We start from the raw sequence: 230,686 nt of genomic DNA, 5'->3' as shown, positions 1-230,686 counted from the left end.
GATGCCTTCAGAAAATCCCGTCGTGTCAATCGTTTCATTGTTGTGTCTTCCCCTGCATTCATCCTTCATAGCCCGGCATCCTGCGGTCCTTGCCGGTACTACTCCAACTGAAGAACCTAGTCGGGCTTCGTTAAGAACGCATTGCCAAATTGCGACAGGGGGATGGCAAATCACGACAGGCCTGCGCTAACTGCCGGAATTCATAAAAAAGGGGAGCTCGAGGCTCCCCCTTGGCATTCCGTTCAGATCCGGCCTATCCGCTGACGAATACCGGCCCTACGCCAAAGTTCCAGAGGATGACTGAGCCGACCCGTGTCGATACCAGAATCACCAGGGCAACAGTCAACAACGCACCGGCATACATGACGGCCCGTTCCTTCTCGATACCCATGACAATCGGCAGCCCGTCGTACATGAGGTAAGCCCCATAGCAGGCCGCAACCAGGAAAACGATGGCGTTGAACCAGGGCACCGGATACAGCAGGGCAAAACCCGCCAGGAACAGGGGCGTGCAGGAGTATGCTGCCAGGGCAATGCCGTTGGAGGGCACGTGTTCCTCCTTGGCACCGTAGGTTTTCGCCATCCAGTTAATGGCATAGCCGAGTGCGAAAACGCCGACCAGCATCGCCAGATAGGTGAGCACACTGAGCTGCATCGCACTGATCTCGGTTAACTTGATCAGCCGCTCATTGCCGACAGTCCAGCCAAAATAGGCCGTCGAAATGTAGGCGCAAACCGGTGCAATGGCCGCAAGAATCAGGACATAGGCCACGTAGACCCGGCGCGGTGTTTCATGTTCTTTTCGTATGGAAGCCCACTCTTCATCAGGATGGGTGAAGAGACCGAACGCATGTGACAGGAGCATGGACAACCCCCTTCTTCGCTGTTGTTGGTATTGTGAAATACGGGATGCGGAAACTGTCAGATCAGCAACCACTCCTTACTCTTAACTATAGTCAAGAATGGCGGATGGGAAAGGCAGAGTGCTCAAAAAATGCCCTGACATGGGCTGAGGGGCGGCCGGCAGTGGCCGGCCGCCTGAAATCAGGCGTTGCGGGGATCAGTTTCTGCAACCCAGGGGTAATCCCTGTGGCTGTCACGGTATGACAACAGACTTTCAACACCGGAATAATCCACCAGGTCCCTGAAGTCCAGCCAGTCCACGAGGCAATACAAACAGATTGCCGGATAATTCCATTCTTCGAACTGCCCTTCTTCGGCCATTGCCGCCAGCGTGCGCAATGTCATCATGATGCGTTCACGTTGCAGGTTGTAGAACATCAGGTCCTCGCCGGTATCAATACCGGACTTCTCCGAAAGCAGCATGGTGACCGCGGAGTCATTGGCACCGTCGACCATGGTCAGCTGGTTTTCCTGGTCCCAGGTCAGCGGGTCACGGCCCTGCTTGGCACTGATATAGCGAGCAATGATCCGGGAATCATAGATTTCCTGACCGCCGTCTTCGAGCACCGGAATTTTCAGTGTCGGATTGTTGCGCCGCAGTTCGTCCCGACCTTCACCATAGATATTGAGATTGACGAATTCATAGGGCTCTTCATCCAGCAGGATACGAACGCGCCGAACGTAGGGTGAAGTAGTGGATCCGATCAGTTTCATGGTTTCTCCGAGGGTTTCACACTCAGGATCCCAACAGGGATTCAGGGTTTGTGTATGGGTGCCCGGTCGCCTCTGCCACTTCCCTGTAAGTCACCTTGCAAGCAGCCACGTTCAGCCCGGCCCTGAGGTGCGGATCTTCCTTCATCGCCCGGTCCGGGCCCTTGTTAGCCAGGGCCGCCACAAAGGGCAAGGTGACGTTATTCAGCGCCAGTGTGGACGTGCGCGCCACGGCACCCGGCATGTTCGCCACGCAGTAATGTACCACACCGTCGACAATATACGTGGGATCGTCGTGGGTGGTTGCCCGCGAGGTTTCAGTACAGCCGCCCTGATCAATGGCGACATCCACGATAACGCTACCCTCCGGCATGCGACGGATCATGTCACGGGTAATCAGCTTGGGCGCAGAAGCGCCGGGAATGAGCACACTGCCAACGACCAGGTCCGATTCCGTTACCGCCTGATCAAGAGTCTGGGCCGTGGAAAACAGCGTGGTTATGCGGTTGCCATACAGGTGGTCCAGGTGTCGGAGCACATCCATATTCCGGTCCAGCACCGTCACCTGCGCGCCGAGACCCACCGCCATGGCAACGGCGTTCTGGCCAACAACACCACCGCCAACCACCGCGACCCGAGCGGGGCTGACACCGGGCACACCGCCCAGAAGGACGCCGCGCCCACCCATGGCCTTCTCGAGACAATGGGCGCCTGCCTGAATCGACATACGCCCCGCCACTTCCGACATCGGTGCCAACAGGGGCAAATGGCCCCCGCGGTCGGTGACCGTTTCGTAGGCTATACAGGTGGCGCCAGACTTCACCAGGTCATCGGTCTGGGCCTTGTCCGGAGCAAGATGCAGATAGGTGAAGAGTGTGTGTTCCGGTTTCAGCAGTGCCCGTTCCTCGGCCTGTGGCTCCTTGACCTTGACGATAAGCTCGGCAGTGTCGAAAACCTCCCTCGCGGTATCAACAATACTGGCCCCCGCCTGACGATAATGGTCATCGGAAAACCCGATGGCAACGCCTGCCCCGGTTTCCACAAACACCTCATGATTGTGGCCACACAGCTCGTGAACGGCCGCCGGCGTCATGCCTACACGGTATTCGCGGTTCTTGATTTCCCTGGGCACGCCGATTTTCATAGCCAACCTCCAAGACAGTCCGGATTCATGAGTCATTGGATGTAGTGTAGTCAAAAGGTCCTATACTGGATTGGCAACTGATTGCATCGGTTTACCGGTTCCGGGCGTAGATTTCCGGACAAAAAGACAATCCGACCCAAAAGGAGCAGGACTGATTATGAGAACCCTGAAAGCAACAGCGGCAGTGGCAACCCTCTCACTTACTCTGGCAAGCACGCAGGTACTGGCAGAAATGCAAACCAAGACCGTCGAATACAAGATCGGTGAGACCCCCTTCACCGGCTACATGGCCTGGGATGACGAGTTCGAGGAGAAGCGCCCGGGCGTTCTGGTGGTCCACGAGTGGTGGGGCCACAATGAATTCGCCCGGGACCAGGCAGAGCGGCTTGCAGCATCTGGCTACACGGCGTTTGCCCTGGATATGTATGGCTCCGGCAAGCTGGCAGACCATCCCGATACCGCCCAGAAGTTCATGCAGGAAGCGACCAAGGACATAGACCAGATAAAGGCGCGTTTCCTGAAGGCGATGGAAATCCTGCAGAATCATGAGAGCGTTGATGCCTCCCGTATTGCCGCACAAGGCTACTGCTTTGGCGGGGCGGTGGTCCTGAACATGGCCCGTATGGGCGTGGACCTGGACGGCGTCGTCAGCTACCACGGCGCCCTTGGAAGTCCAATCACCGCGGAAGCTGGAACCGTGAAAGCCAGGGTTCAGGTATATACCGGTGGCGCCGACAAGATGGTTCCTTCAGAGCAGGTCGCCGGTCTGGTAAAAGAGATGCAGGACGCAGAAGTCGACCTCACGCTGGTCAGTTTCCCGGGAGTGCTGCACTCATTTACCAATCCCGGCGCTGACAAGGTCGCCGAGGAGTTCGGTATGCCGATTGGCTATGACGAAGAAGCCGCGAACCGCTCCTGGAACGGCACCATGCGTTTCTATGAGGAGATTTTCGCCCGGTAACACAGTGGGCTCTGAAAACCGGAACCCGGCCTGACCGCCGGGTTTTGGTTTTTAAAGGGAAGACGCAATGCTGTTGCGAACGTCCGTCATAAGGTCATCCAGCGGCAACGCCCCGGAGGCCATCGGGGGATGGATGACGATTTCAATCTCACCGCTGCTGAATGCCGCAGAGCCCTTGGGTAAACGCTGGTGAGATCCGCAGATGGTGATCGGAAGGATCGGAAGCTGGCCGTCCTGGGCAATAACAAAGCCACCTTTCTTGAAGGGCAGCAATTTGCCATCCCACGAACGGGTACCTTCCGGAAAGATCAGTATGCTGGTGCCATCCGGAAGCTGGCCAACCCCACGCTTGATGCTCTCCAATGCATCGCTGCCTTTGGAGCGGTCGATAAACAGGTTGCGTGAAGTTTCCAGGGCCAATCCGAACAGGGGTACCTTGCGCAGCTCCTTCTTGATCACCCATCGGTACTGCAGGCCGAGCGCAAGCACCAGCGCGGGCGGGTCAAAGTAGGATGCATGATTGCTTAGAATCACGTAGCGCTGGCCCGGCTCAATGTTTTCCTTGCCACGCACTCTGAGCCGAATACCGCAGACTTTCAGGATGATCCAGGCATAAACCTGGGTGCCATGGAAGGCTGCATCCCCCCGCTTTCCCACCAGGGCTGCAATCACAATCGGAAAAAACAGAATCAGGGTCAGCAGTATGGCCCAGAACAGGATCCAGGCAGCTTTTAGCACTCGGAGCATGTAACGATTCCTGGAGATCTCGACTTCCGCTTAAACGAGCAGCAGGCCCGTAAAGATTACACAAAGAAGGGATAATGACAAAAGCGAGGCATGACCCAATGTCCTTTTTCAGACATTAAAAAAGGCAGCCGAAGCTGCCTTTTTGGCGGTTATTGCCGAATCCGTCAGGGATTACAGGGCAACAACGTTCTCCGCCTGAGGACCTTTCTGGCCCTGGGTAACGGTGAACTCAACCTGCTGGCCTTCTGCCAGGGTCTTGAAACCGCTGCCCTGAATAGCGCTGTAGTGAACAAAAACGTCCGGGCCGCCTTCACGAGTGATAAAGCCAAAGCCTTTTGCTTCGTTGAAGAACTTAACAGTACCGGTAGTAGTAGACATACTTAAACTTCCTGAAATCAATCATATTATCTGCCGCCTCGCACCTGCATGGTGTCAGGTCGGCGTTTTGCGGAAATACAGAACTCGCGGAATCAAAAACAGGACGGTCACTACTAACTGCGGAGGTACGTCTTATTCATGAAATGCTTTGCTGAATCTTTCCTACGCCGTTCACTGTACTCCTGAATCAGAAGCTTGCCAAGGGTATTTTCGAGAATTTATGTAGGTAGTGGTACCCATCATCCCTTCAACAGACCGAAGGTGTAAATTCCCAACGCTGTCATGAGGATGGAGCCGATCACGTGCGCCAGGATGCCGGTAATCGCCATCGCCCATTTGCCCTCCTGGATGGCGGCAAACATCTCGAGCGAGAAGGTGGAAAAAGTGGTCAATGCGCCACACAGGCCGGTGATTGCAAACAGTCGCCATTCCGGTGCGAGCGCGCTGCCATGGCTAAAGTAGCCGATCAGCAAGCCGATCAGCCAGCCGCCGCTGAGATTGGCAACCAGGGTTCCGTAAGGCACGGCATGGTAGGTGGTGTTCAGCCACAAACCCAGGGCCCAACGCAGGTTGGCGCCGATCACGGCGCCAACGCTGACTGCTACAAAAGACAACCACATTTCAGGACAGATCCCTGTCAGGCGGGGTTGTGATCAATCACAGACTCCTTGTTCTGGGCAAAGGCATCAAAGGCAAAGTCATCGACCGTCAGCATTTCCAGTACCACAGTCTCGTACTGGCGCATGAAATCGGCCTCTTCCTTGGTGTAAACACCGGCCTCAAGCGCGGCCTCGAAACGTTCTTCCGGATGCAATGCCGTCATCGGCAGCTCGCCCTTGGCGTAGGCCTTGGTCACCTTCCGGTAAAGCTGCTCCGCCTTGTCGTAATCCTTCAGCAACCCGTTATAGCGGGCGACCGGATTCTCCACGGTTCCTTCGCTGTCGGTCGTCCACACACTGGCAATCAGCTTGTTGCGGATCGGTGTGTCAGTGGAGACCGCACGGGCAAGCTTGCGGGCCAAATCGTCATGGGGGCTGTCCCAACGGCGACCCAGTGGCATGGTCACACCACGCAGAACCATCGCAACAGCGCGGTTCGGCAGATTTTGCAGGAACTCATCCAGTGCGTTTTCGGTGCGATGCAGCAGCAGGCTCATGCTGTATTCCATCACTTCCTTTTCACCTTCCACCGGCTGGGTCTCGTGCCAGTTCTTCAGCACCATCGAGGCGAGGTAGAGGTTAGACAGCATATCCCCCAAACGCGCGGAGATCAGTTCACGCATCTTCAGCTCGCTGCCGAGAGTGGTCATCGCCGCATCCGAACACAGACCAAAGGCGGCACTGAAACGGGCAACCGCCTGGGCGTACCTGCGGCTGGCGCTGTCAAACGGCACATCGGCCCGACCAAGCCCCAGAGCCTGGGTAAAGGCGCGGGCCGCATTGCCAAAGATCAGGCCGGCATGGCCGAAGAAGGCATCGTCAAACGCCTTGATATCGTCGTTATCCTTGGCCGCCAGCTCTTTCAGCACGTATGGATGGCAGCGAATCGCACCCTGACCGAAGATCATCAGGCTTCGGGTCATGATGTTGGCGCCCTCAACAGTGATCGAAACGGCCGCACCGCTGTAGCCAATGCCCAGGTAGTTGCGCGGGCCAAGGGTCACTGTCTTGCCACCGTGAACATCCATCGCATCGGTCAGGACACCACGCTGGAACTCGGTGAGATGGTATTTAAGGATGGCCGACGGCACAGCCGGCTTTTCGCCCTTGTCGATCATGTTAGCGGTGTGGTTAACAGCCGCCTGGGCAATATAGGTCTTGGCGCCAATCCGGGCCAGCGGCTCCTGCACGCCCTCCATGTCTGCAACCGGGGTGTTGAACTGGCGACGGATACGGGTAAACCCGCCGGCGGTGCCGACCGAGTAGGCGGCTGCCCCTGCAGCGCCTGAGGGCAGCGTAATGCAACGGCCAACAGACAGGCATTCAACCAGCATGCGCCAACCCTGGCCGGCCATATCCACACCACCGATGATGTAATCCAGGGGGATAAAGACGTCTTTACCCTTGATCGGTCCGTTCAGGAACGGACTGCCAATCGGGCAGTGGCGACGGCCGATTTCCATGCCCTTGGTATCCCGGGGAATCAGCGCGCAGGTAATGCCGTAGTCTTCGGTGTCACCCAGCAGCCCGTCCGGATCGAACATACGGAAGGCCAGGCCGACGACGGTGGCGATGGGTGCCAGGGTAATCCAGCGCTTCTCGAAGTTGAGTCGGATACCGACCACTTCCTTGCCATCCACTTTCTGTTTACACACGATACCGGTGTCCGGCAGCGACGTTGCATCAGAGCCTGCGCGAGGACCGGTCAGGCCGAAGCAGGGGATCTCGCGGCCATCCGCCAACCGGGGCAGATAGTGGTTTTTCTGTTCTTCGGTACCATATTTGACCAGCAACTCACCCGGGCCGAGCGAGTTGGGCACACCAACGGATACCATCAATGATTCATTGGCAGCCAGTTTCTGCAGCACCGCAGTCTGGGCTTTGGCGGAAAACTCCAGGCCACCGTATTCCTTCGGGATGATCATGCCGAAGAACTTCTCTTTCTTCAGGAAATCCCACAGCTCTTTCGGCAGATCCGCCCGCTCGACGGCGACATCCCAGGCGTTGCACATGGAGATTGCCTGGGTGCATTGGTTGTCCACGAAGGCCTGTTCTTCCTCGCTCAGGCCTGTGTTGCGATTAATCAACAGGTTGTGCCAGTCGGGGCGACCGGTAAACAGCTCGCCATCCCAGCCTACGGTACCGGCTTCCAGGGCCACTTTCTCGGTATCGGAAACTTTCGGTGCGACTTTCTTGAACATCGCGAAAATGCGGGGTGTCAGCCAGCCCTGGCGGAACCCGGGCAGGCCGGCGGCAGCGGTGACGGCGGCACCAATAAACAGAACAAGGGCCAGCCAACCAGAGGCAAAAATCAGCGACAGCAGGCCGGTGATGGCCATGACGCCAATCGCGGACATTGCACCGGACTCGCGCCGCATCACTATCAGCAGGCCAGCCAGCGCCACAATAAACAGTATGAAAGTCATCATAGGTTCTCTCTGTCATCCATGGTTCGGGAATGTCGAAGACTATAAACCGTTACGTTTACGGTACCGCATCAGATGAAGGCTGACCAGCAAATGCCGCTCAGTCAGCCAGTTACAGCCGTCGCACCCCGATTTATGAGGTCACGATCACACGAATACCTTCCAGAGCCAGGCTGGCATGGCCTATGGCATCCCTCGCCGCTTCGAACTGGTTCCGGAAAAAGTCGATCTCCTCCTCGCGGATGGCAGGGTTCACTTTCTGCAACGCTTCCAGTCTCCGGATTTCCGGCTCGAAACTGGCAGCGAGCTGTTCAAGCGCCCGGGCTTTCAGGGGCTCCAGATGAGGCTCCGAGAGGCGCTCGACGTGATCCACCATGGTTTCGACCTGGGGCCGAATCTGGGGCACGATAGCCTGGGCCGTGCGCCGGCGGATGTTCGAGCACATCTCGTTCAGCCGGTTGTGGGGCAAAGCCCCCGACAGCTCCTTGCCATTCACGTCCACCAGCAGGCGCAACGGCGAAACCGGCAGGTAGCGAGTCAGTTGCAGAGCGTCTGGAGCCGGGCAGTGCACGGTAAACAGCGCTTCCATCAGCAGCGTTCCCGGAGGCAGAGCCTTGACCGACAGGCTGGCGAGCGCGGCTTTGCCCAGGCCGGAGCTGGTGACCGAGTCCATCACCCCGGTGACCATCGGGTGCTCCCAGCTCATAAACGCCAGATCTTCCCGCTCCAGGGCATTCCTGCGATCCCAGGTCACGGTCATACCATCTTCGGGCAATTCGGCGACATGGCCGGCCCGGTACTGTTCGCCCGGCCGCAGGATATCGGAGTGTTCGGCATGGTCTTCGACATCGACCCCGAGAATATCGAAGGCTTCCATCATGTAGTCCCGAACCTGCTCCTCAGATTCCTCTTCTTCAATGGCGGCAATCAGGTTCTCCGCCACGTTCGGGCGACAGGAATTCAGTTCAATCAGGGCATCCCGACCGTTTTGCAGCAGGGTTTTCAGGCGCTCCGCCTCTTCGGCGGAGGCTTTAACCAGCTCGTTCGCAATGCTGGCATCGCCATCAATGGCCTGCTGCCATAGGGAATGGACCGCTTCCTGAACCGCAACGCCGACGGCGCAACTTTCGGCAAAAGCGTTCAGCCCTTCATGGAACCATCGGAACTGGACCTCCTGGCTGGTATCACGCAGGTAGGGAAGATGAATATCGATGGTTTCGGTCTGACCAATCCGGTCCAGCCGACCGATACGCTGTTCAAGCAGATCCGGGTTGCCCGGCAGATCGAACAGCACCAGGTGGTGGGCAAACTGGAAGTTGCGGCCTTCGCTGCCGATCTCAGAACAGATCAGCGCCTGGGCTCCCTGTTCGGTGTCGGCGAAGTAGGCGGCAGCCCGGTCTCGCTCGATCAGGCTCAGGTGTTCATGAAACGCCGCACTGCGGATACCGGCGCGCAGCTGGAGATAGTGCTCCAGGGCCATGGCGGTCTCAGCGCTGGCGCAGATAACGACGACCTTTGCGGGACGCAGGCTGACCAGCTTTTTCTCGAGCCACGCCACCCGCGGATCGTCCGACAGCCATTGCTCCTCGGGCACCAGTTGCTCGGGGGTCAGCCCCTGAAGACCTGAAGCCTGCCCTTCGTACATGGCCGGGCATGGCAGAGGCTCCGGGTTGGGACGGCGTTCGGGGAATCCCTGGATGGCCGCCCGGGTGTTCCGGAACAGCACCCGCCCGGTACCATGGCGATCCAGCAGGGCATCAATGACCGCTTGCCGTGGATGGTCTCCAGTCAGCAGTTGGTCCAGCTCTTCTCCCAGCCATTCCCGCAGCAACTTCTGGTCTTCGGCGCTGATTGCGGATTCTTCGTTCAGAAGCCGGCGGACCACCGCGTTGATCGTCTCGTACTGCTGCTCCTCTTTCCGAAAGGCTTCCAGATCATGGAAACGGGCCGGATCCAACAGCCGCAACCGGGCGAAATGACTGGCGACACCCACCTGCTCCGGCGTCGCCGTCAGCAACAGCAAGCCCCGGCTGATCGCCGACAACTCCTCAACAATCCGGTATTCCGGGCTGACTTCATCCGGGCTCCATGCCAGGTGATGAGCCTCGTCCACGATCATCAGATCCCACTCAGCCTTGCGGGCATCGTCCTGCGCCTTCTGGCTTTGCTTCAGGAAATCGAGACTGCAGAGCACCAGTTGCTCGCTCTCGAAGGGATTGACCTCGTCTTCGTCGCCAAAAATGTGGTTAACCAGGGCGTCGACATCGCTTTCCTGCTCTTTCAGGGCATCGTAGCGATCCTGATCCACGATCGAGAACCGCAGATTGAAGCGCCGAAGCATTTCAACCAGCCATTGATGGGTGAGGGAATCCGGCACCACGATAAGGGCGCGTTTCGCCCGCCCGGTGTGCAGCTGATAATGCAGGATAAGCCCCGCCTCGATGGTTTTGCCAAGGCCGACTTCATCGGCCAGAAGCACCCGTGGCGCATGGCGCCGGGCAACCTCATGGGCAATATAGATCTGGTGCGGCAGGTGCTGGGTGCGTGCACCAATCAGCCCCTGGGCAGCAGACGCCCTCAGGCGGTTCATATGTTGAAGGGTCGCATACCTCAGACGAAAAGCGCCGTTGCGATCGAACTGGCCCGCGAAAAGCCGCTGGTGTGGCGCTGAAAAGTTCACCGAGCCCGCAAGTTTGACCTCGGAAATTTCATGCAGGTCGGTGCCATCGTCGGCGTGGTACATGAGCACGCCACCAATATCCTCGACCGCTCGAACGATGTACCGCTCGCCGTCAAAGGTCTCAATCTCCTCGCCCAGCTGATAGATGATGCGGGACAAAGGTGCGTTATCAATCGCGTAGGTGCGTTCCTCATCGGCAGCAGGAAACCCCAGGGTTACCCGACGTCCGGAGATATCCGTGACAATGCCCAACCCCAGGCCGGTATCACTGTGGCTGACCCAACGCTGACCAATAACAAATCCCGATGTATCCAAGTAACCTCCAGACCAATTACGTTCTTGTGGCGCCGTTCTCACGCACCCAGTAAGCCGTTGCCCCGCACACCGCCGCAGGCACCACGAACAGGTTCAGTACAGGCACCATGGCAGCCAATGCCACTGGCACTCCGAAGCCGAAAGCAGACAAGCGGGTATCACCGAGCAACCGGCGCAGGGCGGGGAAACTGACCTTGTGGTTGTCTGCCGGGTAGTCCACGTATTGCAGCGCCATCATCCAGCTGTTGAAGAGAAACCAGAGAACAGCCGCAACCAGATTGACGACGGGTATCAGACCGATAATCAGCAGGCCGATAGCCCTCGGCAGGTAATACAGGATTTTCTGAACCTCACGCCAGAGCGCACGTGGAATATCCTTGATGATGGCCGCCCAGCTGTCGTCGGTATTCACTTCCTGACCGGTCAGGTGCTTTTCCGTCAGCTCGGCCAGATAGCCGTAGAAAGGGGAACCAATCAGGTTGGCAACGATCACAAAGCCGTAGGCGAGCATGAGCACGATGACTGCGCCGTAAAGAATCCAGAATAGCCAATCCAGCGCCTGTAGCCACGCCCAGTCCGGCAGCCAGGCCATGGCGGCGGCAATCAGCCCGGCAAAAAGCTCTCCCATAAAGAAGAAGAGCAATCCGAAGAGCAAAATATTAATAACCAGTGGAATAATGACGAACAGCCGCAGACCGGGCTGACGAATCAGGCGGAAACCTTCCCCCAGGTAGCCCAGTCCACGAAAAAAATTACCCTTGAGCATCGCTGGCAGGACCTCCGCTTCCATGACAATGACGGGGCGCAAAGCATATCATGTTGACAACATTCCCACAGCCCGAGAGCACTCAGGGACTTCCCCGATGGATACACTGAAACAACAAGTGACCAGCCTACTGCAGTATCGCCCACTTTGGCGGGCAGCCTTTGTGATTTCCGTGCTCGCCATCGGGTTTCTTGCAACAACCGACAACCCTTACCCCATTCCCTCCTCTTCAAGCGACAAGATAAACCACCTGGTCGCCTTCCTTGAGCTGACCATCCTGACCCGTCTGGCCTGGCCGGAACTGCGGGCAATCTGGTTTGTACCGGCGCTCCTCGGCTTTGGTCTGGGCATCGAAATCATCCAGGCAAATCTGCCCTACCGCGAATTTTCTCTGGCAGACCTTGCTGCCGACGGCGCAGGCATCGCACTGGGACTCCTCCCCTGGCCGGGCGTTCGAAAACTGGGAAAACCGGATTTGCGAAATTCGCCAGGATCTTTGTAAGAGATTTCTTACAAAGGCGTGAGATCTTGCAGTGATATCACGTGCGCAGTGGTGCGAATACGCCCTTAGCAAAAACCTAACCCGTTGATAACCATATTTTATTGGATGCGACCTCGCTGAGAACACCTGCGCCCCGTGCACAGTTCACGCGTTCGTAAGAATTCAATTGGTATAGTGTTTACATCAAGGACGACAGGGAAAAGGACGACGCACTGGATGCACCCCGGCACGGAATGCAGGGAGAGGCAGGGACTCAAGGACGCCTCGCTTAAGGGATAACTATTCGGATAGCCGGCTGGGATGCCGGCACCACGGAGTGGCTCAAGGATCTCGCAACACGGCTGTTGCCCAATGCGCACGGATGCGCCGACCTGTTCCGAGAAAGGGTAACCGACTGGTTGCCCTTTATTTTTTATACGCTTCCTGCTGCATCCCCGTTATCTGGCGACGCCTTCGGCCAGATAGATGCGCACCTTATTGAACTCCTCGAATTCGTGAAGATCTGGCCAGGTCCGGGCCTCAATCGTTGTCTGCCTGCGATAGGCACTGTCACCCAACACTTTCATTCGTGAATCCGCCAGAAGCACTCTAGGTGCCGCCTCTCGAAAAACGCCGAGCAACGGTCGGTTTTCGGGGTCGTAGAGCACATCCGCCGCTGTTACGACATCGAGCTCATCCGGGCGATCTGCCCAGTCCTGGCAGAGGCCAACGGAAACGCCGTTAAGAGCCGCATTGGCACTGGCTGCGTCCAGCGCTGCCGGATCAATATCACAGGCGATGGCTTCACGGGCGCCAGCCATCGCCGCAGCCACGGCCACTATCCCGGAACCGGAACCAAAATCGAGAACCCGTTTGCCTTCGACCAACCCGGGGTTGTCCAGAATCCAGCTGGCGAGCACCTGACCACTGGCCCAGCAAAACGACCAGTATGCAGGTTCGGCAACCACTGCCTGGGCTTCTTCGTGGGACAGGGGCCCCTCAAGAACGGTCGGGTCAAACAGATAAAGCGCGACGCGCTCACAGCCAGCGGGACGGGAAACGGCAACCCGGCCACGGGCCAGCGTTTTGCGAAGATGCGCATTCAGACAGTCGGCTGACATGGGCTATCCAACCTCAGGTTTCAAGAAGGCGACATTGTACCCATGACAGGGACGGGAAACAGGGCGCGACAAGCAGAAAACCCCCATTTCCGCTATACTGCCGCCTCCATCTGACAACTGGTTTACCGCTGAAATGGCAAGCAGACCCGACACCGACGACTACCTTTCCCTGTTCCTGAATGACGTACCACTGATGGACGTCCGGGCACCGGTGGAGTTCAGCCGTGGCAGTTTTCCGAACACGGAGAACGCGCCCCTGATGAACGATGAGGAGCGCCACCGGGTCGGCATCTGTTACAAGGAAAAAGGCCAGGACAAGGCCATTGAGCTCGGCCATCAGTTGGTGTCCGGTGACAGCAAGGCCCAACGCATCGAAGCCTGGAAACGCTTTGTTGCCCGGCATCCCGAAGGTTATCTGTTCTGTTTCCGGGGCGGCCTGCGGTCCCGGCTTACCCAACAGTGGATACGGGACGCTGGCATTGACTACCCGCTGGTCAAAGGCGGCTACAAGGCGCTGCGCCGGTTTCTGATTGACAGCCTGGAAGCGCAGGTCAAATCTGGTGAATTCCGGATTCTCAGTGGTCGCACCGGCACCGGCAAGACGCGGGTTCTACAACAGCTGCCGAACCCGGTGGATCTAGAAGGCCTGGCCAACCACCGGGGGTCCAGTTTCGGGCGCCAGGTGACCCCCCAACCTTCACAGATCGATTTCGAAAACAGGCTGGCCGTGGCCATGCTCAAGGCCCACCACCTCAAGGGCGGCCCGATCTACCTGGAAGATGAGAGCCGGCTGGTGGGGCGATGCGCCCTGCCCGAATCCCTTAAAAACCGCATGGCGGAGTCGCCACTACTGATTCTCGAACAACCCATGGAAGAGCGCATTGGCATCATCCGGGAGGACTATGTCGAGGGCATGTTTGCGGATTACGTGAACCGCGACGGAACCGAAGCTGGCTGGCTGAACTTCCGGGACTATCTGCTGAGCGCCATCGATCGCATCCGCAAGCGCCTGGGTGGTGAACGTCACAGGCAACTGCGAGGCCTGATGGAAGAGGCGCTGCTGCAGCAGGAAACCACCGGACGGACTGGCACCCATGACGCCTGGATTGAGGCACTGCTGAAGGACTATTACGACCCCATGTACGACTACCAATTGGGCCAAAAGGAAGGCCGGATTCTGGTCCGCGGGGGCCCAAAAACCATTCTCCAGTGGGCCAGCGAGCGCTCAATTGCGTAAGCGACTGAATGAACATTTTTTCCTGCGACACACATCTCTGACATTTGTCTGCTATATACAGAAGTAGACGAATCACGTTGTTGCAAGATTTTGTCCGTTAATCCAATACTTATGAAAAATACCAACGAACAAGGAGTCCATTATGGAAGATCTCTTCGGCGCTGAGGGAGGCGCCTCGGAACTCATGAATCAAGCCGTCTCCCTGGTGATGACTTACGCACCAAAAGTCGTGCTGGCCATTTTCACATTGATCGTGGGCATGTGGCTGATCAACCGCTTTGTCGGAGTTCTCGACAACAAGCTGGGCAAGAAAGACCCCACCCTGAACAAGTTTCTCTGCGGACTGATCGGCGCAATTCTCAAGATTCTACTGCTGATCTCTGTCGCCTCCATGGTTGGCATTGCCACAACATCGTTCATTGCCATCATTGGTGCTGCCGGTCTCGCCGTCGGTCTTGCGCTGCAGGGCAGCCTCGCCAATTTCGCTGGCGGCGTGCTGATCCTTATCTTCAAGCCTTTCAAGGTTGGCGATACGATTGATGCTCAGGGCTACCTTGGCTCCGTCCGGGAAATCTCCATCCTTTACACCATTGTCGATACCTTCGATAACCGCCGGATCGTGATCCCGAATGGGCAACTGGCCAACGCCAGCCTGACCAACCTGAGCGCCTATGAAACCCGTCGTTGCGACATGAGCTTCGGCATTGGCTACGGCGATGACATCGACAAGGCCAAGGCCGTCTGCAAGCGCCTCATCGAAGAAGACGAGCGGGCACTGAAAGACCCAGCACCCCTCATCGTGGTGGGCGCCCTTGGCGAAAGCTCCGTCGACCTGACGGTTCGGGCCTGGACCAAGTCCGCTGATCTGTGGCCGTTCTACTGGGACATGCACGAGAAAGTGAAGAAAGCGTTCGACGCCGAGGGCATCAGCATTCCGTTCCCTCAGCGCGATGTGCATATGATCAAATCCGACTGAGATTCGCGATCGGTTTCTCATTGATACATCCGGTTACTCGCAAACTGCGTAACCTCGACTAAGCTGACCATTAATGGCGGGGTTTAGCGACCCCGCCAAGCCATCGGGGCCAGGCAATCTGATCCACACGGGCTCCGGAACGCTGTCATTGCTGGTAGGAGGTTGTCACTATGCCGGTACAGCAGTTGAAGGAATTCCTCGATGAGGCAGGTGTCGAGTACATGTGCCTCTCTCACCCCCCTGCGTATACCGCCCAGGAACTGGCCCACCACGTAAAAATCGCCGGCGACCGCGTCGTTAAAACGGTCATCATCGAGCTTGATGGCAAAATGGCGATGCTGGTGATGCCGGCGACCTGGCGAATCCGCTGGGACAGGCTATCCCGTATTCTGGACACCGACTTTATTGATCTTGCGGACGAACAGGAATTCAAAGACCGCTTCCCGGATTGTGAAGTGGGCGCCATGCCGCCCTTTGGCAACCTGTTCGGTATGACCGTGTACTGCGCCGAAGCCCTGACCGAACAGCCGGAACTGGCCTTTGCCGCTGGCAGCCACAGCGAATCGGTCCACATGAAAACTGCCGATTTTATTAACCTTGTGCAACCGATGGTACTGAACCAGGGCTTCAATAAACCGGGGGCCCAGAAGCCCGCCTGGCTGGTCAAAGGCCGTCGCCGGCCAGAGGAGGCTGACAAGCAGCGGGTATCAGGCATGGTCGGGTATTGAGGCTTTTTCTGCCGGCTTGATCCCGGTCTCTTGTCTGGCTGCCGCCATCGCGTAAACTTGGGGCATCAGACAGGAAACCTATATGACTCAAGCCTTTGATATTGTGGTAGTTGGCGCCGGTATGGTCGGTGCCGCACTGGCCACTGGCCTCGGCCAGAATGGTTTCAGTGTTGCACTCATTGATCGGTCTCCGCCGCCCGCCTTTAGTCCAGACACCGCCCCGGACATCCGGGTTTCTGCGCTTAGCGCCGGCAGCGAGCGCTATCTTCAGAGCCTCGGCGCCTGGGACCACATCCTTGGAATGCGCGCAACGCCTTACAAGCGACTGGCCGTCTGGGATGAAACCCGCTTTCCGCTACAGAATCTCGTGCCCCGGAAACTGGCCGAAGTCCAATTCGACGCCACCGAACTGGGCGCACACCACCTGGGACACATCGTCGAGAACTCGGTCACCCAGCAGGCACTCTGGCAAACCGCCGACGCTTGCCCCCATGTGACGTTGTTCCACGGCCATGGTGTTGCCTCCCTGGCACAGTCCGGTGATACGGCGACTGTTACTCTGGACGATGGCCGCGAGCTACTCGCAAGTCTGGTAGTCGGTTGCGATGGCGCCCAATCCCGAATCCGGGACGTCGCCGGCATCGGGACCACCCGGAACCAGTATGACCAGCAGGCCATGGTCATCTCCGTGCGTTATCAGGGGCCGGTTGAAGACATTACCTGGCAGGGCTTTCATCCCTCGGGGCCCCGAGCCTTCCTGCCATTGCACAGTGCCGGCCCGGAGCATGCCGGCGAAAGCTGGGGTTCCCTGGTCTGGTACGATTCACCCGAGGAACTCGCTCGCCTGAAATCGCTGGACGACAGCACCCTGATGAGCGAAATCCAGTCATCATTTCCCGCGAGCCTGCCACTGCTGACCCACATCGACAGCAAGGCCTCGTTCCCCATCGCCCGGCAACATGCCAAACAATACCATTCCGGGCGCGTGGTTCTGGCCGGCGATTCCGCCCACACCATCAACCCCCTGGCCGGCCAGGGCGTGAACCTGGGCTTCCAGGATGCCCAAGCCCTGCAGTCCGCCCTCAAGGAAGCCAAGCGGGCGGGCGATGATCTGGCGGACCCGAAGTGGCTTACCCTGTATGAACAACAACGCCGGCCGGCGAACCGCCGAATGATGCTGACCATGGATCTGTTCTACCATCTGTTCAGCAACCGGATTCCGCCGGTCCATCTGCTGCGCAACCTGGGCCTGGGCGCCGCCCGCGCCCTGCCCTTCGCCCGCAACCGGGTGGCCCGCTACGCCATGGGCATCGACGAGGAACTGCCGGCCGTAATCAGGCAGATAACTTCCCGGATTCCGGGCCTGAATCAGCTTTAACACCGAACAACAATCCCAAGGACAACCCAGAAGGAGTCACCATGTCAGAGACGATTTTCACCAAGATCATCAACCGCGAGATCCCTGCGGATATCCTCTACGAAGACGACCTCGCCCTCGCGTTCAGTGACATCAACCCGCAGGCGCCGGTCCATTTTCTGGTCATCCCCAAGAAAGCCATCGCCACCATCAACGACATCATCGAAGACGATAGGGAACTGGTGGGGCATCTTTATCTGGTGGCAGCGAAGATTGCCAAGGAGAAGGGGTTTGCCGACGATGGCTACCGGGTTGTCATGAACTGCGGGGAGAACTCAGGGCAGACCGTGTTCCACATTCACCTGCACGTTCTTGCCGGAAAGCCGCTGGGCTGGCCTCCGTATACCGATAAGATGAAGCAGGGCTGATTGCTTTAGGCTTGGGTGCCGGCAAGCGGTCCCGGAAAGCCGCACCGCACGGCGGCCCTCCTCCCAAGCCGGATAAATCAGCGGCCGACTACCTTCTCAGCTTCCTCCACCGGCGTATGACGAACGTCCTCGCCTTTGACCATGAAGATCACGTTCTCGGCGATGTTGCACGCATGGTCACCCACCCGCTCCAGGGCACGAAGCACCCACATCACGGACATGCACCGTGAGATATTGCGGGTATCTTCCATCATGAACGTCAGCAGGGTGCGCGCCGCGGCCTGATATTCCTCGTCGACGCGCTTGTCTTCCTTCATGATCCGCAGGGCCTGCTCGGAATCCAGGCGGGCAAAAGCGTCGAGGGCATCGTGGAGCATGCTGAGCACGTGGGTGCCGATGTGGCGCACTTCCACGTAGCCGCGTGGCGCCTGGCCTTCTTCCTGCAGCTTGATGGCCAGCTTCGCAATCTTCTTGGCTTCGTCGCCCACCCGCTCCAGATCGGCAACCATCTTGATGACCGAGATCACCAGTCGCAGATCCCGTGCCGTCGGCTGCCGACGGGCGATGATCAGAGTGGCTTCCTCGTCGATCTCCACTTCCATCTTGTCGACTTTCTTGTCGTTGGCGCGGATTTCGTCGGCCATGTGACCGTCACCATCCACCAATGCCTGAATGGCATTCTCGACCTGGGCTTCTACCATCCCACCCATTTTCAGGAACTCGGTCTTGAGCTCCATCAGTTCGTTGTTGAACTTGTGGGAGATGTGATCCCCGTAAACGTCGTCCTTCTTCGTAGGCATACTGTTCTTCTCCAAAATTCCTCAGGTCCGGAATCAGCCGAAACGGCCGGTGATGTAGGACTCGGTCAGTTCGTGTTCCGGGGAGGTGAATACCTTGTTGGTCTCGTTCACTTCCACCAGGTGCCCCAGGTGGAAATAGGCTGTACGGTGGGATACCCGGGCCGCCTGCTGCATCGAGTGGGTAACGATAACGATCGTGTAGCTCTCGGACAGCTCGGCAATCAATTCTTCCACTTTCGCCGTGGCAATAGGGTCCAGCGCCGAACAGGGCTCATCCATCAGAACCACTTCCGGGCTGACAGCAATGGCGCGCGCAATGCACAGACGCTGCTGCTGACCGCCGGACATGCCGGTTGCGTTGGCGTCCAGGCGATCCTTTACCTCATCCCAAAGGCCGGCCTTGCGCAGGCTGGTTTCCACAATTTCGTCCAGATCGGATTTGCGATTGGCCAGACCGTGAATTCGGGGGCCGTATGCCACGTTGTCGTAGATGGACTTGGGGAACGGGTTGGGCTTCTGGAAAACCATGCCGACCCGGGCCCGCAGCTCAACGACATCCCGTTTGGGATCGTAGATGTCGTGGTCGTCCAGTTTCAGGGAGCCCTTTACACGACAGATATCGATACTGTCGTTCATTCGGTTCAGGCACCGCAGGAAGGTGGATTTACCGCAACCCGACGGACCGATAAAGGCAATGACCTCGTTACGGCCAATGTCGAGGCTGATTTTTTTGATGGCGGGAGAATCGCCGTAGAATACCTCGACATCCCGAAGCTTGAACTTTGGGTCGTCCGAGAACGGCTTCCCGACGGTTTTCCCTTCCTCAATGATGGTTTCAGCGGGTTTGGATTCCTGAACTGGCAAGGCGACCTCATCCGGTTGGGAAACTTCACTGGCAATGGTTGTATTCACACTATTCATCTTGATTCTCCTTACCACCGGCGCTCAAGGCGTTTGCGCATCCAGATGGCCAATGCATTCATACTGATCAGGAAGGTCAACAGCACCATGATGGCTGCCGACGCACGTTCAATAAAGGCTAGTTCCGGGCTGCCGGCCCACAGGAAGACTTGTACGGGCAGAACGGTGGCCGAATCAAAGAAGCCGTCGGGCACATCCACAATAAAGGCCACCATGCCGATCAGCAGCAACGGTGCGGTTTCACCCAGAGCCTGGGCCATCCCGATGATGGAACCGGTAAGCATTCCAGGCATGGCCAGCGGCAGCACATGATGCAGAACCACCTGCATCTTGGAGGCGCCGATACCTTCGGCGGCCTCGCGGATCGAGGGCGGAACGCTTTTGATTGCGGCCCGGCTGGAGATGATGATGGTTGGCAGCGTCATCAGTGTCAGCACCAGGCCACCAACCACCGGAACCGAACGCGGCATCCCGAAAAGATTGATGAACACGGCCAGGCCCAGCAGACCAAAAATAATGGATGGCACCGCCGCCAGGTTGTTGATATTGACCTCAATGAAGTCGGTAAACTTGTTCTGAGGCGCAAACTCTTCCAGATAGATCGCTGCGGCAACACCAATCGGGAACGACAGGATCAGGGTAACGAACATGGTCAGCAACGAACCGACAATTGCGCCGAGAATACCTGCCTTGGATGGATCACGGGAATCGCCACCACTGAAAAACACATCATTGAACGATGTTTCGATGACATCCCGCTCCAAAAGCTCATCCACCCAGGCTTTTTGCTGATCATTCAGCTTGATCGAGTAGGCGTCATCCCCTGCGTGCTTTACGTAGACATCCACGTCGGTGTGCGTGAGGAATGTCATGGATTGGGTGGTACCCAGCCATTCCGGATTGGCCTTCAGTGCATCCCGGAGCGTCACCGATGCGTAGGGGTTTATCAGTTCGCGAACGTTTTTCCGGTCATCCTCCGTTGCACCAGGTATCTCCTTGATCAACGCCTGAACCAGCGGCTCGACAAAATCAGCCATCTTGATCTGACGCTCGTCCGTGGGATCATCCAGGTACATCATTTCACCATCCAGGTTTACATCCATGGTGATGGTGGTTTTGACGAAGCCGGTGTAACCCTTGCCGATGATATCGGTGAACAGGATTATCAGGGCCCCCAATGCAATGGCAATGGCCATGACGCCGTAGGCGCGGAAACGGCGTTCCTTACGGTAGCGGCGCTTGAGCGACTGGCGGACAATTTCCGCCTGTGAACGTTGATCAGTCATACTGTTCCCGATATTTGCGTACGATTTTCAGTGCAATGACGTTGAGCAACAGGGTTGCCAGGAAGAGCATGGCGCCCAATGCGAAGGCAGCCAGCGTCTTGGCGCTGTCGAATTCCTGGTCACCGGTAAGCAGAGTCACGATCTGGACAGTAACGGTGGTGACGGTTTCCAGCGGATTGGCAGTCAGGTTGGCCGCCAGGCCCGCCGCCATGACCACAATCATGGTCTCGCCGATAGCCCGGGAGACTGCCAGCAGAATACCGCCCATGATGCCGGGCAGCGCAGCCGGGAAAATCACCTTCTTCATGGTTTCCGACTGCGTCGCGCCCAACGCTAGGGAACCATCCCTCATGGCCTGGGGCACTGCATTGATAACGTCATCCGAAAGGGACGAAACGAACGGAATAATCATGATGCCCATAACGGCACCTGCTGCCAGGGCACTCTGGGACGACGCCTCAATACCAATCGAGGCAGCAAGGTCACTGATAAACGGTGCCACGGTCAAAGCGGCGAAGAAGCCATAGACCACAGTCGGAATACCCGCCAGCATTTCCAGTAACGGCTTGACCACGCCGCGAACCTTCTTGCCGGCATATTCGGACAGGTAAATCGCCGAAAGCAACCCGACCGGAACTGCCACAGTCATGGCGATGGCTGAGATCAGCAGGGTGCCGGTGAACAGGGGGATCATGCCGAAAGCACCCTCGGATGCTACCTGATCGGCCCGAAGGGCGGTCTGGGGACTCCAGTGGCTGCCAAAGAAAAACTCGGTGAACGGGACTTTGCCGAAAAACCGGAATGTCTCGAACGCTACCGAGAAAATGATTCCGACAGTGGTCAATATGGCCAAAGCCGCGCAGGCGAAAAATACCCATTTTAGTATGGATTCAACCTGGACACGGGCATTCAAATGCGGCCGGATTCTTAACCAGCCCAGAAAGCCCGCCAATACAGCAACCGAGACAACCAACGCAGACATCAGAAACTGGCTCTGGGAGCGCAGTGCCTTTAACCGTTCCGCAGCCTCGACAATGGGCGCTTCAACAAATCCAGGCGGCAATGCTCCGCTGGCGACGTTACTGATCTTGCTCAGCAAGAGACTTGCTTCACCATCGGTAGCAGGAACCATATCCTGAGGCAGGCCACCAATCACGATTAACTGAATCACTTTGCCTTGAAAAGCCATCCAACAGCCCAGTACCAGCAGAGCAGGGATAACGCTCCATAAAGCCGCCCGGGCGCCATAGTAAAAAGGCAGGGACTTCAGATGACGAATCCCGCCCATAGGCATCGCTAATGACCGGGAACGAGCATATCCAAGACCATAAGCCACGACGGCCATAACCAGGGTCAGTAATAAAAGATTAGCCGGTTGCATGAAAATTCCTGTATTCGACTTCGGATTGGCACACAGTTTACAGGCTCAGCCCTGCACTGGCACCGGATCACCCAAACGTGCAAAAGGCGCGAGCCTCGATCGAGACCCGTACCTCTGTTCCTGACCGGACTGCGGTCTTATTTGAGCTCGTCCAGGGTCAGGTTGGGCATATTCTCTGCCTTGTCCATCAGATCCATCAGCGCAGCGCGGGGCGGCACGATCAGACCAACATCTTTCAGGTAGCCGTTCTGGCCCATGGCGGCGTTGCTGGTGAACTCGCTGACATATTCCTGAATGCCGGGAACTACACCAACGTGTGCCTTCTTCACGTAGAAGAACAGCGAGCGCGCAACCGGGTAGTCATCGGCTGCAATCGCTTCAGCGGTCGGTATCTTGCCATTCAGAGTAGCGGCCTGCAGACGGTCGGAGTTCTCTTCCATAAAGCTATAGCCGAATACGCCGTACATGCCTTCATCGCCAATCAGCTTCTGCACGATCAGGTTGTCGTTCTCACCGGCTTCGATGAAGGCGCCGTCTTCACGAACGCTTTCACAGATGGAAGCGTGCTCGTCCTTGCTCAGATCGGCGGCCTCAGGCAGTTCATCGCAACCAGCGGCAAGAGCCAGCTCGTTGAAAGAGTCACGGGTACCGGAAGTCGGAGGAGGCCCCATCACACGGATCGGCTTGTTCGGCAGACTGGCGTCAACGTCGCTCCAGTTCTTGTTGGGGTTGGCGACCCACTCGCCGTTAACGGGAACCTTGGAACCCAGGGCCAGGAACAGCTGCTCCAGGGTAATGTCGAGGTTCTCGGCTTCCTTGGAGCTGGCGATCACGATGCCGTCAGAACCAATGCGGAATTCAGTGATGTCTTTGACACCGTTGCTCTGGCACAGTTCGAACTCGGAGGTCTTCATGCGACGTGACGCATTGGTGATGTCCGGGTGCTGGGTACCAATACCCTGACAGAACAATTTGAGACCGCCGCCTGAACCGGTGGATTCCAGCTTGGGGGTGCTGAAGTCGGTCTTGGTGCCGAAACGCTCGGCAACAACCGTGGCGAACGGATAAACAGTGGAAGAACCCACGATGCTGATGGTGTCACGGGCCATGGCCGGTGCAGACATGGCGGCTACAGAGCCTGCCAGCGCTACAGTCGCGAGTGCTTTGTTCAGTTTCATCACGTCAAGTCTCCATTATTCGGTTTGGACGTTGTGTAGGATGTGCTTTACCGATGAATGCAGACTAATGGCACTCTGTGACAACTTTGTTACAGCCTCTGAAATATAGTCAGGAATGTTCAAATTTGCTTGCAGCGGCGCTCCAGCCCGTTACCATGCGGGGTAAAACAATTCCAGGCTCGCAAGAAGGCAGTACTATGACAGCGTTAGACGACGACAAACCCACGCCCCGTGGTGATCTTACCCTCCAGGTCATTCCTCTCCCCGCCGATACCAATGCCAATGGCGATGTCTTCGCCGGCTGGCTGGTAAAACAGATGGATCTCGCCGCCGCCACCATGGCCGGGCGTATTTCCCAGGGTCGCAATGCCACGGTGGCTATGGATCGGATGGAGTTTTTGTCACCGTTGCGGGTCGGATCACAGGTAGGTTGCTACTGCGAGCTTGTCGATATTGGCCGCAGCTCCATGAAGATCAGCGTGGAAGTGTGGACCCTGGACCGGACGGCCAAGAACCCGCGCAAGGTGACCGAGGGTCTGTTTGTCTATGTCGCCATCGATGAGCATGGACGGATCCGGGAAGTCCCCGAACAGAACCTCTAGGCTGTCACTTCCAGCCGTGCAGCAGGCGGGCATAGTTGAGGCGCTCCCAGGTGCGACTGTTGGGCGCCTTGTCCATTGACAGCGCGCCTCGCGCCTCAGCCAGATCACGATAGCCCATATCGGACAAGCGCCGGCTCATACCGTGGTGTATTCGCCCCAGGGCATCGGGACCGTCCGCCAGGATCGCTGATACCACCTGAACAGCGGCTGCACCGGACAGGATTGCCTTGGCCGCATCATCACCGGTGTGAACCCCACCCGATATAGCCATCTCCAGAGACGTCTGGCCATAAAGCATGGCCGACGCGTGTAGCCGCAGTGGCAGCTCGGCACTGGAAGACAGCACCACTTCCCGGCTCAATTCCAGCTCATCAAGGTCCATCTCCGGCTGATAGAAGCGGTTGAACAACACCAGTCCCCGGGCTCCTGCCGCTTCAACACCGGAGACAAAGGACGGCAAGGCCGAATAGAACGGCGACAGTTTGACGCTGACGGGAATGGTGACCTGTTCGGCCACCGAGCGCACCACCGCCAGTTGACGCTGTTCCAGACTGGCGGCTGTCTCGGAGGGATCGGTGGCCAGGTCATAGAGGTTGAGCTCAATGGCATGGGCACCGGCGGCCTCCAGCTCAAGGGCGTGTCCGGTCCAGCCTCCGGTGGAAATACCGTTGAGCGAGGCAATCACTGGCACATCCAGTGATCGACGCAACAGCTCCAGCCGTTGGAGGTAGCTGCCCGATCCCATCTCGAAAAGCTCCGACTCCGGAAAAAACGAGCGGGCTTCGGCGTCCGTATTGATCCGGGAATCAATAAATCGATGAGCCGCCATCTGCTCCTCGACCAGCTGCTCCTCAAACAGCGAGTGCATGACAACCGCACCGGCACCGGCCTTGACGCAGGCCTTCAGTGCATCCAGGTCGTCGGTCAGCGGACTGGCGCCGACCACCAGGGGCGAGCGGAGTTCGAGGCCCAGCCAACGGGTTGCCAGGTCAGTCATGACGTTCACCCTCTTGGTTATCTGCGCCGGAAGCTTCGTGGGGCTCAAAGTGGATCCCGGCCAGCTGTTTGTAGAGCTCGCGCTGTTCGGTGGCCGCCTCCGACGCCGCAGCCACCAGCTGTTCGTAGCGTTGGGGATCCCTCAGCTCCAGCATCCGGAAACGGGCCTCTTCCTGCATGTAGGCTTTCATGGTGATTTTCTGGCGCGGGGAATCCAGTTGCAGTGGCGGCAGCCCCTCGTGGGTGCGACGGGGATCAAACCGGTACAACGGCCAGGCCCAGCTGTCCACTGCCCGCTTCTGCTGTGACGGCGAGTGCACCAGATCGTAGCCGTGGGCAATGCAGGGGCTGTGGGCAATGATCAGTGCCGGGCCCTCGAAGCTCTCGGCTTCCTGCAGGGCCTTGGTGGTGTGGTTACTGTGGGACTGCATGGCGATCTGGGCCACGTAGACATGGCCGTAGCTCATGGCCAGCAGGCCCAGGTCCTTCTTGCGGGTCGCCTTGCCGGCGGCGGCAAACTTGGCAATTGCACCCATGGGCGTGGCCTTGGACTGCTGCCCGCCGGTGTTGGAATAGACCTCGGTGTCGAGCACCAGCAATTTCAGGTTCTGGCCCGAGGCCAGGGCGTGGTCCAGGCCGCCATAGCCAATATCGTAGGCCCAGCCGTCACCGCCAATCACCCAGACGCTCTTCGGGCAGAGCTCGTCGGCCAGGCTGTCGAGTTCCCGGGCCTCCTGCCCCTCCTGGTCCGTCAGCCAGCTACGGAGATCCTCGATGGCTGCGCGCCGAGACGCCATGGCGGTTTCATCGATTGTCGTGCAGGGCGAGGTCAGGTACGCATAAAGCCCCCCGGGCAACTGACCCTGCACTGCGTCCAGCAACTGCCGGGCCCGGCCGACAAGCTTGTTCAGCCCCAAGCGCATGCCCAGACCCAGTTCCGCCGCGTCTTCGAACAACGAATTGTTCCAGGTGGGCCCCCGGCCGTCGGCATTCACCGTGTAGGGCGTGGTGGGCAGATTGCCACCGTAGATCGAGGAACAACCGGTGGCGTTCGCAATCAGCAGCCGGTCACCCACAAGCTGGGTCAGCAGACGGATGTAGGGTGTCTCACCGCAGCCGGAACAGGCGCCCGAATATTCGAACAGCGGAATCAGCAGCGGCAGGGCTTTGAAGTCGCGGGGGATGCGGTCTCTGGGCACATCCGGAATACTCCGGAAGAACGCCAGGTTCTCCGCTTCCACCTCACGGTGCTGCTCGATGGGCTGCATGTTGATGGCTTTGCGCTTTGGCTGGGCCCGGTCCCTGGCGGGACAGACCTCCACACACAGACCACAACCGGTGCAGTCATCTGGCGCCACCTGAATTCGGTAATCCAGGCCTTCCAGTTCAGAGGTCTGGGTTTCCGGCACGGCCTCGAAGCTCTCCGGCGCCCCCTTGGCCGCCTCGGGCTCGAACACCTTGCTGGTGATCGCGGTGTGCGGGCAGATCATTGCGCAGAAGTTGCACTGAACGCAGAGGTCGGACTCCCAGATCGGAATTTCCAGGGCGATGGTTCGCTTCTCGTACTGGCTGGTGCCGGTTGGCCAGGTTCCGTCAGGAGGAAAGGCGCTGACCGGCAGCTTGTCCCCCTGCCCTTCCAGTAGCAGGCGAGTGACTTTCTGCACAAAGTCCGGCGCACTCTCTGGCACTCTCGGTGGTCGGGTGCGGGTTGCCGTTACCTTATCCGGCACCGTTACTTCATGCAGGTTGTCCAGTGCCGAGTCCACCGCCTCCACATTTCGGCGCACCACTTCCGGCCCGCGCCGTCCCCAGGTCTTTCGGATGGACTCCTTGATGTGGGCAATGGCCTCTTCCCGGGGCAGGATATCGGCCAGGGCGAAGAAGCAGACCTGCATCACCGTGTTGATCCGCCGTTCCAGCCCCGCTTTTTCTGCCACCTCGGCGGCATCAATCACAAACAGTCGGGCCTTGAGCTCGACCAGCGCACGCTGGACCTCCACCGAGAGCCGATCCCAGACCTCGTTTTCTGGCCAGGGCACGTTCAGCAGCACCGTAGCGCCCTCGGCGGCGTGTTCCAGCACTTCAAACCGTTCCAGGAACTGGGGCGCATGAATGGCCACAAACTGGGCCGTGTTGATCTGGTAGCTGGAGCGGATGGGCAACGGGCCGAACCGCAGGTGGGATACCGTGGTCGCGCCGCTTTTCTTGGAATCATAGACGAAATGCCCCTGGGCGAAGAGGTCCGTGCCCTCGCCCAGAATCTTGATGCTGGCCTTGTTACTGCTGACAGTGCCATCAGCGCCGAGACCGAAGAACAGCGCCCGACGGGTTTTCGGAGACTCGATATCCAGTTCACTGTCCACGTTCAGCGAAAGATGGCTGACATCGTCCCGCACGCCAACGGTGAAACGGGTTTTCGGCGCCTCGGCCTTCAGTTCGTCAAAAATGGCGCACACCATGGCCGGAGTGAATTCCCGGGAAGACAGACCATAGCGACCGCCGATCACCCGGGGCAGCACCTTGCGCTCGCCCCGGCTCCAGGCTTCCATCAGGGCGCCACTGACTTCCAACAGCAGTGGCTCGCCCTGGGCACCGGGTTCCTTGGTTCGGTCCAGCACGGCCAGGTGCTCGACGGTGTCTGGCAGAGCATTCAGGAAACGGTCGGTCGCAAAGGGCCGGAACAGGCGCACCTTGAGCACACCGACTTTCTCGCCCTGCTCCAGCAGCCATTCGACCGTCTCGTGGGCGCATTCGGCGCCGGATCCCATAAGGATAATCACACGGTCAGCGTCGGGGTGGCCGACATAATCAAACAACCGGTACTGACGGCCGGTAATACCGGCAAACCGGTCCATCACGGCTTCCAGCTTGTCCGGAAATGCCTGATAGAACGGGTTGATGGCCTCCCGGGCCTGGAAGAAGGCGTCGGGGTTCTGGGATGTGCCCCGAACCACCGGCCGGTCCGGCGTCATTCGGCGGCTCCGGTGTGCCTCCAGTCCTTCATGGGGTACCAGAGCCCTCAGATCGTCATCGCTCAGGGCGGCGATCTTGGAAATCTCATGGGAGGTACGGAAGCCGTCGAAAAAATGCATCACCGGGACACGGCTTTCCAGAGTGACTGCGTGGCCGATGGCGGCCATATCCTGGGCTTCCTGGACCGAACCGGACGCCAAGAGGGCAAACCCGGTACCGCGGGCACTCATCACATCGGAATGATCGCAGAAGATCGACAGGGCATGGGTGGCGATGCTGCGGGCGGCAATATGCATGCAGAAGGGCGACAGTTCACCGGCAATCTTGTACAGATTGGGCAGCATCAACAGCAGGCCCTGGGACGCGGTAAAGGTGGTCACCAGGGAACCGGCCTGCAGCGCCCCGTGCATGGCCCCGGCGGCACCGGCCTCGGACTGCATTTCCACCACGCTGGGAACCTGCCCCCAGAGATTGGGTTTGCCCAGGGCCGCCCAGTCGTCAGCGTGTTCGCCCATCACCGAGGCGGGCGTAATCGGATAGATGGCAATGGTCTCGCTCAGGCGATAAGCCACCGAGGACACCGCTTCATTGCCGTCGAGGGTATGGAACTCCATGGCCACGACTCCCTGTGGTGAGGCCGACAGACAGTTCTGAGTCTAGTATCGACGGTGACAACCGCAAGAGGGCAGGTTTGATCTGAGACAGGTTTGGGGAAGAAACAGGATCAGGGCTTGCCTGCTCAGGTTTTAATCAATCCATCAAACAAAGCCTGGTAGTCTCCGGCCAGTCTTGATGCCCGCCAACCCTCGGGCGGACAGGCTGGCACGTCTGTTTTGAGCAGTGCTTCGAGGCAGTCGGCGGCTGCTTCCGCCTCTCGCCTGGCATCCTGTTCATGGCTAACATAACGACACTGCTCCGGGACATATTCCTGATAGGCCAGTCGATTGGGGGCTAGCGGAACGCAACCTGAGGCCATGGCCTCCAGCATCGCCAGCCCCTGGAAATCGTGAAGTGCCGTGGAGACGACCAGGTCCGCCTGACGCAGCAAATGATCGTAGTCGTCACGGCTGTCCAGGAAGCCCCAGTGTTCGATTCGATGACTGAACTGTTCACGAATCCGGTCAAATGCCTCTGGATAGCTGCGAAACCGCTCCCCTACCACGCTCAGCCGGAAAGGCACCGAGCGTTGTTCCAGTACCTGCAGCAAATTCAGCAGCCGATCAGGCCCCTTGTCGTATTCCCACCGATGGTTCCAGAGCAGATGCGGACAGGCCCGGCCCGAAAGTGGCGGGCGCTCGAAAAACAACCGATCCTCAATCGGAACCGGGATGACACGGGACCGGTCGCGCAAGGTTTCGATCAGGCCTTCCGGTACCTCATCGGGCAGTTTCTGAAGGAACGCCCGGGCTCCGGCCAGAAAACTGTCCCGATTCCAGCCACTGTTGAAGACCACGCAGTCGGCACAGAGGGCGCTGTAGAGGTTGACCATTTGCGGATCGGCACTGGCGTTCTGGCCGCTGGAGATCGGGAACGCAAACTGGTTTTCGTGCATGTACAGCAGGCAGGGCGTGCGGACGAGGCGCGGGTTCAGACCCCGCAGGGTAGCCAGATCCACCATGGATGTGGCGACTATCAGATCCCAGGGTTCCTGCAGGAGTGGCTCCTTCAGCCAGCTCAGCGGGTTGCCGCGGATGCGCCAGCGGAAGAATCTGGGAGGCAGTGCCAGTGTGTGCGAATGGAATTCCGGTAACAGGGCCGCCAGGTGCTCGCGCCAGCGGCGGTGACTGGCGGCATCGTAGCCGGACAGCAAAAGAACCCGTGCGCCAGGTTTCTCGGACTTCGTCATGCTCACAACCATTAGCCGGGCTGAACCTCAGGCCGGGCCCTGGACAGTGACCACAACCCAAGCACCGGCCCCGGGAACAGAAGCAGAACCACCCAGACATCCAGCTGCCCCCATAAGCCACTGGTCAGCCAGATGGCCGGAAGAGTCAGCCCAAACCCGACCGCATTCATCACCGCCAGCGAGGAGCCCACTGATTCCCTGGGTGCCGCTGCCGAGGCCAGCGCGGAAAACTGGGGGGAGTCTGCCACTACGGCAATACCCCAGACAATCAGCAACACCATCAAAACGACCGGCGAGAGCCCATTCAGCCAGGGATACACAAGACAGAAAGCACCGGAAATCATCAGTGCTCGGCGGGCTACCCACTCGCTGCCCAGGGTGCGACTGAGCCTGCCGCCACCGACACAGCCCGCCGCGCCAATCCCGATAACGGCAAACGACAACCAGGGAATGAGCGAGTCACTCTGACCTAATCGCTGCAGCTCCCGACCGATGAGCAGCGGCGTGAGTGTCCAGAATGCGTAGAGCTCCCACATATGGCCGAAGTAACCTCCGGCCACGGACCGGAATCTGGGGATACGCAGTGCCGCCAGCCCCTGGCTCAGAGGCAAACGCCCGCTGCTTTTGGGCAAGTGCGGGCCCTCCCCCAACACATACACCAGAAGGCCCCCAGCCACCGCAAGGCAGGAGGCGGCCATCAACGGCCACTCCCAGGGCATGCCCAGAGTTGCTCCTCGCATCAGGTGTGGCAAGGCCGTGCCGAGGGTGAGCATGCCCACTAGCCAGGCCAGGGCGGCGCCGGCGTATTTCGGGGTCCAGGCGATTACCATTTTCATGCCCAGCGGGTAGATTCCAGCCAGACACAGACCCGTGGCAAACCGCAGAAGAAAATCGAGCGGCGGTGCACCGGCGGCGAAAATAAATCCGCCATTAACCAGTGCACCAACCAGACTCGACAGCGCAAAGATACGACTGGCGCCGAACCGGTCAGCCAGACCGGTCACTGCAATGGTCAGGGTACCGGCGATAAACCCGGCCTGCACCGCCAGCGTCAGCCGTCCCAGATCGGTTTCCGACAGGCCCAGTTCCGCGGACAGCGACAGCCAGACACCGTTGATACTGAACCAGAGCGAGGTGCCAAAAAGCTGGGCCAGGACAATCACAGGGAGGGGATAGCGTCGTAGCAGGTCGATCATTGTTGTTGTCTTCTTCCACGCGATGGACCAAGCCTAGCCTCGAGGGGCTGGCCTCGCCCATGCTACTTTGGTGTCTTGTTGAGGTTGGGACCGCTGTTTCAGGACTTCACCAGTCGATCCAGCCGCAAGCGTTCCCGGTCATCGAACAGTCTGCGACCACTCCACGAAACCGCCATCAGCGCACCGAAACCGGTGCCAACGGTAATAATCAGCATCACCAGAATCTGGTATTTGACCGCCACCGCCGGCGGACTACCCGCGAGAATCTGACCAGTCATCATACCCGGAAGACTGACAATACCAGCGGCGGCCATCGCGTTGATGGACGGCATCATACCGCTGCGCATGGCGTCCCTACGGATATCCTCCAGCGCCTGCTGTGAGGTTTGGCCCAGCATTAGCCGGTTTTCGATAACCGCCCGCTGCCGCCAGACCGATTCATTCAGACGGTCCAGCGCGAGACTGACGCCGGTCATGGTGTTACCGAGCATCATGCCCAGGAGCGGAATAGCGTATTGCGGGGCGTACCAGGGCTCGGGGCCGATGACCACAGTCAGGGCCAGAACGGTAACCGCAAAGGACGACACAAACATCGCCCCCGTGCCAATACTGAATGCCCACCAGCCCCGAAGCCGGCGCCCCTGGCGCGCGACAACCTCACGGCCTGCAACCAGGAGCATGATCAGTGCCAGCAGCGCAATCCAGTAAAACGCAGAGGACGCGAACAGGGCCTCCAGCACCAGCCCGATCAGGGCCAGCTGAATGATCGTGCGCAGGGCCGCAATCAGCAGGCTTCGGGTAATGCCGAGTCGGGCCAGATACCCGGTGCCGGCAAGCGCCAGAACCAACAGGGCCGCCAGCCCCAGCTTCCACCAGGCCAGATCAATGACTTCCATCGACGCGCTCCAGCGTGGTGCCATGAATCCGGTAGTGGGCATTCGCCACCCGATGGATCTGCGCCGGGTCATGGGCGACCCAGAGCACAGCAATCTGCCGCCTCCGGATCTCGTCAAGCAGCCAGGTTTCAAGGGCTTCGGTGCTGTCGTTGTCCAGATTGGCGGTAGGTTCGTCCAACAGCAGAGCCTCTGGTTCAAGGGCCAGAGCACGCCAGATTGCGAGCCGCTGCCGTTCTCCGGAGGACAGCCGACTCACTGACCAGCCCATGACCTCTGGCGTAAACCCCAGCGCTGACGGCAATCCTGCCTTCGCCTCATCGGGAAAGTGACCACCCACGTCATCAAACCACCATTGACTGTCTGCCGGAACCATGACAACCCGACTTCGCCACTGGTGTGCCGGAACGTCCAACTGACCGGTATCACCCAGAGAAACCCTGCCATCATGGGGTTCCAGGTCTGCCACAGCCCTGAGCAAACGACTCTTGCCGCTGCCCGAAGGCCCGGACACGCAGACAACCTCGCCACCGGGGACCCGTAACGACACGTTACGCAAAGTGCCAACGCTGAGATTTTCCAGCACCAGATCTGTCAAGATAGCATCACCAGGTTTCGCCCAAGTTCGTAACGGCTATACCATTACACAGTGTTCCGCCAACAACCAGTCGACAGTCGCTCAGGCCAGGTAGGTATGAAGCTTCGATCTCTTGTCACGTTCACACTGGCATCTGCACTGATCGCCGCTCCGGTCGCAGCGGAAGTCAGCCTGGCGCCCTTTGCGGGGTATCGGATGAGCAGTTCGGTGGATATAAGGACCGCCGGGGCCAGCACCTCAGACCAGATCGACTTCCGGGATACCCCCAGCCAGGGGCTGGTGTTCAATTTCGATCTGCCGGATCCCGGCAAGCAGGGAGAACTGTATGTCGGGCGGCAGACCACTTCGGCCAGACTGGACAATGGCCTGTTCGCTCCGGGTGTGGAATCCATCGACCTGACCATCTACCAACTCCAGTTTGGCGGACTGTATTTCCCCGGCGGCCAGAATCATGGCGGCTTTGTTTCCGGTGTATTCGGAGTTACCCGACTGGAACCGGACGATTCACGGTATGAAACCCACCACCGGGCCGCCCTGTCCATTGGCGGCGGCTACCAGTTTTTCCTGACTGAACAACTGCGCCTGAGGCTGGATCTGCGCGGTGTTTACACCGCCCTGAATTCCGGGGGTTCGGCCTTCTGCTCAGGGGGATGCGAACTCAGATTCGACAGCAGCGGCTACCTGCAGGTGGAAGCCGCAGCCGGGCTGGCCATTCGGTTCTGAGGCCCGGTCAGGCTGTTACTGGCCGACGCTCGGGCAACATCAGCGACAGCAGCGCAGCGGTGGCCACCAGACCGAACGATATCCACAGGCAGGCCTCCAATCCGTAGGCCTGATAGACCCACCCCGACAGGATGGTGCCCAGCAAACGCCCGGCCGCGTTCGACATGTAATAGAAACCAACGTCCAGCGACACGCCATCCCCACGGGCATAGCTGACGATGAGATAGCTGTGCAGCGACGAGTTGACGGCAAACAGCACGCCAAACAAAAGCAGACCGCCAACGATCACGAACTGGGGTGACCAGCCTGCCGTCAGGCCAATGGCAATTCCTGCCGGAACCAGCGCCAGGGCCGCCACCCAGAGCACAGCAGGCTGTTTACCTTCCATGTCGCCGGTGATGCGTGGCGCCATGGTCTGGATAAAGCCATAGCCGATGATCCAGCTGGCCATAAAGCCGCCTACTTTCCAGAAGTCCCAGCCAAAGACCGTGTGCAGGTAGACCGGCAAAGCCACCACAAACCAGACATCCCGGGCCCCGAACAGAAACATCCGCGCCGCCGAGAGCACATTGATAGCCCGGCTTTTGGAGAGGATCTCGCGGAATTTAGGCTTGGCCTTGCTCTTGCCCAGATCCTGCCCCAAAAGAAACAGGCTGGCCAGCCAGACCAGTCCCAAAGCCACGACCATGATGATCACGGCGCCTGTGAAGCCGGCAGCCATCAACAGCACACCACCAAGGAAGAAGCCAACGCCTTTCAGAGTGTTCTTCGAACCGGTGAGAATCGCCACCCACTTGTACAGCGTGCCCTGCTGCTCATCCGGCACCAATAACTTGATGCCGCTTTTGGCAGACATCTTGTTCAGATCCTTGGCAATACCGGACAGCGCCTGTGCTGCCATCACCCAGGGAACCGTGAGCATGGCCGCCGGTACGGCCAGCATGGCCAGCGCCACAATCTGCAGGAACAGCCCGATGTTCATGGTGCGGTTCAGCCCCATGCGGGCGCCCAGGTAACCGCCCACCAGGTTGGTCACCACCCCGAAGAACTCGTAGAAGATGAACAGCATGGCGATTTCCAGGGGCGAGTAACCCAGCTGGTGGAAATGCAGTACCACCAGCATCCGCAGGGCACCATCAGTAAGCGTGAAGGCCCAGTAGTTACCTGTAATGACCAGATACTGTCGTATAGCCGCCGTCATATCAGGCCAGACCCACCCTGCGCGCCAGTTCTGCGGTGCGGTTGGCATAGCCCCATTCGTTGTCGTACCAGGCGTAGATTTTCACCTGGGTGCCGTTGACCACCATGGTGGAAAGCGCATCGACGATGGACGAACGCGGGTCGGTCTTGTAATCAATTGAAACCAGCGGGCGCTCTTCATAGCCCAGGATGCCTTTCAGCTCGCCTTCGGCCGCTTCTTTGAGCAGTTCGTTTACAGTTTCACGATCCGTGGCCTTCTCCACTTCAAAGACACAATCGGTCAATGAAGCGTTAGTGAGCGGAATTCGCACCGCATGGCCGTCCAGACGACCTTTCAGTTCCGGGAAGATCTCGATAATCGCCGTTGCCGAGCCGGTGCTGGTGGGGATCAGTGAGCTGCCGCAGGCCCTGGCCCGACGCAAATCCTTGTGGGGCGCATCAATAATGGTCTGGGTGTTGGTCAGGCTGTGAATGGTGGTGATGGAGCCGTGCTTGATGCCCAGCTTCTCGTGAATCACCTTGACCACGGGCGCCAGGCAGTTAGTGGTGCACGAAGCGGCAGTCACTATGCGGTCGTTGGCCGGGTCAAAGATGTCATCGTTCACACCGACAACAATGTTTTTCGCACCAGCTTCCTTAACCGGCGCCGTGACAACGACCCGGTTTACCCCTTGGTCCAGATAGGCCTGCAAGGCACTGACCTTCCTGTTTACACCGCTGGCCTCGATCACCAGATCGCAGCCGGACCAGTCGGTCTCCCCGATGGTGCGATTGTGTGTAACGCGAATGCGCTGGCCCTCGATGACGATATCCGTTCCATCCGCGGTCGCTTCCTGGCTCCAGCGGCCATGGATGCTGTCAAAGTTGAGCAGATGGGCAAGTGTGGCGGCGTCGGCACCCGGGTCGTTGATGGCCACAAACTCCATATCCGGCCAGCCCCAGGCCGCCCGCAAGGCCAGGCGCCCAATGCGGCCAAAGCCGTTAATGCCTACCCTGATTTTGCTCATAATCTTCTCCTGACAGTGTTCTTCAATCCATTACATACCATGATGGTTACAAGTATTGGACAGTGAGGCTGAGTTTCATCCTCGGTTTCCCGCACCGACATTTTCAGAACCATCTTACTTGGCGCACAATAGGCGCAACAGTGCGACGAGTACAGGATTCCAAAATCACAATGGATGCCAATTACGATGCAATAACCACCGAGTCCAGCTCGGGCGGCATGGATCTTTTCGGGAAATACCTGTCGGTCTGGGTCGCCCTGGCCATTATCGCCGGCGTAGCGCTGGGCCAGATCGCACCGGTGGTACCGGAAACCCTGTCCCGTTTCGAATACGCGCAGGTCTCCATCCCTATCGCCATTCTGATCTGGGCGATGATTTTCCCGATGATGGCGCAGATTGATTTCAGTGCGGTAGTCGGGGTACGCAAAGAACCGAAGGGCCTGGCGATCACTACCATAGTGAACTGGCTGATCAAGCCCTTCACCATGTTTGCCATTGCCTGGTTCTTTCTGATGGTGGTGTTCGAACCATGGATCGCGCCGGGACTGGCCAGCGAGTACCTGGCCGGAGCGATCCTGTTGGGTGCGGCACCCTGCACCGCCATGGTGTTCGTGTGGAGTTTCCTGACCAAAGGCGATGCCGCCTATACCCTGGTGCAGGTATCCCTGAACGACATCATCATGCTGTTCGCTTTCGCCCCGATTGTTGTGTTCCTGCTGGGCATTTCAGATATCCAGGTGCCCTGGGATACCGTGCTGTTGTCCGTCGTTCTGTACATCGTGATTCCGCTGACGGCCGGCTACCTGACCCGCCGCGCCCTGATCTCTCGCCACGGTCAGCAGTGGTACGACGATGTGTTTATGAAGCGGCTCAGCCCGGTCACCCCGGCGGCGCTGATCGTCACCTTGGTGCTTCTATTCGCCTTCCAGGGCGAGGTAATCCTGAACAACCCCCTGCACATCCTGCTGATTGCCGTGCCGCTGATTGTTCAGACCTTCCTGATTTTCTTCCTGGCCTATGGCTGGGCAAGGCTCTGGAAAGTACGCCACTGCATCGCGGCGCCGGGCGCCATGATTGGTGCCAGCAACTTCTTCGAACTGGCTGTGGCCGCGGCCATCGCCCTGTTCGGTCTGCAATCCGGAGCCGCGCTGGCTACTGTGGTTGGTGTGCTCGTGGAAGTACCGCTCATGCTGATGCTGGTAAAAATAGCCAATCGCACCCGGGACCGGTTTCCCGCCTGAATCCCGGTGGTCAGCACCGGGCTTTCAGTCACGGTGCTGACCTTACCCCGCTACCTGTTCAGCTCGCGCCCACCCTGCTAATATCGCGCCGACATTTCTGACGCACCGAACCTGACGGAATCCACGCAATGGACGTTTTCCAGGCCCTTTTCCTTGGCCTTCTCCAGGGACTGACCGAATTCCTCCCGATCTCCAGCTCCGCCCACCTGATCCTCACCCCTGCATTGTTCGACTGGACCGATCAGGGCGTGGGTTTTGATCTTTCCGTACACGTGGGGACGTTATTGGCGGTCGTGCTCTATTTCCGGCGGGACGTCTTTGGCATCGCCCGGGACGGACTGATCTCCATTGGCCAGCGCAAAATCGTTGGCCAGGGCGCCCTGGCCTGGTACCTGGTCATCGGCACTATCCCGGCAGGCCTGGCCGGCCTGGCCTTGCTGGACATGATCGACAACGAATTGCGGGCCGTGGAAGTCATCTTCTTCACCACCCTGTTCTTCGGCCTGCTACTGGGCGTTGCCGACTGGCTGCCAAAACGCCAGCGCACCCTCGACAAACTGAACTGGAAAGACGCCGTCCTCGTCGGCATCGCCCAGGCCATGGCCCTGGTACCCGGCACCTCCCGCTCCGGCGTCACCATCACCGCCGGCCTGTTCCTCGGCATGACCCGCGAAACCGCCTCCCGGTTCTCATTCCTGTTGGCAATTCCCATTATCGTGCTGGCATCAGCCGTGAAACTGCTGGAAGTGGCAACCTCGGACGTGATCGTCGACTGGGGTGGCTTCCTGATCGGCGGGGTAACTTCGTTCCTGATGGCCATCACCGCGATCCACTTCTTCCTGAAGTGGCTGAACAAGGTAGGAATGTGGCCTTACGTAATCTATAGAATTGTTCTAGCAGGCGTAATCTACGCGATTCTTATGTAGGAGCGGCTAGCAAATGGTCTGAAGCGCAGGTCGGGTAAGGGTTTCCAAAACTGTGCGGAGCCATGGATGGCGGAGCCCAAGCGCCACAGGGATGTGCCGCAAGGAGCGTGTTTTGGAAACCCTTACCCGACCTGTGCCACCTCCAAAGTAGAAATCAGCAGGCCTCCAAAGGCGCATAAGCCAAAACCAGCCACTTCGCGCCCTCATCAAAGTTCACCTGCACCCGAGTATGGTGCCCGGTACCCTCTGAATTCATCACGATACCTTCACCAAACTTGGGATGGCGAACCCTCTGCCCCAGGCTGAAGCCTGACTGCCGGGCCGAATCCTGGGCAAACAGGCTTTCGTTGGGACGCTCAACCATCGCCGGCCGAGTCACAGTATTTCGCAGCCGCACTTCCTGCAAACAATCGCCCGGAATTTCCCGCACAAACCGGGACAGAGCGTTAAACTTCTCCTGCCCGTACAACCGGCGGGATTCGGCGTAAGTAAGCACCAGCTTTTTCATGGCCCGCGTAATGCCCACGTAGGCCAGACGACGCTCCTCTTCCATGCGACCCGGCTCTTCCAGGGACATGCCGTGAGGGAACAAACCCTCCTCCACACCGGCCAGGAACACCATCGGAAACTCCAGGCCTTTGGCTGAATGGAGGGTCATCAGCTGCACGCTGTCCTCATGGGCTTCGGCCTGGGATTCGCCGGCGTCCAGCGCGGCCTGGGCGATGAATTCCGCCAGCGGATCGACGCCATCTTCCACCTCATAGTCAGACAGAGCGTTGACCAGTTCCTCCAGGTTCTCCACCCGCGCCTGACCTTTCTCGCCCTTTTCGCTGGCGTGGTAATCCTTCAACCCGCTGTCCTCAATGGTCTGCTTCATCAACCCATGCAGGGTCGCATCTCCCACCATGCCGGACAGTTTTTCGATAATCGCAATAAACGACTGCAGCCCGGTTTTGGCCCGGCCTTTCACCTGCCCGGCTTCCAGCAGGCGCTCGGCGGATTCCCACAACGAGATGTTTTGCTCAGTGGCGTATTCCCGCAGCTCCGCCAGGCTCTTGGCGCCAATGCCCCGGGGCGGCACGTTCACCACCCGCTCAAACGCCGCGTCGTCGCGGCGGTACTGAACCAGCCGCAGGTACGCCAGGGCGTTGCGTATTTCCTGGCGATCATAGAAGCGCAGGCCGCCGTAGACCCGATAGGGAATCCCCTGGCGCATCAGCGCCTCTTCAAGCACACGGGACTGGGCATTGGAGCGGTATAGAATCGCGCACTCACTGCGAAGATTGCCGTCCTGAACCCAGGCGGAAATGCTGTCGGCGATGTAGTTCGCTTCATCCTGTTCGTTGAACGCCGCGTACAGACTGATCGGCTCGCCTTCCGGGCCGTCGGTCCAGAGCTCCTTGCCAAGCCGACCCTGGTTATTGGCGATCACAGCGTTGGCCGCCTTCAGAATCATCTGGGTGGAGCGGTAGTTCTGTTCCAGGCGAACCAGCCGCGAATTGGGGAAATCCCGCTGGTACTGCTGGATGTTCTCGATCTTGGCGCCCCGCCAGCCGTAGATGGACTGATCGTCGTCACCCACCACCGTCAGCGGCACCCGGTTGCTGGCCAGCACCTGCAGCCAGGCGTATTGAATGGTGTTGGTGTCCTGGAACTCGTCCACCAGGATGTGCTGGAACCGGCCCTGGTAGTGGGCCAACAGCTCTGGCCGGTGCAGCCAGAGCTCGTGGGAGCGCAGCAGCAACTCGCCAAAATCCACCAGACCACCCTGCTGGCAGAGCTTCTCGTACTGGCGGTAAATCTTCAGCATGATCGACAGAAACTGATCGCCCGGATTCTCCTGGATATGATCCGCCCGCAGCCCCTCGTCCTTCTGGCTGTTGATAAACCACTGGGCCTGCTTCGGCGGCCACTTGCTCTCGTCGATCTGGTTTTCGCGCATCACCCGTTTGATCAGCCGCAGCTGGTCGTCGCTGTCCAGCACCTGGAAGTTCTCGGGCAGTCCGGCGTCTTTCCAGTGCGAACGCAGTAGGCGGTGAGCGATGCCATGAAACGTGCCGAACCAGAGTCCACGGGCCGGAATCTGCATCATCTGCTCGATGCGATAACGCATTTCCTTGGCGGCCTTGTTGGTGAAGGTCACCGCCAGGATGCCAGTGGGCGGAACCCGATCCACAGTCATCAACCAGGCGATCCGGTGCACCAGAACACGGGTTTTGCCGCTGCCTGCGCCGGCCAGAACCAAAAGGTGATCGTTCTGTGCGGTAACAGCTTCGCGCTGGGCATCGTTCAAAGGATCGATGATGTGGGAGACGTCCATAAAGATTCGGTTCGCTACTGGTTAAATAAACAGGTTAAGGAGTATAACAGGAGAAAAGCAGGATTTCCGGGTGGGAGTTTTTACTGGTTGCGCGTCGGATTACGCGTTGCTAATCCGACCTACGTAATGCCGAATCTAATGATTCGAAAAGCCCTCTCCCCATGTCAGAGAGAGCGCGGGGGAGGTTCCCCTTCAGGACTGTCTGTGGCCAAGGATGGCCACAGACAAGCGCACATGGATGTGCTCGTAGCGTGTCCTGAACGGGAACCTCCCCCGTGCGACACCCCCAGGAAAGAGGGCTGTTATTTCAGAAGTTAGAAGCCTCTCGGCACCGTCTGAGCTTCCACGAACTCGAACAGACCTTCCAGGCCACCTTCACGGCCAATACCCGAGGCCTTCATGCCACCAAACGGCGCTTCCGGGGTCGGGCCGGTGCCGGTGTTCCAGCCACAATGGCCGAAGCGAAGGCCGGCAGCCACGCGCTGGGCTCGCTCGGCGTCGTTGGTGAACACGTACGAGGCCAGGCCGAACTCGGTGTCGTTGCCGGCTTCGATCACTTCCTCTTCGGTGCGGAACAGCGCCATGGGCACCAGCGGGCCGAAGGTTTCCTCCTGGTAGCAGCACATATCGCGGTTTACCCCGTGTACCACCGTCGGCGGGAAGAACAGATCGTTGCCCAGCTCCTCCGGCTTCTTGCCGGCGACCAGGGTCGCGCCTTTCTCAAGGGCGTCCTGCACGTGGCGTTTGACCTTGTCGTAGCCAGCCTGGTTGATCAGCGGGCCAATATCCACGTCGCCGTTGATGCCGTCACCGACGGTCATTTTGTTGACCCGCTCGGCAAGCTTTTCACCAAAGGCATCGGCCACTTTCTCATGCACGAAGATCCGGTTGGCACAGACACAGGTCTGGCCACCACCACGGAACTTGTTGGCGATGAGGTTGTCCGCCGCGGCGTCCAGATCGGCGTCGTCGAAGACGATGAACGGCGCGTTGCCACCCAGTTCCAGGGCCAGTTTCTTGACCTGCTCGGCGGTGTCGACGATCAGCTTGCGGCCCACTTCTGTGGAGCCCGTAAAGCTGAGCATGGGTACATCCGGGCTTTCGCAGAGTACCTTTCCGATGACACTGGCCTTGCCCATCACCAGGTTCACCATTCCGTCGGGCATGTCCGTGTGCTTGTCCATCAGGCTGAACAGGGCAATCATGGTCAGCGGGGTTTCACTGGCGGGCTTGATCACGGACGGACAGCCCGCGGCCAGAGCCGCCGACAGCTTTTTGGCAATCATGCCAATCGGGAAGTTCCAGGGCGTGATCAGGCCGGCGACACCGATGGGCCGGTAGTGAACCGTCCAGGTGCAGTCTTTCGGTTTCTCGGGAATGGTGTGCGCGTCCAGGGCCTGGATGTGCTTGGAGCAGTAATCGAAGAATCCGGCAGCATAATCTACCTCGCCCTGGGCCTCTTGCAGCGGTTTGCCATGTTCCATGCACAAAATCCGACCGACTTCTTCCTTGTTGGCCTTGAGCGCGTCCCGTATGTCTTCCAGCCACTTGCGGCGGGTCTCGATGCTGTAAGGACTTGTAAGCCGAAGCGCCGACTTGCCTGATGCGATGGCAGCGTTCACTTCCTCTTCCGACATGGATGCGACCTGGGCGATCACCTTGCCCGTTGCCGGGTTATAAACATCGAAGGTGTTGCCATGCTCATTGTCAGTCCAGCGACCACCGATATAGCCGGTCAGCTTTTCCAGCAGGGGTGACTCGATCATCTCGGCTCCTCTTCTGTGATTGGCTCCGCCCCCGTGTGGAGCGCAGTATAGGTAATCTGGTTGCGTCAGTGTTTTATGTCTTCCATAGTGGATGTTGTATCCCGACCTGTAAAGTCAAGGGCAGGCTTTTGATCATCCCCTGAGTGTGCCTATACTCGGGGAATCAGACACTCAGGAGACCGGACAATGAAGGCATTTTTCCATCACGCACAGGATGAGCATATTCCACAGACGTACTTTACCCGTGGACAGATGCGCCAGCCCCAGGAGATCCCTGCTCGTACCGGTGAAATGTTGGGCGGACTGAAGGAAATGGGCATTTCCGTGCTGCAGCCAGCGGACCAGGGTGCGGGGCCCATCTCGAAGGTTCACGATCTGGGTTACCTGCGTTTTCTGGAATCCGCCCATCGGCGCTGGAAACAGATGGATGACTGGGGTGATGAAGTCATCTCCAATATCTTTGTCCGTTCCCCCAACCACCTGACAGGCATCCTGGCCGAAGCAGCCCGCTACCAGGCCGACGGCAGTTGCCCGATCGGCGAGAACACCTGGCACGCGGCCTACTGGTCGGCCCAGAGCGCGCTCGGTGCTGCCGATGCGCTGATAGCTGGCGATCGCACCTCCTACGCTGTGTGCCGCCCGCCGGGCCACCATGCCCGCCGGGATGCGGCCGGCGGGTTCTGCTACCTGAACAATGCCGCGATCGCCGCCGAGCACATGAAAACCCGGTTCCCCCGGATCGTGATCCTGGATACCGACATGCACCATGGCCAGGGCATTCAGGAGATCTTCTACGACCGCAGCGACGTGCTCTACATCTCAATCCACGGCGATCCCACCAACTTCTACCCGGTGGTCACCGGCTTCGAGAACGAGCGTGGCGAAGGGGAAGGCTTTGGCTACAACATCAACATGCCGATGCCCCACGGTTCAACGGAAGACGATTTCTTTGCAAAACTGGACGACGCCCTGGCGGCCATAAAGCTTTACCAGCCGGACGCCCTGATCCTCGCCCTCGGTTTCGATATCTACAAGAACGATCCACAGGCCAAGGTATCAGTCTCTTCCGAAGGCTTCTGCAGGCTCAGCACCCACGTGCGTCAATTGGGGCTACCAACCTTGGTGGTTCAGGAAGGCGGGTACGATCTGGACGCCCTGAGCGAGAACGTCCAGCAGTTCTTCAAAGGCCTGGCGGGCTGAAGCTTCAGGCGGCGGGCACGTAGACTTTCACGTTCGCGTGCCCTTCGGCCTTGAGGTGGCCCGCGTGCATCCGGCTCATGGTACCCCGATCGCAGTACAGCAGGTATTGCCGGTTGGCCGGCAACTCCGGCAACTGCTGGTTCAGCTCGTAAAACGGGATCTGAAGAATCTCGTTATTGGTGAGCTTGAGCGGTGACTGTTCGCCCTCCGAAGGGTGGCGCACGTCGATAATCACATCATCCACCGATGGTGTCTGCACCAGTTCCACTTCTTCAGGTGTCACGGTCGTCTCCAACAACCGGTTCACGGGTGTTTCCTCACGGGCCTCAATCGCACTGGCGAGCACGGAGGCGTCCATCTGGGCCTCGTCTTCCTCCACCCGGTGCAGCTTGGCTCTGGTAGCCGGCTTCTGGGAGATGACACCGCAATACTCGGGCATGTTGCGGGCATAGACTTCAGTGCCAATTTCACGGGCGATACGGATAATGGATTCCTTGTCCATGGACACCAACGGGCGAAGGACCACCTCGTCACTGGCGCGATCCACCACGTTAAGGTTGCTCAGAGTCTGACTCGACACCTGGGCTACCGCGTCGCCGGTCACCACCCCGGAGGCGTTGTTGTTTTTGGCAATCTCGGCAGCCGCCATCAGCATCTGGCGCTTCAGCACCACACCCCAGTGACGGTGACTGACCGAACGCATGATTTCGGCAACCACGCCCTCGAAGGGCACGGAGATAAATTTGGCGCTGTGGGAGGCGCCGTAGCGGTCCCACAGGTAATGCACCACCTGGCGTACACCCACCTCATGGGCGGCGCCCCCCAAATTGAAAAACAGGAAATGGTTGCGCAGGCCGCGGCGCATCATCAGATAGGCGGCTACCGAAGAATCGTACCCCCCGGAAATCAGAGTCAGGACATTTTCGACACTGCCCAGTGGATAACCGCCCAATCCGCGATGTTTGCGGTGGGCGATATGGAACTGGTCGTCATGCACTTCAATTCGCACTTCAACCTGCGGCGATTTCAGATCTACACCTCTGGCCTCCGATGCCTGCATCAGGGCGCCGCCGACCGTCCGCTCCAGATCGATGGAGCGGAAGTTGTGCTCGCCATGGCGCCGGGCCCTGACGGCAAAGGTTTTGCCTTTCAACCGGTCAGCAAACGCTTCAACGGCTTTGTTGGCCACATCGTCAAGGCTGACAAACGGAAATGCCCCGATTTCCTGAATCGTAGAAATACCCGGTATGCGCAAAAGCGCCTCCAGGGCAGGGCCGGAGAGTCCGCGGCCATCAGGCACTTCCACATCCACCCGGTCCCAGCTACCGTCCACCCGAATCTCGGGATCCAGTCGTGCCAGCAGTTTTCGGACGTTCTGCCGCAGGTGACGCATCTGCTGACGACGGACGGGTTTACTCTTGATCGCAACTTCCGGAGCGGGACGAATAAGCAGTTTCATAAATCGGAATTTTGTCGGGTGGCGTATTGTATGGAAAGGCCTTAGTCTACCCTTTTGACCCAATGCCTCAAAATCGGGCATTTCCGCAACATTCAGGAGTTTCACCGTTAATGCAGGAATCGACCATCAATGCTCTGGTTTCTCCCGAGGGCAGCCTCGAGATCCTCTCCAATCATGAGGTCAACCGCCTCAAGGACCGCAGCGAAGGGGGCTTGTATCGCCTTTTCCGCCAGTGCGCCCTGGCGGTCCTGAATACAGGGGTGGAAACCGACGACTGTCAGGCATTGATGGAATCCCATGCCGACTTCGATGTACGCCTGGTGCCTCAGCCCCGGGGGCTGAAACTGGAACTGATCAATGCGCCGGCACATGCCTTCGTTGATGGAGAAATGCTTCGGGCGATCCGAGAGCACCTGTTCTCTGTCCTGAGAGACATCATTTACTCCCATTCAATTCCCCAGTCTGCCGCCGGTTTCCGGCGGGACGATCCGGAAGATCTTACAAACTATGTTTTCCACATACTCCGCAATGCCCGTGTGCTGCAGGCCGGGCGGCAGCCAGATCTGGTGGTCTGCTGGGGAGGCCACTCGATCGGTCATGACGAATACCAGTACAGCAAGGATGTGGGCCATCAACTGGGGTTGAGAGCCCTGAGTATCTGCACCGGATGTGGCCCGGGCGCCATGAAGGGGCCCATGAAAGGCGCCACCATCGGTCACGCCAAGCAACGGGTTAAAGACGGCCGCTACATTGGCATCACCGAGCCCGGCATCATTGGCGCGGAAGCCCCCAACCCCATCGTCAATGAACTGGTGATCATGCCGGACATCGAGAAACGCCTGGAAGCCTTCGTCCGCTGTGGTCACGGCGTGATAGTGTTCCCGGGAGGGGTCGGCACCGCCGAGGAGATTCTGTACCTGTTGGGCATCCTGCTGCATCCGGACAATGCTGATCTGCCTTTCCCGGTGGTGTTCACCGGTCAGCAGGAGAATGCGGAATACTTCGAAATGATCGACAAGTTCATTCGGAACGCCCTCGGGGACGAAGCCGCGAGCAAGTACGAGATCATCATTGATGATCCAGTGCGCGTGGCGCAGACCATGAAAAAGGGCATGAAGGAGGTGGAGACTTTCCGGCGCGCCATGCAGGATGCCTACTACTTCAACTGGATGCTGAAGATCGACCCGGTGTTTCAGCTACCGTTCGAGCCCAATCACGACAATATGCGAGCCCTGGAGCTTCACCGGGACCAGCCCGTGCACCTGATCGCCGCGAATCTGCGCAAGGCATTCAGTGGCATTGTGGCCGGGAACGTCAAGGAAGGTGGTATTCGACAGGTTCAGGAGAAGGGGCCATTTGAAATTGCCGGTGATCCCAGCCTGATCAAACCGCTTGAGGCCATGCTTGAACAGTTTGTAGCCCAGAATCGGATGAAACTGCCGGGTTCCTCGGCCTACAAACCCAGCTACCGTATCGTCAGCGGAGCGGCCTGAGCCGCCTCGCTGACCTTCACGCGTTTACTTACCGCCGTCTGCCGGCAGGCTGGCGTAATAGGCTGCCAGATTTGCGATATCTGTATCACTCAAGGCAGCAGCCTGACCCTGCATGATGGCCGCCTGGCCGCCGGAGCGCTGCTTGTTTTTGTACGCCTTCAGGGCCGATACCAGGTACTGCTCATTCTGGCCCGCCAGGTTCGGATAGGTCGGGATCTGCGCAAGACCATTCTGACCATGACACGCAGCGCAGACGGCCGCCTTGGCCTTACCAGCTTCCGCGTCGCCGGCAGAAACTACTGCAGGCACAGCAGCGCCAAGCGCAAAAATTCCCGCAACAGCGTAGTGTTTCAGATTCATTGTCATTACCCTCTCATCATCGTTTTAAAGATTTTCAGGCCGGTTCGGACGCCGGACGGTAACCTGACTAGCACTTATAGCACAGAGCCGGGGAACCTCAAATGCGATAGGTCAAGGACGGCTTTTCGACGTTCGTCCTCTTTCCTGGCCGGGCTATTAAGGTGAAAGTACGTTCAATTCCGAATCCAAGATCGATTTAATTCTCCGGAGATAACGTCAATGTCTGTAGAGGCCCAGGAACTTGCCTGTCGCGAAGGCCACATCGGTGTTCTGACGCTCAACTCCCCAGGCACGCTCAATGCGCTTTCCGAGCACATGATCCAGCAAACCCAGGAAGTTCTTGATCGGTGGGCCGAGGACGACCGGATCTGTGTCGTGGTTATCCGGGGCGCGGGCGAGAGAGCCTTCTGCGCCGGTGGAGACATCCGCGAACTCTATGACGCCATTCAGAATCCGGAAGAGCCGGAGAAACCGGTGCGCTTTTTCACCCGGGAATATCGGATGGACTACAACATTCACCGTTTTCCCAAGCCGGTTTTGGGTATCGCCCACGGCGTGGTGATGGGCGGTGGTCTTGGTGTGTTTTCCGGCTGCCGGTACCGGCTGGTAACCCCGGATGTCACGCTCGCGATGCCCGAGATCACCATCGGCCTGTTTCCGGATGTTGGCGCCAGCTGGTTCCTGAAAAGGCTACCCGGCCGGCTGGGCCTGTTCATGGGCCTGACCGGTGCTCGCCTGAACGTGAGCGATGCACTTCGGGTCGGCCTTGCGGACATGGCCATTCTGCCTGAAGACCGGGACCGTTTGCTCGATCGCCTGGCCTCTGAACGGTGGACCGGGCAGACCGCCGCGGACGACAACCGACTTTTCCGCCTGCTCAATCAGATCCAGACACCGGATTACCGGTCGCTGCCGCCCAGCCATTTGGCAAAACACGAACAGCGGATTGCCCGGCTGAGCGCGGGCGATGAACTGCCGGAAATCGTCGATCAGTTGCTCACGGCGGAGGTGGACTGCGACTGGTGGCATGCCTGCATGAACACGCTGAGAATGGGATGCCCGGTGTCGGCCTGGCTGGTCTGGACCCAGTTGCAAAAGGCCCAGCAGATGTCCCTGAAGGACGCCTTCCGGATGGAGCTGGCGATGGTCTCGGAATGCATCCGCCGGCCGGACCTGGCCGAGGGCATTCGAGCCCTGGCCATCGATAAGGATCGGCAGCCGAAGTGGAGTTATCTGAGCGTTGCTGATGTACCGGAAGAGGTGGTTGCGGCCCATTTCACCCCGGAGTGGGATGACGAAACCGATCCGATGGGGCTGGAATAGCGTCCGGGAACTACAGCTGCGCGCCCGCCTGCACCAGTAGCATTTCCAGATCCCGGTTATTGGTGGCCCGGGCGATGTCCAGCGCGGTCTGGCCGTCGCTGGCCCGGTAATTCACGTCCGCCCCGGCAGCCACCAGCCTTTCCGCAGTCAGCAAGTCGCCATTGGCCACTATCTTCATGAGCAGGGATTCCCCACCCTGGCTGACATTGACGTTGGCACCGGCCGCCAGTAACACCTTGACCACCGAGAGATGGCCGTTTTCGGCCGCGCGCATCACAGGCGTATAGCCGTTGCGATCGCTGGTGTTCACATCGGCACCGGCGGAAAGCAACAGCTGCACGCGTCTTTTCTCGCCATTGCCTGCTGCAGTAATCAGCAGCGCGTCGGCCTCGGCCAGGGCCTCGGGGCTGAGAGCAACCGGCTGGCTCTGGGAAGCGCAGGCAGACAGGAAAGCAAGAAGCGGAAGCAAAATCAGCAAAAAACGGGGGGCGCCGGTTCCCTTGGCCATAGCAAACAGTCTCTGTGGGGCTTTGTAGAAGGATACGAGGCCCTATTCTGGGCAGACACCATCGGAAATTAAATCGAGCGAGTCACAAACCCGGACCGTCCTTGAGAAGATCGCGAACCAGCTGCCGCAAGCGATCTTCGCCGTCTCTTGCCCCAGGCACAGCTTCTCGGCCTGAAGCGAAGACCATGGCGCACCCTGAAGTACACAGCGGCACCAGAGGGCGCGGTCTGCATGGCCACGCAACCCTGCCATGGCACCGGGCGCCTGACTCAGCTTCCGCAGCACCGGAACCGTTATCTGAAACCCCCGGTGGCCGTTGGCGAAATTCCAAAGCTCCCTCAAATCGTCGGCATCCAACGCCAACCCGGGTGGCAATTCTGCGGTTATCTCCGCCAGCGTATCCGTGTCCAGCCCCGACCAGTTGTCCGGCACCAGGGTTAGCCAATGGCCAGCGAGCCGCTTGCGGATACGCCCCTCCAGTTCCCGGCCTGGCCGCGAGATACCCTGGATCATCTGCAGCGGGTACTCACCACTGGACGCCTCCTGTTGCAGCCCCACTCTCACCACACGAAGACCACAGTTTTGCCAGAACGCCAGCAGGTCGGCGCTGCCACCAAAACTGGTTCCCAGGTAATCAACGCCCTGCTCGGTGCTGTAGGCTCGTGCGGCCTCCACCAGGCTTCGGCCAATACCCGACCGCCTGGCGTCGTCTGACACTGCAATCCGGACCACCCGGAGCGCTTTCAGGGCAGCGGCTTCTGGATAGCCGCTGTGGCTGGCCAGTGACTGCGGCAGTAGATGGCCGCGAATTCGACGGGTCCCCAGACTGACCTGCTCCGCCAGCCCGGCCGAAAGCCCACCTTCGAGGGCACACCAGAGTATTCCAACCGTGCGTTCACCAATTCTCGCCCGCCAGCTTCGGGCGGCCATATCATCCAGCCATTGCCGCAGATCAGCAGGACTGGTCCGGTAATGGGCATCCACCAGCAAACCAAAGGCGTTCGACAACGCCTCGTCACTGGCGGTTGCCGGCTGCCAGGGCTCGATCACCAGTTCCCCGGCGCTGTTTTCGGTTTCCACGGCTGAACCACTGCCATCTGCCGCCAGCAGGAAGAGCTGGGTGATCAGGGTCTCCAGTGGATCCCCGCGAGCCCAGCGCACCGGTTCAGTAAGCGTTGCCGCCTGCCAGTGAGGCGTTGATTGCTCAAGGACCTGTCGAAAGCGTATGGCAAAGCCACGGCCGGCGCCCTCGTAACCATGCACCGTGGTGGCAAACGCTACCCTGGGCCAGCCCAGAAGGATCGATTTCAACAGAGGCGCGGGAAGAGCCGCTGCCTCATCCACCAGAATCACCTCGGCCTCCGGCCGCGAGGCCAGGAGTTCCTGAACCGGAACATACCTCAGGCGCGCGCCCGACCGGGTTGTCAGCGTACCAGCGCTGGCCTGATCCAGTTGATCCGAAAGGGCATCACGGGCGTGACGGAACAGGGTGTCCACATTCTGTTTTGACGGCGCAGTAACAACAATTTCCTGCCTGCCTTTCTTCAGCAATTCCGCGGCCGCCATACCCAGAGCGGCGGACTTGCCTCGCCCCCGGTCTGCCGTGACCACCAGCGGCCGGCGTCTTCGGCCCTGGCCAAACCGAACCAGGCGCTGGATCAATTGTTCCTGGTCCGGAGTTGTTTCAATCCGGAAGCTTTGCTCCGGTATCTGCGGAATGGTCAGCGAGGGCGTTTCGGCACGGCCCGGGGATATGCGGATCACAGCCTCATGGTCGGCAAGAATGTCGGCCATGCGGGCGGCGAAAGGATGCTCGCCACCATGGTCCAGGCCGGTTCTCGGGTAATCCGGGTCGGCAAACCGGCGCCATTCATCCAGCGGTGGCATCAGCCAGAACAGCAGGCCGCCGGCGGTCAATGCCCCGGAGAGCGCCGCCAGGGCATCTGGAGGGTTTCCCTGCCAGCCGTCCCAGACAATCACGGAAACCTCACGACCGAGCCATTTCCTGGCGTCAGTGGGAACAATTCCCGTCAGGCGAGAATCAGGGCTCTGGTCTGCAGGGCCGGTCCAGACGCCGGTTTGAATGTCGAGCTCAGGTAGCAGGCCAGAAAGCCACCTGAGGTTGCTCTCCCGATTGCCCTCCAGCAGGACCAGACGGCGTTCGCCTCTGGCGGCAAGACTGGCCTGCAGGGCTCGCCAGATTGCATGATCTGGCGCGGTATCGGGTTCGGGATGACTCATCAGCTGAGGTCGGCACCGTGGGCTTTGAGGTCGTCCAGGGCGCATTTTTCCAGAGCGGCCTGGTGGGTGGCGCGCAGGCGAACTCTTGGTGCGCAACCAGCCTCAAAGGCTTCCTGCCAGCGGCCGGCGCACAGACACCAGCTGTCGCCAGCTTTCAGGCCTTCGAAGCCAAATTCAGGTCTCGGGGTGCTGAGGTCGTTGCCCTGGGCTTTGGAGAATTCGAGGAATTCGTCGGTGACCACGGCGCAGACGGCATGCAGGCCAAAGTCATCGGGGCCGACGTTGCAGCAGCCATCGCGGTAGAAGCCGGTTATCGGGTCTTTGCCGCAGGTTTCCAGTTTTTCGCCCAATACGTTTACGGATTCTGCTATTTCCATTATTCAGACCTTTTGGCTTGGGAGTTAGCGGGAGCTCGGGGGCAGCCAGTTGGTGAGCGGCCTTCCAAAACACGCTCCTTGCGGCACATCCCTGTGACGCTTGGGCTCCGCCATCCTTGGCTCCGCACAGTTTTGGAAGGCCGCTCACCAACTGACTGTCATACTTGTGAGTTGGCGTCCCCGAGTCTCAAACTGAGTCAATTATGCGGCAGCGGTATCCGCTCTACCAGCAGGCAGCTACAATACCGGCCATGCCGACCGAACCCCAAATCTCTGACGCCACCAACCTGCCGGACTACCTCACCGATGAACAGCGGGCGGTTATTACCGCCGGCTATGAACATGCGGTGATTACCGCCGTGGCCGGCAGTGGCAAGACGTCGACTCTGGCGTGGCGGATTCGGTACTTGCTGGAACAGGGGCATGATCCGGACCGGATGCTGGTGCTGATGTTCAACCGGAGTGCCCGGGTGGATTTCGAGCGCAAGCTGCAGGAGGTGTGTGCCCAGAGCGGGCTGGCGTTGCCAGAGATCCGGACCTATCACGCCATGGGTCTTCGGCTGTACAAACGGTTTGTGCGGGAGGGCTACCTGCCGGGGTTTTCAGACAAGATTCTGACCGAACAGGAGATCAGTTTTCAGGCCTGGCAGTTGACGCGTCGGCTGGCACCGGAGGATCTGGCGGATGAGATCCGGCGCAACAAGAAGGATTTTGTGGAGACGGCGACCGGGTTTATTGATCTGGTCAAGACCACGCTGTCGCCGGCAGAGATTGTGTTTGAGGAGTTGGGGTATTCGGACAAGCACAAGTATCTGATCGACCTGTTTCACAGTTTCGAGCAATGGCGCAAAAGCCAGGGTCGGATCAGTTACGCGGATATGCTGTACGAGCCGGTGATGGCGATTCACCAGAATCCGCCGTTGCAAAGGCTGGTAGGCAACAAAATGGATCTGATTCTGGTGGATGAGTACCAGGATACGAATGAGATCCAGCATCTGCTGCTGCGTTACGTGGCCGGGGACCGGGCCCGGGTGACGGTGGTCGGCGACCCGGACCAGACGATTTACGAATTCCGGGGCGCAAAGCCGGAATTTATCCTCAAGCGGTTCAGCGATGAGTTCGAAAGTCCGCTGGAGCAGACCCTCAGCTACACCTTCCGCTACGGCCACCGGGTGGCATTGCTGGCAAACCATCTGATCTGCCACAACACCGGGCGCAAGGATCTGCTCTGCCATTCCCACCCTTCCACGCCCGGCACAGAGATCACCCTGCATCAGGCGGACAGCGATGCCGATGCGGTGTTGCAGATTCTTCAGGGCCAGTCGGAACCGGCTCGAGCCGGAACGGCGATCCTGTTCCGGGTCTGGAGCCAGAGTGTTCCCATCGAGCTGAAATTGCTGGCCCGGCAGATTCCCTACCGCATTGATGCCGGCAAGGGCGCGCTGTTCAGCCGGGAAGTCCAGGCCATCACGGCGTTGCTCATGGTGGTGACCGGCAAGCTGGAGAACGTGCCGGACGAGGACAGGCTGGAACTGGCCAGACAGTTATTGCGCTTCCCCCACGTTGGCTTGAAAGAGCCCGAGCTGGAGCAACTGGCGCGGTTCCTGGCCGGATTTTCCACCGGCTGGCACGAGCGGTTGCTGGCCATGGACTTTGATGCGCTGGCCCCGATGGCCGCTCGCAAGCTCAGGAAGCTGGGCGAGGTACTTGCCCAACTGCGCAGCTATGGGGGGCCGGTGGCTGGGCTGATCAGTGTCTATGCCGAACATACCGATCTCTACGAGGGCATCCGGAGCCTGGCTCTGACCCATGAGAGCGCCGAAGAGCGGATTGATACCGTGCAGGGATTCCGGCAATACCTGAAAAGCCTGGATGTCACCGCCGAGGGGGCCCTGGAGCATCTGAAAGCCCTGAAGCAACAGGCAGGTGAAAAGCAGCAAGGCGGCGTTCTGCTCTCGACCATTCATCGCACCAAAGGTCTGGAATGGCCAACCGTGATTATTCCGGGCCTGCAGGAGAAATACCTGCCTTACAGCCCGCGGCCCCAGGACGATGCCAGAGGATTTCTGGAGAGTGAACGGCGACTGCTTTACGTCGCCATGACCCGAACCCGCCAACAACTGCACCTGATAACCCGGCCGGCCAGCACACAACCGCATCTGGACGGCGATCTGGGCCCGAGCCGGTTTGTGGAGGAATTCTGTTTCTCCCTGGCCGAGGAGTTCGGGCGCTGGCTGGATGAACGAAGCCCGGCCGAGACTTCAACCATCCGGTTAACCGCCCCCCTGACACCGGTCAGCCAACGCTATGCCAAACGCGAGAACGTCATGTTGGAAGGCCAGTCGGCAACACCTGCAGCTTCGATGGAACCGCTCTGGCATCAGAAGCGTCTTAGCCACGCAATTTTTGGCACCGGTTCGGTGGTTGCCGAGGATGAGAGCTCGTTCGAAGTGAACTTCGACAACGGCGAGACCCTCAACTTCAGTAAGAAGAGCGCGCATCTGTACTTTACCGCTCTGGCCTGAAACGACTTCCGGCACGTATAGGTCAACTGGGTACAATTGCGGACGTAACAAACCTTATCAATTCTTTGTGTTTTGTTGCCGACTGGCCTAAATTCCGCCTTAACAAGCACTTTGCTGAAAAGTGTACTTCCACAACGACAATGAACAGGAGGTTCTGCATGAACATCATGCGTCCAATTTCCGCGGCTGTCCTGGCCGCCACGGTGGCAACTCCGGCCATCGCCGACCGTCAGGAAACCGTCTACATCAACCCGTTTGCGGCTTTCCAGCTGTTCGATGACAAGCGCGACCTGAGCGAAACCGGAACCTTCGGAGTTGGTGTGGAATACCGTTTCCGCCCCCACTGGTCGGTTGAGGCGCTGTACTCCCGTGCCGATGCTGATCGCAAATACGTAGCCGGGGAATCCGAATTTGATGAAATCAGGGTCGACGGCACCTATTACTTTGCGGGCCCTGACGAGGCCTGGAACCCGTACGTGTCCCTGGGCGCCGGCCATGCCGACTTTGGTTCGGACAACAGCGGTGTCCGGACCGCTGGCAGCAATCATGACGAGACCCGCGTGAACGTGGGTACCGGTTTCCGCTACAACATCAGCGATTCGATCTCACTGCGCGGCGACCTCCGTGAGTTCCATGGTATCGATGAGAGCACCTTCGACACCCAGGTGTCTCTGGGCATCAGTTTTGCCTTTACCCGCACGGTAGCCCAGGCCGCACCGGAGCCCATGCAACCGGCCGATGCGGACGGCGATGGAGTCCCCGATTCACGGGACCAATGCCCCGGCACACCGGCGGGAGCGCCCGTTGACAGCAATGGTTGTGAGCCGGATGGCGATCGTGACGCCGTTGCTGACAGCCGGGATCAGTGCCCCAATACGCCACGGGGCGCAGAAGTTGACAGCCGTGGCTGTGAACTGGACAGCGATAACGATGGCGTGGTCAACAGCCAGGATCTGTGTCCGAATACCACTGCCGGTGCAGAAGTGGATGACACAGGCTGCGAGGGTGTAACCGAGACCGTCCAGACCTTCACCATCGAAGTGCAGTTCCCGACCAACAGTTCTGTCATCGGCAACGCCTACGATGAGGAAATCCGTCGCGTCGCCGACTTCATGCAGGAAAACCCGGAAACCATCGTGGAAATTGCCGGTCATTCCGATAGCCGCGGTGACGCCGACTACAACCAGTTTCTGTCCCAGCGTCGCGCCGAGGCAGTGGCCGGTCGTCTGACCGGTCCTCTGGGAATTGATCCTTCACGTGTTGAAGCCGTAGGTTACGGTGAAGAGCAGCCAATTGCGTCCAACAACACGGCAGATGGCCGTGCTGCCAACCGCCGGGTTGAGGCGCGAATTCAGGTTCGCCGTTAATTGACGGTCAACATCTGAATGGTCACGCAAGGCGCCTTCGGGCGCCTTTTTCGTATCTGAACATGCGCGAGGAACCTATGCTCAGAGGCATAGCCCTGATGATTACCCTCTCTGTTCTGGCCCTGCCAGCGCAGGCTCAGGTTTTTCGCTGTGAAAAAGACGGCAATACGGTGTTCTCCGACCAGCCCTGCGGCGAGGATGCTGAATCGGTTGAGCTGCGGGATAACCGCATTGGCGGCAGTTTCAATCAGAACCTCCCGGTGCAGGAACCCCCTGACACCGAAGAACAGGAAGAAAAGTCGGAACCAGAGGAAGAGGCTGGCACCTGCCGGTTTATCAACTCCACCGATCTGCGTCGTTATCTGGTTCGGGAACAGGTGGTAAAGGGCATGACCCGGGAGCATGTTCGCCGGGCTTTCGGCAACCCACCGGAAACCTACACCAGCCCCCAGGAAGTCTGGATCTACCAGACCCGTTATTACGGGGCGCTTTATGAGCTGACCTATGTGTATTTCAGGGATGGCTGTGTTGAGCGGGTGGAGTACCGGGAACCCTGACCGCATCGATCAGCAGGTTTCGGGGCGTCAGCGCCCGGTCGCAGAATTTACCGAGACGCACCTGGTAGCCCTGCTCTTCCAGGAAGAGCGCATAATCAAGCACCATCCAGAGTTCCAGTGGGCGCCGAAACAGGTGCCGGACCAGCTCATGGCGGCGGACCTCTGCCAGCCGACGCTCGCCAAACGCCAACCAAAAATCAAAATCGACCCTGGCGGGTAACTCCAGGTGCTTTTTCGCCGCTGCCCAGCGACAAAAAGCCGGAAAGCCCTCGCTCAGCAGTCGCGCCGGATGAGAGGGTACAGGAAGGTATTCATCACGCCCTCGCAGGAACCGTTGCAGGCCATCGAACCCTAGACGCCACTGGCTGATCAAACGAGTCTGTTCCCGCACTCGGGCAGGGGCTGTTACCGTTTCCTGAACCGCCAGCCGCAAGTCGTTTCGGCCTGGTTTCAGTGTTTTCTGATAGCCCGACGCTCGCTCTGACAGGGGTTGGTAAACGCTCTGGTCGGTCAGATGGTAGCAGCAAGGTGAGATGCTCAGCCTCGGCAACCCGGCCTCGCTGCCCAGCGTCAGTAGTTGCCGATGCAAGTCACCGCAGGCATGGAGGGCTACCCCGTGGCGACGCTCTGGGAGCGACAGATCCACTGCCATGACATCCTGGCAGCGGATCGAAACGGGATCTCCGAACTGTTGAGCCAGTCGGTTGCCGTCCCGGACCAGCTCCGGATTCCACTCGAAACCCTGTATATCGCCGGGGCACAACGGTGCCAGCGTCCGCGACAGATGGCCCTTGCCGCAACACCAGTCCAGGGCGGGGTATTCCAGTGGCGCCAGTGCGGCAGCAAAGGCACCCGACTGCAGCCGCTTCCGGCCCGGCATATCCGTGGCCCGGATTTCCGGCAGGGTCGCCTTTGATGCGTCAGCGTCCGAAGGCAAAAAGGCCGGCAGTTGCACGATGTCGGCATAGGCTTCCAGGGACGGCAGCCACCGGGCTGCCCGAGCCGCCAATTCAACGGGCCTGTCATCCAAATACTGGCATTCGGCATCGGTGAGTTCCGCCAGCATGGCGGCCAGTTCCGGATAGGCTTTTGTCCAGGCCGGCTGCGGTGTCATGAACGGCGCCGGCTGCCAGAACGTCTGGTGCTGCACCAGCCAGTCGTTCAACCGCTGCCACCGCTGGTAAAAAGATTCCGCGCCGTGGTGTAAACTCGCCGCCGGAGGTAACGTCATGCAACTGGCCTTTGTACTCGTTGAACCCAAGGTTCCGGAAAATGTCGGCGCGGCCGCCCGTGCCCTGTGCACCATGGGCTTCGGCGAGCTCTGGCTGGTGAATTCCGACCTGCACACCCGCCCGGAGGCCCACTGGCTGGCCCACGGCAGCGACCACATCCTGGACAATGCGCGCATTTTCCCTGATCTGGCGGCGGTAAGAAACTCCGTAGACCTGCTAATGGGAACCTCCGCCAAGACCCGGCATCAGCGCCAGGATTGGCATAGCCCTTCAGAATTGCGAAAGGCTCTGGCCACGAAGGGTGCTTCCGTGGCAACTGCAGGACTGGTCTTTGGCCGTGAAGACCGAGGGCTGTCCAACGAGGAGCTTGCGCTCTGCGATCTGCTGACCGGCATTCCCATGAAGGTCGCCTACCCCTCCCTGAACTTGGCCCAGTCGGTGATGCTCTATGCCTGGGAAATGTCCGGGCTCTCGGTAGCTACGGAGAGCCAGATTGAGCCCGCAGGTGAACATCGTCTTGGTGCGCTTCGTGGGCGACTAGAAGCCTTGCTACCGGAACTGGACACACCACCCGCGGGAAAACTGTCCCAGTGGGTTTTCGAGCGACTGCCACTACTGTCTGATCGGGATATCGGGTTTGCTCATACGCTCTGCTCGAACATTGAGCGCATTTTGTTGACGAGTAAGAGCCGGACGGATAAGTCCCCCCGGGATACGCAAGAATAACCTCCAAAGCTCGGGAGTCGGTCTGGTGGCCCTTTCCGGGATTGTCGAAAACCAGGGATGGTTTTCGTCAAGCGTACAGGGACGTATTTACAGCGTATCCCGGAAAGGGCCACCAGACCGGCTCATGCACCGAACCAGAAGTTTTACTCCGAAAACCTCCCAGGCCTGAAGGCATCCAGACAGATGGCGGGTTGCTCGCCTTCGATTACCTGGGCGATAACGTCGGCACTACCTGCGGACAGGGTCCAGCCGAAGGTGCCGTGGCCGGTGTTGAGGTAGAGGTTATCTCGGGGGCCACGGCCGATAATCGCCGGGCCGTCCGGGGTCATGGGGCGAAAGCCGGTCCAGGTTTCAGCGGCATCGAGATCGGCGCAGCCGGGGAACCGGGATTCGACCGATTTCTTGATAGTTGCCAGTCGGACTTCGGGAATATCCCGGTTGAAATCCGCCAGCTCGACGAACCCGGTGGCCCGTAAACGATTTCCCAGACGGGTGGAAACGACTTTGTAGTTGTCGTCGTGAATGGTGGAAGTCGGGCCTCGCTCTGAATCTTTCATCGGCACAGTGAGGCTGTAACCTTTTACCGGATAGATGGGCAGCTCTAGGCCCAGGGGCTGAACCAGATGGTTGGACCAGCAGCCGGCGCTGATCACCACGGCATCGGCTTCCTGGGTTTCCATCACTCCATCGCTGTTTCTGATTGAAACGGCGCTAACCCTGTCGTCATCTGCAATCAGCTTTTCCGCTTCCACGTTGTAACGAACGACAACACCCTTTTCCTCGCAGGCTTTCGCCAGTTCCCGGGAGAACTGATGACAATCGCCCGTGCCATCGGTGTCGTAGCTCAGGGCACCATAAAGCGGGCCGTTGCCGACCATACCGGGTTCGGCCTCGCGTACCTGATCAGGGGTGAGCAGACGGGACGGAATGCCAAGTTCGGTCAGCAGGTCATGAGTAACCCGGTAGCCCTCGAGGGCCTCCGGGGTGCTGGCCAGGTGCAGCAGGCCCTGGTGGTCGCCATCGAAGGCAAGATCCAACTCCTTTTCCAGCGCGAGAAACCGTTCCCGGCTGTGGATGCCGAGGCGCAACATGGCGCGGCGATTCAAGCCGAACAGGCCCGGCGACCAGGCGTAACGCAGGGTAGCGAACATGAACTTCAGTGTTTCCACAGACGGCGGAAACCGCAGTTTCAAAGGACCATCCTGCTTGAGAATCCACGGGATGGCCTTGAACACAATTGAGGGATCGGCCCAGGGGTAGACCACGCCATAGGAGCGCTGGGCCGCGTTGGCCTTGCTGGTTTCGTTCCCGGCGATTGCGTGGCGCTCCAGCACAGTCACCTGGTGGCCCCGGCGATTCAGTTCGTAGGCCGTGGTCATTCCCACCACGCCGCCACCGACTACAACAATGTGCATGCGTTCCTCCGCTTTGTTTATTTCACGCCGTTTTTTGCCAACAGGCGTCGGTATTCTTTCAGGACATTCTCATCTTCTTTCGGATAATCCGGCGCCAACCGCTTTAGCTGCTCTGCCAGTATCGCCGCGACAATGGCACGGGCCTGGGGTTTCCGGTCACCCGGCACAATGAACCAGGGCGCCTGCTCCGTATGGGTTGCGGCCAGGGCCTCCTCGGCGAAGGCTTCGTACTGTCGACGTTTCTCCCAGCCGTCGATATCCGACTTGTCGAATTTCCAGCGCTTACGCGGTTTGTCCAGGCGCTTCAGAAGGCGCTGTCGATGCTCGTCTTCAGACAGGTTGAGCCAGATCTTGATGATTGTGGTGCCCTCTTCCACCAGGTGGGTCTCGAAGTTCCGGATGGAGCAGTAACGGTTCTGCCAGTTGTAGCTGTCGGGCTCATGGACCGGCCATACCCGCTCGGCGATCACAGCTTCGTGATGGCTGCGATTGAAGGCCACCATCTCGCCAAAGCCGGGCAAGAAGGGCGTGACCCGCCATAGAAAGTCATGGCGGGTTTCGGCACCCTTGGGCCGGCTGAATGACCAGGCGTGAAAGCCCGCGGGGTCTGCAAAGGTGGCCAGTGTGCGGATCAGGCTGTCCTTACCGCTGGTATCCGGTCCGTGTGTGACCAGCAGCACTGCCCTGGCCTGATTTGCCCAGAGTCGACGCTGGTATTCACCAATCTGTTCCAGGCTGGCCTCAAGGCCGGGCAGCTCCGTTTCATCGCTCTCCAGTAAGGTCGGGTAGTCCCGGAATCTGGGTTTTCCGGGGTCGAAAAGAAAAGAGCTGGCAAACGCCGACAGCTTCATCAAAGTGCTCCGTGCAACTCCCTATGGATGTAATACAGGTCAACAATCGAACAAGCTGGTAAACTTGTGAGACTGAATTCACAGAATAGCAGCCTGGACGCAGGTTGCGATGGAGTGTAGTACCCGGCAATGAGTAAGAAACGTCGCGAGATTCCCGTATTCGATCACCCGATCATCGAGACCCACTGTCACCTGGATTACCTCAAGGACCGCCCGCTTGAGGAAACACTGGAACAGGCACAGGGGGTCAATATCGAGAAGGTGATCACCATTGCGGTGTCCCCGGACAACCTTGCAAGGGTACGCGAACTCAGCCAGGTGGCACCCTGGGTTTACGGTACCCAGGGAATCCACCCGCACGATGCCGAAAGTTATTCCGACGACGTGGAAGCGGAAATCCGCACCCATGCCCGGGACGAAAAGATCGTTGCCGTGGGCGAGATTGGGCTGGACTACTTCTACGACAACGCCGATCGGGACGTACAGCGCGAGGTGTTCCGGCGTCAGTTGCAGATTGCCTGTGACACGGACCGGCCTGTCGTTATTCACAGCCGGGAAGCAGACGACGATACCATCGAGATTCTTGGCGAGTTTGAGGCCACCCTGAAGCGCCGCGGTGTCATCCATAGCTTCACGTCCGGCCCCGGGCTTGCGCGGTATGCCCTGGATCAGGGCTGGTGCCTGGGCTTCAACGGCATCACCACGTTCAACAAGGCCGAGAACGTGCGGGACATCGTACGCATGGCACCGATCGACCAGATCCTGCTGGAAACCGATTCACCCTTCCTCACCCCGGTCCCCTATCGCGGGAAGGAAAACGCACCGTTTTACCTGCCCTTTGTCGCCGAGAAAATTGCTGAGGTGAAGGAGCTGCCTCTGGATGAGGTTATTGGTAAGACTTATCAGAACAGCCTGAGGACGTTCTTCCCCGGCGAATGATCAAACGCGTCCCCATCTCGGCACTCAAGGTCGGCATGTATATAACCGACCTGAACAACGACTGGATTCCCCACAACACCCAGCGCAAGCGCGGTGTTATCAAAAAAGAGGAAACCATCGAGAAAATCCGCCGGATGGGCGTGGAATTCGTCTATATCGATGCTTCGAAGGGTCTGGACACCCAGGACTCTGAAACGGCCGCCGAGGTGGATCGCCGCAATGAGTCAGCCCTGCAGAGAGCCGGAGAGCTGACGCCTGGCCTGCGGCCACATGTTCCCCTTGCGGAAGAAATGGTCATTGCCCAACAGATACACAACCAGGCTCAGGGGCTGGTGGGCGATTTCATGAACCACGCCAAGGTGGGCGGAGCGATTGATGTTGCGCCCATTCACGAGTTGGCAGACGAACTGCAGCACTCCGTGCTCCGGAATGCCAACGCTCTCAGTTGCCTCGGACGCATCCGGGAAAAGGACAATTATCTGCTGGAACACTCGGTCAACCTGAGTGTGCTGATGTCCCTTTTCGGGAATTTCCGGGGCCTGTCGTCCGATGTGCTGCACCAGACCATCGTGGGCGCGCTTCTCCACGACCTCGGCAAAATCCTCACTCCTGACGAAATACTGCACAAGCCCGGCCGCCTGACACCCGAAGAGTTCGAGGTAATGAAACTTCACGCCCGCCACTCACGGGACATTCTGGCCACCACCGAGGGCATTGGTGAACTCACCGTCATCACGGCAGCACAGCATCATGAGCGCCTGGACGGTACCGGTTATCCGGAAGGCCTGAAAGGGGACGAGATCTCGGAGTACGGTCGCATGGTCGCGATCAGCGATGTCTACGACGCCATCACCGCAGATCGGGTCTATCACAAGGGCATGACGCCAACACAGGGTCTGAAGAAGCTTCTGGAGTGGAGCGGCAGCCATCTGGATCCGGTTCTGGTCAAACAGTTTATCCGCTGCCTGGGGCTTTATCCGGTGGGCTCGCTGGTGCTGCTGGAAAGTGGCCGTCTCGGTGTGGTGGTTGAGGCGAATGAGAGTGATCAAAGACTGCCAGCCGTGCGCGTGATGTACCACACCAAATTCCGCATGCCGATCACGGTGGACACTATCGATCTTGCGAAACCGGGTACCCAGGACCGGATTCTTCGTGCCGTGGACCCGGAAACCTACAGGATCGATATCCGGAAATTCCTCGCCTGAGTAGCCGACAACTCCACCAGTCACGGGCTCTGCTAAGCTCAGAGAAAACCGGCTTCTACCCAGAAGAACCAATATGACTGCCACAGTTTTCCAGATTCTTGGTGGCCTGGCCCTGTTCCTGCTGGCCATGGAGATGATGACCAATGGCCTGAAGAGCGCTGCAGGGCATCAATTGCGCCATATGCTCGGTCACTGGACCCAAACTCCCTTACGGGGTCTGGCCGCAGGCTTTCTGATTACCGGCCTGGTACAGTCTTCCGGTGCAGTAACCGTGGCCACCATCGGCTTTGTGAACGCCGGCCTGCTCAACCTCAGCCAATCCCTTGGCGTCATCTTTGGCTCCAATATCGGCACCACGATGACCGCCTGGCTTGTCAGCCTGGTGGGCTTCGGATTCAACATCGAGGCGGTTGCGCTCCCGATTCTTGCCGCCGGTGTCGGGCTAAAGTTGATCGCCTCCAATCCGCGCACCCGCTCGCTCGGTGAGGCGGTGGCAGGTTTCGCGCTGTTCTTCCTCGGACTATCCATACTGAAATCGTCGTTGGAGACATTGACCGGCGGACTCGACGGCAACTTTCTGCTGGACAACGACTATGGATTGCCCGCATTCCTCCTTATCGGGTTTCTGGCAACCGTACTTACCCAGTCCTCAAGCGCCGCGCTGGCCATTGTTCTCACTGCTGCTGCGGGCGGCCTGATTCCATTGAACAACGCCGCTGCGGCGGTGATAGGTGCCAATCTCGGCTCAACGTCCACAGCTGCCCTGTCTGCGCTGAAAGCGACAGCCAACGCCCGCCGGCTTGCGGTGGGACACATCCTGTTCAACGCAGCGACCGGGCTGATTGCGCTTGCCATTCTACCCGTCATGCTCTGGATGGTAGCCGTACTGGCGGATTGGCTTTCCATGGACGCCAACATAGCCGTTTCACTGGCCCTGTTTCATACACTGTTCAACGTGCTCGGCGCGTTCATCATGTTACCGCTGACACCCCGCTTTGCCCGATTTCTCGGCAGACTCTTCCGAAGCAAGGAGGAAGACAGCGCCGAGCCGCGCTTCCTGGATAACACTCTGGTTACAACCCCTGAACTCGCGGTTGGTGCCGTTGATCAGGAGATGAAGCGACTGATTGGGCTGACCCGAGGTCTGCTACGGGTCTGCCTTGACCGGGAGGACCTGAAACCCGCCCAGATCCGCCCGAAAACCGATGCCTGTCTGAGCCTTAACCAGTCCATTTCAGATTACATTTCCCGGCTGCGGGCGGAGAGGATGCATCTGGCGACCGTTGATGTCCTCAGCAGGACCATTCTGACCTGTCGCTACCTGACCGAAGCCACCGTTCTGGCCCCTGCCCTGCTGCAGCTAAAAGAGGCCAGTCGGCTGTCCCAACTGGACTGTCTTGCTGAAGACTTTGAACACTATCTTGGCTTGCTGAGAACGCTGGTTGCCGCGGACAGTCCGCAACCCGACACGTTCCATGATCTAGAGAAGGCGTACCACGTACTCAAACCCAGGATGCTGACGATGATTGTCAAAGGAGAATTCACTGCCATTGCCGGAGAACGGGCCCTGGACGACCTGAGCTCCGTTCGACGCCTCTGTGACCAGTGGAACAAGTCACTGGCTTGGAAGCCAGGAGTGGAACTGCTCAACAGCAGCCGTCAGGAAGACGGGGCAGAGAAGCGGACATAACGGTTACGACCCTGATGCTTGGCCTGATACATGGCCTGATCCGACTGCCGCAGAAGCTGATCTCCATCCAGATCCCCGGTTTGCGGGAACAGCGTATAGCCGATACTGGCTGAGACCTCGACGCTGTGATCGGCAACCCAGACCGGTTCTGCCACCCGGGCCAGAAGACGCACCAACAGGCTTTCCAGGGAAGCGTCATCCTGGACATTCATGACAATCGCCGCGAACTCATCACCGCCGAGCCGCGCCAGGGTGTCTTCTTCCCTGAGTTCCGAACGCATACGGGTGGCTACCTCAACCAGCAACTGGTCGCCCGCCTCATGACCGAAGGCATCGTTTACAGGCTTGAACTCATCCAGATCAATGTAAACCACCGCCAGTTTGCCGCCCTGTCTCCGGGTCAGGGCCATGGCCTGCTGCAAACGGTCGGCAAACAGTACCCGGTTGGGCATTCCGGTCAGGGCATCATAGTGAGCCATGACACGGAGTTTCCGTTCCTGTTCCTTGAGCCGACTGATGTCACTGAAAATACCGACAAAATGCGAGACCTCACCATGGTCGCCACGAACACTGCTGAGAGTCGCGGCCAAAGCAACGGGCTCACCATCGTTTCTTCGACTTGTGAACTCACCTGACCAGAAACCCTGGGCACGGGCGCTGGCGAAAATGCCGGTTCCCTCATCCACCGGCAAGGGCGGCAGACGCCCGATGCCCCGATGGCGTGGCCGACCGGTAATTGCCAGGTACGCCTCGTTGGCATCAATCACCACACCGTGATTGTCGGTAATGAATATGGCCTCGCGGGCATATTCGAATACACTCGCCGCCAGGCGCTGACGCTGTTCTGCTCGCTTCCGCCGGGTGATGTCATACAGGGAGCAGAGAATCAATGCTTCCGGTTCATCCTCGGTGTGGACCGGCGCCATGGTAAGTTCAACCCAGATTTCCTTACCGTCAGAGCGATTCAAAACCCACTCGCACTGCTCGACCTGACCCGCGGACACGCGCTCCAGCATAGCTGCCAGTTTCTGTCGGGAAATCTGTCCGTCCGGCTGATATTCCGGCGAAAAGACTGCCAGGTCCTTGCCAATCAGCGATTCACTGGATGTATACCTGAGCAGGTCGACAGAAGCCTGGTTGGTATCGCTGAACAGTCCACCGCGAATCAGCAATGCGGCTTGTGGCCAACCCCGAATAAGCTGGCGCAAACGCCTCTGTTCCGCGGCCAGTTGCCGCTTGCTCCTTGCCAGCCAGAGCGATGATGCCACCAGCAGCATTAGCAGTACCAGAATGGTAAAAACCCAGAGCCGATACTGGTGCAACGCATCAACCCAGGTGAGTTGAGGCATCTGATCGTAGGGCGGCACGCGCAGGGTGCGCGCCAGGTACTCAACCGACTGGTAATCGGCGGGAGGCGAAAAGCCGGCAATACCAGCCGCCAGCGCAACATCGTCTTCCGGTTCTATGGCAAAAAGCGCCGAAGCGATCTTTCGCACAGACCTCTCGTTTACATGAGGCAAGGCCACCAGGGGCCATTCCGGGTAAAGACGTGTTGAAACAACGTAAGGGAAACCCGCCAGCCGCTGACGGTTCAGAACCTTCACCCTGGAGAACAGATCAGGGTCCGTTTGCGCCAGCTGTTCCAGAATGCTGGTGCGGATGAAACCCACATCGGCGTCACCTGCCAGTACCGAGCGAACAACCCGGTCATGGGTGCCCAGAAAGCGAATCAGGTTCACTCGCCGGATATCAATGCCGGCGTCCAGGAGTTCCAGGACCTGGGTCTGGTAGCCACCGAGGAAATGAACGCCGGGTGAAGCAATCGTCTTGTCACGGAGATCGGCAAGATGCTCAATGTCGGTACGCCCTGCCCTGGTAATAATCACGCCGCCAAGACTGGCCGTCGAGGATTCGCCGGATCGTCTGACCAGGGTAGCCAGCACACCGGTCAGACTTCGCTCGCTCCGAATCAACAGGAAATGGCTGGGGTTGGTGAGAAAGAAATCCAGCCGGTTGGCGGCAATCGCCCTACTCATATTATCCTGGTTGAGCACCTCCAGCCTTATCTGGATCCCGGTTTGCTGCGACAGATAGTCAGCCAGAGGCTGGTAACGCTCCTGAAGTACCTGGTCCGGTCGGTAGGCAAACACGCCCAGGGTCAACGCCTCATCAGCATAGGCTTTCGCTGCCGCCAGAAAATCCGTGGCAAACAGCAGGAACAGACTGATAGCAAAGCGTCGAACGTTCACGGAACCCTCGCCGGCAGAAACGAGGCATCTGATAAACGCTGGATGTCGGGATCCCGATCGATCATTCCCTGTGCCAGCATCAGGCGAGAGAGAGAGCCGGCCATGCTTTCGATCGGGCCGGCTGCCGTGAGGTACCGCTGGTTTGCCGCCAGGTCCGGCAGCATGACTGTCGCAAGCGCTGAGCGGACCTCATCAGGATCTATTCCCTGACGGTCCGCGACCCGATAAACCGAATCGTGCAGGTTTCTGACCAGGTGCTGCAAACCGGCGAAGTGGGCGCCCACCAGATCACTAACGGGGCGTCGATGTTTCTCCGCGGCCTCGCGGGTCACAACCAGGACGTCAAAAATGGTTTCCGGAATATCACTGCTGTCAAAAAGCCGGACCCCACCCAGGCTCTCGATCACGGAGGCCGTCGGCTCGTAGCATACCGAAGCATCCACTTCCCCCCGGGACCAGGCTTCCGCATGCTGGCTAACCGGCACATCCACCTTTATGACATCATTTGGGCCAAGGCCCGCGACCTCGAGAATCTTCAACAGCATAATGCCGGAAACACCATTGACCTCTACCGCAATTCGCCGACCCTTTAAAGCCGCCAACTCGTCGATGCTAGCGCTGACCATCAGCACATCTGCACCGGCTGACACATCAGCCACGGCTACCACAACCAGCTCCAGACCTCTGGACCAGATTCGTATGGTTTCGTCCAGGGTGAGAGCCGCGCCATCAAGAGCCCCGGACAAAAGACCGTCCATGGAGTCGGTTGCAGAATTACCCGGCTGAAGCGCAACGGTCGCCGGTAACCAGTTGAAATCGTTGGCAAGGTATAGCGGTTCGTAGCCGATCCAGGGGTGGATGCCGAATCTCAGGGGGCCGGAATCGCTGCAACCGGGCAATCCCGCCGCGGACAGTCCGGCTGCTATCGAAAAACCAAGAAATTCACGGCGTTGCATTAGGATCCGGACCGGGTCAAGACATTAACATTTGTCAATAAACAGTAGTTTACTGTTTCACATACTACCCGTAAAACCGCAACTTGCATTGCACCGGGTCAATTTATCCCAAAGACAGGAACACGCCCATCAACACCGGTGACAGGAAAGACAACAGAAAACCGGATGCGATGGCCACCGGCACACAGGGGAGGCCACCGCTGCTGCGGATAACCGGCAGGGTGAAGTCCATGGCGGTAGCACCACCGTAGCCAATAGCCATTGCCGGTCGACTGGCAATGAGCAGGGGAATAATGGCCAGAGCAACGATCTCCCTGAGTACATCGTTGAGGAAGGCAACCCCGCCCCACGCAGGCCCCAGGGCCTCGCCGATCACAATCCCGGACAGCGAATACCAGCCAAACCCGGAGGCGACCGCCAGGGCATCGTGCCAGGGCAGCCCAAGCCAGGGAATCAAAAGCGCTCCGGCAGCCAGAGAGCTGAGCGTCAGGGCCAGTGCAATGCCCAGGCCCTGACGGTTCATCAGCAGCTTGCGCAACGACAACCCCGCATTGCGCAACTGCAGACCGATCAGGAACAGCAGAAACATCAGCGCCCAGGTCGCCAGCTCTTCTGCCATGGGCATGTCCGGCAAGAGGTAGTATCCGGCCAGGAGACCGGCAATTACTGCCACCAACGGTTTCAGGCCGGCCAGGAACAGCCTGCGGTAACCCGGGCTGACACTGCCCTCAACCCGCTCAACCGACATTGGCTGCCAGCGGTGAAACAGCCATAGCCCGAACATGTTGGCGACAAAAAGCACCAACACCAGCCCCATTACCTGGGTAGCCATGCCGCCCAGTTGCGCCGCCAGCCCCTCCATCTGGCCAAGCCCCAGGCCGAGCAGCAACAGTATGAAGTAGACCAGCCCCTCCACGGTGTAATGGATCACAGTCATGGCCCGGCGATTTTCCAGGGCGATGGCAAAGCCCAGGAACAGGGGAGCAAGAATGAGCAGGGCTCCGGTCAGCATGGCGTCCTCAAGAAAACAGAAAAGTGAGTCAGGTCAGGGGCTTGAACTGGTCGGGGTCGGTTTTGGGGCCAGCTGGGGCATCCTCTGGGATTCCGATGGTTCGGGCAAGGCGCTGGGCTGCCACGGACCACACCACATAGTCACCAGGTTTGGGTTCATAGCCCTTTCCCATCATGGTGCCTGCCACACTCCTGAGGACGGATTCGGCGCGGGTCTGGGTGGGCCATGGGCCTCGGCAGAACTGGCCATCCGGTCGCCCCTGATCCGGGCCAGACAGAGCCACCAGCCCCCAGCGATCATCGCCGACAGGTTTGATATGCAGCTCAATCCGCTGGCCCTCCTTCACCATCACGAGGTCCCGAAGCGGACTGCGACCGTGAAAATAGTGAAGTTTCATGACGTCAGGGAGTCAATGCAGAACATGACCAGACCTGTCCTGGACCAGAACCCAGGGCGCGATGACCACCGCCCAGAGCTCAGCGTTGCGGTCGTACCAGTCTTGCGCGGTATCCGGCGCAACCTCGCCAACGCGACCGTCCTGCATCCACTGTTCGAAACGGGGTTTGTTATCGGCGGCCAACTCGGTGGCCACTTCGAGCAAATCAAGCTCCGGCGCCACTCTGACCACCTGCCCACGGGCAAAGTAGGTCTGCAGTTCGTGCCAGCGGATACGGGAAGTCTCAAGGTTCAGCTTGCTTTTCAGTTCGTCCCGGGACTGGGAGGATGACATGAGTACCTCATCAATCAAAACAGCGCTCAGGCTGGCCAGACTACCGGAAATTGCGCCCGCCCGCATCTGTTCGCAGTCTGCCAGAAACAGTTTATGGCTCCATTCGAGCCCTGGCCAGAATCTCTGCAATCTGCTCTGCAAGCGTCATGGGGTCAAAAGGTTTTGGAATAACACCCACTGCTCCCAAAGCCCGGTACTCATCAATTTCGGATCGCTGCAGCCTTGCCGTCATGAAAATGACCGGCACGTGCCCCATGTCCGGCAGTTCCCTAAGCGCTTGCAAGGTTTCCGGGCCATCCATACCGGGCATCATCACATCCAACAGCACCAGCTCCGGGCCAAAGGCCGGGGCCACAGCCAGCGCCTGTGCCCCTGACTCGCATAGCCGGGCGGTAAACCCACCCACATCCTGCAATGCGATTTCAGCGATCGCCCGGATATCCGGGTCGTCTTCCACATACATAACCCGTTGGGGCAAACCTTCCCGCTCAGCCACCAATACGCTACTCCTGTAACTGGTTTTCGGTTTCCAGACCAATACGTCGAAGCAGCTTCTGACACTCGCCCGTAGCCTGCTCATCAGCAGCGATCATCGCAGCCGCCCGCATGATCAACCGATCCTCCCGCGTGCAATCGCCCGGAATAAAATGGACAGATCCGATCAACTCCCGCAGACCGAGCGGCAAACGCCACTGGACCTTCAGACGGTTGCCATAGCGTTGCGACCACTGGTGCAGGGCCTGCTCTGCCTCGTTCTCTCCCAGGGAGCCACCAACAGCGACAAACTGATTGAGCACTTTAAGCACTGCCAGTTCACCTAACCGACTGAGCAATCCCGCCTGCTGGAAAACAACAGCTGGCTTTTGAAGCCTGATGGCCAGGCGTTGTGCTTCCCTGGCCACCAGCAATGCCATCTCATGATGCGTTACCGCCAACTCCCGGAGCAGTTCGTGCTGCAGCTTGCTGGACACATCCAGAGACAAAGCCAGGGCCTGATTGAGAGCCAGAGCCACGCCAAGCGAGGCTATGGCGTCTCTGAGGGTCTCCACCGGTTTGCCTGTACGCCGGAACGAACTGGTGTTGGCAACATCCATCAAACGGGCTGTCAGACTGGTTTCCTCTCGCCAGCGTTCTGCGAGTTGGGCCGGTGAGAGTTCATCCTGTCGACTGATCAACTCCAGAATGTCCCGGGGATCTATCTCTGACGGCAGCTGAATCAGCTGTTCCAGGGAGCTTTCCAGCAACTCCGGGAGCGCCGGCGGTTCCCGGGACTCGATCTTCAGCAACCTGGAGAGACGCTCATGCAGAAGCTGGACATCGAAAGGTTTGGTGATGTATCCATCAATACCGTAATGGGCCGCCTGCAGCACCGAATCGCGGTCCGAGCGCCCAGACACCATAACAACCGGCATATCCCGGTTTGAACTGCGAACCTTTTTGACCAGATCCAGGCCTGATCCGTCCGGTAGGTTCCAATCAGCAATGAGTAGATCAAACCGGTTTTTGACTACTTGTTGAGACGCCTCCGTAAGCGTTGGCACCGCGGTCACCGCAACACCGGGGTAAAGCCCGGCCACCACAGTCTCCAGCAACTCGGCGATGAGATCATCGTCTTCAAGGATCAGTGCTTTCAAACAATCCACCTCGGATTTACCCGGAAAACTATTGAAGTGTGTACACGGTTACGCCGTTCCGACCGTTGCGTTTTTGTTGGTACAGGGCCTGATCCGCGGCCTCGAGGGCATCATCCCCGTTTGTAAAATCATTGATTGCGGCAATGCCGGCGCTGAGCGTTACCTGAAAAGCGGTGTCGCCAGCCGAGAATGCCAGCTCGGCAAAGCTCTCACCGATACTCTGAATCAGTTCTGCCGCTGCGGAAACCGGACAGTGCGGCAGGACAACGAGGAATTCCTCGCCTCCATACCGACCAATCATGTCGGTCTCACGCAGCCGGTTCCGCAGCAGATTCGCAAGCGTGCGGATAACAATATCTCCGTACCGGTGGCCCCAGGTGTCGTTGATTTGTTTGAAATGGTCCAGATCAAGCATGACCACACTGGACGGATGCCCGTCCCGGCGACACCGGGCCAGTTCCTTCTCCACTTCCTGCTTGATCAGCGAATGCTTGAGCAGACCGGTCAGACTATCCCGGTTCATAAGTTCCGAGAGCTGACGGGCCCGGTAGCACCGGATCCTGACCGACCGGACCAGGTAATCATCAGAGACCGGTTTCATAAGAAACTCGTCGGCACCCTTAGAAAGTGCTTCCAGCTGATTGTCAGGATCATCCTCGGAAGACAGGTAGATAATCGGCAGACTCAGCCAGCGCGGTTCAAACCGGATCAGCCGGGCCAGGGTGACCCCGGAATAACCACCAATCTGAACATCCATCAGGACAATATCAGGCTGAAAGGCAGACAGGGTTGACATCAGGTCCAGCGGGGCGGAAACCGTTCGCGCCTCGATACCAGCCGACTGCAAAACCAGGCAATAGTGTTCGGCCAACTCAGTGTCATCCTCGACAATCAACACACGTCCCTGAACCCCGGCGCTGCGCTCGATGGCCAGGGATTCGATCCGTTCGGCGAGCTCGGGGATATCAAGGGGTTCCGGGAAAAACGCAAATGCCCCTAGCTTGGCCAGGTGGTACTTGTTCTCGAAGGATCCGTCCCGGCCGATGCAGATTACCGGCAGTCTCCGCCGTAACCCTTTTGCCTGGGCCCGGTTGCGCAGCGCCATGACGTCCGCCAAATCGGAATCTTGACAAAGTATCGCGGCCGCGCCAGACGTATCCGCGAGCACCTGATGCACAGCTTCCGGCTCCCTCCGGTCAACGTTACGGCAGTTGAAGCCATACCGGGCCATCTCGGAAGCCAGCGCCGTCAGCCCATCGTCACCGTTCTCCATGACGATCACGCTGACCTGCATGCCGTGACTACCCTCAAAAACATCACTCCGCTGGACTGGTGTGCTTACCGGATCCTGATATTCACTCCTGACTTCAACAAGTCTCGCCAGGGCATCAACGCCCTCCGCAAAATCCGTATCTACATCAACAGACTGGCTTCGGCCAGCGCCACCCTCGGCGAGATCCTCGGCCTGGCTTTTCAGCTTTTTTTCCAGGGTTCGGGCGGCAACGCCCAGCTCCGGCAAACCAAAGGTACCGGCGGAACCAGCAAGCCGATGCAGCTGTTGATAGCACTGAATAAGCCCCTCCGCAGACAGTTCACCACGGCGGGTCTGCTCCGCATAGTCACGCAGAATCTGAATGTCCTCATTCGCGCGAACAAGGAACTTTTGCCTCAGCGCTGCCAGTTTTGCCGCGACATCGCTGCTTTCTTGCGAAGCCAAATCAATTCCCCCAATGAATGTGTTTTGCCGCTCTCGCAAAATCCACTATTCTCGCCCCAATAAAATCACGTTTAGGCTCGCCCGGCCATAACCTTAAGGAAGTATATTGCGAAATCTGTCCCTAGGCAGTCGCGTCGCCCTGATTGCCATCTTCAGCAGCATTGTTACGGTCGCAGTCCTGTTGGCGATTGCTTACAACGAGCTGGTGCGCGACTTCGAAGACGTGCTGACCCAGCGGCAGCTACTCGAAACCGAAAACAGCGCCAGTCGGGTGAACCAGGACCTGCAGATCCGGCTGCAGGCCCTCGAGGCATTTTCCACACTGCTTACAGACGGCCAAAACCGACTACCACTACCGCGGATCAGAAACCTTCTGGGTCGCCAGACGTCTCTCCAGGCCTATTTTCAGGAAGGTCTGGTGATATTCGATGAGCGGGGCGTCGCTATTGCCGAGAATGTGCATGTTCCCGGGCGCCTTGGTACCTCCTATGCCGACCGGCAGCATTTCCGAAAAGCACTTGCCTCACGGGCCCCGGTCATAAGCCGGCCCATCATTGGACGGACCACCGGCCTCCCACTGTTGTCGTTTCTCGCCCCCATTGAAACCGATGAAGGCGACCTGCTGGGCTTTGCCGGCGGCATCATCAATCTTGCCAAAGCCAGCATCATTCCAAGGCAGGCAGCAGAACGTTCGGATACGCTGTTCAAGGTTCTAGATACCGAACACTTTATTCAGGTGGATGCCCTTTCCGGAAACAACATCATGCCGGATCTTCCGGAGCCCGGTGAGAACCTGATTATCGACGCGGCCCTGTCCGGAGTCACCTCCGGAGTTGTCACAGACCAGGAAGGCAAAAAATGGATCTACGCCACCCGGCATCTTGAGCGGGTGGGCTGGATGTTCCTGCGTGCAGTGCCGTACGAGCAGGTAACACAGCCGGCCTGGGCCTCATTCCGAGCATTCCTGGGCATCAGTATCCTTGCCATGCTGATCCTGGCGGTCACTGCCTGGGCACTCGCCCGCGCCGCAACCCGGCCACTGGAGAAAATGTCGTCAAAAATACGCGCCATGACCCGGGATGGTTTCGTTGCTGCAAGGCTTAAACCTGCCGGGCCACCGGAAATCCGGAGTGTCGCCAGCGCCTTCAATCAGCTGATGGAGGAGAGGGAAGCTCTCGATGTGCTCAAAGACCAGTTTGTATCCACCGTCAGCCATGAGTTGCGCACCCCGCTGACATCCATCAACGGCTCCCTGAAGCTACTTCACTCTGGTGCCGCCGGGGACCTGCCGGTAAAAGCCCGGGCCATGGTGGATGTTGCGCTTCGCAACAGCGAACAGCTGCAACGGTTGATTTCAGACCTGCTCGACTTCAATAAGACTCTGGCGGGACAGATGCCCATCCATCCTGAAACCATCGAATTGAGCTCAGCCATTGAGGATGCTTGCGAGGGCAACGGGGCCATGGCCCGGCACTACCGGATTCCTCTCAACGCGGAACCATCCAGGGCACAACACGTTTTCGCAGACCCGATGCGTTTGAGACAAATCCTCGATAACTTTATCAGCAACGCCATCAAGTTCTCTCCGCTTGAAGGCACGGTCAGGGTCCGAACCGAAGTCGCCGCATCCGACCGTGTGAGAATCACCGTGTCGGATCAGGGCAAGGGCGTTCCGGAACACTTTCTGCCCCGGCTTTTCCAACGTTTTGCGCAGGCGGAAGCCGGCTCCACCCGGGCAAAGGCTGGCACCGGCCTTGGGCTGGCCATAAGCCGGGAGCTTGCAACCATGATGGGCGGGGAAGTCGGCTATTATTACGACAGCGGAGCCCATTTCTGGGTGGAATTGCCAGCGGCTGATGCCGAAGTGCCGGAAACTGGAGAGCGCCATGAAAACCCCTGATCTGCCGCCGGATGAAGCGTATCGGCTATGCGCCCTGGACGAGTTGAAGCTTCTGGACACGCCGCCAGAAGAACGATTCGACCGGCTTACCCGGCTTGCCGCCCGCAGCTTCGATATTCCGATTGCCCTGGTATCGCTTATTGACAGCAACCGTCAATGGTTCAAATCAAGACACGGACTGGAGACTCCGGAAACAGCCAGGGATATTTCTTTCTGCGGTCATGCCATCCTGCGGGAAGAACCCCTCGTCATCGAGAATGCCCTGAACGATGAGCGATTTGTGGACAATCCTCTGGTAACCGGCGAGCCCAACATCCGCTTCTACGCCGGCGCTCCGCTCCACGACCGTCACGGCCATCGCGTTGGCACTCTCTGTGTGATTGACCGTAAACCCCGGTCCTTCTCCGACGACGACAAAACCACTCTACGGGATCTCGCCGACCTGGTAGAGCGGGAGTTCGGGCTGGGAGAGCTCGGCGATTTTTATGACGAGCGTAACCGGGCGCTGAATCTACTGACGGAGATTGCCCTGGACACCGAGGGCGACGCCAGCCAGAGAGTGACCAGGGCCCTAGAAATGGCCTGCAACTACCTGGGCCTTGAAACCGGCATTGTCAGCCGGATAACCGGTGGTGCCTATACAGTGCACTGGCATTTCACACACCTGCAGGACACTCTGAGCAACGGCACTACCATCGCCCTGGAGCGCACCTATTGCTCGTTAATGGTGGCGACCGGACAGGTGCTGGCCATTGATCATATGGGGCAGTCAACGTATCGCAACCACATCTGCTACGAGGTTTTCGGGCTGGAAAGCTACCTGGCAGCCCCGATCTGGATTGACGGCGAGATATTCGGAACTATCAATTTTTCTTCAAGACATCCAAGGCTGACACCGTTCAGCGCCACCGAACGCATGTTCGTTACGCTGCTGGCACGCTGGGTCGCAGACACCATCTACCAGCAGCAGCATACGGAAACCCTCCACAAACTGGTGACCCAGACCCCCGGCATGCTCTACCAGTATCGCCTCTGGCCCGATGGGCACTCCAGCTTTCCGTATACAAGCCCCGGCATTCAGGACATTTATGGTGTCTGTGGGGAAGAAGTAGCGGCTGACGCCTCCCCCGTGTTCGATCGTATTCACCCGGACGATCTCGCAGGAGTGGCGGAATCCATCCAGCGATCTGCAGAGTCACTTGAGCAGTGGCAGCACCAGTATCGCATACGCTGGAAGACCGGTGGCTGGCACTGGGTGGAGGGGCTCGCCCGGCCTGAACCACTGCCTGATGGCAGTATCCTTTGGCATGGCTATATCGCCGACGTCCACGAGCGCCACAAGATCGACGAGATGAAAAACCAGTTTATTTCCACAGTGAGCCATGAGCTGAGAACACCCCTGACCTCTATCTCGGGCTCTCTGGGGTTGATTCTCGGTGGCGCAACCGGGCCACTCACCCAGAAAACCACGCAAATGCTGGAGATTGCCAGACGCAATACCGATCAGCTCAGGCGCCTGATTGATGACCTCCTGGATATCGAGAAACTGGTCACTGGCAACATGGCAATCGATGCATCAGTACAGGACCTCGAAAGCGCAGTACGGGTGGCACTGGAGGAAATCCAGCCGATCGCAAACCAGCACGGTATCAAGATCAAACTGAGCAATGCCAACCCCGGGGTCCGAGCCAGTTTCGATGCCAACCGGCTGACACAGGCGCTGTCCAACCTGCTGTCCAATGCCATCAAGTTCTCGCCGGAGGGCGGCGCAGTGAATGTCGAGATCCAGCAATCCGGAAACCTGATAAGGCTGGAGGTGAGAGACCAGGGGCCAGGTGTGCCCGCAAGTTTTCGGGACAGGATTTTCCAGAAGTTTGCCCAGGCCAACGCATCATCGTCACGCAGCAAAGAAGGCACCGGACTGGGTCTGGCCATCACCCGGGAGCTGATGCATGCCATGAAGGGAGAAGTCGGCTTCGACTCCGAAGAGGGCAAAGGCGCGTGTTTCTGGCTAAGTCTGCCCCTGGCCGACGCAGACGAGAAAGGCGCCACCTGACGGGCGGCACCCACACTCGTCAATTACGCCACTGGCCCGCGATATTCAGCTATCCAGCCCTTCAAGCAGACCGGCCATATCGTCCGCGTGCTCTTCTTCCTGGGCCAGGATTTCCTCGATAATCCGCCGGGACGTCGGATCCTGATCCCCAAGATAGCGGGCAATCTCGCGGTAGCTGTCGATCGCGATGCGCTCGGCAACCAGATCCTCGACCACCATATCCCGGAGCGTTTCACCCTCAACGAACTCGGCGTGCGATCGGGTCAACAGGCCTTCCGGTGAAAAGTTGGGCTTGCCCCCCAGTTGCACGATGCGCTCCGCCAGCCAGTCGGCATGCTGCTGCTCCTGGTCCGCGTGCTCCAGGAACTCCTGGGCGGCAACATTGGCGTTGATGCCATCGGCCCGGAAGTAATGGCTCTTGTAACGCAGTGTGCAGACAATCTCTGTCGCCAAAGCCTCGTTCAGAATCTTCACCACATTGTCGCGGTTGGCGCCGTAGCCCTCGGTCAGAGCTCCTTCTTCAATGTGTTTGCGGGCTCTTTCACGAAGGGTTTTAACGTCTGTCAGAAACGGTTGATCGGTCATAAGGTCTCTCTCGTTTCTCTCATTGATCTCTTGAATTCGGCATGGCGGAAGCCCGCCATGCCATTGTCGCCCTGGCCATTCAGGCAGTGCGCAGCATTTCCCGCACCACGTAATGGAGAATGCCACCATGTTTGAAGTAGACGGCTTCATTGGCGGTATCAATCCGTGATTTCAGCTCACAGGTCTCGGTGGAACCGTCCTTGTATTTCACTGTCATCGTCAGGGTCTGGCCCGGTTTGATCTCGCCAGACAGGCCTTCGATGCTGATGGTTTCTTCACCGGTGAGCTTCAGGCTCTTGCGATCGGTGCCTTCCGGGAACTGCAGCGGCATCACGCCCATACCGATAAGGTTGGAGCGGTGGATGCGCTCGTAGGATTCGGCCACCACAGCTTTTACACCCAGCAGACGTGTGCCCTTGGCCGCCCAATCCCGGCTGGAGCCGGTGCCGTATTCCTTGCCGGCAATGACTACCAGCGGCGTGCCCTGCTCCTGGTATTTCATGGCGGCATCGTAGATGGCCATCTGTTCACCCGTGGGCACGAACTTGGTGAAGCCGCCTTCCACGCCGTCGAGCATTTCGTTCCTGATACGCACGTTGGCAAAAGTGCCGCGCATCATCACCTCATGGTTACCCCGGCGGGACCCATAGGAGTTGAAGTCTTTCGGCTCAACGCCGTGCTCCTGCAGGTATTTGCCGGCAGGGGTGTCCGCCTTGAAGGAACCGGCTGGTGAGATGTGGTCGGTAGTCACCGAGTCGCCCAGCAGTGCCAGTATGTTGGCATCCTTGATATCGTCGATCGCGTCCGGTTCTTCCTTGAGCCCTTCGAAGAACGGCGGATGCTGGATATAGGTGGACTTGTCGGACCACTCGTACACCTTGCTTTCTGGCACCTTGATGGACTTCCAGGTGGCGTCGCCGTCGAAGACTTCCGCGTACTCCTTACGGAACATATCGGTCTTCACTTTCTCCACCGCTTCAGCGATCTCCTGCTGGCTCGGCCAGAGGTCCTTCAGGTACACCGGGTTGCCATCCTTGTCGTTGCCCAGCGGATCTTTTGAGAGATCCAGGCGCACGTTGCCTGCCAGCGCATAGGCAACCACCAGGGGCGGCGATGCCAGCCAGTTGGTTTTCACCAGCGGATGCACCCGGCCTTCAAAGTTACGGTTACCCGAAAGGACAGAAGCGACCGTTAGATCACCATCTGCGATGGCTTTCTCTACCTCTTCGGGCAGCGGACCCGAGTTACCGATGCAGGTAGTGCAGCCGTAACCCACCAGGTTGAAACCAAGCTTGTCGAGATCGTCCTGGAAACCACCCACTTTCAGATAGTCAGTGACGACTTTGGAACCCGGCGCCAGCGATGTCTTGACCCAGGGCTTGGTACTCAGTCCCTTCTGGACCGCTTTCTGGGCGATCAGGCCTGCGGCCATCATAACGCTCGGATTTGACGTGTTGGTGCAGGAAGTGATCGCCGCAATGACGACCGCACCCGGATCCAGCCGGCTTTTTTCGCCATTCATCTCAAGGGGCTGGCTGGCATGATGCTTGTAGCTGTCGTCAACGCCCACGGCGGTCTGGCCACCCTCGGATTCCAGGTTGGCCTCACGATTCTCGGCAGGCCCCTCGGCAGTTTCCATCAACAGCTCGAAAGAGGACTTCATGTTTTTCAGGGCAACACGATCCTGCGGGCGTTTGGGGCCGGCAAGGCTGGCCTCAACTTCGCCCATGTCGAGTTCCAGGTTGTCGGTGTACACCGGCTCATGGCCGGGCTCACGCCACAGGCCCTGGGCCTTGGCGTAGGCTTCCACCAGCTCCAGCTGTTCTTCCTCACGGCCGGTCAGGCGCATGTACTTGATGGTCTGCTCGTCTACCGGGAAGAAACCACAGGTAGCGCCGTATTCCGGCGCCATGTTGGCGATGGTGGCCCGGTCTGCCACGGGCATGTCCTTCAGGCCGTCACCGTAGAATTCCACGAATTTGCCCACCACACCTTTTTTGCGCAGCATTTCGGTGACGGTAAGCACCAGATCTGTCGCGGTAATGCCTTCCCGAAGCTTGCCGGTGATCTTGAAGCCCACCACTTCCGGAATCAGCATGGAGACCGGCTGGCCCAGCATAGCGGCTTCCGCTTCGATGCCGCCAACGCCCCAGCCAAGAATGCCGAGGCCGTTGATCATGGTGGTATGGGAGTCTGTGCCCACGAGGGTGTCCGGGTATGCGATGGTCTTGCCGTCCTGGTCCTTCTGCCAGACGGTCTTGCCGAGGTACTCGAGGTTCACCTGGTGACAGATACCCGTGCCCGGCGGCACCACACGGAAATTATCGAACGCCTGCTGGCCCCAGCGCAGGAACTCATAGCGCTCCTGGTTGCGTTCCATTTCGATGGCTACGTTGTCCTTGAACGACGACGGGTCGCCGAATTTGTCCACCATTACCGAGTGATCAATCACCAGGTCCACTGGCGACAGCGGGTTGATCATCGCCGGATCCTTACCGGCGGCCTTCACCGCTTCACGCATGGCTGCGAGGTCGACAACCCCGGGCACACCGGTGAAATCCTGCATCAACACCCGAGCAGGCCGGAACTGGATTTCAGTGTCGGACTTACGGTCCTTCATCCACTGCACCATGGCATCGATATGGCTTCTGTCCACGGTGGTGTCGTCCTCGTTTCGCAGCAGGTTCTCCATGAGCACCTTGAGTGAGAACGGCAAACGATTGAGGTCGCCAAGGGTGTCCGCAGCCTTGGGCAGGCTGTAGTAATGGAAGGTTTTACCGCCAGCGTCCAGGCTGGAAAGGGTATTCAGACTGTCTTTACTGAGACTTTCGTTCGACATGTGGTGCCTCCTTTTTCGTCGTTATCCGCGTATTCCGGAAGGCTCTTTCGAAGCCCTTTCAGCAACGCATCGACCGGGAAAGCAATCCCATACCGGGCAATAGCCTGATGAAAGGACTCCACTATGTGAAGTCACCTTTAACTATTGCAGCAATTAAGCAGAGTTCAACCGCGGGCTGATGAATGTTCGGCATCAGTGCGGTGAATGTCAGACCAAGGTCGGAGAGCCGCACGACTCTCCAACATCAGTTACTGGAGGGTTTAGATGTGGTAAAGCTTCACCAGTTCATTCAGTTTTTCGGTAACTGCTTCAAGGCCCGAAGCCATGGTTCTGACCCGCTCAGCCTCGGACACCACATGGTTGTTGCGGTTAGCGATGGAATGAATATTCTCATTGATCTGAAGCGAGGTAGCCGCCTGTTCTTCCGAGGCAGAGGCGATTTGATAATTCATCCTGGACACTTCGCTGATGGCGGCCTCAACTTCCCGTATCGCTTCGCCGGTGTCGCGCATTGCCCGTGTGGACTCCGCCGATCGGGTGCGCCCCATCTCCATAGAGGCCTTGGTGGCTTCAGAGATTTCGCTCAGTTCACCGATGGTCGTCCGAATCTGGTCGGTAAACTCCTGAGTTCTCAGGGAGAGCGCCCTGACCTCATCCGCCACCACGGAGAAGCCACGGCCATGCTCGCCTGCCCTGGCTGCCTCAATGGCGGCGTTCAGGGCCAACAGATTGGTCTGTTCTGAGATCGCATTGATCGAACCGACCACAGAAGTTATGGATTCAATTTTTTCGCCCAGCTCATCGACCCTGCTAGCGCTACTTTCAAGCGCCTCGTCAGTGGCTTCGGTCAGCTTTGCGGCATTGGCCATCGCTTCGCCACCACGGGTAGCAGCGCCGGAGGCACTGCTGGCCGCGTCGGAGGCCAGCTGTGCGTTGCTGGCGACTTCCTGAACACTGGCCGACATTTCATTGATGGCAGTAGCCGCCTGGTCGGTCTGCACCTGCTGCTCGTTGGCAATCTGCGTGGTGGTATCGCTGACACTGGTCATTTCATCGGCATTGGAGCGAAGTTGCTCCGACAGCTCTCGGAGTCTGGCAATAAGCTCGACGAACCGCGCCAGCATCTTGTTGAACGAAGTAGCCGTTACGCTCTTATCGGCGTCATCGAGACGGGCGGTAAGATCGTTGTCACTGTCGAAGCTGCGGACAATCTCAATGATCTGGATCGACTGTTTTTGCTCTGCGCCCATTCGAATCGCGAAGAACACGAGGATTGTCGCTTCAAACACCACAAAAGCCGCGTGCAGAAACGCCATCGACCAGCTGCAGTCATAGTTGTAGATCATCAACGGCATGTCACCCAGCGATGCCCCGCCCAGTTGAAGACCCGTTAACGCCAGGTGATGCACGGCAATGGTACCTGCCGCCACCATCACCGGGAGCCAGTCTCTGTAGATGATCACCAGGGCAAGCGCGGCAAAAATGTGAAAATGCATTTCTATCCGCCCCATTTGGGCCTGGATCATGACGGCAGAAAACAGCATCAGACAGACCGCATACAGGCACGACAGGGCCCGGGTTCCTCGCATGGTGGCGTACCCGCCCGCCGCCAGGCCGCCGACCAGCAAAGACGCCACCAGAGCAAAGGTGGTGGTGCCGTAACCCATCGGCACCAGCAACCCGACTACCGGAATATGAGCCAACAGGATGTAGAGCACCTGCCGATCGGTCCGCTCACGGATTTCAATTTCATAAGACTGATTGTTTACCGCTGAAGTCATATAGGACTCTCACTTTTATTTTCTTTCAACAAGCGGCGAATATCCTGTTCAACCAGCTCAAGGTTCAGATCCGGCGTGGTGTAAACCAGCCTTCTTCGGAAGTCTCCCGTGACCACATGCAAATTGGCACTGTGGGCGATGAGGTCTTTTGTTGTACCTACCTGTTTAACGGCAAAATCGTTGTACGCTGAAGCGAGTTTTTGCGCGGCCCGGTGGTTTTCAGGCCGGTAGGCTCTGAACGCTTCGCCGAGACTCGCGGTAGTCTGTTCCAGCGCCTCTGGCGTGTCGTTTTCCGGGTCAAGCGTGACGAACAGGAACTCGACGTCTGCCCCGTGAAAACGCTGGCTCAGCTCCATCAAATTGACCAATTGAACGGGGCAAACGGTTCCGCACTGGCGATAACCAAAGAAAATAAAGGCGAGCCCATTCCGGGGTGGTTGATAGTCATTCAGGCGCTCACCCGGCTCATCGAGAGCCATGCCGTAGAAGCCACTGTGATTCAGCAGCGACGGCATTACAGGAAGTGCTATGGCCAGCAGAAACGCTGCGGCAAAGAGCAGAATGCTTGTGGTTTGTCTGTTCACGTGTACCGTCCGTAAAAATCGCCGCAAGTTTGCTGGGAAAAGTGAAGCCACGCTATAGGTGCATTACACCGCACCAGCCCAAAAACTTGCATGTGGGGCATATTACGGACGCTAAAAGCGACAGATCAGTATTTGTTGTAATGAATAGTTAACTTTTCAGGAGTGACTCACATCTGCCGTTCGCCATAAAGCTGGGCGTAGAGCCCTTCCCTGGCAATAAGCTCGTCGTGATGACCCTCTTCAATAATGCGTCCATCCTCGAAAACGCAGGCTCGATCTGCCTGTTTAACGGCACTGAGTCGATGGGCAATGATGAGGGTAGTGCGCTGCTTCAGGAACGCTTCCAGATCACGATGGAGCTGGAATTCGGTTTCCGCATCCAGTGCCGAGGTGGCTTCATCCAGTATGACCACCGAAGGTTCCGAGAGGATCATCCGCGCAATGGCCAAACGCTGACGCTGGCCACCAGAAAGGCGAACCCCCTGGCGGCCGATCACTGTATCAAGCTGATCATGCATGGCCGCAACCGTGGCATCCAGTTGGGCAATGCGCAGGGCCTCCCACAGTTCGGCGTCGGGCTTCTCCCGCCCCAGGGTCAGATTCTGGCGAACGGTATCGTTGAACAGAGCAGGATGCTGGAGCACCGTCGCCACATGCTCGCGCAGGCACGGCAGGCCGATACGCTGAACCGGCACGCCATCAATCAGTACCTCGCCCCGCTGGGGCGTGTACATGCCAAGGATCACCTGGATCAGGGTCGATTTGCCGCCGCCACTGGCTCCCACCAGCGCCACCTTTTCGCCCGGTGCCAACTCCAGATTGATGCCCCGCAGGACCTCTTCTTCCCCGTAGGCAAAGTGGATATTCCGCAGGGTCAGTCCCACGGTGTGACGGTCGCGGAAGGGGTTCTCAAGCGCCGGATAGCGTGGCTCTTCTTTCAGATCCAGCAATCTATTTATCCGTGCCAGGGCCGCATTGGCGGCAACCCAGGCATACTGCATGTTCAGCATTTCCTGAACTGGCGTCAGCATGAACCAGAGATAGCCGAAAATAGCGAACATCATGCCGATGCTCAGGTCGCTGAACAGCACGGTGATCATAGCCGCGGCCCGGAAGGCATCAACGCCAAACTGGAACAGAGCAAAACTGGCCCGGCTGGCGGCGTCGCTGCGCCATTCGAACTGTATGGCATGATCCCGAACATTGCGGGCCCGGTCGATCAACTGGCGCAGGTAGTGTTTTTCCCGGTTGGCCGCCCGCAACTGGTGAATGGCATCGAGGGTTTCCGTAAGGTCGCCCTGGAACTCCTCGTAAGCGCTGTTCTCCCGGCGCTTCAGTTCCTTGACCCGCTTGCCGATCAAAATCGTGGCGAAGATCACTAGCGGGTTGAACAGCAGAATCAGCAGGGCCAACTGCCAGTGAACCCAGAGCAGTACCAGGGCGGTGCCGAATACCGTGAGACTGGCCACCAGAAACCGGCTAATGGTGGTGCCCAGAAACTGGTCAACGGTATCCAGATCGGTAATAAAGTGGCTACTGATCCCGCCGGAGCCACGGGTTTCGTACTCCGACATGGCCACGCGCTGCAACCGCCCGAGCAACCGGGAGCGGATACGGAACACCACATCCTTGGAGACCTTGGAAAACTCCCGGGACTGCAAGACATTGAACGACAGTGCCGCCACCCGGAGCAGAAACGCGGCCAGAACCATCAGCCCGATATAAACCACCGGTGTTTCCCAGCTGCCCGGCAGTATCGAGTCCATAACGGGCAACACCGGGCCGGGTTCATCGAGCAACACTTCATCCACCAGAACCGGAAGCAGCAGGGGCACCGGCACACTCATGACGGTGGCCATGATCGCCAGCAGATTGGCGCGCACCAGCCTGGGCTTGTGCTTGAGCGCAAGCCCGAAGATATCCCGCCAGGTATACGGCTGTCGGGCTTCACGGGTGTCGATACCGGTTACGCTGTTCTGCGGGTGTTCCAAATAACCTCCGGAAAATGAAATCTGCCCGGTTGGATACGCCCGGGAACTGACAATAGTCTACCTGTTAACTGGTTTGCTGCGATCAAAACCGACATCTGTCATGATGAGCCAACGATTTTCTGATGGACCAGGACACAAGCACCTGTGAAACACGATTGCCACTACCATCCCGGCGACCCCGCAAAATGGCACTGCGGCGAGTGCCAGATCCACTACTGCAGCCGCTGCATGCCCGACGCCGACACTCGCCAGCGCCGCGCGCTGTGCCCGCACTGCAGCAAGGCCATGCGATACCTGGGCGCCGCCACCGAAGTGGTTCCGTTCTGGCAGCGACTCGGCGCGTTCTTCCGCTATCCATTCCATACCGATCCGCTGATCGTAATTGCCATCTGTACCCTGGTGCCGGTGGTTGCGCCTGCCAACCTGATTGGCATCCTGATCTGGCTGGTGCTGGCGCTTGCGCTCTTCAAATACACCTATGCGGTGATCAACCACACCGCTGAAGGCCACCTGAAACCGCCCGCCGTGTCCGTGGCCTTCACCGGCAGCGGGTTTGATATTGTCATCCTGCAGCTACTCGTGTTCGTGTTGATGGGCGGGCTGGTCGGCGCTGCCGCCATGCTCGGCGGCCCGATCCTGATGCTGTTGGCGCTGGCGTTTGTCATTCTGGCATTGCCGGCCAGCATCATGGTGCTGGCCATGGAGCGTTCGGTGGGCGCGGCCGTGAATCCGATGAATCTCGCGGTGCTGATCTCGCGAATCGGCACCCCTTATTTCCTGCTTTACGGCTACCTGATCCTGCTCACCCTGGCCTCCGGCGCGGCCCAGGACTTCGCCGTAAATCACTTTCCGTTCTGGGTCGCCCAGCCCCTGGCCGGTTTCCTGAACAGTACCTTCACACTGATTCTGTTCCACATGCTGGGCTATCTGCTGTTTCAGTATCAGGAAGAGCTGGGATTCGCCCCGGACATTCAAGACGAAATTTCTGGGCAGGACACCCACCAGCGCGACCGCAGTGCCCGCTTCGATGCCGATATCGACATGAACCTGAAAGACGGCAACTACGATCGGGTACAGAGCATGCTGAAGGAAGCACTGAAGCGGGATCGGGACAACGCACTGAGAATCGGCCAGTTGTACCAGCTCCTGACGGCCCGCCAGGACACCGACGAACTCTACCGGTACCACCCACGCATCCTGGGCTGGCTGGCCGACCGCAATGATGGCGAAGGCATCGCCGGTGTGCTGAACACGCTTCAGCAAGCAGAACCCGGCTTCAAACTGGAGGATCCGGATCTCTCGGTACGCTGCGCCCGGGCCCTGTACCACCGGGGCCAGTTCAAGCCGGCCTTGCGGGTACTGCAGGATTTCCACAAGCGCTTCCCGGACAGCGAACAACTGGCCCCGGCCTATCTACTGGTGGCGCAGACCCTGGCCAACGGATTATCCCAGTGGGAAAAGGCGACGGCTTTTCTGACGTTTATCCAGAAGAAGTGCGTGAACCATCCGCTGCATGAGCAGATTACGGTTTATCTGGAGCAGGCTAAGAATCAAGAGCCATTGAAGGGACCGAAAGCAACGTTTTCTGTCCAGGACTGACGCAGGGTGTGGGAGGGGCTTCCCAAAACCGTGCGGAGCCAGGGATGGCGGAGCCGAGCGTACAGGGACGTATTCACAGCGTGTTTTGGGAAGCCCCTCCCATACCCTGCTCCCCCGAGGCTAGCCGGCCTGAAGAAGTTGGCGATAATGACGAGCTTTGGGCGCCATCTGCCGCTTTTCGAACTCTTCCGCCAGCAACCGACAGGCCTCAGTGGTCAACATATCATCGCCGGTGCTTTTCAGCCGCTCGAAGGCTTTCTCGGCAGCTTTCAAGTCATGCTGCTTCAGGCTGGTAAACAACACCCGGTTATGGTCCTCCGCCGCTAACGGCTGATAGCTCTCCCCCTTGCCCAGGTATTCCTGCCAGATAGCAAGCATCTGCTCCGGCTGTCGGCGGCTGAGGGCATCGTTCATAAGCTCTTTGGCCCGATCCCGGTACTCTGGCAGATCCGGCCGGAGCTTGGCCAAGTGGTAAAGATGTTCCAGCAGAATATGGCGTTCCGGGTAATGCTCGCGCAGGGCCTCGAATTGCCGTCTCGCCAGATCGAACTCCATCCGGCCCAGGCTGGCCATGGCCTGGGCGTAACCACTGGTGAACCGGGCGTCCTGCTCTTCCTCTTCCGGCTCGAAGAACTCTTCACGAACCTGCAACCAGCTCTTGCCGAGCAGCCAGACGAGTCCTGCGCCAGCGATAAGGCCTCCGGCGTGAGCCATGTAGGCGATACCGGTGGCACCCGCATACCAGTAATCGTAGATTTCCTTGCCCACCCACACGGGTAGCAGGGCGATGGCGGGCGCCCGGAAGTAGTTGAAATAGACGCCCAGAAAATAGAAGAAACGGATTTTCTGAAGCCCGTAGATGGCCACGTACATGCCCATGAGGCCAGAGATCGAACCGGACGCACCCACCAATGGCACGTAGCTGCCCGCCGAGAATGCAGTAAACATCAGACCGGAGAGGGCGCCGCACACCAGATAGGCGATCAGGTACCGACCGGGCCCCAGCGCCTTCTCGACGGTAAAACCGAGCAGGAACAGGAAGATCAGGTTACCAATGATATGACCCCAGCCGCCGTGCAGAAACTGGTAGGTAATCAGGGTGTACAGCGACATATCCGCCGGCACCAGACCAAGCTGGTTGGCACTGAGTTTCTGGAGGTAGTCCTGTTCGATGATGCTGCGTTGTTCCTGCCAGTGCGCCCGCTCCGCCGGTGCCCAGATGACATCGCGATTCTGCAGCAGGTACTGGTAGAACTCCCGATCCATCATCAGGTTGATGGCCAGCCAGAAATGTTCGTTCTCTTCCCGGAGTTGCTGGAACTGCTGGAGCTCGTAGACCCTGCTCTCCTCGCCCTGGAACTGGATTTGCCGCTGCAGGTAGTCCTCGTAGGCAGGTGCCTCCAGCTCGTGAAGATCGGCGGCCAGGTATTGTTCAACCGCCTGTTCGAGTTTGCGGCTGTCACCGCCCTGGTAAAACAGGAAAACCAGCAGGCACGCCATGATCAGGCCAAGGGTCACCCACGGCGGGCGCTTCCAGTTGATGGCGTTTTCAGCGGGGATAATCAGCATGGGCGGTCACAATTCATCACAATCTGTCCCTGAAACTCTGCTTTTTACCACAGCCCGGCCTTCTTTTCGCGCTCAAATGGAATCCAGCGCGAAGGTCGTACCGGGTCAATCCCGGAAATGTGGCACACCCCACAGAGTCGGCAAAGCCCACGACACTGGCCCGGCTGTCATTCGGATGTCACACAAATGACATTCAATCGGTTTCATCGAGAGAGTGAACCGGGCCACATATCGACCTTTCGCCAATTGCCGTTGTTCCTGCTCCAGCCAATAGTGATCAGGAATAACAAGAAAAACCGGACACCGAACCAAGGATTTTTCAGATGACCGTACTCGTATTGGATAACCCGGAGCTGATAGCCAATGCCGCGATAGCTGCCGGCTTTACCACGGCCAACTTCGAAGCCGGAACCAGGCGCCCGCACCGCATGAAGTTCCATTACGGCTTCAACAAACACGCCCTGGGCAGCGACGACGTTGCTTTCCTGCGACAGCACGCAAGCTACCTCAGGAACCATCCTGCCATCTCCGTCAGAATTCACGGCCACTCCGACAACTTCGGTTCGGAAGACTACAATCGGTTTCTTTCACGACTGCGCGCCAATGCGGTCGCCCGGTTCCTGATGCAGGAAGGTGTGGCCGAATCCCGGATTTTCATGAGTCACTGGGGCTCAGCCCGCCCTCTGGCAACGCCAGAAGACCGGGCAGCCAATCGCCGCGTGGAACTCGAATACCTGACCATGGATGTGGCCCGAGCACTCTGAACTGGCATTATGGAAACCAGTTTGCAGTAAAAAGAGGGCCAGGCCCCCTCTTTGTTCACTTCTTTGACTTATCCTAGCCCTGCTCAGCCATAGACCTGCCAGACATTCCATAGCAGTAACAAAGCAGCCACCAGAATCGACAACCAGGTCAGCAGTATGCCGATCATCCGGGCCCAATGGGTGCCGCCCTGCCCGTTGATCATGCCGAAGGCATGAAGAATACGGCCAACCACAAGCGCCATGCCTGTCCAGTAAATCAGTCCGCTGGCAACGCCATTGAGTTCTGCGATGGCGAGCATGATCAGACCAATCGGCGCATACTCCACCAGATTGGCGTGGGCCCTTACCGCCACCTCGAAATCCCGGTCATCGGTTACACCCAGGCCCTTCTTGTACTTCAGACGAAACCTGACGACCTGGGCCGACAACACCAGCAAAAGAATGCCGATAACGGCGGAAAACACTCCGGTTACGGGTACGATCATGCTCAGGCCTTCTTGATTGCACTAACAATAGCGAGAAGTAACACTGCGCCGACCGTCGCCGTTACCAGCTCACCGACAGCACCCTGGGCAGCCAGACCCAGAAGACGGAAAACAAAACCGCCGACAAACGAGCCAACAATACCAATACCGATGTTGGCCAGAACGCCGAAGCCACGGCCTTTCATGATCAGACCAGCCAACCAACCGGCTACACCGCCAATAATCAGAAACAGAATCAGATTCATCTCTTGCCTCTCCCTGAGGGTCGTTGAACGAAACGATCAGTCCCGCAAGACTGCCCTGTTTCCCATGGTGCTTCAAGCACTTCCAGATCCGACAATTACAGTGTGGCAATCGTTTCCGACATTTTTCGGTGGCAACGTTCAATCAGCTCCGGAATATCCTCAGCAGTGAGGCCCTCGGTTTCAATGGGCGGCAGGATCCGAATAGACACCGATTCACGGCGGCCAGTCCAACCGACGGCCTCATCGGCATATTCCTGAACACAGACCATCGTGATCGGCGCACCCGATGCCACCGCTGCATGAAATGCGCCTTTCTTGAATTTCTGCAATCCTCGCCCCCTGCTACGAGTGCCTTCGGGGAACACCCAAAGGCTTTTGCGATCCCGAGCAATGGCACTGCTGGTGGCCTTCATAACCGCAATGGCCTTGTGGGAGCGCCCGCGGTTGAGGATAACGTTGCCGCCGAGCCAGAACACCTGGCCAAAGAAAGGCACCCAGACCAATGACGATTTACCAACCGTGACGGTGCGCGGCGGCAACAGGTCGCCCAAAACAAACAGATCGTCATTGTGCTGGTGATTGGCAATGACGACGGTGGGCCGATCCTGCGGCATATTTTCCCAGCCTTCCAAAGGCCGCTCCATACCCAGGACTGCACGCCCGAAACGAGCCACAACCCACGCAAGATAACGGTTGTTATCCGGATTGAAGGGCCTTGCCGCGTAGAACACCAGCGCGAACAGGCAGATGATCGGCACGCTCAGCCAAGCCAGCAGTTTTCTGATAATACCCATGCAACCAAACTCTGCAGCACAATTTTGGCGCACAAGTGTACGCCAACTCTATATTCCGGCAACAGTGTCAATTTGTTCCGTTTGTTTACCCCTTGCCGAGGCCCTGACGACGTACCGCAGTGGCCCCCCGGCGTCGACACTGTCGAACGGGTAACAGGTCACCAGTAGAAGCGTCCCCTCCGGCAAACTTTGGGTATCGATAAGCTCTGAACGGCTGTCGACCACCCGGGCCCCTTCCACCAGGTAGCTTTGCCAACGACCATCCCGGGCCTGCAGACGGACCTCATTGCCGGTTTCCAGCGCTTTCAGACTCCGAAAATGGGTATCCCGGTGCCCCGCAATGATCACGGCTCCGCCGGTATTGTCTCCGCCGGTCAACCGACCTGGCCCGAAGGCGAGGCTTTCGCCATGGGTATCGGCCAGCACAATCATGGAATCGTTCAGCTCCGGAATAGCCAGTCGACCGACCGGCCAGGTGTCTGCCCAGGGCCAGGGCCGCGATTCCGTCTGGCGGGCCTGGCTTTCCGCCCAGGCAACCTCTAGCAATTCCTGGGCAATCACCGCCTTTAGGGGAATCCATAACCCGAATACCAACAAGGTAGCAGAGCTGGTCAACAACAGGAGCAGGAGCCTGGTCATGCGAATGCCCTCCTCTGCAGCAGCACGAGCGCCAGGCAAAACATCAGACCGACCACACCAAGCGCGATCAGCAACGGCGCCGACGTTGCCGTCTGTGGGTAGCGCAGCATGCCGGCCTGGCTTCCCGCTGGCAGGAGGGTGGGCAGATTATCCGAGACCATCGGCGTTTCTGTGCTGCGGGCCGGTGTGGAATCCACGGCGACAAAACTGGTATAGGCAGACATCAGTCCGTGCTTGACCGCCAGCCCGGTAATGCCGGCCCTGTCTGGCTCCCGGCCCGCCACCTTCGCCTCATCCTCCAGACTGTCGATCTTCTCTCTGGCCCAATGCCGATGAAGCCCGGTTGCGGAGGCAGCCTGTTGCAGATCCAGTGTCCTGTTCCAGTCCTGGCCACCTGGCAGGCGCCCCGACACCTTCAATTCCCCCATGGCCGGGACGCCCCGGACCACATGAATCAGGGGTTCGCCCTGGAACAGATCCCCCGGGCGTGCCGGGAAGGCCTCCCTGCCGGTTTCCTGGCCGGGCCAATTGACCCGGATATCCGTCAGAACCGGCGATTCCATGGCTGAAAACAGGGCCTGCAGAGGTCCGTCCACATCGGAAGGCGACTGGATCGCCGTATAGGTCCCCCGGCCCCAGCGGGCGGCCTCACGCATGAAATGCCGGTTGGGCGCAGAGCCAATAGCCACGGTAAACAACCGCTGGCTGCCCAGCTGCTCGCGAATCTGCCTAAACAGCGCAGCCTCATTGCCCACCGCGCCATCGGTGATGAAAATCACCTGACGCACGCGCGCTCCCGCTTCAGTCTGCACCCCACTGTCCAGCGCCCTGGACAGGGCCGACGCCATTTCCGTTCCGCCATCAGCCCGAAGGCGATCCACGTACTGACGGGCTCGGGCAAGATTATTGCCGGTGGCCACTTCCGGCTGCATGAACAGGGAGTGCGTCTGGCTGTTGAACTGGATCACGTTGAAACGGTCCCGTGGTGTCAGTGTGTCCAGCCCCGCCTGAAGCGCACTTCGAGCCTGTCGGATCGACTCCCCCGCCATGGAACCGGAGGTGTCGATTACAAACACCAGATCCCGCGGCAGCACCATTGAACCGTTATCACCCGGCACCAGCATGGCCATCAAATAGTCCTCCCCCTGCCAGGACTGATGAAAGACCGCTGCGGAGGGTTCCAGCCCGGCAACCGGGCGCCACCGCACCACAAAATCGCGGTTCATAAGGATTTCGCCACCCTCGGGACTAACACTGAAGGTCTGGCCATCCTGGCGGCTAGCGAGACGGTGCGACGGACTGGAAACGCTCTCCAGCGGCAGCCCGGAATCAATCACCAGTTCAATGGAGGCACGATGGCTGTCTGTCGCCACATCGGTCGGGTTAACGGTAAACGGGCTGATCGCACTGGCATCCGGCACCTCGGTCGTGGGCAGCGCCCACCCACCTTGCCACTGATCCGGTGCCTTGCTGACCGGCCGTCCCGGCATGTATCGGGGCGTCAGCGTGGTGGGAACCGTGAGTTCGAACACCCCGGCCTGATACTGCACCGGCTGCTGGTATTTCAGCTCCACCGATACCGTCTCCCCCGGCGGGATATTGGCTACCCGGGCGGTAAACAGGTTCGGACGCTGCTGCTCCACATTCGCCGCATGCTGCCCGGCCTGTTTTGCCTTCTCATAGGTCTTACGCGCCGTTTCCTTCGGCTGCACCTTGCCCTCGATGGTCCGCTCCCCCACTTTCATGGTCAGGCCGTAGACGCTGGCCTTCTCCGGCAACGGGAACACGAACACGCCTTCCCGCCACTGGTTGCTGGTATTGCGGAAACTGCGAAGCAACCGGCTGTCGGCAATCAGCCCGCTAACTTGTATGTCGAATTCACTGTCCAGCACCAGCGCCGGCTCCTGCCACTGCCCCTGACCATCAACAAAGTGCAGCTGGCCGACATTGTCTGCCTCGTTCGCGTCTGCATAGAGTGGGTGGACAAACAGCATCAACATGACTGCCAGCCAGAGACTCACACCCTCCATGAGACGTTTTAGCCGGAAGCGCTGGCGCTGTGAAACAGCGGCTGTTGAGTAAAGCCTGAGAGCAGAACAGGAAATAATCATGAGAGAATCCTTGTGACTGCATGACTGTGCGAAACACCGCCATTCCAGCAATCCGGAAAGGAACTCCCATGGCAGATTGCGACAAACCGCCCTCAAAAAATGATGAATTGTGGCAACAATGCCCTTCGAACTTGTTATCACCCTCTGCCGTGTTTAAATAGGCACACATCGGCAACGGGAAGCAGCCGCCACCATGAAAAAACACGTTGTACTGATCGAAGACGAACCCGCCATCCGCGACAACTACCGCGCCGCGTTCGAGCGCCGTGGCTACCGTGTAAGCGCCCATGGCGACCGGTCATCTGCGTGGCAGGTTCTGCGTCAGTCATTGCCCGATCTGGCGATTATCGACGTCGGTCTGGGCGATGAACCGGAAGGTGGGTTCGCCCTGTGCCAGGATCTGCGGTCACTGTCCCAGACCCTGCCCATCATCTTCCTCACTGCCAGGGACAGCGACATCGACTCTGTCCACGGCCTGCGTCTTGGCGCCGACGACTATGTCACCAAAGACATGAGCCTGGACCACCTGCTGGCACGGGTGACCGCCCTTCTCAGACGTGCCGATGCCTGGGCCGAAGCCCTGCAGAAGCCGGATGAAGTACTCCAGCGAGGCAAACTCACGCTCAACGTGGATCGCATGACCGTCGCCTGGAATGAGACGCCCATCGATTTGACCGTCACCGAATTCTGGATGCTGCACTCCCTGGTACAGCACCCGGGCCATGTGCGCAGTCGCGAGCAGTTGATGGAAGCCGCCAGCACAGTACTGGACGACAATACCGTCACCTCTCACATCAAACGTATCCGCCGCAAGTTCCTGCAACTGGATGAGACCTTCGATGGCATCCAGACCGCCTACGGCATGGGTTATCGCTGGAATGCCCGTGAGGTCTGAACCTTGAGTCTCAAACGACAGCTGTTCGTCGCCAGCCTGCTGATGCTGCTAATCCCCTGGGCAGGTCTGCAGTTCGTTCTGGAATTGGACGACGCGCTCCGACAGCAGGCCCGGCTGCAATTGCAGGCCCAGGCCGAGAGGCTGGCGGAAACCGCCGGCGATCAAATCATTGGTGCAACCGTCATCACACCCGAGGAGTCAGCCATCTATGTTGAGCCGCTAACGGGTAGCCTGAATCTGGATGGTTATGGTGCTGACTGGCCGGGCTTTGACGAAGAAAATCAGGACAGAAACTGGCAAGGCCAAACCCGCAGCCAAACCGGAGAGCACTCTCTTCAATGGCAGGCCATGACCGACCGGCGGCACCTGTTCCTGCTGATCCGCGTTAACCAGCGACAACCGGTGTTCTTCAACCCGGGCAGCCCAGACCAGGCCCATGATCGTCTCAGGCTGTGGCTGGAGCCGGCTGCGGGCAACCTGACTCCCGGTGCGCAACGGACATCCTGGCTGCTGCGCACGCCGGCTCCGGGTCAGCTGTATGGTCTGGAAGAAGCCAGCCAACAGCCGGACTACCGTATTTCCGGATTCATGCAACAAACCGGCAGCGGCTGGCAACTGGAGCTGAAGTTACCCATGCCTGCAAACCGCAGCCGCCTGGGTTTTGCGGCATTGTGGGGAAATGGCCAGGAAGCCGGCGTTTCTACGCCGGTCGATCCGCTGCCGGTTCTGGTCAGTCGCAATCTGGCCCTTGAGCGCCAACTGGAACCGCAGTTGAACCAGGGCCAGCGGGTACGCCTGGTTGAACCGGCGGGCTGGGTGATCGCACGGCAGCATTCGGACACTGCGTCGCAAGCGCCGGATTTCGACAGCCTGAGCCCGTTGCAGGTGGTCGAGCAGATCAGTCTCAACGCCCTCCGGGGCCTGGTGCGCCTCTACCAGCCGGAGCCCACCGCCATTGAAACCGGCACAAACCGTGTGGCTATCGAGGCTCTCCCGGAGGAAGGCCTCGTTCGACACGAGGATGACAGCGTCTGGCTGCTAACCACGAGGGAGGTTTTCGGTGGTCGCACACTGATCCTCGAGCAGTCACTGGACCAGCTCCTGACTCTTTCCGGCTCTGCCCTGGGCTCGGTCATTGCCCGAAGCACACTCATCATTGTCGCACTGACCCTGGTTCTGCTCGGCTACGCCAGCTGGCTGTCATGGCGAATTACTCGCCTGCAGCGCGCTGTCAGCGCAAGCATTGACGAAGATGGCCGGATTACCGGCCGGGTGCCGGATGCCCGAAGCAACGATGAACTGGGCCAACTGCAGCGGCACTTCAGCCTGATGGTGGACCGGCTCCACGGCTACAACCGCTACCTGGAGAGCTTCTCGAGGCGACTGTCCCATGAGCTGAAGACCCCTGTCGCGGTGGTACGTTCCTCGCTGGAAAACCTGAACCACAGCGACTCGGAAGAAGAACGCAGGCAGTACATTGAACGGGCCGCCTCAGCCACCGAGCGCCTTCGGCAGATACTCCACGGCATGAGCGAAGCCGCGCGGCTTGAGCAGAGCCTGGATCATGCGGATAAAGAACAGTTTGATCTGGCCGCAGTGGCCGCCGAAGCCACGGCCGCCTACCAGGCACTTGATCCCAGCCATCAGATTCGCTATTCGGGGCCCGATGCGGGCTGCATGATCACCGGCTCTCCGGAGCTCATGGTGCAGCTTCTCGACAAATTGGTGGACAACGCCCGTGATTTCACACCACAGGAAGGCCTGATCGAGGTAGCCCTGGACTCAAGTTCAGAAGGCCTGTGCCTATCCGTTTTCAACCAGGGCTCGGCGCTGCCAGAAGACACCACAACGGACATTTTCAGCCCGTTTGTCTCGATGCGGGACGGCCAGGAACAGGGCCACCTGGGGCAGGGTTTGCTGATCGTCAGCCTGATTGCCGACTACCATGGTGCCCGGGTGGAAGCCCACAACCGCACCCAAGGTGGCATTGACGGCGTGAGCTTCCGGGTTATTATCCCTGCCATCCATTCTTGAAAACAGGAACTGCCCGCCGTGAGCGCACGCCTGGACTCCCTCGATATCCACCCGCTTCGGAACGATCTCTACAACGAGCTCCATTCGCGGCCGTTCCAGGTGTTGCCGACACCGGCGCGGGTCACCCAGATGGCGGTGCTGACCACGCCCGAGCAGCGGGAACAGCAATTCCGGCATCTGCAGGAGCTTCATCGGCTGATGGGGCACCCGGTGCCCGAAAAAGAAGTTGGCTGCTTCGAGCACACCTTTGGTTCTTTGCGGGTTCGGCGCGAGATGCACATGGAGTTTGCGTCCTACACCTTCATCAATCTGGACGCGAGCGATGAAACACCGTTTACGGAGACGGGTATTACGCCGCTGCCTGCAGGTTGGCTGGAACAGCTGACCGGCACAGTGATCGCAGCCTTCCATCTGGAAGTCCGGCCCGCCGCTGATGGCACCGAAGGCGACCTGGATTATGTCCGCAAGCACTTCGAAGGCATGCGACTGGTTGGTTCCAGCCCCCAGGAAGGCGCCGCCCGCGTGTGGGGCACCTTCCGGCTGCACAGTGACGGCTTTGGCCGCTTTATGGTGATGAACCACCACATGTCAGACAGCCAGCTGGGCCGCCTGACCCAGCGCCTGATGGAAATTGAAACTTACCGCCTGATGTCACTGCTGGCGCTACCGGTTGCCCGGGAAATCACGCCCTCCCTGAACGATATGGACGAGAAACTGGCAGTGATTACCCGATCACTGGCCGAAAACGAAACGGTGGATGAAGAAAAGCTCCTGGCCCAGCTGACCAACATCGCGGCCCGTATCGAGGCCTTCCGGGCCCACTCTACGTTCCGGTTTTCCGCCACCAGAGCTTACCATCAACTGGTCCTGACCCGCCTGGAGGAACTGCGGGAAGACGAACTTTCAGGCCACCTGACCCTGACCGAATTCATGACCCGCCGGCTGACACCGGCGGTGAAAACCTGCGAGGCGGTCAGTGAGCGGCTGGAAGATCTGTCACGCCGGATCGACCGGGCGTCAGACATGATGCGCACCCGGGTGGAACTGGCCATCCAGAGCCAGAACCAGCAACTGCTCAGCTCCATGGACCGGCGCTCCAAAATTCAGCTGATGATGCAGCACACGGTGGAAGGTTTCTCCGTGGTGGCCATCACCTATTACCTGATTGGCCTGCTGAAATTCGGGCTGGATTCGGTTTATGAAGCTGGCGTGGCCTTCAACAAAACCTTGGTTCTCGGCATCGCCATTCCGGTGGTGATGACCCTGGTGTTTCTCGGGGTTCGTGTGGTCCACCACCACTTCATCAAGATGGCAAAACGGCAGTAGCTACTTCAGTTTGCCCAGCTCCCGTTCGCCGGCAAACTGCCGGTAGAACTGTTGAGCCGTTCGACCGTTGCGCACGCCCTTGGCAGTGGCGAAGCGAATGGCCTCCCGGTGCAAGCCTTCCCGGTCATCAAATTGCGGGAAAAGCGCGTCCACGGCCTGCAGGAAGACGTCCTGCGAAAAGGCATAGAACGACAGTTGCAGACCGAAGCGGTCCGCCAGGGAGACCTGCTCTTCGATGGCCTCCGCCGGTTGCAGCTCCCCGTCCCGCATCTCGCTTTTGAGGTTGTCAGACATGAACTCCGGCATCAGGTGTCGGCGGTTGGAGGTGGCATATACCCGCACGTTCTCCGGAGGCAGTTCCAGGGAACCCTCCAGCACACTTTTCAGGGCCTTGTAGCTGGATTCCCCGACATCGAACGACAGGTCGTCGCAAAAAATCACGAACCGGAACGGCAGATCGCAAATGTCGTCAACAATCTCTGGCAGATTGACCAGATCGTCCTTGTCCACCTCAATCATCCGGAGCCCGCGCTCCTTATATCGATTCAGCAACGCCTTGATCAGGGACGACTTACCGGTGCCCCGGGAGCCCCAGAGCAAGGCGTTGTTGGAGGGCTCACCGGCAAGAAAGCGCTCGGTATTGCGGGCCAGGGCTTGTTGTTGCCGGTCGATACCCTTCAGGTCCTGCCATTGCACCGGATCGAGTCGGCGGATGGCACGAAGCCCTGAACGATGGCGACGCCAGACCGCCGCCGGAGTGGATTGCCAGTCAAAGGGTGCAGTCGCAGACATAAACCTCTTTCCTATTCCGTCGCGGGTCAGGCTGTGAAACACTGACCCTGAAAAAACCTTGATAACAGGAGACTTTACCCCAAATGGCCGTAAAATCCGTCGCTTTGGTGGCACACGACAACAAGAAAAAGGAACTGGTGGACTGGGTTGCCGAAAACCGCACCCGCTTTGCTCCACTAAAACTCTACGCCACCGGCACCACCGGACGGCTGCTACGGGACAACCTGGAGCGGGACGACATCCATTGCCTGCTCAGTGGACCCCTGGGCGGCGACCAGCAAATCGGCGCAAAAATTGCCGAGGGCGAAATCGACCTGCTGGTGTTCTTCTGGGATCCGCTCGAACCCCAACCCCACGATCCGGATATCAAGGCCCTGCTGCGGATTGCCGCGCTGTGGAACATCCCGGTGGCCTGCAACCGGGCAACGGCCGAATTCATTCTGACCTCAGCCTACATGACAGACGACCAGCATCAGCCGAAAAAGCCCGACTTCTCCGATTACACCGGTCGCTCGGTCAGCGCCTGAATAATGTTCAATCGGGCCGCTTACAGCTACACTAAAAAAGAAGCTGTAAAGGAACGCCGGCCTGCCGATGAAAACTCGCGCGACTCACAAAAATAGCGGATGCTGGAGGGTGGCCGCTGCATTTCTCTGGGGCTTTTATCTTTTGCTGACAGCCCCATTGGCGTTTTCCGAGCAGCCCGACGAGACCATTACCGTCGGTATCGTTGGCGACAACAAACCCTACTCGTTCGATGATGGCCCCGGCGCCTCTGGCTTTTCTGTGGATGTTCTCAGGGAGGTGGCCCGACAGTCGGGCCTGAACTTCCGGTTCCGGGCCGGCAGCTGGCCGGAAATCTACGATGCGTTTCTGCGCGGTGAGCTGGACGTTATTGATGGCATTTCTTTCAGTGCCGAGCGCTCGGAAAAAATCCTGTTTACCGAGCCCTATCATCTGCGCCAGACCTATCTGATGCACAACAGCCAGGAGCCGATGGGGCAGATAAGCTCGCTGGCGGACCTCGAAAACAGGCGTGTAGGCGTCGTACGCGATGTCTATTACCGTGACGCTCTTGAGGAACACGGGCTGTCCATTACCAGCTACGATTCTGTTCACAGCATGATTCGTGCCCTCGCGTTTGGCTGGGTTGATGTCATTATCGGCCCAAGACTGACCCTTCAATATTATGCCAACCAGGCCGGCTTTGGTTTTCTTGAAATCGCTGGGACCGCCCCCCTTGGAGATCTGGCAACCGAGGATTTTCGCATTGGCGTACTCAAATCCAATGAGGGCCTTTACCAGAGAATCACTGAGGGCCTGGAGCAGATTCCAGTCGAGCGCATCAACGAGCTGCTCAACCGTTGGCAGGAACTGGGCGGTAATAACCTTGCCAACGGCGTCAGCTTTACCCTGACGCCAAGGCAACGCGAGTTTATCGCCGAGACCGGCCCCGTTCGCGTTGGCCTGATGCGGGACTACGCGCCCTACAGCTTCGAGAGCGCAACCCGGATTCACGGGCTGAGCGTTGATGTGCTCGGCCGAATATCAGACCTGACCGGGTTGCAGATCATCCCTGTGGAAGGCCAATGGATCGAACTGCTCCCGCTGTTCAGAGACGGGGAAATCGATGTATTGGCCAACATGTCATACCGACCCGAGCGCGAGGCATTTACCCGATTTACCCAGCCCTACCATACGATTCCCAACGTGGCGTTTACCCGGGACCCTGCCCTGAGAATCAACAGCCTTGAAGACCTGAAGAGCCAGCGCGTGGCTCTGGGCTCTGGCATCTACTACGAAGAACCGGTGCGCAATGCACTCGGTGAGAATGCGAGGATCTTTACCACCCAGGACACCATGTTCCAGGCACTTGCGAGAGATGAGGTGGATGTGGTGCTCGCGGCCCTGCCCAACGGCAACTTCTGGGTGCGTGAGATGGGCATAACAGGCGTGAGAATCGCCGGCGAGCTAATCATCGACGGCCAGAGCGGGGAGGATCTGAGGTTCGGTGTCAGACCTGGTCTGGCACCGTTGGTGGACATCCTGAATCAGGCATTGTCAGCAATCACCCCGGAAGAGATGCACGCCATTGAAACCCGCTGGCTGGGTGCCAGTGTCGACCTGGAAGTGCAGGCAACGGGAGACGTGACCCTGAATGCTGCAGAGCTGGCCTGGCTCGAGTCCCACAACCACCAGATCAACACCTGCATCGATCCGGATTGGTTTCCACTTGAAGGCCTTGATGCAGAGGGTAAGCATGCCGGGTTATCGGCGGAAGTAGTCCGCTTGTTTTCAAAACGGACGCCCATTCAATTCGAACTGGTTCGCACCGACACCTGGACAGAATCCATTCTCAGCATGAAGAGGGGCGAGTGCGATATCTTCACGATGGCGATGCAAACGCCAGAGCGGCTGGATTACCTGAACTTTACCGACCCCTATCTTGAGGTGCCCACGGTTGTCCTGGGCCGGATTGAGGCTCCGTTTATCGAACGTGTTGGCGATCTGCGAGGCCAGCGAATCGGCATTGTTGAGGGTTACGCCTTTGAAGAACTTCTGCGAAGCCGCTACCCCTCAATGAACCTGGTTGAAGTCGCCAACGAGCAGGCAGGTCTGCGTAAATTACAGAGCAACGAGTTGGATGGGTACATTACAACACTGGCAACCGCCAGCTATTACATGCAGGAACTCGGGCTTGCCGACTTGAAAGTCATCGGCCGTATTCCGGCAGACTGGTCACTGTCGGTAGCTACTCGCAAAGAGGAGCCCGTGGTTTTTGGCATCATGCAAAAGCTGGTATCCAGCCTGACTTCTGAAGAGCGGAAAAATCTCGAACGGCAATGGCGCAATATTCAGATTGAGGAATCCGTGGACTACACGCTGATCTGGCGTTTATCCATCGCCGCGATACTCATAGCCGGCCTTCTTGTCTTCTGGAACCGAAAACTCGGTCGGCTAAACAGGGATCTGTCCCACGCCAACGAAACCCTCGCCCGGCTGAGCGTTACCGACGACTTGACCAAGCTGGGCAACCGAAGCTATTTCGACCAGGAATTCCGCAAGAGTTTCCAATGGTGCCAGCGCCACGGTTCGGGCTTTGCTGTCGCGATGGTGGACGCCGACCATTTCAAGATGATCAACGATAATTACGGCCACGAGGCGGGGGATGTCTGCCTGCAAACACTGGCTGGCCTGATGCGTGAACACTTCCGCCGCGAAACCGACAGGCTCTCCCGCTTCGGTGGGGAAGAGTTTGTTATTTTTGCCAGCTACGAAGACAGGAACGAGATCAGGAATCGCCTCGAGACTTTCCGCAAGGCCGTACAGAAAAGCTGCTCGGTGTGCGGCGAACACGAAGTCAACCTGACCATCAGCATTGGCCTTGCCACAGGCATTCCCGGACCCGACGACTCACCAGCGGAATTTTTGCGGCAGGCTGACCAAGCGCTCTATCAGGCCAAACAGAATGGCCGCAACCGCCTCGAAGCTCGTTCGGTGGGCTCGTGAGTGGTGCTAGACTAGAATAAAAACAAAGCTACAAGGAGAACACCATGGCACGCATTTACGAGGACAACTCCCTGTCCATCGGCAACACCCCGTTGGTCAGACTGAACCGCGTCAACGATGGCGCCACCATCTGGGCCAAGATCGAGGGCCGCAACCCGGCCTATTCGGTCAAATGCCGGATTGGCTCAGCCATGATCTGGGACGCCGAAAAACGCGGCACCCTGAAACCCGGTATGACCATCGTGGAGCCCACCAGTGGAAACACGGGCATCGCCCTGGCCTACGTGGCAGCCGCCAGGGGCTATAAACTGATCCTGACCATGCCCGCTTCCATGAGCCTGGAGCGTCGCAAGGTGCTCAAAGCACTCGGTGCAGAGCTGGTACTGACCGAACCAGCCAAAGGTATGCCCGGCGCCATTGCCAAGGCTGAAGAAATCTTTGCCAGCGATCCAGACAATCATTTTCTGCCTCAGCAGTTCCAGAACCCGGCCAATCCCCGAATTCACGAGGACACCACCGGCCCGGAAATCTGGAACGACACGGATGGTGAGGTCGATGTCTTTGTGGCCGGGGTTGGCACCGGCGGCACACTAACCGGTGTTTCCCGCTACATCAAAGGCACCAAGGGCAAGAAAATTGCCACCATTGCCGTCGAACCCGCCGACTCGCCCGTGATTACGCAGGTGATGAACGGTGAGGACCCCAAACCATCCCCTCACAAGATTCAGGGCATCGGGGCTGGCTTCGTACCCAAGAACCTGGACCTGGAAATGGTCGATCAGGTGGAGACTGTCACCAATGAAGACGCCATGGACATGGCCCATCGACTGATGCAGGAAGAGGGCATTCTCTGCGGCATTTCCTGCGGCGCGGCGGTGGTGGCTGCAGTTCGAATCAGCAAGCAGCCGGAATACCAGGGTAAGAATATTGTGGTGGTGCTGCCAGACACTGCGGAGCGTTACCTGTCTTCGGCACTGTTCGCCGACCGGTTTGGTGAACTGGAAAACGTTCAATAGTTGTGAAAAGGCGCAGCATGTTGCTGCGCCTGTTTAGCCTCAGTGCCTGGCCAGCCCCATGCAGTTGGCATAGAACGTAGTGGTTGCCGGCCAGTCCGAGAAAATACCAATCACACCCACCTCACGGGCCAGAACATCAATCACGGTCAGCATATCGCCGTCGTTGTTAATGGCATCAGTCACTGTCTGGTAATACCAGCCGCCTCCGTTTTCCAGTGGGCCGCTGCGCTCAACCGTCCAGGCGATCAGGTCCAGACCCGCGGTACGGGCATTTTCGGCGTACTCTGACGGAACAATCGCACCATAGCTATCAAGCGTCAGCATCTTCCAGAGGGCCGGAGCCAGGATATTCACGCCTTGTGCCTTCAGGCTTTCCGTGTAGGCTAGCGAGGTGTTTTCCGGCGTAGGGGCCGACTGATCGAGGAACACCGCCTGCCGGCCAAAGCGGGGTGTCTCGTCTACCCAGAACAGCACATCGTCCAGATTGAATGACTGGGGCCATACATCCCTCGGCCTGACGCCCGCATCGATGTAATCCTGGATCATCTGGCGGGCATAGTCCTGCTGGCTATAGTCACCCTCAAACGGCATATCCACCACCGGGGTTTTCAGCTCCGGGGTGAACTTGACGCCCAGTGCCTTGAAAAGCTTGATGCTCTCTTTATGGGTCATCAACGTGCCACGGCTGGCATAAAGGTCTGTACGCCAGTCAGCCGTGCCAGCCAGATACTCCTCCGGCGTGGTTGCCATGGGGTTATGGGCGTCCATCTTGCCCTTCAGGGACTTGAACTCTGCGAGGGTAATATCACTGGTTCGGCACTCGGCACGGGCCGGTGTACCCGATGCCGGATCGGCCGGTACAAACGGCTGGGTGCACTTGGCGTTCAGCTCCGGGACCGCGACGATGTTCGTTGTGGTGTGCAGGTCGTTCTGGGCGTGCCGGCAAACCAGTTCACGGTCCTTGGTGAATGCCACATCACACTCCACAATCCCCGCGCCCATCTGCGCTGCGGCAACGTAAGACTCCTTGGTGTGCTCGGGAAACTGCAGAGGGGCGCCACGGTGGCCGATAGAAAAATCCGAGCGCTTGAGATGGCGGGTATTGCAGGACTGCAGGCGCTCCTTCAGCGGGCCCTCATCCATATTATCGACCAGCCAGAAAGGCCGAGGCCCAAGTTGGATGGGCTGCTTGCTCCCCGCGCGCTGGTGCCAGGATTGGGCAGGCACATCTTTCCAGTCGTCCAGACCGGGCGGCACCCAGGACTCAGGATGGGACTTACCCGGCGCGGCCTGCGCCACAGAGAGGGCGGCCGAGCAGAGCGATAGCCCGAGGATCGTGCGTAACTTCATAACCAGCTCCTTGTGAAATGAATGATACTGCATCACCAGTGTTCACAAGGAGGGTTACGACGGTAAGACGTTTCCGTGAAGGCGGCGTGATACTCAGCTGGCCGTTGAGGCCTCGTATTCACGTATCATTGAGAACAACTGATCCTTGTGGTTCAGCCGTTTCTTCTTGAGCGTTTCCAGGTAGTCGTCGGACGTGTTCTCAGCGCCCGTTTCGATGCGATGCACCTCATGATCCAGCTCATGATATTCATCAAACAGCTTGGCGAAGTGAGCGCTGTTGGTTTTCAGAAGGTGGATGGCCTCTTTGTATTCCGGCAGTTCGTGAATCAGATCGTGCTTTTCCAGGGACATTCGTGCAGTCTCCATGACTGTGGGGGATGAGATTGAATTCACTGATCCCAGTGTATGGCTCGCCGGTGTGGTCGGTCTTGATCCCCGTCAAGCGGCTAAACGCCTGCACACTCAATTACCGCACAGGTTCATCGTTCCGGATACGAAGAAAGCTGGCAAAGCGAGGCAAACCGGTGGCTGTGAGGCCATAGTACTTGAACGTGATCGTGGTTCCAGGGTCAGGAGGCGAGGCTCTATCTGCATCGGTGAACCCCGAACCGATCCGGAATTGCCTGCCATCTTCCAGTTCCACCAGCAGTGACCCCATCAGCCCCTCGAATTTGCCCTGGCCCGGTAGGTGACGGACCACTACTGCTTCGGCATCCTGATACTGTTTCACTTTCAGCAGATCGTTCGAGCGCCCGCTGCGGTAACCACTGCCCCCCAGCCTCAGCATTAACCCCTCTGCTCCGCCGTCGACCGCCTCATCCAGCCGCTGCATCAGCTTTTCATGGGTGCTTGCCCGTTGTTGATCGACCAGCGCCATGTACGGTGATCCAACCTCCTCAATTAATACACGTAGCCGTGTCAGGCGTTGATCGAAGGTTGCCTCCTTATCCGGAAGATCAAACACCATGAACCGAATCCGCTGCCAATCGTCGTCATCTGGCACTTCCTGACGCACCGCCCCCGACAACTCGGCAAATCGGCCACGCCCCATCCAGAGCTCGCCGTCCAGAGGGTGATCCGGAAAACCTTTGGTGAACCATTCGGGCGCGCGGTAATCATGCCCGCCTCGGGAGAGAAAACCTTCGCCAGTCCAGTAAGCACGAACCCCGTCAAGCTTTTCACTGACCCAGTAGCCATCCAGAGACATGTCTTTTTGGTACACATTAGCGAGTGTCAGTTCAGGCGGCTCCGCGGTCGCCAGGGGGGAAAATAGAAGAGAAAACAGCACCGACAGCACGGCGCTGAACAATCGATAATGCATGGCAATTCCTTTGCACTCAGTTACCTTTTTTGCAGAGGCCAGACTTTCCTTTCCGGCCCTGCTCATCAACACCGCGTTATTCGTTCCCGCAGGTGCTTCTCACCTTCTTCCTGAAATCCTCACGAATGCGGGTGTTCTCGGCCTCATTCACATAGACCCGCTCGCCCTGATCGTTGATGTTGTAAAAGGTAGAGACGCTAGCCAGATACTTGAGGCGCGCCCGAAGCTTCCTGCACAGCTCAGCTTGCTTCTCCGCTTTCTCTTCTGCCTTGGCACTAACGGCCCGCCGGGCCTCACGCTCTTTTTGCTGCTGCTCCAGAAACTCGGTCATCTTCTGATGCCGTTCCCGCGCTCCCGCATCCACACTGGCCGGAGCGGCCTTCACCGAGACTTCACTTGTTGCCGCCTTGGCCGGAGGACGGTCCCCGAAATGCGTCTGGCCGTTGGCATCGACCCATTTGTAGACGCCGGCGTTAGCGGTGAGGGGGAGAAGGCAGAGGAGCGTTAGAGCGATTTTTACAGACACTGCGAATTCCTTTTCAAAGGCTAGTAATAGTTGGCTTTACCGAAAATGGCTTCAATTTCCTTCGGCCATTTATACTTAAAAGGAGAAAATCTCGCCCAAACCATGGTCGGCATGAAGAGCACTAGACTGAGATAATCGGCTGCTGATGCTGCCACTGACTTCCCGTGCATACCTTGCACATACGACTCGTAGTTGCCCGTTTCAAGGTTCACGAAATCCTCTTCCAAAGGCCCTTCGTGATAGTATCTAACAATAAAGTTCCACTTCCTATACAAGTGATCTTCTTTAAAGTAAGAAGATATTCTCTTTCGCTGCAGGGAACTCTTCGGAGTTTTCCCACAAAAATAATGCTTATCTCTAAGAAAAATATGGGAATAATATTGTCTGTCCCACATCACCCCAGAACCGAAATACTGTAAATTATAAGAAAAGGTAACTTCCAGTTCGCTCCACGGTATACGATAGAATGTTCCCCTGTGCCCAACGTATACAAATCCCTCTTTCCGATCTATGCGTACTGGCAAAGTAAATGGAAAAAACGCTTCGTAAAGAATAAATCCAGCCCACAACGGAAAAAATAGTACAGCAGACGCTGCAAACACTCCGGTGTAAAACTGGTCAATAATCCACGCAAAAAAAAGTACAAACACCATGAACAAATTTATGATGGGGAGGAGTCCTATTCGAAGAGTTAGAAAGGCTGTTCGAATGTCAATGAATCGCCCACTGATATGGGCGACACCGTGCCCCATATCTTCTGCAGAATCAGACACTCCCGTCACTTTCAAAGCCGGTGGGCTGGCAAGACGCTGACCATAAGTACGGTATCGTCGTTTTTCAAGCTGTTGCTCAATGTCCGTCTCTGGGAAATCACAGCTCAAAGGTGAGTCGCTCATCAACTCCCAGCTCCTCTACATTATCTCCATCCAAGATGACGCGCAGACCGTCATCCCCTGTCACGTTTCGACCATCTTTAACGTACTCGATAAGCAACTCAAGCTGTTCCCGGTTATTGTGATTGTAATGAGTAAACTTATTAGTAGCGCCACTTCCGGAGAAGTCTTCCTCTTTTCTCCGATTGAATAACTCCGTAATTTCTTCGAAATCATCTTTAAATAGTATGTTTCTTTCCGCCTCAAATAATCTAACTGAAGCGGCAGAAGACGATGGGTCAAACCCTGGGAAATACACAACGAAACTCGTGTATTCCGATAAGACTTTGTACTCACCCTGCTGAGTTATTGCCGGATGCTTAGACATATTCTCAGTTATTCGAACGATGGGAGAAAACAGTAGGTAGTAGAAGGCATCTAACTCCACTTCAAAATACTGCCGAACTTCAAGGCCCTTATCGGGTAAAACGATGGACTTACTCGTATCCAAAAGTTCGTCGTTCGATGGCCGTATTTGATCGCCCCAGTAACGGAGCGTCCGAGCATCACCCCAGAAGGACGTCGACAGGAAATCCTCGATCCTTGAGCGGGCGACGTACATTTGGACCGCGGTTATAGCAACTGTCAGGACCACCAGAACCGCACCAACAACTGCAACCCCTGCCCCAATACCTGTCCCTGCAAAAGCGCCCGCCAATGCTAAAAAGGTCAGATACCCGATGCCGGCGGTCAACCCAACCTGAACGACGGCTAAGCCCAGTGCGGTGTTATGGCCGGTATGCCAAGCGCGCCAAGCAGTTCTACCCTCAAGCCCTATCGCCAGCATTGTTCCGACAAAGGGAAGTAATTTTACAGCCCCTCTCGCTATAAACCTTGCAAAGCCAGACAATACCTTTAAACCACGGAGACCGTTTACAGCTACCGAAACTCGGGATCCTGTTGCTGAGAACCGCTCTGACAAAATCTTGATGTACTCAGACTGAATTAGCAACCCGCTGAAGTTGACAACCCCCTCCGCCAAGCTCCAAAGGTTGTCAACAAATGGCAGCCACTTATCAATGGCTGACCGGTCCCCCAACATGACGTCCTTCTGGGTTTCCTTCAAAGAGGACATCAGCGCGACCATGTTCACAGCGTGGAAGAAGGTCACTGCACCAATGAAATTTCCCCGATTCTCCTTAATTGATTCGACCACTGGGTCAAGGCGCGTATGCAGCCAACCAAATGGGTTATCCTTGAAATCCGGTGTTAAGTGGAATGCGTCGATAAAACTTCTTTTAAGTCGATTCCGGATATCGATTTCCATCATACCTGCGGCGACCGGCGATAGCGTCGCGCCGGACAGGCTGATGCCAGAGGAAGCCGTCAGCGCATCTTGATGAGCCTTGAAGAGCAGATCGGTTGCCCTATCCAGCGACATACTGTGTTCATGGACCTGAATCTGATACCGCCTGCTAACGTTCTTGATCCACTTTTTCCACTGTGGCCTTGTTTGTCGGTTTCTTGCCCACTCTCCCATTTGCGCTGCAGGCGTCGCAAATTCTAACAACAAGGTATCTGTAGCTGTGGTTACACTCACAAACGCAGGCAGATCATACATGCTATCGACGATCTTCAGACGGCCATAGTCAAACCCCGGAAGATCCTTCAGCTTCTCGGTAACTTTGTTGATGGAAGAAACAAGGAACAGAACCGCTTTTAGGGTATCTCCGACGATACCGGCCTCACCGTCTTCAGTCTCCATCCATTTGTTGGCGTCTTCTCTCCCCTTTTCCGCCGATACGTAGCCATCCAGAATATCCGCCAACTCTTTTTCCACGGCCTCAAAGCCTGTAGCCATGCAAATGTCATTAAACTCGAGCTTCCTGGCCAGCAGATCTGAATCAATCCAGCGTTTCCAGTCCTCAAAAACGCGGCCACGCTCTCGATCGTACTCTTCGATCTTCTTGTGATACTGAGCAACGAACGCTTCTTTATCCCCATAACGAATGCGTTCCTTCAACTCATTTCGGACATCTTCCTGATCATCTGCATTAGTCTTTTTGCTGGCCTCAAGCTCGATAAGTGCATCGACCAGTTTTGCTGTGGAGTAGGGGTAAACATTCTCTTCTGCATGATTCGTAATCAAATTGACATAGAGGGCATGCAATTGCCCAAGCTCCGACGTAATTCCAATCTCATCATCTAACGCGACGTAATAGGAAAACTCGGTTGCTTTTTTGCTCTGCCCCTGAAAATCCTGTTCAGAAAGGCCGGCGGTAAAATCTGTTAAGCTCCATTCGAACTCCGACTGCTCCGCTCGATACTCTTCGACAAACTGGTTGACGGTTTCTGTTTCGGCAATGTTTTCACCGTAGCCCCTGGCAAACAGTCCATCCAGATTGAAAGCCTGCATATATTCGCTGCGAACTTCCGCATCTGTTCTAGCGAGCTCCTGTAAACGTACGGTCCATCGATGCTGTACAAACTTCAGGAAAACCTTTCCCGCCTCCGGATGATGAATGCACGGCAGGGCACTCTCGGCATCCGCATCAGGAAGGAGTACAGAATTTACACCTGCCTGAACTTCACTGATGACACCATCTTTGCCAACCCGGTATTCATGAAGTGTCCCGTATAACTCGGAGTACAAGTACAACCAACCGGCCTTAAGTGTCCGCAAGCAATAGAACGCTTTGTCCAGCGACACATTTGGAGCACGGAAATTGGAGGGTAGAGCAACTTCTTCCTGGCTGATTGCCCAACGTACCGGATACAAAGCAACGGTTTTGAGCGGAAGCGGGCACATCTGTGCCGCTGAGTCGATGTCATCAGCACCCTGTAAAAACGCTGAGCTGTTAGCACTACCCATGAACCAGTCCCTCCGTTGACTTTTTCTCGGCGAATTCTGCAATTCGCGCTATGGCTTTGCCTGGCGCTGCGGAATTCTCTTTCCACAGAAGCTGTACTTCACTGTCTTCGAATGCCTGGTGTCCACGCCAGCCAATCGTATTGATAAACAGCGCAATATCTCGGGTACTACAGAGTCCCCGCGCTTTCGCCGCATCGACTAAAGCAGAGACCATCCCCCAATCCTTCCCATCTGTATCCGTTTTCTGAAGCAAATGGGGAAAGTAGTTTGCAACGTGAAGTTCGAGTTTCCTGAGGGCCGTCCGTTCCGCCGCTCTTTCCATGGCAACCTGGTGCTCCTCAAGGATGCTGAACCTCTCAGCCTGCTGCTCGATACTGGGCTGATCATTATGAAAATAGTCCCACTCACCAGTTCGGCGCTCCTGAATGGCGAACAGGCTACAAGGCCCCATCAATCGCCTCACATTTTCACCTGTTGCATCCAGCTTCAACAGGTGCCGCGCGATTTCAGGATCATAAAACCGGAAAACAACCTCATCTCCTGTGACCAGCCTCGCCAGAAGCAATCCACGCAAGTGGTGCATGACCTCTTCGAAGTGACAGTCAGCCCGCAATACAATGGCAACACCCTGATGTTTCCAATCGTCGAAGCATTTCAGTGCCAGGGAGCTATCTATTCCCGCCTCAACCAGCCACGGTGAAATTTCCAATAAGTCGACAAGCTCAGTTTCCCTGTAGAGCGCATCACAATGAGGTGTTTCGATCTCACGAAAAATAACCTGGGGCAAATTATTTACTTTGGCGCCATCAATAAGAATGAACGTCTTACCCTTACCGGGAAGTCCAGCAAGATACCCCATCAGATCGCACCTTGTGATTCTGATGAGCAGACCTGGCAAATTCCCTTCCCCTGATTCGCGGCATTCTTGATGGCACGTATCTGGTCGGACTTGGCCATCGGTCTTTGGGGTCCCTCCTGGAGGGCCACCGGCGCAACAGCCCCCCCATTCTTCTCCACCAGGGCGGGCATCTCCGGCATCTGAACCTCCTGCCCGCTCCCCTTACCCGGCGAACCTCCAGCATTAAGTTTGATGGCCGCCCCACCCATGGCCACACCACTGGGATCAATCTTCACGAAGCTGCCACCAGCTTTGAGGGTGATTTCCGCACCCGCCTCGATAACGACTTTCTGCCCGGCTTTGATGTGCAGTTCGGTGCCGGCTTCACTGAGCCAGGCGGTGCCGGCCTTGACGTGAAGTGTGCCGGTGACGTTCAAACTGCGGTCCTTGCCCGTTGTTTCCCGTTTCTCACCCTCGACCTTGGCGTGGTCATTGCCTTTGATGCGAGCCCTCTGTTCGTTTGCCACGGTCAGATGGCTATCGTTCTTGATGACTTCAGTGCGGTTGTTTTCCGTGCGCAGTGCCAGGTCTTTCTGGGCGTGAACGTAGATCTGTTCTTCGCCGGCTTCGTCTTCAAACCGCAGCTCGTTGCTGCCCTCGCCCTTGTGGGTTTTGGTTATCAGGGCGGTGCGGGTTTTATGCTCCGGCAGCGCATACGGCGGCGTGTTGGTGGCGTGCCAGGTTCGGCCGGTGATGATGGGCTGGTCCGGGTCTCCGTCCAGGAAGGAGACGATTACTTCATGACCGATCCTCGGCAATGCGGTGAATCCATACTGGCCGCCGGCCCACTCCTGGCTGACCCTAAGCCAGGCACTGCTGCGTTCATCGTTGGCCCCATAGCGATCCCAGGGAAACCGCACTTTCACCCGACCATACTGGTCACAATGGATTTCTTCGCCTTGCGGGCCGGTAACCATGGCCATCTGGGGCCCGTCCATCAGGGGTTTGTGCTCACACAGCGGCCGCCAGCTTCGGTCTGCGGGGATGGCGGTAAAGTGGTTGCCGTAGCGTGTCAGTTCGCTCCCACCCTCTTCTTCCAGGGCCTGGGGTTGAGAGCCGGTGTGGGTGAGCGCCGTAAGCAGCCAGTCGCGGTTCAGGATTTCATTGTCGTGGTCGGTCAGTGCCACCCGGGCACCAGGTGCAAAATCCGGGCGATTGCTTTCACCAAAGGCCGTGCTGACGTCACTGCGCAGGGCCTGCAGCCTGGTTTCAGTGAACGGCCGACCACTGGCATCCTGTTTGAAGCGGCCGGGATAGTCGTAGTGCTGGTAATCCTCCCGATGGACCAGCTGATCGCCAGACTCATGATGCATCAGGGCGTAACCCGGGTTTTTGAAGGTGTAATCCTTCATGGCGACCGATGCGGGACGTACGCGTTCGCGGTAGGCGAACCGGAACACACAGGGCGTTCGGGAACGGGCACCTGCTTTGCTGTTGTATGAGACGGCCTCAAGCCGTGGTGAATCGCGATGGTGATCGGCAAAAATCAAGGCCGGTGGTTCCTTACCATCGAGGCTGCCATGCTGGTAACGGTAGTGCCAGCCCTCCTCGGCAGCCAGACGTTCCACAAAGGCCAGATCACTTTCCCGGTGCTGCACGCAGTATTCCCGCTCCTCAGGACCGCGTTTAAGGTCAAAGACGGTGTCGACGATCCCCCGTTCCTCCAAAAGGGTACGCACGATTTCATCCGTGCCCCGGTTCTGGAAAATACGGCTGTTGTGCATCAGAGCCAGGCGCCAGGGCGGAGGCCGAAAAACCAGTTCGTAGCGGGTACGTCGATGGCCGGAATCTCCTCGGGCGAACTCGCTGACCACGCCGGTAAAACGACGCAGTGGTAAACCATCCTGCCAGACCACCAGATCCACCGGTTGCTCCAGCACATTCGAGGCGACAACAGACGGATCGGTACTGGCCAGGTCAATACGTCCCTGGAACAGCTCGGACAGCCGTTCTGTCAGCGCAAAGCCAACAACGGAAAAGTGATCAGAGGGGAATTCGCCTATGGTGGCGGTGAATTGCAGTCCGCTTGCCTGGGGCATGTCTTCGGTCCCTGAAGAAGAAAAAAGTCCGGGCTTTCGCACCATCCTGTGCGAAGGCCCGGCCCTGATGAAAACGTCCTGTTCTCATCAGGGCAGTCCTGATTTAATGCGAGAGTTTAATACAAGCTACGGGGTATGCGGTACCCCGCCAGTAGTTGCTGTGTGAACGGGTTGGTATTGCTGGCCGCATGCAGGCGATAACGCATATCCCCGTCATCAACCCGGAACCGCACGTCCACCGCGCTGCTGCTCACGCCGGTAATGTCGGCTTTATCGAGCAGTCGGAACAGAGCCCAGGGGCCGTTTTCCGACAGGCTTCGGGGTGAACGGTTCACCTGGACAGGCACCAGAGTAATACGGCTCTCAACAGAGTCTCGCAGGGTATTGGGCCAGACCAGGGGAATGCTCTGGCGCGGCCCGTGGCTGAATTCCACCAACTGGCCGTCCACGTTAACCACGCTGCGGCGCTTGTTGGCTGAGAGGTTGAGCGGTTCCAGCGCGAACTCCACATCCAGGGAGCCACCCCGGGTAAAGTAGGCCCTTCTGATTCGGTCGGCATTTTCCAATGACGTCAGTACCGCACCGCGCACCAGTCCCGCTCGTCGGGCATCGCCCACCTGTTCGGGATGATCCTCAAGGAACAATTTCAGGTTGTCTTGATAGAAGGCGTCCAATACGCCGCCCGGGGCGAAGAACCGTTCAAAGTCCTGCAGTGCAACATCCCGCCCGGAGTCCGGATTAAACGGATAATGGCGGGCCAGATTCTGCTGGAAGGGCTGATACACTTCCCGATACCACTCACGCTCCAGCTGCGCCACCGCCTGGTCCAGAACCACTCGCCAGCTTTCCGTGGCCAACCGGGTCAAAAGCCGATTGAGGGGCTCGGGCTGGTTATCGGCCATACGCTGCAGCGTGAAGATCGGGTCCGCACCCTGCAGGCCCATACGGGCCCGGGCAGCGGCCAGTGCAGCCTTGCCCTTGTCTGGCGCTTCCTGGATGTTACGCATGTACTCGTGAAGCTCCCCGACCACCAGCATGATCTGTTCAAGTCCGGTTGGCTGATCCCCATTATCCCGGGTCAAATCGTTGAGCTCCGCAAACTGGCGTTCAATATCCTGCAGCATGCGGAAATGGGGCGACTGCTCCAGAAGCTCCCGGGCTGCGGCACTCTCCACTTCGGCGGAAGGCACAAGACGCGTGTTATGGCGAACCTGCCCGAGGAGGCTTGCCAGAGGCTCGTGGCCACTGGTCAGGCTCTCGAGAATGCGTACGCCGTGGTTCAGGTCCTCAAACCGCTGGATATCGATGCGGCTCAAGGCAGTACGCCAGGCCTCGGCGTAGTGCTCAGCATAGAAGGTCTGCAAACTGGCCAGCAGTCTGGCTTCATCCGCCTTGCTGAATTCAACGTTGTCCCTGCGACCCAAAACCCAGGCGTCCACAAGGGCCAGCTCCGTAACCGAGCCGGATTTACGCAGGAACCATTTTTCCAGCCCCTCCCGGGTCAGCAACGCGGGGATGGTCAATGGGTCTTCCTCCCCCGATCCGTCAGATACGACCGGCTCGCCATAGCCATCTACCCGGGTGAACACCGTGCTGAATGCCGGCCCGGATTCCCGGGCCAGTTCCAACGGTGCCCGGAATTCCTGTTCTGCTTCAATTTCCAGATCCCGGTAGACCCGTTCTGGCGTGGCAACCCGTCCAAGCTCATGCTGCGCCCATTGGACACTGCTGCGGAACGGCGCCAGGGTCATAACTGCAACCGCATCTCCCTCTTGGGTGAGACGCGCCAGATCGGTATGCGCCATGGCATAGTCCAAATGACCCATGAGCCTCTGCTGCAGGTCGCTCTGGCCGGGAAACGCCTGCTGCCAGTAGTTCTGCATGTATCGGGTCACAATATCGGTCCGACGACCACTGGCGTCATACAGCATGCGCAACACCCGCAGATGCTCCAGGCGCTCGGTGCTATTGTCCGGCGCCTGGCCCATCTCGGCCATCACACCGAACATCAGCGCCGGCAAATACTGGTAGGCCAGCATATCCAGGTAGGACTTCTCCACTTCCGGCCCCACCTCGTGGCCACGGTACAGACCCATATCACTGAACAACGGCCAGTTCCGGCGATGATCGCCAAAGGCCAGGGTCGCCTCACGAAGTTCGTCCAGCGGGCCGAGCAGGTTCCGGCCGGTGTTGTCCGGCTCAAAGCCCACCGGCTGCCAGTTATCGATGAATCCCTGAACACGGTTTTCCACAGCGGTCGCGGCCTCTGCATTCTTGATAAAGAAATGCTGCCAGCCGGCGGTCATACCCGCACCGGCACAAATGGCCACCACGGCGGCCACGGCCAGCCGGCGTTGCCGGGACTGAATCACCCGCCGGTTATCTCCGGCCAGGCCGGCCTCCGGGTAGATGATCTTGGGAAACAGTTCACGGGTAAACAGATTGGCGGACTGCCCTGACCGTTGAGCCGGCTGAATGGGCTCGGCAACCTGATAGTTGGCGGCGGCGGCTGAGACAAAGGCATCCTCCGGCACGCCTTCCTGCAACACCGACGTGAAGAAGGTGCCACGCACCATCGCTGGCGTCGAAAACACATCTGCCGACAGCAGGTCAGTCAGGAACTGCTCCAGAACAGGCTTCAGGCCGGCGAGCTGGCGGGTGAAGGAATAGGCCGCTGCCCGTTCCTCGGCATCCCGGGTATTGGCCAGAACATCCGGCAGGCGATCAGTAAGCCGCTCAACCAGGGCTGTGTATCGATCAACGAATTGGCTCAGCCAATCGTCACTGTCCATCTGATTTTCGAGGCTGAAGGTAAAGCCGAGGGCCCGGTCCTTCTCCTGCTTGCTCAGGGTCCGCACCAGCGGACCGAAACCGTAGAGCAGGTCCATCTTGGTGAAGGTGACATACACAGGCAGGCGCGAGCCGATCTGCTCCATCAGCTCCCGCAAGCGCGTACGCAAAAGGATGGCCCGATCCCGCCTCTGGTCAGGATCCGCAACGCTCAAACTGGCCAGATCGATCGTCAACACCACACCATTCAGGGGACGTTGCGGGCGATTTCGCTCAAGCCAGGCAATGAAATGATTCCAAAGACGCTGCTGGATCTCAGCGCCAGCGCCCTCACCCTGACTCTGGCTCAGCAGTTCACCATCCGGATCGATAAGCACGCCTTCATCGCCGATCCACCAGTCAAAACCGAAGGCATTGCGATCGCCCCGATTGTTGCGGGTGACATTGGTGAGCGTGTAGGTCTGTCCGGAGCGTTGAATCAGGCTGGTCTTGCCGGCATCTTCAAGCCCCATCACCAGATACCAGGGCAGCCGGTAAATGCCTTTGCGGCCCGGAAGGTTGCTCTTCAGGGCCGCCAGTTGTCGATCCAGCAGGCGCTGCTGCTTGCGCTCCATGGGCAGTATCGGATCTTCCTGTTCCTTCTGCGCCTCGGACTGTTTGACATTCACCTTGCGCAGACGGCGCGCCAGCACCATGCCCCACACCATCGCGACCACAAGGACAACGCCCAGGGTAACGAGGGCCCGCATCTGCCAGGCCGCCAATGGAAACTCACCATTCACCTGCCAGCGCGGCCCCAGCCACCAGGTGGCAGCCAGCAAGGCAATAACGCCCAGTGTCAGGGTGACCGGGGCTGCGTTTTTTAGGTATGGCAGAAGCCAGCGACCGATGAGTAAAGCTTTTCTCCACATGGTGTCCATTCCTGCTGTGATTCCTTGGTGTGTTCCGGGGATCAGCCCAGCTTTTCAAGCTGTCTGATCAGGGCGGGCTCCCAGTCCTCGAGAGCCAGCCCGCGAACCTGCGTTTGCAGATCCTGAACCTGCTGCGTGGCCAGTGATTTCAGGCCCGCGTCTTTCATTAATCGGGCGCTGGCAAGGCGCCAGTAAAAGCGGTCTCTTGGCTCTCTCGCTTCCGCCAGCCCGTCTTCCAGGAGTTGCATCGCGGCAGCCAGTCCCTTTTGTGAAACCAGATCCCGGGCCTTGTCATAAGCTTGCTCCCAGGCGTTGGCGCCGCCGGCGGAACCACTGGTCGCCGGAGCGGACCAGAGCCACTCTTCCGCCTCCCGGGAAAGGAACGGGGTGCCATTGTTGAATGTGAGCTCCGGCAACTGGGCAAGACGCTCAACAAACTCCTTTGTAGACACACGGATGGCTTCAGCACAGGCATGGTGGCCCAGGGCCCCGGCTACCCGGGCACTTAACCAATGGCCGTCGAGCCAGAACGGACTGACCGACAGGCTCTGCTCGATTTTCTGCCACAACGCCAGATCTGCTGATTTTTCCAGGGCTTCCCGATAATCGGCCACACGATCGGCACTTACGGCGGCAAGATCGGTCCGCTTTCCGTCCCGTGTCGGTGGCACCGTAGTGATGTTCTGCCAGATAGCGTAACGGCGAATCTGGTATCCCAGAGGCTGATCCGGCTCTGCCTCGGTAAGCATGTCCGCAACCTTCAGAAGACTCTGTCGGGTTGCCCTTTCGTCACCGGGATCCAGGGTGAGCGATCCCAGGGAAGGCTTTGGCTGTGCGGGCTTAGGCTCTGGCGTTTCCGTACCGGAATCCTGGTTGGCCTGCTGCCCTGCCGATGGACGGGGTTCGGGGGCTGACGTGACGTCGTTCACCCTGGGCAGCTTTTCAACTGCCCGTTTCAGATCCTGCAGTGAACCCTCCGGCAACTCCCGATCAGCGGCCAGGTCCATCAGCCTGGACAGGAGTTCAATGCAGAACGCCCGACCGTCGCCAACACTGCCATCGAACGCCAGGGCGTCTACACCCTTGCCGGCGCGCTGAAGCATCTGGGTGAACATCATTTTGCGGGCCCGCTTGCCCTTGTCCCCAGGATACGGCCAGGCCTGTTCCCACCACTCGTCCAGGACGCGGTGCAGCAGGTACAGAGACAGGGCGAACCGTTCCCCGTCGCCTCCACGTTGCAGGGCGATCAGCAAAAAACCCAAAACTTTCAGATCCTTGCTTCGGTCTGAAAGAATTGTCAGCGCATCGCTTTCCACCTTGCTCCAATCGATATCGGTATGGGCCAGTGAGCCCACCTTCATGATCTCGTTTTCCAGAAACTCGAGCGTTGCATCGTCTCCGAGTGCCTCGCCGACACCGGAATCGCCGGGCAATGGTGATACGACCTGTTCAACGTAGGGATGTTGCTCAATGATCTGCATGTTGCTGTCCTGAATCACTGTGTTCACCCGGGATCTACCAACCACAGGTCTCGCGTATCGGTTCGATCGCCCGGCGGTATCCCGAGAGATCAAACAGCAGGCCGTCAATGCGGCTGTTGGGCGAGTCGATGCGGGCTTCTGTGCCGTTGATCATGGCTTTCACGGTACGAATGGCTGGCAGTCCCCGGCCGCCGCTGAGTACGAAACCGTTGTCCCGCACCCGCCAGACAGTCTGTTCCCGGCCAAACCCCAGTTGAACCCGCTCCTGGTCCATTGCCTTGGGCAGCATCAGCGTCAGTTCCGTGATGTTGTTGTGGCACTGAAGAGCCAGCAGCGGCCTGGGAGGTTGAACCCCCAAAGCCGGAACCGTCACCAACTGGCCAGCGGCTTTTCCGGTATCCCGGTAAAGCACGCCAGCACCGGCATTCTTGCCATCAAGGCTGGCGTAAGCCTGCCGCCATCGCTCGGATCGGCGTGCATCCGGAGCGTTGAATTCCACGACGGCTGCCGCCAGGGGAGTGCCAAAGACCTCGTCAAAGCAGGCTAACCGTTCAAGTCGCTGGGGCTCACTGGTACAGGCCCGGGCATCTTCAAGCTGGCCAGCGCAGGCATGGGAGACCAGAAAAGCCAGAGCCCATGCCCCGACAACTCGACCGGTTAATCGCAGGTTGCGGTGACTCATGACTCTGCCACCTGATACTTCAGACACTTATGGGCAAGGGTCCGCTTTGGCAGACCGAGGCTTTCCGCCGCCTGGGCCCGGTTGCCACCATACTGGCGCAAACGCTCACGAATAATTGCCGCCTCAAAGGCCTGTGCTGCGGCTTTAAGATCCCGGATGTCTTCCACTGCGGGCAGATCAACGGGATTTCTGTCTCCGACATCCCATGGTGCGCTGGTCCAACCATCTGATGACTCTTCAAACAGGTCATTTATCCTCAGAACTTCAGGCTGGATATCATCTCCGCCCGGGGTCTGCAGACAGGCCAGTTCAATGATGTTGCGCAGCTCACGGACATTGCCCGGAAAATCGTATCCAGCCAGCAGGTGCAGGGCGTGGCTGGAAATTCCCATGGGCCCGCTACCCTCACGCTCGGTATACAGCCGAATGAAATGACGGCTCAGAGATTCGAGGTCGTCGGGGCGTTCCCGCAAGGGCGTCACCCTCAGCGGAAACTGGCTCAGGCGGTAAAACAGATCCCGCCGGAAGCGACCGTCTTCGATACCTGTCTGGAGCGGCTGGTGGGTGGCCGCTACCAGCCGAAAATCCGAATGCTGTTCCTCGCGGGCCCCCAACGGGCGGAACTGACGGCTCTCCAACACCCGGAGCAGTTTCGACTGCAGGGCCATGGGCATGTCGCCGATCTCATCCAGGAACAGGGTGCCGCCATTGGCCTGTGCCAGAAGCCCCTGCTTGTCCTGGTCGGCACCTGAAAACGCACCTCGGGTATGCCCGAATAGTTCGCTTTCCAGAAGGGTATCCGGAATGGCGGCGCAGTTGACCACCACCATCGGGCCCTCGGCCCGGTCGGACAATTCATGGATACCGCGGGCGACCACATCCTTGCCACATCCGGTTTCACCCTGCACCAGTACGGATAGCTGACTGCCGGCGGCCCGGACGATCTGGGCCCGAAGGCTGGTCATGGCCTGTGAGTTGCCGACCAGGGTTCGGGCCAGTTGTTCGCAGCGGGTGCGAACGCTTTCGGCGTCGTGCAGATGATCCAGTGACCGCTTGAGCAGACGGCGTTGCCAGACCTGATCGCGGCTCTGAAGTTGGGTAATCCATTGATGAACAAGCAGTTGCCGCAAGCCTCCATACAGAGGTTGGCCGGTAATACCGTCCCAGTCGGGTTCGTCTCGACACAGAACAAGTATTCCCAGGGTTCGGCCATCATTGCCGGTGAGGGGCTCGAGCCACAGGGAGCGCGGCCGATCGCTGGCCTCGAACAGGGCCTGGAAGCCGACGTGGTCCAGGCGGTAACTGGCGGCACGGGTAAGTTCACGGGCTTTGCCGGTTTGCAGCACGTGGGCAAAGGGGTGGCTGAAGTCGCCGCAGTCGAATTCGCCGTGTTCTGCCAAATCGCTGCAGTGCAGGGTTCGGCCACTGAGGTCGAGTTCGAGCGCCCAGCAGCGGGTCAGCCCGAAGGCGTTTTCCAGCTGCCTTGTGGCGGTTTTCAGCAGGTCCGGCAGGTTGTCCTGTTGGATCAGGGCTACCGCCAGGTCAATGCCGGTGTGCAGTTCCATCTGCATCCGTCCCATGGTTCTCTTCCCTAAGATTTTTATGCTTTTGTGTTCGCCGACCGCACATCGTGCGGTTCTTTGGAGTGGCCCTAAACCACTATTCCCGTGAATCTGGCGTCTTCAACACCCAACGTCACCTTTGTAACTGGCTCCCTCGCCGCCAGTTTCTCCAGCAACGCCAGTGAAACAGGCGGCAACAATTCACCCTCTATGATCGACTCAAGCATCCTTGCGCCGTTTTCACTTCTTGTCGCACGGTTTCGAATAGCCTCGATAAGTCCTTCTTCCAGTTCCACGTCGGTGTGGTAACGGGCCTTGATCTGGTTCACCAGGCGCTGGAGTTTGTCGCCAACGATACGGTTGAGGGTTTCCTCGCCCAGGGGTAAATAAGGCACCACTTCCATCCTTGCCAACAAAGCGGGCTTGAAGAAGTTGGCCAATTCCGGGTATAGGGCCTCTTCCAGACTGGCCGGGGACTCGGCGTGGTTGACGATGGTCTGGTAGCCGAGGTTGGAGGTGAGGAAGAAGACGACGTTTTTGCAGTCGATCAATCGGCCTTCACCGTCGGCCAGTTCGCCTTTGTCGAACGCTTGATAGAACAGGTTGAGGACTTCCGGATGGGCTTTTTCGACTTCGTCGAGCAAGACCACGGAGTAGGGTTTCTGTCGGATGGCTTCGGTGAGGATGCCGCCTTCGCCGAAGCCAACGTACCCCGGCGGTGAACCGATTAGCCGAGAGACGGTATGTTTCTCCTGGTACTCGGACATGTTGATGGTGGTCAGAAACTGGCGGCCGCCGTAAAGCAGCTCTGCCAGTTGCACCACGGTTTCGGTTTTGCCAACGCCACTCGGGCCAACCAGCAGGAACGCGCCCATGGGGCGACCGGGCCGGCGCAGGTCGGCGCGGGCGGTGAGCAGGTGCTGGTGCAGGCAGTCGATGGCGGTGTCCTGGCCTTTGATGTGCTCCTGCAGATACGCCGGCAAATGGGTGATTTTTTCCAGCTCGTCGGTGGTCATGCGGTTGACCGGGATGCCGGTCCAGTCGGCGATGACTTCGGCTACCTGGCGCGCGTCGACGCGAGCGTGGACCAGCGGTTCGTCGGCCTGGAGTTCCAACAGTTCCTGCTCGATCGCCGCGGCTTCGCTCTTCAAATCCGGGCGTTCTTCGTGGTCGGCCTCGGCCAGCTCTGCGGCCTCAGTCGTTTCCACCTCGGAGTCTGCCTTTAGCAGGCGCTCACGAATGTCGACCAGTTGGGCGACCAGTTCCCGCTGGTCGTTCCAGCTCCGATCCAGGGCTTCGGCTTCGGCGGTCAGGTCGCTCATCTTCTGTTCCAATGCCCGCTCGTGCTCGGCATCCACGCTCTGACCGAGGGCATGCTCCCGGTTCATCAGGTTCTGCTCCATCGCCAACTGGTGCAGCTGGCTGCGCACGTGGCTCAGGCGCCGGGGCGGCATACTCAGATTCAGGCTGACTCGGGCGCAGGCGGTATCGAGAACATCGATGGCCTTGTCTGGCAGTTGTCGGCCGGCAAGATAACGGGCGGACATCTCCGAGGCGGCTCTCAGGGCGCTGTCGGTGATCAATACCTGATGGGCTTTTTCGTAGACCGTGCGAAGGCCACGGAGGATATGCACGGCCTCGCCTGGTGTCGGCTCGTCCAGGGCCACGGGCTGGAAACGTCTGCTCAGGGCGGGGTCTTTTTCGAAGTATTTCTTGTACTCGCGCCAGGTGGTGGCAGCGATGGTGCGCAGCTCGCCCCGGGCCAGAGCCGGTTTCAGCAGGTTGGCGGCGTCTGAGCCACCTTCGCTGTTACCAGCGCCGATCAGGGTGTGGGCTTCGTCGATGAACAGGATGATCGGCGTGGCAGAGCCTTTGACCGCTTCAATCACGCCTTTCAGGCGTTTCTCGAACTCGCCTTTCACCGAGGCACCGGCCTGCAGGGCGCCCATGTCCAGGGTCCAGAGCTCAACGTTTTTCAGGCGGTCGGGCACGTCGCCATTGACGATGCGTAGGGCGAGGCCTTCCACCACGGCACTTTTGCCCACGCCGGCGTCGCCCACCACAATAGGATTGTTCTTGCGACGGCGGCAGAGGATGTCGATCATCTGGTCGATCTCGGCGTCACGGCAAACCACGGGGTCCAGCTTGACCTCCCGGGCCAGTCTGGTGAAATCGGTGGCGTAGCGGGTGAGCGGGTCCATATCGGCCTGCACGGTCGGCTTGTCCGCGCCGTTTTCCGCCAGCTGCGGGCGTTCGACGGATCCGCTCGTCAGCCGGTCAAATTGCTTGCGCAACTGCTCTCGGTTGATGTCCACCAGTGCCTTTGCCACCCGGGGCATCAGGTATCGGTCGGCATTCATCAGCAGGGCGAGGAATACCGCGCCGGAACGCAATTCGGTGTGGCCCAGTTCGGTGGAAGCCAGCAGCCAGGCATCCTGCATCAGCTCTACTAACAGCGGCGAGAAGGATGGATAGGGCTCAGCGCTTTGCGCCTCGCCGTGCAGGCTTTCCCCCACCAGCGGTTGCAGTTGCTGATGCTCAATGCCGGTATGCTCCAGAATCTGGCGCACGTCGGAGAACGGCGTTTCCAGAAGTTTGAACAGCAAATGCGCCGGGGTAATCTCGGCGCCCTGGCGGCTGATGCACAGGGCGGCTGAGGCTTCCAGGGCCTGGCGTGAAATGTCGTTGAGGCGCCCGATCAGCGCCGGCAGTTCTACCCGAATCACGTGGATATCCTTATTTCGGTAGTTGGTCGAGTACGCGCAGTACGTCCGTGATGCGCTCGTTCAGTGCCATGTTGTAGAGGGAGTAGATTCCGGCCATGGCCGCCACAAACAGACCAGCAATGCCCCAGACGGGCATGCCGCTGCGCAACCGGTTCCGGGTTGGTGTCACGTTCGCCATGGCCTCCGATAGAGGCTCCAGGTCCTGCTCCTCCCTTAAAGCTCTAAGTTGTTCGTGCAGGCCCCGGACAATCTGGTCGTATTCATCCCGACCGTTTTCCATCACCTTGTACCGGCCTTCAAAACCCAGACAGAGACACAGGTAGATGAACGACAGCATGTCACGATAACGGGCCGGTTCCTGCTCCATCCGGGCAAGAATGGCAAACACTTTTTCCCCACCCCAGGTCTCGTTGTGAAAGCGGGACAGCAGCGAGTGCTGTGACCAGACGCTGTGGGCGCCCCAGTCAGTTCCCAGCACTGCCTCGTCGATGAAGGCGCAGAGGACATACCGGTAGGCGACAACAACCGGCCGATCGTAACCCTCTTCCACCAGTTCCCGATCGATGGCGCCAATCTCATCCACCACCTGCTGGTAGAGGGTTTCCACCGCGCGATACTCTGCCAACCTGCGTATCCTGATGACCAGGCCAAGCAGTGGTGTGGCCGCGTCAATCAGACGGTTATGTTCCAACCCTCTGAGCTGGAACTGCTGGTCGACCCGGCCGTCCCTGTTGCCCTCACCTCCTCTCTGGCTGTCGGCAAAAATCAGATCACTGAACACACGGCTGCCGGAATTCCTGCTGCCATTGGGTAAGTCCATTACCTGTGCATCTGCCATGATTTAGCTCCTGATTGCCCAGAACTGCATTTCCATGCCCGGGAAACTGCCGGCCACGTGGAACGCGAAGCCGCTGGCGTTGTCGAGCATTTGCCAGGCCTGGCTCTGGTCGTCCAGGCGGAAGTACACGAAGCCGGCGTGGTAAGGCAACTGCCGGGGTGCAACCGGTAACGCAGCGAGCGGAATCCCCGGCAGCTGCAGGCTGATGAGGTCGCGGATTTTTTCCACGGAGGCCACCTTGCACTGCTGGGTGAACTGTTTGCGCAGATCGTCCAGCGGCATGTCGGCTTTGACCGCAAGAATGAATTCCGCATCCCGGACCAGCTGGGCATCCTGAACAGGAGCAACGGTCAGGCCGAACTGGCGCTGCTGGAGCTGGATAGCCAGGGCCCTCGGTTCCAGCACCGTACTCAGGGACTGCCGCAGAACCTGCATGAGCGGGCTAAAACAATCCTCAGGCAGATCGTGGTCATAGGCCGGATACTCCCTCGGCAAGCGCCCTTCATCGGTGAAGGTCACCAGCTCACCACAAAGTTCAAGCAGGGCTTCGAACAGCCGCTCGGGATGCAACTGACGCAGACGGGCCAGGTGCATGAACCTGGGATGAGCCCGGTTCAGCATCTGCAGCAACATAAAGTCCGCCACGTCGGCAACGCCGCCTTGCCCTGGGGCTCCGACACGCTCGGCGATATTGCGTGCCCGCTCCCGCATCAAGCCTGCCATTTCACCGACGAATCGCTGCAGCCTGGGTGCGGCTCGCACACTCAGCATGGTGGGGAGGAAGTTCGGATCCATCACCAGGCTTCCGTCCGGGCGCTTTTCAAGAATCCGGCCGATCGCCAGGGCTGCATAGGCGCTACGATCTTCCCGCTCCAGCATCAGGCGGGGCGCCACTCGGCCCACATCAATGGTGTGGGCATCGCCGTCGATCGAATGCAGGTCCCGGATTTCCCGGGAGTCTGCTCGGAACCGACCGGCTACAGGCGCGTCTGGCCATTCCACTTCCGCCAGGCTTTCACTGCCCAGAGGCAAGGCCAGATAGACGACCTGATTGGCCACTGAGGCATCGGTGATTTCCATCGGCTCCGGCATCACATCGTCCTGGGGAAGGCTGAAACGAGTGCCATCCGGGAATAGCCCGGATGCCCGAACCAGGCCAACCCGGCCGAAACTGAGGTACTCCGAGTTCAGTTCCAGGTCGCTGAAGCCGAACAGATAATCGGAGACCGCGAGCGCCCGCTCATTGATCTGGTGTTCCAGGTATCGCTGCTGTTGCTGGAAGTGTTGGGGCTTGATAAACAGGCCGTCACTCCAGACGACTCGATTGGTTACTGCCATCAGGTATCATCCGAATGCTTGAGTTGAACTTCCCGCTCCCGCAGGTTCACCAGCAGGTTGTAACGGCCCCCGATCGGATCCACCTTCACCACCTTTTTCCACTGGGACAGGTTGGGGTAGGCGTAAAAGGCAATGACGCCGATAAATCGGGTGTCCTCGCCAATTTCGAAGGGTTCGATGAACTTGAACTGGCCCGGCACCAGGGAATAATCGCTGTGGTCCACATAGTTCTGGCCCAGGGACGACTCCAGGTCGCTCAATAGCTGGTCGAAATCCCCGGCCATCAACAGTGAGCTGTCGCGCATCTCGATGATCTGAAAGGCAATGGGCGTGGGCGCCAGGGATTCATTCGGGTTTACATCCGGTTCAGCCACCATGGTCAGACCGACCCGGCTGGGCAGATCCTCAGGGTATCCAACCGGGATATCCGGGTCCCAGAGCACTTTTGCGGTTTTGGTGACCGCGTTATAGGGGGTGCTGCATCCGGCAAGCACGAATACGATGGCCAGCAAACTCCATTTGCAGGTCTTCACAACGGGTTCTCCCTCTGTAGTTGGCGCAGGTTCTGGTCGTAAGCCTGTTCGAACACTTCCTGGAACAAACGCTCGAATCCCTGCTGACGACTGGATTTCAACTCTCGGTAATAGTGCTGGTACATATCCCAGGCCCAGCGTCCCTCGTCCTCGTTCTGGCGTAGTCCCCGACGGTAACCATGGAAACGACGCAGCAAAGCCTCGGGAGAAAAGGCGTGCAGGATGGCCTCCAGCGCCTCGCTGATGGCGTCACGGGTTGCCTGCTGGTGCTGATTCAGGCTCTGCAGACTCTCCCGGACTGCTGCCGGCGCCGACAGGTGAACCGGGCTGCGGTGGCTGGCGAACAGGGTCTGCACGGTATCCTCATAACCCTCACCCAACCGCAGTGGATTATCCTCAATGGGTTGCAGGCGGGTTCGCAGCGCCTGATGCCTGCTGTCTTCTCCCTGGTGCAGTGCCAACAGCCCTTCTACGGTCGCCTTCAGTGTCTGCCCCGCTTCCTCCAGGAACAGACGCATCTCATCGCTGTCGGCAAAGTCCAGCCCGGCTTCCATACCCCGCAACAGGGGAGCACCACTGATGTGTTTACTGCTCTTATCTGAAGGCTCCTGGCGACCAGCGCTCTTTGCAATCTCAGACATCCTGTCTTTTTCTCCTTTGCGAACGGGCAGGCCCATCGCTACGTCTCGGTTTTCACGGTACTCATCCGAAACCTCCCTTTCAGCGGCGCGCCAGGAGGTCTCGCTGGCCATCAGCGCGTCAGGATCCGACGTCTGTTCGTCCGGCTGATCGTTCCAGGGTGCCAACGGGTCATCACTGGCTGCCTCCCCGGCTACCCGGCCAAAATTCTGCAGCGGCTCCGGGTCTGGGGTCGGTCCGGTTGAGCTCTCAGCTCGCAGCAACGGTCCTTCATCGACATTAACCAGTTGCCCGGCCCGCTCTGCTTCACCTCTCTCCAGCAAAGGTTCACCAAAACCCTCGGCCATCTCCGCACGAAGTTGATAGCGGCCAATGCTGACGGTATCACCAGGATTCAGTCGTGCCCGACGGCCCCGGCCGACAGGCTGACTGGCGCTATTGATGTAGGTCCGGCCACTGCGATCGATCAGGCAGAAACCGCCATCCAGAAACCGGATTTCCGCGTGGCCGGGAACCGCACCCGTTCGATGAGAAGATAACCGCCAGGTATCACTGGCTGCGGTGCCGATGGAGCCGCCTCGAACGCTGAAACAGTGCTCTGCGGTAACCCCACCGCCGGCAACGGTCGGATTGGTGACGGTCAGTTTCAGGCCCTCGGCCTTTGGTTCATCCATGAATACCTTCCCTGCCGGAATTACCGGCGAATCTGAATCCGGACTGCCGGTCGGCGCCGGGCCTTCTCCGGTGTCACGAAAGAATTCCAGCCCAGCCGCACATCCTCGCCCAGCTCCATGGGGCGAACGTCCTTCGGACGCATCTGAAGCTCCAGGTCGTAGGCCAGTTGCTCCCGTGTAGCGAACTCCACGAGTTTGACCAGGCGCTGGTGGTCCTGGCCATTGGGCAGGAAATCCGCAAAACGCTGTCGGCTCAGATTCCTCAACCGGAGCACGAATTTGCCACTGCGATCCCGGATGGCCGATCCCACCAATGTGTTGCTGCCCAGACAGGCGTTGGCCTGGCCCAGTCGGGTCTGCTGATCATCGGCGATGGTCACCTTGCGCAGGACCCACTGTTCAACACTGACATCGTCCAGATCGAAGCAATGAGCGACGATACCGCTCACCACCTCCGGCGACCGGCTGCGACCGGCCATCAAGCCGGAATAGGCCAGCATCTTTGACCAGTTAACCGGTGTCGCCTCCCGCAACCGGCTGTCGCCGAGCCCGATCAGGGCAAAGATCAGCTCTGAAAAGCCATCCGAGGCACCCGGTTGAAACCGAACGTAGTAGCGATATTTGCGCCACGCCCGATGGAACAGCGTGACCAGGCGATGATTGAAAAAATCAAGAAAATGCCGCCGGATGCCCAGATTCTGCCCCGCTTCCCAGGCCAGATCTTCAAGGTAATAGCCCGGCAACGGCGACTGTGAGCCGTGCAACCCCAGAAAGCTGACTTCCATCTGATACGGCGCGTGCTCGTGCTCCGGCGAAAGCGCCGAAACCACATCGCTGCCGGGAAACCCCAGACCCGCAGAGGCAGAAAACCGGATCCGCTCCTGGCGGGGTTGGTCTTCGCTGTTTCGCTCCAGATCGTCCCCGTGGTGCCGGTGAATCAGATCCACCAGCTGAAAAAAACTATAGCGTCGCGCATTGCCCAGGACGGGTTGCAGCTCGGCTACATCAGAGGCTGCTGACCTTGCTGTAACGTCCATGTGTACCGTTCCTGATTATCAGTGTTCACCACTTCCAGTTGGTGAAATGCGTTGATGCTGGCGTACAGGGCGAAGAACTGGCTGAGAACTGTGCCGAACAGGTACAGATCACCCTCCGATGCAAACGCCTGCTGATCCAGTTTCAGCACTGAGCGGATCCCCCGCACCGGCAGCCCCTTGACCATCCGGTCAACCGGAGCTGTCTCGATCCCGATAATGCCAGCCAGTCGTTTCTGGGACACCCGTTCTGCCTGGCGGTCCACCAGAGCCCGGAAATCGTAGACTCTAAGCACCGTGCGCAGGGCGTCCACATCCAGCATCGACAGATAGTTGAGGGACAGGTTCGAGATCAGCGTCCACAACAGGCTGCCGTCCAAGGTTGGCCGCAGCGTCGCGGTGGGCCTTGTGATGTTGCTGAAAGTGGCGAAAGCAGGCGTGCTCTCGGTGGCCATGCAGATTTCGCCCACAGCCAACTGGCTGGGCAACTGGCGGTTGGTGCAGGTAAGCGTCAGGGAGATCGCTTCCTGCCGGCTCAGGCACTCGGACTCATCGCCCCGAACGAAAGCCATGTAGTGGTCAAAGCCGTCACCGCGCACACTGTCCCGTGCCCGAACCCGGTAGTACAGGGCGTTGCGGCCGCGATCCCGCTCCACCTCGTGCTGGAAGCTCTCGAATGCGGTGTAGATGCGCGGTTCACCGCGCCCGGACCGGCCCTCCAGCCAGCCTTCGACCTGCTCGATGCTGAACACCTCGTAGTGGTCCGGGGAGCGGCTGGACGGCGAGATGCGGTACTCGGTCTGGCGGCCGTTAAGATCCACCGGTTCGCCCTCGTGGGTAAACAGGTTGACCGCCGGCGTGCAGTAGAGCTGGAAATTCTCCTCCCGCACTTTCACATCCGGTGGCAATATCCGGCTGAAATGGAAACGCAGGCTGATTTCGTCCGCCTGTACTGCCGGCAGCCGTTTGGAAACGCCATGGATGTCCACGAAACGGAAGGCCTCAGGGAAGCTGAGGTATTCCTGCAAAATGCGGTAGCCGGGGTATGCGTTCTTTGGGTACGGCAGCAACGCTTCGTCATTGCCGAAGCCTACCGGCTGCAACAGTGAGGCAGGCAGGCGATAAACAGCGTCACCCACCACCAGATCAATGCGTTCCAGATAGTGGTTCAACCAGAGAAAAAGGGTTTCGGCGATATGACTCTCGCCGCCCAGATAAAAGCGCAGGCTGTCCATGCCCAGTGACGACAGAGGCTGATCAGTGTGCAGTGCCAGGTCCACGGTCACTGAGGACACTTCCCGTGAGTGCTCTGCATGGGCCGCGGCAACACTCACAGGAAATACATCCACCGCCCGGCAAGTGCGGAACCGACACTGGGTCTGACGATTCGCATCGCCCAGCGGACGGCTCTTGATCTCGGTATGACGCTCTACCCTCTGGCGTTCACTGATTGCATGCAACTGCGGATCAAAGCGCATAATCGTACAACTGGGTACCGGCCGCAGATAGTTCGGCCACAGCATGTTCAGCAGGGAGTGGGTAATCTCAGGGAATTCGTCCTCCACCTTTTCCCGCAGCTTGCCGGTCAGGAAGGCAAAACCCTCCAGCAGTCGTTCCACATCCGGATCGGTGCTCTGCTCGGAGAGAAAGCGGGTGAGCTGCGGGTGGGCGTCCGCGAATTCCCGGCCCTGAAGCCTGAGAAAGCTTAATTCGTCTCTATAAAAGCGATTCAACTTCATACAACTACCCAATCCTTGGGAGTATGAGCCGGTCGGTATACTTTTCTTCCGGGAAAAAACAACTCGCTGCGCTCAGACATCTTTTTTCCCTGCAGAAAAGCATCCCTACCGACTCTCGCCATCCTTGGTGTTTACTGATCGTTTCCGTCACACCACCTGGTAGTAACGTTTGTCATCCAGAACCAAATCTATGGTGGTTTTGTCGTCTTTCGAACCGACGTTGAGATAGACCGTCACCTGAAACCGCAATTGCAACGGGTCCGGTCCCTGCGGCAGATTGACCACATCCACACGCTTCACCCTGGGTTCGAACTTTTCAATGCACTGCCGGATCGCGCCTCGGATCTGGACGCTCAGATCGTGGGTGCCGAGCGTGGCGTCGTTGAAGTCCAGCAAGCCCAGGTCCGGTACGCTGGCACTGTTGCCCGGGTGGGCGTTCAGCAGCCGAACCAGATGGCGCTTGATGGATTCCACAACGTGGGTGACGTCTCCCATACTCTGGCCGGCCGGTTCGGCTGCCTGTTCCAGTCGTTCGAACAGGCTGCCGCTGCCGGCCTGCGATCCGTCGCTGGCCGAGTGCCGGAACACGGATCAGTCCTTGTCCAGCCGGCCAACCAGTGACAGTTCGAAGTTGGCACCCATGTACTTGAAGTGGGGACGCACGGCCAGGGACACCTGGTACCAACCCGGATCGCCTTCCACGTCAGAGACGGTGACCTGTGCCGCGCGTAGGGGGCGGCGGCTGCGGACTTCCGCGGGCGGATTTTCCTGATCGGCCACGTACTGGCGAATCCATGTGTTCAACTCCCGCTCCAGGTCCTGGCGCTCTTTCCATGAGCCGATCTGCTCCCGCTGCAGCACTTTGATGTAGTGGGCCAAACGGTTCACGATCATCATGTACGGCAGCTGTGTGCCCAGCTTGTAGTTGGTCTCCGCCTCCTTGCCTTCCTTGGTGTTCGGGAACTGCTTGGGTTTCTGCACCGAGTTGGCCGAGAAGAAGGCTGCGTTGTCGCTGCCCTTGCGCATGGTCAGGGCGATGAAACCCTCGTCGGCCATTTCGTATTCGCGACGGTCGGTGATCAGCACCTCCGTCGGGATCTTGGCCTCAAGCTGGCCGAACGACTCGAACAGGTGCACCGGCAGGTCCTCGACGGCGCCGCCGCTCTGAGGACCGATGATGTTCGGGCACCAGCGGTACTTGGCGAAGCTTTCGGTCAGGCGGGTGGCCAGCAGATAGGCGGTGTTACCCCACAGGTAGTGCTCGTGATCGCCCGAGACGTCTTCCTTGTAGTTGAAGCTGCGCACCGGGTTTTCCGTAGGATCGTACGGCACCCGCAACAGGAAGCGCGGCGAAGTGAGGCCCAGATAGCGGGCGTCTTCAGATTCACGCAGGGAGCGCCACTTGGCGTATTTCGGGCCCTCGAACACGGCCTTCAGTTCCTTGATGGCCGGCAGTTCCTGGTAGCTGTCGACGCCGAAGAACGACGGAGCTACGGAGGACAGAAACGGCGCATGGGCCATGGCACCTACCGAGGACACGTACTGTAGCAGCTTCATGTCCGGCGTCGACGGGGTAAACGCGTAGTTGCCCACCACGGCGCCCACCGGCTCACCACCGAACTGGCCATATTCCGTGGAATAGATGTGCTTGTAGAAACCGGTCTGGGTAACGTCCGGCGCGAATTCGAAGTCTTCAAGTAACTCGGTCTTGGTGGCGTGAAGGATGTCCACCTTGATGTTCTCGCGGAAGTCGGTGCGATCGACCATCAGCTTCAGGCCGCGCCAGGAGGATTCGAGCTCCTGCAGCTTGGGCGCGTGCAGGATCTCATCCATCTGGGCGCTGATCTTGCGATCCAGCTCCACCACCATCTGGTCCACCAGGGCCTTGTTGACCGGCTGGCCTTTTTCGTCGCTTTTCAGCAGGTTGGCAATAAACGTTGCCACGCCCTTGCGGGCAACATCGTAACCCTCATCCGCCGGCGCCATGCGGCTGTTGGCCATGACCTGGTCCAGCAAGGACCCTTCGGCAACGGATTCGGAGGCAGCAGAGTGCTGCACGGCAGTATCAGACATACCACGTCCCTTTAGTACGTTTTGAATTCAATCGAACGTTATGAGTGTACGTTCGCTTACTCGTTGCTGTCGGTAGCCAGTTCCAGTTCGGCCAGCAGCTTGTCCCGTGCGTCGTCGTTGTCCAGCAGTTCCTGCAGCTTGGAACGGAACGACGGTACGTTACCCAGTGGGCCTTTCAGGGCCACGAGGGCTTCCCGCAGCTCTATCAACTTATTCAGCTCAGGCACCTGACGGGCGACACTGTCGGGGGAAAAATCATCGAGGGTCTGGAATTCCAGGTTTACCGGTAGTTCGTCGGTTTCCTCATCCAGTTTGTTGGTCACAGTGGTAGAAAGGGTCAGGCCGGCTTCTTTCATGACAGAACGGAAATTGTTCTTGTCGACGGAAATGGCCTTGCGATCTTCGATGGGGGTTTCTTCGGCGTGTCCCTTGAAATCGCCAACCACGAACATTTTCAGCGGCAATTCGGTTTCGGCCTGCTGATCTCCGGTGGCGGGGACATATTTAATATTGATGCGCTCTTTAGGCGCGACGGAACCGTCTTTTGAAGACATGCGCTTGCTCCCTGTGCAAATCATTTGCAGTTGTTCAATCCCTTGTACGCACCTTCCTGGCACGCAACGCCAAAAACTGTACACAGATCATTTGTCTTTCTCAAGCAAAAACTGGCCAGCATTATTCCGGAATGTGCACCCGGGCAAGCTTTTGCCAGAACCCCGGCATTTCCCCTTCCGACAATTCCCTGGAAAGATTCAGTCAATGACGGAGCCGGCGGCTGTGGCTATACTCGGCCAACAAACAGGACCAAAGTAGAACCATACGGAGATCAACATGAGTGACCTGAAAACCCGCTTCAACGAAGCCGTCAACTACATCCAGACCGCCGAAGGCGACTTCAAGCCCTCCAACGAGATGAAACTGGAATTCTATGCGCTGTACAAGCAGGCCACCGAGGGCGATGTGTCCGGCAAGCGCCCGGGCATGATGGATTTCGTGGGCCGCGCCAAATTCGATGCCTGGGAGAAACTCAAAGGCATGTCCAGCGATGACGCCATGCAGAAGTACATCGACAAGCTCGAAGCCCTGAAGTAATCGGCCTTCCAGTCCAGACTCTGGTCAGAAAATGACCAGAGTCAATCTTCCTGAATAAAGCTTTGCGCTCGTAAATCTCTTGTCATAAGATGCGCCCAAAATAACAATACCAATTCATCAGCAAGAGTTATTTATGGACATCACAGAAGCGCTGGAACAGTCCCAGCCAGGCTTGGTGGCACGGGTCAAGGACGCCATTCATCAGCACAAGCTCAATCAACGCTCAGAGCAGACCTACCTGCACTGGATCACCCGATTCGTGCTGTTCAGCGACATGAAAGATCCCGATGCACTGGCCAATGAAGACCGCCAGAAGTTTTTGGACTACCTGAACGAACGCATGCGGGTATCCCGGGCGCGTTTCAATCAGGCCAGCCAGGCGCTGACATTTTTCTACGAAGATGTACTTGGTAAGACGCCCGCGGGGGACAACGGCTGCGCAGCAGCCTGAACGCCTGTCTCAACGCTCGTTCATATTGATGTTCAGCGCGTCGTAGGTGCGGTTCTCGGGTGGGCGGATCACGTAGTTGTTGCTGTGAGTCTGCCCGGGAATGGATTTTGGATTGCTGAAACGGAACTCCACCGGGATCTGTGAGCGGCCAAGGTCAGTGCGGCTGTCACCGGGGCGAAGACCAAGCGGATCGAGGTAAAAGTCGTCTTCGACCCTTGGTTTGAGCGGTACGCCCGCAGCCGGAGCTGTCAGACCACCTTCAATGACCGTATTGGCCAGAGTTTCCTCCTCCATGGAATTCAGCTGGATGGTGTGAATGGTAGAGCGCTCTTCATACTTGAAAGCGCTTTCCTGATTGTCGCTCTGGGCAAACACCCCACCTGCAACGGCCCACGCCGCGACAAGCCCCGCCAACACTAACGGCCTGCTTACCCTGCGCTGAACGATTCCGACTTTTCCACGCTTACCCATGGCATTTCCCCGGCAGACGATCCTGTCTGCGACCAGTTGCGACAAATTTTGATCAGTTTATCGACAAATCCGTCAAGCTGCCCGGGCACTCGCCAATTTTGTGACATCATTCACTTGTCGTCTTCAGGCGCCTGGTAGCGAATACCCACCACGAACACCGACTTCCAGCCTTCGGGGGTGCGAACGCTCACCTCGTCGTCCAGTCGTTTGCCAATCAGCGCCCGGGCCAGGGGGGAGTTGATGCTGAGATAGCCTTTGGTCAGATCGAACTCATCCGCGCCGACAAGACGATAGGTCTGTTCCTCACCGTCTTCGTCTTCCACCGTCACCCAGGCACCAAAGAACACTTTTTCCCGGTCATCCGGCAGACGGTCAACCACGGTCAGCTCTTCAAGGCGTTTGCTCAGGAAGCGGACCCGGCGATCGATTTCCCGCAACTGCTTCTTGCCGTAGATGTATTCCGCGTTCTCGGACCGATCGCCAAGGGCAGCAGCTTCACGTACGGCCTGGGTAACCTCCGGGCGTTTCACCTTCCAGAGATACTGCAATTCTTCCCGCAGGGCCTGTTCGCCCTCCGGCGTGATGTATCTGGGGCGCGGGCCACCATTACCGGGAACCTGACTCATTGGTCTTGTAACGTCCTCTGCAGCTGGAAATCAGAAAAATTCAGGGCATAAAAAAACCCCGTAAAAACGGGGTAAGGCTAGCGCTGTGCTGGAGGGAGAAGCAAGCAACAAATCTGCAGGCTTCCAAAGCTACAGTTTCAATTATGCACACCGTTGGTTACACCATCGTGGCCGAGGAATTACCTTTTAGTCAGGGTATCGATGAACGCTGGCACCCGGAATTAGGTTGCAGACTCTAGGAACGAAGCATAGCGTTGGTGTTATACGTTTTTGCAGATTCCACTTTTGGAGAAATCAACATGAATACCGAAACGCTGCTGAATATGGCTCTCAATGGCGTGGATGCCCTTGGCTATCGTCTGGATCAGTACGGAATCACCGGCAAGGTCAACCGGCACAACATCGCGGCTTTCCTGGCGGCAGAACAGAAGCATCTGGAAGGCGAATGGGACAGCATTCAGGTACGGGTAAATCGTCGCCGTTCGCAATTTGAGAAGATTACCCACGAGATCGAATCCCGCAAAGATGCGCTGATCGGCCCGGTGCTTTCGAAGATCAACCGGTTCCGCGCCAGTCAGTGAGTCTTCACGCCGGTGGATTGAGAGGCGGCTTGGGTTTCCCCGGCCGCCGAATCTGCCGACTGCTCTGCCTGGGTCGCTCGAATGCGTTTGCGGGCCTCGCTAAAGGCAGGGATCTTTACAGCCACAGTCAGCCCCGGCGACTCTTCTCCCGGATGAGTATCGCTCAAAACGATCCGGCCCTGGTGGATTTCCGCAACAGCGCTCACCAGGCTCAGGCCCAGCCCGTTCCCCGGTAACGAACGGCTCTTGCCCACTCGATAAAAGCGCTGGAAAACCTGGTCTTTCTCCGCATCGGGAATACCGATGCCACTGTCGCGAACTTCGAAGACGGCTTCCGAATCTTCCCGCCGAACCGAGACGCCTATAACGCCGTGTTCAGGCGTGTATTTGATGGCATTATCAATCAGGTTGCTGACCATCTGGAACAGGAGGTCCCGGTCACCCTCGATCTTCACACCGCTTTGCAGATCCTGTTCAAACGATTGGTCTTTGTCCTCGGCCAGGGCTTCATAGAGTTCGCAGGCATCCGCAACCAGCTCGTCCAGAGGCACAGGTTTCATGTCTGCGGTATTGCCGCGGGTTTCCAAACGTGCGATGCGCAACAGAGCGTTGAAGGTGGCCAGCAACTGGTCGGCTTCCGCCACTGCGCGGCCCGCCTGCTCCCTTGCTTCATCGTTATCCACCGACATCAGTGTGTTTTCCAGCTGGTTGCGCAGTCGGGTCAGGGGGGTGCGCAAATCGTGGGCAATGCTGTCGGAGACGTGCCGGATGCCTTCCATCAGGTACACAATCCGGTCCAGCATCTGGTTCAGGTTTTCTGCCAGCTGGTCAAAATCATCGTCGGTGCCACGAGTTGGAATTCTCAGGGACAGATGGCCGTTCATGATCCGGCGGGAGGTGTTGTTGATAACCTCGATGCGCCGGGTCGTACTTCGGCTCATCAAGAAACCACCGAGTAACGCCAAGGCAAGGGTGATTCCCATTCCCCAGTTGATGGCGGTTTCGATCACCCGCTTCAGGTTGGTAAGTTCGTCGACATCGCGCCCCACAAGCAAGCGCATGCCACCCTGCACCTCGAAGATGCGGGCTCGGGCCAGACGCTCGGGCCCGTTCCAGCCCACCGATTCGTTCAGAGTGAAATTGATCCAGCCACTTTCGGAACGACTGCCTTCCGGCCAGGTTTCAATATTGCCGGCCAGCTTGAGGAAATCGTCGGTCGTCAGCAGGTAGATGGATTTGGCGTTAGGGTCGCGGGCAACACGCTCACGGATAATGGTGATCAGGCCGTTCACACCACGGCCACGATACTGCTCCGCCAGACCGGCGATCTCCGCCTCGATGGTTTCGTCGGTCTGGGCGGTCATGAAGCCCGCCGTACGCCAGTAGATAAAGGCCAGTAACAGGAATACCGAGGTGGCAAACACCACCATGTACAGCAGGGCTAGCTGGAAGGATGATGTCCTGAGCTGGCTAAGCAGTTTCACGTAACATGTACCCTGCACCCCGGATGGTCTGCAGTAAGGGTGTATCGAATTCCTTGTCGATCTTGGCTCTCAGCCGGCTGATGTGCACGTCAATCACGTTGGTCTGGGGATCAAAATGATAATCCCAGACCTTCTCCAACAGCATGGTCCGGGTCACCACCTGACCGGCATTACGCATCAGGTACTCCAGCAAACGGAATTCCCGGGGCTGGACATCGATATTCTGTCCGGCCCGCTTGACAGTCCGCGCCAGAAGATCCATTTCCAGATCCGCCACCCGCAATACCGTTTCGGTCTCTGCGGACTGGCGATTACGACGAACCAGGGATTCGATCCGAGCCAACAGTTCGGTGAACGAAAACGGCTTGGTCAGGTAATCGTCGCCACCGCCTCGCAAACCTTCAACACGGTCGTCTACATCACCCAGGGCACTGAGAATCAAAACCGGCACCTGGTTTCCAGTCGCCCGCACGGTCTTGATAATGGAGAGACCGTCCATGCCGGGCAGCATGCGATCTACAATCATGATGTCGTAATCTTCGCTGGCCGCCATCATCATGCCTTCCTTGCCATCGGCCGCATGGTCGACCACGAAGTCGGATTCCTTCAGCCCTTTGACAAGATAATTTGCAACGTCCTGATCGTCTTCGATTACCAGCGCTTTCACCGGTTCTCCTCCCGATAGCGGATTACAGATAGGACAAGGGTACGAAGAAGTTGGCAACCCGGCCAGTTACGATCTTGTAAGAGGGTGTCGCCAATGGCGACGGTCAGAGCTTGCCTGAAAACCAGCCAAGACTGTCGCCCGTTGCCCCGGTAGGCCGGTATTCCGCGCTTACCCAGCCGTCATACCCCATGGCATCGATGGCCGCAAAAACATTCGAAAAGTTAATCTCCCCGGTACCGGGCTCGTGTCGGCCGGGGTTGTCGGCAAACTGAATGTGGCCGATCCAGGGCAACAGGCACTCCATGGAGCGCACCAGATCCCCTTCCATAATCTGCAAGTGGTAAAGGTCGTACTGCAGGCGCACGTTGTCCGCATCCACTTCCTCAATCAACGCAAGTACCTTGCCGGAGGTATCCAGAACAAAGCCTGGCATGTCCACGCGCGAATTGATGGCTTCCAGACACAGGGTGATACCCTCCTCCGCAAGCCTGGGGGCTGCCCAGGCGACATTGTTCGCCAGCGTGTTCCAGGCAATCTCATCTGAGACATGATCGGGTTTCAGGCCCGCCAGGCAGTTTAGCCGCCGACAGCCCAGGGCTTTGGCATAGTCGATCGCCTGATCCACGCCGGCCTGGAACTCCTCAACCCGGTCCGGCAGGCAGGCGATACCCCTCTCCCCAGCATCCCAGTCGCCGGGCGGCAGGTTGAACAACACCTGGGACAGTTTGTTATCGTTCAGAAGATCCTTGAGCAGGTCTTTGGGGTAGGCGTAAGGGAACAGATACTCCACCCCCTCAAAGCCGGCGGCCCGGGCCATGGCGAAGCGCTCGGGGAAATCCACTTCCGTAAACAGCATCGACAGGTTGGCAGCAAAACGGGGCATGGCGTGATTACTCCTTCGGGCCGCGGCCAAGGGAGCCAAGCAGGGCACCGTTCAGATGCTCCAGCTCCAGCAACAGGCCGCTATGGTCGACATCACTGTGGCCATTCGCCACCAGCGACAGGTACTCGTTGTGAGTCTGCTGGGCCAGGGGCAGGGTCAGCCCTTCCGCCCGGGCCTCATCCAGGATCATCCGCATGTCCTTGAGCTGAATCCGTGCTGGCGCACCGGGGGCAAAGTCACGGTCAATCATCCGCTGCCCATGCAGCTCCAGAATCCGGCTACCAGCGAACCCACCCAGCAACGCCTCTCGGACGGCCGATGGATCCGCACCCCCTTTCGCCGCAAGCAGCAGCGCCTCGGACACGGCACCAATGGTGATTCCAACAATAGCCTGATTGGCCAGCTTCGCCAATTGCCCTGAGCCCACAGGCCCGATACGGGTGCATTTGCCGAGCGCTTCAAACACCGGCCGGGCACGATCGACATCGGCTTCGGAACCACCCGCCATAATACTCAGACGAGCTTCCGCAGCACCTACAGTACCTCCGGACACCGGCGCATCCACATACCCAGCACCCCGCTCCGCCGCCAGCTCAGCATGCCGCCGGGCCACAGAAGGCTGGATGGAGCTCATATCAATCACCAGCGCCCCCGGCTTCAGTGCCTCAAGAGCCCCCTGCTTAACCAGCACCTGCTCCACCACATCGCTGTTCTCCAGCATGGTGATCACCACATCGGCATTGGCAACCGCCTCCGCCGGGGATTTGCCAATGGTTGCTTCAGAGGCAAAGGGCTCGCACTTGCTAGACGTGCGGTTCCACAAGGTCATCGGAAAGCCCGCGTTCAGGAGGTTACGGGTCATGGGCGCGCCCATGAGGCCGATACCGAGAAATGCGATATGAAGGTGTTTATCAGTCATATTTCAGGCCTTTGCACAAAGGTTTGAGAAGGGATTGGGTGGGCCTTTCCAAAACCGTGCGGAGCCATGGATGGCGGAGCCGAGCGTACATGGACGTATTCACAGCGTGTTTTGGAAAGGCCCACCCAATCGCTTCTGCCCCCAAGGTAAAGTTTCCGATTATACAAACAAAAACGCCACCAACCGGAACCGGTGGTGGCGTTTTAACGACTCAGTCGCGGGATTGGGCCGCCTGGTCAGGCCGCCTCAACCATCTGCATGCGAATCTTCTTCATCGCATTTTTCTCAAGCTGCCGGATGCGCTCCGCCGACACGCCGTATTTGTCCGCCAACTCATGCAACGTCGACTTGCTTTCGGACAACCAGCGCTCCCGAAGAATATCCTGGCTGCGCTCATCCAGCTGCTCCAGAGCCTGCATCAGCCTGCCGTTGGAATCGTCGGACCAATCGGCGTTCTCCAGTTGAGTGGCCGGATTGCTGCGAGCATCTTCCAGATAATACGCCGGTGCCTGATAAGCGTTATCGTCATCGTCGTCCTGCGGACCATCGAACGCCGTATCCTGGGAAGCCAGTCGGCCTTCCATTTCACGGACCACCCGTGGCTCGACACCCAGATCTTCGGCAACCGCGTTCAGCTCATCATGGCTGAGCCAGGCAAGCTTCTTCTTCTGGCTGCGCAGATTGAAGAACAACTTGCGCTGGGCCTTTGTAGTGGCCACTTTCACAATCCGCCAGTTGCGCAGAATAAACTCGTGAATCTCTGCCTTGATCCAGTGAACGGCAAAGGACACCAGGCGCACACCGTATTCCGGATTGAACCGTTTGACCGCCTTCATCAGGCCAACGTTACCTTCCTGAATCAGATCCGCCTGAGCCAGACCATAACCCGAATAGCTCCGGGCAATGTGAATCACAAAGCGCAGGTGAGACATAACCAGCTGACGGGCGGCCTCTACGTCGCCCTCATAATGGAGCCTTTCAGCCAGCTCCCGTTCTTCGTCCACTGTGAGCACCGGGATGCGGCTCGCAGCCTGAATGTAAGACTCGAGATTCTGACCCGGAACCAGTCTGTCAACCAGTTGTAAACTCGTACCCATGCTCTAACCTCCGAACCCGACGGCCCTTAAATATACCAACTACTTTTTGGACCGCCAAGAACTCTGAAAGTTCCCGAAATCTCCAGTAAAACGTTCTAAATCAACTACCTGAAAATTTCACCTTGGCTTTGCTGGCTTCGAAATTACGCCAGCAGAAGCTGTTTCTTCAATACGGTTTTCCCGCTATCCGGATCATCCGCCTCCGGCAATATCACCCGGCTCCATGTCATCCAGATGACGTTTCACAGCGACCCAGGCGCCCAGCCAGCCTAGCAGCATCGCAACAATTATCAACGCCAGTGCCCCATCAAACTGCAAACCGTCGAGGGAAAAATCACTCCGATACAGCCCTGCCAGCCGCTCTATGGGCCCGCTGAGCCACCACAGAGACAACTGCAACAGAATCAGCGCCACAATCCCGCCACCGAGCCCAAACCATGCGCCGGTGTACAGAAAGGGCCTGCGGACAAAGCTGTCCGTTCCGCCCACCAGTTTCGCAACCAGAATTTCGTCCCGGCGACTCTCAATCGAAAGACGGACCGTGTTGCCGATCACCAGCACAACCGCAGCAGCCAGCAGAATCGCCAGTGCCCAGACCGCACGGGCCAGAAGATCCGTCATGGCGTTCAGACGCTGCAACCAGCCGAGGTCCACCTGAACCCGCTCGACGCCTTCCATGCCTTCAATAAACCGAACAAGGCCTTCCACCCCCTCGGTGGAACGGGCGCCTTCCTCAGGGGTAATCAGCAGGGTATGTGGCAGAGGGTTGTCTTCGAGATAATCCAGGGCATCTTCCAGGCCCGATGAGGCCCGAAATTCTTCCAGGGCCTGGTCCCGATCAACCAGCTCGACACCGGCCACCCGGCCGTCGCTGGCAATGTCACTGCTCAACACCCGTGCCCGCTCAAGCGGCACAGTCAGCTCAATGTAAGCGGTCACCCGGGCACTGCTTTCCCAGCCCGCACTTACGCCCTGGAGACTGGTGAGCAGCAACAGCAGCGCCACCGGCAAGGCCAGGGCAACGCCCATCACGGTCCAGGTCATCAAACTGGCCACCGGATTGCGCCAGAGACGCCGGGCACTATCCTCGGCAACCTTGCGATGATGGGTGAAATAGCTCTCAGCCTGCTCACGCCAGGGCGACCGGGCCTTGTTGGCGCCTCGTGCAGGTTGCGGCTTTTTACGCGGATCAGCGGCCACTGACACCTCCGCCAATAACCGAGGTGCCGCCAGCAACCAGGCGACCATGATCCAGCTTCAATGTTCGCCGCCCCATCTCATTGATCAGGGCAATATCGTGGGTTGCGATCAACACGGTAACGCCCACCTGGCTGAACTGCCCGAACAGATTCATGATGTCGGCGGACAGCGCCGGGTCCAGGTTACCTGTCGGCTCATCCGCCAGCAGTACCGGGGGTTTGTTGACCACCGCCCGGGCAATACCGACGCGCTGCTGCTCACCGCCGGAGAGCTGCATCGGGTTCATTTTTTCCTTCTGCAACAACCCGACCTTGTCTAGCGCTGCGCGCACACGCCGGCCGGTGTCTCTGGGTGAAGCACCCATGACTTCAAGGGGCATGGCGACGTTGTCGAAAACGGTGCGATCGAACAACAACTGGTGGTTCTGGAAGACCACGCCGATATGGCGTCGGATATAGGGAATCTGGCGGCGGGGCAAGCGGTTCAGAACCTGTCCACCTACCACCACCTCGCCGGCACTGGGGCGTTCCATCACCATGATCAGTTTCAGCAGGGTACTTTTACCCGCACCGGAATGGCCGGTCAGAAACGCCAGCTCGCCGCGCTCCAGGCCAAAGTTGACCTGACGCAGGGCGGTATGATCACTGTCGTAGCGCTTGGTGACCTGGCGAAACTCAATCATGGGCGGTTTCCGCGCGGCTGGATTCCGGGCTATTCGTCAAACAGGGCATCCACAAAGGTTTCGGCATCGAAGCTGCGCAGATCATCCACCTGCTCACCAACACCAATAAACCGGATCGGCAACTGCAACTGACGGGCAATGGCAAACACAATACCGCCTTTGGCCGTGCCGTCCAGTTTCGTCAATGTAATGCCACTCACGCCCACAGCCTGCTGGAACACCTGCGCCTGGCTCAGGGCGTTCTGGCCGGTGCCCGCATCCAGCACCAGCATGACTTCGTGGGGCGCAGATTCGTCCAGTTTCTTCATCACACGGACCACCTTCTCCAGCTCCTGCATCAGGTTATCCTTGTTCTGCAGACGACCGGCGGTATCGGCGATCACGACATCTACGCCACGGGATTTGGCTGACTGGATGGCATCGAAAATCACCGAGGCACTGTCAGCACCGGTGTGTTGTGCCACCACCGGCACATTGTTGCGCTCACCCCAGACCTGCAACTGCTCGACCGCCGCAGCACGGAAGGTATCGCCGGCGGCCAGCATGACCGATTTGCCTTCGTTCTGGAATTTCTTGGTAAGCTTGCCGATGGTGGTGGTCTTGCCCACGCCGTTCACGCCCACCATGAGGATGACGTAGGGGGTCTTGCCGGAGTCGATTTCCAGGGGCCTGGTCACATCCTTCAGCAGCCCGTGCAATTCATCCCGTAACGCCTGTCGCAGGGCCTCACCGTCCTTGAGCTGATTGCGCTCAAGTTTGTCGGTGAGCGATTCAATGATCTCAGAAGTGGCGGTAACGCCAACATCCGCCATTAACAGCGTGGTTTCGATTTCCTCGAGCAGGTCCTCATCAATTTTCTTGCTCAGGGAGAACAGGTCTGACAGACCACCGGTCAGGCTCGCCCGGGTCTTACCCAATCCCTTTTTGATGCGTTCGAAAACGCTGACCTGGGGCTCGGGTTCCGGTGCTTTCTGGGGCTCTTCTGCGGGCTGAGGCTCCAGGGCCGGCTCTGGTTCAGCCACCGACTCTGGTTGCGGCTCTGGAGTGGCAGGCGTTTCGCTCTCGGCTTTTTCCGGCTCCGGTGCCGCCCCTCTGGCAACCTCTGGCTTGCGCTGCGGCACCGGCTTCGGGCGCGGTGCCCGGCTGCGGTTTCCGGCGATATCCAGAACAAATACAAGCACAAGAAGGGCCAGAAGGCCGATTGAAATCCACTCTGCCGTCATAAAAGTCAATCCATCAGTCTGAATGGGCGGGACAAAGAAAGCCGACATTCTAGCAGACTGTCCCGATGAAGTGAGGGCCACCCGGATTATCGCGCGAGGCCCGGTTTCCGGTAAGATGCGCGCAGATACCCAGAACCCCGCACAGTCCCGGAGCTGCGACGATGGCGCGCCGAAAATCCACCAGCCACAGCCTTTCGAAAAGAAACCCGACCGGTCGCGGTACCGGGGCCGCACCCGCTAATAACGGCACCGGCGAACTGCGCATTATCGGCGGTGACTGGCGCAGCCGGAAACTGCGTTTTCCGGATGCCGGTGGTGTGCGACCAACCCCCGCCCGCACCCGGGAAACCCTGTTCAACTGGCTTAACTTTCACCTGGCAGGCAGTGATTGTCTCGACCTGTTCGCCGGCTCCGGCGCGCTTGGCCTGGAAGCACTGTCCAGAGGTTCCGCAGGTGCCACCCTCGTGGATCATACGCCTGCCCTGGCCAAGGCACTCAGGGACAACCTCAGGTTATTGAAGTCTGACACCGGAGACGTGGTGTGCGCAGATGTCGAGAGCTACCTGCGTCAGAGAAACCGGCCGCCGTTCGACATCGTTTTCATGGACCCACCGTTCCGACAGGGCTGGCTGGAGAAACTGTTTCCATTACTGGATGAGCAGGGCTGGATCAAATCCGGCGGCTGGGTTTACGTGGAACACGAGAGCGAATTGCCAACACCGGCAGTGCCTGGGTCATGGCATCTGCATCGGCAAAAAAGCGCGGGGCAGGTCACCTACTGCCTTTTCCGAAAAGCCATAGACCCGGAATAGCAAGGGGCCTGAAAGAAAAAAGGGCCAGGTGAACGCGCTCACCCAACCCCTTGTTCAGCGACCTGACTGTCTCAGACAGCAGGGCGCAGCGAGTAGGCCCGAAGGTGCTCGGCGAACTCCTCAAGATACCGGATACCGCTGGCTTCCGCCTCCCGGCACCACTCCATCAACGCGTTGAGCTTGTCCTGGGGCTTGAGCCCACGCTGACGCCAGAGCGACTGCAGTTCATGGCTCTTCTCGTAGATCTGGCGCAGCACCGCGTTGCGCTCCAGTACCGATTCAAGGGTTTCTTTTTCCTTGGGGTGGATCAGCGTAATCTCACGAGAAAGCAACTGCTTGAGCTTCCGATACCGCGGCCGAATCTCGTCGTCCATCAGAGACTTCTGCTGACGCAACACCGGCTCCATGACGCGCTTGCGGTACTGGCGCATGATGTCGAACCGGTTGTTGGCAATCGCCTGAACGGTTTCTACGTCAACCTCAAGTTTACCCGGCACATGATGAGCAATGGGACGATAGCCCTTGGGCTTGGCCATGCCGAACAACTGGAACAGACGTATGTAGCCCCAGCCAATATCCACCTCAAACCAGCGACGGGACAGCTTGGAAGAGTTCGGGTAGGTGTGGTGGTTGTTGTGCAGCTCTTCTCCGCCAATCAGCAGGCCCAGCGGACTGATGTTGCGGGCGTTGTCGGCGCACTCGTAGTTCCGGTAACCCATCCAGTGACCAATTCCGTTAACAACGCCAGCCGCCCAAACCGGGATCCACATCATCTGTACTGCCCAGATCCAGATACCGTGAACACCGAACAGGGCGAGGTTGATGACTGCCATCAAAGCGATGCCCAGCATTTTATGGCGGCTGTATACGTTCCGCTCCACCCAGTCTTCCGGGGTGCGCTGGCCGTAGCGTTCGAGCGTTTCCGGGGTCGCGGATTCGGCGTAGAGCTCGGCGCCCTGGAACAGAACCTTGCGAATACCCAACACCACCGGGCTATGGGGATCTTCTTCGGTTTCGCATTTGGCGTGGTGTTTGCGGTGGATAGCCGTCCACTCCTTGGTGTTCTGGGCGGTGGTCAACCACAGCCAGAACCGGAAGAAGTGCTTCAATACCGGGTGCAGGTCCAGCGAGTTATGCGCCGAATGGCGATGCAGATAGAGCGTTACACTGACAATCGTGACGTGTGTCATTCCGAGGGTGACCAGAATGAGCTGCATCACCGACAGGTCAAGAAGACCATTAAACCACATAGCTAATCCTCAAAATCATTATCTTTGGCCCATGGCCAACTCAGCCACTTTAGCTTACAGCTGTAAGCTACAACAACAGCATTTGGATGCAAAATTGTTACTGATTACACTTATGCGTTTTCCACCGGAGATTCCCGTCCGTGCCAGAATTACCAGAAGTAGAAACCACCCGTCGCGGCATTGCACCCTATTGCGAGGGCGAGACCATCATTCGGGTTACCGTGCGCAATGGCAGCCTGCGCTGGCCTGTTCCTGCCGATCTGGCAGAACGCCTGGAAGGCCAGCGCATAGAGAATGTTGATCGGCGTGCCAAATATTTGTTCCTTAATATGATGCAGGGCACGGTCATTGTTCACCTCGGCATGTCCGGCAGCCTGCGCATCATCACCGACAACACACCACCGCTGACCCATGATCATATCGATCTGGCGTTACAATCCGGGGTAATCCTGCGATTCAATGATCCCCGAAGGTTTGGCTGCTGGCTCTGGGCCGACTCTGCCGAAGAGCACCCGCTGATCAGCCATCTCGGCCCCGAACCCCTGGCTCCCGAATTCAATGGTGCGCACCTGTTCCGCCTCTCCCGCGGCAAGAACACGCCAGTCAAGTCGTTCATCATGGATAATCAGGTCGTGGTTGGCGCAGGCAACATCTACGCCAATGAAGCCCTGTTCAAATCCGGCATCCATCCCCGCCGAAAAGCAGGAAGAATCAGCCTCGACCGCTATCACAGGCTGGCCGAAGCCATCCGGGAAACGCTCAGTGCCGCTATCCTGATGGGCGGAACCACCCTGCGGGACTTTGTGAACAGCGACGGCAAGCCCGGCTACTTTGCCCAATCTTTGTTGGTCTACGGTCGCGGCGGACAGCCCTGCAAAGAGTGCGGGACGACGTTGAAAGAAATCCGAATGAACAACCGATCCACTGTTTACTGCCCACGTTGCCAGCGCTGAACGCTTACGAGAAGGCACATTCAGCAACGAAAAATCGTTTGAAAATGCGCAAATATGATTCATAGTTAACAGAGGATTTACGCCCAAGGTATACAATGGGGCGGTATTTAGGGCCAAAAAGCTCAGGAGACAGTACGATGACCCGCAAGATTTCACGCACTCTGGTGGCCACTGTGGCGGCCTGCCTGATGGCATTCTCTTCTCTCGGACACGCCCAGGCCGTGGATGAAACCCCGTCAGCGCTGGCCATGACCGGCGATGCGATTTTTGTTCGTCCGGCCCTGCTGGCAACCACCATTGTGGGCGGCGCTGTCTACCTGGTATCCCTGCCCTTCTCCCTGCTGGGCGGCAACGCCGACGAAGCCGGTGAGGTTCTGGTCATGGGGCCTGCCAAGGCGACATTCGTGCGCTGCCTGGGATGTACCCGCACCGGCAAGAAACCCGAAACGGTACAGACCAGCAACTGATCCGACTCCATCGGGCGCGCCTCCGTACTATCACGGCTTGCCCCGACGAGAGAACTGCGGCAGCCTGAAGCAAATTCTTCAGGCTGTTTTTGTTTATGGTTGACTGGTCCTCGCTTAACACCGTGTTCCTGGATATGGACGGGACACTTCTGGATCTGCATTTCGATAACCACTTCTGGCTCGAGCATCTACCAGCTCGGTACGCCGAGCACTATGACCTTCATCCCCAGGAAGCGAAAGACAGACTGATCCCGATGATCATGGCCGAGCGCGGCTCACTGAACTGGTATTGCACCGATTACTGGAGCGAGCGCCTGTCCCTGGACATTACCGGGCTGAAAGCAGAGGTGGGCGACCGGATCGGATACCGCCCTCACGTAACGGATTTTCTCGATGCCCTGAGGCAATCCGGGCTTCACTTGGTGATTGTCACCAACTGTCACCCCGACCCTCTGGCCCTGAAGCTGAAACGAACCGGCCTGGACACACGGGTGGATGCCATAGTCTCCAGCCATCAGCTAGGCAAGCCCAAGGAAGACCCATCATTCTGGCAGGATCTCCAGAAGGTAACGCCCTATGAGGCCAACAGCACCCTGATGGTCGACGACAGTTTCCCGGTATTGGAAAGTGCCCTGGCAGCCGGCATTGCCCAGTGCCTTGCTGTACTGGCGCCGGACAGTCAGCAGGAGGCCCGCCAACGGCACCCGGAAATCCCCTGCATCCATCACTTCGACGAAGTTCTCCCGGCCCTTCGCCAGCGGTCACCCCTGCCATCCGGCCGATGACAGGGTTATAATTGGCGTATAAGCCCATCAGGTGAGGAGACATGACGGCATCAACTGCTGACGAACAAAGGGTAAGACTGGATAAATGGCTCTGGGCTGCCCGCTTCTACAAAACCCGCTCCCTGGCCAAGGAAGCGATCGAAGGAGGCAAGGTCCACTACAACAGCCAGCGCTGCAAACCCGGCAAGCTGGTGGAAGCCGGCGCGAAACTCACGCTGCGTCTGGGTTGGCAGGAGAAGGTTGTTATTGTCGATGACATCAGCGACCGCCGCCGTGGCGCGCCCGAAGCCCAGAAGCTCTACCACGAGACGGAAGAGAGCGCCAAGAAACGCGAAGAAATGGCCTGGCAACGAAAAACCATGCAGGCAGCGCAACTCCCTCCGGCCAGACGCCCTTCAAAGAAAGACCGAAGGGATATCCAGCGCTTCCGCGAACAGAACGGCCTCTGAACCCTTTTTAACACCCCCGCCCTCAGTCAACTTGCAACGACCGGCATTCAGCATTCAGGAGAGACAACATGGCATCCCGCGACCAGTTCCAGCGCTTTATTTTTGAACACAGCCAGGTGCGGGGAGCCTGGGTGCGGCTGGCCGACAGCTACCAGGAAATCGGCAGCCAGGCGCCCTATCCGGACACGGTCCGCGAGCTCCTCGGCGAAGCCCTGGTGGCGAGCATCCTGATGAGCAGCACCCTGAAATTTGAGGGCACGCTGTCCGTTCAGGCGCAGGGAGAAGGCCCGTTACGCACTCTGATGGCAGAATGCAGCCACGACCGGCACATCCGTGGTCTGGCCCGTTTTGACGAGCACGCCGTCAGCGAAGACACTTTTCATGATCTGCTCGGCGAAGGCCGGATGGCCATCACCATTACGCCGAACCGGGGTAATCGCTACCAGGGCGTCGTGCCCCGGGATCAAGAGACACTTGGCGGCTGCCTTGAGGAATACTTCGAACGCTCGGAACAGATTCCCACCAGCCTGTTCCTTTTTGCCGATGAAAACGGCGCCGCTGGTCTGATGCTCCAGCGCCTGCCGGGCGCCTCCGAGGAAGACGAAGATCTCTGGGATCGGGTTAACCACCTGGCGCGGACCGTGGAAGCCGCCGAGTTGCTGGAGCTGGATAGTGAAACCCTGCTCCATCGACTGTTCCACGAGGAAACCGTTCGATTGTTCGACGCCGAACCGGTTGCCTTCCGCTGCAGTTGTTCAAGGGAGCGCACCCTTGGCGCCCTGGAGGCCATTGGCCGCGAAGAATGCTACAGCATTCTGGAAGAACAGGGATCCATCGAGATGGACTGCCAGTTTTGCCACGCTCACTATCGCTTCGATAGAAATGATATTGATCATCTTTTCACCGGTCATACGCTACACTAGAAGCACGTTCGATTGGCCGGGAAACCGCTGATAGCAAGGGGTTCAGGGCAGTCGTTTTTTACCGGCGTCTCTGGCATAATAGCGCGCCTGAATTGACCCGATTGCTCAGATTTCCGTCAATTTTGGGGGGCGGCCTGAGCAATCACTAAGACATCCCGAGGGCGAGGTCGAAGTGAGCAGCACTTATAATGATCTGAGTACAGCACGACTGGTTGAGGTTGCACTGGCACGTGAAGAAGGCCAGCTGGCATCCAACGGTTCCCTGGTTGTAAAGACCGGTGACCGTACAGGCCGGTCTCCCATGGACCGCTATATTGTCGAGGAGCCCAGCACCTCGGACGATATCCACTGGGGTCCGATCAACCGTCCTTTCGACGCCGAAAAGTTCGACGCCCTCTGGGACCGTGTTGAAGCCTACATCGCCGAAAAAGACCAGTTCGTGTCTCACGTTCATGTCGGCTCCGACCCCGAGCACTACCTGCCGGTTAAAATGACCACCGAGACCGCGTGGCAGAACCTGTTCGGCCGCAACCTGTTTATCCGCCCGGACAGCTATAACCCGGCCGACAAGCAGGAGTGGCAGATCCTGAACGCCGCCAACTTCGAGTGCGTGCCCGAGCGCGACGGCACCAACAGCAATGGCTGCGTGATGATCAACTTTGCCAAGCGCAAGGTTCTGCTGGCCGGCATGCACTACGCCGGTGAAATGAAGAAGGCCATGTTCTCGGTGCAGAACTTCCTGCTGCCAGAGAAGGACGTGCTGCCCATGCACTGTTCCGCGAACGTGGGTGAAGACGGCGAGACCTGCCTGTTCTTCGGTCTTTCCGGCACCGGCAAGACCACTCTCTCTGCCGATCCGCACCGCTACCTGATCGGCGATGACGAGCACGGCTGGGGCCCGGGCACCGTGTTCAACGTCGAGGGCGGTTGCTACGCCAAGTGCATCGACCTGTCCCGCAAGAACGAGCCGATCATCTGGGATGCCATCCGTTTTGGCGCCATTGTCGAAAACGTGGTGATCGACCCGGAAACCCGCGAGCCAGATTACACCGATGTATCGCTGACCGAAAACTCCCGTTGCGCCTACCCGCTGGACCACGTTGAAAAGCGCGTGCTCGAGAACCGTGCCGGAGAGCCCTCTCACATCGTATTCCTGACCTGCGACATGACTGGCGTGCTGCCACCTGTGTCCATCCTCAGCCGCGAAGGTGCCGCTTATCACTTCCTGAGTGGCTACACCGCACTGGTTGGCTCCACCGAGATGGGTTCTTCCTCGAAGCTGAAGTCCACCTTCTCCACCTGCTTTGGTGCGCCCTTTTTCCCGCGCCCGGCCGGCGTTTACGCCGAGCTGCTGATGAAGCGCATGGACGAGTTTGGCAGCAAGGTCTTTCTGGTGAACACCGGCTGGACCGGTGGTCCTTACGGCGAAGGACAGCGTTTCAGCATTCCGACCACCCGCGCCATCATCGCCGCGATCCAGAACGGTGACCTGGACGATGTGGAAACCGAGCACCTGCCAACCCTGAACCTGGATGTGCCCAAGCATGTGCCAGGCGTGGATACCGAGCTGCTGAACCCGCGCAACACCTGGGTGAGCCCGGACTACTACGATGGCAAGGCCCAGGAACTGATCGCGCAGTTCGTCGAAAACTTCAAGAAGTTCGACGTGGCGGATTCCATCGTCGAGGCCGGCCCGAAGCTGAGCTAAGTCGATTCCTGAACGTAAAAAAGCGCCCTGCGAAAGCACGGCGCTTTTTTTGTATGATGGGGCAACACATTCAAGGAAACGGCTTCATGAAACAGCGTCTGCGCCAGCTCTTCTCGTTTATTCTCAAACCACTGGAATCCGGACAGGTTGGGCCCAGCTACAAGGAATCACACCGCACCGTGCTTAACGTGGTGGGCGCTCTGTTCCTCGTTCTGGCGACGGTGTCAGCAACCGCGCTGGTTTACACCGGTAAGCTGGGTGCCCTGATTCCGGTGCTTGTTTTCTTCGGGATTGGTGGTGTTTCGTTGATCGTTGGAACCCTGGGATCCGATGCCGCGGTTTCCAAAATGTGGGGCAATCGGTGATCTGAACTGATTCCGACAAAAAGAATGTTTCGAGGGGGAAACTCTCATGGAGCTGAAGCGCAGTCTTCTCGATCAAGCCGCAAGCAAGCAGATCATCACGGACGAACAGGCTGAGCGGCTCTGGACGTTCTTATCGGAGCAGCAGCAACAAACCCCTTCTTTGCGCTTCACCCACATCCTCTATTACTTCGGCGGCCTGATTGCCATCGGGGCCATGAGCCTGTTCATGACCCTCTCGTGGGAAAGCCTTGGCGGTTGGGGCCTGTTACTGATTGCCCTCGTCTACGCCGGTGCCGGCCTGTGGCTCACCGAGTTTTTCTGAAGCGGCTGGACCAGAAGATTCCCGCGGGGATCACAGCGACCTTTGTGGTTGTCCTCACACCCCTTGCCGTTTTCGGGTTTCAGGCCGGCATGGGCTGGTGGTCGGGCGGCCATGAATACCGGGACTACCACCGCTACATTGACTGGAGCTGGTTTTTCATGGAACTGGCCACTCTGGCTTCAGGCGCAGGCATGCTCTGGCGTTACCGGTTGCCCTTCCTGGTCATGCCGGTGGCCGTCACGCTCTGGTACATGAGTATGGATCTGGCGCCCTTCCTGTTTGGCGCGGAGTACGTTTCCTGGGAACTCAGGAAATGGGTTTCGCTGTGGTTCGGTCTCCTGATCGTCCTGCTGGCTTTCTGGGTGGATATCCGAAACCAGAGCAGCCGCGATTTTGCGTTCTGGTTATACATTTTTGGTGTCACGGCGTTCTGGAGCGGACTTTCATTGATGGAGTCTGATAGCGAATGGAGCAAGCTGTTCTACTGCCTGATAAATCTGGTGATGATCATGGCCGGCGCCATTCTGGGCCGGCGGGTATTCGTTGTGTTCGGCGGCCTGGGCGTCGCAGGTTACCTTGGCCATCTTGCTTATGAGGTCTTCGAGGACAGCCTTCTATTCCCAATCGCGCTTACGTTGATCGGGCTCGCGATCGTGTGGCTGGGTATTCTCTGGCAGCGTCACGAGCAGCGGGTTTCAGAACGGTTGCGAAGCCTATTGCCCGCACCGCTCAGGGAACTGATCGAGCGCCGCCATTAGTCTGAGGGATTTCACCGTAAACCTCAGGCGTAAAACATCAGAGGCACAAAGGCCACCAGCAACAAAGAGATCCCCATGGCAATCAGCGGCATAATGATACGCTCGTGGCGCTGATAGAAGGTCCCCGTTTCCTGTTGCGCCGCCAGCACCTCTGCTTCTCCGACCACCTGGCGGGTCAACAGATGGTTCAGGGCGACCGGCGGACTCAGGTAGCCCAGTTCGAAGGCCACCAGGGTGACCATCCAGAAGTGGATGGGGTGTATGCCGCTGGAGTAGGCAATCGTGGCAACGGTGGCTGTCACCAGGATCACCGCACCGAACGCGTCCATGATCATGCCCAAAATCACCAGAATCACCACCATCAACAGCATGGCCGACCAGGCACTTTCAAACGATTGCGGGAAAGCCTCCATCAGGTGCGCCCGTTCGATTACCCCACCGATACTAACCGACAGACCGAGCAACAGCAGTAATGCGCCAATTTCCGCGGTTGTGTCGTTAGTGGCGCCACGGAGACTTCGTTCAAGCCCCTGGTGGTTGATCTCCCCAGAGGCTTTGCCCTTCCGGTTTTTCAGGCTGACATGCTCATAGACAAGGATGGCCAGCATGATCACCGGCAACAGTCTTGGCGCCGAGAATTCATCCATCCCGACATCCAGAGCCAGACGGTAGAACAGCACGACGCCGGCGATGACCAGGACATAGGGAATCAGGGGTTTGAGGGCCTGGGTCATGGCCGGGAAGGCCTCGGCGGAGGGCGCCAGGTTGAACTGGCTCTGGCGGTTCACACTCAGGGCCACAATCGCAAACATGGTGGCAGTGAGCACAAACACCCAGATACCCCAACCAAACAGTTCATCGGTTGTGACTTCCCGATTCAGGTAGGCGATGACCACCACCAGCAGACAGGGCCGCAACACCACCCCCAAAGAGCCGGACATAGCGGTGGCTGCCAGGGCCAGATGCCGTCGGGCACCGGCCGCGCGCAGCTCGCTGTAGATAACCGCGCCCGCCGCGATCACAAAGATGCCGGACGCTCCGGTGTAGGCCGTGGGCACGGCGGCAACCAGAACCGCTACAACCGCCAGCATTTCCGGCGGCATGCGCCAGGGCCGGAAGACATTGAACACCAGGGTGGCAAGACGGGTCTGCTTCAGCATCATGCCCACCCAGACGTACAGGCCGACATTCAGGAACATGTCGGACAGTTCCATCATCTTGCCGAGATAGATACCAATCCCGGAGGCGTGTCCAATCAGAGCGAAATAGGTGCCAGAGATCAGGCACATCACGGTATACAGGGGAACAGCCAGGAAAGCCTTGTTCAGGCTGCCGCCCTCCTGAAGGTCATCGGGAACCCGGAACAGCCGGTACAGGCTGGCCAGGGTCAGGCAGGCGAAACCGATAATCCAGAAATTGTGCAGCAACAGCTCTTCCGATGAGACCGCCGTGTCCGAGCCAAGGCTGGATTGTCGGAAGATCGCACTCGAGCCCAACAACATGGCGTTGGCAATGGTTTGCAGGGTATGAGAGACGGTGTAATCCAGCCGTGTCTCCATGGCGCGCATGGCGATATGATGCCGGGTCAGGGTGGCTGTTACCGCACACAACATGACCAGGATGATCAGAATGAAGCGCTGAGACTCCAGACCGAAGGCAATCAGGTCGGCAATAAAGAGTTCAACGGCCCGATAGGCTTTCACTCCCGGTGTCAGTTGGTCCCTGAGGTTCTCAAAATTCCGGTGGGCTTCACGGCAATCCGCAACCGCCCGTTCGATGGCGATTCGGACATCGTCCGGATCTTTCTCCTCGGCCCCCAGCAACGCTGCCATGGGGTCGTCCACGGAATCATCGGCGGCCATTTCGGCCGCGACCGCTGCCTCAATATCACGGTTTGGGTCACAGGTCGGTTGAACCGGGTCCATCCGCAACTTGTAGTAGCCACTCCAGAGCTGTTCGCCTCCGCGCAACATCTGGTTATGGATATCACTGCTTGTGGAGAAGATGACCACCGCAAGCAACAGCAGACAGGCCGGTAGCGATGAAAACCACTCCAGCCCGCTCCGATGAAAACCGCCCTTCGACATAACTGATTACTCTGGGTAGGAAGTGATTACAGCAGATCGTCCAGGTCCATGGTTTCAACCTCTTCCTGCTGGTCATCCCAGAAGGTACCGAGCTGACCCATAGGCGTGCGGTGCCCGGTATTCTCAACCCACAAACGATCAGACACCGCGACGATCATATCGGTGGCCATCGCATCCACGAATCGCCAGTCGTCGTTGGACGGAGTATTCTCGACGGATTCTGCGTGTTCCCTGATTACCTCCCGAACCATCGCCTCGTCCCCCTTGTTCAGGGCCGCGATAGCATGGAAAACATGAGGCAGGCGAACGCCCGCAGCTTCACCCTGCTCGTCAGCAATGGCCAGCCGTTCAAAGGCATCCTCACCGTCTGGCTGGGCACCGGGAATCATGACCCAGACCGTTGCCCTCAGAGCCATGGGCGCACCCCACCATTTCTCGTTATCAAGGCAGCTGGTAGCACGGGCGGCAATGGAACCCACGTTTGCCGGCACGCCGATGGAGGAGGTGGACTGAATCTGGGCGTTGAGAGCCTGAAGACCGGAAAGCAGGCCGGCCATGTAGATAAACTCATCCATGTCGTCATCGAAATCCGGGCATTCGCCATCTGCAGGATTTCCGTAATGGGCATTGTGGTGTTGCCAGGCCGTGTAATAGCGCCGCGCGGCGAGGGTATGGGCCCGCTTCTGACGGATCATGGCATCTTCAGCGGCATTCCCGTTCATGGCGTGCAGAGCCGCAAGGGCAGCAAGCTCATGTTCACGGGCCTCTTCCTCGGCACAGCCGCCGGCAGAGAGGTAGAGCATCACCGCAAGCTGGTCCGGCTCATTGGTGACTCGGCCAAAGGACATCAACAATGGCGCGGTCGCCTCGCTCATGGCGCACCCCATGGCCAGGTCGTTACTCTCCATCAGGAAGGGTACCGTGTGACTCCGCGAGAAGCCCTGCATCACATCACCGGTGGTCTTGTACATCATGTGATTGACCATACTACAGCCGCTCAGAACCACGCTGGCCGTGAACGCTGCCACGAGATTTCGGACACGGCGCGCCGTCAAAAGCGCCTTTTGGGAGGGATTCCGGAAATGGGTCATACCTTCTTCACCTTTTGCGTTTTTGTTCTGATGCAGTTCTGCGCCGATCCCGCGGGCCAGACTCCGTCGGATAAACCGGTTTGTTACAGACTGTAACCAGGTGGGCATTATGGCCCAGGAGTCCCGGCTTTTATGCGACCGATGCCGCAAATGACGCTAAATTAAACACACCGATGCCGCCCGGAGGTTTGCACAATGGGACGGAAGCCACTATAGATTGCAGCAACCGTGAATCGTTGTGATTCCGGCCAGGACAGAGACTGAAACAGCAGAAATACAATAAAAGGAGTATCCGATGCGCAAACCTGAACTCGCCGCGGCCATTGCCGACCGAACCGGCCTCACCCGGGACAAGGCCAGCGAAGTGATTACCGCGTTCACCGACCAGGTGTCGGCCGCTGCCTCCCGGGGCGAAGATGTCACCCTGATCGGCTTTGGAACCTTCAATATTCGCAGTCGTGAGGCGCGGGACGGACGCAACCCTCAAACCGGCGAGACCATTCGCATCCCTGCCAGTAAAACCGTGGGCTTCAAGGCCGGGAAGGCACTGAAAGACGAAATCCGCTAGTCAGCCGCAGGCCCGCTCATGCGGGCCTGATTCACTCCAGTGTCAGGTACCGGCGACGGAGGCACACTCGGAACGGGTGGCATCTACCCGGCACCGAATCGCCTTCATCAGCTTGATGGCCCGCTCATCGTAAACACCGTCTTCCAGTAACGATAGCCGCACCTTGCGCAGCATCTTGTCGTATTCGGCGGTATCTTCCCGCGGCAACTCCATCCACACGTCTTCAGGAATCTCCGCCTCTGCCTGGGCAATGATTTCATACGCCTCATCAATGCGCTTGATCGCCTGGTCCCGGACCATCTGGCCGGCGGAATCGGGGAACCGGTCGCGGTGGATGATCACCTGGAAATTCATGTAGCCCAAGGCATATTTGACCACGGCCCCGTTGGGCTGGACGCCCTTGTATAACTCCAGCGGGGTATAGGCGACGGCCGGGGCGTAAGCCAGGTCAACGCTGCCGTTATTGAACTTACCGGCAAAGTTCGCGGAATTGGACCCCACCACGGAGGCGCCGACATGGCGAACCATCCGGACCGATGCCTGATCGTAGTCCAGGGTGGCAATCCGTTTGCCCTGAAGCTTTTCGACCGAATCGATACTGCGGTCCCGGGTGTGAAGGTAAATGGCGCCGCCAGGGAACACGCCTGCCACTTCGTAGGGGCCGTCAATCAGGAACGGCCGGGCCTTGGGCTGGCTCAGGGTGTTGTACAGCAGGCGCATTTCCTCTTCGCCAGGCACGGCGCCCATGGCTTCAAGGCTGCCGGTGAACTTGTTGAATTCACGGGCACGGGTGCCGGTAAGCAGAACAGCATCGCACTGCCCCGCCTTGAAGTCCTCGGCAGCCACCTTTTCATCGGTATAGGCGCGAAGATCCAGCTTGATGCCATTTTTCAGGGCAACCGGCTGAAAGGTCTTGGTGATGGCAAACAGGGGGCCATTGGCACCAACCGGGTCAAAAACGCAAAAACTGCGTTCCAGAGGCTCATTCTGTGCCTGCGCCTGGCCCATTGAGGGAAAGACCAGACTGGCACAGAGGGCAGCCGCCATGGCTACCCGCTGGGGGAAGTTTGCTGATTTCACGGGATGACTCCTGGTTATTATTGTCGGGCGCCGGTCTGGGTTTCTGGACCGGCCAGGCCACGCTTTCCTTGGTCGACCATAGGGCGACGGCTACAAGAATACGTTGGCACAGGTGCCTGCCATCAAGGGTTTTTCAGCAAAAGGGGGAGATTCTGTGATGGTGTCGACAGAGGTTTCGCAACCCCTGCCGCACTTTCATGCCGTAAGCCGATATCAGTTCGCCGGCTTTGACCAGGCCTTGCGACCTTCACTGAGGGTGAGCCGGACAACACCTGGCAGTTCGCGGTCGGTCACCGGCGCATGGCGACCCGCTGAAACCAGTGTTTTCGAGTTCGGCGTCCAGAACGCATCGGGATCAAACAGGCAAAGATCGGCCATTTCGCCCTCTGCTAGTCGGGCTTTCCGACCAAGAACGGAGGCCGGACCGGCAGTCAGAGCCCGGATCAGGTCGGGCAACGCCAGCTCATTCATTTCCACCAGCTCCAGACCCAGCGACAGCACACTCTCGATGCTGGACAGCCCCGGCTCGGTAGCAGCCATGGGCGCCTGCTTTGCAGCGGTATCATGAGGCTGATGCTGGCTGACGATAGCATCAATTACCCCTTCCCGGACACCGGCTATCAGCGCCTTGCGATCGCTCTCGCCACGCAGTGGCGGGCGGACGTGGAAGCGGCTGTCAAAACCGGCAAGCGCCTCCTCCGTGAACACCAACTGATGCATGGCCACATCGGCGGTGACCGCAATACCCCGGCGGCGGGCATCGGCCAGCATTTCAACACTGCGACCGCAGGAGAGCTGGCTGAGGTGCAAACGTACCCCGGTTTCCTCGGCCAGTAACAGCATCTCCATCACCGCAGCGGTTTCCGCCACTTCCGGAATACCAAGCAGGCCCAAACGCGAGGTCACCAGGCCATCATGGGCGTAGCCGTCGGCGGCCAGGGCCTGGTTCTCGGGGCTGAACATCACCGTCAAACCAAACGTCTGGGCGTAGGCCATACACCGGCGCAATATGCGGGCATTGCGCACGCCCCGGGAACCATTACCCACGGCAACACAGCCGGCTGCGGCCAGGCCAGCCATATCACTGAGCAGATCGCCCTCAAGACCTCGGGTGATAGCGCCAATGGGCAAAACCCGGATGGGCGAACGGCTGGCAGCACCATCACGGATCAGGTGGGTGACGGCACTGGAATCGTTTACCGGCGAGGTTTCCGGCGAGGCGCACACGGTGGTAAATCCGCCGTGGGCCGCGGCAAGGGTCTCCGAAGCGATGTTACCTTTCTGACCGTTGCCCGGCTCACGGACATTACAGCAAAGATCGACAAACCCCGGTGTGATTATGCCGTTGTCTGCGCTGATGGTCTCGTCGGCTGTCTCCCGGGCGGCGGCTTCGCCCATCGCAACAATACGGCCATCCCTTATCAACAGTGCGGTATTCTCCTGCTCTGCGCCCTGGCCATCGAACAGGCGGCCTCCGGTGATTTTCAGACTGCTTCCGGATGTATTGACACTGCTCATGCCTGGCCCCTCTCACTCAGTTTCTGCTGGCGCTCGGCGACCTGACCGCCCATGGCCATGGACATGACCGCCATCCGGATGGCAATGCCGTTAGTGACCTGGTTCAGAATCACCGATTGCGGCCCGTCGGCCACCGCCGACTCAATTTCAACGCCGCGGTTGATGGGCCCCGGATGCATGACGATGCATTCCGGATGCGCCAGCGCCAGTTTCTGCTGGTTCAGTCCGTACAGCCGGTAAAACTCCCGCTCGCTGGGCAGCAAAGCGCCTTCCATCCGCTCTTTCTGAAGCCGCAGCATGATCACCACATCCAGGTCCCTCATGCCCCGGTTCATATCGTATTCAACCGTGCAGCCAAGACTTTCCACGTCTTTGGGAAGCAGCGTCCCGGGAGCAATGACCCGTACCTCTTCGGCACCCAGCTCGTTGAGGGCCCTGATCTGGGAACGGGCCACCCGGGAGTGCAGGACGTCACCGACGATAGCGACTTTCAGGCCCTCGAACCGCCCCTTGTGCTGGCGGATCGTCAACATATCCAGCATGGCCTGGGTCGGGTGGGCGTGACGGCCATCACCGGCGTTGATAATGGCGACGCCGGGGGTCACGCTCTCGGCGATAAAATGCGGCGCACCACTCTGGGAGTGGCGGACCACGAACATGTCGCTGGCCATGGCTTCCAGATTGAGCAGCGTGTCAGACAGGGATTCGCCCTTGGAGGTGGCCGAGGTACTGATGTCCAGGTTAAGCACATCCGCAGACAGTCGCTTGGCCGCCAGCTCAAAGGTACTGCGGGTGCGGGTACTGGATTCAAAAAACAGGTTCACCACGGTCCGGCCCCGGAGCAGCGGCACTTTCTTGATGGTGCGCTCCCCCACCTCGATAAAGGAATCCGCCGTGTCGAGGATGTCGGTCAGCAAGGCGCGATCCAGGCCGTCGAGAGTAAGGAAGTGCCGCAACTGACCATCCCGGGTCAGCTGCAAGTGGTGCGGGGAAGAGTCGTTCGCGGTCATGGGTCGCCTGTTATCTGATTCGGAGGTTTATTGTCCGGCTTCCTGGAGCTCGATGCGGAGCGGGTCGGGGCCACGCAGTTTGACTCGCTGATGGGATTCCAGCGCCATCGTCTTGCCAGCCACGTCGGGCTGGATGGGCAGTTCCCTGGCGCCGAGGTCAATCAGGGTGGCCAATATGATACTGGCTGGGCGGCCATAATCGAAGATCTCATTCATCGCGGCGCGGATGGTCCGGCCGCTCATAATGACATCGTCAATCAGGATGATGTCCCGACCCTCGGTATCGAAGGGCAAGCTTGAGGGTTTGACCCGGGGATTCAGGCCAATGCGGCTGAAATCGTCGCGGTAGAAGGAAATGTCCAGTTCGCCGAACGGCTCTTCGATACCCAGGCGCTTGCTGAGCACATCCGCCAGCCAGACACCACCGGTACGGATACCGATCAGAACCGGCGATTCCACGCCCCTTTGCTCCAGCGTCTGACGCAGCCCTGACTCCATCTGGTCAAGCAACTGATCAATATCAAGCAATGCCGTCATTCGGTCCTCACTGTTGAAAAAAGGTTTCCAGGATCAGCACCGCGGCCCGGTCGTCGACTCCGTGACGTCCAAAATCACGACTGCCCCCGGCGGCCATCACTTCGCCCTTGGCTTCGAAGCTGGTGAGCCGCTCGTCCACCATCTCGACCGGCACGTGGTAACGCCCGTGCAGGCGCTTGCCGAACTTGCGCGCCCGGGCACACATATCGTTTTCGGTGTCGTCCATGTTCAGAGGCAGGCCAACCACCACCAGGTCCGGGCGCCACTCCTCAAGCAGGGATTCAATCTGTTGCCAGTCCGGAATACCGTCGCGGGCGGGAATCAGCGCCACTGGCTGGCCGGACCCAAGCAATTCCTGGCCTACGGCAACGCCAATCCGGCGGGTACCAAAATCAAACGCCATAACCCGGCGACTGGTAGTCTCAGGCATGGCCGACCGATTCACTGAGCTGGTTGAGATCTATGCCGATCAGTTTGAGTACGGCCTTGTAACGTTCTTCCCAGGGGGTACGAAACAGGATCTCCGTGGTGGCCGGGCAAGTGAGCCAGGCGTTACTGCCCAGCTCCTCTTCCAGCTGCCCCTCGCTCCAACCGGAGTAGCCCAGGGCCACCAGATATTCCTCGGGGCCCTCACTACGGCCAATCCCTGCCAGTATGTCGCGGGATGTGGTCAGCAGAACATCTTCTGTGACCTTTGCCGTATTCTGCCAACTGGTTCCGGGGGGATGCAGCACAAAGCCCCGCTCCGGCTGCACCGGACCACCGCTGAATACCGGCAGATCCAGTTCGCCCCCTGGCATGTCCAGTTGTTCCAGAATCTCGCCCAGGTGAATGTCCAGCGGGTGATTGATCATCAAGCCCAGAGCACCGTCGTCGGAATGCTCGCAGATATAAATAACGCCGCCATGGAAACGGGGATCCGCGAGATAGGGTGATGCAACCAGAAAATGGTGCCGCAAGCTGTGGGGAGAGTGTTTTGATGCTGTCATCCGGATGTCAGCCCCCGACGCTGGAAGGACCAGGTACGTATGATTTCGAGTTCATCCACCTCTTTCCGCATTTCGTCCGGAAACGGTGCAAAAGGCGCGGCCATCCTGACAATGCGTATTGCTGCATCATCCAGCACGGTGCTGCCGGAAGACTGAAGGATAGCCACCTCTTTAATGGTGCCGTCTTTCTTCAGCGACACCAGCAACCTCAGTGTGCCATAGATTCCGGCATTGCGCGCCTCGGTGGGGTAATTGATGTTGCCCACCCGGGTTACCTTGCTGACCCAGTTCTGGACATACCAGGCGTTGGTAGACTTGAGCGTGGAGGCAGCGGTAACACGCATCACCCTGGGTTTGCGGGCATAGGCCTGCTGCTGGGCATCGAAGCGGGCCTCCAGGCTGGCAATTTCAAGGCTACGCTCCATCAGGCTCTTTTTCTCCCGCACGGGCAGGGGCTCTTCTTCGGGCGTGGTGCGTTCCTCAGGCGCCTGAACCTTCTGACTGGACGCGCTCTCGGTCTGCACCACCTGTTTTTCCTGGCGCGGCTGCGGCTGGGTCTGGGACGGCGGCTCGGGCTGAACCTGAGCCACTTCAGGCTGACTGACCTCCGCCGGCTGGGGCGTGGTCATTTCCCGAACCTCTTCCTGGGTACCGCTGCCCTTCTGACTGGTCTGGGCCAGAAAATCCGCTTTCTCGGGAGCTTCTTCGTCGTCGAACTGGGACAGGGTGATCTCCATGGTCTGAGCCGAGGAACGGGGCGACTCAGGCGCAAAGGTGATACCCAACACCACAATGGCGTGCACTGCCAACGCCATGAAAAGGGTGAAGGAAAACCGGTCGAAGTCGCTTACCTGAACTGCCATTCCTGATACGGATCCTGTCGTTAAACCTGCCCGGTGACCACTACCGGATTAAGCCTGGCCCAGGCGTTTTGCGATTGCATCCATCAACAGACCACCAATATCGATCCCGAAGGCGGCATCGAGTTCCCGGATGCAGGTCGGGCTGGTGACATTGATTTCGGTAAGATAATCACCGATCACGTCCAGGCCGACAAATATGAGGCCCTTCTCTTTAATCACCGGCGCAACGCGCTCGCAGATCTCCCGATCCCGGGCGGTCAGTTCCCGACCTTCGCCGCGGCCGCCGGCGGCAAGATTGCCCCGATTCTCCCCTTGGGATGGGATTCTCGCAAGGGAATAGGGTACCGGCTCACCGTCGATCAACAGGATACGTTTGTCACCATCGCTGATTTCCGGAATGTACTTCTGGGCCATGGCCTGGTGAGTGCCATAGTTGGTGAGGGTTTCGATAATGACCCCGAGGTTGAAATCGTTTTCGCGGATCCTGAAGATCGAATGACCGCCCATGCCATCCACCGGCTTCATGATGACATCGCCGTGCTTGGCATAGAACTCGCGGAAACGGGTTGCCGAACGCGAGACCAACAGAGGTGGCGTCAGGTCCTCAAACTGCGTGGCAAACAGTTTCTCGTTGCAGTCGCGAAGCGTGGATGCCGGGTTGACCACCAGGGCACCCTGCTGCTCCGCCGCCTCCAATATATAGGTGGCCATCAGGAACTCACGGTCCACCGGCGGATCCTTGCGCATCAGGATGACATCGAGATCCCCCAGCGCCCGATCCTGGCTGGGCCCGAAGCTGTACCAGTTCTCGGGATCCATGTGGACGGTCAGGTCGCGGGTGTGCGCCATGGCCGTGCCGCCATCGAGATACATATCCGGCAGCTCCATGTATTCGATTTCCCAGCCACGTTTCTGGGCAGCCAGCAACATGGCCAGTGAGCTGTCTTTCTTGAAGTGGATATCTTCAATCGGATCCATCACGATCCCGAGTCTGACGGTCATGAGCGTTCCTGCAGTCCTGAGGGTTAAAAACACGAACCGGTCTGCAGAGCGGACCGGGCATTAAGTGCTATGCTGTGAAATCAAATGGTATTGTACCCGAGCTGCAAATGCATCCGGAGAAATCCTCAGTCAGTTACGTGACGTTGCGGGCAGAAGTACATTTGGTCACAAACTAATACTTTTTATCCGGCCATTGATAATCTATAAATGAGCGGGGTTTATAGAAGAACCTTAAGGTTTGTGTTAAAACCCCCGTTTTAAAATAACGACAGTCGCTGAGCGCAAGGCAGTTGGACAATGGATGACAACTTCGAGAATTTGAAGATCATGGTGATCGACGACAGTAAAACCATACGTCGCACCGCAGAAACCCTTCTGAAAAAGGTCGGCTGTGAGGTCATCACCGCGACTGACGGCTTTGACGCTCTTGCAAAGATTGCCGATTCCCAGCCGGACATCATTTTTGTCGATATCATGATGCCTCGCCTGGACGGCTACCAGACCTGCGCACTTATCAAGAACAATTCCTCCTTCAAAAAGACGCCGGTTATCATGCTCTCCAGCAAGGACGGGCTGTTCGACAAGGCCAAGGGCCGGATCGTCGGCTCGGACCAGTATCTGACCAAGCCGTTCAGTAAGGATGAGCTACTCAATACCATCCGCCAGTATGTTCCACAGGCGGAACAGTAAACCTGCTGACCCCAAGAACTTTCGAGGAAACCATGGCCCGCATTCTGATTGTTGACGATTCCCCTACCGAGGTTAAGAAAATTTCCACGATCCTGGAAAAGCACCAGCACGAAGTGCTGACCGCCGACAACGGTGCCGACGGTGTTGCCAAGGCCCGTGCTGAAACCCCGGATCTGGTTCTGATGGATGTGGTTATGCCCGGCCTGAATGGCTTCCAGGCAACCCGCCAACTGACCCGCGCACCGGAAACCGCCTCCATCCCGGTGGTCATCGTAACCACCAAGGATCAGGAAACTGATCGCGTATGGGGCACCCGCCAGGGCGCCAAGGGTTACCTGGTCAAGCCGGTTAACGAAGACGACCTGATCAAAACAATCAACAGTCTGATTGCCTGATCCCCAACCGTGGAGTACGCATGTCCGCCCAGGCCGCCCCTTTTGCCGTTCTGACGGATATCGCCGAGCGCAGCCGGTCTCTGGCTGCCGGCCTGCCGGAGCAACAGGAAGCCGTTGAACTCTGGAACGGCATCGGTTTTGTTCTCGCAGGTGAACGCTACGTTGCCCCCATGGGCGAAGTCACTGAAATCCTCCATGTCCCCAGGTTCACCCACATACCTGGGGTTCGCCCGTTTTTGCTTGGCGCCGCCAATGTCCGTGGCCGCCTCCTGCCTCTGGTTGATCTCGCCGGCTTTTTCGATATTCCCCGCTCTTCCCGCAGCCAGCGGGAGCGGCGAGTGCTGGTTGTTGAGCAGGGCGATATTTTCAGCGGGCTGGTAGTCGACAGTGTCCTGGGTATGCAGTACTTCGCAACTGACAGTTTCAAGGATTCGCCCGAGGGCGTGCCTGAAAACGTTCAGCCGTTTGTCTCAGGCGGATATGAACGCAACGAGGAAGTCTGGAAAGTGTTTTCGGCCGTCGACCTGCTCGAGGACGAACGGTTTCTGGACGTCGCACAGTGGTAAGGGTGGTGACAATGGCAGGAACATCACCCTGACCGCCTGAAACCCGAAAAAACAAACTTGCCAATTTCTTGAAGAGGCCGGGAGCCAGAAAATGAAGAACAGAGCCGGAAGACTCAGTATGGGACAGGGAGGCAACAAGCTGGTTGCCGGCCTGATCGCCGCGCTGATCGCACTCACCATCCTGCTCGTTGTCGTGCTGTTCATTATCAATCAGGACAGCCAGAACGATCAGGAGTACATCGCCAACACCGCCGAGCTGAGGGTACTCTCTCAGGAGATCGCGAAGAACGCGACCGAGGCTGCCGGCGGTACCGCCGAGGCCTTCAACCAGCTGCGCCGCTCCCGTGACGAATTCCAGCAGCTCTGGACCAACGTAACCGAGGGTAATCCGGAAACCGGTCTGCCGCCGAGTGAACTGGCCCAGCAGAGTGGCGTTCAGGAAAACTGGAACACCGTGCGGGAAAACGCCGACAGCATCCTCTCCACCCAGGATGCGGTACTCGGCCTGCACGAGGTAGCCCGGACCCTGAACGAAACCATCCCGCAGCTGCAGGTTGAGTACGACGATATCGTACAGATCCTGCTCGACAATGACGCGCCTGCCGAACAGATCGCACTGGCCCAGCGTCAGTCGCTGCTGGCGGAGCGGATTGTTCGCTCGGTCAACAACGTACTCTCCGGTGACGAAGACGCGGTTATTGCCGCTGACCGTTTCGGTCGCGACGCAAGCCTGTTCGGTCGAGTGCTCGAGGGCCAGCTGAACGGCAACCCGGCGATGGGTATCTCTCAGGTTAATGACGAAGACGCCATCTACGGCCTCGAAGCGGTCGATGAACTGTTCCAGTTCGTTTCCCAGAACGTAGACGCGATCCTTGAGGCCTCTCCCGACCTCTTCAAGGTTCGTACTGCCGCCAGCGACATCTTCCAGAATTCAGAGATCCTCCTTTCCGAACTCTCGGTACTGGCTGAAAACTTCCGGACCCAGTCCGGCTCACGACTGGTCAGCCCGACCCTGGCCTTCGCCATCCTGGCCGCCATGGTGGCGATCGTTGTCTTCATCGGTCTGGCCCTGTACCGCGAAGCCCAGGCCCGACTGGCTGCCACCCAGGAGCAGAACGAGCAGAACCAGAACGCGATCCTGCGACTGCTGGACGAACTGGCCGACCTCGCTGATGGTGACCTGACCACCGAGGCCACGGTTACCGAGGACTTCACCGGTGCCATCGCCGACTCCATCAACTACGCGATCGACCAGATGCGCGGATTGGTACAGGCCATTCGTGGTACTGCGGTACGGGTAGCGTCAGCGGCCCAGGAAACCCAGGCTACGGCCATGCACCTTGCCGATGCTTCCGAGCACCAGGCCCAGGAAATTGCCGGCGCCTCCGCCGCGGTTAACGAGATGGCTGTGTCCATCGACCAGGTATCCTCGAACGCTGCCGAATCCTCTGCGGTTGCGGAGCGGTCGGTTGCGATCGCGAAGAAAGGCGCGGAAGTGGTACAGAACACCATCCGCGGCATGGACAACATCCGTGAGCAGATCCAGGAAACGTCCAAGCGGATCAAGCGTCTGAGTGAGTCTTCCCAGGAAATCGGTGACATCGTATCCCTGATCAACGACATCGCCGACCAGACCAACATCCTGTCCCTGAACGCCGCGATCCAGGCCTCCATGGCCGGTGACGCGGGCCGGGGCTTCGCGGTGGTTGCGGACGAAGTTCAGCGACTGGCGGAACGTTCCTCCGCAGCTACCAAGCAGATTGAAGCGCTGGTAAAGACGATCCAGTCGGATACCAACGAAGCGGTTATCTCGATGGAACACACCACCGCCGAGGTGGTCCGTGGTGCCCGTCTGGCCCAGGACGCGGGTATCGCACTCGAGGAAATCGAGAACGTATCCATGTCTCTGGCGGAACTGATCCAGAACATCTCCAACGCCGCGCGTCAGCAGTCGTCGTCGGCCGCACACATTTCCAACACCATGAACGTTATCCAGGAAATCACGTCCCAGACCTCCTCGGGTACCAATGCGACCGCGAAGTCCATCGGTAACCTGGCAGAAATGGCGTCCGAGCTGCGGTCTTCCGTTGCCGGCTTCACCCTGCCGGAAGAAGACGTGGCGGAACAGGAAGAAGAGGAAGACAGCGACGTTCCGGTGGTGGGCTGATTTCCGTTCCAGGGCTGTTGACGGTTTATGGCGCAAATGCATAACAACCTGTCACCTGCCGAGGGCATCTGGTCACTGCGCCGACTCCCGGATATGGACGAGGCGCAGTTCAGCCAGTGGCAAACCCTGCTGGAACACCGAACCGGCATAACCCTGTCCGCGGAACGCCGTTCGTTTCTGGAAACGAACCTTGGCATCCGGATGCGGGAGATCGGCTGCAGCAGCTATCAGGCCTACTACGAAAAAATCGTATCCGGGCCCGATGCAATCCGGGAATGGTCAACACTGGTCGATCGGCTCACGGTTCAGGAAACCCGGTTTTTCCGTGACCCCGACGCCTTCCGGCTGGTTTCCGACTACGTCCTGACCCGGCCTCGGGAGCAGCTGAAAAAGCGCCCTCTGGAGGCCTGGAGTGTCGGATGTAGCACCGGAGAGGAACCATACACCCTGGCCATGGTGCTGAATGAATGCATGAGCCAGCTGGCGTTGCAGCCGCTGTTCGGTGTCACCGGCTCTGATATCAGCAAGCCGGTGATCGAGAAAGCCCGGAACGGTCAGTTCAATCCCCGCAAACTGCTGGGAATGGATGAAGACATGAAAGCCCGGTATTTCCGCCCGGCCGAGCGGAATACCGTAGAAATTGTGAACAGCATCCGTGACAGGGTGTGCTTTACCAGACTGAATGTTCTGGATCTTGATAAAGCGCCCATGCACGGGATGAACATTATCTTCTGCCAGAATCTGCTGATTTATTTCCGTCGCTGGCGCCGGCGGGAGATTGTCAAGCGACTTGCAGAGCGGCTGGCGCCCGGGGGGTTGCTGGTTCTGGGCCAGGGAGAGCTGACCGATTGGCAGCCTCCCGGGTTACAGAGAGTCCCCTCGGAACATGTGCTGGCGTGGATCAAACGCCAGACTGACGAAGAATAACCGGAGTGGTTATGGGCAATCACCATGACAGCATCGCCCTCGACTGGGTTCGGGGAGAGATACAGGACACGCTGACCCAGGGTCAGCATGCACTGGAAGCGTATGTCGAGAATCGTGACGACACCGCGCGCCTGCGCTTCTGCCTGAATTATCTCCATCAGGTACACGGCACCTTGCAAATGGTCGAGCTCTACGGTGCAGCCCTGCTCACCGAGGAGATGGAAAAGCTCACCCAGGCCGTACTCAACGAAACCGTTGCCAATACCGACGAGGCGGTTGAGGTCCTGATGCAGGCCATTCTGCAGCTGCCCCAATACCTCGAGCATCTGGCCAGCAGTCAGGACGATTTTCCGATGGTGCTGCTGCCACTGCTTAACGACCTTCGGGCCGCCCGTGGCGAATCCCTGCTGTCTGATACTTCATTGTTCAAACCGGATCTGGCGCCCTCACGAATCACAGTGACCGGCAAGGTATCGCAGCGCCTGCAAGACCCCACCGTTCTGGGCCACATCCGCAAGCTGCGCCAGATGTACCAGTTTGCGCTGGCCGGCGTCATCCGGGAAGCGGATCTCGATGCCCATTTCGAGTACATGCAGAAGGTGATCCAGCGGCTGATCCGTTTGTGCCAGAAAACGCCCCGGGGTGAGCTCTGGAAAGCGGCCAGTGCGTTCGTGGAAACACTGCAGGCACACGTCAATCCGGTGAACGCAGCAGTGAAATCCCTGCTCAGGGAACTGGACAGTGAAATCCGCCGGCTTACCGACGAGCATGCGGATATCCTCCAGCAACCGGTACCGGAAGCGCTGCTAAAACATCTGCTCTATTACGTTGCCCGTGCCCGGGATCTGGATTCGCCTCAGGTCAGCGCCCTGCGGGAGGCCTACCAGCTGAACCAGGCACTGCCATCGGAAGACGATGTTGATGCCGCCCGAACCCGGGTATCTGGTCCGGGCCGGGACGCCATCCATTCGGTGGTGGGTGCGCTCAACGAAGAGCTGGCCAAGCTCAAGGACCAGCTGGACTTGTTTGTTCGCTCAGAGCTGCGCCAGAACAGTGAGCTTGAGGACCTGCTCCCAGGTTTGCGCCAGGTGGCCAATACCCTGGCCGTGCTGGGTCTGGGGATACCGCGAAAAGTGGTGACCGAGCAGGTCGAACTGGTAGAAAACCTGAGCGCCCAGTCCGAACAGGTTGATGACGGCACCCTGATGGACATCGCCGGCGCACTGCTTTACGTCGAAGCCAGTCTCGCTGGCCTGGACAGTGACGGACAACAGGAGTCGTCCACAGAGGAGGCCTCCGATGCCCCGGTGAACCTTGGCTCACGTGAGCTGGGTGAAGCCAGTGGCGCGCTGCTCCGCGAATCCCGCAACACCCTGGAGCAGGTTAAGTCCGCCATCGTGAATTTCATTGCCTCGCAATGGGATACCCTGGAAATTGAACACGTCCCGGGCCTGCTGCACAGCATTCGCGGCGGCCTCAGCCTGATCCCGCTGGATCGGGTTGCCGGCATGCTGGCCTCGGCAGAGCGCTACATCACCGACGTGTTGTTGGGCAGCAAACAGGTTCCGGACTGGAAACAGCTGGATATCCTGGCCGATGCGGTCACCAGCATCGAGTACTACCTTGAACGTCTGGCCGAGGGTATTGGCGAAAACGACTCGATTCTCAGAGTTGCCGAAGACAGCCTCGCATCCCTTGGGTTCCCGGTCGGCGCAGAGCCCACCTGGACCGAAACTGCCGCAGAAGACGTGCCGGTTGTTGAACCGGCTGAAGAGCAACCGGAAACCACCGTTACGGCTGCCCCAGAAGAAACCAAGAGCTCGGATTCGGAGCTTCTGGACGATGAGATTCTCGGCATTTTCGTTGAGGAAGCCGAAGAAGTTCTCGAAACCATCCACGAATTCTATCCCCGGCTGCGCCAGAACCACGATGACCATGAAGCGCTGACCGAGGTTCGTCGTGCCTTCCACACGCTCAAGGGGAGCGGCCGACTGGTTGGCGCCACCAGTATTGGCGAACTGGCATGGTCTGTTGAAAACCTGTTGAATCGTGTGATTGACCAGACCATTCGACCCACCGACGACATGTTTACCCTGGTGGACGAGGTCAATGCCCGCATTCCCTCGCTGATCCGTGAGTTCAAGGAAGGCCAGACCGCTGGCGACGTTGAAACACTCATCAGCCGCGCCGAGGCCATGGCGACAACCCGCCGCACCGACGATGAAGCCGTCGAGACACAGGAAGTTGCTGAGGTGGAAGACACAGCGGTCGATGCGCAAGAAGAGACCCTGGAAACAGAGTCGTCCGTCGAGAAAAACGACACCGCCGAGGCCGCACCTGAAACGTCTTTCGATGAAGACGACCTGATCGACGATGAAATACTCGAAATTTTTGTTGAAGAAGCCGGCGAGGTGCTGGAAACCATCCGCGAATACCTGCCGATGCTTCTGCGTCAGCACGATGACCGCAGCGCCCTGTCGGAAGTTCGCCGTGCCTTCCACACGCTGAAAGGCAGTGGCCGCATGGTCGGCGCATTGGTTGTCGGCGAATTGGCTTGGTCCGTTGAAAACATGCTGAACCGCGTGATCGACGGCAGCATTTTCATGAACGATGACATTGCCAGCCTGCTGGAAGATGTCACCGCCAACCTGCCGGCCCTGGTCGAAGATTTTGAAAAACGCCGTGCGCCGTCGGTCGACACCTCGAACCTGGAAGCCCGTGCCAACGCCCTGGCCAACGGCGAAATTCCCGATGCCAGCATGATGCCGGTGGCGGAGTCCGATGGCTCGGAAGCCATGGCTGAAAACGAATACGCAGCGGCTGAGGAAGAGGCCGGGAACACAGACGAAGATGCGGTCGACCCGGTATTGCTGGATATTTTTGAAAGCGAAACCGAGACCCACCTGCAAACACTGAAGGACTTCCTGTCGGCAGCAGGTGACAAAACCACGGTTGCCTATACCGATGATCTTTCCAGGGCCCTGCACACGCTCAAGGGCAGCGCACATACCGCCGGCATCGCCCCGATCGCAGCGGTGATCACGCCTCTGGAACGATTCGTCAAGGAATCCCGGGCTCAGAACAAGCGTGCCAATCGTGACGTGCTCTCACTGATCGAATCCGCCTGCGACTTCCTGACCCAGGGACTTGCCCAGATTCGTGAAAACCCGCAGGCCTCGCTCCCAGGCACCGAAGCGTTCCTTGGGAAGCTGGATCAACTGACGGAGGAAACGCTCCGCAGCCACAGCGAGGAGGCGCCAAGCCAGCATCCGGAGCAGGCACCATCGCAGCTGGTCCAGCTGTTCCTGAACGAGGGTCTCGACATTGTTCTTGATGCCGACCGGATCCTGGATCACTGGGCTGACAACCCCGGCGAAATGGCGTCGTTGAATCCACTACGCTCCGAACTGGAACAGCTGACCTCTGGCGCTTCCGAAGCCGGTCTCGGCGAAGTCGCCGCGCTCTCGGGTGCATTGAAGGAAACCTATGACGAGGCTGCACGGCGCGACCAGGCGCCGGACCAGACTTTCTTTGAAACTGTCCGCGCCGCTCATGAACAGCTGATCAACATGATGGACCAGGTGGCAGCCGGTCTTGCCACCGAATCCAGCGAGGATATGGTCGCCGCCCTCGAAGGCCTGAAGCAGGTCCAGATCCCGGAAAATCAGGAACCGGACGCCTTCGACCAGGAATTCACCGGCGACCTCGAGGAGATCGATCTCAGTCTTGAGATGGATGAGACCGAGACACCAGCCAGTGAAGACGCCCAAACCGCAGAGCAACCGCCGCTCCCGGAAACCACTGAATCCGACGACGAAATGGATGAGGAACTGGCGGAGATCTTCCTGGAAGAAGCCCGCGACCTCATCGACAGCACCGCCGAAGCGCTCCAGAACTGGAGCGAGAATACGGCCAACCTTGATATCCTGCGCCTGCTTCAGCGGGACTTGCATACCCTCAAGGGCGGTGCACGGCTGGCAGACATCCCGGCCGTCGGCGATCTCTCTCACGAACTGGAAAACCTGTTCGAGGGGCTGACTGAACAGCGGTTGTCGATCAACGACGAGCTCTCGGACTTGCTGTTCCGCTGCCACGATCGTCTGGCCGGCATGGTCGAAAACCTGGAAGCCAAGGAGCTTCCGCGTCCTGCGCCGGATCTGATCGCTGAAATCCAGGCCTATATGGACAACGCCACCGGAACGCGCCCGGTTACCAGCGTAGCCAGCCCCGATGAAGAATCTGAGCCGGCTGAAACGGCAGAAGAACAGGCGCCGCTTCCTGACGTGGAAGAACCGGAAGAGACTGATGTTGCCGGAACCGATGAAGCTGCCGGGTCGGAGGAAGGCGTTGCCGATCTTTCCCACCTGGATCCTGAGCTGGTCGGCATCTTCCTGGAAGAAGCCTACGATCTGATCAACTCCACGGGCAGCGCGCTGCATACCTGGACCGAAGATCCCTCGGATCGCAGCATTGCCGCAGAACTCCAACGGGATGTTCACACCCTGAAAGGCGGCGCCCGGATGGCCGGAGTAGAGGCCATCGGCGACCTGACACATGTGCTGGAAGACCTGTTCGAAAAGGTTGCGGAAGGTCAGCTTGAAGCCAGCGAGTCCATGAACGACCTGCTGTTTGCCTGCCATGACCGGTTGGCGCAGATGGTCGAACAGGTGGCTACCCAGAAGCCCTGCCCGCCGGCCAATGAGCTGGTCGCCCGGGTCCAGTCCATCTTGCGGGGCGAGGAAATGCCTTCCGATGCCCGCGACGAGGAGCCGGAGCAATCGGCAGAGACTGAGCAAACTGTATCACCGGCCGAGGAAGTGCCGGAAGCCGCCAGCCTCAGCGAGACTCTGACCCAGGCCAGTGACGACGATCTGATTGGCATCTTCCTGGACGAAGGTCTGGAAATCTTTGACGCCATCAGCGAATGTCTCGACCAGTGGCGCGACGAGCCGGAAGAACTGACCGGCCTGACCGAGCTGCAGCAGGAACTGCACACCCTCAAGGGCGGCGCACGGCTTTCCGACGTTGATCCGATTGCCAACCTGGCGGAGGCCTGGTCAGACGCTCTCGACCCACTGATTTCCGGTTCCAACAACCAGAAGACGCTGCTAAGCCTCAGTGATCGCGCCCTGATCAGCCTCAAGGCCATGCTCAACACCCTGGAGGAAGGCAACAAGCCGGAACCGGATACCGGGCTTATTGAAGACTTCCGGGCCGCCCACGAGGTGGCAACCGAAGAAACGGCTGCGCCCCGTGAAGAGTCCGAGCACGAGGCCATTGACCCGGAAGTACTGGAGATCTTTCTGGAGGAAGCCGGCGAAATCATGGATCAGCTCGAGCAGCTGCTTGATGACTGGCGCAAGGAACCGGCAAACCACAACTTCAATCAGGAAGCCCAGCGGGCACTCCACACCCTCAAGGGCGGTGCCCGTCTGTCCCAGCTGACCGAGCTTGGCGACAAGGCACACGCCTTTGAAACCCGTTTGATTGATCTGGGCGGCAACGCCCCGGATGAATCACAGTGGCAGGCGATCACCGAAGATCACGACGCCATCATTGCCCTGGTTGCCGATATCCGTAAAGGCTATGAGTCCGGCTCGGGCGTGCCCGCAGCGACGAAGGCCGAAACACCGGCACCTGTCGCACCGGAACCCAAGAAGCCTGAAGAGCCGACACCGCCTGCCAGGGCGGAAAAGCCGGTGGCACCGGCGCCGAAGCCCGAAAAATCTCCCGCCAAGGCCCGCAAGCAGGCGGCCGAAGCGCAGCGCGCTGCCCAGGAAACCATCCGGGTCTCCGCACCGCTGCTGGATGACCTGGTCAACCTGGCGGGTGAAACCAGTATCACCCGTGGCCGACTGGAGCAACAAACCAGTGATTTCGGCCACACGCTGGACGAAATGGCCGCTACCATCGAACGTCTGCGTGAGCAGCTACGCCGGATGGAAATCGAGACCGAAGCGCAGATCCTGTTCAGTGCCGAGAAAGAACACGGCCCGGATTACGGTGACGACTTCGACCCGCTGGAAATGGACCGTTACTCGTCCATCCAGCAGCTGTCCCGCGCATTGACTGAATCCTCTTCGGATCTGGCCGATCTTCGTGAGACTCTGTCTGACCGGGTTCGCGACACTGAAACCCTGCTGGTACAGCAATCTCGGATCAACACGGAACTCCAGGAAGGTCTGATGAAGACCCGGATGATTCCGTTTGCCTCCATGGTGCCGCGTCTGCGCCGCATTGTTCGCCAGATCAGCGGCGAGCTGGGCAAGAAGGTGGATTTCGATGTCCGCAACGCCGAAGGCGAGATGGACCGGAACATCCTCGAGCGCATGATCGCGCCCCTGGAACACATGCTCCGGAACGCCCTGGACCATGGTATCGAGAGCCCGGCCGATCGGAAGAAAGCGGGCAAGCCGGAGACCGGCGAGGTTACCCTGTCACTGACCCGTGAAGGCGGCGATGTGGTCCTGCGCATGATCGACGATGGCGCCGGTATTCCCTCTTCGGTGATCCGCGACAAGGCCATCCGTCAGGGCATGTTGCGAGAAGATGAAGACCTGTCCGAACGGGAAATCCTGCAGTTTATCCTGCAGCCGGGCTTCTCCACCGCCCAGCAGGTCACCCAGATTTCCGGCCGGGGCGTGGGCATGGATGTGGTTGCCAGTGAAATCAAGCAACTCGGCGGCAGCCTGGATATCGATTCCGCCGTGGGCCGCGGCACCACCTTCACCGTGCGCCTGCCGTTCACGGTGTCTGTGAACCGGGCCTTGATGGTTTCCACGGGCGAGGATTTCTACGCGATCCCGCTTAACACCATTGAGGGTATCGTTCGAGTCAGCACTTACGAGCTTGAGGAATATTACAAGCCGGATGCGCCGCTGTATGAATACGCCGGCCAGGAATACCGGCTCCAGTACCTGGGCAGCCTGCTGAACAGTGACCACCATCCGAAGCTGCAGGGACAGGCTCTGCCGCTGCCGGTGATTCTGGTGCGCGGTGCCGAGCAACCCATGGCCCTGCAGGTGGACAACCTGATGGGCAGTCGGGAGATTGTTGTTAAATCTCTCGGACCCCAGTTCAGTTCCGTTCGCGGCGTGTCCGGTGCCACCATCCTGGGTGACGGTAACGTGGTTGTGATTCTCGACCTGCCGGCCATGATCCGTTCCGACATCCTGTCCGAACGCCAGCGCCTGGCCAATCTCGAGAAGGCTCGCGAGTCCGCCCGGTACGAGGAACAGGCCACCGTGGTCATGGTGGTGGACGACTCGGTTACAGTGAGGAAGGTCACCTCGCGGCTGCTGGAGCGAAACGGCATGGAAGTCATCACCGCGAAAGACGGGCTCGATGCGGTGGCACAGCTGCAGGACCACAAACCGGACATTATCCTGCTGGATATCGAGATGCCGCGGATGGACGGTTTCGAAGTTGCCAGCTTTGTTCGCCACGACGATAACCTGCGTGAAACACCGATCTGCATGATCACCTCCCGGACCGGCGAGAAACACCGCGAACGTGCGCTGGCCATTGGTGTCAACGAGTATCTCGGCAAGCCGTTCCAGGAAACCGAGCTGCTTGAGACCATTGAGCGGCTGACCGGAAGGCAGTGATGACCGGCCAATGTGGCCGGCCAAAGGTCGGGATCGTCTCGGATGTGGTCCTGCAGCGTCATCGGCTGCAGGCCGCCACATCCAAGTTCGGTCTCGAGGTGCGCTTTTCCGGGGATCCGGACCGGTTGCTGGGTTATCCCGAGTTTCCCGATGCCAGCCTCTGGCTGGTAACCCTGGAGGACGAGGCCGACCACCCGTTACTGTTCGATCACCTGCTTGAAAACACGGAAGCGCCGGTGCTGTTCGGGCTGGACGAAGCACCCAAGCCCGGGAGTACAGAGTACTTCCGGTGGGAGCGACGGTTGCTGGGCAAGCTGGAACAGCAACTGGGGCACCTGGAAGAGCTGGATTCGGAAGCCACACTGGCAGAGCTGGAGCAGGACACGCCGGCGGCGACTCCATCACCGGACCTGCCACACTGGATTCCTCCGGCTGCCCCCGGATCGGTCGCTGAGGAAGTCTGGATTCTCGGCGCCTCGCTGGGCGGGCCCGCGGCGGTCAAGACGTTTCTGGATCACCTGCCTCCGAATCTGCCCGTTGGCTTTATCTATGCCCAGCACATTGATGGCAACTTTACCGAGGTTCTGACCCGGGTGCTCGGGCGTCACGCCCACTATCAGCTCAAGCGAGCGGAAGAGGGCTACCAGGTCAAGAATGGTGACGTCGTGCTGATGCCGGTGGAGCACGAGTGGAAAGTGAGTGAACAGGGTACCCTGACGGAAACCAGCACCGCCTGGCCAGGTCCCTACGGGCCCTCTATTGATCAGGTTTTGCTGAACGTCGCTGATCATTACGGCCAGCGCTGCCATGCTATTCTTTTTTCCGGCATGGGTAATGATGGCGCCATTGCGGCGCCGTTACTGAAAGCTTACGGTAGCCGGATCTGGGTGCAGGAGAGCACAAGCTGCGGCAACAGCTCCATGCCCGAATCCGTGGTCGCAACCGGTTGTGCCGGTTTTTGCGGCACCCCGGAGCAGCTGGCCCGGGAACTGGTAAAAACCATTGAAGAATCCTGCCTGCTCAAGAGCCGGCAGAAACGGGACTCCGCCTGAGGTAACAAGCAATGAATGACAACAGCCAATCCCTCTCCTGCGTCATGATTCCCATGAGCGGACGGCAACTGTTGCTGCCGAACGTCTCGATTGCGGAAGTGGTCGATTACGCCAGCTCTGACGCGGGCGCCAACACACCCGAATGGCTGGTTGGCTACCTGGACTGGCGGGGCCTCCAGCTCCCGGTGATTTCCTACGATGCGGCCAACGGCGGCGTGCTCACCGTCCCTGGTGACAACCGTGGCCGGATTGTTGTGCTCAACACCATCGGAGACCATCACAAGGAAATTCCCTTTATGGCCCTGGTAACCCAGGGCATTCCCAGCCAGGCCCGTTTGAGCGAGGAACAGGTCAGGAAACTGGAGGGTGAGCCAGGCCCGGCAGATCTGATGCTGGTTGAGGTAGAGGGTGAGAACGCCTGGATCCCGAACCTGGAATATCTCGAATCCCTGGTACTGAAATCCAGACACTGACCGGTTATCCGTTCTGCTGCCGGGCATGGCAGACATCCCTGCAAATGTTATAATGTTTCAAATTTTGCAGGATTTTGAACATGTCCGCCCGAGCCATTCCCTATCGGCCACACAACCACGACGCCTGTGTCAGCCAGGCCCTGACTGACGCACGGGCCATTTGCCAGCGTCAGAATGCCCGTCTGACCCCGATTCGGGAACGGGTGCTGGAACTGATCTGGCAGTCCCACAAGCCGCTGGGCGCCTACGATGTGCTGGCAGAGCTTTCTTCCGATGGTCATAACGCTGCTCCGCCCACCGTTTACCGCGCACTGGATTTCCTTCAGCAGCATGGGCTTGTGCACCGCATCGCGTCGCTCAACGCTTTTATCGGCTGTACCCACGCGGGTGAAAGCCACACCGGCATGTTTCTGATCTGTCGCGCCTGCGGTAATGTTCTCGAGCTGACCGCTCCCGAGGTGTCAACAGAAGTGCGCAGGGCCGCCTCCGGCCAAGGCTTCCTGGCCGAGAACACTACCCTCGAGATAGCCGGGCTTTGCCCCGGTTGCCAGGCGGAGCCGGAGCATGAGTGAACCTCTGGTCAGCCTTGAGAATCTCACCGTCCAGTTCGACTCACGGCCCGTGGTCGACCGGGTCAACCTCAAGATCCATCGAGGCGATATCATCACCATTATCGGGCCCAACGGTGCCGGCAAAACCACGCTGATCAAGGCAGTCCTGGGCATTCAGAAGGTGTCCTCAGGACAGGTGTCAGTCAAGAAGAACCTGGTCATCGGCTACGTTCCCCAGCATCTGACTCTCGAGGCCACGCTTCCCCTCAGCGTCAAACGTTTCATGCTGCTCAGCGGCCGGTCGCTCGGCGAATGTCAGACCGCGCTTGCCCGTACCGGTGTTGGCCACCTGCTGCACGCCTCGGTACACCATTTGTCCGGTGGTGAAAAACAGCGGCTGTTACTGGCCAGGGCCCTGGCCCGAAAACCGGATCTTCTTGTGCTCGATGAACCTGCCCAGGGGGTCGATATCAATGGCCAGGCGTCGCTGTATGAACTCATTCGCCAGCTTCGGGACGACCTGAACTGCGGTGTGATCATGATCTCCCACGACCTGCACCTGGTGATGGCAGCCACGGACAAGGTTATCTGTCTGAACCAGCATGTCTGCTGCAGCGGTTATCCCGAAGACATTTCCCATGACCCGGCGTTCATCGAGACGTTTGGCCGCCCGGTGGCAGAATCCCTGGCGGTTTACCACCATCACCACAACCACAGTCATGATCTGCACGGGAACGTGGTGGACAGCGAGTCTCAGAACGCCTCCTCCGGACACGGCGGACACACGGAATGTAATCATGCCCATCATTAATGCCGTTCTGGACGATTTCTTCTGGCGTGCCTTGATTGGCGGCCTCGGCGTTGCCCTCGTGGCGGGCCCCCTGGGCTGTTTCGTGGTCTGGCGACGAATGGCCTATTTTGGCGATACCCTGGCGCATTCGGCACTGCTGGGGATTGCCCTGAGCTTTCTGATCAGCGTGCCACTGAACCTCGGTGTGATCATAACCTGCGTGGTCCTGGCTATGGCCCTGGTGTTGTTATCCCGAACGAGAGCCCTGGCAACGGATACGCTGCTCGGGATTCTCGCCCACAGTGCCCTGGCCATCGGCCTGGTGACCCTGAGCTTCATGCCGGATGTTCGCGTCGACCTGACCGGTCTGCTGTTCGGCGATCTGCTAGCCATGAGCCGCGAGGACCTGTTGTGGATCTATGGCGGCGCGGCACTGATCCTGTTCCTGTTGTCGGTACTCTGGCGCGGATTGCTGATGAGCACGATTCACGAGGAGCTGGCCCGGGTGGAAGGCGTTGCCGTCGAACGCCTCCGTCTGGTTCTGATGCTGATGTTCTCTCTGGTGATCGCGGTGGCCATGAAAATCGTCGGCGTGCTGCTGATTACCGCCCTGCTCATCATTCCCGCGGCCACCGCCCGGCGCCTGGCCCACAATCCGGAGATCATGGTGGCCATGGCAATCGGTTTCGGGTTTGTTGCGGTAAGCGGAGGCCTGAGCCTGTCATGGCATCTGGACACGCCTGCTGGCCCGTCCGTTGTGGTGACCGCTTTTGCCGTTTTCCTGCTGGTTTACGGTGCTGCCGGCAAAGTCCGCAGTTGAGCATTTCCCTCTGTTCCCGAGCTGGACTAGAGTATAGGGATACAGTCGGCCTGACCCACAGGTACAGGCCTCGCCGCACAGGACGCCCGGCATGGAAAGCTCAGTTCCAGGCCGGTTCCGCAGACCGGTACTTTGGCCAGGAGTCTGGATCCCACTGCTTCTGGTCGCAGCCGGGCTGCTGGTAACCGGAATCACGGCAAATATCGAAGGACGGCGGGCCATGGCCCTGGCTGAAGCGCGCTACTATGCCCAGCATCAGGCCCTGGTCAATCACCTGCTGGCCAACGTGCCGAATCGTCCGGGCGCGGGCGACAGCAGCCAACCGGTCTCAGCCTGGCTCCACGCTCTGTTCAGCGACACCCTGCCTGATTCCCTCGGCCTGCGTATCGATACACTCGAACGACACACCAAGACGCCACTGCTGGAGATACGAGCCAACGGTTCGGTGGACCCTACACGGGCATTGCGCACCGAAGTGTCACCGCTGGACCATCACTGGATACTCACCACCGTGCCCTCACCCAAAGGCCTGGAAGAGGTCGCCCGGGCTGCCTCGCAGACCGTCTGGCTCGCCGGTTTCGCGCTGTCCGTGTTTGCTGCCTCGCTTGCTCTGTTACTCAACCGCCGGCTTCATCTTCAGGCGCTCCATATCCGTGGCCTGGAACAGAGGGAAATCGGCGCTGACCATCAGATCGCCAACTTTCAGGTCGAGAAGTCGATATTGCGTCAGGCACTGAATGACAGTGAACAGCGAAGTCGCGATCTGGTAGCCCTGTCTGGGGCTGTGATCTGGGAACTGGATGAAAATGGCAGAATCGGCTTTGTTTCAACGCAAATCGCCGAACTTCTGGATCGAGCGCCCGCTGACCTGGTGGGACAGCCACTGGAAGAACTGGTTGCGCCGGCCTTTCAAGACAATTTCAGGCGGGCCCTGGCGGCCGCTCGCAGTGACAGCTCCATTGAGCGGATTGATCTTCCTCTCCTTCACCGGGATCAGGATGCAGAGGTGCCAGTCGTGCTCAGGGTCAGGGCTTTGAAAGATCCGGTCCACGGGCTGTCAGGTTTCCGGATAAGTACCCTGCAGCGTATGACCCTCTAATCGAGGGTCTTGTGGGTGCCGTCGCACAGGGGGGCATTGCCTGTTTGCTTGCATCCGCAGAACCAGACCCACTCTTTCTTTTCCGCCTCATACTTGACCGGCGTTATACCGGTACCCTTGTGGGAGCCGTCACAGAATGGCTGGCTGTTACTGCGACCACAGGCACACCAGAGGTAGTTCTTTCCTACCTCCACCATGACGGAGTAAGGCGTCTTACTGGCGATCAACGGTTTCTCATCGGACATCATCTGTTCCTCGAGTCATGACTGTAGTCAACCAGTATAGCCACTCATGGAGAAACACTGCGCTCAGAGCGGCCTGACGATATCCGCAAGGCGCCCGGTCTCGATAAGCTCCATAAATTCGTCGCCCAGACGGTCACTTTCCGCTATCGCCGCCCGCCAGGCCCGTTCTCGGCCAGCATCATCACCCACATAGCGCTCAAAATCCTTACGGTCCGGGAGTTTGCGGTCAGGCAGGGATTCCAGATACGCCTTTGACGGTGCAATCAACAGTACATCCTGCAACCGGGTGGCGTCACCCCGCCGCCAGGGCAAGGACTTGTCGAACCAGCCGGGTACCACCTTGTCGGTGAAGTGTGGGTATAGCACGATGCCCGGCTGCTGGTAGGGCAGATCCAGGTGATAATCCAGAAGCCCACCGTCACGATAGATGCCTTCGGGAGCACCGGGTATGTTGCGGACACCGGACATCACCAGGGGTATAGACGCAGAAGCCAGGAGGGCCGGCAGCAGGTTCTCCCGGGTAAAGGCGACCTCGTGGCTGGGGAAATCCACCAGCTTCGCCACGGGCGTTTTCAGACGGGCGTCGTGGATGATGCCCCGCTCCATGAAACGCCCCAGATGCCGGCGACTGACCATGTTGGCGCTGATCGCACCCATGAGGCCCAGCCCCAGGCGGCCTCGCGCATCCTCCGCCAGCATGCCAAGACTGCGAACCACCACAACGTTCAGCCGGTACCAGGGGTGATTCAGAATGGCGTCTTCCCGGCCACCCAGTAATTCTTCCAGGAACAGCACGCTCTTGCGGCTTACTTCAGCACTGCTGACGCCCTTGGCAAACCGCTGGGCGGTATAGAGTTCAGCCAGCCGACCAAGCTGCTCTTTCGGGTCATCGGACGAGGCCACGGCGGCAAACCGCCAGCTGCCAATCGACGAGCCGATCAGCGATCGCTCCTGTGGAACCTGCGGCAGCCAGTCACCAAATATCGCTTTATCCAGGCCGCTGATTCCCAGAGCCTTGGGACCACCGGCAGCGCCCGGAATCACGTGCACGTCTTCCGGTGACAGCGGCTTTTCCTTGAGTCGTTGCATCGCGCGACGACCGGCCCGGATGGTCAAGGCCGGTTCTCGGGTGTGAATAGCAGTCATTGGGTGATCCCTGGGCGTGTCCCTGAAGTAATCTGGCGGAGTTTAGCGAAGTGGACGATGCCCGGCCAACTGAACAAAACTAATGGTGGTCATAAACAGCACTATCTGCTTAATTAAACCAATGGCCATGCTAGACTTCACTACACTCCCGACACAGGACGCGGGCGGATACGACTCTGACAGCAGGAGTATGCTGTGAATTTTTCGGTACCACCCTCTACCCTTGCAAGCAATCCGACGCTCGCGGTGCTCGGCTTCAAACGCCAACTGGTCTACCACCTGCACTTCTGGGCGTTCATCGCGGTAGCGCCGCTGGTAATGGTGCAATGGCAGCAATCCCACTACCTGCTGTCTTCCGTACTGGTGCTTTTTTGCGTCAATGCCCTTCTGGTGATCGCGTTTCTGCGGTTGCGCGGCACCTATTTCCTCAAAGGCCGATTATTCCCTCTGCTCGCGGTGGTTAGTGCCGCCTATTCGACACATATAAATGGCCACGCTGGCCTTTACTGGGCCTACCCCGCCGCTACGGCCCTGTTTTTCCTGCTGCCGCTGAGGGAAGCCATCGGCAGTAACATCGTCTTTGTGGTTGTCATGGCGGTCGTGTCGTTCCTCCGCTTTCCCGAAGCCGACTTTTGGAGAATCACCTTCTCCCTCGGCCTGACTTGCCTGTTTGCCATGATTTTTGCCTTTCTGGTGGGCAAACTTCAGCAAGAACTCACACGACTGGCCACCACCGACCCATTGACCGGCTGCCTGAACCGGTCGCAACTTGCCGATATTCTCAACGGCCAGATTCAGATGCGGGAACGGTATGAGCGGGTATCCAGCCTGATTTTGCTGGATCTGGATTACTTCAAGACCATCAACGATCAGTGGGGCCACCTGGCCGGTGACAAGGTTCTCACCGAAATGGCTCTGCGTTTGCGCAAACGACTTCGGGAAAGCGATCAGCTGTTCCGGATCGGGGGAGAGGAATTCATGATCGTGCTACCGGAAACCCGGCAGAAAGACGCAGATGCCCTGGCCCACCAGCTTCTGACCAGCATCAGTGCCCGGCCATTCCTTGACGATATCAAGGTGACTGCCAGTGCCAGTGTCGCTGAAGTCAGCAAGGGCGAGACCTGGTCGATCTGGCTGAACCGGGCTGATCAGGCCCTTTACGAAGCGAAATCCCGGGGTCGCAACCAGGTAGTCAATGCCGCTCGACCGCTTCCGGTTGTGGGTCGGGGCGCCGAGGACATGCCCGATTCAGCGTCGGGCTGAAGCACGGCACCTACCGTTTCGCCTTTACTGATCGCAGCGTTTACGAAATTCCCGGTAGGCGCTGAAAACCTCCCAGGGACACTCGAAATGCGGGTAATGCCCGATGTTCCTCAGGGTGACCACATCGCCATCCGGTATCAGTTCGCGATACCGACGCGCCATGCCGGCGCCAGAGACGGGGTCGGCCGTACCTGAGATCAGCCGCATCGGTTGCGTCGCCTTCTGCAGAGCGCCAACCCAACGATTCCGATGACATCGACGTTCCTCCATAAACTGTATCAGCTGGTGCAGGATGCCCCGACCATTGTTGTAGGTCAGCAGGTGCCAGAAGTCTTCCATATCCTGACGATCCGGCGGATTCTGGCTGCCGAACAGGCGGCGGAAGTTGCGCTCGAAACTGCGCCGGGTCAGACCACGGCTGATCAAGCCGCCAAAGGGGCTTCTTAACAGCTTCTGAATCAGCAACGGATTATGAACTTCCGGGAAAAGGGCACCATTGAGAAAGCAGACACTGGCAATCCGGAAAGGCAGTCCGTCTTCCTGCTCCCGCGCCAATAGCTCCTGGGCCACACTGCAACCGTAATCGTGAACCAGCAGATGCACCGACGGGAGGCCAAGCCCCTCGATCCAGCCCTGGAACAGATCGGCCTGGTCTTCAATACTGTAGTCGTAGTTGGAGGGCTTGTCCGAAAAGCCGAAGCCCAGCATGTCCAGCGTCAACACGTTGTTGTGCTGGACCAGCATCGGCCAGACACGGTTCCAGTCCCAGCTGGCGGTAGGAAAGCCATGGATCAGTACCAGCGGTTCCCCTGAGCCCGCCATCCGACTGAAAATGGCATGTCCCTCAAAACTGAACCACTTACCTCCCTGTTGCCACCCTTCAAGGGTGCCTTCCACGCGCGCTGCGGCGGAACCCCCACCGACGGTGGGCATCACCTCTTCCATGTATTGTCCCCGGCGAACATTTACAGCCTGAAACTGTAGAACAAAGCAGCCCCCACTGCCATAGCCGTACTGCCCAGACCGCCGGGCGGGTCAGCCAGAGTGGTCTTTTCCTGCAATGACTTCGTAAACGTAGAGATGGTGGGCAAATTGCCTTAAGCTTTGGCCCTCGTAAGACACTGCTAACCGGAAATGACTATGAGCAAACTCCTTGACGACCTCTCCGGACACTTTCGTGCCATTATTGATGGCCTGGGCGAAGACCCGGACCGCGAGGGTCTGCAAGACACTCCAATGCGCGCCGCCAAGGCCATGCAGTTCCTAACCTGCGGTTACAATCAGGATCTGGGCGACCTGGTGAACGATGCGGTATTCGAGTCGGCCATGGACGAAATGGTCGTGGTACAGGACATCGAGTTGTACAGCATGTGCGAGCACCACATGTTGCCGTTCATCGGTAAGTGTCACATCGCCTACCTGCCCGCTGGCAAGGTGCTGGGACTTTCCAAATTCGCTCGCATCGTCGATATGTACGCCCGTCGCCTGCAGATCCAGGAAAACCTGACCCGGCAGATTGCCGAAGCCGTCGAGAGCGTAACCGGCGCGAAGGGTGTGGCGGTGGTTATCGAGGCACAGCACATGTGCATGATGATGAGGGGCGTGGAGAAACAGAATTCCCGCATGAAGACGTCGATGATGCTGGGGCAGTTCCGTAAATCCCAGGCAACTCGCACCGAGTTTCTGACGCTGATCAGTAACAACCGCTGAAGCACCTGACCACTGGGAGGCCGCATGACAGACGTTCACGGGAATCATCTCGCAAAGGTCCGCATCAAGGATCTTCTTTTGAGAGCCTACATCGGCATCAAGGAAGAGGAAATCAACAATCAGCAGGACGTATTGATCAACGTTGCGCTGACGTACGATGCCTCTGAGGCGGTGAACCGGAACGAAATCTCGGCCGCCCTGAACTATCGCACCATCACCAAGCAGATCATCCATCATGTGGATGGCAACCGGTTTGCCCTGCTCGAACGCCTGACCCACGAGGTTCTGACCATCGTTATGGAGCATGAGGCGGTGCAGTGGGCCGAAGTGGAAATCGACAAGCCTCACGCGCTACGCTACGCGGAGTCCGTGTCTGTATGTCTTCAGGCACACCGTTAATTCAAAGAGGCTCTGCCAGCAACATGCCCAGCAACACCCCGGACCAGATTCGCGACATCCTGACGACGGTAAAAACCATTGCCTTGGTTGGCGCCAGTGAGAAGACCAGCCGCCCCTCTCACGAAGTAATGGAGTTCCTACAGAACCAGGGTTACCGGATCCTCCCGGTGAATCCCCGTCTGGCAGGCAAGACGCTACTCGGTGAAACCGTGTACGCCGACCTTCACGGTCTGCCGGAACCTGTAGACATGGTTGATCTTTTCCTGGCACCGGAACGCACCGACGCCGTCATCGACCAGGCCATCGAACTCAACATCCCGGTGGTGTGGCTGCAGATTGGTGTGATCAATGACGAGGGTGCAGCCCGGGCAGAGGCTGCGGGGCTGAAGGTTGTAATGGATCGCTGCCCGAAGCAGGAAATCCCCCGTCTGGGTATTCGCAGGGTTGCCGAACAGCCCTGAAACCTGATCTGAATCAGGAACTACGTCACACTTCCGGCACTCTTCTGTAACCGGTCTGTCAGGTCTGACATAATCACCGGACATAAACAGAAGACTGGTAGAGCCATGTGGTTCCGACGTAAATCCAGCAAACAGCACCGGCCCCAGGTATCGGCGCCATTGGCGCTCGCTACCCATTCTGACGCCCCTGTCTCGACCCTTCAGCGGGTGAGACTGCCTGTAGACCTTCTTCAGCCCGGAATGCGCATTGTCAGCCTGGACAGGCCCTGGACCCAGGTACCGGTCCTGTTTCAGGGGTTTACCCTCACAGATGACAACCAGGCGCAGATTCTGCGCCAGTACTGTGAGTGGGTGCTGGTGGAGGATGAGGAAACGCGCCTGAATCCCGTGCTCGATCAGATTTCCGTACTCAAGCGACGCACCAACGAACCGCTCCCGGAAACCCGCTCCTTACCGCAGGAACTACCCAGGGCTCAGGCAGCCTGGAGCCGGACCCAGGCCTTTGTTGAGGAGGTCACCCGACAGATCGAGGCCGGCAACGACCTTAATCTGCAGAGCGCCCGCCCCATCATCCGCGAATGCGTGGACAGCGTGAAGGCCAATGCCAGCGCCATGTTCTGGATGAGCCGCATCAAATCCCGGGACGCCTACACCGCCGAACATTGCCTCAGGGTGGCTATTTTCTGTGTCGCCTTTGCCCGCTTTCTGGGGATGCCTGACGAGGATCTGGAAACCGTTGGTATGTGTGGCCTGCTGCACGATCTGGGCAAACTCAAGGTACCGGACGAGATTCTCAACAAGCCCGGGGCGTTGACGCCGGAAGAACACGGCATCATGCGCCAGCACACAACCCTGGGTTATGAACTGCTGAGTGGCGACCCACATCTGGATCCGATCATCAGTGATGTTTCCCGACACCACCATGAACGCATGGATGGCCGTGGCTATCCGGAACAGCTGGCCGAATGGCAGATCAGCCGGTTTGCTCGCCTGGTTTCCATCGTTGACGCCTACGATGCCATCACCAGCGACCGATGCTACCGGGACGGACTGCCGGCTTCCGAGGCCATCCGCATCCTTTTCAGGAACCGGGGCCAGCAGTTCGACACGACCATGGTCGAAGCATTTATACGCATGATTGGTGTATACCCGCCGGGCAGTCTGGTAGAACTGTCAACGGGCGAAGTCGCGATTGTGGTGGCGACGCACCCGGGAAGAAAGCTGAAACCCAGGGTGGAAATTTTGCTCGACGGTGACAAACGTCCAGTGACGCCCCGTGTCATGGATCTGGGAGCCTCCGATTCGGGGCCTGGTAGGTCGACACCGGATATTGCCCGGCCACTGCCGGACGGTGCCTTTGGAGTGTCACTTCGGGGCCGGATCAAGCAACTGATGGCGGTAGCCGATACATATGCCTCATAATTGCGTAGGCGTTGCCAATTGTTTGGCATTACCGTTCAAACTCACGGAGTAACCTGTGGATCAACCTGCATCACCCCCTAAAGCTGTGGTTTTGGGCCTATTGAGCCCGGCGTTTCCGGTGGTGATTTTCCTGGTTTTCCTCGGCCTCGCAGCCGGCCTGCGCTATGGCCTGGTACAACAGGACAGGAATCAGGTTGAGGCAAACCTTGCCAACGAAGCCAGGGCCATGGCCAATCACCTTGAACGGGAATTCCTTATACACGCCGAAGCAATCCGGCGCATGGCCAAACGCCTGGAGACAGCCCCTTCCAAAACCGAACAGGAATGGCGACGGGATGCCCGCAACTACCTCGACGATTTCGGCGTCTACCAGGCCATCGAGTGGATTGACTCCGATTTCATCATTCGCTGGCTGGAGCCAGTCACCGACAACGAAGAAGTCATTGGCTACAACGTCGCCTTCAACGAGGAGCGACGCCAGGCACTGGAGCGGGCAAAGCAGTCCGGCACCTGGGATCTTTCCGGTGTGATCAATTTGCGCCAGGGCGGCAAGGGCATGGTCATCTATGCGCCGGTGGGTGCCGGCCCCGAGAACAACGGCTTCATGGCGGGGGTATTCCGAATGGAAGTACTGGCCCGCCAGCTTCTCACCGAACGGGTGCTGGAATCTTTCCGGGTGGAAATCCGCGAAGCCGGACAAGTGAGCTATGAGCTGAACGCGTCACAGCCGATAAGCCCCGACTTTTCCGAGAGTCACGCTGTCAATCTGCCGACACTCGATTGGACCCTGACCCTGCGACCATCGATTGAATGGGTGGAAAGCCGATACAGCCACTGGCCCGCACTGACCTTTACCACGTTCCTGTTTATGGGCCTTTTGACCAGCCTGACGACACTGCTGGTGCAGCTTATTCTGAAACGCAACCGGGCCCTGTTGAAGACCCGCCGGGAATTGGACCAGGAAATCGAGCAGCGCACGGCCATTCAGAAGGATCTGGCCAGGCTGGAATCCACCGATACCCTCACCGGCCTGGCCAACCGTCGGTTCTTTATGGAAGACCTGTCCCACACCCTGAACATTGCCGACCGCCAGATGCGCCAGGTCGCCCTGGTGATGCTGGATCTGGACCGTTTCCAGACGCTCAATGACTCCCTCGGCCACCAGTTCGGGGATGAACTGCTCATCAAAGTGTCCGAGCGCCTGAACCGTCTCAGCAACGAACGCCTGCTGGTGGCCTACTCCGGGGGCGACGAGTTCATGTTCTGCCAGCAACAGGTGGACGACATTGATGACATCATCCACTTGCTGGGTCAGATCAAACAGTGCTTTGATCAGCCCTTCGAGGTTCAGGGCCAGTCCCACAGCATTACCGCCACCATGGGTATTGCGGTGTACCCACAAAGCGGCCTGGACGCGGATACACTGTTGCGAAATGCAGACATAGCCCTCTACCGCGCCAAGGAACAGGGCCGAAATACCTACCAGTTCTATACCGAGGGCATGCAGGAGCGTGAGGTCATGCGCCTTGAGCTGGACAAGGATCTGAGCCAGGCCCTGGCCAACAATGAATTCGTGCTCTTCTACCAGCCTCAGCTGAACCTGGACACCGGTGAAATCCAGAGCGTCGAGGCGCTCATCCGCTGGCGCCATCCCCGCCGCGGGCTTCTGCCGCCGGTGGAATTCATCCCGCTGGCGGAGGAGAGTGGGCGAATCACCGATATTGGCCGCTGGGTGGTCCTCGCAGCCTGTCGGCAGCTGGCAGCGTGGAGAGGCACGCCGCAGGAGAACTTGCGCATTGCGGTCAATCTTTCCGGCCGGGAGCTGGACGACGAAGATCTGGTCGAGCACATTCGGGAAGCCCTGGCGGCGGAGAATGTGCCGGCCGATCGTCTGGAGGTTGAGCTTACCGAGGAGATCTTCATCCAGAATATCGAGCACAACCTGAATCAGCTGTCCCGTCTGCACCAGTTGGGAGTGCACCTTGCTATCGATGACTTCGGGGTGGGCTATTCGTCCCTGGGTTACCTGCGAGATTTCCCGGTCGATCTGCTGAAAATCGACCGGTCGTTTATCACGGAAGTCACGGAGCGCCATGACGACGCAGTGATCACCAGGGCGGTCATCAACCTGGCTCATAACCTGGGTATTGAGGTGGTGGCCGAGGGGGTGGAAACCGAGGAGCAGCTGAATTTCCTCAAGAGCTACCGTTGTAACTTTGCCCAGGGTTACCTGATCAGCCGACCGATTCCGGTTTCAGACCTTGAAAAGGCGCTGGCCTCAGGCATTCTGGTAGCAGATATTACCGCCGATTCCGGATTGTAATTGCTACGGCCCGTCCCCAAGATACGGATAAATCATTCTGGTGAGATTCTATGGCTGCCCAATACCTGACTCCGGAACAGGACGAGAAGATCCGCCAGTGGGAACGCTGGAACCGGAACTATTTCATTTTTGCGTTTGTGGCGCTGACCATCATTCTGGTGTTCAGCAGTCAATTGGGGTTGTCCAGTGGTGAAAGCTGGGGCCCTCTGGGCGTTCTGATCGCTGCCCTGATCACGCCGATCATTGTCCTGCAGCTTAAGCTGGCCTGTCCGGCCTGCGGCCAGAAAATTGGCTGGCAGGCGAAGCTGATGGCGCCGGATCAGTGCAAGACCTGCGGGACGTTTTTGCGCTCCCGGGATTAATAACCCTTCCTCGATTTTCCTCCGAAGAAAACCTTTGACCTGTGAGTTGCTCACAGGTTTTAGTCTACTCTTACTGGTTTGGAGTTTGCCGTGCTGAGGTGGGTACGGCTTCCGAAAACCGCTGTGAATACGTCCCTGTACGCTTGCTCTGAACCTTCCCTGGTTCAGAGCATTTTCGGAAGCCGTACCCACCTCAACACTCCGCTGACTTCAGTCTTTGGTTCCTGAAGCCACTATTTTTGGCACGTTGAGAACAAGACGATGAAAGTAAAAGAGATTGCAGAAGCCGCCGGCGTTAACCCGGATACGGTTCGGTTCTACACCCGCGAGAACCTGCTGAAACCGACCCGTAACCCTGAGAATAACTACCAGCAGTTTGATGCCGAGGATCTCCGGCGGCTTCGATTTGCCCGGAAAGCACGGCAGCTGGGATTTTCCTTGCCGGAGATTCGACAGATTCTGGATCAGGCGGACGATCATCATTCGCCCTGTCCGATGGTTCGTGATGTATTCCAGCACCGGTTGGCGGAAGTTGAGCGGGAGATTCGGGAGCTGCAGCAGTTGCGCAAGCGGATGACCGCCGCGCTGGCTGCCTGGCAGGACATGCCGGATGGCACGCCCGATGGCCATACCATTTGCCGGTTGATCGAACACTGGGATGATCCGGCGCCCTGTTGCGGGGCAAGCGAACAGATCGAGGAGTGATTCTGGATGACTGACACACCTGTTTTGCAAACCACGCTGAGCATTTCCGGGGCTTCCTGCCAGGGCTGCGCCAAGAAGATTCGCAATGCGCTCGAGCCGTTGACCGGCGATACCGGGCTGGTTGAAGTGGATCTGGAAAACCAGACGGTGGCCTTGCCGGAGGGAGTGGATGCCGCTGAGGCGGCGCGTATTGTTACCGAGACCGGCTATCCTGCCGAGCCTTTCGAGGAAGATGCCCAGCCAGCCAGTTGCTGTGCTTCCGGGAACAAGAGCGAGAACCTTGCCGGCGACGATTCCGAAGACCATGCAGTGACCGAAGAATCGGTTCAGTCGAGCCCTGAATCGGCAACAGCGGCCGACGGGCAGGTTCATCTGTCGGTGACCGGTGCCACTTGTGCCTCCTGCGTCAACACGATTGAAAAAGCCCTGATGTCCGTCTCGGGTATTCACCATGCCCATATGAACCTGGCAGACAATACCGCCACGGCCACGGGTGATGCCGACCCTGAGGCACTGGTGAAAGCAGTGGAAAGTGCCGGCTATGGCGCCAGCGTCATCGAAGACGAGGACGAAGCCGACGACCGGAAGCAGGAGGAAGACCGCAAGCAATACAGGTCACTGCTGGTGAAGATGGCGGTCAGTCTGGGCCTGGGGCTTGGGCTAATGGTCTGGGGTATGGGCTTCGGCACCATGATGGTGACCGACGCCAATCAGGGTATCTGGCTCGGTCTGGGTGTGCTGACATTGATCGTGATGGCCGCCACCGGCGGGCATTTCTATACCGGCGCGTGGAAGGCGTTCCGGCACCACAACGCCAATATGGATACCCTGATTGCCCTGGGTACCGGAACCGCCTGGCTCTATTCCATCGTGGTGGCCAGTGTTCCGGGCGCGTTGCCGGAGATGGCCCGTCATGTGTACTTCGAGGCCTCGGCCATGATCATCGGTCTGATCAATCTGGGTCAGGCGCTGGAGCTTCGGGCCAAAGGCAAAACCTCGGAGGCGGTGCGCCGGCTCCTGGACCTGCGGGCGAAAACCGCCCGGGTGATTCGCAACGGGGAAGAGCAGGACATTCCGGTCGAGGAGGTCCGCAAGGGCGATCGTATCCGGGTCCGGCCCGGGGAAAAACTGCCGGTGGATGGCCTGATCGCCGAAGGCTCGACCCGCATTGACGAGAGCATGCTCACTGGCGAGCCGATGCCGGTCAGCAAATCGGAAGGCAATGAGGTATCTGCCGGCACGCTGAACACCCACGGTTCCATCGTCTATGAGGCCACTCGGGTGGGCAGTGAAACCGCGCTGGCCCAGATCATCAAGCTGGTGAAAAAAGCCCAGGGTTCAAAGCCCGCTATTGGACGTCTTGCGGACAAGATTTCCTCGGTATTCGTGCCGACGGTCATGCTGATTGCTGTCGTGGCGGCGCTGGTCTGGTACAACGTCGGACCAGAACCTGCGGTGGTTCATATGATGGTGGCCGCCACCACGGTGCTGATCATTGCCTGCCCCTGCGCTCTGGGCCTGGCGACGCCCATGTCGGTGATGGTCGGCGTTGGCAAGGCCGCAGAATACGGCGCGCTGATCCGCCAGGGTGATGCCCTGCAAACCGCGGGCAAGCTGGATCTGGTCATACTGGATAAGACCGGCACCATTACCGAGGGTCATCCGGCGGTTACGCGGCTTCACGCCAGTGACGGTGACGAGAAGCGCCTGCTGACCTTGGCGGCCGGGCTGGAACAGCACTCAGAACACCCTCTGGCCGAAGCCATCCTGGCGAAGGCCAAAGAGAAGCAGGCTGATTCCGAGAAGGTAACCGATTTTAAAGCCCTGAACGGCAAGGGCGTACAAGGCGAATTCGAAAGCAAGCCCCTGCGCCTGGGCAACCGGCGGTGGCTGGAAAGCGAGGGTGTGGAACTTGCCGACCTTGCAGATGCTGCCCGCTCGATTACCGAAGAAGCCGGCACGCCCCTGTTCCTGGCATTGGGCAATGAGGCTCTGGGCGTCATTGGAGTGGCCGATGCCATCAAACCGGACTCCAAGGCGGCCATCCAGCGTCTTCACGAAGCCGGCATCAGGGTGATGATGGTGACCGGCGATGTCGACGCCACCGCCAAAGCCATCGCGAAAAAAGCCGGGATCGATGATTATCGTGCGGAAGTGCTGCCCGAAGACAAGGCCGAGGTGGTCAGTGAAATGCGCGGCAAGGGCCACACAGTCGCTATGGTCGGCGATGGCATCAATGATGCGCCGGCCCTGGCGGCGGCAGACGTCGGCTTTGCCATTGGCACCGGCACGGATGTCGCCATTGAGAGCGCCGGTATCACTCTGATGCGAGGCTCGCTCCACGGCGTTCCCGATGCCATCGAGATTTCCCGCGCCACTGTGAAGAACATTCACCAGAATCTGTTCGGCGCATTCGTATACAACACAATGGGTATTCCGGTGGCCGCCGGCCTGCTCTACCCTGTCTGGGGAATACTGATGAGCCCGATACTGGCCGGCGCTGCCATGTCCCTGTCTTCGGTCACCGTAGTCTCGAACTCCAACCGCCTGAGATTGTTCCGGACCAGTCACCGCCCGGAACGGAGCGACAGCGACAGTGATCCAAAACAGCAACAGGAGCGGAACTGATGGAAACACTACTGGTCAACGTCGGAGGTCTTGCCCTGATGACAGCCATCGTCTGGTGGTTCTGGCTTTCCGGTTCTGACGACACAGGCTCAAGTGAACATCAACATCACCACTGAGGTACTTGCCATGAAAAAACACACCCTGGCTTTTGGCCTGATGGCTGCCCTGGGATTCAGCACCACCACGGTGGCGGCCGGCGCTGCCCAGAGTATCCACGTCTACAAATCCCCCACGTGCGGCTGCTGTGAAGACTGGATTGATCACCTGGAAGACAATGGCTTCGAGGTAGAGGCGACCAACACCAACGATATGGGCAGGATCAAAGCCGACGCAGGTCTGCTTGCCGGTCTTGGCAGTTGCCATACCGCGTTTGTCGGCGATTACGTCATTGAAGGCCATGTACCGGCCGATGACATCAAACGCCTGATCAGCGAAGCTCCCCGGGCCACCGGCCTGAGCGTACCCGGGATGCCCATAGGGTCACCCGGCATGGAGATGGGCGACCGGAAGGATCATTACAAGGTCATCCTGTTCAACGAGGCGGGACAGACCCGAATCTTTTCCCAGCACAATTAACGGGAATCACCAGACAAGGGCCGGCATTTACCGGCCCTTGCTACCGCTTTTTCCTTCCGGTTTACACCTATCCCTGTCTGTTTTTCCTACACTCTGGTTAACCAGTGTTCTATCATTGGCGCCCAGAAACCCGGAAAATCCGAGAGGGATACTCGTTGAGTCTTAAAACCCGCATCCTTGGTCTGGCTGCCACTCTCATCATCGTGGCTTCTGCGGCTTCGTGGCTGGCCTATCGGGAGCTGTCCGAGAGCATCATCGAACGCTGGGGCCAACAGGTCGCGGAAATACAGGTGCGCTACGACAGCGCCCGCCTGCTGCAATCCCTGGAGCGGGAAATCGGCTTGGCCAAACAAATGGCAAGCTCGTCCGCCCTGATCAACTGGGCCGCCAATCCGGATGACGCCGCGCTCCAAGCGGAAGCCATCCGCCAGATGGAAAGCTTTCGCTCCAATTTCAGGGACAACAACTACTTCGTTGCCCTCGTCCAGAATGGTCACTATTACTACAACAACGAAGAGAACGAATACGCTGGCAACCAGTTCCGGTATGTTCTCGATGAAGAAAAACCCGATGACGCCTGGTTCTTCCAACTCATTGAGGAAGGTCGCGACTTTCACCTCAACGTAAACCCGGATACGGAGCTGGGTGTCACCAAACTCTGGATCGATGTGCTGATGCGCGATGAGGCTGGCCAGATCGTCGGCATGGTCGGCACAGGCCTTAGCCTGGACGCTTTCCTGCAGGATATTGTCGACATCGGTCAGGATGGCATCACGACCCTGTTCGTAGATTACAACGGCGCCATCCAGCTGTACCGCGACCGGAACTACATCGACTTCGCCAGTATCATCAAACCCGAAGGCCAGAAGAACACCGTCGATCTGCTGTTCGATGATCCCCAGGACAAGCAGCAGATTCTCGGTATGCTGCAGTTGCTCAAGAAGCGGGGCGACCAGGCAGGCCAGGTGGAAAGCGGCTTTGTGACCGTGGATGGCCGAAAGCATCTGGCCGGCGTTGCCTTCCTCCCGGCCATTGGCTGGTTTGAGATCACCCTGCTCGACCTCAACACCCTCCTGCCAACCAGCTATCTGTGGCCGCTGGTAGCCGTGTTCCTGGGCACCTTGCTGATCACCCTGGTACTGTTCCACCTGATTATCCAGACCCGGATTCTCAAGCCCATCATGAGTCTGGAGCACGCTGTGGAAAAAGTCCGGGAAGGCAGCTTTGATCTGCCACGGCTGGATAAGCCGGATAATGAGATCGGCTGGCTGGCCGATCACTTCGAGAAAATGACCCAGAGCCTGGGCCACTCCACCCGGGAGCTTGAGGAAAAAGTTGCGCAGCGAACCGATGAGTTGAATCGACTGGCCCGGATTGATCCCCTCACCGGTCTGAAAAACCGTCGGGGCCTGGACGAGGTGCTGGATGAGGAAATCCAGCGGGCCCGCCGCCAGGAGTCCGGCTTCGGCGTGATCTGGCTCGACATTGACCATTTCAAGAGCATCAACGACAACCTTGGCCACCAGGCCGGTGATCAGATCCTGTGCCGGGTTGCCCTGTGGCTGAAAGCCGGCGTTCGCCCCTACGATCATCCCGGACGCTGGGGCGGCGACGAATTCGTGGTTCTGCTCTCACCCTGCGACCCGGAGACCCTGGGCCGTATCGCCCGTCGTATCCGCGAATCCGTGGAACAGGAAAGCCGAAAAACCGGGACTGCCGTCACTGTGAGTGTTGGTGGTTACTTCGCCCTGCCCGGCGATAACAGTGACACCATTCTTCGTCACGCGGATCGGGCCCTCTATCAGGCCAAGCATGAGGGGCGCAATCGGGTCTGTATCACCGTCTCGGAAGACCCGGAGATTAACCCGGCGTAACAGGTCTGACTCATACCGCCATAACCGTTATACTCCGCCCCATCATTCATTTTTCTACCAGCCAGGTTACTTCATGCTCAATGCCGACGCCCTCAGCCAGTTGCGCCAGCTGAAATCGGATATCAAGGACAATAAGGTGGTGTTTCCCGGGACGGTCAAAGCCACCAATGGCCGCTTCGGATTCGTTGCGCTCGACGAGGGCCGGGACGTCTTTCTGCCACCTGAGGAAATGCAGAAAGTGCTGCCCGGGGACCGGGTGAATGTCACCGAGCAGGAAGTTGAGAAAGGCAAAACCCAGGGCGTGGTGGACGAATTACTGGAAACCCGCCTGAACACGTTTGTCGGGCGCTATCTGATCAAAGGGAAAGGGCATTTCGTGGTACCCGAGACGCCGGGTATCAACCGCTGGATCTTCATTCCCCCGAAGGAACGGATGAACGCCCAACAGGACGATTACATCTACTGCCAGATTCACCGGCATCCGATCAAGGACGGCAAAGGCCAGGCCAGGGTCCTGCGGGTGATCGGCAAGGCCGGGGAACCCGGTATCGAACGTTCCTTCACCCTGGCGACGTTTGATCTGGCAGACACCTGGCCCGATGCGGTGCGCGCGCAGGCCGACAGCCTCAGTGACAGCGACATTGAATCCCGGGAAGCCGGGCGGGAAGATCGCACGGACCGACCCTATGTGACCATCGATAGCCCGGGCACCCAAGACATGGACGACGCCCTGCTGGCCGAACCCAACGCCACCGGCTGGACCCTGTCGATTGCCATTGCCGACCCGACCGCCGTGATCGAGACCGACAGCCCGGCGGAGCAGGAAGCGTTCAATCGCGCCACCGCCATTTACTTCCCGGGCGAGCCCCTGCCCATGCTGCCGGACAGCATCAGCACCCGACTGTGCTCATTGATGCCGGATATGAAACGCCTGGCCCTGGTGTGTGATCTGCAGGTCAACAACGATGGCAGCCTGGGCGATTACAGCTTTCACCAGGCGGTTATCCGGTCCAAGGGCAAGCTCAGCTACGAGTTGGTCTCCAACCTGATTGAAGGCCGGGAAGACGATGAGATCAAGGCGCTCCCGGACGCCGTTGCCAACAGCCTGGATCAATTGCACCAGGCAGCGACAGCGCTCAGGAAATGGCGCAGCGAGCATGCGTTGCTGAGCGGCGACCGGCCGGAATTCCGGCTCCGCCTGGATGAAAACAAGCGTATCCGGCTGATCGAGCCGTCCATTCAGAACGAAGCCCACCGCCTGGTGGAAGAGTGTATGGTTGCTGCCAACCGCTGCGCCGCGGATTTTCTTGCCAACCAGACAGCGGGCTTGTTTATCCAGCACCCCGGGCTTCGGGATGATCGCGCCGATAACATCCGGGCGCTGCTCGACAGCCACGCCCCACACCTGTCCGGGGTTGATGCCCATCAGGCCGAGGGCTTCCGCAAATTGATGAAAGAAACCGACGCCCTGGAAGCCGAGGTACCGGTCAAGGCCATACTGTCCCGCCAGCTTGCCCGGGCCGAGCTGAGCTTCAAGCCGGCTCCTCACCAGGGAATGGGCCTGGATGCCTACACCACGTTTACCTCGCCACTGCGCAAGTTCTCGGACTTTTACGTGCACCGGCTGATCAAGTCGGCGCTGTGGGATACTCCCATGAAACCCCTGACCGAGGATCAGCTTGAAGCCCTGCAAGCCGCCCAGATCCGCGCCCGTCAGGCGGCAAACAGCCTGGAAGCCTGGCTCAAGAGCGACTTTGCCAAGACACTGAGCGAAGAACCCATGACCGGGGTGATCAGCCGCACGGTACCCGCCGGCTTCTTTGTGCGGCTGGACACCAACGGGCTGGAAGGGTTTGTCAGCTGCAAGGACCTGGATGGCAAGTACAGCTTTGACCCTGTCACCCTGCGCCTGATCCATAACAAGAACGGGCGCATCTTCCAGCTGGAGCAGCCGGTGACGGTTAGCTTTGCCGGGGTAGACGAAGAACGCAGGCAGATTAATTTCAAGCTGGTGGAAGCGCAGGAGATAGCCACCGGAGCTAGTTCCAAAGACGGTTGAAAAACCACGCTGGCGGGCGCATCGTATCATTCAGGACATGTTCCTTTGATGGAGGTGCGCCATGCCCATCAGCCCTGACGAATTTCTCAGAAAGTACGGTTTCGACAAGGAAGAGGAGGAACGGGACCACAGCCTCCGCCACAACGCCATGGAGCACGCCAAACACCTCCGCCGGCCCCATGCGGGAACGCCTCATGACTGGGAAGAGTGGGAGCGTTACAAGCGAGAACATCCGGATGAAGTAGAGGACGATTCCGACAGCTGATGCCCGGCACTTACCGGGCCAGCATTTCCTCCACCCGTTCATCCTTCGCCTGCCACTTTTCTCCAATCCAGGTCTTCACGTTTCGGCGGTGCTCCGCATCCGTTGAGTAATTCCGGCCTTTCAGGTGGTCCGGGATATCAACGGTGTGGATTTCCAGTTTCACTTCCTTCACCCGGCCACAGATAAACTCCCAGAAGGTGGGTGCGCCACCCGGATAGGCGATGGTCACATCCACCAGCGTCTGGATAGAGTCCCCCATGGCGTCGAGTACGAAGGCGGCACCGCCGGCCTTGGGTGTTAGCAGGTGCTTGTAGGGCGACTTTTGCTTGTCGTGTTTGGCCTGGGTGAAACGTGTGCCTTCCACGAAGTTCATGACGCTCACCGGGGTATAGCGGAACTTCTCACAGGCCCGGCGGGTTGAACGAAGGTCCTCGCCCCGCTTCTCCGGGTGCTTGATCAGATATTCCCGGGTGTAACGCTTCATGAAGGGGAAATCGAGGCCCCACCAGGCAAGACCGATTACCGGTACCCAGATTAGCTGCTGCTTGAGGAAAAATTTGAGAAACGGCGCCCGGTGGTTGAACACCCGCTGCATGGCAAAGATATCCACCCAGCTCTGGTGATTAGCCAATACCAGGTACCAGCTTTCCCGCTTCAGGTTTTCGGCCCCTTTCACGTCCCAGTTCGTGCCATGGGTCAGCTTCATCCAGCCGGTGTTGCAGGCCACCCAGGCTTCTGCGATCCAGATAATTACTTTGGTGCACAACACCCGGAAGCCGGTGATGGGAATAATCAGTTTCAGGATGGCCGGGATGTAGAGCAGGATGCACCAGAACAAGGTGTTGATTCCCAACAGAATGCAGTTAAGTACACCGATCACGGGGGCGGGGAGAAAGCTGAGCATGGCAATCCTGTTTTTTGGTTGTTCTTTGCAAATGGGGGCCAATGATAGCAACCCCGGGGCCCCTTGGGCAGTGGCCTGAAGTGACCGGTTTGCCCTTCGCTTTGGACACTTCTGCCATGGTGATTTCCTCCTCACCATGGATAATCCCGGTTTGCAGCCTGCAAGACCAGGTCTTCGGAAATCAGTACAGTGTGCTTCAAATTCTCCATGGACACCCCCATGCCCAATCTCTTCAAATCAGCTGCTGACCGCGCGGCCGGCGTTACCCGGCAAACGGCCCTCTATGCCGGCAATGCCTTCGACCGTATCTTTCGAGCCGCCAGTCTGGTCCAGGCCGGACAGACGCCGTTTGAGACGCTCCATACCGATGGCCTGGTCAGCCTGCGCTACTATCCGCCGCTGGCCGAGGATTTCATCGAGCTGGAAGGCGAGACCATTGCGGTGGAGCGGACAGCCCACAAGACCCCGATTGTTATCGTGCCGCCCCTGGCGGTGAACATGCTCATCTACGATCTGTTCCCCCAGCGCAGCCTGGTTCGGTTTCTGCGGGCCAGGGGCTTTGAGGTCTATCTGATTGATTGGGGCATGCCAACGCGGGAACACAGTCATTACAACCTGCATACCTATGTGGCGGAGCTGTTGCCTGCCTACTTGAACCGGGTTCGAGAGCACAGCGGCGAGCAGGAGCTGTCGCTGCATGGCTGGAGCATGGGCGGGATGTTCACGCTGTTCTATTCCGCGCTGAGCAACGATCAGCACGTACGCAATGCCATCGTGCTGGGCTCGCCGATTGACAGCCACGCATCCGGGATTCTGGGGGTGGTGAATCAGCGCATGGCAGACGTGGCCGGATTTATCCGGGAGCGTACCGGGTTCCGGCTTCACGATGTGAAACCGTACTGGTTTCATACGCCCGGGTGGGCCAATACCATCGGTTTCAAGCTGACCAATCCCATTGCCAGCGTGATGAGTTACTGGGAGCTGATCATTCGACTGGGTGATCGGGAATTCGTGACCAACCACGCGACCACGTCGGCGTTTCTGGACCGTATGGTGGCCTATCCCGGCGGGATCATTCAGGACACAGTGGTGCGGGTGTGGATCGACAACCAGCTGTCGAAAGGTGAGATCCAGATCGGGGAGGACATTGCCAAACTGGACAATGTGAGTGCCAACTTACTGGCAATCGCCGGCGGCGACGATACGCTTGTGACGCCTGGTGCGGCCAAGCGGGTGATGGATCATGTGAGCTCCACCGACAAGACGTTTCGGGTTGTGCCGGGTGGGCATATGGGCATTCTTGCAGGGAGCAAGGCGCCGCGTCAGAGTTGGCTGGAGTTGGCGGAGTGGCTGGCTTTGCGGTCAGACTGATTGTCTGGCTTTGGAGTTTGCCGGCAGGTGTCAGGGAGGGCTTTCCAAAACGCGCTCCTTGCGGCACGTCCATGTGACGCTTGACTGTCGCCATCCTTGGCGACAGACAGTTTTGGAAAGCCCTCCCTGACACCTGCCTCCTCTAACTTCAGAGATTTTTCAAGGCTGTTTCCAGTTCTGACAAGCTGTTGATAACCGCAGAAGGCTTGATACCCCAATCTTCAAACACCTTGTTCGGATCCCTTTGAACCCAGATTGCGAGTAATCCTGCTGCCCGGGCACCGATGACATCCCAGGCATTGCTCGAAACCAGACACAAGGGCTTTTCCCAACAGCCCGTGGCCCTTCGGGCATAGGTGTAGACAGCCGGATCGGGTTTGAAGGTTTTGATGTCATCTACGGACACCAGGCCTTCAAACTGGTCCAACAGATCGTTATGCCCTAATACCTTCTCCAGCGCGGGATAGCTTCCGTTGGAAAACGCAAACAGCGGATACTGCCCTTTCAGTGTTTTCAGCGCCGGCAAGGCATCGTCGAAGGCGGGCAGGGAAAGGTAAGCAGCCATCAGGGCGTTTTCGCGTTCTTCGGACAGGGTCAGTTTGTGGGTGGCCATGGCGTAGCGCAGGGCTTGGCGGGTGCAGACACCGAAGTCTTCGTAGACTTTCATCAGGCCCTTTCGGAATGAGAACTCCAGCTGTTTCTCCCGCCACAGTGCGGCTACGGCTTCTGCCCTGTCGCCGGCGTCCTCCGCCAGGAGGCGGGACATGCCCATGGGGTCGACCAGGGTTCCGTAAACGTCGAAAGCGAGGGTCATGCTCATCAGTGGGGCTCCTCATCCGGAAGGGGGTTCGGGGTCGTATACTGAGGTCACAGTATCGGGATTTGAACGATCACTCAACACAGCCAGCAATGACGACGGTTTAAACGAAAGGAGCGAATCTGACTCGGCAGCTATGACTATCCTCAGGAATCTGCTCGTTTTACTGGTGCTGGGCACCACCGCGGCCTGTGCCACCAGCACTCAACTCTATACTCCCGGGCCCTCAACATTGGGCGCCGAACCCGTATCCGATTTCGACCGCTATGTGGAATCTGCCAAGGCCTATGTCGATACCAATCTGGTGCCTGTGGAAGGCTTTGAGCGGGAGCAACAGGTGTTGTGGAACCTGCCCTACAAGCTTGCACCGGCGGCGAGTTGTAGCACGGGGGACCGCACCGGGCTGTTGCTGGTGCACGGCCTGAGCGATTCGCCTTTTGTGTTCAGGGATCTGGCCCGTTACCTGGCGGATCAGTGCGTGGAAGTCCGAACCCTGTTGCTGCAGGGACACGGTACCCGTCCCGGGGATATGGTGACGGCCAGCGCCGATGTGTGGCGCGAGCAGGTACGCAATCACTTCTTCGCCCTGTCGCAGGAGGTAGACCGGGCGTTTATCGGAGGCTTTTCACTGGGTGGTGCCCTGGCCACGGATTATGCCCTTTCGGAAACCGGGCCCAGACCTGCGGGCCTGGTTGCGGTCGCACCCGCCTGGCAGCTCAACGGTCTTCGGGACTACCTCTGGCTGGCGCCAATCGCCGACGTGTTTGGTGACTTTGTGGAGAAAGAACCGGAGCTGAACCCGGTAAAGTACGAGTCGTTTTCCTTTAACGCCGGCAGTCAGATCGGGGATGTTATCTCGGCGGCCCAGGGCCGCATCGTCCAGCAGGAAACCATTGATATGCCGTTGTTCCTGGCTGCGACAGAGGCCGACTCGGTGATCAATCTCGACTATCTGGTCACGCAGTTCCGGGAACGGTTCACCAATCCCGGAAACGCCATGGTGATTTTTCGGGATACTCGTAAATCCTGGCCGGACGCACTGGCCGATGAGCGCATCCGTTTCCTGAACAGCTATCTGCCTGACGCCAATATCCTGGAGTTCTCTCACCAGTCGCTGTTGATTGCGCCAGACAACGAACTCTATGGCCTGGGCGCGCCACTGCAGCGTTGCCTTGAACCCAATAATATCTCCCTGGACGAATGCCGGCAGTTGCCGGAGCAAGAGCTCTGGTTCAGTGCCTGGCACGATACGGAGCGCCCGGTCTTTACCAGCCGGCTAACCTACAACCCCTGGTTCAATGACCTGGCGTCAGCCATTGGGACATTTATTCAGGCACACCAATCCGATAAGGGGCCGTAGCGCCACCGAGGGCATCGGGTTACACTGCCATTCATGAACCCGATTGATACATTCAACCTGGATTTCCGGGCACTCAGCACTTTTCTGGCGGTACTTGATGAAGGCAGTGTTTCCCGTGCTGCGGTTCGGCTGGGGGTTACCCAGTCGGCGGTGAGCCACACGCTGGAACGACTGCGTCAGGCCCTTGGGGACCCACTTTTCGTGAAATCCGGGCGCGGCATTGTGCCAACCCGCTACGCCCTCCAGGCGGGCCCGCATGTTCGCCAGATTCTGGACGACCTGCAGTCGCTGTCGTCTGGCCCGCCGTTCAGTCCCGCCACGGCCGAGTTCACGTTCACGATTGCTGCCAATGACTACCAGCGGGATCTTCTGCTGCCCGGTCTCGTGCGTACGTTGCGTCAAGAGGCTCCGGGTATCAGCCTGCAGGTTATTCCGTCCGGCATTCCCAGGGCAGATCTGTTGCGGAAGGATGTCTGTGATCTGGTGATTTCGCCCCACGCGCCGGAGGCGACGGACATTATGCAGCGGGGCTTGATGGCTGATCGGATGGTGGTGTTCTACGATCCCGAACACCGGAAACCGCCAGTGGATCTGCCGGAATACCTGAAGGCAGACCACATCGCCCTGTTATTCGCTACCGGCGAGAAACCCACGGTGGAAACCGCGATTGAGGCGCGTGGACTGGTTCGTCGCAATGTGGTGACGGTGTCCAATTTTTCGGGTCTGCCTGAGTTTCTGCGGGGTACCGACATGCTGGCGACGGCGCCTGAAGGCATGAGCAAACACTTACTTCGCGACTTCGCCTGGGTTCCCCTGCCCTTTGATTTCAAGCCGTTCACCTTGCTTATGCTGTGGCATCGCCGCAATCAGAATGACCCTGCCCACAAGTGGCTGCGCAATCAGGTGAATGCCGTGGCCGCTACGCTCAACGGTCTGAAAAGTTAATCAATTAGTTTTGCTCATAGGTTGTATGAGCCTTCTTGCCGTTATCTTCCATCTCCTTCTGCCCTAGACTGCGTTTACTCCCGTCCCGGCCTGTTGGACTTTTTGAGATAACACATCAGGAAAACCATGCTGACTTTGACCAGTGTCTGGACAACCGTTTTGCTTGCTGCCGCTGTGGCCCTTGGGCCGCTGGCGACGGATATGTATCTGCCGGCGCTGCCACAAATCGGTTCAGACTTCGGCACCGGTACCGATCAGGTTCAGCTGACGCTGAGTCTTTATTTGGTGGGGTTTGCCATTGCTCAGCTGATTTGCGGTCCGTTGGCCGACCGTTTTGGTCGCAAGCCGATCATGATTGGCGGTTTTGTGCTGTTCGCCATTGCCAGTATTGGCTGTGCCCTGGCGACCAATATTGAAACCTTGATCCTGTGCCGTTTTCTGCAAGCGCTTGGTGGTTCTGCCGGGCCGGTTCTGGGTAGGGCGGCGATTCGAGATATTTACACGCCCCGCGAAGCCGCGAAGATCCTGGCAATTCTGGCCAGCATCATGGCCCTCGCGCCGGCCGTGGCGCCGACTATTGGTGGCCTGCTGACGGCTGGCTTGGGCTGGGCTTCGGTATTCCTGGCCCTGGGAGGTTATGCATTGGTGATGGCCGTGGTGGTGGCTTTTGGTATTCCCGAGCCCATGCGCCCGGAGCATCGGCAATCTTTGAAGCTCTGCAGTCTGCTGCGGAACTATCGGACTATCGCGAAGGACATCAGCTTCGTGGGCTACACCCTGACCAATGCGCTGATTTTTTCCGGTCTGTTCGCCTTCCTGTCTGGTTCTTCGTTCGTCCTGATCGATTTCCTGGGCGTGCCAACCGAGCAGTTCGGTCTTTACTTTGCGTGCATGGTGGCCGGGTACATCGTAGGAAACCTGACTGCCGTCCGTCTCGGCCGTCGCCTGTTGCCGGACCAGATCCTGATGCGGGGACTAATCATTGCCGTGGCTGGTGGCAGTCTGATGGCCGTGCTGGCACTGAGTGAAGTGTTCAACGTCTGGGCGGTGATCCTGCCCCAGGCCCTGTTCATGATCGGAACCGGGATGGTGCTGCCCCAGACCATGGCCGGCGCCCTGGCCAACTTCCCGAGCATGGCGGGCTCCGCTTCTGCCCTGTTCGGCTTCACCCAGATGGCCGTTGCGGCCGTCGCCGGTATGCTGGTGGGCCACCTGCACGATGGCACCTCTCTGGTCATGGCCCTGATCATTGCAGCCTGCGCCGCCATCGCCATGGGCTGTTATCTGGTGCTGGTTCAGCGTTATCCTGCGAAAGGTTTCGAGCCACAAGGCGCGACCGGCAATTAAGGCAAAATCATCCAAAGTGGTCTACACAGAGTACTTAACACTCTAAACCAGACACCGAGGAGCAAAGACTATGAGCAGCGTTAACCTGGACGGCAATCCCATTGAACTGAGCGGCAAATTTCCCGAAACAGGCGACAACGCGCCTCCCTTTACCCTGACCAACAGCGGCCTGGAAGAAGTCAAACTCGACAACTGGGCCGGCAAGCGCAAGATCCTGAACATCATCCCCAGCATCGACACCGGCGTCTGCGCCGCGTCTACCCGGAAGTTCAACGAAAAAGCCGGCAGCCTGGACAACACCGTGGTACTCGTCATCTCCGCCGATCTGCCCTTCGCGGCCGCCCGCTTCTGCGGTGCCGAAGGCCTGAAAAACGTCGAAACCCTCTCCACCTTCCGGAACTACAGCTTCCAGCAGGATTACGGCGTCGCCATCCAGGACGGCCCGTTAGCCGGCCTCTGTGCCCGGGCGGTGGTTGTGCTTGATGAGAACAACAAGGTCATTCACAGCCAACTGGTTGATGAGATCAAAAACGAGCCGGATTACGATGCGGCCTTGAAGGTGCTGTAAACCTTCTTTTTGCCCTGAGTGCCGGACATATCACCGGTCTCGGGGCAGTTGGATGGGGGCGGGCTTCTGAAACCGTGCGGAGCCATGGGTGAAGCGCGGCAGTGCTTCACGGGCTGGCCAAGGATGGCCTGCCCAGGGCCCTCAGTGCGACGCAGGAGCATTAAGCACTGAGGGGCGGAGCCGAGCGTACAGGGATGTATTCACAGCGTGTTTCAGAAGCCCGCCCCCAGCCGACTGCATGCTCCAAAACCATAACCTGTTAGAATTCCCCGCCCGTAGCCCGAACCCTAACCAAAGGCCCCTGACGCCCCGTGCAGACCACCACCCAGAACCCATCCCTGGCCCGCCAGCTCTACAACATGACCTGGCCCATGCTCTTTGGGGTACTGTCCCTGATGACCTTCCAGCTGGCCGACAGTGCCTTCGTGGGTCAGCTTGGCCGTGATCCTCTGGCGGCCCTGGGCTTTACCCTGCCGATGCAGCAACTGATCATCGGCCTTCAAGTGGGTCTGGGTATTGCCACCACGGCGATCGTCTCCCGCACATTGGGTGCCGGCGATGAGCTTCGAGCCTATCGCCTGGGCGGGCTGATCATCACCGTTGGCGGCAGCCTCGTTTTGGTCATCTGCGTGGCCCTGTGGTTTCTGCAGGAGCACATCATGACAGCCCTGGGCGCGGAGGAATCACTGCTGCCATTGATCCGCCAGTACTGGGTGCCCTGGCTGATGGCCGCCTGGACCGGCGCGTTCCTGTATTTTGGCTACAGCGTTTGCCGGTCCCATGGCGACACCAAATTGCCCGGGTACATGATGGTGGCCACGAGCCTGACCAACATCGCCCTGGACCCGCTGTACATTTTCGTTTTCGGCTGGGGCCTGCCCGGCGCCGCCTGGGCTACCGTGACCTCTTTCGGTATCGGCTGCCTGGTGATCTACCCGAAACTCCTGAAACGCCACTGGGTTCGGTTCGATCTTCAGGAGCTTGCGCTCTGGAAGGCCCTGAAACAGCTCAACGGCATCATGGCGCCGGCCATGGTCAGCCAACTGATGCCGGCGGTTTCCGCGATGCTTGCGACGGCCCTGGTAGCGGGATTCGGCTCGGCCTCGGTGGCCGCCTGGGGCCTGGGCACCCGCCTGGAATTCTTCTCGATTGTGGTGGTACTGGCACTGACCATGTCGATGCCGCCGATGATTGGCCGCATGCTGGGGGCTGGCGATATCGAGCAGATCCGGAAGCTGGTTCGTCTGGCCGTGCGTTTCGTGGTGGTCTGGCAATTGGCCATTGGCCTGGCCTGGGTGGTGGCATCCGGATTGGTGTCCGAGCTGTTCTCCAGCGACGGTGACGTTCAGGAAGTTCTGGCCGGCTATCTGTTGCGGGTGCCACTCAGTTATAGCGGTCTGGGTGTGTGTATGCTGATGGTGTCGGTGTGCAATGCCCTGGGGCTGGCAATGCGGGCCCTGCTGGTGTCCACCCTGCGCCTGTTTCTGTGCTTTCTGCCTCTGCTCTGGCTGGGCAGCCAGATCAATGGCATCTATGGCCTGATGAGTGGTGCGCTGGTCGGCAATCTGTTTGCCGGCGCCATGGCGTACAGCTTTTACCGGTCCGGCATGGCGCGCTTGAAGGCCGAGGTGGCCTCAGGCAAAGCGTGAACGGAAGTTTTCGGGTATTGGCACCACTTCTTTGCGGTGGTAGTTGAAGAAGACGAAGCCGTATTTCGCCAGGGCCACGGGCTGGCCGCTTTCGGCCTTGGTGACCCGGAACACGAAATCACCGCCATACTTGTTGAAGTCCATAACGCCTACTTCAAACCTGAGCATTTCCGGAAAGAAGGATTCGGACTGATACATGGTGGCCAGGTCGGTGACGATGATGCCGGTGCCATCCTTGCTGGCTTCCTGGATGCCATAACTGACCAGGAATTGGGCCCGGGCTTCGGACAGCATGGAGATCAGGGCGTCGTTGCCGAGGTGGTTGGCGCCGTTGATGTCGGTGATTCTGACCGGCATTCTGGTTTCGAAGCAGAAGACGTCGTCCGGGAAGGAGAGTTTGATTCGGGCCACGGGGGTTCCTGTTTTCGTTTCGTATCTTGGGGCGAATCATACGCTGTTCGACTTTAGTGTTCATCTCAAGACGCCCCGTCCCAAATCGGTTATCTTGCTATGAGATCTCCGCGCCGTTGGTTTTGGTGGAGCGACGGCAGGGAAGGGCTTTCCAAAACACGCTCCTTTCGGCACATCCATGTGACGCTTGACTGTCGCCATCCCTGGCGACAGACAGTTTTGGAAAGCCCTTCCCTGCCATCGTTCGTATCACTCCCGCGCACTGGCAATAAATATTTGAAGATGGAGTTTTATGGATATTCGCCCTGCTGCCACCTTGGTTCTGGTTCGTGATACTTCCGATGGCCTTGAGGTCCTGTTGCTGCAACGCACTTGGGACGCAGTGTTCATGCCCGGCTATTTTGTGTTTCCTGGCGGGCGGGTCGAGGAAGACGAGACTCATGGCCAGGAGCATGTGATCGGGGCCGGAGACGCCGAGATCAGTCAGATCATGAGCGTCGATGAAGGCGGCGCGGACTACATGCTGGCGGCGGTTCGGGAGTGTTTTGAGGAGTCCGGGGTTCTGGTTGCCGTGGACAAGCAGGGGCTTCCCATAGCCGGGGATCATCCGGTCCACGCTGACCGAAAGTCCGTGTTCGACGGCGAGCTGTCTTTGGCGAGTCTGTGCCAAAAACACGAATTGGCGATTCCCCTGGACCGGCTGGCTTATCTGGGCCACTGGATTACGCCACCGGGACCACCAAGGCGTTTTGATACGCGGTTTTTTGTGACCCCCGCTCCCGATGGCCAGGTGGCCAGTCATGATGGGGTGGAGACCATTGATCATGTCTGGATTCGCCCGGAGCAGGCCCTTGAGGATCATCGGAATGGCCAGCGGTTGCTGGGGTTGCCGACGATCCGGACGCTGCGGGTGCTCAATGATTTCGACACCACTGAGGCGCTGATGCGCTACGCCCATGCCAATCCGCCGGAGCCCTACCCGAGTCAGCCCTGGCCGGCCCTGAAAAAGGGCAAGGCGGTGACGCTGGAACCGGGGGCGCCAGCCTATGATGAGGCGGCGAAGCTGGATCCGGAAGGTGAAGGCGCAACCCGGGCAGAGATTATTCCCGGTGATGCCGTTGAAGTAGCGGCCCGGGTGATCCGGCTGACGGCGCCCAATCCGGGCATGATGACGGGGCCGGGCACCAACACCTATATCCTGGGCCATGAGCGTTTCACGGTGATTGATCCAGGTCCCGCCAACGAGTCTCATATCGAGCGGATTCTGGAGGTGACCGGTGGCGTGGTTGATCAGGTTCTGGTGACCCACACGCATCAGGACCATTCGCCGGCCGTAGCCGCCCTGAAAGAGCGCACCGGCTGCCGGGTATTCGGTTGGCCGGCGCCCGAAGGTGCGGGGCAAGACCAGACCTTCCGTGCCGACGACGAGCCGGAGCACGGCGATCTGATTGTCACCGAGGCCGGGATTCTGAAGGTGCTGCATACCCCGGGCCATGCGTCGAACCACCTGTGTTTTCTGCTGACCGAGCAGAAGCTGCTGTTTTCCGGCGATCACATCATGCAGGGCTCAACGGTGGTGATTAATCCGCCGGACGGCGACATGAAGGCGTATATCGAGTCGCTTTACGAGTTGCTGGCCGAGTCCGTTCGTTACATTGCGCCGGCACACGGTTTCCTGATGGGCCATCCCGAGGCCGTTATTGATTTCCTGATTACCCATCGATTGTCCCGTGAGCACAAGGTGGCCCGGGCGCTGGAGGCCCTGGCTCCAGCGGATCTGAAAACCCTCACAGCGAAAGCCTATGACGATGTTCCGGCCGCCATCCATGGCCTTGCGGCGCGGTCAGCACTGGCGCATTTGCTGAAACTGGAGGCCGAGCACCGGGCGTTCCGGGAGCACGACCTGTGGCACGCCGTACACGACAGCTAACGCGGCAGTAACGAAAGCACACCGGATTTCGCAAAATAACCATATAGTTGATCGCTTTTGCGGCGTATAACTGTTGCCGATATCACTTGCCCGGATTTCATGAAAGTGGCATTAAACCTTTGTCACAGCAGTATTCATGACCGCCAGAGGCACTCTATCCTTGAGCGCACACTGACGAACCGTGAGGAAATATGCTGTTTGAGCGGCTTCAAAAACCGTCCCACCGGACCCTGCTGATTGCCCTGGTTATTCCCTGGCTCTCGGCCCCCCTGTTTGCCGAAACCGATTCGAAAGAAGCCGGCAAAAAATCCGAGGTGCTGATTGCGGAGCTGGCCGAAGACGAGAGCGTCGAGGATGTCGAGCATTCGGCTCCCCTGCAGCGGGACGGACAGAAAGAAAAAGCGCCGAAACCAAAAACCTCACGGGGCGGTGCCGGTATTGATACCCCCTCATCAGCTTCCCGCAAGGTGGCTCCGAACATCGATCTGAAAGAGGTGGCGCCACCACCCGAGGCGCAGGCCTCTGCGCCGCCTGAAACCGATGCGGACGCTGCCGAATCCGAGGTCATGGCAACGGAAGCGTTGGCTGAACCCGAGCCGCAACCCGAGATTCGCGAGGGCAAGGTCTTTACCCTGCTCGACAACGATGTCATGCCGGGCATCTCTACCCGCCTGGCGTGGACACCCGGCATCCAGATTGCCGGCCTGTCCCAGACAACCCCGGTTCTGGTGGTCAACGGCATCAACGCCGGCCCCACCCTGTGCCTCACCGGCGCCATCCACGGGGATGAGTTGAATGGCATCGAGATCATCCGCCAGACCATGTACGACCTGAACCCCGAAAAACTGTCGGGCACGGTGGTGGGTGTGCCGATCGTGAACCTGCCGGGGTTCCAGCAGGGCAGCCGGTATCTGCCCGATCGTCGCGATCTCAACCGGCATTTCCCGGGCAGCCCCGACGGCAGCCTGGCCGACCGCATTGCCCATTCGCTGTTCGAGAACGTGATTCGCAAGTGCGACATGCTGGTGGACATCCACACCGGCTCACTGAAGCGCACCAACCTGCCGCAACTTCGTGCCGACATGAACAACCCGGACGTGGCGGAATTCACTCGCGGCTTTGACCGCATGGCAGTGGTGCACAGCACAGGTTCCGCAGGCATGTTGCGCACGGCGGCTGTGGAAGCCGGGATTCGAACAGTCACCCTGGAAGCCGGCGAGTCTCACCGCATCCAGCAACACCAGATCAGCGCCGGCGTGAACAGCCTGACCAGCCTGATGGAACGCCAGGGCATGATCTCCCGGATGTTCGTCTGGGGCGATCCGGAACCGGTCTATTACGATTCCGACTGGATCCGCGCGGACCACGGCGGAATCCTGTTCAGCGAAATCGAGCTGGGGGCAAACGTGTCGGAAGGGGAAATTCTCGGTTACGTCTCCGACCCGATCACCAATGCCCAGCACCCGATTCGGTCCACCAGCGATGGCCGGGTTATCGGCATGGCCGTGGATCAGGTGGTGATGGCCGGTTTCGCCGCCTACCACATTGGTACGGAGGCAGAAGTTCCCGGAGAGTAGTATGCTAGGCTTTTTTCGGGCACCACCAACCCCACAGGAGCCTTTGTGTCTTCCGAGAACGCCGGAGTCTTGTCGCGTAATCCCGGCCTGGCCTACATTGGCCTGGTTCTTACACCCCTGTTCTGGGCCGGCAACGCGGTTGTGGCCCGGGGCACGGTAGAGAGCATACCGCCACTCTCCATGTCGTTCTGGCGCTGGGTGATCGCCCTGGCTATCCTGCTGCCTTTCGGGCTTCCGGGAATATGGCGCCACCGCGAGGTTATCCGTCAGCGCTTCGGCTCCATGCTGGCCCTGGCGACTTTCAGTGTTGGCGCGTTCAATACCCTGCTGTATCTGGCGGCCACCACAACCACCGCCACCAATATTGCCCTGATCAACGCCACCATTCCCATTTTCGTGGCACTGCTGGCGTGGATTCTGCTCGGGGACCGCACCCGTCCGATCCAGGCCTTCGGGATAGCCCTGGCCATTAGCGGCATCGTTACCGTAATCGCCCGCGGTGACGTCTCGGTGCTGACCAGCCTTGAAGCCCAGCCGGGGGATCTGATCATGGTGGCGGCGGTATTCAGTTGGGGGCTGTTTTCAGTGCTGTTGCGGCGACAGGCCGTGCCTCTGCCTGCGTTGACCTTTCTGACCACGCAGATCCTTCTGGGAACCCTGGTTGTACTGCCGTTCTACCTGACCGACCTGATTTTCTTTTCTGGTGGCTTCGAGCTTTCCCGGAGCACGGCACTGCCACTCCTGTATTTCGCAATCTTCCCGGGGATCCTGGCCTATGGATTCTGGAATCATGGTGTGCATAAAATTGGCCCGGCCCGAGCGGCCATCTTCATGTACCTGACGCCTGTCTTCGCCTCGATTCTGGCGAGCATTTTCCTGGCCGAATCCCTCGGGCTGTTTCACATTATTGGAGGTGCGCTGATTCTTGCCGGGCTGGTGCTGGCCACGCAGACCCGAAAACGCACCCACTACCCAACCTCAGAACAGTCAGCAAAAGGAGACCCCAATGATTAGATCTATCCCAGGAAACGCTCACAGCTTCTTTTGCCTGGTTCTGGTCCTTTTGGCCGCCGGCCTGTCTTTGCCGGCTGCCGCAGAACCCTGCGATCCTGAAGAGTCCAAGTGGGTACCCAGCCGCTACTACCCGGCAGGCTCCGCAGTGTTTCACAAGGGCAACTGGTACGAATCCCGCGAACTGCATCAGGGGCTGGAGCCAGGCATTACCTTCGACTGGAAAGAGCTGGATTCTGTGCCGGACTGCGAGGGCCGTAAGCAAGCGGTTGAACAGTCCCAGACCGAAGAAGGTCAACAGGGACCCGAGGCCGGTACCAGCCAGACTGCCGGCAAGAGCAAGCGGGGCGAGACGGCTTCCGGCATGTGCGTCCGGCCCGATCCATGGCTCTTCTCCAAAAGCTACACGGTTGGCAGCCTCGCTACCCATGGCGGTCAGATCTGGGAGGCCATTCGGCCAACCAATGGCGATATGCCCGGCATGAACAAGCCTCCGCGCTGGAAACTGGTGGAGGATCACTGTTCCATGGAGCGACAGTAACCATACTGGCCAGTAGTCAGAGAGCCGCTTCTATCCGGCCGACAACCTCTTCCAGAACCGACCGCGGGCAGCCGATATTCAGGCGCATAAAGCCGCTGCCCGGGTCGCCGAAGGAGATTCCGGGGTTCATGCCCACCCCGGCTTGCCGGACGAAAAAGCGTTTCAGGCCCGCATCGTCCAGGCCCAGCTCGCGACAATCCAGCCACATGAGGTAGGTACCCTCGGGAGCGGATACGCGAATGCCAGGCAGTCGCTGACCAACAGCCTCCACCACATAGTCCCGGTTTGCCTGCAAATAGACCATCAGGTCGTCCAGCCACGGGCCGCCGTGGCGATAGCCGGCCTCGAACCCGGCAATACTGAACGGATTGCACTGGGGCAGATGCATGGACTCGAACACTGTCTTCATCGCCTTGCGACGGTCAGCATCGGGGATCACAAGGGCTGACAGCCCCAATCCGGGCATATTGAAACTCTTGCTGGGTGCGACTGCCGTGACCAGTGCGTCGTCAGGGCCTGCCAGGTTGGCCAGCATCGTGTGGCGAGGTTTATCAGGGAACGTCAGGTCGCAATGGATCTCGTCGGACACCACCACCAGCTGGTGTCGTCGCGCTATATCGAGAACCGCCCCCAGTTCCTCCTCCGACCAGACCCGGCCAACCGGGTTATGGGGCGAACACAGCAGCAGAATTCGGGCATCGGGGCGGGCCGCACACTGCTCCAGGTGATCCAGATCCATGCGGTAATGACCCGTATCTCCGGTATCCGGATCTTCCGGCACCAGCGGGTTCTCGATCACCACCCGGCCACTGTGCCGCACCGAACTGAAAAACGGCGGGTAGACCGGGGGCTGGATGATGACCCCCTCACCGGGCCCGGCGTAAGCCATGCAGGCCGCGTTGATCGAGGGCACCACGCCGGGCGCCATCAGTATCCACTCTCGCTGGATTTCCCAGGCATGGCGACTGGCGAACCAGTCAATCATCGACTGGTATAGACTGTCCGGAAACAGCGTGTAGCCATAGACCGGATGTTTGGCCCTCTCCGCCAACGCCTGGGTGACAGCCTCCGGTGCCGCGAAATCCATATCGGCTACCCAGACCGGAATCACATCCTCGGTGCCAAATACCGCCTTGCGGGCATCAAATTTGACGGAACAGGTATGTTCCCGGCGAACGGGGTGATCAAACGGGCTGGACACGGGCACTCTCCAGGGCAGATAACGTGGTAAAAAACGATATTGTGGTGGGCCCGTGCGACCATCGCAACTGTCGTCCAGAGATGTCGTCATTGTGTTCATATCCGGCTTTGGTCGAACATCGTCGATAAACACTTGCCCAGGCAGTGCAATACTTGCGAACCTAACGGTTTATCCAATAACAATGCCGAATTTTCTCCCGGAGCCTTTTCAATGATTGGCCAGATCCTGTCCACCATGTTGCCGGTATTCCTCATCGCCGGTTGCGGCGCCCTGTACGGTCGCTATCGGACGCCCGACATCCAGGGGCTGAACGTACTCAACATGGAGCTGTTTGTTCCCATGCTGGTCTTTGCCGTGCTCGCAGACCAGCAGGCCCCGCTGCAGGAGTATGCCAGGCTGGCATTGGCCGCCACGGTGGTTGTACTCGGATCGGGGATTGTCCTGTATCCACTGGCCAAGGTTCTGAAGCTGAACCTGAAGACCTTCCTGCCACCGATGATGTTCAACAATTCCGGTAACATGGGCATTCCGCTGCTGGTTCTGGCCTTCGGTGATGAGGCCCTGCCGGCGGCCATCGTGCTGTTCATCGTGGAAATGCTGCTGCACTTTTCGGTGGGGTTGTACATGCTCGACCCCCATACCTCCATCATAAAACGCCTTAAGCTGCCCATTGTCTTTGCCAGTATTGCCGGGCTGTCGGTCAATCTCGGCGGCGTGCATTTGCCAGAGTGGCTGCTGGAAACCCTGAACATGCTCGGTGGTGTGTGCATTCCGCTGATGCTCTTTGCCCTCGGTGTGCGCATGCTGGATATCGATTTCAGCGACTGGAAAATGGGCATGCTGGGGGCCATTGCCTGCCCTGCCAGCGGCCTGCTACTGGCCTGGCCAATGATTGCGATTCTCGATCTTCCCGGGTTGCAGGTGGCAGCGCTCTGGGTATTCGCAGCCTTGCCTCCGGCGGTGCTCAATTACATGGTGGCGGAACAGTATCGTCAGGAGCCACACACGGTCGCCTCGCTGGTATTATTAAGCAACCTGGGCAGTCTGGTGGTGATGCCCGTTGTGCTGGGCCTGGTGTTTGCCGCGGGCTACGTGTGAACGCCTGCCCGGTGAACGGCTCTGTTAGCTGAGGAAAGAACGGATGTCTGAAACCGTTGCGGTGGTGCGCGCCTCCCGACCCAATTTTCTGGTACTCGCACCCCTGTGCGCCGGCCTTGGCGTGGCGGTAGCCTGGCACCAGGGCGAACCACCCACCCTGATCAATACTCTCCTGGTTCTGATTGGCGCCCTGCTGGCTCATGCCGCCGTCAATCTGCTCAACGAATACGAGGACTTTACCTCCGGGCTGGATCTGATGACCCGCCGCACCCCGTTCTCCGGCGGCAGTGGGGCCTTGCCGGAAGTGCCCTCGGCCGCCAGACAGGTTTTGCTGGCCGCGTTTGGCACCCTGGGACTGGTGATAGCCATTGGCCTCTACTTCCTCTGGCTCCGGGGCCTGCCCATGCTGGTGTTAGGCGCCGCCGGCGTGGCACTGGTGCTCACGTACACCCGCTGGATTACCCGTTCTCCGCTGATTTGCCTGCTGGCTCCGGGGCTGGGCTTCGGCCCGGTCATGATTCTCGGCAGCCTGATCGCCCTGGGGGCACGGTTGGATGTAACTGCCGTGACTGTGTCTGCCATCGGCCTTTTGCTGGTCAGCGAATTGCTGCTGATCAATCAGATTCCGGATGCAGACGCCGACCGGAAAGTCGGCCGTCGGCATCTGGTTATTACCCTGGGGCAGCCAGCCGCGGCCCGCCTGGTAGCGCTCCTGTTACTGAGCAGCTACGGCCTTCTCGAGGCTGCAATCTGGATCGGCTGGTTGCCGGTGTGGGCCACTCTTGCCCTTGCGCCTCTGCCGGCAGCGATCTGGGTAAGTGTCAAACTGCCAGGTGCGCTCGCCAACCCAGTACAGCTGAATACCCTCCTGGGAATCAACGTCGCGGTGCTGCTGGCAACCCTGGCGCTGTTGATCTGCGGGCTCAGCCTTTAAACCGGAACACACTGACCCGGGAACGCAGTTGCCCGGCCAGCACCGCCAGATCCCGGCTGGCCCCGGCCACCTGCTCAGAGCCGGCTGAAGTTTCCACCGTGGCATCGTGAATGCGGCTGATATTGCGATTAACCTCTTCCGCCACGGAACTCTGCTCTTCCGACGCACTGGCAATCTGAGCGTTCATGTCGTTGATGGCGCCGACCTCGCTGCGGATTCTGGCCAGGGCAGCCTCCGCCTCACTGGTCTTGTCTACCGTGGTGCGCGCCAGTTCCCGGCTGCTTTCCATAACCTCGGTCGCCTCGCCGGCACCGGCCTGGAGGTTTCCAACCATTTCCTGAATTTCCCGGGTGGAATCCTGGGTCCGGGATGCCAGGGAACGGACTTCGTCGGCAACAACGGCGAAGCCCCGGCCATGTGTACCGGCCCGGGCCGCCTCGATTGCAGCATTCAGGGCCAGCAGGTTGGTCTGTTCGGCGATGGCGTTGATCACCTCGATGATCTTCTCGATGTTCGCACTGTCCTCCGACACCCGCTGTACGGTCCGGGTTGCCTGCTCCAGGGTCTCGGCCAGCTCTCCGATGGAAGCAGCCGTTTCCTGCACCACGCGATTGCCACTTTCTACTTCGGTATCGGCTTTCTGGGTGGCGGTTGCAGCGCTGGCGGCGAATCCGGCCACTTCGTTCACCGTGGCCGCCATCTGGTTCACGGCCGTAGCCATCTGTTCCGCCTCGCTGGCCTGCAGACGGATCTGCTGGCTGTTGTTGTCCGAGGTGTTTTCAAGTTCAGACGAAGAACTGGATAGCTCTTCGGCCGCCGACCGGACTTCCCGGATAATGCCGCCCAGTCGCTCAACTGTATCCTGCAACGCGCCCATCACGCTGTCGGGATATCGGGTTTGAATATCCTGATCCAGCTCTCCATCAGCCAGATGGCGAATGGCTGTTGCAACATCCTCCGGCTCACCGCCAAGAATCTTCTTCAATCGGCGGATGATCACCAGAGCTACCAGAGCACCGAGAACCACCGCAAGACCGGTCACTGACAGGTTCAAGGCATTGAATGTACTGGCCGCCTCCCGTACTTCATCGACGCCGGTGGTGACCACGTCTTCCTGATAATCGATAAAAGCGTTCACCCGCTTCAGCCACTCAGAGTAGGCGCCGGAAACATCGCTGAGCAGAAAAGCCCTGGCCTGGTCGATGTTGCCGGCCAATCTGAGATCGAGGAGTTCATCGGTCAGGGTCAGGGCCCTGAGCTCTATCTCTTTGATCGCGGCCAGCAGTTCCTTTTCCCGGCTGGTTGCGCCTTCTTCCCGGAACATCTTATCCATCGGGCCCGCGGAATCCCGGTAAAACGCTTTCAACCGCTCGATGTCGGCGAGGTGCCGTTGCAGATCCCGGTCGTTTTCCACCAGCACCGCATCGCGGATGGCGATGGCCCGATCGTGGACACTGCCTCGAAAATTGATCGCGTATCGCTGTTTCACGGCAGCGCCATCACCCACGTCGGTGAGGGTCCGGTCGATAAAACCAACCCGCTGGTTGCCAATCAAACTGACCGCAATGACCAGGGACAGAATCAGACCAAAGCCAAGGGCGAGGCGTTTCGCAACGGTGAGCTGGCCAAACATGTTTACACTCCGGACACTTTTTATTGAATGAGGCTATGTGTTCTCTAAAAGTTGCAGTCTGGATCAATCAATAACCTCTTCAGCCCGGTTTTTTGACAAGACTTTTCATTACTGCAATCAATCTTTACACACCGCCCCCGAACCCCTTGCAACCGCATGGACTTTGACCGATGGTTAAAGTTGATTCTGAGCGATTGCATTCACGATACGGAGGTCTCCCCATGAGTGTTCTTCTCCTGCTGGTCAGCGCCCTGGTGCTGATCTATCTGGGTATAGGGGGCAGCACAGCCGCTGCCGTCATGTCCATTGCCACCGTTGTGGGCCTGTTCCAGGATGGATGGCACCTGATCAGCATTCTGTGCGGCGGCGTTCTGCTGGCCCTGGCGCTGATACTGGTGATTCCCGGCGATTTGCGCCTCGACAAGCTCAGCCGCCCCCTGCTTGGCTGGGTTCGCAGCCGGCTCCCGAAACTTTCCGACACCGAAGCTGAAGCCCTGAAATCCGGCTCGGTGGATTGGGACGGCGAACTCTTCTCCGGCAAGCCCAGGTGGAACAAGCTGCTGGACGCCAAGCCGGCACACCTCACCAGCGAAGAGCAGGCCTTTCTGGACGGCCCGGTGGAGAAGCTCTGCGCCATGCTCGACGACTGGAAAATCACTCACGAGCAATACGATTTGCCAGACAAGGTCTGGAAGTTTATCCGTGAGAACGGCTTTTTCGGTCTGGTGATCCCAAAAGAAGACGGCGGCCTGGGTTTCTCGAACACCGCCCATTCCGAAATCGTGATGAAGATTTCCACCCGGAGCGTGTCAGCGGCGGTTACCGTGATGGTGCCCAACTCCCTCGGCCCCGGTGAGTTGCTGATGCATTACGGCACTGATGAGCAGAAACAGCACTACTTGCCCAGACTGGCCGGCGGCGACGAGATTCCCTGTTTCGCACTGACTTCACCAGTGGCCGGCTCCGACGCCGGCGCCATTCCGGACAAGGGCATCGTCTGCAAGGGCCAGTGGAACGGCAAGGAAGTGCTGGGGCTGAAAGTCACCTGGAACAAGCGCTACATCACCCTGGCCCCGGTGGCGACACTGATCGGCCTGGCCATCAAGGTCTACGACCCGGACAAGCTGCTGGGTGAGTCTGACGAGATCGGCGTTACCTGCGTGCTGGTACCAAGGGACACCGAGGGCGTCAATGCCGGTGCCCGCCACCTGCCCATGAACACTGTCTTCATGAATGGCCCGACCTGGGGCAACGACGTGTTCATTCCCATGGAACAGGTGATCGGCGGACAGGACATGCTCGGCAAGGGCTGGACCATGCTGCTGGAATGCCTCTCCATCGGCCGGTCCATCTCCCTTCCCGCCCTCGGCACCGGAGCCGGCAAGGTGGCCAGCCTGGCCACCGGTTCCTATTCCTACACCCGGGAACAGTTCGGCCGTACCATCAGCCAGTTTGAGGGCGTGCAGGAAGCCCTGGAGCCCATCGCCGGCTACACCTACATGATGGACGCAGCCCGGCTGCTGACCTCCGGCATGCTGGACCGGGGCGTGCGCCCGTCGGTGCCCTCTGCCGTGCTGAAATACCGCAATACCGACCTGATGCGGGAAGTCATCAACCACGCCATGGATGTGGTCGCCGGTCGGGGCGTGATCACCGGGCCCCGCAACTTCCTGGCCCGGGCCTACCAGGCAGTGCCCATCGGTATCACCGTGGAAGGCGCCAATATCCTAACCCGGAGCCTGATGATCTTTGGCCAGGGGTCCATCCGCTGCCACCCGTTCATTGTTGAAGAAATCGAAGCCGCGGGCATGGAAGACGAGGACAAAGCGGCCAAGAAATTCGACGGTATCTTCTATCGCCACCTGGCCCACACCACCCGTAACGCCCTGCGAGCATTGCTACTGGGGCTTACCCGAGGCTGGATTGAATCTGTGCCACGGCAGGGCGATCTCAAGCCCTGTTACCGGCAACTGGCCCGGTTCTCGGCGGCGTTCGCCCTGATGACCGATGTTACCCTGCTGACCGTTGGCGGCGGCCTCAAAGCCCGCCAGCGGCTCTCCGGGCGCATGGCCGACTGCCTGGTACAGCTGTACTACGCCACCGCCGTCATCAAACAGTGGCATGAGGAAGGCTACCCGGACGACCAGCGGCCGCTGGTGGAATGGTGCCTGAAGACCTGCCTGAGAGACCTCCAGGGCTCCATGCGCGAGGCTATCATCAACTTCCCGGTACCGGCCCTGCGCTGGCCCTTGCGCCTGCTGGTGTTCCCGCTGGGCGCCACCGGCCTGAACGGTCCGGATGACAGGCTCGGCGCAAAGGTCGCGGAATCCATCGTCAAAGACACCCCGGTACGCCAACGCATCAGCCGCGGTGCCTACACCACCATGGACCCGGACGATCCGCTCGGCCGCGTATTGAATGCCTACAAGCTGGCGAACGAAACGGCGGATATGCGCAGCCGTCTGCACGACGCCATGCGTAATCGGGATGAGGACGAACTGGGCGGCATTGACCTGCTCATGGGGCATCAGCGCAAGGAACTGGTGGACTGGGCCTGCGCCGAGGGCGTGGTCAAGGCGGACGAGTGCGACAAACTGCTGGAAGCACTGGAGGCACTCTACGACGTGATCCGCGTGGATGCGTTCGACGCCGATGGCCTGAAGGCGCTTTCAAGGTGCGCCAAAGGTAAGCGCAAGGTCGTCGAACGTCCGCCACGGGAAGAGAAATAAGGTGCAGATCAGCCCATGACCGACCCCGGAGATCTGCGACCCAACGAGGAGGCCGTGGAACTTGAACCGGCCTCCGATGCCTCGCTTCGCTTCATCGGCACCATCCGCACGCCCTGGCGCGACCGCAAAGACTGCCCGCGCCAGGGCAAGCTCGACGGCCCCGAATGTCAGCTGGTACTGGACCCGGTCTGGCACCAGGCCCTGGAGGGCCTTGAAAACTATGACACCATCGAAGTGCTCTACTGGCTCGACCAGAGCCGCCGGGATCTGATCCGGCAAAGCCCTAAAAGCGATGGCCAGACGTTTGGCACCTTTGCCCTGCGATCGCCGGTTCGGCCCAACCCGATCGGCACCTCCATGGTTAAACTGGTTCGCATCGAAAAAGGAACGCTGGTTGTGCGCGGCCTGGACTGTCTGGACGAAACGCCCTTACTGGACATCAAACCGGACCGGTGCGCCTTCAGCCCGAAGGCGCCGGATAAACCTGGGAGTAGAGACTGAATCTTTACTGATCGAGGATGTCGATGATTTCCCGAGTGTCCTTGATGACCGTATAGATGCGGTCTTCCACTCTCACTTCTGCCCGTCCATCGCCGATATCGCGAACATCGCCGTAATCGTATAGCTCACGATGCAAACGGTCGCCGCGGCCAATATCCAGCTTTTTCTGCCAGCCCGGAGGCAGCGGCTTGCCCTGCTCCACCTTCTTCTGCAGTCCGGGCGGCAATGCATCGCTATGGTTGCCAGCGTTTACAGGCATGGTCGCACCGAACAGCAGCACCATTGCGACAGCGGATAGAGTTTTAAACATGAATAGCTTGCTCCTCTCGGGCATGGATTGCGTTCATTTAAACTGGATGGCCAGCATACGAGATCTTTGTGTCTACACGCTGAGTCTTCGGCTTGCGTTCCCTGACAGAAAAAAGCTCTGTTCGCCGGGCAATTTACTGAGGTATAGCTTCCGGACGCAAACCAGAACTGATCGCCTCTGCGACCAGCCACCGGCGAAGGAGCTGAATCCCTCGTTCACGGCGCCGGCTGGTTTTCCATGCAAAATAGAAAATATCGCCCGTCATGACGGAATGGCAGGGCAAGCGCACGAAGTCGCTGGAATCCTTCCGGGTACTGAGCATGTAATCGTTGGTCAATGCGATTCCCTGGTGAAAGCGCGCGGCTTCAAGCGACAGCAGCATATGGCTTGAATGCAGCAAACGGCTCGATCGGGGCAGCTCCAGGCCCGCCTCGCGGTACCAGGCTTCCCAGTCCCCGCCCTGCCGGTCATAGATACTGTAGGTCGATAACAACGGAAACTCCGCCACCATTTCCGGCGTCAACGAGACCGATGACGGGTCACCAGCCACTTCCTCCAAGTCCAGTTCCCGACGAATCTTCTGCCAATAGTCCTGACTGCACACCGGGAACAGACGCTCCTCGTAAAGCAGCTCATAGCTGAACGCCGGCGACGTGGGTTTAACGGTAACAAAGCAATCCGCCACCCGATCCGACAACACCGGATTCTGACTGCTCATTTCCAGCGACAGATCCAGCTGAGGATGCAACCGCTTCAGATCCGGCAACCTGGGCACCAACCACCGAACAGCAAATGAGCTGAACACCGACAGCCGCAGCAAGGACTCCTCATGGCCCAGCAACTGCTCACTGGCCCGCTCAATCTGCAGCAGCGCCGAGCTGACTGCATCCAGATACTGCCGCCCCTCATCGGTCAACGACAGCGTTCGCCCACTGCGCCAGAACAACTGCTCCCCCAGATAGGTTTCCAGCTGTTTTATCTGGTGACTGACCGCACTCTGGCTCACCGCCAGCTCTTCGGCAGCAAGGGAAAAGCTGTTGAGACGGGCAACGGCTTCAAATACGGGCAGGGCTTTCAGGGGTGGCAGCTTCATTATCTAATTTTCTAATAGGTCGTGAATAATGATCATTTTATCGGATATTAAAGCCCAAATAGAATGCCTGAGCCAGTTAGGGGAGCTCGGGCAGCAAATGGCTTCCGAAAATGCTCGGAGCCATGGAAGGCGAGGAGCAAGCGTACATGGACGTACTCGCAGCGGTTTTCGGAAGCCATTTGCTGACCGGGCTCATGCACCCAAAGTTCAGGAATTGAGGAGAAAAACATGTCAGGAAAAACCGTAAACAGCGCCATCCTTCTGCTGGTGATCGGCAACGCCATGGCATTGATCTCTGACGTATTCATCAAACTGCTTGAACCCGGCGCCCCGGTGTTCCAGTTTGCTTTCCTGCGCTGCCTGATCACCCTGGCCTTCCTTTTACCGCTGGCCAAACAACTGGACCGGAAAAACCTGTTCGCCGGCCTGAAAATCCACACCTTCCGGGCTCACGTTCACCTGGCTGGAATTCTGTGCATGGTGATCGCCCTGGGCAACCTGCCCCTGGCGACTGCCAACGCCGTGTTCTATGCAGCGCCGATCCTGGTCATGGTGCTCTCGGTGTTCCTGTTCCGGGAAAAGCTGACTCCACTGAGCGTCACCGCTGTGTTCAGCGGCTTTGCCGGCATCGTGCTTATCCTTCGGCCGGTGGAATTCAACTGGGCGGCCGTGGCGGCACTCGCCTCAGCCTTTGCCCTGGCCATCAACGCCGTGCTGGTGAGGAAACTGCCGAAACAGCAGAGCACCGTTCACAAACTGTTCCTGAATTACCTGCTGATTCTGCCCGCAGCTGGTGCACTGGCCTGGTGGGAAGGCGCCCAATGGGATTCTGGCATCCTGATCGGTGCCATGGGCTCCGCCCTGTTTATTCTGGGCTACAACATCACCGTACTGCTGGCCTATCGCCAGGTGGATGCAAACCAGGTCACCAGTGCCGAATACACCGGTCTGATCTGGGCCGTAGGAATTGGCTGGATCTGGTTCGGTGAAGTGCCCGACCTGTGGTTCCTGGCCGGCAGCCTTATGATCGTGGTGCCTTTGATTCTGATTGGGTTGGGTTCGCGTCAGAGAACCCAACGCGTGCCCCAAGCCTTCCCCATGAATGGTTAAAGCCTCAAGCGACATCGCCGGATCTTTCGTAAAACTCCGGGCATCAATATCCTCTCCCTGGCCTAGCAACAAATCAATGACCTCAATTGCAGTGTTTTGATTCACCCTTAGCGCTGGGAATAGCGGTGTCTCTTGATTGGGGTCTGCTCTGAGATTTGGATCTGCACAAAGCTCCAATCGTTCTTGAATCCTTCGAATTCCCGCTCTTGATTGTTCCAATACAGGTTTTCAGGGGTATCCGGAAAAACTGGTTGATGCGCGACTTTCTGCACTCAACTTATGTCGTTCTCCCAGCGGAAAAGGGAATTGGTGACTTTGAAGTTTTAACCCTTCATTAACCCCTCTGTCTCTAAGCTGTCCATCTGGTTCTAAATACCCTAATCGCCGGTGGACAGAGTTCATGCCTTCTTACCTTCTGCTTTTGGTCTCCTTGGTGCTTGCCCTGCTATCGGGCTGTGCCAGTATTGGTGATCAGAGTGACTATTCCTCCCAAGCCAGCCACATACCATTGACGGTGCCAGCCTGGTCAAACGATGACTCAGTGGGTTCTGCCACGCGTCTGACCGAACTGATAACCAGCCAGGAACTTCAATCGCTGGTTTCCGAGGCTCTGGCCAATAACCCCGGATTGCAACAAACCCTCCTGGCTCTTCAGCAGAGCCAGGCAAGATTGCATCAGCAGCGCGGTGACCGATACCCCGAGCTGGAAGCGGGCTTTAGCGTAGGAAAAACTGAAGATGCCGACAGCCAATACACCGGATCACTGACACTCAACTGGCAACTGGATCTGTGGCAACAGATTGAAGACGGTATTAACGCAGCAGAGCAAAGCCTGTTTCAGCAGCAGGAAACCTTCCAGGCAGCCAGGGATACGCTTGCGTCCGAAACGATGAGTAGCTGGCTGGGTCTGATCTCACAAAAACGTTCCCTGGCGATAGAACGGCAAAGGCTGAACACTCTCGAAAAGAACGAGCAAGTTATCCTGCAACGCTATCAACGCGGGCTTGGCACCCTGGACGACCTTGACAGCGCCCGCAGCTCAACCCTCAGCACCCGTGCTTCTGCACGCGAGCTTGAGCAGTCCATTCGCGAAGGCGAGAGAGCGCTGAACAGTCTGCTGGGTCGTGTAACCAACAACACATATCAGGTGCCCGACGAGTACCCCAACGTAGAGAAGCCACTGGCCGAATTACCGGAACAGACTCTGGCCCGCCGCCCGGATTTGCAGGCGGCGTGGCACGCCATTGTGGCAGCCGAAGAAGACGCCAGCGTTGCTTATAAAGACCTGCTTCCGAGGATAGATGTCCAAGCCGCACTGGAAGACATTGCAGACTCACCTGGAGATGCCCTTCTCACCGATCCGGTCTGGTCTTTGCTGGGCCAACTGACCGCGCCACTGTTTCAGGGGGGAAAGCTGAAGGGCGCCGCCGAAATCGCCGAGCTGGAGAGCGCCATTCAATACCAGAATTATCGCGAAACACTGCTGACGGCTGTTGAGGAGGTCCGTAATGCGCTGGCCAGGGAGCAGGCGCTTGCCGAACGGCAGACCTATATACAGAAAGCCTTAGAAAGACAGCGCCTTACATTGACGCGTTATCAGGATAAGTACCGTGCCGGTAACGCCACCATTCTGGAGCTTCTGGAAGTACAGGGGCAAACCTACGATCTGGAAGCACAGCTCGACACACTTACCTTCAACCGCCTCGATAACCGCATCACCTTGGCGCTTGCGCTGGGTCTGGGAGTCACCGAATGAGTCGTAAAACCATCCGAATAATTGTCCTGTTGCTGGCTGTCGTGTTTGTGGTTGCTGTCATTATTTATAACAGCGGGCGAATGTCCGAGTACCAGGAAGCATTGCAGCAGACACCGGCAGCCAGGAAGCAAGAAAGCCCAACCGTTGCCGTGGTCGAGAGCACCGCTGCCACTCACCAGGCTTCTGTTAAAGGGGTTGGTGGCGCCGAGGCGAGGTTCGATCTGGCGCTGAATAGTCGTGTCAGCGGCCAGGTTGTCGCGGTGCACGACGCTTTTGAGTCTGGACGGTTGGTTACCAGTGGCACCACCCTCGCCACATTAGACGACAGCCAACTTCGGGCGTCACTGGAGTCGGCCCGCGAAACCCTTGCTAGTGCTCGCGTGGATTACTTGCAAGAGCAACAAGAGTTGCAGCAGGCGCAACAAGAATGGTCCTCGTCCGGGTTAACGGGTGAGCCAACCTCTCCTCTGGTGCTGCGAGAACCACAACTGGCCGCTGCAAAAGCCGCATTGGATAGCGCAAAACAAGCCGTTGCTGCTGCGGAGGCGGACCTCGCTAGTGCCCGCGTCAAGGCACCATTCGACGCCATCGTGGTGAGCCGGGACATTGCGCCGGGGAGTTACATACAAGCGGGTAATGAGATCGGGCAATTGTTAAGCGCCGGTACAGTGGACGTTGCCATTCCTCTGTCAGCAAGCGACTGGTCAATGCTGCCCAGCGAGGCAGAACTCTTGTCGGGGCACTACCCGGTAAAGCTTCAGCAGAATGAAACCGGTAAGCATTGGAACGGCGTCGTGACTCGTGTCGAAAAGAGCCTGAACACGGATACTCGCCTGCGATCCCTGATCGTCACAGTGGAACAACCGCTTAACCATGTCACCCCACTGTATCCCGGCACTTTCCTTAACGCACAAATTCCAGGGAAGGCCGTGGCTGGCCTGTGGAAGCTACCTCCATCAGCGCTGAGCCAGCGGGGCGAGATCTGGACAGTCACCGAAGACAACCTTCTGAAAGCTCACGCCGCCAACATCCGCTTTTCGGATACCGGGCACATCTACGTCGAGCCGCCTGAAGGCAGCAAAAGTGCGAAGGTCCTTGTTCAGCCGTTAAGCAGTTACAGCGAAGGAATGAAAGTTGTTCCTCAAAAGGAGCAATACGATGAGTAATCAGCACAGCTACAAGGGTGTGATTCCCTGGTTCACCGCCAATCCGGTAGCCGCTAACCTGCTTCTGATCCTCATCATTGTCGCGGGTCTGTTGACCGTTGGCGACTTACGCAAGGAAGCCTTTCCGGCAGCCGATCCGGAGAGTATTACCGTGTCTGTAACCTATTTGAGCGGTTCCGCCCAGCAAAGCGAGGAAGGTGTCGCCATCAAAATCGAGGACGCTCTGGAGGGCGTCACCGGCATCAAGTCCATCACATCTACTTCTAACAGCCAAGGTGTGACGGTCACTGTCGAGCGGCAGTCGGATTACGACCTGGATGCTCTGCTACGGGATGTTAAAAACAAGGTAGATGGTGTTTCGAATTTTCCGGCCAATGCGGAAAAGCCAGTGGTAGAGAAAGGTCAACGGGAATCCCAGGCCATTACACTCCAATTGTATGGTGATGTCGGTCGTCAAACCTTGCAGCAACTGGGAGACCGGCTGAAGGCGGATCTTCTGTCACGACAGGATATCAGTCGGATAACCTATTCAGGCTGGGTTGATCCGATCATGTCAATTGAGGTGGATGAATCCAGGCTCCAAGCCTATGGCTTGTCGTTGACAGACGTTCAGGATGCTATCAATCAGTTTTCTTCGAATACCTCCACGGCCATCCTTCGTCATGAGCGTTTGTATTTGCAACTCAAAGCATCGGAGCAGGCTTACTACGCGACGGAGTTTGCCCAGATTCCGTTGATCAGCACAGCACAACACGGAATCGTCACCCTGGGTGATGTGGCCCGTATTCGCGACACCTTCGATGACGCCACACCCGTATTGTCCCGGTTCAATGGCCGGAACAGTCTTGCACTGGATGTGATCAGTATTGGTGACGATGACATCCTGAAAACCGTTGCCGCCACTGAAGACGTTATCAAAATATGGCGGGAGAACGGGACCCTGCCGGAAGGGGTAAAACTTGCAAGCTGGAGCGATAGCAGCGAGAACATCTCCAGCAGGTTGACGCTGTTGGTGGAGAACGCCCTGATGGGGATCGCGCTGGTATTCCTGTTGCTGGCGATTTTCCTGAATCTCAAGGTGGCTTTCTGGGTGGCGATGGGATTGCCATTCATTTTCTTCGGGACGCTTTTTTTCATGGGCAGGAACTTCACCGATCTGTCCCTGAATGAGTTCACTACCTTCGGCTTTATCATGGCCCTGGGGATCGTGGTGGACGATGCCGTAGTCGTAGGTGAGAGCGTTTATACGACACGGGAAAAGTATGGCGACACACTCGAAAACACTATCAAAGGCACCCTGACGGTGGCCTTGCCGACGCTATTCGGGGTGTTTACCACTGTGGCTGCTTTTGCGGCGTTGTCGCAAATCAGCGGTATGCTCGGCCAGCTCTACGCACAGTTTGCGGTGGTGGTCACCATCTGTCTTTTGCTGTCTGTAGTGGAATCTAAGCTTATCCTTCCAGCTCACCTGTCCCACCTGCACACTCATCGCAATGGCGAACGCAGAAACTGGGCCACTCGTGGGTGGCAGAAAATACAGAACGGCGCGAATGCAATCCTCAATGCCTTCAATAGCCGCATCTACACACCGCTGATCGGGCAAGCAATCGCGCACCGTTACGCAGTGGTGTTGTTCGGCATTGGCGTGCTCGTTCTGGTTATCGCCATGCCCTTTAACGGCACAGTGCGAACCAGTTTCTTCCCGGATGTACCCGCCCAGACCGTGACAGCCAGTTTGACCATGCAAAAAGATGCAAGTTACGGACTGACGCACAACGCATTGCGCCAACTTGAAACCCAGGCATTTGAGGTTGACGAAGCTCTTCGATCAGACAGCGGCCATGAGGAAACAGCCATTGCTAACCTTCAGGTCATCTCCGAAGCCGACCAGAGCGGATCAGTGACCGTCGAGTTAACCGATGACGCACCTTACACGCTGGCAGGATTTACCGGTCGTTGGCGAGCGCTTGCGGGCAAGCCCGAGGGCGCAAAAACCCTCAGTGTTCAGAATCGTCAAATGATGGTGGACGCCTTGCGTATTGAACTTCGATCCAGCGACGACGATGTGCTCAACCAAGCAGGGGAGGCATTGAAAGGACACCTTCAGGGTATCGGAGCCATCAGTGGCCTGGACGACAATCTCACGCCAACTCAGCCTCAGCTCAACCTGAAGCTTACCGATCAGGGCAAGGCAATGGGCATAACAACCGATGATCTGGCGGCCCAAATATATCAAGCGTTCAGCGGCCAGGTCGTTCAGCGTTACCAACGGGGCGGGGATGAAGTGGAAGTAAAAGTACGTTACCCGGAATCTGACCGAGGCAGCGCCGCCGACGTACTGAAGGCAAATATCCGCACCCCGTCCGGTGATGTCGTACCTGTTTCCTCTGCGGCTGTAGCAACCTATGGCTTTTCCCGCGATAACATCACCCGTATCGATGGAAAACGCGCTATCTACATCACCTCTGACGTAGATAAGGAAACCATATCCGTAACCGAACTGGTCCGGAGTCTGCAAATGACCATCGCCAAAGACCTTGAGAAACAATATCCCGGCCTGGATATTCAGTTTGGTGGCGAGGCAGAACAGCAGCAGGAAACCTCTTCGTCCATGGCGACCATGTTCTTTATGGCACTGCTGGCCATCTATATGTTGCTGGCCGTTCCCTTGAAATCCTATATCCAGCCAGTCGTCATCATGACCGCCATTCCCTTCGGTGTCGTGGGCGCTATCCTCGGTCACTGGCTGAATGATCTGCCGCTGAGCATATTGTCCTTTAATGGAGTAATCGCGCTCAGCGGTGTGGTTGTGAACGACAGCTTGCTGCTGGTTAGTCAGTATAATCAGGAAGCCCGGCAAACCGACGATCGTAAAAAGGCAATGATAACCGCTTGTGTCGGTCGGCTGAGGCCGGTTCTACTGACATCAGCAACAACGTTTGCCGGCCTCATACCGATACTTAGCGAAACCTCTCTACAGGCCCAGTTCCTGATTCCCGCAGCCGTTTCACTGGCCTATGGTATTGTATTTGCGACGGTAATCACTCTGATTCTGACACCCTCACTAGTCGCCATCCAGGAAGATCTTGCCAGCCGCCTGAAACGACTGGCACCAGGCAAGCCGGACAGCGAAGGAGTCTCTGAGCCATGCTAGACATTCTGTTAGTCGAGGATGACTATGATCTGGCCACGACTGTGGTGCAGTACCTGGAACTGGAAGATATCCGATGTGATCATGCCAGCAACGGCGTACAAGGGCTGCAGCTGTTGCAGGATCACGACTACGATGCGCTCCTGCTGGACCTCAATCTGCCAAGGCTCGATGGGCTCTCCCTCTGCCGAAAATTGCGGGACACAGGGCATGATATCCCGGTCCTGATGCTGACTGCCCGGGACCAACTCAAGGACAAGCTGGACGGCTTCCGCTCCGGGACCGATGACTTCCTGACCAAACCGTTTGAACTCGACGAACTGGTCGTTCGTGTGCGTGCACTGACTCGCCGTCGCAGTGGCCAGGCCCGGATATTGCGGTATGGCGAGCTGAAAATGGACCTGAACAAGCGAGAGGCCTGTCGGGCGGGCCGCACCCTGAAGCTATCCCCCATTGGCTGGAAGCTGCTGGAGATGCTTTTGAGAGAAGCTCCGGCGGCGGTGTCTCGTCAGCGACTGGAAGCCACCGTATGGGGAGATAGTCTGCCTGACAGCAGCGCTCTGAAAGTCCATATTCATCATGTTCGCAAGGCAGTCGACGCCGGTTTTCTGTATCCCATGATCCAAACCGTACCCCGCTTCGGTTTTGCCCTGAGAGACAACGATGATCAGAATTAACGCCAGTATCCGGGGATCTCTGATTCTCGCGTTTGCAACCGTTGCCCTGATCCTCGTCACGGGATACAGCTTTTTGTCCGCCCGATACTTTATCGATGGCATGGATACCATTATTGCCGACAACCTTATTCGGGCTGCCAATGCCGCCGCCAGTAACAACAAGCGTCTCGACGTCAACATCCCCGACAACTACACAGTGACTCGCGAGTGGTCGGACCAACCCGACTGGATCGTCGCGGCAGTGCCAACGCCCCCACAGGCCGAGAATCAGCTTCAGAAAATCAAGTTCCCGGGAGCCGAGAAGCAGGCAGAGCAGATTATTTTTTATATGATCACCAGCGTATCTGGAGGTCCGTTTTATGTCAGTTTCCAGATTTCACCTGACCGGGTGTCCAGCCTTGTAGGTCGTAATGCCAGAGATTCATTAATGACGCTACTACTGATTGGATTAGGCTCCGCGCTGTTTCTGGCACTGATCGTCTGGTGGTTGATGCGCCAGGTAACTCAACCGGTGACTCGCCTGGGCATGTGGGCCAGGGGCTTGAACGAACAGACACTTGATAGAGACATTCCGGATTTCGAATTTCGGGATTTGAATGACTTCGCAGAAGTGGTACGTGGCAGTCTGATCTCGGTGAAAGAAGGTCTGGATAGAGAGCAGACCTTTCTCAGACAGGCCAGCCATGAGTTGCGCACCCCGATCAGTGTTATACGAAGCAACATCCAGTTACTGGATAAACTCAAAAAAACCCCACGCAGTGATCAAAGCGATTGCCGGGAAAATGCCATTGTAAATCGCCTTGATCGTGCCAGTCTGACCATGAAGCATCTGACGGAGACGCTGCTGTGGCTGGGGCGGGAACACAGTAATGAACTGCCTCAGAGTGAAGTGCGGCTGGATCAACTGATCGAAAGCCTAGCCAGCGATCTTGAATACCTGCTGGAGGGGAAAAGTGTCCAGCTATCTGTTCGCACATCACCCTGCACCTTTGAACTTCCTGAAACCGCTGCCCGCATCGTAATAGGCAACCTGATTCGCAATGCTTTCCAGCACACATGGGAGGGGCAGATTCTGATTACTCAGGAAGGCTGGGTGGTTGATATAGAAAACTTCGATACATCCGCAGCGGAAACGGAGGACGATCTTGGTTTTGGTCTAGGGCTACAGTTAACTGAAAAACTGACCCGCAGACTCGGCTGGAGATATGACAAGATAATCCGTCGAGACGGCAGAAGTGTGCGCTTGTATTTTAAGACTAACTTGGAGCCTTCAGAAGCTTTCAGCGACTTCTGACAGCCCAAGATTAAAATGCTAGTTGCAACACGCATGAACAAGATATGGCGCCTGATCACGAGCAGGAAAAGGTCAATCTTCTGAGCATTCTTTTCACAGAGCGTCGATTGTTTAAATCGTTCAAGTCTTATCGCCTCTGCGCCATTAAAACCTGATACTAACCCAGCATTTCGGTGCATTTATAACTGAAAACTCCGGATCCTCAGAATAGCAGTTCAGACTAAAACTGAGTGATTTATGCCAAAGGTTGTAGGCATAAATCTATGGTGACGAGTTAGAAAGATGAAATCTCAAGAGCAACGCCAACCGGGCAGCAAGTGAGCCGAACCAATGGAGTCATCTTCAGTAAGCACGAGGTTTTAAGTTTTTCCAGGTTCTGAGTCGATCTATTCGATCAGCGCCGGGAAGATTCGATTAGCACATGAGTGTCGTGAATGATCCGACCGATCCTGGCCTCCGGTGGCAATCCGTCACCGTAGCCCAGCTTTATACCGTAATGGCCGGAATGATGACGATGCCAGTCATGTCGGCGGTCATGTCGGTCGCGATAGAGATCGCGCTTGTGCTTTTTGCCCCATCCGCGCTTGTCTCCGTAGTAGCGATGGCGATCGTGATGTTTTCGATCCCACTTATGCTGCTTATGGTGCCGGGGCTTGTGATGGTGCCGATCATAACGGTCGTCGCGGTAATGGGCCTGCAAGAACTTTTTCTGGTGGCCCGGCGGCAGGGCATTTCCCCGATCATGGTGCTTTTGCCAGCCTTGCCCACGGCGGTCATCGTCGTCGGCCATCACCGGAGCGGATCCAATCAGGAACGCCATTACCAGGCTTCCGATCAACAATCGCTTCATGATGCTTCTCCCTTTCTGTTCAGAGACAGATCCTGCATCCGGACCCAATGCCGGATGCCTCTGAGTCCAGATTATCGAATCGGGAGCGAATGTCAGTGCCCCAAAGCGGGCTTTGCAGGATCTTTACCAAAGGCCCTGTCTACTTGACGTTCTGGCGTCTCTGGGTGCCGTTTTTGGCGACAGACTTGAGGTGGGATTCAATAGCAAAGGTGTGTGGGCAGTCGGCACCCAGCGCGCGGAGGGATTCCGCGAGCCTCAGCAGATACTCGGCATTCGGGCCGCTGGGGCCCGAGGCAGAGGCGATCTGCCGGGCAATATCCGCATCGGGGGCATGGCCGAGGAAGGCTTCATTATCTTCGGTGGCAATATAGACCAGGCCCTCGGCATGGCTGCCATCGTTGAAGGTGAGCGTGATGTTCAGGCGCAGATAACCGTTCTTTTCCCGGACATCCAGATGCTCGAATACCTTGGGCGACACCCGGAACGCCATGCCCTTGCAGACCGCATCCGGTTTTTCTATCAGGGTGACCACCCTGCCCGGCGACTCCGGCGTGCCCCGATGATCGTGGGAGCCTTGCCAGAACCGCCGCTCCCACCCTCGAATCGACGCCGGGCGCTGCTCCAGAAAGGGGAAGTCGACCTTGTAGATCAGGGAGCCGTAACCAAACAGCCAGACAGACTCCACGCCCGAGAAATCGTACTTTTTACGATTGTGCTCAATGGTATTGGCAGACATCAGACACCCTGCGGCAAGAACGGAATGATGAATACTCTAGGTGGACGCAATAAAACCGGCAATACCCGTCAGGACGATTTCAGCCGCCATGGCCGAAAGAATCAGGCCACTGATCTTGGACATGATGTTCAGGCCAGTCTTGCCCAGCACCTTTTCGAGATACCCTGAAAGATGCAGCAACACTGCCAGGATCAACAAGCTCGAGACCAGCCCCAGCAAGCCGCCGGCCACTTCGGAGACCCGATTGAGCTCGGCGCCATAGACCATGATCGCACCAATCGTGGCCGGCCCGATCATCACGGGAATCGCCAGAGGCACAACGGCAATGTCATCGCGATCCTCATCAGGCAGCCCCGTGGCGTGATTCCGGGTGCCACTGGTCACCAGGCTGGTGGCGGTCAGGAACAGCAGACTTCCGGCGCCGATCCGGAAAGAATTGAGGGTAATGCCGATGGCGCTGAACAGCAGCGGGCCGGCA

At 58.5% G+C, this 230,686-nt stretch carries 199 protein-coding genes and 1 pseudogene (2 of these 200 cut by a window edge); 90 read left to right on the top strand and 110 right to left on the bottom strand.

Going from position 1 to position 230,686, the window contains the following annotated elements; genetic code table 11:
* The 4 genes from ABNF92_RS12295 to ald form a co-directional block, all read right to left on the bottom strand.
* Window positions 1-38: the 5' end (the start) of an alkaline phosphatase D family protein gene (locus tag ABNF92_RS12295; RefSeq protein ID WP_349342295.1), read on the bottom strand. It extends 1,696 nt beyond the left edge of the window; the window shows 38 of its 1,734 coding nt (coding positions 1-38); it begins with the start codon at window positions 36-38; its stop codon lies beyond the left edge, outside the window.
* 215 nt (window positions 39-253) lie between these two features.
* Window positions 254-865, bottom strand: a complete 612-nt coding sequence (locus tag ABNF92_RS12290) for a Yip1 family protein (protein ID WP_222465536.1) — start codon at window positions 863-865, stop codon at window positions 254-256.
* Between the two features lie 179 nt (window positions 866-1,044).
* Window positions 1,045-1,617 carry a glutathione S-transferase N-terminal domain-containing protein gene (locus ABNF92_RS12285; protein WP_349342294.1) on the bottom strand — a complete coding sequence of 191 codons (573 nt, stop codon included), beginning with the start codon at window positions 1,615-1,617 and terminating at the stop codon, window positions 1,045-1,047.
* A gap of 22 nt (window positions 1,618-1,639) precedes the next feature.
* Window positions 1,640-2,758 carry an alanine dehydrogenase gene (gene ald, locus ABNF92_RS12280; RefSeq protein WP_349342293.1) on the bottom strand — a complete coding sequence of 373 codons (1,119 nt, stop codon included), beginning with the start codon at window positions 2,756-2,758 and terminating at the stop codon, window positions 1,640-1,642.
* 157 nt (window positions 2,759-2,915) lie between these two features.
* On the opposite strand from ald, the gene ABNF92_RS12275 reads away from it, so the two are divergent.
* Window positions 2,916-3,719, top strand: a complete 804-nt coding sequence (locus ABNF92_RS12275) for a dienelactone hydrolase family protein (RefSeq protein ID WP_349342292.1) — start codon at window positions 2,916-2,918, stop codon at window positions 3,717-3,719.
* 51 nt (window positions 3,720-3,770) lie between these two features.
* On the opposite strand, the gene ABNF92_RS12270 is transcribed toward ABNF92_RS12275, so the two are convergent.
* The 6 genes from ABNF92_RS12270 to cysZ all read right to left on the bottom strand — a co-directional run bounded on the left by ABNF92_RS12270 (window position 3,771) and on the right by cysZ (window position 11,690).
* Window positions 3,771-4,466 carry a lysophospholipid acyltransferase family protein gene (locus ABNF92_RS12270; RefSeq protein WP_136629868.1) on the bottom strand — a complete coding sequence of 232 codons (696 nt, stop codon included), beginning with the start codon at window positions 4,464-4,466 and terminating at the stop codon, window positions 3,771-3,773.
* A 171-nt stretch (window positions 4,467-4,637) separates the two neighbouring features.
* Window positions 4,638-4,844, bottom strand: a complete 207-nt coding sequence (locus tag ABNF92_RS12265) for a cold-shock protein (RefSeq protein ID WP_008172950.1) — start codon at window positions 4,842-4,844, stop codon at window positions 4,638-4,640.
* Between the two features lie 239 nt (window positions 4,845-5,083).
* Window positions 5,084-5,464 (bottom strand): fluoride efflux transporter CrcB, encoded by a 381-nt coding sequence (crcB, locus tag ABNF92_RS12260; protein ID WP_069182168.1) that lies wholly within the window; start codon window positions 5,462-5,464, stop codon window positions 5,084-5,086.
* Between the two features lie 17 nt (window positions 5,465-5,481).
* Complete coding sequence (locus ABNF92_RS12255) at window positions 5,482-7,932, bottom strand: acyl-CoA dehydrogenase (protein WP_349342291.1); 2,451 nt, start codon at window positions 7,930-7,932, stop codon at window positions 5,482-5,484.
* A 130-nt stretch (window positions 7,933-8,062) separates the two neighbouring features.
* Window positions 8,063-10,924 carry an RNA polymerase-associated protein RapA gene (gene rapA, locus ABNF92_RS12250; RefSeq protein WP_349342290.1) on the bottom strand — a complete coding sequence of 954 codons (2,862 nt, stop codon included), beginning with the start codon at window positions 10,922-10,924 and terminating at the stop codon, window positions 8,063-8,065.
* Window positions 10,925-10,940: 16 nt separating this feature from the next.
* Window positions 10,941-11,690: a sulfate transporter CysZ gene (cysZ, locus tag ABNF92_RS12245; protein ID WP_069182806.1), complete on the bottom strand. Its 750-nt coding sequence runs from the start codon at window positions 11,688-11,690 to the stop codon at window positions 10,941-10,943.
* A 97-nt stretch (window positions 11,691-11,787) separates the two neighbouring features.
* On the opposite strand from cysZ, the gene ABNF92_RS12240 reads away from it, so the two are divergent.
* Complete coding sequence (locus tag ABNF92_RS12240; protein WP_349342289.1) at window positions 11,788-12,192, top strand: VanZ family protein; 405 nt, start codon at window positions 11,788-11,790, stop codon at window positions 12,190-12,192.
* A gap of 437 nt (window positions 12,193-12,629) precedes the next feature.
* Here the strand turns inward: ABNF92_RS12240 and ABNF92_RS12235 are convergent, their stop codons facing one another.
* Window positions 12,630-13,292, bottom strand: coding sequence for a 50S ribosomal protein L11 methyltransferase (locus ABNF92_RS12235; protein ID WP_291904505.1), 663 nt, complete (start codon window positions 13,290-13,292; stop codon window positions 12,630-12,632).
* A gap of 133 nt (window positions 13,293-13,425) precedes the next feature.
* Here ABNF92_RS12235 and mnmH point away from each other — a divergent pair, with 133 nt between their 5' ends.
* The 5 genes from mnmH (at window position 13,426) to ABNF92_RS12210 (ending at window position 18,018) form a co-directional block, all read left to right on the top strand.
* The gene (mnmH, locus tag ABNF92_RS12230; RefSeq protein ID WP_349342288.1) at window positions 13,426-14,529 is read left to right on the top strand and encodes a tRNA 2-selenouridine(34) synthase MnmH; all 1,104 of its coding nucleotides are present in this window, start codon (window positions 13,426-13,428) and stop codon (window positions 14,527-14,529) included.
* A gap of 142 nt (window positions 14,530-14,671) precedes the next feature.
* Window positions 14,672-15,505 (top strand): mechanosensitive ion channel domain-containing protein, encoded by an 834-nt coding sequence (locus ABNF92_RS12225; protein WP_349342287.1) that lies wholly within the window; start codon window positions 14,672-14,674, stop codon window positions 15,503-15,505.
* Window positions 15,506-15,675: 170 nt separating this feature from the next.
* Complete coding sequence (locus tag ABNF92_RS12220) at window positions 15,676-16,233, top strand: YbaK/EbsC family protein (RefSeq protein WP_136629862.1); 558 nt, start codon at window positions 15,676-15,678, stop codon at window positions 16,231-16,233.
* Window positions 16,234-16,315: 82 nt separating this feature from the next.
* On the top strand, window positions 16,316-17,611 hold the full coding sequence (locus ABNF92_RS12215; RefSeq protein ID WP_349342286.1) for an FAD-dependent monooxygenase: 1,296 nt from the start codon (window positions 16,316-16,318) through the stop codon (window positions 17,609-17,611).
* A gap of 41 nt (window positions 17,612-17,652) precedes the next feature.
* Complete coding sequence (locus ABNF92_RS12210) at window positions 17,653-18,018, top strand: histidine triad nucleotide-binding protein (RefSeq protein ID WP_349342285.1); 366 nt, start codon at window positions 17,653-17,655, stop codon at window positions 18,016-18,018.
* A gap of 77 nt (window positions 18,019-18,095) precedes the next feature.
* Here the strand turns inward: ABNF92_RS12210 and phoU are convergent, their stop codons facing one another.
* From phoU to ABNF92_RS12185, 5 genes are all read right to left on the bottom strand, one after another.
* A complete protein-coding gene (gene phoU / locus ABNF92_RS12205) occupies window positions 18,096-18,818 on the bottom strand; it encodes a phosphate signaling complex protein PhoU (RefSeq protein WP_069182178.1) in 723 nt (240 codons plus the stop codon).
* A 33-nt stretch (window positions 18,819-18,851) separates the two neighbouring features.
* On the bottom strand, window positions 18,852-19,739 hold the full coding sequence (gene pstB / locus ABNF92_RS12200; protein WP_349342284.1) for a phosphate ABC transporter ATP-binding protein PstB: 888 nt from the start codon (window positions 19,737-19,739) through the stop codon (window positions 18,852-18,854).
* An 11-nt stretch (window positions 19,740-19,750) separates the two neighbouring features.
* A complete protein-coding gene (gene pstA / locus ABNF92_RS12195; protein WP_069182180.1) occupies window positions 19,751-21,025 on the bottom strand; it encodes a phosphate ABC transporter permease PstA in 1,275 nt (424 codons plus the stop codon).
* The gene (gene pstC / locus ABNF92_RS12190) at window positions 21,018-22,406 is read right to left on the bottom strand and encodes a phosphate ABC transporter permease subunit PstC (RefSeq protein ID WP_069182181.1); all 1,389 of its coding nucleotides are present in this window, start codon (window positions 22,404-22,406) and stop codon (window positions 21,018-21,020) included. Before pstC ends, pstA begins: the two co-directional genes overlap by 8 nt.
* 137 nt (window positions 22,407-22,543) lie before the next feature.
* Complete coding sequence (locus tag ABNF92_RS12185) at window positions 22,544-23,587, bottom strand: substrate-binding domain-containing protein (RefSeq protein WP_136629858.1); 1,044 nt, start codon at window positions 23,585-23,587, stop codon at window positions 22,544-22,546.
* A gap of 194 nt (window positions 23,588-23,781) precedes the next feature.
* Between ABNF92_RS12185 and ABNF92_RS12180 the strand changes: the two genes are divergently transcribed.
* Window positions 23,782-24,186, top strand: coding sequence for an acyl-CoA thioesterase (locus tag ABNF92_RS12180; protein WP_069182183.1), 405 nt, complete (start codon window positions 23,782-23,784; stop codon window positions 24,184-24,186).
* Between the two features lie 4 nt (window positions 24,187-24,190).
* Here the strand turns inward: ABNF92_RS12180 and ABNF92_RS12175 are convergent, their stop codons facing one another.
* From ABNF92_RS12175 to ABNF92_RS12150, 6 genes are all read right to left on the bottom strand, one after another.
* The gene (locus tag ABNF92_RS12175; protein WP_069182184.1) at window positions 24,191-25,183 is read right to left on the bottom strand and encodes a dihydroorotate dehydrogenase-like protein; all 993 of its coding nucleotides are present in this window, start codon (window positions 25,181-25,183) and stop codon (window positions 24,191-24,193) included.
* Window positions 25,176-28,769 (bottom strand): pyruvate:ferredoxin (flavodoxin) oxidoreductase, encoded by a 3,594-nt coding sequence (gene nifJ / locus ABNF92_RS12170; protein ID WP_349342283.1) that lies wholly within the window; start codon window positions 28,767-28,769, stop codon window positions 25,176-25,178. Before nifJ ends, ABNF92_RS12175 begins: the two co-directional genes overlap by 8 nt.
* Window positions 28,770-28,894: 125 nt before the next feature.
* Window positions 28,895-30,001, bottom strand: a complete 1,107-nt coding sequence (locus ABNF92_RS12165; protein ID WP_349342282.1) for a DUF3524 domain-containing protein — start codon at window positions 29,999-30,001, stop codon at window positions 28,895-28,897.
* A gap of 11 nt (window positions 30,002-30,012) precedes the next feature.
* The gene (locus ABNF92_RS12160; RefSeq protein ID WP_349342281.1) at window positions 30,013-31,197 is read right to left on the bottom strand and encodes an MFS transporter; all 1,185 of its coding nucleotides are present in this window, start codon (window positions 31,195-31,197) and stop codon (window positions 30,013-30,015) included.
* Between the two features lie 98 nt (window positions 31,198-31,295).
* Window positions 31,296-32,093, bottom strand: a complete 798-nt coding sequence (gene fetB / locus ABNF92_RS12155; protein WP_349342280.1) for an iron export ABC transporter permease subunit FetB — start codon at window positions 32,091-32,093, stop codon at window positions 31,296-31,298.
* Entirely contained in the window at window positions 32,080-32,688 is a 609-nt protein-coding gene (locus ABNF92_RS12150; protein ID WP_349342279.1) for an ABC transporter ATP-binding protein, read from the bottom strand. Before ABNF92_RS12150 ends, fetB begins: the two co-directional genes overlap by 14 nt.
* 96 nt (window positions 32,689-32,784) lie before the next feature.
* Here ABNF92_RS12150 and ABNF92_RS12145 point away from each other — a divergent pair, with 96 nt between their 5' ends.
* The gene (locus tag ABNF92_RS12145; protein ID WP_209399649.1) at window positions 32,785-33,411 is read left to right on the top strand and encodes a hypothetical protein; all 627 of its coding nucleotides are present in this window, start codon (window positions 32,785-32,787) and stop codon (window positions 33,409-33,411) included.
* A 7-nt stretch (window positions 33,412-33,418) separates the two neighbouring features.
* On the opposite strand, the gene arsJ is transcribed toward ABNF92_RS12145, so the two are convergent.
* Window positions 33,419-34,612, bottom strand: a complete 1,194-nt coding sequence (gene arsJ / locus ABNF92_RS12140; protein ID WP_349344085.1) for an organoarsenical effux MFS transporter ArsJ — start codon at window positions 34,610-34,612, stop codon at window positions 33,419-33,421.
* A 1-nt stretch (window position 34,613) separates the two neighbouring features.
* Complete coding sequence (locus tag ABNF92_RS12135; protein ID WP_349342278.1) at window positions 34,614-35,618, bottom strand: ArsJ-associated glyceraldehyde-3-phosphate dehydrogenase; 1,005 nt, start codon at window positions 35,616-35,618, stop codon at window positions 34,614-34,616.
* A gap of 170 nt (window positions 35,619-35,788) precedes the next feature.
* On the opposite strand from ABNF92_RS12135, the gene arsB reads away from it, so the two are divergent.
* Complete coding sequence (arsB, locus tag ABNF92_RS12130) at window positions 35,789-36,859, top strand: ACR3 family arsenite efflux transporter (RefSeq protein ID WP_349342277.1); 1,071 nt, start codon at window positions 35,789-35,791, stop codon at window positions 36,857-36,859.
* Between the two features lie 128 nt (window positions 36,860-36,987).
* Window positions 36,988-37,785, top strand: a complete 798-nt coding sequence (locus ABNF92_RS12125) for an undecaprenyl-diphosphate phosphatase (RefSeq protein ID WP_291904535.1) — start codon at window positions 36,988-36,990, stop codon at window positions 37,783-37,785.
* 154 nt (window positions 37,786-37,939) lie between these two features.
* Here the strand turns inward: ABNF92_RS12125 and uvrD are convergent, their stop codons facing one another.
* The gene (gene uvrD, locus ABNF92_RS12120; protein ID WP_349342276.1) at window positions 37,940-40,105 is read right to left on the bottom strand and encodes a DNA helicase II; all 2,166 of its coding nucleotides are present in this window, start codon (window positions 40,103-40,105) and stop codon (window positions 37,940-37,942) included.
* A 314-nt stretch (window positions 40,106-40,419) separates the two neighbouring features.
* Window positions 40,420-41,871, bottom strand: coding sequence for an NAD-dependent succinate-semialdehyde dehydrogenase (locus ABNF92_RS12115; RefSeq protein ID WP_069182198.1), 1,452 nt, complete (start codon window positions 41,869-41,871; stop codon window positions 40,420-40,422).
* Between the two features lie 186 nt (window positions 41,872-42,057).
* On the opposite strand from ABNF92_RS12115, the gene ABNF92_RS12110 reads away from it, so the two are divergent.
* Window positions 42,058-43,071, top strand: a complete 1,014-nt coding sequence (locus ABNF92_RS12110; RefSeq protein ID WP_222465562.1) for a histone deacetylase family protein — start codon at window positions 42,058-42,060, stop codon at window positions 43,069-43,071.
* Window positions 43,072-43,075: 4 nt separating this feature from the next.
* Here ABNF92_RS12110 and thiI read toward each other — a convergent pair whose 3' ends face one another.
* On the bottom strand, window positions 43,076-44,530 hold the full coding sequence (gene thiI, locus ABNF92_RS12105) for a tRNA uracil 4-sulfurtransferase ThiI (RefSeq protein WP_291904542.1): 1,455 nt from the start codon (window positions 44,528-44,530) through the stop codon (window positions 43,076-43,078).
* A gap of 110 nt (window positions 44,531-44,640) precedes the next feature.
* On the opposite strand from thiI, the gene ppnN reads away from it, so the two are divergent.
* Window positions 44,641-46,023: a nucleotide 5'-monophosphate nucleosidase PpnN gene (gene ppnN / locus ABNF92_RS12100; RefSeq protein WP_136631164.1), complete on the top strand. Its 1,383-nt coding sequence runs from the start codon at window positions 44,641-44,643 to the stop codon at window positions 46,021-46,023.
* 24 nt (window positions 46,024-46,047) lie between these two features.
* Here ppnN and ABNF92_RS12095 read toward each other — a convergent pair whose 3' ends face one another.
* Window positions 46,048-46,383, bottom strand: coding sequence for a c-type cytochrome (locus ABNF92_RS12095; protein ID WP_153634420.1), 336 nt, complete (start codon window positions 46,381-46,383; stop codon window positions 46,048-46,050).
* A 219-nt stretch (window positions 46,384-46,602) separates the two neighbouring features.
* Between ABNF92_RS12095 and ABNF92_RS12090 the strand changes: the two genes are divergently transcribed.
* Complete coding sequence (locus ABNF92_RS12090; protein WP_291904546.1) at window positions 46,603-47,706, top strand: enoyl-CoA hydratase/isomerase family protein; 1,104 nt, start codon at window positions 46,603-46,605, stop codon at window positions 47,704-47,706.
* Window positions 47,707-47,716: 10 nt separating this feature from the next.
* On the opposite strand, the gene ABNF92_RS12085 is transcribed toward ABNF92_RS12090, so the two are convergent.
* The 3 genes from ABNF92_RS12085 to ABNF92_RS12075 are packed head-to-tail and all read right to left on the bottom strand — an operon-like array spanning window position 47,717 to window position 50,832.
* Window positions 47,717-48,214 (bottom strand): ankyrin repeat domain-containing protein, encoded by a 498-nt coding sequence (locus ABNF92_RS12085; protein WP_153634023.1) that lies wholly within the window; start codon window positions 48,212-48,214, stop codon window positions 47,717-47,719.
* A gap of 42 nt (window positions 48,215-48,256) precedes the next feature.
* Entirely contained in the window at window positions 48,257-50,455 is a 2,199-nt protein-coding gene (locus tag ABNF92_RS12080; protein ID WP_349342275.1) for a GNAT family N-acetyltransferase, read from the bottom strand.
* Entirely contained in the window at window positions 50,455-50,832 is a 378-nt protein-coding gene (locus ABNF92_RS12075; RefSeq protein ID WP_349342274.1) for a DUF2237 domain-containing protein, read from the bottom strand. The genes ABNF92_RS12080 and ABNF92_RS12075 overlap by 1 nt, the downstream gene beginning before the upstream one ends.
* 203 nt (window positions 50,833-51,035) lie before the next feature.
* Between ABNF92_RS12075 and ABNF92_RS12070 the strand changes: the two genes are divergently transcribed.
* The 3 genes from ABNF92_RS12070 to ABNF92_RS12060 all read left to right on the top strand — a co-directional run bounded on the left by ABNF92_RS12070 (window position 51,036) and on the right by ABNF92_RS12060 (window position 55,281).
* A complete protein-coding gene (locus ABNF92_RS12070; protein WP_349342273.1) occupies window positions 51,036-53,357 on the top strand; it encodes an ATP-dependent helicase in 2,322 nt (773 codons plus the stop codon).
* 158 nt (window positions 53,358-53,515) lie between these two features.
* On the top strand, window positions 53,516-54,724 hold the full coding sequence (locus tag ABNF92_RS12065) for an OmpA family protein (protein ID WP_349342272.1): 1,209 nt from the start codon (window positions 53,516-53,518) through the stop codon (window positions 54,722-54,724).
* A 77-nt stretch (window positions 54,725-54,801) separates the two neighbouring features.
* Window positions 54,802-55,281: a DUF4124 domain-containing protein gene (locus tag ABNF92_RS12060; protein ID WP_349342271.1), complete on the top strand. Its 480-nt coding sequence runs from the start codon at window positions 54,802-54,804 to the stop codon at window positions 55,279-55,281.
* On the opposite strand, the gene ABNF92_RS12055 is transcribed toward ABNF92_RS12060, so the two are convergent.
* The gene (locus ABNF92_RS12055) at window positions 55,238-56,512 is read right to left on the bottom strand and encodes a methyltransferase (RefSeq protein ID WP_349342270.1); all 1,275 of its coding nucleotides are present in this window, start codon (window positions 56,510-56,512) and stop codon (window positions 55,238-55,240) included. The two genes, ABNF92_RS12060 and ABNF92_RS12055, sit on opposite strands and share 44 nt — an antisense overlap.
* Here ABNF92_RS12055 and ABNF92_RS12050 point away from each other — a divergent pair.
* Window positions 56,511-57,239 (top strand): tRNA/rRNA methyltransferase, encoded by a 729-nt coding sequence (locus tag ABNF92_RS12050; RefSeq protein ID WP_349342269.1) that lies wholly within the window; start codon window positions 56,511-56,513, stop codon window positions 57,237-57,239. The genes ABNF92_RS12055 and ABNF92_RS12050 overlap by 2 nt on opposite strands.
* A 143-nt stretch (window positions 57,240-57,382) precedes the next feature.
* On the opposite strand, the gene ABNF92_RS12045 is transcribed toward ABNF92_RS12050, so the two are convergent.
* Together ABNF92_RS12045 and ABNF92_RS12040 are read right to left on the bottom strand one after the other, a co-directional pair.
* Window positions 57,383-58,654, bottom strand: coding sequence for a D-amino acid dehydrogenase (locus ABNF92_RS12045; protein WP_349342268.1), 1,272 nt, complete (start codon window positions 58,652-58,654; stop codon window positions 57,383-57,385).
* Between the two features lie 17 nt (window positions 58,655-58,671).
* Entirely contained in the window at window positions 58,672-59,505 is an 834-nt protein-coding gene (locus tag ABNF92_RS12040) for a polyphosphate kinase (protein WP_349342267.1), read from the bottom strand.
* A 129-nt stretch (window positions 59,506-59,634) separates the two neighbouring features.
* Between ABNF92_RS12040 and ABNF92_RS12035 the strand changes: the two genes are divergently transcribed.
* The 3 genes from ABNF92_RS12035 to ABNF92_RS12025 all read left to right on the top strand — a co-directional run bounded on the left by ABNF92_RS12035 (window position 59,635) and on the right by ABNF92_RS12025 (window position 63,339).
* Window positions 59,635-60,444, top strand: a complete 810-nt coding sequence (locus ABNF92_RS12035) for a TatD family hydrolase (RefSeq protein WP_349342266.1) — start codon at window positions 59,635-59,637, stop codon at window positions 60,442-60,444.
* Window positions 60,441-61,649 carry an HD-GYP domain-containing protein gene (locus ABNF92_RS12030; protein WP_349342265.1) on the top strand — a complete coding sequence of 403 codons (1,209 nt, stop codon included), beginning with the start codon at window positions 60,441-60,443 and terminating at the stop codon, window positions 61,647-61,649. The genes ABNF92_RS12035 and ABNF92_RS12030 overlap by 4 nt, the downstream gene beginning before the upstream one ends.
* A gap of 73 nt (window positions 61,650-61,722) precedes the next feature.
* Complete coding sequence (locus ABNF92_RS12025; protein ID WP_349342264.1) at window positions 61,723-63,339, top strand: Na/Pi cotransporter family protein; 1,617 nt, start codon at window positions 61,723-61,725, stop codon at window positions 63,337-63,339.
* Here ABNF92_RS12025 and ABNF92_RS12020 read toward each other — a convergent pair.
* The 8 genes from ABNF92_RS12020 to ABNF92_RS11985 all read right to left on the bottom strand — a co-directional run bounded on the left by ABNF92_RS12020 (window position 63,309) and on the right by ABNF92_RS11985 (window position 71,637).
* Window positions 63,309-65,588 carry a diguanylate cyclase gene (locus ABNF92_RS12020; protein WP_349342263.1) on the bottom strand — a complete coding sequence of 760 codons (2,280 nt, stop codon included), beginning with the start codon at window positions 65,586-65,588 and terminating at the stop codon, window positions 63,309-63,311. The genes ABNF92_RS12025 and ABNF92_RS12020 overlap by 31 nt on opposite strands.
* On the bottom strand, window positions 65,585-66,544 hold the full coding sequence (locus ABNF92_RS12015; protein WP_349342262.1) for an ABC transporter substrate-binding protein: 960 nt from the start codon (window positions 66,542-66,544) through the stop codon (window positions 65,585-65,587). Before ABNF92_RS12015 ends, ABNF92_RS12020 begins: the two co-directional genes overlap by 4 nt.
* Window positions 66,545-66,647: 103 nt before the next feature.
* Complete coding sequence (locus tag ABNF92_RS12010; RefSeq protein ID WP_349342261.1) at window positions 66,648-67,556, bottom strand: lysine exporter LysO family protein; 909 nt, start codon at window positions 67,554-67,556, stop codon at window positions 66,648-66,650.
* Between the two features lie 28 nt (window positions 67,557-67,584).
* Complete coding sequence (locus tag ABNF92_RS12005) at window positions 67,585-67,953, bottom strand: hypothetical protein (protein ID WP_349342260.1); 369 nt, start codon at window positions 67,951-67,953, stop codon at window positions 67,585-67,587.
* 12 nt (window positions 67,954-67,965) lie between these two features.
* Window positions 67,966-68,286 (bottom strand): DUF2288 domain-containing protein, encoded by a 321-nt coding sequence (locus tag ABNF92_RS12000; protein WP_349342259.1) that lies wholly within the window; start codon window positions 68,284-68,286, stop codon window positions 67,966-67,968.
* Between the two features lie 91 nt (window positions 68,287-68,377).
* Entirely contained in the window at window positions 68,378-68,749 is a 372-nt protein-coding gene (locus tag ABNF92_RS11995; RefSeq protein WP_349344084.1) for a response regulator, read from the bottom strand.
* A gap of 40 nt (window positions 68,750-68,789) precedes the next feature.
* Complete coding sequence (locus tag ABNF92_RS11990; RefSeq protein ID WP_349342258.1) at window positions 68,790-69,929, bottom strand: response regulator; 1,140 nt, start codon at window positions 69,927-69,929, stop codon at window positions 68,790-68,792.
* Between the two features lie 19 nt (window positions 69,930-69,948).
* Window positions 69,949-71,637: a diguanylate cyclase gene (locus tag ABNF92_RS11985; protein ID WP_349342257.1), complete on the bottom strand. Its 1,689-nt coding sequence runs from the start codon at window positions 71,635-71,637 to the stop codon at window positions 69,949-69,951.
* A 106-nt stretch (window positions 71,638-71,743) separates the two neighbouring features.
* Between ABNF92_RS11985 and ABNF92_RS11980 the strand changes: the two genes are divergently transcribed.
* On the top strand, window positions 71,744-73,537 hold the full coding sequence (locus ABNF92_RS11980) for an ATP-binding protein (protein WP_349342256.1): 1,794 nt from the start codon (window positions 71,744-71,746) through the stop codon (window positions 73,535-73,537).
* Entirely contained in the window at window positions 73,524-75,593 is a 2,070-nt protein-coding gene (locus ABNF92_RS11975) for a GAF domain-containing protein (protein ID WP_349342255.1), read from the top strand. The genes ABNF92_RS11980 and ABNF92_RS11975 overlap by 14 nt, the downstream gene beginning before the upstream one ends.
* 45 nt (window positions 75,594-75,638) lie before the next feature.
* On the opposite strand, the gene ABNF92_RS11970 is transcribed toward ABNF92_RS11975, so the two are convergent.
* The 5 genes from ABNF92_RS11970 to ABNF92_RS11950 form a co-directional block, all read right to left on the bottom strand.
* Complete coding sequence (locus ABNF92_RS11970; RefSeq protein ID WP_069182226.1) at window positions 75,639-76,178, bottom strand: ferritin-like domain-containing protein; 540 nt, start codon at window positions 76,176-76,178, stop codon at window positions 75,639-75,641.
* A gap of 79 nt (window positions 76,179-76,257) precedes the next feature.
* Window positions 76,258-79,017 (bottom strand): aconitate hydratase AcnA, encoded by a 2,760-nt coding sequence (gene acnA, locus ABNF92_RS11965; RefSeq protein ID WP_349342254.1) that lies wholly within the window; start codon window positions 79,015-79,017, stop codon window positions 76,258-76,260.
* Window positions 79,018-79,277: 260 nt separating this feature from the next.
* The gene (locus tag ABNF92_RS11960; RefSeq protein ID WP_349342253.1) at window positions 79,278-80,798 is read right to left on the bottom strand and encodes a methyl-accepting chemotaxis protein; all 1,521 of its coding nucleotides are present in this window, start codon (window positions 80,796-80,798) and stop codon (window positions 79,278-79,280) included.
* Window positions 80,795-81,433 (bottom strand): SCO family protein, encoded by a 639-nt coding sequence (locus tag ABNF92_RS11955; RefSeq protein WP_349342252.1) that lies wholly within the window; start codon window positions 81,431-81,433, stop codon window positions 80,795-80,797. The genes ABNF92_RS11960 and ABNF92_RS11955 overlap by 4 nt, the downstream gene beginning before the upstream one ends.
* A gap of 116 nt (window positions 81,434-81,549) precedes the next feature.
* Window positions 81,550-83,373 carry an ABC transporter ATP-binding protein gene (locus ABNF92_RS11950; protein ID WP_349342251.1) on the bottom strand — a complete coding sequence of 608 codons (1,824 nt, stop codon included), beginning with the start codon at window positions 83,371-83,373 and terminating at the stop codon, window positions 81,550-81,552.
* 144 nt (window positions 83,374-83,517) lie between these two features.
* Here ABNF92_RS11950 and ABNF92_RS11945 point away from each other — a divergent pair, with 144 nt between their 5' ends.
* Complete coding sequence (locus ABNF92_RS11945) at window positions 83,518-84,972, top strand: hypothetical protein (protein ID WP_349342250.1); 1,455 nt, start codon at window positions 83,518-83,520, stop codon at window positions 84,970-84,972.
* Window positions 84,973-85,092: 120 nt separating this feature from the next.
* On the opposite strand, the gene ABNF92_RS11940 is transcribed toward ABNF92_RS11945, so the two are convergent.
* Window positions 85,093-86,541: a rhomboid family intramembrane serine protease gene (locus ABNF92_RS11940; protein WP_349342249.1), complete on the bottom strand. Its 1,449-nt coding sequence runs from the start codon at window positions 86,539-86,541 to the stop codon at window positions 85,093-85,095.
* Window positions 86,542-86,864: 323 nt separating this feature from the next.
* Here ABNF92_RS11940 and ABNF92_RS11935 point away from each other — a divergent pair, with 323 nt between their 5' ends.
* The gene (locus ABNF92_RS11935; RefSeq protein ID WP_136631189.1) at window positions 86,865-87,305 is read left to right on the top strand and encodes an OmpA family protein; all 441 of its coding nucleotides are present in this window, start codon (window positions 86,865-86,867) and stop codon (window positions 87,303-87,305) included.
* A gap of 83 nt (window positions 87,306-87,388) precedes the next feature.
* On the opposite strand, the gene ABNF92_RS11930 is transcribed toward ABNF92_RS11935, so the two are convergent.
* From ABNF92_RS11930 to ABNF92_RS11910, 5 genes are all read right to left on the bottom strand, one after another.
* Window positions 87,389-87,790, bottom strand: coding sequence for an MAPEG family protein (locus ABNF92_RS11930; RefSeq protein ID WP_349342248.1), 402 nt, complete (start codon window positions 87,788-87,790; stop codon window positions 87,389-87,391).
* Between the two features lie 2 nt (window positions 87,791-87,792).
* Window positions 87,793-88,035 carry a GlsB/YeaQ/YmgE family stress response membrane protein gene (locus ABNF92_RS11925; protein ID WP_069182235.1) on the bottom strand — a complete coding sequence of 81 codons (243 nt, stop codon included), beginning with the start codon at window positions 88,033-88,035 and terminating at the stop codon, window positions 87,793-87,795.
* Window positions 88,036-88,130: 95 nt separating this feature from the next.
* Entirely contained in the window at window positions 88,131-88,829 is a 699-nt protein-coding gene (locus ABNF92_RS11920) for a 1-acylglycerol-3-phosphate O-acyltransferase (RefSeq protein ID WP_069182236.1), read from the bottom strand.
* A gap of 48 nt (window positions 88,830-88,877) precedes the next feature.
* Window positions 88,878-89,468: a class GN sortase gene (locus tag ABNF92_RS11915; RefSeq protein WP_069182237.1), complete on the bottom strand. Its 591-nt coding sequence runs from the start codon at window positions 89,466-89,468 to the stop codon at window positions 88,878-88,880.
* The gene (locus tag ABNF92_RS11910; RefSeq protein ID WP_349342247.1) at window positions 89,465-91,579 is read right to left on the bottom strand and encodes a marine proteobacterial sortase target protein; all 2,115 of its coding nucleotides are present in this window, start codon (window positions 91,577-91,579) and stop codon (window positions 89,465-89,467) included. Before ABNF92_RS11910 ends, ABNF92_RS11915 begins: the two co-directional genes overlap by 4 nt.
* A gap of 193 nt (window positions 91,580-91,772) precedes the next feature.
* On the opposite strand from ABNF92_RS11910, the gene pdsR reads away from it, so the two are divergent.
* From pdsR to ABNF92_RS11895, 3 genes are read left to right on the top strand one after another with little or no spacing between them, the layout of a single operon-like run.
* Complete coding sequence (gene pdsR, locus ABNF92_RS11905) at window positions 91,773-92,474, top strand: proteobacterial dedicated sortase system response regulator (protein WP_069182239.1); 702 nt, start codon at window positions 91,773-91,775, stop codon at window positions 92,472-92,474.
* Between the two features lie 3 nt (window positions 92,475-92,477).
* Window positions 92,478-94,508 carry an ATP-binding protein gene (locus ABNF92_RS11900; RefSeq protein WP_349342246.1) on the top strand — a complete coding sequence of 677 codons (2,031 nt, stop codon included), beginning with the start codon at window positions 92,478-92,480 and terminating at the stop codon, window positions 94,506-94,508.
* An 18-nt stretch (window positions 94,509-94,526) separates the two neighbouring features.
* Complete coding sequence (locus ABNF92_RS11895; RefSeq protein ID WP_349342245.1) at window positions 94,527-95,834, top strand: DUF3422 domain-containing protein; 1,308 nt, start codon at window positions 94,527-94,529, stop codon at window positions 95,832-95,834.
* Here the strand turns inward: ABNF92_RS11895 and ABNF92_RS11890 are convergent, their stop codons facing one another.
* Window positions 95,835-96,626, bottom strand: coding sequence for an ATP-binding protein (locus tag ABNF92_RS11890; RefSeq protein WP_349342244.1), 792 nt, complete (start codon window positions 96,624-96,626; stop codon window positions 95,835-95,837).
* Between the two features lie 83 nt (window positions 96,627-96,709).
* Between ABNF92_RS11890 and ABNF92_RS11885 the strand changes: the two genes are divergently transcribed.
* The 3 genes from ABNF92_RS11885 to cysK all read left to right on the top strand — a co-directional run bounded on the left by ABNF92_RS11885 (window position 96,710) and on the right by cysK (window position 101,152).
* Entirely contained in the window at window positions 96,710-97,153 is a 444-nt protein-coding gene (locus ABNF92_RS11885) for a methylglyoxal synthase (protein WP_104321209.1), read from the top strand.
* Between the two features lie 109 nt (window positions 97,154-97,262).
* On the top strand, window positions 97,263-100,136 hold the full coding sequence (locus tag ABNF92_RS11880) for a transporter substrate-binding domain-containing protein (protein WP_349342243.1): 2,874 nt from the start codon (window positions 97,263-97,265) through the stop codon (window positions 100,134-100,136).
* Between the two features lie 44 nt (window positions 100,137-100,180).
* On the top strand, window positions 100,181-101,152 hold the full coding sequence (gene cysK, locus ABNF92_RS11875) for a cysteine synthase A (protein ID WP_069182244.1): 972 nt from the start codon (window positions 100,181-100,183) through the stop codon (window positions 101,150-101,152).
* A 39-nt stretch (window positions 101,153-101,191) separates the two neighbouring features.
* On the opposite strand, the gene ABNF92_RS11870 is transcribed toward cysK, so the two are convergent.
* From ABNF92_RS11870 to tssB, 22 genes are all read right to left on the bottom strand, one after another.
* Window positions 101,192-102,502: a glycerophosphodiester phosphodiesterase family protein gene (locus ABNF92_RS11870; RefSeq protein WP_349342242.1), complete on the bottom strand. Its 1,311-nt coding sequence runs from the start codon at window positions 102,500-102,502 to the stop codon at window positions 101,192-101,194.
* 93 nt (window positions 102,503-102,595) lie between these two features.
* Complete coding sequence (locus ABNF92_RS11865; protein WP_305966338.1) at window positions 102,596-102,853, bottom strand: YdcH family protein; 258 nt, start codon at window positions 102,851-102,853, stop codon at window positions 102,596-102,598.
* A 115-nt stretch (window positions 102,854-102,968) separates the two neighbouring features.
* Window positions 102,969-103,823, bottom strand: a complete 855-nt coding sequence (locus tag ABNF92_RS11860) for a DNA ligase (protein WP_349342241.1) — start codon at window positions 103,821-103,823, stop codon at window positions 102,969-102,971.
* A gap of 76 nt (window positions 103,824-103,899) precedes the next feature.
* Entirely contained in the window at window positions 103,900-104,349 is a 450-nt protein-coding gene (locus tag ABNF92_RS11855) for a DUF4124 domain-containing protein (RefSeq protein ID WP_349342240.1), read from the bottom strand.
* Between the two features lie 20 nt (window positions 104,350-104,369).
* The gene (locus ABNF92_RS11850; protein WP_349342239.1) at window positions 104,370-105,245 is read right to left on the bottom strand and encodes a hypothetical protein; all 876 of its coding nucleotides are present in this window, start codon (window positions 105,243-105,245) and stop codon (window positions 104,370-104,372) included.
* The gene (locus ABNF92_RS11845; protein ID WP_349342238.1) at window positions 105,220-108,093 is read right to left on the bottom strand and encodes a toxin VasX; all 2,874 of its coding nucleotides are present in this window, start codon (window positions 108,091-108,093) and stop codon (window positions 105,220-105,222) included. The genes ABNF92_RS11850 and ABNF92_RS11845 overlap by 26 nt, the downstream gene beginning before the upstream one ends.
* A complete protein-coding gene (locus ABNF92_RS11840; RefSeq protein ID WP_349342237.1) occupies window positions 108,086-108,952 on the bottom strand; it encodes a DUF4123 domain-containing protein in 867 nt (288 codons plus the stop codon). The genes ABNF92_RS11845 and ABNF92_RS11840 overlap by 8 nt, the downstream gene beginning before the upstream one ends.
* On the bottom strand, window positions 108,952-111,030 hold the full coding sequence (tssI, locus tag ABNF92_RS11835; RefSeq protein ID WP_349342236.1) for a type VI secretion system tip protein TssI/VgrG: 2,079 nt from the start codon (window positions 111,028-111,030) through the stop codon (window positions 108,952-108,954). The genes ABNF92_RS11840 and tssI overlap by 1 nt, the downstream gene beginning before the upstream one ends.
* A gap of 116 nt (window positions 111,031-111,146) precedes the next feature.
* Entirely contained in the window at window positions 111,147-114,740 is a 3,594-nt protein-coding gene (gene tssM, locus ABNF92_RS11830) for a type VI secretion system membrane subunit TssM (protein WP_349342235.1), read from the bottom strand.
* A gap of 32 nt (window positions 114,741-114,772) precedes the next feature.
* A complete protein-coding gene (tssA, locus tag ABNF92_RS11825; protein WP_349342234.1) occupies window positions 114,773-116,212 on the bottom strand; it encodes a type VI secretion system protein TssA in 1,440 nt (479 codons plus the stop codon).
* A 34-nt stretch (window positions 116,213-116,246) separates the two neighbouring features.
* A complete protein-coding gene (gene vasI, locus ABNF92_RS11820; RefSeq protein WP_349342233.1) occupies window positions 116,247-116,894 on the bottom strand; it encodes a type VI secretion system-associated protein VasI in 648 nt (215 codons plus the stop codon).
* Window positions 116,891-118,465 carry a sigma 54-interacting transcriptional regulator gene (locus tag ABNF92_RS11815; RefSeq protein ID WP_349344083.1) on the bottom strand — a complete coding sequence of 525 codons (1,575 nt, stop codon included), beginning with the start codon at window positions 118,463-118,465 and terminating at the stop codon, window positions 116,891-116,893. Before ABNF92_RS11815 ends, vasI begins: the two co-directional genes overlap by 4 nt.
* Before the next feature lie 80 nt (window positions 118,466-118,545).
* Window positions 118,546-121,182, bottom strand: a complete 2,637-nt coding sequence (gene tssH, locus ABNF92_RS11810; RefSeq protein WP_349342232.1) for a type VI secretion system ATPase TssH — start codon at window positions 121,180-121,182, stop codon at window positions 118,546-118,548.
* A 10-nt stretch (window positions 121,183-121,192) separates the two neighbouring features.
* A complete protein-coding gene (icmH, locus tag ABNF92_RS11805) occupies window positions 121,193-122,020 on the bottom strand; it encodes a type IVB secretion system protein IcmH/DotU (protein WP_349342231.1) in 828 nt (275 codons plus the stop codon).
* Window positions 122,021-122,023: 3 nt separating this feature from the next.
* Window positions 122,024-123,358 (bottom strand): type VI secretion system baseplate subunit TssK, encoded by a 1,335-nt coding sequence (tssK, locus tag ABNF92_RS11800; RefSeq protein WP_305966330.1) that lies wholly within the window; start codon window positions 123,356-123,358, stop codon window positions 122,024-122,026.
* Window positions 123,358-123,891 carry a type VI secretion system lipoprotein TssJ gene (tssJ, locus tag ABNF92_RS11795; RefSeq protein ID WP_153634063.1) on the bottom strand — a complete coding sequence of 178 codons (534 nt, stop codon included), beginning with the start codon at window positions 123,889-123,891 and terminating at the stop codon, window positions 123,358-123,360. Before tssJ ends, tssK begins: the two co-directional genes overlap by 1 nt.
* Complete coding sequence (tagH, locus tag ABNF92_RS11790) at window positions 123,888-125,204, bottom strand: type VI secretion system-associated FHA domain protein TagH (RefSeq protein WP_349342230.1); 1,317 nt, start codon at window positions 125,202-125,204, stop codon at window positions 123,888-123,890. The genes tssJ and tagH overlap by 4 nt, the downstream gene beginning before the upstream one ends.
* A gap of 20 nt (window positions 125,205-125,224) precedes the next feature.
* Window positions 125,225-126,241: a type VI secretion system baseplate subunit TssG gene (gene tssG / locus ABNF92_RS11785; protein ID WP_349342229.1), complete on the bottom strand. Its 1,017-nt coding sequence runs from the start codon at window positions 126,239-126,241 to the stop codon at window positions 125,225-125,227.
* Window positions 126,205-127,977, bottom strand: a complete 1,773-nt coding sequence (gene tssF / locus ABNF92_RS11780; protein WP_349342228.1) for a type VI secretion system baseplate subunit TssF — start codon at window positions 127,975-127,977, stop codon at window positions 126,205-126,207. Before tssF ends, tssG begins: the two co-directional genes overlap by 37 nt.
* Window positions 127,978-128,124: 147 nt before the next feature.
* Entirely contained in the window at window positions 128,125-128,565 is a 441-nt protein-coding gene (tssE, locus tag ABNF92_RS11775; RefSeq protein WP_349342227.1) for a type VI secretion system baseplate subunit TssE, read from the bottom strand.
* 3 nt (window positions 128,566-128,568) lie between these two features.
* Entirely contained in the window at window positions 128,569-130,050 is a 1,482-nt protein-coding gene (tssC, locus tag ABNF92_RS11770) for a type VI secretion system contractile sheath large subunit (RefSeq protein WP_153634068.1), read from the bottom strand.
* Between the two features lie 56 nt (window positions 130,051-130,106).
* The gene (tssB, locus tag ABNF92_RS11765) at window positions 130,107-130,604 is read right to left on the bottom strand and encodes a type VI secretion system contractile sheath small subunit (protein WP_209399532.1); all 498 of its coding nucleotides are present in this window, start codon (window positions 130,602-130,604) and stop codon (window positions 130,107-130,109) included.
* A gap of 277 nt (window positions 130,605-130,881) precedes the next feature.
* Between tssB and ABNF92_RS11760 the strand changes: the two genes are divergently transcribed.
* The gene (locus tag ABNF92_RS11760) at window positions 130,882-131,142 is read left to right on the top strand and encodes an acyl-CoA-binding protein (RefSeq protein WP_349342226.1); all 261 of its coding nucleotides are present in this window, start codon (window positions 130,882-130,884) and stop codon (window positions 131,140-131,142) included.
* Window positions 131,143-131,275: 133 nt separating this feature from the next.
* Window positions 131,276-131,593, top strand: a complete 318-nt coding sequence (locus tag ABNF92_RS11755; RefSeq protein WP_153634070.1) for a site-specific integrase — start codon at window positions 131,276-131,278, stop codon at window positions 131,591-131,593.
* Between the two features lie 9 nt (window positions 131,594-131,602).
* Here the strand turns inward: ABNF92_RS11755 and ABNF92_RS11750 are convergent, their stop codons facing one another.
* Window positions 131,603-132,064 (bottom strand): hypothetical protein, encoded by a 462-nt coding sequence (locus ABNF92_RS11750; protein WP_305966326.1) that lies wholly within the window; start codon window positions 132,062-132,064, stop codon window positions 131,603-131,605.
* A gap of 110 nt (window positions 132,065-132,174) precedes the next feature.
* The gene (gene greB / locus ABNF92_RS11745; protein ID WP_136630880.1) at window positions 132,175-132,690 is read right to left on the bottom strand and encodes a transcription elongation factor GreB; all 516 of its coding nucleotides are present in this window, start codon (window positions 132,688-132,690) and stop codon (window positions 132,175-132,177) included.
* Window positions 132,691-132,989: 299 nt separating this feature from the next.
* Between greB and ABNF92_RS11740 the strand changes: the two genes are divergently transcribed.
* Entirely contained in the window at window positions 132,990-133,271 is a 282-nt protein-coding gene (locus tag ABNF92_RS11740; protein ID WP_136630881.1) for a hypothetical protein, read from the top strand.
* On the opposite strand, the gene ABNF92_RS11735 is transcribed toward ABNF92_RS11740, so the two are convergent.
* From ABNF92_RS11735 to ftsY, 8 genes are all read right to left on the bottom strand, one after another.
* Window positions 133,265-134,755, bottom strand: coding sequence for a HAMP domain-containing sensor histidine kinase (locus tag ABNF92_RS11735; protein WP_153634074.1), 1,491 nt, complete (start codon window positions 134,753-134,755; stop codon window positions 133,265-133,267). The genes ABNF92_RS11740 and ABNF92_RS11735 overlap by 7 nt on opposite strands.
* The gene (locus tag ABNF92_RS11730) at window positions 134,742-135,422 is read right to left on the bottom strand and encodes a response regulator transcription factor (RefSeq protein ID WP_008175694.1); all 681 of its coding nucleotides are present in this window, start codon (window positions 135,420-135,422) and stop codon (window positions 134,742-134,744) included. The genes ABNF92_RS11735 and ABNF92_RS11730 overlap by 14 nt, the downstream gene beginning before the upstream one ends.
* 103 nt (window positions 135,423-135,525) lie before the next feature.
* Window positions 135,526-136,305, bottom strand: coding sequence for a hydroxypyruvate isomerase (gene hyi, locus ABNF92_RS11725; RefSeq protein ID WP_349342225.1), 780 nt, complete (start codon window positions 136,303-136,305; stop codon window positions 135,526-135,528).
* 7 nt (window positions 136,306-136,312) lie between these two features.
* Window positions 136,313-137,224, bottom strand: a complete 912-nt coding sequence (locus tag ABNF92_RS11720) for an NAD(P)-dependent oxidoreductase (protein ID WP_349342224.1) — start codon at window positions 137,222-137,224, stop codon at window positions 136,313-136,315.
* A 236-nt stretch (window positions 137,225-137,460) separates the two neighbouring features.
* A complete protein-coding gene (gene rpoH, locus ABNF92_RS11715) occupies window positions 137,461-138,321 on the bottom strand; it encodes an RNA polymerase sigma factor RpoH (RefSeq protein WP_069182258.1) in 861 nt (286 codons plus the stop codon).
* 192 nt (window positions 138,322-138,513) lie between these two features.
* Window positions 138,514-139,521, bottom strand: coding sequence for a permease-like cell division protein FtsX (gene ftsX, locus ABNF92_RS11710; RefSeq protein ID WP_069182259.1), 1,008 nt, complete (start codon window positions 139,519-139,521; stop codon window positions 138,514-138,516).
* Window positions 139,511-140,203, bottom strand: coding sequence for a cell division ATP-binding protein FtsE (gene ftsE / locus ABNF92_RS11705; RefSeq protein WP_136630885.1), 693 nt, complete (start codon window positions 140,201-140,203; stop codon window positions 139,511-139,513). The genes ftsX and ftsE overlap by 11 nt, the downstream gene beginning before the upstream one ends.
* A gap of 29 nt (window positions 140,204-140,232) precedes the next feature.
* Window positions 140,233-141,426 (bottom strand): signal recognition particle-docking protein FtsY, encoded by a 1,194-nt coding sequence (gene ftsY / locus ABNF92_RS11700; protein ID WP_069182261.1) that lies wholly within the window; start codon window positions 141,424-141,426, stop codon window positions 140,233-140,235.
* 161 nt (window positions 141,427-141,587) lie between these two features.
* Between ftsY and rsmD the strand changes: the two genes are divergently transcribed.
* Complete coding sequence (gene rsmD / locus ABNF92_RS11695; RefSeq protein WP_349342223.1) at window positions 141,588-142,238, top strand: 16S rRNA (guanine(966)-N(2))-methyltransferase RsmD; 651 nt, start codon at window positions 141,588-141,590, stop codon at window positions 142,236-142,238.
* Window positions 142,239-142,309: 71 nt separating this feature from the next.
* Here rsmD and ABNF92_RS11690 read toward each other — a convergent pair whose 3' ends face one another.
* Window positions 142,310-143,488, bottom strand: a complete 1,179-nt coding sequence (locus ABNF92_RS11690; protein WP_349342222.1) for a fatty acid desaturase — start codon at window positions 143,486-143,488, stop codon at window positions 142,310-142,312.
* Between the two features lie 140 nt (window positions 143,489-143,628).
* Between ABNF92_RS11690 and mutM the strand changes: the two genes are divergently transcribed.
* The 9 genes from mutM (at window position 143,629) to ABNF92_RS11645 (ending at window position 150,218) form a co-directional block, all read left to right on the top strand.
* Window positions 143,629-144,441, top strand: a complete 813-nt coding sequence (mutM, locus tag ABNF92_RS11685) for a bifunctional DNA-formamidopyrimidine glycosylase/DNA-(apurinic or apyrimidinic site) lyase (RefSeq protein ID WP_349342221.1) — start codon at window positions 143,629-143,631, stop codon at window positions 144,439-144,441.
* A gap of 137 nt (window positions 144,442-144,578) precedes the next feature.
* Entirely contained in the window at window positions 144,579-144,908 is a 330-nt protein-coding gene (locus tag ABNF92_RS11680; RefSeq protein ID WP_069182264.1) for a hypothetical protein, read from the top strand.
* A gap of 95 nt (window positions 144,909-145,003) precedes the next feature.
* Complete coding sequence (yrfG, locus tag ABNF92_RS11675; RefSeq protein ID WP_349342220.1) at window positions 145,004-145,693, top strand: GMP/IMP nucleotidase; 690 nt, start codon at window positions 145,004-145,006, stop codon at window positions 145,691-145,693.
* A gap of 41 nt (window positions 145,694-145,734) precedes the next feature.
* Window positions 145,735-146,142 (top strand): ribosome-associated heat shock protein Hsp15, encoded by a 408-nt coding sequence (hslR, locus tag ABNF92_RS11670; RefSeq protein ID WP_069182266.1) that lies wholly within the window; start codon window positions 145,735-145,737, stop codon window positions 146,140-146,142.
* Between the two features lie 68 nt (window positions 146,143-146,210).
* Window positions 146,211-147,065 carry an Hsp33 family molecular chaperone HslO gene (gene hslO / locus ABNF92_RS11665; protein WP_153637226.1) on the top strand — a complete coding sequence of 285 codons (855 nt, stop codon included), beginning with the start codon at window positions 146,211-146,213 and terminating at the stop codon, window positions 147,063-147,065.
* 172 nt (window positions 147,066-147,237) lie between these two features.
* On the top strand, window positions 147,238-148,773 hold the full coding sequence (locus ABNF92_RS11660) for a phosphoenolpyruvate carboxykinase (RefSeq protein WP_222465630.1): 1,536 nt from the start codon (window positions 147,238-147,240) through the stop codon (window positions 148,771-148,773).
* Between the two features lie 86 nt (window positions 148,774-148,859).
* Window positions 148,860-149,138, top strand: a complete 279-nt coding sequence (locus tag ABNF92_RS11655) for a hypothetical protein (protein ID WP_291904653.1) — start codon at window positions 148,860-148,862, stop codon at window positions 149,136-149,138.
* 46 nt (window positions 149,139-149,184) lie between these two features.
* A complete protein-coding gene (locus ABNF92_RS11650) occupies window positions 149,185-149,460 on the top strand; it encodes a hypothetical protein (protein ID WP_349342219.1) in 276 nt (91 codons plus the stop codon).
* The gene (locus ABNF92_RS11645; RefSeq protein WP_349342218.1) at window positions 149,439-150,218 is read left to right on the top strand and encodes a DUF2157 domain-containing protein; all 780 of its coding nucleotides are present in this window, start codon (window positions 149,439-149,441) and stop codon (window positions 150,216-150,218) included. Before ABNF92_RS11650 ends, ABNF92_RS11645 begins: the two co-directional genes overlap by 22 nt.
* Window positions 150,219-150,241: 23 nt before the next feature.
* On the opposite strand, the gene ABNF92_RS11640 is transcribed toward ABNF92_RS11645, so the two are convergent.
* Window positions 150,242-152,305 (bottom strand): TRAP transporter large permease subunit, encoded by a 2,064-nt coding sequence (locus ABNF92_RS11640; protein ID WP_349342217.1) that lies wholly within the window; start codon window positions 152,303-152,305, stop codon window positions 150,242-150,244.
* A gap of 26 nt (window positions 152,306-152,331) precedes the next feature.
* Entirely contained in the window at window positions 152,332-153,396 is a 1,065-nt protein-coding gene (locus ABNF92_RS11635; protein ID WP_349342216.1) for a hypothetical protein, read from the bottom strand.
* Between the two features lie 295 nt (window positions 153,397-153,691).
* Here ABNF92_RS11635 and ABNF92_RS11630 point away from each other — a divergent pair, with 295 nt between their 5' ends.
* Window positions 153,692-153,964, top strand: a complete 273-nt coding sequence (locus tag ABNF92_RS11630) for an HU family DNA-binding protein (protein WP_064229608.1) — start codon at window positions 153,692-153,694, stop codon at window positions 153,962-153,964.
* 42 nt (window positions 153,965-154,006) lie between these two features.
* Here ABNF92_RS11630 and ABNF92_RS11625 read toward each other — a convergent pair whose 3' ends face one another.
* From ABNF92_RS11625 to gshB, 8 genes are all read right to left on the bottom strand, one after another.
* Entirely contained in the window at window positions 154,007-155,044 is a 1,038-nt protein-coding gene (locus tag ABNF92_RS11625; RefSeq protein WP_153634086.1) for a putative solute-binding protein, read from the bottom strand.
* Window positions 155,045-155,257: 213 nt separating this feature from the next.
* A complete protein-coding gene (locus ABNF92_RS11620; protein WP_349342215.1) occupies window positions 155,258-156,562 on the bottom strand; it encodes a dihydroorotase in 1,305 nt (434 codons plus the stop codon).
* Window positions 156,559-157,572: an aspartate carbamoyltransferase catalytic subunit gene (locus ABNF92_RS11615; RefSeq protein WP_069182274.1), complete on the bottom strand. Its 1,014-nt coding sequence runs from the start codon at window positions 157,570-157,572 to the stop codon at window positions 156,559-156,561. Before ABNF92_RS11615 ends, ABNF92_RS11620 begins: the two co-directional genes overlap by 4 nt.
* A gap of 27 nt (window positions 157,573-157,599) precedes the next feature.
* The gene (pyrR, locus tag ABNF92_RS11610) at window positions 157,600-158,109 is read right to left on the bottom strand and encodes a bifunctional pyr operon transcriptional regulator/uracil phosphoribosyltransferase PyrR (protein WP_222465635.1); all 510 of its coding nucleotides are present in this window, start codon (window positions 158,107-158,109) and stop codon (window positions 157,600-157,602) included.
* Between the two features lie 7 nt (window positions 158,110-158,116).
* Window positions 158,117-158,539 (bottom strand): Holliday junction resolvase RuvX, encoded by a 423-nt coding sequence (gene ruvX, locus ABNF92_RS11605; protein ID WP_222465636.1) that lies wholly within the window; start codon window positions 158,537-158,539, stop codon window positions 158,117-158,119.
* Complete coding sequence (locus ABNF92_RS11600; protein ID WP_069182277.1) at window positions 158,532-159,098, bottom strand: YqgE/AlgH family protein; 567 nt, start codon at window positions 159,096-159,098, stop codon at window positions 158,532-158,534. Before ABNF92_RS11600 ends, ruvX begins: the two co-directional genes overlap by 8 nt.
* Window positions 159,095-159,961 carry an energy transducer TonB gene (locus ABNF92_RS11595; protein WP_069182278.1) on the bottom strand — a complete coding sequence of 289 codons (867 nt, stop codon included), beginning with the start codon at window positions 159,959-159,961 and terminating at the stop codon, window positions 159,095-159,097. The genes ABNF92_RS11600 and ABNF92_RS11595 overlap by 4 nt, the downstream gene beginning before the upstream one ends.
* Window positions 159,962-160,009: 48 nt before the next feature.
* On the bottom strand, window positions 160,010-160,963 hold the full coding sequence (gshB, locus tag ABNF92_RS11590) for a glutathione synthase (protein WP_083231733.1): 954 nt from the start codon (window positions 160,961-160,963) through the stop codon (window positions 160,010-160,012).
* A 297-nt stretch (window positions 160,964-161,260) separates the two neighbouring features.
* On the opposite strand from gshB, the gene pilG reads away from it, so the two are divergent.
* From pilG to ABNF92_RS11530, 12 genes are all read left to right on the top strand, one after another.
* Complete coding sequence (gene pilG / locus ABNF92_RS11585) at window positions 161,261-161,653, top strand: twitching motility response regulator PilG (RefSeq protein WP_008175635.1); 393 nt, start codon at window positions 161,261-161,263, stop codon at window positions 161,651-161,653.
* A 32-nt stretch (window positions 161,654-161,685) separates the two neighbouring features.
* Window positions 161,686-162,048 (top strand): twitching motility response regulator PilH, encoded by a 363-nt coding sequence (gene pilH / locus ABNF92_RS11580; RefSeq protein WP_008939836.1) that lies wholly within the window; start codon window positions 161,686-161,688, stop codon window positions 162,046-162,048.
* Between the two features lie 20 nt (window positions 162,049-162,068).
* Window positions 162,069-162,614 carry a chemotaxis protein CheW gene (locus ABNF92_RS11575; RefSeq protein ID WP_069182279.1) on the top strand — a complete coding sequence of 182 codons (546 nt, stop codon included), beginning with the start codon at window positions 162,069-162,071 and terminating at the stop codon, window positions 162,612-162,614.
* A 91-nt stretch (window positions 162,615-162,705) separates the two neighbouring features.
* The gene (locus ABNF92_RS11570; RefSeq protein WP_349342214.1) at window positions 162,706-164,781 is read left to right on the top strand and encodes a methyl-accepting chemotaxis protein; all 2,076 of its coding nucleotides are present in this window, start codon (window positions 162,706-162,708) and stop codon (window positions 164,779-164,781) included.
* A gap of 27 nt (window positions 164,782-164,808) precedes the next feature.
* On the top strand, window positions 164,809-165,708 hold the full coding sequence (locus ABNF92_RS11565; protein WP_069182281.1) for a protein-glutamate O-methyltransferase CheR: 900 nt from the start codon (window positions 164,809-164,811) through the stop codon (window positions 165,706-165,708).
* Between the two features lie 11 nt (window positions 165,709-165,719).
* On the top strand, window positions 165,720-173,315 hold the full coding sequence (locus ABNF92_RS11560; protein WP_349342213.1) for an Hpt domain-containing protein: 7,596 nt from the start codon (window positions 165,720-165,722) through the stop codon (window positions 173,313-173,315).
* Window positions 173,315-174,367, top strand: coding sequence for a chemotaxis protein CheB (locus ABNF92_RS11555; protein ID WP_349342212.1), 1,053 nt, complete (start codon window positions 173,315-173,317; stop codon window positions 174,365-174,367). The genes ABNF92_RS11560 and ABNF92_RS11555 overlap by 1 nt, the downstream gene beginning before the upstream one ends.
* Window positions 174,368-174,378: 11 nt before the next feature.
* Entirely contained in the window at window positions 174,379-174,840 is a 462-nt protein-coding gene (locus ABNF92_RS11550; protein ID WP_069182284.1) for a chemotaxis protein CheW, read from the top strand.
* Between the two features lie 80 nt (window positions 174,841-174,920).
* A complete protein-coding gene (locus tag ABNF92_RS11545; protein ID WP_069182285.1) occupies window positions 174,921-175,412 on the top strand; it encodes a Fur family transcriptional regulator in 492 nt (163 codons plus the stop codon).
* On the top strand, window positions 175,405-176,202 hold the full coding sequence (gene znuC, locus ABNF92_RS11540; RefSeq protein WP_136630902.1) for a zinc ABC transporter ATP-binding protein ZnuC: 798 nt from the start codon (window positions 175,405-175,407) through the stop codon (window positions 176,200-176,202). The genes ABNF92_RS11545 and znuC overlap by 8 nt, the downstream gene beginning before the upstream one ends.
* Window positions 176,189-177,001, top strand: coding sequence for a metal ABC transporter permease (locus tag ABNF92_RS11535; RefSeq protein ID WP_069182287.1), 813 nt, complete (start codon window positions 176,189-176,191; stop codon window positions 176,999-177,001). The genes znuC and ABNF92_RS11535 overlap by 14 nt, the downstream gene beginning before the upstream one ends.
* A gap of 91 nt (window positions 177,002-177,092) precedes the next feature.
* The gene (locus ABNF92_RS11530; RefSeq protein ID WP_349342211.1) at window positions 177,093-178,100 is read left to right on the top strand and encodes a PAS domain-containing protein; all 1,008 of its coding nucleotides are present in this window, start codon (window positions 177,093-177,095) and stop codon (window positions 178,098-178,100) included.
* Here ABNF92_RS11530 and ABNF92_RS11525 read toward each other — a convergent pair.
* Both ABNF92_RS11525 and ABNF92_RS11520 read right to left on the bottom strand, forming a co-directional pair.
* Window positions 178,097-178,345, bottom strand: a complete 249-nt coding sequence (locus ABNF92_RS11525) for a CDGSH iron-sulfur domain-containing protein (protein WP_349342210.1) — start codon at window positions 178,343-178,345, stop codon at window positions 178,097-178,099. The two genes, ABNF92_RS11530 and ABNF92_RS11525, sit on opposite strands and share 4 nt — an antisense overlap.
* A 63-nt stretch (window positions 178,346-178,408) precedes the next feature.
* The gene (locus ABNF92_RS11520) at window positions 178,409-179,491 is read right to left on the bottom strand and encodes a patatin-like phospholipase family protein (RefSeq protein ID WP_136630906.1); all 1,083 of its coding nucleotides are present in this window, start codon (window positions 179,489-179,491) and stop codon (window positions 178,409-178,411) included.
* Window positions 179,492-179,686: 195 nt separating this feature from the next.
* On the opposite strand from ABNF92_RS11520, the gene ABNF92_RS11515 reads away from it, so the two are divergent.
* On the top strand, window positions 179,687-180,754 hold the full coding sequence (locus ABNF92_RS11515) for a GGDEF domain-containing protein (RefSeq protein ID WP_069182291.1): 1,068 nt from the start codon (window positions 179,687-179,689) through the stop codon (window positions 180,752-180,754).
* A 24-nt stretch (window positions 180,755-180,778) separates the two neighbouring features.
* Here the strand turns inward: ABNF92_RS11515 and ABNF92_RS11510 are convergent, their stop codons facing one another.
* Window positions 180,779-181,699: an alpha/beta hydrolase gene (locus ABNF92_RS11510; protein WP_083231734.1), complete on the bottom strand. Its 921-nt coding sequence runs from the start codon at window positions 181,697-181,699 to the stop codon at window positions 180,779-180,781.
* 189 nt (window positions 181,700-181,888) lie between these two features.
* On the opposite strand from ABNF92_RS11510, the gene folE reads away from it, so the two are divergent.
* From folE to ABNF92_RS11450, 12 genes are all read left to right on the top strand, one after another.
* Entirely contained in the window at window positions 181,889-182,464 is a 576-nt protein-coding gene (gene folE, locus ABNF92_RS11505) for a GTP cyclohydrolase I FolE (RefSeq protein WP_227514428.1), read from the top strand.
* A gap of 24 nt (window positions 182,465-182,488) precedes the next feature.
* The gene (folX, locus tag ABNF92_RS11500) at window positions 182,489-182,863 is read left to right on the top strand and encodes a dihydroneopterin triphosphate 2'-epimerase (protein WP_064229586.1); all 375 of its coding nucleotides are present in this window, start codon (window positions 182,489-182,491) and stop codon (window positions 182,861-182,863) included.
* A gap of 23 nt (window positions 182,864-182,886) precedes the next feature.
* Window positions 182,887-183,324: a CoA-binding protein gene (locus ABNF92_RS11495; RefSeq protein WP_069182293.1), complete on the top strand. Its 438-nt coding sequence runs from the start codon at window positions 182,887-182,889 to the stop codon at window positions 183,322-183,324.
* A gap of 105 nt (window positions 183,325-183,429) precedes the next feature.
* Complete coding sequence (locus ABNF92_RS11490) at window positions 183,430-184,746, top strand: HD-GYP domain-containing protein (protein ID WP_349342209.1); 1,317 nt, start codon at window positions 183,430-183,432, stop codon at window positions 184,744-184,746.
* Window positions 184,747-184,801: 55 nt separating this feature from the next.
* Entirely contained in the window at window positions 184,802-187,069 is a 2,268-nt protein-coding gene (locus tag ABNF92_RS11485) for an EAL domain-containing protein (RefSeq protein WP_349342208.1), read from the top strand.
* A 50-nt stretch (window positions 187,070-187,119) separates the two neighbouring features.
* Window positions 187,120-187,431, top strand: a complete 312-nt coding sequence (locus ABNF92_RS11480) for a hypothetical protein (RefSeq protein WP_069182295.1) — start codon at window positions 187,120-187,122, stop codon at window positions 187,429-187,431.
* A gap of 261 nt (window positions 187,432-187,692) precedes the next feature.
* Complete coding sequence (locus ABNF92_RS11475) at window positions 187,693-188,136, top strand: MerR family DNA-binding protein (protein ID WP_349342207.1); 444 nt, start codon at window positions 187,693-187,695, stop codon at window positions 188,134-188,136.
* A gap of 6 nt (window positions 188,137-188,142) precedes the next feature.
* Complete coding sequence (locus ABNF92_RS11470; protein ID WP_349342206.1) at window positions 188,143-190,764, top strand: heavy metal translocating P-type ATPase; 2,622 nt, start codon at window positions 188,143-188,145, stop codon at window positions 190,762-190,764.
* A 126-nt stretch (window positions 190,765-190,890) separates the two neighbouring features.
* Window positions 190,891-191,340, top strand: a complete 450-nt coding sequence (locus ABNF92_RS11465; RefSeq protein ID WP_209399475.1) for a DUF411 domain-containing protein — start codon at window positions 190,891-190,893, stop codon at window positions 191,338-191,340.
* A 155-nt stretch (window positions 191,341-191,495) separates the two neighbouring features.
* On the top strand, window positions 191,496-193,214 hold the full coding sequence (locus ABNF92_RS11460; RefSeq protein WP_222465646.1) for a GGDEF domain-containing protein: 1,719 nt from the start codon (window positions 191,496-191,498) through the stop codon (window positions 193,212-193,214).
* A 73-nt stretch (window positions 193,215-193,287) separates the two neighbouring features.
* On the top strand, window positions 193,288-195,273 hold the full coding sequence (locus ABNF92_RS11455; protein ID WP_349342205.1) for a VacB/RNase II family 3'-5' exoribonuclease: 1,986 nt from the start codon (window positions 193,288-193,290) through the stop codon (window positions 195,271-195,273).
* 61 nt (window positions 195,274-195,334) lie between these two features.
* Window positions 195,335-195,538 (top strand): hypothetical protein, encoded by a 204-nt coding sequence (locus ABNF92_RS11450; protein WP_349342204.1) that lies wholly within the window; start codon window positions 195,335-195,337, stop codon window positions 195,536-195,538.
* 10 nt (window positions 195,539-195,548) lie between these two features.
* Here ABNF92_RS11450 and ABNF92_RS11445 read toward each other — a convergent pair whose 3' ends face one another.
* Window positions 195,549-196,442 (bottom strand): acyltransferase, encoded by an 894-nt coding sequence (locus tag ABNF92_RS11445; RefSeq protein ID WP_349342203.1) that lies wholly within the window; start codon window positions 196,440-196,442, stop codon window positions 195,549-195,551.
* A 219-nt stretch (window positions 196,443-196,661) separates the two neighbouring features.
* On the opposite strand from ABNF92_RS11445, the gene ABNF92_RS11440 reads away from it, so the two are divergent.
* Window positions 196,662-197,813, top strand: a complete 1,152-nt coding sequence (locus tag ABNF92_RS11440; protein ID WP_349342202.1) for an alpha/beta fold hydrolase — start codon at window positions 196,662-196,664, stop codon at window positions 197,811-197,813.
* A gap of 148 nt (window positions 197,814-197,961) precedes the next feature.
* Here ABNF92_RS11440 and ABNF92_RS11435 read toward each other — a convergent pair whose 3' ends face one another.
* Window positions 197,962-198,633, bottom strand: a complete 672-nt coding sequence (locus tag ABNF92_RS11435; protein WP_349342201.1) for a haloacid dehalogenase type II — start codon at window positions 198,631-198,633, stop codon at window positions 197,962-197,964.
* A 133-nt stretch (window positions 198,634-198,766) separates the two neighbouring features.
* On the opposite strand from ABNF92_RS11435, the gene ABNF92_RS11430 reads away from it, so the two are divergent.
* The 5 genes from ABNF92_RS11430 (at window position 198,767) to ABNF92_RS11410 (ending at window position 204,499) form a co-directional block, all read left to right on the top strand.
* Window positions 198,767-199,990 carry an alpha/beta fold hydrolase gene (locus ABNF92_RS11430; protein ID WP_349342200.1) on the top strand — a complete coding sequence of 408 codons (1,224 nt, stop codon included), beginning with the start codon at window positions 198,767-198,769 and terminating at the stop codon, window positions 199,988-199,990.
* A gap of 33 nt (window positions 199,991-200,023) precedes the next feature.
* Window positions 200,024-200,935, top strand: coding sequence for a LysR family transcriptional regulator (locus ABNF92_RS11425; protein WP_349342199.1), 912 nt, complete (start codon window positions 200,024-200,026; stop codon window positions 200,933-200,935).
* A gap of 126 nt (window positions 200,936-201,061) precedes the next feature.
* Complete coding sequence (locus ABNF92_RS11420; RefSeq protein WP_349342198.1) at window positions 201,062-202,282, top strand: Bcr/CflA family multidrug efflux MFS transporter; 1,221 nt, start codon at window positions 201,062-201,064, stop codon at window positions 202,280-202,282.
* Between the two features lie 70 nt (window positions 202,283-202,352).
* Window positions 202,353-202,850 carry a thiol peroxidase gene (gene tpx, locus ABNF92_RS11415; RefSeq protein WP_349342197.1) on the top strand — a complete coding sequence of 166 codons (498 nt, stop codon included), beginning with the start codon at window positions 202,353-202,355 and terminating at the stop codon, window positions 202,848-202,850.
* A gap of 311 nt (window positions 202,851-203,161) precedes the next feature.
* On the top strand, window positions 203,162-204,499 hold the full coding sequence (locus ABNF92_RS11410) for an MATE family efflux transporter (protein ID WP_349342196.1): 1,338 nt from the start codon (window positions 203,162-203,164) through the stop codon (window positions 204,497-204,499).
* Here ABNF92_RS11410 and ABNF92_RS11405 read toward each other — a convergent pair.
* Window positions 204,485-204,910, bottom strand: coding sequence for a thioesterase family protein (locus tag ABNF92_RS11405; protein ID WP_349342195.1), 426 nt, complete (start codon window positions 204,908-204,910; stop codon window positions 204,485-204,487). The two genes, ABNF92_RS11410 and ABNF92_RS11405, sit on opposite strands and share 15 nt — an antisense overlap.
* Before the next feature lie 292 nt (window positions 204,911-205,202).
* On the opposite strand from ABNF92_RS11405, the gene ABNF92_RS11400 reads away from it, so the two are divergent.
* From ABNF92_RS11400 to ABNF92_RS11385, 4 genes are all read left to right on the top strand, one after another.
* Complete coding sequence (locus ABNF92_RS11400) at window positions 205,203-206,840, top strand: MBL fold metallo-hydrolase (protein ID WP_349342194.1); 1,638 nt, start codon at window positions 205,203-205,205, stop codon at window positions 206,838-206,840.
* 191 nt (window positions 206,841-207,031) lie between these two features.
* Window positions 207,032-208,417: a succinylglutamate desuccinylase/aspartoacylase family protein gene (locus tag ABNF92_RS11395; protein WP_349342193.1), complete on the top strand. Its 1,386-nt coding sequence runs from the start codon at window positions 207,032-207,034 to the stop codon at window positions 208,415-208,417.
* A 45-nt stretch (window positions 208,418-208,462) separates the two neighbouring features.
* Window positions 208,463-209,431, top strand: a complete 969-nt coding sequence (locus tag ABNF92_RS11390; protein WP_349342192.1) for a DMT family transporter — start codon at window positions 208,463-208,465, stop codon at window positions 209,429-209,431.
* Window positions 209,424-209,969: a carbohydrate-binding protein gene (locus tag ABNF92_RS11385; protein WP_153634102.1), complete on the top strand. Its 546-nt coding sequence runs from the start codon at window positions 209,424-209,426 to the stop codon at window positions 209,967-209,969. Before ABNF92_RS11390 ends, ABNF92_RS11385 begins: the two co-directional genes overlap by 8 nt.
* A gap of 16 nt (window positions 209,970-209,985) precedes the next feature.
* Here the strand turns inward: ABNF92_RS11385 and ABNF92_RS11380 are convergent, their stop codons facing one another.
* On the bottom strand, window positions 209,986-211,170 hold the full coding sequence (locus ABNF92_RS11380; protein ID WP_153634103.1) for a PatB family C-S lyase: 1,185 nt from the start codon (window positions 211,168-211,170) through the stop codon (window positions 209,986-209,988).
* Between the two features lie 210 nt (window positions 211,171-211,380).
* Here ABNF92_RS11380 and ABNF92_RS11375 point away from each other — a divergent pair, with 210 nt between their 5' ends.
* Together ABNF92_RS11375 and ABNF92_RS11370 are read left to right on the top strand one after the other, a co-directional pair.
* Entirely contained in the window at window positions 211,381-212,268 is an 888-nt protein-coding gene (locus tag ABNF92_RS11375; RefSeq protein WP_153634104.1) for an AEC family transporter, read from the top strand.
* A gap of 43 nt (window positions 212,269-212,311) precedes the next feature.
* The gene (locus ABNF92_RS11370) at window positions 212,312-213,202 is read left to right on the top strand and encodes a prenyltransferase (protein WP_153634105.1); all 891 of its coding nucleotides are present in this window, start codon (window positions 212,312-212,314) and stop codon (window positions 213,200-213,202) included.
* On the opposite strand, the gene ABNF92_RS11365 is transcribed toward ABNF92_RS11370, so the two are convergent.
* Window positions 213,192-214,835 carry a methyl-accepting chemotaxis protein gene (locus ABNF92_RS11365; RefSeq protein ID WP_349342191.1) on the bottom strand — a complete coding sequence of 548 codons (1,644 nt, stop codon included), beginning with the start codon at window positions 214,833-214,835 and terminating at the stop codon, window positions 213,192-213,194. The genes ABNF92_RS11370 and ABNF92_RS11365 overlap by 11 nt on opposite strands.
* A 221-nt stretch (window positions 214,836-215,056) precedes the next feature.
* On the opposite strand from ABNF92_RS11365, the gene ABNF92_RS11360 reads away from it, so the two are divergent.
* Both ABNF92_RS11360 and tsaA read left to right on the top strand, forming a co-directional pair.
* Complete coding sequence (locus tag ABNF92_RS11360; protein ID WP_349342190.1) at window positions 215,057-217,564, top strand: acyl-CoA dehydrogenase; 2,508 nt, start codon at window positions 215,057-215,059, stop codon at window positions 217,562-217,564.
* 15 nt (window positions 217,565-217,579) lie between these two features.
* The gene (gene tsaA, locus ABNF92_RS11355; RefSeq protein WP_349342189.1) at window positions 217,580-218,065 is read left to right on the top strand and encodes a tRNA (N6-threonylcarbamoyladenosine(37)-N6)-methyltransferase TrmO; all 486 of its coding nucleotides are present in this window, start codon (window positions 217,580-217,582) and stop codon (window positions 218,063-218,065) included.
* Between the two features lie 145 nt (window positions 218,066-218,210).
* Here the strand turns inward: tsaA and ABNF92_RS11350 are convergent.
* Together ABNF92_RS11350 and ABNF92_RS11345 are read right to left on the bottom strand one after the other, a co-directional pair.
* Window positions 218,211-218,294 (bottom strand): annotated as a pseudogene (locus tag ABNF92_RS11350) (hypothetical protein); the annotation flags it as partial.
* A gap of 214 nt (window positions 218,295-218,508) precedes the next feature.
* Window positions 218,509-219,468 (bottom strand): LysR family transcriptional regulator, encoded by a 960-nt coding sequence (locus ABNF92_RS11345; protein ID WP_153634109.1) that lies wholly within the window; start codon window positions 219,466-219,468, stop codon window positions 218,509-218,511.
* A 228-nt stretch (window positions 219,469-219,696) separates the two neighbouring features.
* Between ABNF92_RS11345 and ABNF92_RS11340 the strand changes: the two genes are divergently transcribed.
* The 6 genes from ABNF92_RS11340 to ABNF92_RS11315 all read left to right on the top strand — a co-directional run bounded on the left by ABNF92_RS11340 (window position 219,697) and on the right by ABNF92_RS11315 (window position 228,622).
* Window positions 219,697-220,578, top strand: coding sequence for a DMT family transporter (locus ABNF92_RS11340; RefSeq protein WP_349342188.1), 882 nt, complete (start codon window positions 219,697-219,699; stop codon window positions 220,576-220,578).
* Window positions 220,579-220,978: 400 nt separating this feature from the next.
* Window positions 220,979-222,334 carry a TolC family protein gene (locus ABNF92_RS11335; protein WP_349342187.1) on the top strand — a complete coding sequence of 452 codons (1,356 nt, stop codon included), beginning with the start codon at window positions 220,979-220,981 and terminating at the stop codon, window positions 222,332-222,334.
* Window positions 222,331-223,500 (top strand): efflux RND transporter periplasmic adaptor subunit, encoded by a 1,170-nt coding sequence (locus ABNF92_RS11330; RefSeq protein ID WP_349342186.1) that lies wholly within the window; start codon window positions 222,331-222,333, stop codon window positions 223,498-223,500. The genes ABNF92_RS11335 and ABNF92_RS11330 overlap by 4 nt, the downstream gene beginning before the upstream one ends.
* The gene (locus ABNF92_RS11325) at window positions 223,493-226,654 is read left to right on the top strand and encodes an efflux RND transporter permease subunit (protein ID WP_349342185.1); all 3,162 of its coding nucleotides are present in this window, start codon (window positions 223,493-223,495) and stop codon (window positions 226,652-226,654) included. Before ABNF92_RS11330 ends, ABNF92_RS11325 begins: the two co-directional genes overlap by 8 nt.
* The gene (locus tag ABNF92_RS11320) at window positions 226,648-227,328 is read left to right on the top strand and encodes a response regulator transcription factor (RefSeq protein WP_349342184.1); all 681 of its coding nucleotides are present in this window, start codon (window positions 226,648-226,650) and stop codon (window positions 227,326-227,328) included. The genes ABNF92_RS11325 and ABNF92_RS11320 overlap by 7 nt, the downstream gene beginning before the upstream one ends.
* 100 nt (window positions 227,329-227,428) lie before the next feature.
* Window positions 227,429-228,622, top strand: coding sequence for a HAMP domain-containing sensor histidine kinase (locus tag ABNF92_RS11315; RefSeq protein WP_349342183.1), 1,194 nt, complete (start codon window positions 227,429-227,431; stop codon window positions 228,620-228,622).
* Between the two features lie 394 nt (window positions 228,623-229,016).
* Here the strand turns inward: ABNF92_RS11315 and ABNF92_RS11310 are convergent, their stop codons facing one another.
* From ABNF92_RS11310 to ABNF92_RS11300, 3 genes are all read right to left on the bottom strand, one after another.
* Window positions 229,017-229,472: a hypothetical protein gene (locus tag ABNF92_RS11310; RefSeq protein WP_349342182.1), complete on the bottom strand. Its 456-nt coding sequence runs from the start codon at window positions 229,470-229,472 to the stop codon at window positions 229,017-229,019.
* 139 nt (window positions 229,473-229,611) lie between these two features.
* Entirely contained in the window at window positions 229,612-230,208 is a 597-nt protein-coding gene (locus ABNF92_RS11305; RefSeq protein WP_349342181.1) for a gamma-glutamylcyclotransferase, read from the bottom strand.
* 36 nt (window positions 230,209-230,244) lie between these two features.
* Window positions 230,245-230,686, bottom strand: partial view of a MarC family protein gene (locus ABNF92_RS11300; protein WP_349342180.1) — the 3' portion only. The gene runs 182 nt beyond the window's last position; the window shows 442 of its 624 coding nt (coding positions 183-624); the start codon falls outside the window, past its right edge; it ends in the stop codon at window positions 230,245-230,247.

It is taken from the genome of Marinobacter sp. MMG032 (assembly GCF_040112695.1).
Taxonomy (GTDB): domain Bacteria; phylum Pseudomonadota; class Gammaproteobacteria; order Pseudomonadales; family Oleiphilaceae; genus Marinobacter; species Marinobacter salsuginis.
The sequence above is the reverse complement of the archived record's forward strand: the minus strand, read 5'-3'. Positions and strand labels throughout refer to the sequence as shown.

What these genes read in the sequence shown, in the direction of transcription:
- ABNF92_RS12285 (WP_349342294.1), bottom strand. Translation starts at nt 1,617, where the DNA reads ATGAAACTGATCGGATCCACTACTTCACCCTACGTTCGGCGCGTTCGT.
- ABNF92_RS12255 (WP_349342291.1), bottom strand. Translation starts at nt 7,932, where the DNA reads ATGATGACTTTCATACTGTTTATTGTGGCGCTGGCTGGCCTGCTGATA.
- tssF (WP_349342228.1), bottom strand. Translation starts at nt 127,977, where the DNA reads ATGAAGTTGAATCGCTTTTATAGAGACGAATTAAGCTTTCTCAGGCTT.
- ABNF92_RS11310 (WP_349342182.1), bottom strand. Translation starts at nt 229,472, where the DNA reads ATGAAGCGATTGTTGATCGGAAGCCTGGTAATGGCGTTCCTGATTGGA.
- ABNF92_RS11940 (WP_349342249.1), bottom strand. Translation starts at nt 86,541, where the DNA reads ATGCTGATTATCCCCGCTGAAAACGCCATCAACTGGAAGCGCCCGCCG.
- ABNF92_RS12215 (WP_349342286.1), top strand. Translation starts at nt 16,316, where the DNA reads ATGACTCAAGCCTTTGATATTGTGGTAGTTGGCGCCGGTATGGTCGGT.
- ABNF92_RS11445 (WP_349342203.1), bottom strand. Translation starts at nt 196,442, where the DNA reads ATGCTCAGCTTTCTCCCCGCCCCCGTGATCGGTGTACTTAACTGCATT.
- tsaA (WP_349342189.1), top strand. Translation starts at nt 217,580, where the DNA reads ATGACCGACCCCGGAGATCTGCGACCCAACGAGGAGGCCGTGGAACTT.
- ABNF92_RS11535 (WP_069182287.1), top strand. Translation starts at nt 176,189, where the DNA reads ATGCCCATCATTAATGCCGTTCTGGACGATTTCTTCTGGCGTGCCTTG.
- ABNF92_RS11850 (WP_349342239.1), bottom strand. Translation starts at nt 105,245, where the DNA reads ATGAGCGACTCACCTTTGAGCTGTGATTTCCCAGAGACGGACATTGAG.
- tssM (WP_349342235.1), bottom strand. Translation starts at nt 114,740, where the DNA reads ATGGACACCATGTGGAGAAAAGCTTTACTCATCGGTCGCTGGCTTCTG.
- ABNF92_RS11455 (WP_349342205.1), top strand. Translation starts at nt 193,288, where the DNA reads ATGCTCAATGCCGACGCCCTCAGCCAGTTGCGCCAGCTGAAATCGGAT.
- rsmD (WP_349342223.1), top strand. Translation starts at nt 141,588, where the DNA reads ATGGCGCGCCGAAAATCCACCAGCCACAGCCTTTCGAAAAGAAACCCG.
- ABNF92_RS12265 (WP_008172950.1), bottom strand. Translation starts at nt 4,844, where the DNA reads ATGTCTACTACTACCGGTACTGTTAAGTTCTTCAACGAAGCAAAAGGC.
- hyi (WP_349342225.1), bottom strand. Translation starts at nt 136,305, where the DNA reads ATGCCCCGTTTTGCTGCCAACCTGTCGATGCTGTTTACGGAAGTGGAT.
- ABNF92_RS11750 (WP_305966326.1), bottom strand. Translation starts at nt 132,064, where the DNA reads ATGGGTAAGCGTGGAAAAGTCGGAATCGTTCAGCGCAGGGTAAGCAGG.
- ABNF92_RS11595 (WP_069182278.1), bottom strand. Translation starts at nt 159,961, where the DNA reads ATGGCAGTTCAGGTAAGCGACTTCGACCGGTTTTCCTTCACCCTTTTC.
- folE (WP_227514428.1), top strand. Translation starts at nt 181,889, where the DNA reads ATGACTATGAGCAAACTCCTTGACGACCTCTCCGGACACTTTCGTGCC.
- ABNF92_RS12060 (WP_349342271.1), top strand. Translation starts at nt 54,802, where the DNA reads ATGCTCAGAGGCATAGCCCTGATGATTACCCTCTCTGTTCTGGCCCTG.
- pdsR (WP_069182239.1), top strand. Translation starts at nt 91,773, where the DNA reads ATGAAAAAACACGTTGTACTGATCGAAGACGAACCCGCCATCCGCGAC.
- ABNF92_RS11550 (WP_069182284.1), top strand. Translation starts at nt 174,379, where the DNA reads ATGAATGACAACAGCCAATCCCTCTCCTGCGTCATGATTCCCATGAGC.
- pstA (WP_069182180.1), bottom strand. Translation starts at nt 21,025, where the DNA reads ATGACTGATCAACGTTCACAGGCGGAAATTGTCCGCCAGTCGCTCAAG.
- ABNF92_RS11370 (WP_153634105.1), top strand. Translation starts at nt 212,312, where the DNA reads ATGTCTGAAACCGTTGCGGTGGTGCGCGCCTCCCGACCCAATTTTCTG.
- ABNF92_RS11650 (WP_349342219.1), top strand. Translation starts at nt 149,185, where the DNA reads ATGGAGCTGAAGCGCAGTCTTCTCGATCAAGCCGCAAGCAAGCAGATC.
- ABNF92_RS12175 (WP_069182184.1), bottom strand. Translation starts at nt 25,183, where the DNA reads ATGACTGACCTGGCAACCCGTTGGCTGGGCCTCGAACTCCGCTCGCCC.
- ABNF92_RS12000 (WP_349342259.1), bottom strand. Translation starts at nt 68,286, where the DNA reads ATGTCATCCTCCCAGTCCCGGGACGAACTGAAAAGCAAGCTGAACCTT.
- ABNF92_RS11860 (WP_349342241.1), bottom strand. Translation starts at nt 103,823, where the DNA reads ATGCATTATCGATTGTTCAGCGCCGTGCTGTCGGTGCTGTTTTCTCTT.
- ppnN (WP_136631164.1), top strand. Translation starts at nt 44,641, where the DNA reads ATGCAGGAATCGACCATCAATGCTCTGGTTTCTCCCGAGGGCAGCCTC.
- pstC (WP_069182181.1), bottom strand. Translation starts at nt 22,406, where the DNA reads ATGCAACCGGCTAATCTTTTATTACTGACCCTGGTTATGGCCGTCGTG.
- ABNF92_RS12090 (WP_291904546.1), top strand. Translation starts at nt 46,603, where the DNA reads ATGTCTGTAGAGGCCCAGGAACTTGCCTGTCGCGAAGGCCACATCGGT.
- thiI (WP_291904542.1), bottom strand. Translation starts at nt 44,530, where the DNA reads ATGAAACTGCTTATTCGTCCCGCTCCGGAAGTTGCGATCAAGAGTAAA.
- ABNF92_RS11620 (WP_349342215.1), bottom strand. Translation starts at nt 156,562, where the DNA reads ATGAGCAGTGTCAATACATCCGGAAGCAGTCTGAAAATCACCGGAGGC.
- ABNF92_RS11630 (WP_064229608.1), top strand. Translation starts at nt 153,692, where the DNA reads ATGCGCAAACCTGAACTCGCCGCGGCCATTGCCGACCGAACCGGCCTC.
- ABNF92_RS12135 (WP_349342278.1), bottom strand. Translation starts at nt 35,618, where the DNA reads ATGAGCAAAATCAGGGTAGGCATTAACGGCTTTGGCCGCATTGGGCGC.
- ABNF92_RS11320 (WP_349342184.1), top strand. Translation starts at nt 226,648, where the DNA reads ATGCTAGACATTCTGTTAGTCGAGGATGACTATGATCTGGCCACGACT.
- ABNF92_RS12045 (WP_349342268.1), bottom strand. Translation starts at nt 58,654, where the DNA reads ATGCACATTGTTGTAGTCGGTGGCGGCGTGGTGGGAATGACCACGGCC.
- tssK (WP_305966330.1), bottom strand. Translation starts at nt 123,358, where the DNA reads ATGGCAGTAACCAATCGAGTCGTCTGGAGTGACGGCCTGTTTATCAAG.
- tssB (WP_209399532.1), bottom strand. Translation starts at nt 130,604, where the DNA reads ATGTCTTCAAAAGACGGTTCCGTCGCGCCTAAAGAGCGCATCAATATT.
- ABNF92_RS12225 (WP_349342287.1), top strand. Translation starts at nt 14,672, where the DNA reads ATGGAAGATCTCTTCGGCGCTGAGGGAGGCGCCTCGGAACTCATGAAT.
- ABNF92_RS11975 (WP_349342255.1), top strand. Translation starts at nt 73,524, where the DNA reads ATGAAAACCCCTGATCTGCCGCCGGATGAAGCGTATCGGCTATGCGCC.
- ABNF92_RS11570 (WP_349342214.1), top strand. Translation starts at nt 162,706, where the DNA reads ATGAAGAACAGAGCCGGAAGACTCAGTATGGGACAGGGAGGCAACAAG.
- ABNF92_RS12095 (WP_153634420.1), bottom strand. Translation starts at nt 46,383, where the DNA reads ATGAATCTGAAACACTACGCTGTTGCGGGAATTTTTGCGCTTGGCGCT.
- ABNF92_RS12015 (WP_349342262.1), bottom strand. Translation starts at nt 66,544, where the DNA reads ATGCAACGCCGTGAATTTCTTGGTTTTTCGATAGCAGCCGGACTGTCC.
- ABNF92_RS12220 (WP_136629862.1), top strand. Translation starts at nt 15,676, where the DNA reads ATGCCGGTACAGCAGTTGAAGGAATTCCTCGATGAGGCAGGTGTCGAG.
- ABNF92_RS11925 (WP_069182235.1), bottom strand. Translation starts at nt 88,035, where the DNA reads ATGAATCTGATTCTGTTTCTGATTATTGGCGGTGTAGCCGGTTGGTTG.
- ABNF92_RS11330 (WP_349342186.1), top strand. Translation starts at nt 222,331, where the DNA reads ATGAGTCGTAAAACCATCCGAATAATTGTCCTGTTGCTGGCTGTCGTG.
- ABNF92_RS12005 (WP_349342260.1), bottom strand. Translation starts at nt 67,953, where the DNA reads ATGAAACTTCACTATTTTCACGGTCGCAGTCCGCTTCGGGACCTCGTG.
- yrfG (WP_349342220.1), top strand. Translation starts at nt 145,004, where the DNA reads ATGGTTGACTGGTCCTCGCTTAACACCGTGTTCCTGGATATGGACGGG.
- ABNF92_RS11910 (WP_349342247.1), bottom strand. Translation starts at nt 91,579, where the DNA reads ATGATTATTTCCTGTTCTGCTCTCAGGCTTTACTCAACAGCCGCTGTT.
- ABNF92_RS11395 (WP_349342193.1), top strand. Translation starts at nt 207,032, where the DNA reads ATGCTGTTTGAGCGGCTTCAAAAACCGTCCCACCGGACCCTGCTGATT.
- pyrR (WP_222465635.1), bottom strand. Translation starts at nt 158,109, where the DNA reads ATGACGGCATTGCTTGATATTGATCAGTTGCTTGACCAGATGGAGTCA.
- ABNF92_RS11960 (WP_349342253.1), bottom strand. Translation starts at nt 80,798, where the DNA reads ATGACTTCAGCGGTAAACAATCAGTCTTATGAAATTGAAATCCGTGAG.
- tssG (WP_349342229.1), bottom strand. Translation starts at nt 126,241, where the DNA reads ATGGACGTTACAGCAAGGTCAGCAGCCTCTGATGTAGCCGAGCTGCAA.
- ABNF92_RS11425 (WP_349342199.1), top strand. Translation starts at nt 200,024, where the DNA reads ATGAACCCGATTGATACATTCAACCTGGATTTCCGGGCACTCAGCACT.
- greB (WP_136630880.1), bottom strand. Translation starts at nt 132,690, where the DNA reads ATGAGTCAGGTTCCCGGTAATGGTGGCCCGCGCCCCAGATACATCACG.
- ABNF92_RS11360 (WP_349342190.1), top strand. Translation starts at nt 215,057, where the DNA reads ATGAGTGTTCTTCTCCTGCTGGTCAGCGCCCTGGTGCTGATCTATCTG.
- ABNF92_RS12115 (WP_069182198.1), bottom strand. Translation starts at nt 41,871, where the DNA reads ATGATCGAGTCACCCCTGCTGGAAAAGCTGACCGGCTATATCGGTGGT.
- ABNF92_RS12065 (WP_349342272.1), top strand. Translation starts at nt 53,516, where the DNA reads ATGAACATCATGCGTCCAATTTCCGCGGCTGTCCTGGCCGCCACGGTG.
- ABNF92_RS11840 (WP_349342237.1), bottom strand. Translation starts at nt 108,952, where the DNA reads ATGGGGTATCTTGCTGGACTTCCCGGTAAGGGTAAGACGTTCATTCTT.
- ABNF92_RS11480 (WP_069182295.1), top strand. Translation starts at nt 187,120, where the DNA reads ATGGCTGCCCAATACCTGACTCCGGAACAGGACGAGAAGATCCGCCAG.
- ABNF92_RS12085 (WP_153634023.1), bottom strand. Translation starts at nt 48,214, where the DNA reads ATGGCCAAGGGAACCGGCGCCCCCCGTTTTTTGCTGATTTTGCTTCCG.
- ABNF92_RS12070 (WP_349342273.1), top strand. Translation starts at nt 51,036, where the DNA reads ATGCGGCAGCGGTATCCGCTCTACCAGCAGGCAGCTACAATACCGGCC.
- pilG (WP_008175635.1), top strand. Translation starts at nt 161,261, where the DNA reads ATGGATGACAACTTCGAGAATTTGAAGATCATGGTGATCGACGACAGT.
- ABNF92_RS11560 (WP_349342213.1), top strand. Translation starts at nt 165,720, where the DNA reads ATGGGCAATCACCATGACAGCATCGCCCTCGACTGGGTTCGGGGAGAG.
- ABNF92_RS11720 (WP_349342224.1), bottom strand. Translation starts at nt 137,224, where the DNA reads ATGACTGATAAACACCTTCATATCGCATTTCTCGGTATCGGCCTCATG.
- ABNF92_RS11600 (WP_069182277.1), bottom strand. Translation starts at nt 159,098, where the DNA reads ATGACAGCATCAAAACACTCTCCCCACAGCTTGCGGCACCATTTTCTG.
- cysK (WP_069182244.1), top strand. Translation starts at nt 100,181, where the DNA reads ATGGCACGCATTTACGAGGACAACTCCCTGTCCATCGGCAACACCCCG.
- ABNF92_RS11325 (WP_349342185.1), top strand. Translation starts at nt 223,493, where the DNA reads ATGAGTAATCAGCACAGCTACAAGGGTGTGATTCCCTGGTTCACCGCC.
- ABNF92_RS11385 (WP_153634102.1), top strand. Translation starts at nt 209,424, where the DNA reads ATGATTAGATCTATCCCAGGAAACGCTCACAGCTTCTTTTGCCTGGTT.
- hslO (WP_153637226.1), top strand. Translation starts at nt 146,211, where the DNA reads ATGGCATCCCGCGACCAGTTCCAGCGCTTTATTTTTGAACACAGCCAG.
- ABNF92_RS11475 (WP_349342207.1), top strand. Translation starts at nt 187,693, where the DNA reads ATGAAAGTAAAAGAGATTGCAGAAGCCGCCGGCGTTAACCCGGATACG.
- ABNF92_RS11915 (WP_069182237.1), bottom strand. Translation starts at nt 89,468, where the DNA reads ATGACCAGGCTCCTGCTCCTGTTGTTGACCAGCTCTGCTACCTTGTTG.
- ABNF92_RS11640 (WP_349342217.1), bottom strand. Translation starts at nt 152,305, where the DNA reads ATGTCGAAGGGCGGTTTTCATCGGAGCGGGCTGGAGTGGTTTTCATCG.
- tpx (WP_349342197.1), top strand. Translation starts at nt 202,353, where the DNA reads ATGAGCAGCGTTAACCTGGACGGCAATCCCATTGAACTGAGCGGCAAA.
- ABNF92_RS12010 (WP_349342261.1), bottom strand. Translation starts at nt 67,556, where the DNA reads ATGCTGACCGGAGCCCTGCTCATTCTTGCTCCCCTGTTCCTGGGCTTT.
- ABNF92_RS12055 (WP_349342270.1), bottom strand. Translation starts at nt 56,512, where the DNA reads ATGACGTTACCTCCGGCGGCGAGTTTACACCACGGCGCGGAATCTTTT.
- ABNF92_RS12275 (WP_349342292.1), top strand. Translation starts at nt 2,916, where the DNA reads ATGAGAACCCTGAAAGCAACAGCGGCAGTGGCAACCCTCTCACTTACT.
- tssC (WP_153634068.1), bottom strand. Translation starts at nt 130,050, where the DNA reads ATGTCTGATACTGCCGTGCAGCACTCTGCTGCCTCCGAATCCGTTGCC.
- ABNF92_RS11430 (WP_349342200.1), top strand. Translation starts at nt 198,767, where the DNA reads ATGACTATCCTCAGGAATCTGCTCGTTTTACTGGTGCTGGGCACCACC.
- ABNF92_RS11365 (WP_349342191.1), bottom strand. Translation starts at nt 214,835, where the DNA reads ATGTTTGGCCAGCTCACCGTTGCGAAACGCCTCGCCCTTGGCTTTGGT.
- ABNF92_RS12040 (WP_349342267.1), bottom strand. Translation starts at nt 59,505, where the DNA reads ATGAAGCTGTCGGCGTTTGCCAGCTCTTTTCTTTTCGACCCCGGAAAA.
- ABNF92_RS11885 (WP_104321209.1), top strand. Translation starts at nt 96,710, where the DNA reads ATGGCCGTAAAATCCGTCGCTTTGGTGGCACACGACAACAAGAAAAAG.
- mnmH (WP_349342288.1), top strand. Translation starts at nt 13,426, where the DNA reads ATGGCAAGCAGACCCGACACCGACGACTACCTTTCCCTGTTCCTGAAT.
- tagH (WP_349342230.1), bottom strand. Translation starts at nt 125,204, where the DNA reads ATGGATGAACCAAAGGCCGAGGGCCTGAAACTGACCGTCACCAATCCG.
- ABNF92_RS12025 (WP_349342264.1), top strand. Translation starts at nt 61,723, where the DNA reads ATGACTGCCACAGTTTTCCAGATTCTTGGTGGCCTGGCCCTGTTCCTG.
- tssA (WP_349342234.1), bottom strand. Translation starts at nt 116,212, where the DNA reads ATGCAGATCATTGAGCAACATCCCTACGTTGAACAGGTCGTATCACCA.
- ABNF92_RS11305 (WP_349342181.1), bottom strand. Translation starts at nt 230,208, where the DNA reads ATGTCTGCCAATACCATTGAGCACAATCGTAAAAAGTACGATTTCTCG.
- ABNF92_RS12125 (WP_291904535.1), top strand. Translation starts at nt 36,988, where the DNA reads ATGGACGTTTTCCAGGCCCTTTTCCTTGGCCTTCTCCAGGGACTGACC.
- ABNF92_RS12035 (WP_349342266.1), top strand. Translation starts at nt 59,635, where the DNA reads ATGAGTAAGAAACGTCGCGAGATTCCCGTATTCGATCACCCGATCATC.
- ABNF92_RS11345 (WP_153634109.1), bottom strand. Translation starts at nt 219,468, where the DNA reads ATGAAGCTGCCACCCCTGAAAGCCCTGCCCGTATTTGAAGCCGTTGCC.
- ABNF92_RS12165 (WP_349342282.1), bottom strand. Translation starts at nt 30,001, where the DNA reads ATGACGAAGTCCGAGAAACCTGGCGCACGGGTTCTTTTGCTGTCCGGC.
- ABNF92_RS11815 (WP_349344083.1), bottom strand. Translation starts at nt 118,465, where the DNA reads ATGCAGATGGAACTGCACACCGGCATTGACCTGGCGGTAGCCCTGATC.
- ftsY (WP_069182261.1), bottom strand. Translation starts at nt 141,426, where the DNA reads ATGACGGCAGAGTGGATTTCAATCGGCCTTCTGGCCCTTCTTGTGCTT.
- ABNF92_RS11930 (WP_349342248.1), bottom strand. Translation starts at nt 87,790, where the DNA reads ATGATCGTACCCGTAACCGGAGTGTTTTCCGCCGTTATCGGCATTCTT.
- ABNF92_RS11400 (WP_349342194.1), top strand. Translation starts at nt 205,203, where the DNA reads ATGGATATTCGCCCTGCTGCCACCTTGGTTCTGGTTCGTGATACTTCC.
- ftsE (WP_136630885.1), bottom strand. Translation starts at nt 140,203, where the DNA reads ATGATTGAGTTTCGCCAGGTCACCAAGCGCTACGACAGTGATCATACC.
- ABNF92_RS11450 (WP_349342204.1), top strand. Translation starts at nt 195,335, where the DNA reads ATGCCCATCAGCCCTGACGAATTTCTCAGAAAGTACGGTTTCGACAAG.
- tssI (WP_349342236.1), bottom strand. Translation starts at nt 111,030, where the DNA reads ATGCCCCAGGCAAGCGGACTGCAATTCACCGCCACCATAGGCGAATTC.
- ABNF92_RS11995 (WP_349344084.1), bottom strand. Translation starts at nt 68,749, where the DNA reads ATGTATGTGGAAGACGACCCGGATATCCGGGCGATCGCTGAAATCGCA.
- pstB (WP_349342284.1), bottom strand. Translation starts at nt 19,739, where the DNA reads ATGAATAGTGTGAATACAACCATTGCCAGTGAAGTTTCCCAACCGGAT.
- ABNF92_RS11490 (WP_349342209.1), top strand. Translation starts at nt 183,430, where the DNA reads ATGTGGTTCCGACGTAAATCCAGCAAACAGCACCGGCCCCAGGTATCG.
- ABNF92_RS11375 (WP_153634104.1), top strand. Translation starts at nt 211,381, where the DNA reads ATGATTGGCCAGATCCTGTCCACCATGTTGCCGGTATTCCTCATCGCC.
- ABNF92_RS11530 (WP_349342211.1), top strand. Translation starts at nt 177,093, where the DNA reads ATGGAAAGCTCAGTTCCAGGCCGGTTCCGCAGACCGGTACTTTGGCCA.
- znuC (WP_136630902.1), top strand. Translation starts at nt 175,405, where the DNA reads ATGAGTGAACCTCTGGTCAGCCTTGAGAATCTCACCGTCCAGTTCGAC.
- ABNF92_RS12080 (WP_349342275.1), bottom strand. Translation starts at nt 50,455, where the DNA reads ATGAGTCATCCCGAACCCGATACCGCGCCAGATCATGCAATCTGGCGA.
- icmH (WP_349342231.1), bottom strand. Translation starts at nt 122,020, where the DNA reads ATGGCAGATGCACAGGTAATGGACTTACCCAATGGCAGCAGGAATTCC.
- ABNF92_RS11520 (WP_136630906.1), bottom strand. Translation starts at nt 179,491, where the DNA reads ATGACTGCTATTCACACCCGAGAACCGGCCTTGACCATCCGGGCCGGT.
- ABNF92_RS11470 (WP_349342206.1), top strand. Translation starts at nt 188,143, where the DNA reads ATGACTGACACACCTGTTTTGCAAACCACGCTGAGCATTTCCGGGGCT.
- ABNF92_RS12290 (WP_222465536.1), bottom strand. Translation starts at nt 865, where the DNA reads ATGCTCCTGTCACATGCGTTCGGTCTCTTCACCCATCCTGATGAAGAG.
- ABNF92_RS11565 (WP_069182281.1), top strand. Translation starts at nt 164,809, where the DNA reads ATGGCGCAAATGCATAACAACCTGTCACCTGCCGAGGGCATCTGGTCA.
- ABNF92_RS11935 (WP_136631189.1), top strand. Translation starts at nt 86,865, where the DNA reads ATGACCGTACTCGTATTGGATAACCCGGAGCTGATAGCCAATGCCGCG.
- ABNF92_RS11335 (WP_349342187.1), top strand. Translation starts at nt 220,979, where the DNA reads ATGCCTTCTTACCTTCTGCTTTTGGTCTCCTTGGTGCTTGCCCTGCTA.
- ABNF92_RS11545 (WP_069182285.1), top strand. Translation starts at nt 174,921, where the DNA reads ATGTCCGCCCGAGCCATTCCCTATCGGCCACACAACCACGACGCCTGT.
- ABNF92_RS11920 (WP_069182236.1), bottom strand. Translation starts at nt 88,829, where the DNA reads ATGGGTATTATCAGAAAACTGCTGGCTTGGCTGAGCGTGCCGATCATC.
- ABNF92_RS11575 (WP_069182279.1), top strand. Translation starts at nt 162,069, where the DNA reads ATGTCCGCCCAGGCCGCCCCTTTTGCCGTTCTGACGGATATCGCCGAG.
- cysZ (WP_069182806.1), bottom strand. Translation starts at nt 11,690, where the DNA reads ATGCTCAAGGGTAATTTTTTTCGTGGACTGGGCTACCTGGGGGAAGGT.
- acnA (WP_349342254.1), bottom strand. Translation starts at nt 79,017, where the DNA reads ATGTCGAACGAAAGTCTCAGTAAAGACAGTCTGAATACCCTTTCCAGC.
- crcB (WP_069182168.1), bottom strand. Translation starts at nt 5,464, where the DNA reads ATGTGGTTGTCTTTTGTAGCAGTCAGCGTTGGCGCCGTGATCGGCGCC.
- ABNF92_RS11970 (WP_069182226.1), bottom strand. Translation starts at nt 76,178, where the DNA reads ATGACCGATCAACCGTTTCTGACAGACGTTAAAACCCTTCGTGAAAGA.
- ABNF92_RS11615 (WP_069182274.1), bottom strand. Translation starts at nt 157,572, where the DNA reads ATGACCGCGAACGACTCTTCCCCGCACCACTTGCAGCTGACCCGGGAT.
- gshB (WP_083231733.1), bottom strand. Translation starts at nt 160,963, where the DNA reads ATGACCGTCAGACTCGGGATCGTGATGGATCCGATTGAAGATATCCAC.
- ABNF92_RS12270 (WP_136629868.1), bottom strand. Translation starts at nt 4,466, where the DNA reads ATGCTCCGAGTGCTAAAAGCTGCCTGGATCCTGTTCTGGGCCATACTG.
- ABNF92_RS11340 (WP_349342188.1), top strand. Translation starts at nt 219,697, where the DNA reads ATGTCAGGAAAAACCGTAAACAGCGCCATCCTTCTGCTGGTGATCGGC.
- pilH (WP_008939836.1), top strand. Translation starts at nt 161,686, where the DNA reads ATGGCCCGCATTCTGATTGTTGACGATTCCCCTACCGAGGTTAAGAAA.
- ABNF92_RS11315 (WP_349342183.1), top strand. Translation starts at nt 227,429, where the DNA reads ATGGATACCATTATTGCCGACAACCTTATTCGGGCTGCCAATGCCGCC.
- ABNF92_RS11865 (WP_305966338.1), bottom strand. Translation starts at nt 102,853, where the DNA reads ATGTCCCTGGAAAAGCACGATCTGATTCACGAACTGCCGGAATACAAA.
- ABNF92_RS12235 (WP_291904505.1), bottom strand. Translation starts at nt 13,292, where the DNA reads ATGTCAGCCGACTGTCTGAATGCGCATCTTCGCAAAACGCTGGCCCGT.
- rpoH (WP_069182258.1), bottom strand. Translation starts at nt 138,321, where the DNA reads ATGGGTACGAGTTTACAACTGGTTGACAGACTGGTTCCGGGTCAGAAT.
- ABNF92_RS11740 (WP_136630881.1), top strand. Translation starts at nt 132,990, where the DNA reads ATGAATACCGAAACGCTGCTGAATATGGCTCTCAATGGCGTGGATGCC.
- ABNF92_RS11435 (WP_349342201.1), bottom strand. Translation starts at nt 198,633, where the DNA reads ATGAGCATGACCCTCGCTTTCGACGTTTACGGAACCCTGGTCGACCCC.
- ABNF92_RS11420 (WP_349342198.1), top strand. Translation starts at nt 201,062, where the DNA reads ATGCTGACTTTGACCAGTGTCTGGACAACCGTTTTGCTTGCTGCCGCT.
- ABNF92_RS12110 (WP_222465562.1), top strand. Translation starts at nt 42,058, where the DNA reads ATGAAGGCATTTTTCCATCACGCACAGGATGAGCATATTCCACAGACG.
- ABNF92_RS11655 (WP_291904653.1), top strand. Translation starts at nt 148,860, where the DNA reads ATGAAACAGCGTCTGCGCCAGCTCTTCTCGTTTATTCTCAAACCACTG.
- ABNF92_RS11510 (WP_083231734.1), bottom strand. Translation starts at nt 181,699, where the DNA reads ATGGAAGAGGTGATGCCCACCGTCGGTGGGGGTTCCGCCGCAGCGCGC.
- ABNF92_RS12030 (WP_349342265.1), top strand. Translation starts at nt 60,441, where the DNA reads ATGATCAAACGCGTCCCCATCTCGGCACTCAAGGTCGGCATGTATATA.
- fetB (WP_349342280.1), bottom strand. Translation starts at nt 32,093, where the DNA reads ATGGAAGTCATTGATCTGGCCTGGTGGAAGCTGGGGCTGGCGGCCCTG.
- ABNF92_RS11680 (WP_069182264.1), top strand. Translation starts at nt 144,579, where the DNA reads ATGACCCGCAAGATTTCACGCACTCTGGTGGCCACTGTGGCGGCCTGC.
- ABNF92_RS11890 (WP_349342244.1), bottom strand. Translation starts at nt 96,626, where the DNA reads ATGTCTGCGACTGCACCCTTTGACTGGCAATCCACTCCGGCGGCGGTC.
- ABNF92_RS11495 (WP_069182293.1), top strand. Translation starts at nt 182,887, where the DNA reads ATGCCCAGCAACACCCCGGACCAGATTCGCGACATCCTGACGACGGTA.
- arsJ (WP_349344085.1), bottom strand. Translation starts at nt 34,612, where the DNA reads ATGACGGCGGCTATACGACAGTATCTGGTCATTACAGGTAACTACTGG.
- ABNF92_RS11440 (WP_349342202.1), top strand. Translation starts at nt 196,662, where the DNA reads ATGCCCAATCTCTTCAAATCAGCTGCTGACCGCGCGGCCGGCGTTACC.
- ABNF92_RS11525 (WP_349342210.1), bottom strand. Translation starts at nt 178,345, where the DNA reads ATGTCCGATGAGAAACCGTTGATCGCCAGTAAGACGCCTTACTCCGTC.
- ABNF92_RS11760 (WP_349342226.1), top strand. Translation starts at nt 130,882, where the DNA reads ATGAGTGACCTGAAAACCCGCTTCAACGAAGCCGTCAACTACATCCAG.
- ABNF92_RS11690 (WP_349342222.1), bottom strand. Translation starts at nt 143,488, where the DNA reads ATGTGGTTTAATGGTCTTCTTGACCTGTCGGTGATGCAGCTCATTCTG.
- nifJ (WP_349342283.1), bottom strand. Translation starts at nt 28,769, where the DNA reads ATGGAGTTCCATACCCTCGACGGCAATGAAGCGGTGTCCTCGGTGGCT.
- ABNF92_RS12050 (WP_349342269.1), top strand. Translation starts at nt 56,511, where the DNA reads ATGCAACTGGCCTTTGTACTCGTTGAACCCAAGGTTCCGGAAAATGTC.
- ABNF92_RS11635 (WP_349342216.1), bottom strand. Translation starts at nt 153,396, where the DNA reads ATGACCCATTTCCGGAATCCCTCCCAAAAGGCGCTTTTGACGGCGCGC.
- ABNF92_RS12075 (WP_349342274.1), bottom strand. Translation starts at nt 50,832, where the DNA reads ATGGAAATAGCAGAATCCGTAAACGTATTGGGCGAAAAACTGGAAACC.
- vasI (WP_349342233.1), bottom strand. Translation starts at nt 116,894, where the DNA reads ATGAGTCACCGCAACCTGCGATTAACCGGTCGAGTTGTCGGGGCATGG.
- ABNF92_RS11870 (WP_349342242.1), bottom strand. Translation starts at nt 102,502, where the DNA reads ATGAAGTTACGCACGATCCTCGGGCTATCGCTCTGCTCGGCCGCCCTC.
- ABNF92_RS12180 (WP_069182183.1), top strand. Translation starts at nt 23,782, where the DNA reads ATGACAGCGTTAGACGACGACAAACCCACGCCCCGTGGTGATCTTACC.
- ruvX (WP_222465636.1), bottom strand. Translation starts at nt 158,539, where the DNA reads ATGCCTGAGACTACCAGTCGCCGGGTTATGGCGTTTGATTTTGGTACC.
- ABNF92_RS12145 (WP_209399649.1), top strand. Translation starts at nt 32,785, where the DNA reads ATGAAGCTTCGATCTCTTGTCACGTTCACACTGGCATCTGCACTGATC.
- ABNF92_RS11755 (WP_153634070.1), top strand. Translation starts at nt 131,276, where the DNA reads ATGGACATCACAGAAGCGCTGGAACAGTCCCAGCCAGGCTTGGTGGCA.
- ABNF92_RS11845 (WP_349342238.1), bottom strand. Translation starts at nt 108,093, where the DNA reads ATGGGTAGTGCTAACAGCTCAGCGTTTTTACAGGGTGCTGATGACATC.
- ABNF92_RS12160 (WP_349342281.1), bottom strand. Translation starts at nt 31,197, where the DNA reads ATGATCGACCTGCTACGACGCTATCCCCTCCCTGTGATTGTCCTGGCC.
- uvrD (WP_349342276.1), bottom strand. Translation starts at nt 40,105, where the DNA reads ATGGACGTCTCCCACATCATCGATCCTTTGAACGATGCCCAGCGCGAA.
- ABNF92_RS12240 (WP_349342289.1), top strand. Translation starts at nt 11,788, where the DNA reads ATGGATACACTGAAACAACAAGTGACCAGCCTACTGCAGTATCGCCCA.
- phoU (WP_069182178.1), bottom strand. Translation starts at nt 18,818, where the DNA reads ATGCCTACGAAGAAGGACGACGTTTACGGGGATCACATCTCCCACAAG.
- hslR (WP_069182266.1), top strand. Translation starts at nt 145,735, where the DNA reads ATGACGGCATCAACTGCTGACGAACAAAGGGTAAGACTGGATAAATGG.
- folX (WP_064229586.1), top strand. Translation starts at nt 182,489, where the DNA reads ATGACAGACGTTCACGGGAATCATCTCGCAAAGGTCCGCATCAAGGAT.
- arsB (WP_349342277.1), top strand. Translation starts at nt 35,789, where the DNA reads ATGGATGCCAATTACGATGCAATAACCACCGAGTCCAGCTCGGGCGGC.
- ABNF92_RS12210 (WP_349342285.1), top strand. Translation starts at nt 17,653, where the DNA reads ATGTCAGAGACGATTTTCACCAAGATCATCAACCGCGAGATCCCTGCG.
- ABNF92_RS11555 (WP_349342212.1), top strand. Translation starts at nt 173,315, where the DNA reads ATGACCGGCCAATGTGGCCGGCCAAAGGTCGGGATCGTCTCGGATGTG.
- ald (WP_349342293.1), bottom strand. Translation starts at nt 2,758, where the DNA reads ATGAAAATCGGCGTGCCCAGGGAAATCAAGAACCGCGAATACCGTGTA.
- ABNF92_RS11465 (WP_209399475.1), top strand. Translation starts at nt 190,891, where the DNA reads ATGAAAAAACACACCCTGGCTTTTGGCCTGATGGCTGCCCTGGGATTC.